The 229,055-nt window shown below is 62.7% G+C and carries 199 protein-coding genes, 7 tRNA genes and 1 pseudogene (1 of these 207 running past the window's edge); 109 read left to right on the top strand and 98 right to left on the bottom strand.

Annotated features, from left to right (window positions below; translation table 11 throughout):
* Both GJ700_RS20040 and GJ700_RS20035 read right to left on the bottom strand, forming a co-directional pair.
* Positions 1-165: the start of a bifunctional diguanylate cyclase/phosphodiesterase gene (locus tag GJ700_RS20040; RefSeq protein WP_154377132.1), read on the bottom strand. The gene continues 2,718 nt to the left of window position 1, outside the view; 165 of the gene's 2,883 nt are visible here — the first part of the coding sequence; its start codon is at positions 163-165; its stop codon lies beyond the left edge, outside the window.
* 116 nt (positions 166-281) lie between these two features.
* A complete protein-coding gene (locus GJ700_RS20035) occupies positions 282-1,073 on the bottom strand; it encodes a spermine/spermidine synthase domain-containing protein (RefSeq protein ID WP_154377131.1) in 792 nt (263 codons plus the stop codon).
* 161 nt (positions 1,074-1,234) lie between these two features.
* Between GJ700_RS20035 and GJ700_RS20030 the strand changes: the two genes are divergently transcribed.
* From GJ700_RS20030 to GJ700_RS19990, 9 genes are all read left to right on the top strand, one after another.
* Entirely contained in the window at positions 1,235-1,510 is a 276-nt protein-coding gene (locus GJ700_RS20030) for a hypothetical protein (RefSeq protein WP_154377129.1), read from the top strand.
* A gap of 42 nt (positions 1,511-1,552) precedes the next feature.
* Positions 1,553-2,743, top strand: a complete 1,191-nt coding sequence (locus GJ700_RS20025; RefSeq protein WP_154377127.1) for a GGDEF domain-containing protein — start codon at positions 1,553-1,555, stop codon at positions 2,741-2,743.
* Between the two features lie 72 nt (positions 2,744-2,815).
* On the top strand, positions 2,816-4,276 hold the full coding sequence (locus GJ700_RS20020; protein ID WP_154377223.1) for a Ppx/GppA phosphatase family protein: 1,461 nt from the start codon (positions 2,816-2,818) through the stop codon (positions 4,274-4,276).
* A 93-nt stretch (positions 4,277-4,369) separates the two neighbouring features.
* A complete protein-coding gene (locus tag GJ700_RS20015) occupies positions 4,370-5,161 on the top strand; it encodes a substrate-binding periplasmic protein (protein WP_154377124.1) in 792 nt (263 codons plus the stop codon).
* Positions 5,161-8,625: a hybrid sensor histidine kinase/response regulator gene (locus GJ700_RS20010; RefSeq protein WP_154377122.1), complete on the top strand. Its 3,465-nt coding sequence runs from the start codon at positions 5,161-5,163 to the stop codon at positions 8,623-8,625. Before GJ700_RS20015 ends, GJ700_RS20010 begins: the two co-directional genes overlap by 1 nt.
* A 2-nt stretch (positions 8,626-8,627) precedes the next feature.
* Positions 8,628-9,746 carry a response regulator gene (locus tag GJ700_RS20005; RefSeq protein WP_195763962.1) on the top strand — a complete coding sequence of 373 codons (1,119 nt, stop codon included), beginning with the start codon at positions 8,628-8,630 and terminating at the stop codon, positions 9,744-9,746.
* 61 nt (positions 9,747-9,807) lie between these two features.
* Positions 9,808-10,548 carry a hypothetical protein gene (locus tag GJ700_RS20000; RefSeq protein ID WP_154377118.1) on the top strand — a complete coding sequence of 247 codons (741 nt, stop codon included), beginning with the start codon at positions 9,808-9,810 and terminating at the stop codon, positions 10,546-10,548.
* A 140-nt stretch (positions 10,549-10,688) separates the two neighbouring features.
* Positions 10,689-11,459 carry a GNAT family N-acetyltransferase gene (locus GJ700_RS19995; protein WP_154377116.1) on the top strand — a complete coding sequence of 257 codons (771 nt, stop codon included), beginning with the start codon at positions 10,689-10,691 and terminating at the stop codon, positions 11,457-11,459.
* A 21-nt stretch (positions 11,460-11,480) separates the two neighbouring features.
* Complete coding sequence (locus tag GJ700_RS19990; RefSeq protein WP_154377114.1) at positions 11,481-11,948, top strand: molybdopterin-binding protein; 468 nt, start codon at positions 11,481-11,483, stop codon at positions 11,946-11,948.
* A gap of 112 nt (positions 11,949-12,060) precedes the next feature.
* On the opposite strand, the gene GJ700_RS19985 is transcribed toward GJ700_RS19990, so the two are convergent.
* The 6 genes from GJ700_RS19985 to GJ700_RS19960 all read right to left on the bottom strand — a co-directional run bounded on the left by GJ700_RS19985 (position 12,061) and on the right by GJ700_RS19960 (position 16,571).
* Positions 12,061-12,348: a hypothetical protein gene (locus GJ700_RS19985; RefSeq protein WP_154377113.1), complete on the bottom strand. Its 288-nt coding sequence runs from the start codon at positions 12,346-12,348 to the stop codon at positions 12,061-12,063.
* Positions 12,349-12,518: 170 nt separating this feature from the next.
* Positions 12,519-13,205: an ABC transporter ATP-binding protein gene (locus GJ700_RS19980; RefSeq protein ID WP_154377105.1), complete on the bottom strand. Its 687-nt coding sequence runs from the start codon at positions 13,203-13,205 to the stop codon at positions 12,519-12,521.
* 7 nt (positions 13,206-13,212) lie between these two features.
* On the bottom strand, positions 13,213-14,007 hold the full coding sequence (phnE, locus tag GJ700_RS19975; protein ID WP_154377103.1) for a phosphonate ABC transporter, permease protein PhnE: 795 nt from the start codon (positions 14,005-14,007) through the stop codon (positions 13,213-13,215).
* On the bottom strand, positions 14,004-14,855 hold the full coding sequence (locus tag GJ700_RS19970) for a PhnE/PtxC family ABC transporter permease (protein WP_154377101.1): 852 nt from the start codon (positions 14,853-14,855) through the stop codon (positions 14,004-14,006). The genes phnE and GJ700_RS19970 overlap by 4 nt, the downstream gene beginning before the upstream one ends.
* A gap of 17 nt (positions 14,856-14,872) precedes the next feature.
* The gene (locus GJ700_RS19965; RefSeq protein WP_154377099.1) at positions 14,873-15,694 is read right to left on the bottom strand and encodes a phosphonate ABC transporter ATP-binding protein; all 822 of its coding nucleotides are present in this window, start codon (positions 15,692-15,694) and stop codon (positions 14,873-14,875) included.
* 10 nt (positions 15,695-15,704) lie between these two features.
* Complete coding sequence (locus tag GJ700_RS19960) at positions 15,705-16,571, bottom strand: putative selenate ABC transporter substrate-binding protein (protein WP_154377098.1); 867 nt, start codon at positions 16,569-16,571, stop codon at positions 15,705-15,707.
* A gap of 146 nt (positions 16,572-16,717) precedes the next feature.
* On the opposite strand from GJ700_RS19960, the gene egtD reads away from it, so the two are divergent.
* Together egtD and egtB are read left to right on the top strand one after the other, a co-directional pair.
* Positions 16,718-17,731 (top strand): L-histidine N(alpha)-methyltransferase, encoded by a 1,014-nt coding sequence (gene egtD / locus GJ700_RS19955; protein ID WP_154377096.1) that lies wholly within the window; start codon positions 16,718-16,720, stop codon positions 17,729-17,731.
* Complete coding sequence (egtB, locus tag GJ700_RS19950; RefSeq protein ID WP_154377094.1) at positions 17,728-18,888, top strand: ergothioneine biosynthesis protein EgtB; 1,161 nt, start codon at positions 17,728-17,730, stop codon at positions 18,886-18,888. Before egtD ends, egtB begins: the two co-directional genes overlap by 4 nt.
* 115 nt (positions 18,889-19,003) lie before the next feature.
* Here egtB and GJ700_RS19945 read toward each other — a convergent pair whose 3' ends face one another.
* A complete protein-coding gene (locus GJ700_RS19945; RefSeq protein WP_154377092.1) occupies positions 19,004-19,615 on the bottom strand; it encodes a TetR/AcrR family transcriptional regulator in 612 nt (203 codons plus the stop codon).
* Between the two features lie 86 nt (positions 19,616-19,701).
* Here GJ700_RS19945 and GJ700_RS19940 point away from each other — a divergent pair, with 86 nt between their 5' ends.
* Positions 19,702-20,946 carry an NADH:flavin oxidoreductase/NADH oxidase family protein gene (locus GJ700_RS19940; protein ID WP_154377090.1) on the top strand — a complete coding sequence of 415 codons (1,245 nt, stop codon included), beginning with the start codon at positions 19,702-19,704 and terminating at the stop codon, positions 20,944-20,946.
* A gap of 57 nt (positions 20,947-21,003) precedes the next feature.
* On the opposite strand, the gene leuA is transcribed toward GJ700_RS19940, so the two are convergent.
* From leuA to selD, 3 genes are all read right to left on the bottom strand, one after another.
* Positions 21,004-22,701 (bottom strand): 2-isopropylmalate synthase, encoded by a 1,698-nt coding sequence (leuA, locus tag GJ700_RS19935; RefSeq protein WP_154377088.1) that lies wholly within the window; start codon positions 22,699-22,701, stop codon positions 21,004-21,006.
* Positions 22,702-23,166: 465 nt separating this feature from the next.
* Positions 23,167-24,195, bottom strand: coding sequence for an alpha/beta fold hydrolase (locus GJ700_RS19930; RefSeq protein WP_154377087.1), 1,029 nt, complete (start codon positions 24,193-24,195; stop codon positions 23,167-23,169).
* A 78-nt stretch (positions 24,196-24,273) separates the two neighbouring features.
* Positions 24,274-25,323, bottom strand: a complete 1,050-nt coding sequence (gene selD / locus GJ700_RS19925) for a selenide, water dikinase SelD (RefSeq protein WP_154377085.1) — start codon at positions 25,321-25,323, stop codon at positions 24,274-24,276.
* A 52-nt stretch (positions 25,324-25,375) separates the two neighbouring features.
* Here selD and senA point away from each other — a divergent pair, with 52 nt between their 5' ends.
* Together senA and GJ700_RS19915 are read left to right on the top strand one after the other, a co-directional pair.
* On the top strand, positions 25,376-26,587 hold the full coding sequence (gene senA / locus GJ700_RS19920; protein WP_229507130.1) for a selenoneine synthase SenA: 1,212 nt from the start codon (positions 25,376-25,378) through the stop codon (positions 26,585-26,587).
* A gap of 55 nt (positions 26,588-26,642) precedes the next feature.
* Entirely contained in the window at positions 26,643-28,469 is a 1,827-nt protein-coding gene (locus tag GJ700_RS19915; protein ID WP_154377083.1) for a DUF885 domain-containing protein, read from the top strand.
* 57 nt (positions 28,470-28,526) lie between these two features.
* Here GJ700_RS19915 and GJ700_RS19910 read toward each other — a convergent pair whose 3' ends face one another.
* Both GJ700_RS19910 and GJ700_RS19905 read right to left on the bottom strand, forming a co-directional pair.
* On the bottom strand, positions 28,527-32,213 hold the full coding sequence (locus tag GJ700_RS19910; RefSeq protein WP_154377081.1) for a TonB-dependent receptor: 3,687 nt from the start codon (positions 32,211-32,213) through the stop codon (positions 28,527-28,529).
* Between the two features lie 234 nt (positions 32,214-32,447).
* On the bottom strand, positions 32,448-33,389 hold the full coding sequence (locus GJ700_RS19905; protein WP_195763956.1) for a LysR family transcriptional regulator: 942 nt from the start codon (positions 33,387-33,389) through the stop codon (positions 32,448-32,450).
* Positions 33,390-33,476: 87 nt separating this feature from the next.
* Here GJ700_RS19905 and GJ700_RS19900 point away from each other — a divergent pair, with 87 nt between their 5' ends.
* The gene (locus GJ700_RS19900) at positions 33,477-34,895 is read left to right on the top strand and encodes an aldehyde dehydrogenase (NADP(+)) (protein ID WP_371868045.1); all 1,419 of its coding nucleotides are present in this window, start codon (positions 33,477-33,479) and stop codon (positions 34,893-34,895) included.
* 36 nt (positions 34,896-34,931) lie between these two features.
* On the opposite strand, the gene lepB is transcribed toward GJ700_RS19900, so the two are convergent.
* A complete protein-coding gene (gene lepB, locus GJ700_RS19895; protein WP_154377077.1) occupies positions 34,932-35,870 on the bottom strand; it encodes a signal peptidase I in 939 nt (312 codons plus the stop codon).
* A gap of 12 nt (positions 35,871-35,882) precedes the next feature.
* Between lepB and GJ700_RS19890 the strand changes: the two genes are divergently transcribed.
* Positions 35,883-36,917: a lipase family protein gene (locus tag GJ700_RS19890; RefSeq protein ID WP_154377075.1), complete on the top strand. Its 1,035-nt coding sequence runs from the start codon at positions 35,883-35,885 to the stop codon at positions 36,915-36,917.
* Positions 36,918-36,972: 55 nt separating this feature from the next.
* On the opposite strand, the gene GJ700_RS19885 is transcribed toward GJ700_RS19890, so the two are convergent.
* The 4 genes from GJ700_RS19885 to GJ700_RS19870 form a co-directional block, all read right to left on the bottom strand.
* Positions 36,973-38,205 carry a malic enzyme-like NAD(P)-binding protein gene (locus GJ700_RS19885; protein WP_154377073.1) on the bottom strand — a complete coding sequence of 411 codons (1,233 nt, stop codon included), beginning with the start codon at positions 38,203-38,205 and terminating at the stop codon, positions 36,973-36,975.
* Between the two features lie 166 nt (positions 38,206-38,371).
* Positions 38,372-39,658, bottom strand: coding sequence for a Glu/Leu/Phe/Val family dehydrogenase (locus tag GJ700_RS19880; RefSeq protein WP_154377071.1), 1,287 nt, complete (start codon positions 39,656-39,658; stop codon positions 38,372-38,374).
* A 219-nt stretch (positions 39,659-39,877) separates the two neighbouring features.
* On the bottom strand, positions 39,878-40,837 hold the full coding sequence (locus tag GJ700_RS19875) for a LysR family transcriptional regulator (RefSeq protein ID WP_154377069.1): 960 nt from the start codon (positions 40,835-40,837) through the stop codon (positions 39,878-39,880).
* 44 nt (positions 40,838-40,881) lie between these two features.
* The gene (locus GJ700_RS19870; RefSeq protein ID WP_154377066.1) at positions 40,882-46,446 is read right to left on the bottom strand and encodes an Ig-like domain-containing protein; all 5,565 of its coding nucleotides are present in this window, start codon (positions 46,444-46,446) and stop codon (positions 40,882-40,884) included.
* Positions 46,447-46,812: 366 nt separating this feature from the next.
* Here GJ700_RS19870 and GJ700_RS19865 point away from each other — a divergent pair, with 366 nt between their 5' ends.
* Positions 46,813-49,506, top strand: a complete 2,694-nt coding sequence (locus GJ700_RS19865; protein WP_154377064.1) for a phosphocholine-specific phospholipase C — start codon at positions 46,813-46,815, stop codon at positions 49,504-49,506.
* 175 nt (positions 49,507-49,681) lie between these two features.
* Here the strand turns inward: GJ700_RS19865 and GJ700_RS19860 are convergent, their stop codons facing one another.
* The 3 genes from GJ700_RS19860 to GJ700_RS19850 all read right to left on the bottom strand — a co-directional run bounded on the left by GJ700_RS19860 (position 49,682) and on the right by GJ700_RS19850 (position 52,598).
* On the bottom strand, positions 49,682-50,764 hold the full coding sequence (locus tag GJ700_RS19860) for a BMP family ABC transporter substrate-binding protein (protein ID WP_154377062.1): 1,083 nt from the start codon (positions 50,762-50,764) through the stop codon (positions 49,682-49,684).
* A gap of 19 nt (positions 50,765-50,783) precedes the next feature.
* On the bottom strand, positions 50,784-51,647 hold the full coding sequence (locus GJ700_RS19855) for an outer envelope protein (protein ID WP_154377060.1): 864 nt from the start codon (positions 51,645-51,647) through the stop codon (positions 50,784-50,786).
* A gap of 111 nt (positions 51,648-51,758) precedes the next feature.
* Complete coding sequence (locus GJ700_RS19850; RefSeq protein ID WP_229507128.1) at positions 51,759-52,598, bottom strand: GntR family transcriptional regulator; 840 nt, start codon at positions 52,596-52,598, stop codon at positions 51,759-51,761.
* Positions 52,599-52,915: 317 nt separating this feature from the next.
* On the opposite strand from GJ700_RS19850, the gene GJ700_RS19845 reads away from it, so the two are divergent.
* Genes GJ700_RS19845 through GJ700_RS19835 form a run of 3 tightly spaced genes read left to right on the top strand, consistent with a single transcriptional unit; the run spans position 52,916 to position 56,521 of the window.
* A complete protein-coding gene (locus GJ700_RS19845; protein WP_154377058.1) occupies positions 52,916-54,520 on the top strand; it encodes an ABC transporter ATP-binding protein in 1,605 nt (534 codons plus the stop codon).
* Entirely contained in the window at positions 54,507-55,601 is a 1,095-nt protein-coding gene (locus GJ700_RS19840; RefSeq protein ID WP_154377056.1) for an ABC transporter permease, read from the top strand. The genes GJ700_RS19845 and GJ700_RS19840 overlap by 14 nt, the downstream gene beginning before the upstream one ends.
* Positions 55,598-56,521: an ABC transporter permease gene (locus GJ700_RS19835; RefSeq protein ID WP_154377054.1), complete on the top strand. Its 924-nt coding sequence runs from the start codon at positions 55,598-55,600 to the stop codon at positions 56,519-56,521. Before GJ700_RS19840 ends, GJ700_RS19835 begins: the two co-directional genes overlap by 4 nt.
* Here GJ700_RS19835 and GJ700_RS19830 read toward each other — a convergent pair.
* The 3 genes from GJ700_RS19830 to GJ700_RS19820 all read right to left on the bottom strand — a co-directional run bounded on the left by GJ700_RS19830 (position 56,508) and on the right by GJ700_RS19820 (position 59,957).
* Positions 56,508-57,806: an MFS transporter gene (locus GJ700_RS19830; protein ID WP_154377052.1), complete on the bottom strand. Its 1,299-nt coding sequence runs from the start codon at positions 57,804-57,806 to the stop codon at positions 56,508-56,510. The genes GJ700_RS19835 and GJ700_RS19830 overlap by 14 nt on opposite strands.
* 7 nt (positions 57,807-57,813) lie before the next feature.
* Complete coding sequence (locus tag GJ700_RS19825; protein WP_154377050.1) at positions 57,814-58,278, bottom strand: MarR family winged helix-turn-helix transcriptional regulator; 465 nt, start codon at positions 58,276-58,278, stop codon at positions 57,814-57,816.
* Positions 58,279-58,394: 116 nt separating this feature from the next.
* Positions 58,395-59,957: a DEAD/DEAH box helicase gene (locus GJ700_RS19820; RefSeq protein WP_154377049.1), complete on the bottom strand. Its 1,563-nt coding sequence runs from the start codon at positions 59,955-59,957 to the stop codon at positions 58,395-58,397.
* A 424-nt stretch (positions 59,958-60,381) separates the two neighbouring features.
* On the opposite strand from GJ700_RS19820, the gene GJ700_RS19815 reads away from it, so the two are divergent.
* A complete protein-coding gene (locus GJ700_RS19815; RefSeq protein ID WP_229507127.1) occupies positions 60,382-63,327 on the top strand; it encodes a DUF2135 domain-containing protein in 2,946 nt (981 codons plus the stop codon).
* 313 nt (positions 63,328-63,640) lie between these two features.
* Here the strand turns inward: GJ700_RS19815 and GJ700_RS19810 are convergent, their stop codons facing one another.
* The 6 genes from GJ700_RS19810 to GJ700_RS19785 form a co-directional block, all read right to left on the bottom strand.
* Positions 63,641-64,033, bottom strand: coding sequence for a VOC family protein (locus tag GJ700_RS19810; protein ID WP_154377047.1), 393 nt, complete (start codon positions 64,031-64,033; stop codon positions 63,641-63,643).
* 73 nt (positions 64,034-64,106) lie between these two features.
* Positions 64,107-64,964, bottom strand: a complete 858-nt coding sequence (locus tag GJ700_RS19805; protein ID WP_195763955.1) for a hypothetical protein — start codon at positions 64,962-64,964, stop codon at positions 64,107-64,109.
* A gap of 50 nt (positions 64,965-65,014) precedes the next feature.
* A complete protein-coding gene (locus GJ700_RS19800; RefSeq protein WP_154377043.1) occupies positions 65,015-65,983 on the bottom strand; it encodes a hypothetical protein in 969 nt (322 codons plus the stop codon).
* Positions 65,980-66,558: a sigma-70 family RNA polymerase sigma factor gene (locus GJ700_RS19795; RefSeq protein WP_229507126.1), complete on the bottom strand. Its 579-nt coding sequence runs from the start codon at positions 66,556-66,558 to the stop codon at positions 65,980-65,982. The genes GJ700_RS19800 and GJ700_RS19795 overlap by 4 nt, the downstream gene beginning before the upstream one ends.
* A 74-nt stretch (positions 66,559-66,632) precedes the next feature.
* The gene (gene fabI / locus GJ700_RS19790; RefSeq protein ID WP_154377041.1) at positions 66,633-67,424 is read right to left on the bottom strand and encodes an enoyl-ACP reductase FabI; all 792 of its coding nucleotides are present in this window, start codon (positions 67,422-67,424) and stop codon (positions 66,633-66,635) included.
* A 181-nt stretch (positions 67,425-67,605) separates the two neighbouring features.
* The gene (locus GJ700_RS19785) at positions 67,606-68,991 is read right to left on the bottom strand and encodes a transglycosylase SLT domain-containing protein (RefSeq protein ID WP_154377039.1); all 1,386 of its coding nucleotides are present in this window, start codon (positions 68,989-68,991) and stop codon (positions 67,606-67,608) included.
* A gap of 243 nt (positions 68,992-69,234) precedes the next feature.
* Between GJ700_RS19785 and GJ700_RS19780 the strand changes: the two genes are divergently transcribed.
* Entirely contained in the window at positions 69,235-69,786 is a 552-nt protein-coding gene (locus tag GJ700_RS19780) for a DUF1415 domain-containing protein (RefSeq protein ID WP_154377037.1), read from the top strand.
* A 5-nt stretch (positions 69,787-69,791) separates the two neighbouring features.
* Positions 69,792-70,013 carry a DUF1289 domain-containing protein gene (locus tag GJ700_RS19775; protein WP_154377213.1) on the top strand — a complete coding sequence of 74 codons (222 nt, stop codon included), beginning with the start codon at positions 69,792-69,794 and terminating at the stop codon, positions 70,011-70,013.
* Positions 70,014-70,036: 23 nt separating this feature from the next.
* On the opposite strand, the gene GJ700_RS19770 is transcribed toward GJ700_RS19775, so the two are convergent.
* Positions 70,037-70,543: a DUF1993 domain-containing protein gene (locus GJ700_RS19770; protein WP_154377035.1), complete on the bottom strand. Its 507-nt coding sequence runs from the start codon at positions 70,541-70,543 to the stop codon at positions 70,037-70,039.
* Positions 70,544-70,719: 176 nt separating this feature from the next.
* Here GJ700_RS19770 and GJ700_RS19765 point away from each other — a divergent pair, with 176 nt between their 5' ends.
* Both GJ700_RS19765 and GJ700_RS19760 read left to right on the top strand, forming a co-directional pair.
* Positions 70,720-73,857, top strand: coding sequence for an EAL domain-containing protein (locus GJ700_RS19765; RefSeq protein ID WP_154377033.1), 3,138 nt, complete (start codon positions 70,720-70,722; stop codon positions 73,855-73,857).
* Positions 73,854-76,103, top strand: coding sequence for a xanthine dehydrogenase family protein molybdopterin-binding subunit (locus GJ700_RS19760; protein ID WP_154377031.1), 2,250 nt, complete (start codon positions 73,854-73,856; stop codon positions 76,101-76,103). Before GJ700_RS19765 ends, GJ700_RS19760 begins: the two co-directional genes overlap by 4 nt.
* Here GJ700_RS19760 and GJ700_RS19755 read toward each other — a convergent pair whose 3' ends face one another.
* The gene (locus tag GJ700_RS19755) at positions 76,104-76,526 is read right to left on the bottom strand and encodes a thioredoxin family protein (protein ID WP_154377029.1); all 423 of its coding nucleotides are present in this window, start codon (positions 76,524-76,526) and stop codon (positions 76,104-76,106) included. It lies immediately after the preceding gene.
* Between the two features lie 80 nt (positions 76,527-76,606).
* On the opposite strand from GJ700_RS19755, the gene tsaB reads away from it, so the two are divergent.
* The 4 genes from tsaB to GJ700_RS19735 are packed head-to-tail and all read left to right on the top strand — an operon-like array spanning position 76,607 to position 80,122.
* The gene (gene tsaB / locus GJ700_RS19750) at positions 76,607-77,329 is read left to right on the top strand and encodes a tRNA (adenosine(37)-N6)-threonylcarbamoyltransferase complex dimerization subunit type 1 TsaB (protein ID WP_154377027.1); all 723 of its coding nucleotides are present in this window, start codon (positions 76,607-76,609) and stop codon (positions 77,327-77,329) included.
* Positions 77,329-77,820, top strand: a complete 492-nt coding sequence (rimI, locus tag GJ700_RS19745; RefSeq protein WP_154377211.1) for a ribosomal protein S18-alanine N-acetyltransferase — start codon at positions 77,329-77,331, stop codon at positions 77,818-77,820. Before tsaB ends, rimI begins: the two co-directional genes overlap by 1 nt.
* Positions 77,817-79,106 carry a uracil-DNA glycosylase gene (locus tag GJ700_RS35585; protein WP_229507124.1) on the top strand — a complete coding sequence of 430 codons (1,290 nt, stop codon included), beginning with the start codon at positions 77,817-77,819 and terminating at the stop codon, positions 79,104-79,106. The genes rimI and GJ700_RS35585 overlap by 4 nt, the downstream gene beginning before the upstream one ends.
* Before the next feature lie 5 nt (positions 79,107-79,111).
* Positions 79,112-80,122, top strand: coding sequence for a DUF1853 family protein (locus GJ700_RS19735; protein ID WP_154377025.1), 1,011 nt, complete (start codon positions 79,112-79,114; stop codon positions 80,120-80,122).
* Between the two features lie 4 nt (positions 80,123-80,126).
* Here GJ700_RS19735 and lplT read toward each other — a convergent pair whose 3' ends face one another.
* Entirely contained in the window at positions 80,127-81,395 is a 1,269-nt protein-coding gene (gene lplT, locus GJ700_RS19730) for a lysophospholipid transporter LplT (RefSeq protein ID WP_154377024.1), read from the bottom strand.
* 139 nt (positions 81,396-81,534) lie between these two features.
* Here lplT and alr point away from each other — a divergent pair, with 139 nt between their 5' ends.
* The 4 genes from alr to fliD all read left to right on the top strand — a co-directional run bounded on the left by alr (position 81,535) and on the right by fliD (position 85,851).
* A complete protein-coding gene (gene alr, locus GJ700_RS19725) occupies positions 81,535-82,623 on the top strand; it encodes an alanine racemase (protein WP_154377022.1) in 1,089 nt (362 codons plus the stop codon).
* Between the two features lie 2 nt (positions 82,624-82,625).
* Positions 82,626-84,005 (top strand): DNA repair protein RadA, encoded by a 1,380-nt coding sequence (radA, locus tag GJ700_RS19720; protein ID WP_154377020.1) that lies wholly within the window; start codon positions 82,626-82,628, stop codon positions 84,003-84,005.
* A 141-nt stretch (positions 84,006-84,146) separates the two neighbouring features.
* Positions 84,147-84,467, top strand: coding sequence for a PilZ domain-containing protein (locus tag GJ700_RS19715; RefSeq protein WP_371868043.1), 321 nt, complete (start codon positions 84,147-84,149; stop codon positions 84,465-84,467).
* Between the two features lie 31 nt (positions 84,468-84,498).
* Complete coding sequence (gene fliD / locus GJ700_RS19710) at positions 84,499-85,851, top strand: flagellar filament capping protein FliD (protein WP_154377018.1); 1,353 nt, start codon at positions 84,499-84,501, stop codon at positions 85,849-85,851.
* A gap of 330 nt (positions 85,852-86,181) precedes the next feature.
* Here fliD and GJ700_RS19705 read toward each other — a convergent pair whose 3' ends face one another.
* Together GJ700_RS19705 and ppk1 are read right to left on the bottom strand one after the other, a co-directional pair.
* On the bottom strand, positions 86,182-86,649 hold the full coding sequence (locus GJ700_RS19705; RefSeq protein ID WP_154377016.1) for a SixA phosphatase family protein: 468 nt from the start codon (positions 86,647-86,649) through the stop codon (positions 86,182-86,184).
* Between the two features lie 13 nt (positions 86,650-86,662).
* Positions 86,663-88,759, bottom strand: coding sequence for a polyphosphate kinase 1 (gene ppk1, locus GJ700_RS19700; protein WP_154377014.1), 2,097 nt, complete (start codon positions 88,757-88,759; stop codon positions 86,663-86,665).
* Between the two features lie 274 nt (positions 88,760-89,033).
* Between ppk1 and pstS the strand changes: the two genes are divergently transcribed.
* The 9 genes from pstS to GJ700_RS19655 all read left to right on the top strand — a co-directional run bounded on the left by pstS (position 89,034) and on the right by GJ700_RS19655 (position 97,234).
* Positions 89,034-90,071 carry a phosphate ABC transporter substrate-binding protein PstS gene (pstS, locus tag GJ700_RS19695; protein ID WP_371868042.1) on the top strand — a complete coding sequence of 346 codons (1,038 nt, stop codon included), beginning with the start codon at positions 89,034-89,036 and terminating at the stop codon, positions 90,069-90,071.
* 149 nt (positions 90,072-90,220) lie between these two features.
* Positions 90,221-91,204, top strand: coding sequence for a phosphate ABC transporter permease subunit PstC (gene pstC / locus GJ700_RS19690; protein WP_154377010.1), 984 nt, complete (start codon positions 90,221-90,223; stop codon positions 91,202-91,204).
* On the top strand, positions 91,204-92,085 hold the full coding sequence (pstA, locus tag GJ700_RS19685) for a phosphate ABC transporter permease PstA (RefSeq protein ID WP_154377008.1): 882 nt from the start codon (positions 91,204-91,206) through the stop codon (positions 92,083-92,085). Before pstC ends, pstA begins: the two co-directional genes overlap by 1 nt.
* Before the next feature lie 45 nt (positions 92,086-92,130).
* On the top strand, positions 92,131-92,895 hold the full coding sequence (pstB, locus tag GJ700_RS19680; RefSeq protein WP_229507122.1) for a phosphate ABC transporter ATP-binding protein PstB: 765 nt from the start codon (positions 92,131-92,133) through the stop codon (positions 92,893-92,895).
* Between the two features lie 33 nt (positions 92,896-92,928).
* On the top strand, positions 92,929-93,630 hold the full coding sequence (gene phoU, locus GJ700_RS19675; protein WP_154377003.1) for a phosphate signaling complex protein PhoU: 702 nt from the start codon (positions 92,929-92,931) through the stop codon (positions 93,628-93,630).
* Positions 93,631-93,661: 31 nt separating this feature from the next.
* Entirely contained in the window at positions 93,662-94,354 is a 693-nt protein-coding gene (gene phoB, locus GJ700_RS19670; protein WP_154377001.1) for a phosphate regulon transcriptional regulator PhoB, read from the top strand.
* Positions 94,351-95,628, top strand: coding sequence for a phosphate regulon sensor histidine kinase PhoR (gene phoR, locus GJ700_RS19665; RefSeq protein ID WP_154376999.1), 1,278 nt, complete (start codon positions 94,351-94,353; stop codon positions 95,626-95,628). Before phoB ends, phoR begins: the two co-directional genes overlap by 4 nt.
* A gap of 127 nt (positions 95,629-95,755) precedes the next feature.
* On the top strand, positions 95,756-96,748 hold the full coding sequence (locus tag GJ700_RS19660) for a patatin-like phospholipase family protein (RefSeq protein WP_154376997.1): 993 nt from the start codon (positions 95,756-95,758) through the stop codon (positions 96,746-96,748).
* A gap of 78 nt (positions 96,749-96,826) precedes the next feature.
* Positions 96,827-97,234, top strand: a complete 408-nt coding sequence (locus tag GJ700_RS19655; RefSeq protein WP_154376995.1) for a GlcG/HbpS family heme-binding protein — start codon at positions 96,827-96,829, stop codon at positions 97,232-97,234.
* Here GJ700_RS19655 and GJ700_RS19650 read toward each other — a convergent pair.
* From GJ700_RS19650 to GJ700_RS19640, 3 genes are all read right to left on the bottom strand, one after another.
* Positions 97,231-98,706: an ATPase domain-containing protein gene (locus GJ700_RS19650; protein ID WP_154376993.1), complete on the bottom strand. Its 1,476-nt coding sequence runs from the start codon at positions 98,704-98,706 to the stop codon at positions 97,231-97,233. The two genes, GJ700_RS19655 and GJ700_RS19650, sit on opposite strands and share 4 nt — an antisense overlap.
* A complete protein-coding gene (locus GJ700_RS19645) occupies positions 98,706-99,134 on the bottom strand; it encodes a hypothetical protein (RefSeq protein WP_154376991.1) in 429 nt (142 codons plus the stop codon). Before GJ700_RS19645 ends, GJ700_RS19650 begins: the two co-directional genes overlap by 1 nt.
* 78 nt (positions 99,135-99,212) lie before the next feature.
* Positions 99,213-100,184 carry a sensor histidine kinase gene (locus GJ700_RS19640; RefSeq protein WP_154376989.1) on the bottom strand — a complete coding sequence of 324 codons (972 nt, stop codon included), beginning with the start codon at positions 100,182-100,184 and terminating at the stop codon, positions 99,213-99,215.
* Positions 100,185-100,536: 352 nt separating this feature from the next.
* Between GJ700_RS19640 and carA the strand changes: the two genes are divergently transcribed.
* The 4 genes from carA to GJ700_RS19620 all read left to right on the top strand — a co-directional run bounded on the left by carA (position 100,537) and on the right by GJ700_RS19620 (position 105,948).
* Positions 100,537-101,700, top strand: coding sequence for a glutamine-hydrolyzing carbamoyl-phosphate synthase small subunit (gene carA / locus GJ700_RS19635; RefSeq protein WP_154376987.1), 1,164 nt, complete (start codon positions 100,537-100,539; stop codon positions 101,698-101,700).
* The gene (gene carB, locus GJ700_RS19630; protein WP_154376986.1) at positions 101,701-104,919 is read left to right on the top strand and encodes a carbamoyl-phosphate synthase large subunit; all 3,219 of its coding nucleotides are present in this window, start codon (positions 101,701-101,703) and stop codon (positions 104,917-104,919) included.
* 97 nt (positions 104,920-105,016) lie between these two features.
* Entirely contained in the window at positions 105,017-105,493 is a 477-nt protein-coding gene (greA, locus tag GJ700_RS19625; protein WP_154376984.1) for a transcription elongation factor GreA, read from the top strand.
* Entirely contained in the window at positions 105,493-105,948 is a 456-nt protein-coding gene (locus GJ700_RS19620) for a DUF4149 domain-containing protein (RefSeq protein ID WP_154376982.1), read from the top strand. The genes greA and GJ700_RS19620 overlap by 1 nt, the downstream gene beginning before the upstream one ends.
* Before the next feature lie 26 nt (positions 105,949-105,974).
* Here the strand turns inward: GJ700_RS19620 and GJ700_RS19615 are convergent, their stop codons facing one another.
* Positions 105,975-106,442, bottom strand: a complete 468-nt coding sequence (locus tag GJ700_RS19615) for a YhbY family RNA-binding protein (RefSeq protein WP_154376979.1) — start codon at positions 106,440-106,442, stop codon at positions 105,975-105,977.
* A gap of 43 nt (positions 106,443-106,485) precedes the next feature.
* Here GJ700_RS19615 and GJ700_RS19610 point away from each other — a divergent pair, with 43 nt between their 5' ends.
* From GJ700_RS19610 to GJ700_RS19585, 6 genes are all read left to right on the top strand, one after another.
* Complete coding sequence (locus GJ700_RS19610; RefSeq protein WP_154376977.1) at positions 106,486-107,127, top strand: RlmE family RNA methyltransferase; 642 nt, start codon at positions 106,486-106,488, stop codon at positions 107,125-107,127.
* 211 nt (positions 107,128-107,338) lie between these two features.
* Positions 107,339-109,222: an ATP-dependent zinc metalloprotease FtsH gene (gene ftsH / locus GJ700_RS19605; RefSeq protein ID WP_371868041.1), complete on the top strand. Its 1,884-nt coding sequence runs from the start codon at positions 107,339-107,341 to the stop codon at positions 109,220-109,222.
* A gap of 116 nt (positions 109,223-109,338) precedes the next feature.
* Entirely contained in the window at positions 109,339-110,109 is a 771-nt protein-coding gene (gene folP / locus GJ700_RS19600; protein ID WP_154376973.1) for a dihydropteroate synthase, read from the top strand.
* 62 nt (positions 110,110-110,171) lie between these two features.
* Positions 110,172-111,521 carry a phosphoglucosamine mutase gene (gene glmM, locus GJ700_RS19595; protein ID WP_154376972.1) on the top strand — a complete coding sequence of 450 codons (1,350 nt, stop codon included), beginning with the start codon at positions 110,172-110,174 and terminating at the stop codon, positions 111,519-111,521.
* A 62-nt stretch (positions 111,522-111,583) separates the two neighbouring features.
* A tRNA-Pro gene (locus GJ700_RS19590) sits at positions 111,584-111,660 on the top strand.
* Positions 111,661-111,741: 81 nt separating this feature from the next.
* A tRNA-Arg gene (locus GJ700_RS19585) sits at positions 111,742-111,818 on the top strand.
* 230 nt (positions 111,819-112,048) lie between these two features.
* Here the strand turns inward: GJ700_RS19585 and GJ700_RS19580 are convergent.
* From GJ700_RS19580 to GJ700_RS19560, 5 genes are all read right to left on the bottom strand, one after another.
* On the bottom strand, positions 112,049-112,234 hold the full coding sequence (locus GJ700_RS19580; RefSeq protein WP_154376970.1) for a YgaP family membrane protein: 186 nt from the start codon (positions 112,232-112,234) through the stop codon (positions 112,049-112,051).
* On the bottom strand, positions 112,231-112,686 hold the full coding sequence (locus GJ700_RS19575) for a universal stress protein (protein ID WP_154376968.1): 456 nt from the start codon (positions 112,684-112,686) through the stop codon (positions 112,231-112,233). Before GJ700_RS19575 ends, GJ700_RS19580 begins: the two co-directional genes overlap by 4 nt.
* A 172-nt stretch (positions 112,687-112,858) precedes the next feature.
* Positions 112,859-114,091, bottom strand: coding sequence for an MgtC/SapB family protein (locus GJ700_RS19570; RefSeq protein WP_154376966.1), 1,233 nt, complete (start codon positions 114,089-114,091; stop codon positions 112,859-112,861).
* 87 nt (positions 114,092-114,178) lie between these two features.
* Positions 114,179-114,583, bottom strand: a complete 405-nt coding sequence (locus GJ700_RS19565; protein ID WP_154376964.1) for a bacteriohemerythrin — start codon at positions 114,581-114,583, stop codon at positions 114,179-114,181.
* Between the two features lies 1 nt (position 114,584).
* Complete coding sequence (locus GJ700_RS19560; RefSeq protein WP_154376962.1) at positions 114,585-114,986, bottom strand: TraR/DksA family transcriptional regulator; 402 nt, start codon at positions 114,984-114,986, stop codon at positions 114,585-114,587.
* 369 nt (positions 114,987-115,355) lie between these two features.
* Here GJ700_RS19560 and GJ700_RS19555 point away from each other — a divergent pair, with 369 nt between their 5' ends.
* Both GJ700_RS19555 and GJ700_RS19550 read left to right on the top strand, forming a co-directional pair.
* Positions 115,356-116,018: an ATP-dependent Clp protease proteolytic subunit gene (locus tag GJ700_RS19555; protein WP_154376960.1), complete on the top strand. Its 663-nt coding sequence runs from the start codon at positions 115,356-115,358 to the stop codon at positions 116,016-116,018.
* Between the two features lie 296 nt (positions 116,019-116,314).
* On the top strand, positions 116,315-117,172 hold the full coding sequence (locus GJ700_RS19550; RefSeq protein WP_229507120.1) for a substrate-binding periplasmic protein: 858 nt from the start codon (positions 116,315-116,317) through the stop codon (positions 117,170-117,172).
* A gap of 46 nt (positions 117,173-117,218) precedes the next feature.
* Here GJ700_RS19550 and GJ700_RS19545 read toward each other — a convergent pair whose 3' ends face one another.
* Together GJ700_RS19545 and GJ700_RS19540 are read right to left on the bottom strand one after the other, a co-directional pair.
* Positions 117,219-118,274, bottom strand: coding sequence for a type II asparaginase (locus GJ700_RS19545; protein ID WP_229507119.1), 1,056 nt, complete (start codon positions 118,272-118,274; stop codon positions 117,219-117,221).
* A 266-nt stretch (positions 118,275-118,540) separates the two neighbouring features.
* Positions 118,541-119,092: an FxDxF family PEP-CTERM protein gene (locus GJ700_RS19540; RefSeq protein ID WP_154376957.1), complete on the bottom strand. Its 552-nt coding sequence runs from the start codon at positions 119,090-119,092 to the stop codon at positions 118,541-118,543.
* 208 nt (positions 119,093-119,300) lie between these two features.
* Between GJ700_RS19540 and GJ700_RS19535 the strand changes: the two genes are divergently transcribed.
* From GJ700_RS19535 to GJ700_RS19510, 7 genes are all read left to right on the top strand, one after another.
* A complete protein-coding gene (locus tag GJ700_RS19535; RefSeq protein WP_371868039.1) occupies positions 119,301-120,182 on the top strand; it encodes a LysR substrate-binding domain-containing protein in 882 nt (293 codons plus the stop codon).
* A 279-nt stretch (positions 120,183-120,461) separates the two neighbouring features.
* Entirely contained in the window at positions 120,462-120,620 is a 159-nt protein-coding gene (locus GJ700_RS35020) for a hypothetical protein (RefSeq protein WP_195763952.1), read from the top strand.
* A gap of 231 nt (positions 120,621-120,851) precedes the next feature.
* A complete protein-coding gene (locus tag GJ700_RS19530) occupies positions 120,852-121,232 on the top strand; it encodes a LiaI-LiaF-like domain-containing protein (RefSeq protein WP_154376953.1) in 381 nt (126 codons plus the stop codon).
* Positions 121,222-121,929 (top strand): LiaF transmembrane domain-containing protein, encoded by a 708-nt coding sequence (locus GJ700_RS19525; RefSeq protein WP_229507117.1) that lies wholly within the window; start codon positions 121,222-121,224, stop codon positions 121,927-121,929. The genes GJ700_RS19530 and GJ700_RS19525 overlap by 11 nt, the downstream gene beginning before the upstream one ends.
* 2 nt (positions 121,930-121,931) lie before the next feature.
* Positions 121,932-123,029: a sensor histidine kinase gene (locus GJ700_RS19520; RefSeq protein WP_154376951.1), complete on the top strand. Its 1,098-nt coding sequence runs from the start codon at positions 121,932-121,934 to the stop codon at positions 123,027-123,029.
* Position 123,030: 1 nt separating this feature from the next.
* The gene (locus tag GJ700_RS19515) at positions 123,031-123,792 is read left to right on the top strand and encodes a LytR/AlgR family response regulator transcription factor (RefSeq protein ID WP_154376949.1); all 762 of its coding nucleotides are present in this window, start codon (positions 123,031-123,033) and stop codon (positions 123,790-123,792) included.
* An 8-nt stretch (positions 123,793-123,800) separates the two neighbouring features.
* Positions 123,801-124,412 carry a hypothetical protein gene (locus GJ700_RS19510; RefSeq protein WP_154376947.1) on the top strand — a complete coding sequence of 204 codons (612 nt, stop codon included), beginning with the start codon at positions 123,801-123,803 and terminating at the stop codon, positions 124,410-124,412.
* Between the two features lie 68 nt (positions 124,413-124,480).
* Here the strand turns inward: GJ700_RS19510 and GJ700_RS19505 are convergent, their stop codons facing one another.
* The 10 genes from GJ700_RS19505 to GJ700_RS19460 all read right to left on the bottom strand — a co-directional run bounded on the left by GJ700_RS19505 (position 124,481) and on the right by GJ700_RS19460 (position 132,561).
* Entirely contained in the window at positions 124,481-126,787 is a 2,307-nt protein-coding gene (locus GJ700_RS19505) for an ATP-dependent DNA helicase (RefSeq protein WP_154377188.1), read from the bottom strand.
* The gene (locus GJ700_RS19500; RefSeq protein WP_154376945.1) at positions 126,775-128,427 is read right to left on the bottom strand and encodes a VRR-NUC domain-containing protein; all 1,653 of its coding nucleotides are present in this window, start codon (positions 128,425-128,427) and stop codon (positions 126,775-126,777) included. The genes GJ700_RS19505 and GJ700_RS19500 overlap by 13 nt, the downstream gene beginning before the upstream one ends.
* Before the next feature lie 109 nt (positions 128,428-128,536).
* A complete protein-coding gene (locus GJ700_RS19495) occupies positions 128,537-129,073 on the bottom strand; it encodes a phasin family protein (protein ID WP_154376943.1) in 537 nt (178 codons plus the stop codon).
* Positions 129,074-129,146: 73 nt separating this feature from the next.
* Entirely contained in the window at positions 129,147-129,341 is a 195-nt protein-coding gene (locus GJ700_RS19490) for a hypothetical protein (protein ID WP_154376941.1), read from the bottom strand.
* An 8-nt stretch (positions 129,342-129,349) separates the two neighbouring features.
* Positions 129,350-131,548, bottom strand: coding sequence for an ATP-binding protein (locus GJ700_RS19485; protein WP_154376939.1), 2,199 nt, complete (start codon positions 131,546-131,548; stop codon positions 129,350-129,352).
* A gap of 151 nt (positions 131,549-131,699) precedes the next feature.
* Positions 131,700-131,784: transfer RNA gene (locus GJ700_RS19480), tRNA-Leu, on the bottom strand.
* Between the two features lie 31 nt (positions 131,785-131,815).
* Positions 131,816-131,900, bottom strand: a tRNA-Leu gene (locus GJ700_RS19475).
* Positions 131,901-132,089: 189 nt separating this feature from the next.
* A tRNA-Leu gene (locus GJ700_RS19470) sits at positions 132,090-132,174 on the bottom strand.
* Between the two features lie 31 nt (positions 132,175-132,205).
* Positions 132,206-132,290: transfer RNA gene (locus GJ700_RS19465), tRNA-Leu, on the bottom strand.
* 186 nt (positions 132,291-132,476) lie between these two features.
* Positions 132,477-132,561: transfer RNA gene (locus tag GJ700_RS19460), tRNA-Leu, on the bottom strand.
* Between the two features lie 242 nt (positions 132,562-132,803).
* On the opposite strand from GJ700_RS19460, the gene rnr reads away from it, so the two are divergent.
* From rnr to GJ700_RS19440, 4 genes are all read left to right on the top strand, one after another.
* Entirely contained in the window at positions 132,804-135,470 is a 2,667-nt protein-coding gene (rnr, locus tag GJ700_RS19455) for a ribonuclease R (protein ID WP_154376937.1), read from the top strand.
* 3 nt (positions 135,471-135,473) lie between these two features.
* Complete coding sequence (rlmB, locus tag GJ700_RS19450) at positions 135,474-136,220, top strand: 23S rRNA (guanosine(2251)-2'-O)-methyltransferase RlmB (protein WP_154376935.1); 747 nt, start codon at positions 135,474-135,476, stop codon at positions 136,218-136,220.
* 131 nt (positions 136,221-136,351) lie between these two features.
* Positions 136,352-137,092, top strand: coding sequence for a serine O-acetyltransferase (gene cysE, locus GJ700_RS19445; RefSeq protein WP_154376933.1), 741 nt, complete (start codon positions 136,352-136,354; stop codon positions 137,090-137,092).
* A 10-nt stretch (positions 137,093-137,102) separates the two neighbouring features.
* Entirely contained in the window at positions 137,103-137,786 is a 684-nt protein-coding gene (locus GJ700_RS19440) for a YceH family protein (protein ID WP_154376931.1), read from the top strand.
* Positions 137,787-137,866: 80 nt separating this feature from the next.
* Here GJ700_RS19440 and GJ700_RS19435 read toward each other — a convergent pair whose 3' ends face one another.
* From GJ700_RS19435 to GJ700_RS19400, 8 genes and pseudogenes are all read right to left on the bottom strand, one after another.
* Complete coding sequence (locus GJ700_RS19435; RefSeq protein WP_195763951.1) at positions 137,867-138,637, bottom strand: substrate-binding periplasmic protein; 771 nt, start codon at positions 138,635-138,637, stop codon at positions 137,867-137,869.
* A gap of 119 nt (positions 138,638-138,756) precedes the next feature.
* Entirely contained in the window at positions 138,757-139,419 is a 663-nt protein-coding gene (locus GJ700_RS19430) for a Vgb family protein (RefSeq protein ID WP_154376927.1), read from the bottom strand.
* A 48-nt stretch (positions 139,420-139,467) separates the two neighbouring features.
* Entirely contained in the window at positions 139,468-140,712 is a 1,245-nt protein-coding gene (locus tag GJ700_RS19425; RefSeq protein ID WP_154376925.1) for a helix-turn-helix domain-containing protein, read from the bottom strand.
* A 78-nt stretch (positions 140,713-140,790) separates the two neighbouring features.
* Positions 140,791-143,139: a xanthine dehydrogenase molybdopterin binding subunit gene (xdhB, locus tag GJ700_RS19420; RefSeq protein ID WP_154376923.1), complete on the bottom strand. Its 2,349-nt coding sequence runs from the start codon at positions 143,137-143,139 to the stop codon at positions 140,791-140,793.
* 10 nt (positions 143,140-143,149) lie between these two features.
* Positions 143,150-144,634 carry a xanthine dehydrogenase small subunit gene (gene xdhA / locus GJ700_RS19415; protein ID WP_154376921.1) on the bottom strand — a complete coding sequence of 495 codons (1,485 nt, stop codon included), beginning with the start codon at positions 144,632-144,634 and terminating at the stop codon, positions 143,150-143,152.
* Positions 144,635-144,684: 50 nt separating this feature from the next.
* Complete coding sequence (locus GJ700_RS19410; RefSeq protein ID WP_154376919.1) at positions 144,685-145,986, bottom strand: NCS2 family permease; 1,302 nt, start codon at positions 145,984-145,986, stop codon at positions 144,685-144,687.
* A 123-nt stretch (positions 145,987-146,109) separates the two neighbouring features.
* Positions 146,110-147,405: pseudogene (locus GJ700_RS19405) on the bottom strand (allantoate amidohydrolase); the annotation flags it as partial.
* 226 nt (positions 147,406-147,631) lie between these two features.
* Positions 147,632-148,567 carry a LysR family transcriptional regulator gene (locus GJ700_RS19400; RefSeq protein ID WP_154376915.1) on the bottom strand — a complete coding sequence of 312 codons (936 nt, stop codon included), beginning with the start codon at positions 148,565-148,567 and terminating at the stop codon, positions 147,632-147,634.
* 319 nt (positions 148,568-148,886) lie between these two features.
* Between GJ700_RS19400 and GJ700_RS19395 the strand changes: the two genes are divergently transcribed.
* From GJ700_RS19395 to GJ700_RS19365, 7 genes are all read left to right on the top strand, one after another.
* Positions 148,887-150,152 carry a urate hydroxylase PuuD gene (locus GJ700_RS19395; protein WP_154376913.1) on the top strand — a complete coding sequence of 422 codons (1,266 nt, stop codon included), beginning with the start codon at positions 148,887-148,889 and terminating at the stop codon, positions 150,150-150,152.
* A 53-nt stretch (positions 150,153-150,205) separates the two neighbouring features.
* Positions 150,206-151,831: an HAL/PAL/TAL family ammonia-lyase gene (locus GJ700_RS19390; protein WP_154376911.1), complete on the top strand. Its 1,626-nt coding sequence runs from the start codon at positions 150,206-150,208 to the stop codon at positions 151,829-151,831.
* Between the two features lie 101 nt (positions 151,832-151,932).
* A complete protein-coding gene (locus GJ700_RS19385) occupies positions 151,933-152,382 on the top strand; it encodes a hypothetical protein (protein WP_154376909.1) in 450 nt (149 codons plus the stop codon).
* Positions 152,383-152,400: 18 nt separating this feature from the next.
* Positions 152,401-152,649, top strand: coding sequence for a hypothetical protein (locus tag GJ700_RS19380; protein WP_154376907.1), 249 nt, complete (start codon positions 152,401-152,403; stop codon positions 152,647-152,649).
* 68 nt (positions 152,650-152,717) lie between these two features.
* The gene (locus GJ700_RS19375; protein ID WP_154376905.1) at positions 152,718-153,674 is read left to right on the top strand and encodes a hypothetical protein; all 957 of its coding nucleotides are present in this window, start codon (positions 152,718-152,720) and stop codon (positions 153,672-153,674) included.
* A 104-nt stretch (positions 153,675-153,778) separates the two neighbouring features.
* Entirely contained in the window at positions 153,779-154,528 is a 750-nt protein-coding gene (locus GJ700_RS19370) for a substrate-binding periplasmic protein (RefSeq protein ID WP_154376903.1), read from the top strand.
* A 100-nt stretch (positions 154,529-154,628) separates the two neighbouring features.
* Positions 154,629-155,027: a VOC family protein gene (locus tag GJ700_RS19365; RefSeq protein WP_154376901.1), complete on the top strand. Its 399-nt coding sequence runs from the start codon at positions 154,629-154,631 to the stop codon at positions 155,025-155,027.
* 15 nt (positions 155,028-155,042) lie between these two features.
* Here the strand turns inward: GJ700_RS19365 and GJ700_RS19360 are convergent, their stop codons facing one another.
* A complete protein-coding gene (locus GJ700_RS19360) occupies positions 155,043-155,804 on the bottom strand; it encodes an alpha/beta hydrolase (protein ID WP_154376899.1) in 762 nt (253 codons plus the stop codon).
* A gap of 222 nt (positions 155,805-156,026) precedes the next feature.
* Between GJ700_RS19360 and GJ700_RS19355 the strand changes: the two genes are divergently transcribed.
* Positions 156,027-157,430: a GGDEF domain-containing protein gene (locus GJ700_RS19355; protein WP_229507116.1), complete on the top strand. Its 1,404-nt coding sequence runs from the start codon at positions 156,027-156,029 to the stop codon at positions 157,428-157,430.
* 1 nt (position 157,431) lies between these two features.
* Here the strand turns inward: GJ700_RS19355 and GJ700_RS19350 are convergent, their stop codons facing one another.
* From GJ700_RS19350 to GJ700_RS19335, 4 genes are all read right to left on the bottom strand, one after another.
* Positions 157,432-157,881, bottom strand: coding sequence for a YaiI/YqxD family protein (locus tag GJ700_RS19350; RefSeq protein WP_154376895.1), 450 nt, complete (start codon positions 157,879-157,881; stop codon positions 157,432-157,434).
* A gap of 8 nt (positions 157,882-157,889) precedes the next feature.
* Positions 157,890-158,525: a class I SAM-dependent rRNA methyltransferase gene (locus GJ700_RS19345; protein WP_154376893.1), complete on the bottom strand. Its 636-nt coding sequence runs from the start codon at positions 158,523-158,525 to the stop codon at positions 157,890-157,892.
* Positions 158,526-158,584: 59 nt separating this feature from the next.
* Positions 158,585-159,190, bottom strand: coding sequence for a YdeI/OmpD-associated family protein (locus GJ700_RS19340; protein ID WP_154376891.1), 606 nt, complete (start codon positions 159,188-159,190; stop codon positions 158,585-158,587).
* A gap of 132 nt (positions 159,191-159,322) precedes the next feature.
* Entirely contained in the window at positions 159,323-160,153 is an 831-nt protein-coding gene (locus tag GJ700_RS19335; RefSeq protein WP_371868035.1) for an outer envelope protein, read from the bottom strand.
* Positions 160,154-160,340: 187 nt separating this feature from the next.
* Here GJ700_RS19335 and uraH point away from each other — a divergent pair, with 187 nt between their 5' ends.
* Positions 160,341-160,694, top strand: a complete 354-nt coding sequence (gene uraH / locus GJ700_RS19330) for a hydroxyisourate hydrolase (RefSeq protein ID WP_154376889.1) — start codon at positions 160,341-160,343, stop codon at positions 160,692-160,694.
* Between the two features lie 48 nt (positions 160,695-160,742).
* On the opposite strand, the gene purF is transcribed toward uraH, so the two are convergent.
* The gene (gene purF, locus GJ700_RS19325; RefSeq protein ID WP_154376887.1) at positions 160,743-162,143 is read right to left on the bottom strand and encodes an amidophosphoribosyltransferase; all 1,401 of its coding nucleotides are present in this window, start codon (positions 162,141-162,143) and stop codon (positions 160,743-160,745) included.
* A gap of 209 nt (positions 162,144-162,352) precedes the next feature.
* On the opposite strand from purF, the gene guaD reads away from it, so the two are divergent.
* Positions 162,353-163,672, top strand: a complete 1,320-nt coding sequence (gene guaD / locus GJ700_RS19320) for a guanine deaminase (protein ID WP_154376885.1) — start codon at positions 162,353-162,355, stop codon at positions 163,670-163,672.
* 231 nt (positions 163,673-163,903) lie between these two features.
* Here guaD and GJ700_RS19315 read toward each other — a convergent pair whose 3' ends face one another.
* Positions 163,904-164,821 (bottom strand): LysR family transcriptional regulator, encoded by a 918-nt coding sequence (locus GJ700_RS19315; protein WP_154376883.1) that lies wholly within the window; start codon positions 164,819-164,821, stop codon positions 163,904-163,906.
* 123 nt (positions 164,822-164,944) lie between these two features.
* Here GJ700_RS19315 and mdcA point away from each other — a divergent pair, with 123 nt between their 5' ends.
* The 11 genes from mdcA (at position 164,945) to GJ700_RS19260 (ending at position 175,159) form a co-directional block, all read left to right on the top strand.
* Positions 164,945-166,618: a malonate decarboxylase subunit alpha gene (mdcA, locus tag GJ700_RS19310; protein ID WP_154376881.1), complete on the top strand. Its 1,674-nt coding sequence runs from the start codon at positions 164,945-164,947 to the stop codon at positions 166,616-166,618.
* Entirely contained in the window at positions 166,618-167,514 is an 897-nt protein-coding gene (locus tag GJ700_RS19305) for a triphosphoribosyl-dephospho-CoA synthase (protein ID WP_195763950.1), read from the top strand. Before mdcA ends, GJ700_RS19305 begins: the two co-directional genes overlap by 1 nt.
* Complete coding sequence (locus GJ700_RS19300; RefSeq protein ID WP_154376878.1) at positions 167,495-167,794, top strand: malonate decarboxylase subunit delta; 300 nt, start codon at positions 167,495-167,497, stop codon at positions 167,792-167,794. The genes GJ700_RS19305 and GJ700_RS19300 overlap by 20 nt, the downstream gene beginning before the upstream one ends.
* Positions 167,791-168,642 (top strand): biotin-independent malonate decarboxylase subunit beta, encoded by an 852-nt coding sequence (locus GJ700_RS19295; RefSeq protein WP_154376876.1) that lies wholly within the window; start codon positions 167,791-167,793, stop codon positions 168,640-168,642. The genes GJ700_RS19300 and GJ700_RS19295 overlap by 4 nt, the downstream gene beginning before the upstream one ends.
* Complete coding sequence (gene mdcE, locus GJ700_RS19290) at positions 168,639-169,478, top strand: biotin-independent malonate decarboxylase subunit gamma (protein ID WP_154376874.1); 840 nt, start codon at positions 168,639-168,641, stop codon at positions 169,476-169,478. Before GJ700_RS19295 ends, mdcE begins: the two co-directional genes overlap by 4 nt.
* 113 nt (positions 169,479-169,591) lie before the next feature.
* A complete protein-coding gene (gene madL, locus GJ700_RS19285; protein WP_154376872.1) occupies positions 169,592-170,008 on the top strand; it encodes a malonate transporter subunit MadL in 417 nt (138 codons plus the stop codon).
* A gap of 10 nt (positions 170,009-170,018) precedes the next feature.
* Positions 170,019-170,783 carry a malonate transporter subunit MadM gene (gene madM / locus GJ700_RS19280; RefSeq protein WP_154376870.1) on the top strand — a complete coding sequence of 255 codons (765 nt, stop codon included), beginning with the start codon at positions 170,019-170,021 and terminating at the stop codon, positions 170,781-170,783.
* A gap of 3 nt (positions 170,784-170,786) precedes the next feature.
* Positions 170,787-171,398, top strand: a complete 612-nt coding sequence (locus tag GJ700_RS19275) for a malonate decarboxylase holo-ACP synthase (RefSeq protein ID WP_154376868.1) — start codon at positions 170,787-170,789, stop codon at positions 171,396-171,398.
* On the top strand, positions 171,395-172,315 hold the full coding sequence (mdcH, locus tag GJ700_RS19270; RefSeq protein ID WP_154376866.1) for a malonate decarboxylase subunit epsilon: 921 nt from the start codon (positions 171,395-171,397) through the stop codon (positions 172,313-172,315). The genes GJ700_RS19275 and mdcH overlap by 4 nt, the downstream gene beginning before the upstream one ends.
* A 19-nt stretch (positions 172,316-172,334) precedes the next feature.
* Positions 172,335-174,326: an acetate--CoA ligase gene (gene acs / locus GJ700_RS19265; RefSeq protein WP_154376864.1), complete on the top strand. Its 1,992-nt coding sequence runs from the start codon at positions 172,335-172,337 to the stop codon at positions 174,324-174,326.
* Between the two features lie 68 nt (positions 174,327-174,394).
* Positions 174,395-175,159, top strand: a complete 765-nt coding sequence (locus tag GJ700_RS19260; protein ID WP_154376862.1) for an alpha/beta fold hydrolase — start codon at positions 174,395-174,397, stop codon at positions 175,157-175,159.
* 9 nt (positions 175,160-175,168) lie between these two features.
* Here the strand turns inward: GJ700_RS19260 and GJ700_RS19255 are convergent, their stop codons facing one another.
* Entirely contained in the window at positions 175,169-175,552 is a 384-nt protein-coding gene (locus tag GJ700_RS19255; protein WP_154376860.1) for a hemerythrin domain-containing protein, read from the bottom strand.
* A 121-nt stretch (positions 175,553-175,673) separates the two neighbouring features.
* Positions 175,674-178,187 carry a cation-translocating P-type ATPase gene (locus GJ700_RS19250; protein WP_154376858.1) on the bottom strand — a complete coding sequence of 838 codons (2,514 nt, stop codon included), beginning with the start codon at positions 178,185-178,187 and terminating at the stop codon, positions 175,674-175,676.
* A gap of 219 nt (positions 178,188-178,406) precedes the next feature.
* Here GJ700_RS19250 and GJ700_RS19245 point away from each other — a divergent pair, with 219 nt between their 5' ends.
* The 4 genes from GJ700_RS19245 to GJ700_RS19230 are packed head-to-tail and all read left to right on the top strand — an operon-like array spanning position 178,407 to position 183,146.
* Positions 178,407-179,459: a zinc-dependent alcohol dehydrogenase family protein gene (locus GJ700_RS19245; protein ID WP_154376856.1), complete on the top strand. Its 1,053-nt coding sequence runs from the start codon at positions 178,407-178,409 to the stop codon at positions 179,457-179,459.
* The gene (locus tag GJ700_RS19240) at positions 179,456-179,863 is read left to right on the top strand and encodes a hypothetical protein (protein WP_154376854.1); all 408 of its coding nucleotides are present in this window, start codon (positions 179,456-179,458) and stop codon (positions 179,861-179,863) included. Before GJ700_RS19245 ends, GJ700_RS19240 begins: the two co-directional genes overlap by 4 nt.
* Positions 179,860-180,462, top strand: a complete 603-nt coding sequence (locus tag GJ700_RS19235; protein ID WP_308700699.1) for an NAD(P)H-dependent oxidoreductase — start codon at positions 179,860-179,862, stop codon at positions 180,460-180,462. The genes GJ700_RS19240 and GJ700_RS19235 overlap by 4 nt, the downstream gene beginning before the upstream one ends.
* Before the next feature lie 20 nt (positions 180,463-180,482).
* Positions 180,483-183,146, top strand: a complete 2,664-nt coding sequence (locus GJ700_RS19230) for a bifunctional acetate--CoA ligase family protein/GNAT family N-acetyltransferase (RefSeq protein ID WP_154376852.1) — start codon at positions 180,483-180,485, stop codon at positions 183,144-183,146.
* A gap of 43 nt (positions 183,147-183,189) precedes the next feature.
* Here GJ700_RS19230 and GJ700_RS19225 read toward each other — a convergent pair whose 3' ends face one another.
* From GJ700_RS19225 to gcl, 5 genes are all read right to left on the bottom strand, one after another.
* The gene (locus GJ700_RS19225; RefSeq protein WP_195763949.1) at positions 183,190-185,325 is read right to left on the bottom strand and encodes a putative bifunctional diguanylate cyclase/phosphodiesterase; all 2,136 of its coding nucleotides are present in this window, start codon (positions 185,323-185,325) and stop codon (positions 183,190-183,192) included.
* Positions 185,326-185,506: 181 nt separating this feature from the next.
* Positions 185,507-186,937 (bottom strand): pyruvate kinase, encoded by a 1,431-nt coding sequence (pyk, locus tag GJ700_RS19220; RefSeq protein ID WP_154376848.1) that lies wholly within the window; start codon positions 186,935-186,937, stop codon positions 185,507-185,509.
* Positions 186,938-187,116: 179 nt separating this feature from the next.
* Positions 187,117-188,004 (bottom strand): 2-hydroxy-3-oxopropionate reductase, encoded by an 888-nt coding sequence (glxR, locus tag GJ700_RS19215; RefSeq protein ID WP_154376846.1) that lies wholly within the window; start codon positions 188,002-188,004, stop codon positions 187,117-187,119.
* 76 nt (positions 188,005-188,080) lie between these two features.
* On the bottom strand, positions 188,081-188,860 hold the full coding sequence (hyi, locus tag GJ700_RS19210; protein ID WP_154376844.1) for a hydroxypyruvate isomerase: 780 nt from the start codon (positions 188,858-188,860) through the stop codon (positions 188,081-188,083).
* A gap of 79 nt (positions 188,861-188,939) precedes the next feature.
* Positions 188,940-190,682, bottom strand: coding sequence for a glyoxylate carboligase (gene gcl / locus GJ700_RS19205; protein ID WP_154376842.1), 1,743 nt, complete (start codon positions 190,680-190,682; stop codon positions 188,940-188,942).
* Positions 190,683-190,814: 132 nt separating this feature from the next.
* Between gcl and GJ700_RS19200 the strand changes: the two genes are divergently transcribed.
* The gene (locus GJ700_RS19200; protein ID WP_154376840.1) at positions 190,815-191,726 is read left to right on the top strand and encodes a LysR family transcriptional regulator; all 912 of its coding nucleotides are present in this window, start codon (positions 190,815-190,817) and stop codon (positions 191,724-191,726) included.
* 96 nt (positions 191,727-191,822) lie between these two features.
* The gene (locus GJ700_RS19195) at positions 191,823-193,745 is read left to right on the top strand and encodes a methyl-accepting chemotaxis protein (RefSeq protein WP_154376838.1); all 1,923 of its coding nucleotides are present in this window, start codon (positions 191,823-191,825) and stop codon (positions 193,743-193,745) included.
* A gap of 19 nt (positions 193,746-193,764) precedes the next feature.
* On the opposite strand, the gene GJ700_RS19190 is transcribed toward GJ700_RS19195, so the two are convergent.
* The 4 genes from GJ700_RS19190 to xylF all read right to left on the bottom strand — a co-directional run bounded on the left by GJ700_RS19190 (position 193,765) and on the right by xylF (position 200,027).
* Positions 193,765-196,155: a glycoside hydrolase family 3 N-terminal domain-containing protein gene (locus GJ700_RS19190; RefSeq protein ID WP_154376836.1), complete on the bottom strand. Its 2,391-nt coding sequence runs from the start codon at positions 196,153-196,155 to the stop codon at positions 193,765-193,767.
* 100 nt (positions 196,156-196,255) lie between these two features.
* Positions 196,256-197,389 carry a sugar ABC transporter permease gene (locus tag GJ700_RS19185; protein WP_154376834.1) on the bottom strand — a complete coding sequence of 378 codons (1,134 nt, stop codon included), beginning with the start codon at positions 197,387-197,389 and terminating at the stop codon, positions 196,256-196,258.
* 104 nt (positions 197,390-197,493) lie between these two features.
* Entirely contained in the window at positions 197,494-199,014 is a 1,521-nt protein-coding gene (gene xylG / locus GJ700_RS19180; protein WP_154376832.1) for a D-xylose ABC transporter ATP-binding protein, read from the bottom strand.
* An 8-nt stretch (positions 199,015-199,022) separates the two neighbouring features.
* Entirely contained in the window at positions 199,023-200,027 is a 1,005-nt protein-coding gene (gene xylF, locus GJ700_RS19175) for a D-xylose ABC transporter substrate-binding protein (RefSeq protein WP_154376823.1), read from the bottom strand.
* Between the two features lie 231 nt (positions 200,028-200,258).
* Here xylF and GJ700_RS19170 point away from each other — a divergent pair, with 231 nt between their 5' ends.
* Both GJ700_RS19170 and GJ700_RS19165 read left to right on the top strand, forming a co-directional pair.
* Positions 200,259-203,303 carry a TonB-dependent receptor gene (locus GJ700_RS19170; protein WP_154376821.1) on the top strand — a complete coding sequence of 1,015 codons (3,045 nt, stop codon included), beginning with the start codon at positions 200,259-200,261 and terminating at the stop codon, positions 203,301-203,303.
* Between the two features lie 42 nt (positions 203,304-203,345).
* Complete coding sequence (locus GJ700_RS19165; RefSeq protein ID WP_154376819.1) at positions 203,346-205,049, top strand: hypothetical protein; 1,704 nt, start codon at positions 203,346-203,348, stop codon at positions 205,047-205,049.
* Here GJ700_RS19165 and GJ700_RS19160 read toward each other — a convergent pair.
* Positions 204,997-205,431 carry a helix-turn-helix domain-containing protein gene (locus tag GJ700_RS19160; protein ID WP_154376817.1) on the bottom strand — a complete coding sequence of 145 codons (435 nt, stop codon included), beginning with the start codon at positions 205,429-205,431 and terminating at the stop codon, positions 204,997-204,999. The two genes, GJ700_RS19165 and GJ700_RS19160, sit on opposite strands and share 53 nt — an antisense overlap.
* Positions 205,432-205,521: 90 nt before the next feature.
* Between GJ700_RS19160 and GJ700_RS19155 the strand changes: the two genes are divergently transcribed.
* The 4 genes from GJ700_RS19155 to GJ700_RS19140 all read left to right on the top strand — a co-directional run bounded on the left by GJ700_RS19155 (position 205,522) and on the right by GJ700_RS19140 (position 208,104).
* Complete coding sequence (locus GJ700_RS19155; protein WP_154376815.1) at positions 205,522-206,001, top strand: DUF2938 family protein; 480 nt, start codon at positions 205,522-205,524, stop codon at positions 205,999-206,001.
* Positions 206,002-206,023: 22 nt separating this feature from the next.
* Positions 206,024-206,593: a flavodoxin family protein gene (locus GJ700_RS19150; RefSeq protein ID WP_154376813.1), complete on the top strand. Its 570-nt coding sequence runs from the start codon at positions 206,024-206,026 to the stop codon at positions 206,591-206,593.
* Positions 206,590-206,826 carry a DUF2798 domain-containing protein gene (locus tag GJ700_RS19145; protein ID WP_371868032.1) on the top strand — a complete coding sequence of 79 codons (237 nt, stop codon included), beginning with the start codon at positions 206,590-206,592 and terminating at the stop codon, positions 206,824-206,826. Before GJ700_RS19150 ends, GJ700_RS19145 begins: the two co-directional genes overlap by 4 nt.
* Positions 206,827-206,892: 66 nt before the next feature.
* A complete protein-coding gene (locus tag GJ700_RS19140; RefSeq protein ID WP_229507115.1) occupies positions 206,893-208,104 on the top strand; it encodes a hypothetical protein in 1,212 nt (403 codons plus the stop codon).
* A 70-nt stretch (positions 208,105-208,174) separates the two neighbouring features.
* Here GJ700_RS19140 and GJ700_RS19135 read toward each other — a convergent pair whose 3' ends face one another.
* Positions 208,175-208,756 (bottom strand): hypothetical protein, encoded by a 582-nt coding sequence (locus GJ700_RS19135; protein ID WP_154376811.1) that lies wholly within the window; start codon positions 208,754-208,756, stop codon positions 208,175-208,177.
* A gap of 315 nt (positions 208,757-209,071) precedes the next feature.
* Here GJ700_RS19135 and GJ700_RS35580 point away from each other — a divergent pair, with 315 nt between their 5' ends.
* Positions 209,072-209,185, top strand: a complete 114-nt coding sequence (locus GJ700_RS35580; RefSeq protein WP_154376809.1) for an RNA 2'-phosphotransferase — start codon at positions 209,072-209,074, stop codon at positions 209,183-209,185.
* Positions 209,186-209,235: 50 nt separating this feature from the next.
* Positions 209,236-209,352, top strand: coding sequence for a hypothetical protein (locus GJ700_RS35575; protein ID WP_229507114.1), 117 nt, complete (start codon positions 209,236-209,238; stop codon positions 209,350-209,352).
* Between the two features lie 96 nt (positions 209,353-209,448).
* Here GJ700_RS35575 and GJ700_RS19120 read toward each other — a convergent pair whose 3' ends face one another.
* The 4 genes from GJ700_RS19120 to GJ700_RS19105 are packed head-to-tail and all read right to left on the bottom strand — an operon-like array spanning position 209,449 to position 213,143.
* Positions 209,449-210,753, bottom strand: coding sequence for an FAD/NAD(P)-dependent oxidoreductase (locus tag GJ700_RS19120; RefSeq protein ID WP_154376805.1), 1,305 nt, complete (start codon positions 210,751-210,753; stop codon positions 209,449-209,451).
* Entirely contained in the window at positions 210,750-211,064 is a 315-nt protein-coding gene (locus GJ700_RS19115; RefSeq protein ID WP_154376803.1) for a 2Fe-2S iron-sulfur cluster-binding protein, read from the bottom strand. Before GJ700_RS19115 ends, GJ700_RS19120 begins: the two co-directional genes overlap by 4 nt.
* Complete coding sequence (locus tag GJ700_RS19110; protein ID WP_154376801.1) at positions 211,061-212,203, bottom strand: NAD(P)/FAD-dependent oxidoreductase; 1,143 nt, start codon at positions 212,201-212,203, stop codon at positions 211,061-211,063. The genes GJ700_RS19115 and GJ700_RS19110 overlap by 4 nt, the downstream gene beginning before the upstream one ends.
* Positions 212,204-212,213: 10 nt before the next feature.
* On the bottom strand, positions 212,214-213,143 hold the full coding sequence (locus GJ700_RS19105) for a 4-hydroxyproline epimerase (RefSeq protein WP_154376799.1): 930 nt from the start codon (positions 213,141-213,143) through the stop codon (positions 212,214-212,216).
* Positions 213,144-213,258: 115 nt separating this feature from the next.
* Here GJ700_RS19105 and GJ700_RS19100 point away from each other — a divergent pair, with 115 nt between their 5' ends.
* Positions 213,259-213,993, top strand: a complete 735-nt coding sequence (locus tag GJ700_RS19100) for an AraC family transcriptional regulator (protein ID WP_229507113.1) — start codon at positions 213,259-213,261, stop codon at positions 213,991-213,993.
* Positions 213,994-214,002: 9 nt separating this feature from the next.
* On the opposite strand, the gene GJ700_RS19095 is transcribed toward GJ700_RS19100, so the two are convergent.
* From GJ700_RS19095 to GJ700_RS19075, 5 genes are all read right to left on the bottom strand, one after another.
* Positions 214,003-214,989, bottom strand: a complete 987-nt coding sequence (locus GJ700_RS19095; protein ID WP_229507112.1) for a hypothetical protein — start codon at positions 214,987-214,989, stop codon at positions 214,003-214,005.
* Positions 214,986-215,843 carry an ABC transporter ATP-binding protein gene (locus GJ700_RS19090; protein ID WP_154376795.1) on the bottom strand — a complete coding sequence of 286 codons (858 nt, stop codon included), beginning with the start codon at positions 215,841-215,843 and terminating at the stop codon, positions 214,986-214,988. The genes GJ700_RS19095 and GJ700_RS19090 overlap by 4 nt, the downstream gene beginning before the upstream one ends.
* Entirely contained in the window at positions 215,840-216,217 is a 378-nt protein-coding gene (locus tag GJ700_RS19085; RefSeq protein ID WP_154376793.1) for a GntR family transcriptional regulator, read from the bottom strand. The genes GJ700_RS19090 and GJ700_RS19085 overlap by 4 nt, the downstream gene beginning before the upstream one ends.
* A 93-nt stretch (positions 216,218-216,310) precedes the next feature.
* Positions 216,311-217,054, bottom strand: a complete 744-nt coding sequence (locus GJ700_RS19080; RefSeq protein WP_154376791.1) for a substrate-binding periplasmic protein — start codon at positions 217,052-217,054, stop codon at positions 216,311-216,313.
* A 10-nt stretch (positions 217,055-217,064) separates the two neighbouring features.
* Positions 217,065-217,832: a DUF72 domain-containing protein gene (locus GJ700_RS19075; protein WP_229507111.1), complete on the bottom strand. Its 768-nt coding sequence runs from the start codon at positions 217,830-217,832 to the stop codon at positions 217,065-217,067.
* A gap of 77 nt (positions 217,833-217,909) precedes the next feature.
* Between GJ700_RS19075 and GJ700_RS19070 the strand changes: the two genes are divergently transcribed.
* The gene (locus GJ700_RS19070) at positions 217,910-218,497 is read left to right on the top strand and encodes a DUF1439 domain-containing protein (protein WP_154376789.1); all 588 of its coding nucleotides are present in this window, start codon (positions 217,910-217,912) and stop codon (positions 218,495-218,497) included.
* A 13-nt stretch (positions 218,498-218,510) separates the two neighbouring features.
* The gene (locus GJ700_RS19065; protein ID WP_154376787.1) at positions 218,511-219,092 is read left to right on the top strand and encodes a DinB family protein; all 582 of its coding nucleotides are present in this window, start codon (positions 218,511-218,513) and stop codon (positions 219,090-219,092) included.
* Between the two features lie 4 nt (positions 219,093-219,096).
* Here GJ700_RS19065 and GJ700_RS19060 read toward each other — a convergent pair whose 3' ends face one another.
* Positions 219,097-219,852, bottom strand: coding sequence for a transporter substrate-binding domain-containing protein (locus GJ700_RS19060; RefSeq protein ID WP_154376785.1), 756 nt, complete (start codon positions 219,850-219,852; stop codon positions 219,097-219,099).
* 169 nt (positions 219,853-220,021) lie between these two features.
* Between GJ700_RS19060 and GJ700_RS19055 the strand changes: the two genes are divergently transcribed.
* Positions 220,022-220,597, top strand: coding sequence for a CPBP family intramembrane glutamic endopeptidase (locus GJ700_RS19055; protein ID WP_195763948.1), 576 nt, complete (start codon positions 220,022-220,024; stop codon positions 220,595-220,597).
* Positions 220,598-220,603: 6 nt separating this feature from the next.
* On the opposite strand, the gene GJ700_RS19050 is transcribed toward GJ700_RS19055, so the two are convergent.
* The 3 genes from GJ700_RS19050 to GJ700_RS19040 all read right to left on the bottom strand — a co-directional run bounded on the left by GJ700_RS19050 (position 220,604) and on the right by GJ700_RS19040 (position 222,644).
* Positions 220,604-221,353, bottom strand: a complete 750-nt coding sequence (locus GJ700_RS19050) for a UDP-2,3-diacylglucosamine diphosphatase (RefSeq protein WP_154376781.1) — start codon at positions 221,351-221,353, stop codon at positions 220,604-220,606.
* A gap of 57 nt (positions 221,354-221,410) precedes the next feature.
* Positions 221,411-221,902 (bottom strand): peptidylprolyl isomerase, encoded by a 492-nt coding sequence (locus GJ700_RS19045; protein ID WP_154376779.1) that lies wholly within the window; start codon positions 221,900-221,902, stop codon positions 221,411-221,413.
* Positions 221,903-221,984: 82 nt separating this feature from the next.
* Positions 221,985-222,644 carry a peptidylprolyl isomerase gene (locus GJ700_RS19040; protein WP_154376777.1) on the bottom strand — a complete coding sequence of 220 codons (660 nt, stop codon included), beginning with the start codon at positions 222,642-222,644 and terminating at the stop codon, positions 221,985-221,987.
* Between the two features lie 175 nt (positions 222,645-222,819).
* Here GJ700_RS19040 and cysS point away from each other — a divergent pair, with 175 nt between their 5' ends.
* The 5 genes from cysS to GJ700_RS19015 all read left to right on the top strand — a co-directional run bounded on the left by cysS (position 222,820) and on the right by GJ700_RS19015 (position 228,852).
* Positions 222,820-224,217, top strand: a complete 1,398-nt coding sequence (cysS, locus tag GJ700_RS19035; protein WP_154376775.1) for a cysteine--tRNA ligase — start codon at positions 222,820-222,822, stop codon at positions 224,215-224,217.
* On the top strand, positions 224,217-224,873 hold the full coding sequence (locus tag GJ700_RS19030) for a DNA-3-methyladenine glycosylase family protein (RefSeq protein WP_154376773.1): 657 nt from the start codon (positions 224,217-224,219) through the stop codon (positions 224,871-224,873). The genes cysS and GJ700_RS19030 overlap by 1 nt, the downstream gene beginning before the upstream one ends.
* Positions 224,874-224,936: 63 nt before the next feature.
* The gene (locus tag GJ700_RS19025) at positions 224,937-225,911 is read left to right on the top strand and encodes an acetyl-CoA carboxylase carboxyltransferase subunit alpha (RefSeq protein WP_154376771.1); all 975 of its coding nucleotides are present in this window, start codon (positions 224,937-224,939) and stop codon (positions 225,909-225,911) included.
* 154 nt (positions 225,912-226,065) lie between these two features.
* Positions 226,066-227,451, top strand: coding sequence for a tRNA lysidine(34) synthetase TilS (tilS, locus tag GJ700_RS19020; protein ID WP_154376770.1), 1,386 nt, complete (start codon positions 226,066-226,068; stop codon positions 227,449-227,451).
* Between the two features lie 135 nt (positions 227,452-227,586).
* The gene (locus GJ700_RS19015) at positions 227,587-228,852 is read left to right on the top strand and encodes an aspartate kinase (protein ID WP_154376768.1); all 1,266 of its coding nucleotides are present in this window, start codon (positions 227,587-227,589) and stop codon (positions 228,850-228,852) included.
* Positions 228,853-229,055 lie beyond the last annotated feature (203 nt).

The following is a 229,055-nucleotide window of genomic DNA, read 5'->3' as shown; positions in this document are numbered from 1 at the left end:
CTGGATCGCCGCCGTGCGCTGGTCCGCGTGCTGCTCGAACGCCAGTTGCATCTTGCTGTATTCCAGCGCGCCGACCGCGCCAAACAGGGCCGCCGTGATACTGAGGCCGGCGCCGAGGGTGTAAGCCGCCGCTGCGGTCAGCTTGAATTGGCGGCGATTGATCATTGCTATCCTGTACACGTGTCAAAATGGCGGGGGTAGGGCCACCATTAGTGTGTCATAAAACACAGGAAAAGTGTTGGCGTTCGGAAAAATTTAATGCCACAAGACAACAATAATGATTATTTCGCAAGCCGTATTGTATGGCTTCGCCATTGGGTCCGCAGCACGATCCAGTGCGCCAGCAGCCGGTGCGCCATGCTCCATGCCAGTCCCCGTCCCTTGAAGCGGCGCAGGCGCGCCAGCATTTGCGACGCCGGCGTCGGCGGCCCCCCTTCGGCGGCTTTCACGGCGAACAGGATGCGGTTGTTGCCGGCGATGCCATGCAATGAGCAGACGTGGCGCTGGAAGCACTGCTGGAGGCGGGCCAGCGCGGACGGGTATTGCGGATCATAACTGAAGATGTTGGCCACCAGCACGCCGCCGTGGCGCAACGCGCGCCGGCAATCGCGGTAAAAGCGCTCGCTGCACAGTGCTTCGGGCAAGCCGTCGCGGTCGAAGCCGTCCACCAGCAGCACGTCCGCGCAGCGGGCCATGGTGGCGATGTAAGCGGCGCCATCGGCATGGACGATGCGGAAGCGGTCGCTGTCGGGCGGAATCGCGAACTGGTCGCGCAGGGCAATGACGTCGGCGCGCAATTCCACCACCGTCATGCGGCTGTGCGGCAGGTAGCGGTGGCAAAACCTGGCCAGCGAGCCGCCGCCCAGCCCGATCATGACGATATGGGCGGGGCGGGGCTGGAACAGCACGAAGCACAGCATGGCCCGCACGTAGTCGAGCGTGATGCGGTGCGGCGCATCGAGGTGCATTTCACTCTGGATTTCACCGGGGATGAATTCCAGGGTGCGCACCCGTCCCCGTGTGCGGACCAGCGGGGCGGCGGGGGAGGAGGGTTGGTCGGCGTCGGCGGGCATACGTTGAAAGTAAAAGGCTGGCTTGTTGGCAACTATGAAGTTCTGTTAAGCTGCCGCAGACTCTGGAGGCGGGTGCAGGGATACGCACCTTTCGTTTACATGCACAATATTTATCGGTACATTGCCAACATAGGCAGCGGCCACAGTGGAGAGAGTAGACCATGTTTTTAGACCATCCGACAATTACCGCCACGAACAGCTTCACGGAACCGGACCGCATCGAGCGCCTGGGCCGCGTGTATGGCTACGTGGCGGCGCTGGCCGACCTGGCCGGCGCGTCCAGCTTCATTGAAAAGGTCTCGCAGATCCACGACCACAAGGGCACCCTGATCGTCTTCTGGCATGACACCCCGACCGAGGTTGAAAAGGAATTTTTCACCAAGGCCTGGGCCAGCAAAATCGGCGACGGCAGCACCAACGTCGAACACGAGATCTGATACACCGGCGCCGCACGTGATGCGGCGCCCCGGTAGGTATACATGGATATAAAAACCCTGGTATTGGCGCTTGCGCTGGGCAACCTGAGCCTGTGCGCGGCGCTGTTTTTCTTTGAATACGAGAGCAAGAAGTCGCTCAGCCTGTCCGCGTGGGCGGTCGCCAAGCAGGCGCAGGCCGGCGCCTGGTTCCTGTTGTATTTCCGCGGCGTGCTGCCGGATATGCTGACCGGCCCGCTGGCGAACCTGCTGCTGTTTACCGGCATGGCGCTCGATGCGGGCGCGCTGTGGGAAGCGGCGGGGCGTTCCGGCTGGCGCAAATTGCTGCTGCCGTCGCTGGCCGCGGCTTCCTTTATTTACCTGGCTTGCCACGTGCTGGACGTCCATGGCGGCGTGCGGGCGGCGGCCGGTTTCCTGATCGTCGCCGGGTTCTTCCTGGCCGGCGTGGCCGCGCTGGCGCAAGTGTGGCGCCATGGCTCGATGCTGCGGCGCTACCTGGTGGTGACGATGGCGGCCCTGTCGCTGGTGGTGGCGGGGCGGGGCGTGCTGGCGGCGGTCCTGCCGGAAGGCTGGTCGTGGGTGTCAACCGCCGTGCTGCAAGGCGTGGGCTTCGGCGCGCTGTACCTGATGATGCTGACCAATGCGTTCGGCTACCTGTTGCTGTCGCGGGAAAAATTGCAGGGCGAACTGGCGCGCCTGGAAGTCATGGATCTGCTGACGGACGTGCCGAACCGGCGCGGCTTTTACCAGGCGCTGGCGCCATGGATGGCGCTGGCGCGCCGTCCGGGTCAGGGCACGGCGCTGATCCTGCTGAGCATGGACCAGTTCAAGCGGGTCAACGACAGTTACGGCCATGCGACGGGCGACATGGTGCTGAAAGCGCTGGCCGATGTGTGCAAAAAACAACTGCGCGACAGCGACCAGATGGGCCGGCTGGGCGGGGCGGAATTCGCGCTGCTGCTGCCGCGCACGGAGCAGCCGGGCGCCGTCATGGTGGCGGAACGCATCCGCGCCGCCATCGAAGCGATGCAGCTGCGGGCCGACAAGGCCATCATCAACGTCACGGTCAGCATGGGCGTGACCGTGATCCGCGCCGACGACAGCACGGTCACGCTGTTCAAGCGCGCTGACGGCGCGCTGCAGACGGCCATGCTGGCCGGCAGCAACCGCGTGGCGGAAGCGCCCGACGCGACCTTTGCGGAAATCGACCACGGAGATGTCATTATCTCGTCATAAAGGCCGCGTAACTTACCGGGTTTCCGTATAATCATATAAACGATATAAATGGAACCCATCGAAGAGGAAGGCATGTACGCAGCAGTTGACCTGGGCTCCAACAGTTTCCGTCTCGCCATCGGCAAGCATGACGGCGACGCCATCCGCGTGCTGAAAACCGCGCGCGAGCCGATCCGCCTGGCAGCCGGCCTGGATGCCGCCGGCAACCTGACCGACAGCGCCCAGCAAGCCGCCTTGTCCTGCCTGGCCAATTTCCGCACCGTGCTGGCCGGCTATGAACTGGAAGCGCTGCGCGTGGTGGCCACGTCCACCCTGCGGCTGGCAAAAAATTCCGCCGCCTTCCTGCCCGCCGCCGAACAGGCGCTGGGATACCCGATTGAAATCATTTCCGGCGAAGAGGAAGGCCGCCTGATCTACATGGGCGTGTGCAACGCACTGAATTTGCCGGGCGAACGGCGCCTGGTGATCGACATCGGCGGCGGCTCCACGGAACTGATCCTGGGCCGCGGCGCCGATATCGAGCGGGTCGAATCGTTTTCCATCGGCAGTGTCAAGCAAAGCCTGTCGTTCTTTATCGGCGGCCGGGTCGACGGCCCGTCGTTCGACGCCGCCATCCTGTCGGCGCGCAGCCATTTCGAAGACGGTTCGCCGCCATACCACCCGCAATACTGGACGCGCTGCTACGGCTCGTCCGGCACCATCCGCGCCATCGCGGAAATCATCGACAAGAACAAGCTGGGCGACGGCAAGGGTGTGACGGCCGCGTCGCTGGAAGCGCTGAAGCGCCGCTTCATCGAACTGGGACACACGTCGAAAATCGACATGGCGGGGCTGCGCCCGGACCGCGCCGGCACCATCATCGGCGGCTTGGCGGTGTTGATCGCGCTGTTCCATGAACTGGGCATCGACACCCTGCAGCCGATCGAGGCGGGGCTGCGCGTGGGCGTGATGTGGGACCTGTACCTGCGCTCGACCAAGCGCGACCGCCGCGACCAGTCGGTGCGCGCCTTCCTGCAGAAATTCCACGTGGATGAAACCCGCGCCGGCCGCGTGGCCGAATATGCGGGCGCGCTGTTTGCGCAAATGAAGCCGTCGACCGACGCCTACCAGCGCCTGCTGGTGTGGAGCGCGCTGCTGCATGAAGTGGGCATGGTGGTGTCGCAGACCGGGTACCACAAGCATGCCAGCTACATGGTGGAAAACGCCGATTTGCCGGGATTCACTACGCGCGAACAGAAAACCATGGCGCGCCTGATCCTGGCGCAAAAGGGTAACTTGCGCAAGATTTCCGACAGCCTGACGGATGGCGATTTTGCCAAAGCCGTGGTGGCGCTGCGCCTGGCCATCCTGTTCATGCATTCGCGCATCGACTTGGACTTCAAGGAATTGAAGTTGCGCATGAAAAACCGTATCGAACTGGAAATCAAGCGCGTGTGGGTGGCGGATCACCCGACGGTTTCTTACTGGATGGAAAAAGAGCAGGAACAGTGGGACGACGTCGGCGTGGATTTCAGCATCAAGGGCACGGCATAAGCGTCACAATCCGTTAAAAAAATTTCCACTGTCAAACAATTTCTTGCAAATTTGATTACAATAGGAAACTTGTAAGACATCGGGGAAAAACTCATGAACCGCAATCGCGCCACTCTGCGTGCAGCTGCCGCATCGCTGGCGCTGGCGGCGTGGGCGTTTTCCAGTACGGCCACCGCGCAGGAAACCGTGACCCTGTGCTTCGAGCGCCAGGACGTCAAGCCATGGCGCACCCAGCAGGGCGGCGGCCTGAATTTCGAGTTGCTCAAAATGGTGGCGCAGCGCCTCAATATCCAGTTCGAATTCCAGAGCGTGCCGTGGAAACGCTGCCTGCAGCAAGTGCAGGCGAACGCCTATGACGGCGCCTTTGCCGTCAGTTACAAGGCGGACCGGCGCGAGCTGGGCGTGTTCCCGGGCGGCGGCGCCATCGATAACAGCAAGCGCATGCACATCGACAGCTACATGCTGCTCAGGCGCAAGGGCAGCAAAGTCGAATGGGATGGCAAAACCCTGCGCAACGTGGAAGGCCCGGTGGGCTTCCAGCTGGGGTATTCGGTCGGCGAAGTGCTGAAAAAGCTCGACGTGGAAACCGACGAAGGCAGCCAGCGCGCCGACGAACTGGCGCGCAAGCTGATCGCGGGCCGGCTGGGCGCCGCCGCGCTGGGCGGTTCCGACGCCAACAACGTGATGCACAGCGCGGTGGGCGCGCAGCTGGAAATGCTGCCCGTGCCGCTGATTGAAAAACCGTATTTCCTGATCCTGTCGCACGGCATGGTGGCGCGGCGGCCGGAGCTGGCGCAGCGTATCTGGGCCGCGATGGAACAGGCGCGCAACAGCCCGGCCTACAAGAAGCTGGAACGCGCCGCCCAGGACGAGGCGGGGCGCTGATGGCCGCGCCGCGCCGGGGATTGCTGCAGGCATGGCGCGAAGACATCCTGCTGCGGCTGGCCGTCGGCATTTTTGTCGCGGTGGCGCTGTCCACCGCCGTTTATACCACCTATGCGGCGCGCACGCTGCGGGCGGAAGCGGAACAGCAATTGAAGGAGCGGGCCGAGCGCCTGGCCAACGTGCTGTCGCAGGCGCTGGCGCGGCCCCTGTTCGACATCAATACCGCGGCCGTGTCCAGCGCGGTGGACGCCATGCAAGCGTCGGGCGAAGTCATGATGCTGCGCGTGAAATCGCCGACCGGCGAAGAACTGGCCAGCTATGCGGTGGAAAACATCGATCCGGCCGCCTCCGTGCGGGTGCAACGGGAAATCCGCTACCAGGATGGCCGCAGGACCTATCCGGTCGGTGTGCTGGAACTGGCGTTTTCCCGCCACGACGTGGATGTGCAGTTGCGGCGCCAGATCAGCCACACGGTGGTGGCGAACCTGCTGCTGGCGCTGGCCATCGTGGTGTCGATTTTCCTGGTGGGACGCAAGGTGATCCGTCCCTTTGCCGATATCCAGCAAGCGCTGGAAAAGCTGACATGGGGCGAAGTCGATATCGAACTGTCCGGCAAAGGGCGCTCCGACCAGGTGGGCAAACTGTCCGACGCCGTCTACAGCTTCCGCGACACCTTGACCCGGCTGCGCCAGGTGGAATTCGAATTGCGCGAACTGAACAGCGACCTGGAACGCAAGATCGGCGAACGTACGGCGGAAGTCACGCAATCGGCGCAGGTGGCGCGCGACAGCCAGAAAAAACTGCAAGCCATCGTCGATACGGCGCTCGACGCCGTGGTGCGGATGGATATACATGGCCGCATCGTGGGCTGGAACAGCCAGGCCGAAACCATCTTTGGCTGGACCCGCGAAGAAGCGCTGGGGTTGCCGCTGGAGTCGACCATCATCCCGCCGCGCTACCGGATGGACCACCGCAAGGGCATGCAGCGCTACATCAGCACGGGCAAGGGCGCGGTGCTGGACCGCCGCGTGGAATTGCACGCGCTGCACAAGGATGGCCGCGAATTCCCGATCGACCTGGCCATCACCCGCATCCGCCTCGACGAGCAGGAAGCCTACGAATTCTGCGGCTTTATCCGCGACATTTCCGAGCGGCGCGAACGGGAACAGAAACTGGTGCATGCCAACGTGATGGCGGAAGCGGCCAACATCGCCAAGTCCGAATTCCTGGCCAACATGAGCCATGAAATCCGCACGCCGATGAGCGCCATCATCGGCATGGCTTACCTGGCGCTGCGCACGGGCCTGTCGCCCAAGCAGCACGATTACGTCAGCAAGATCCACCGCGCGGCGCTGTCGCTGCTGGGCATCATCAACGACATCCTCGATTTTTCCAAGATCGAAGCGGGCCGGCTCGACGTGGAGCAGGTGCCGTTCTTCCTCGATGACGTGCTGGCCAATGTCGCCAGCGTCACCAGCCAGCGCGCCGCCGACAAGCAGCTGGAATACCTGTTCCACGTGCCGCCCGTGATTCCGCGCCACCTGGTGGGCGATCCGCTGCGGCTGGGGCAGGTGTTGATCAACCTGGTGAACAATGCCGTGAAATTCACGGCGCACGGCGAACTGGAACTGGCGTGCACCCGTTTGCCGGACCGCAATCCGGGCAAGGTCATGCTGCGTTTTTCCGTGCGCGATACCGGCATCGGCATGACGGAAGACCAGGTGGCGCGCCTGTTCCGCGCATTTTCACAGGCGAATGGCTCGACGTCGCGCCAGTATGGCGGCACCGGGCTGGGACTGTCGATTTCGCAGCGGCTGGTGCAATTGATGGGCGGCCTGATCCGCGTGGACAGCGCGCCGGAGCAGGGTTCGACCTTCCAGTTCGACCTGGAGTTTGCCCTGTCGGGGTTGCCGGACCATGCGCCCGTGATGCCGGAAGCGCTCAATGGCGCCCGCCTGCTGCTGGTCGACGACAGCCAGATGGCGCTCGACATCCTGACCGAATCGTTGCAGCCGCTTCCTGTGCGTGTCGATACGGCGGTGAGCGGCGCCCAGGCGCTGGCCGCCATCACGCAGGCCGATGCGGCGGGCGACCCGTACCGCATCGTGCTGACGGATTGGCAAATGCCCGGCATGGATGGCATTGCGCTGGCCAGGAAGGTGCGTGAAGATGGCGCGCTCACGGCGCATCCCGCGATGGTGCTGGTGACGGCGTTCGGCCGCGAAGAAGTGCAGCGGGGCGCGGAAACCGCCGGCATTACCGGTTTCCTGTTCAAGCCGATCGGCCAGTCGGCGCTGGTCGATACGCTGGTGGCGCTGGTTGCGCCGCAGCGCGCCAATACGGGTAGCGCGCGCGTCCAGGATGAAGCGATGCCGGGCCAGCGTTTTGCCGCCCGCGTGCTGCTGGTGGAAGACAATTCCGTCAATCAGGAAATCGCGGCGGAATTGATGGCGACGCTGGGCATTTGCGTGGACGTGGCGGAAAACGGCAAGGCCGCGCTGGAACGGTTGCACCAGGCGGGACCGGATGCCTACAGCCTGGTGCTGATGGACCTGGAAATGCCGGAAATGGATGGCCACGAAGCCACACGCCAGTTGCGCCTGGACAGCGATTTCGACGAACTGCCGGTGGTGGCCATGACGGCGCACGTGTTACCGGATATCCGCGAACGGTGCCTGGCCGAAGGCATGCAAGATTATATTTCCAAGCCGATCGAACCGGAACGGCTGTATACGGTGCTGACGCGCTGGCTGGTGCACGCCAAGCTGCCGCAGCAGGGGCGTGAGATGCCCCCTACGGCCGTTCTGCTGAACAGTCCCAATAGTCCCGGCAGCTCCAACAGTGCCTGTGGCGACGCCGTCCTGCACATCGATGGCATCGACAGTGAACGGGGCTTGCGCCACGTGGCCGGCAATGCGGAACTGTACGTGCAATTGCTGGACCGCTTCCGCCTGGCGCAGCGCCACGCGGCGGAGGATATCGATGCGGCGCTGGCGCAGGGTGACCTGGCGCTGGCCAGCCGCAGCGCGCATACGTTGCGGGGCGTGGCCGGCGGCGTGGGCGCCACGGCGGTGGAACAGGCAGCGCAAGTGGTCGAACTGGCGTTGCAGCGCATGGCGGCGCCGACGCCGTCCGCGTCGCTGTTTGCGCCGCTGGCCGCACTGGGCGGTGCGCTGGCTGCCGTGGTGGCGGCGCTGGATCGCCATTTCGACCGGGCGCCGCCGCCACCCGTCGACTGCCACGAAACGGATGTGCCGCCGGCCGAAGCGCTGGCGCAATTGCGCTCGCTGCTGGCCGAATATTCCGGCGACAGCACCGATTACTTCGACAGCGTGCGTGCGCAACTGGCCACACTGCTGGCGGCCGCCGATATCGAGCGGCTGGCCGCCCACATGAACAATTATGAATTCGAAGCGGCCAGCCGGATGCTGGCCGCGGCAAGCAAGGAGGCAGAGCCATCATGATTATGCGAACCAACAGCCACGGCCCCCGCCAAACGGTGTTGATCGTCGACGACACACCGGACAACATCACCTTGTTGTCCAGTTTGCTCAAGGAAAAATACAATACCAAGGTCGCCACCAATGGCGCCACGGCGCTGCAAATCGTGGCAGGCGGCGGCGTCGACCTGGTGTTGCTGGACGTAATGATGCCGGACCTGGACGGCTATGAAACGTGCCGCCGGCTGAAACAGGATCCGCTGACGGCGGAAGTGCCGGTGATTTTCCTGACCGCAAAAAGCCAGCCGGAAGATGAAGCCATGGGGCTGCGCGTGGGCGCCGTCGACTACCTGACGAAACCCATCAGCCCGCCGATTCTGTTTGCCCGCGTGGCCACGCATTTGTCGCTGAAAAACGCGCGCACGCAATTGAAGACGGAGAACCGCAACCTGGAATCGCTGGTGCAGGAGCGCACCGGGCAATTGTCGCTGATGCAGGACGCCACCATCATGGCGATGGCGACCATGGCGGAAACGCGCGACTGCGAAACCGGCAACCATATCCGCCGCACGCAAAACTATGTCGCGGCGCTGGCCAAGCGGCTGCAGGCGCATCCCCGCTTTGCCGCCGAGCTGACGGACGAGAACATCAAGCTGCTGTACAAATCCGCGCCGCTGCACGATATCGGCAAGGTCGGCATTCCCGACCACATCTTGCTGAAACCCGGCAAGCTCGATACGGATGAATTCGAAATCATGAAGCGGCACGCGGAATTCGGCCGCGACACGATCCGCCAGGTCGAGCAATACGTGGGCGGCAGCAATGGCTTCCTGACGTACGCCCGCGAAATCGCCCATTCGCACCAGGAAAAATGGGATGGCTCCGGCTATCCGGACAAGCTGGCCGGCGAAGCGATTCCCCTGTCCGCGCGCCTGATGGCGGTGGCTGACGTGTATGACGCATTGATTTCCAAACGCGTCTACAAGCCGCCGTTTTCCCATGCCGACGCGGTGGCTGTCATGAAAGAAGGGCGGGGCAAGCATTTCGATCCGGACATCCTCGATGCGTTCCTGGAAATCGAAGCGGAGTTCGCGCAAATCGCCGCCGACTATGCGGATAATGGAAAGGAATGCGGGCCTGAATGAGTTTACTGCTGAGGAATAGTATATACTGTTTATATTATTCAAAACTTTTTCGGAGTCCGGCATGACCAAACCAGTAACCAGCGACGCCACCGCCCCGGTATCGGAGGCCACTTCCACCGCCGAAGCCGTGAAAGCGCCTGCCGCTGCCGCGGCGGAAGCCCCGGCAAAAGCCGCCAAGCCGGCCTCGCGCGCGTCCGGCAAGACCGCGAAGGCGGTAACCAAGGCCGAACCTGCCAAGGCGGCCAAGGCCGTGAAAGCGGCAAAACCCGTCAAGGCTGCCGAAGCCAGGCCCGTGAAGGCCGCGCCTGCCGCCAAAGCGGCTGCGGCCAAGCCGGCCGCCAAGGCTGCACCTAAGGCCGCACCGAAGGTCGCACCTAAGGCCGCAACTAAAGCCGCAACTAAAGCCGCATCCAAGGCCGAACCGAAGACCGAATCGAAGGCCGCACCGAAAGCCGCCGCCAAAGCTGCGCCTAAAGCCGCTGCCAAGGCGGCGCCGAAGGCTGACGCCAAAGCCGCCAAGCCTGTCAAGGCGGCAAAACCCGCGAAGACGGCCAAGCCGGCCGACGCGCCAGCCAAAGCATCGAAGGAAAAACTGGTGCGCGACAGCTTCACGATGCCGGAAGACGAATACGCCATCCTGGGCGCCGTGAAGAAGTCGGCGCTGAAGGCCGGCTTTGAAATCAAGAAAAGCGAACTGCTGCGCGTCGGTGTTTCGCTGATCAGCAAGCTCGACATGGCTGCGCTGAAAGCCGTGCTGGCCTCGCTGCCGCAACTGAAAACGGGCCGTCCGAAGAAGGGTTGATGGTGCGCTGGCCGTTGCCGCCGGACATGGCGGCGGCGGCCCGTAAAATGTTGTCGTGTAATAAAAATGACATTTATTTGTCATTTTCCTGAAGCAATCGGCCGCTACGCTTGCCTTGTCTCAACCAACAAGGAACAAGCATGCAACAGCAACCGCAACTGTTACACGCACAGGCCGACCTGCGCGCCACCCCGGGCAAACTGGTGCTCAGCATGGCCAGCACGCCGGAAGAATTGCGTGAAGTGCAGCGCCTGCGCTACAAGGTGTTCATTGAGACGATGGGCCTGTCCGCACTGGCGCGCGCCGACCGCCTCGATTGCGACGAATTCGACGAACATTGCGATCACCTGATCGTCCGTGATGCCAACTCCCTGGAAGTGGTGGGTACCTATCGCCTGCTGAGCGCAGCGCGCGCCCACAAGTTGGGCCGCATGTATTCGGAAGGCGAATTCGACCTGTCGCGTCTGAACGTGATCCGCTCGCGCATCGTGGAAGCTGGCCGCGCCTGCATCCACCCGGATTACCGTGGCGGCAGCGTCATCATGCTGCTGTGGTCCGGCCTGGCGGAATACATGCGCCGCGAACGCTGCGATTTCCTGGCCGGCTGCGCCAGCATCAGTCTGGCCGATGGCGGCCACAATGCCGTGGCGGTCTACCGCCAACTGATCCAGCGCCACCTGGCGCCCAGCGAATACCGCGTCACGCCGCACCTGCCATTCCCGTACACCAAACTGGACCCCGCGCAAAACGTGCAAGTACCCGCGCTGCTGAAAGGTTATATGCGTTCGGGCGCGTGGATTTGCGGCGAACCGGCCTGGGATCCTGATTTCGAAAGCGCCGACCTGTTCCTGCTGATGCCGCTGGCGAACCTGGATGCGCGCTACGCCAGGCATTACGGCGTGGCCGCGTAAAGTACGGGAGGCGTCGTGGGCATGATGGAAGCTCTGAGGCTGCGCTGCGCAGTCCTCAGCGTGGCGGCGAGCCACACGGTGCGCGATGGCGCGGGCGATTTGCTGGCGGCGCGCGCGCAGGCGGCAGGCCATGAACTGGTGCGCCGCGATTGCGTGGCCGACGACGCGGACAGTGTACGCCGCGTGCTGGCGGACTGCATTGCCGATCCCGGCATCCAGGTGGTGCTGAGTGCGGGCGGCGCCGGTTTCGCGCGCCGCAACACGGTTTGCGACGTGGCGACCGCGTTGCTGGAACAGGAAGTGCGCGGCTTCGGCAGCCTGCTGCACAATGTGTTTTTTGCCGAAGTGGGGACGTCGCTGGTCAACCAGCGCGCGCTGGCAGGCTATGCCAACAAGACCCTGATCTTTTGCCTGCCCGGCGCCACGGGCGCCTGCGCGCTGGCGTGGGACAAGATCATTTCGCCGCAGTTGGCGATGCCGGTGTTGTAAGGGAATACCGCTGCGGAATTGGGGAGGCGGATCGACCGGGAAGTGGAACAGCGGGGTTTGGGCTGTTACTGGCGCCGGAGTGTTCCGGCGCCGATGGTCGCTGGTGCTGCGGTCAGTGCATGGAAGCGGAAGACAAATCTTTCAATTCGCGGATACTGATATCCGACTTTTCATGCATGCGCAGCAGGATCGTGGCGCCGACTGCTAGCTTCCGGTGCCGGATTTTACTGATGATGGGAGGCTGAACTTCCAGCACGCGGCATAACTCCGCGTCATTCTTCAGATTCATCTTTTCGATCAGCGTATCGAGCAACTTGTTGGGTACAAAACTGGATGGTTCCATGGCCCTGGCTCGATTCATGGCCTCGATCAGCTCCAGCTTCTTTTGCCGCACGCTCATTTTCTCCTCCTTACTCTTGATGTAGATAGGCCGGCGTCCCTGGCTTGTGTCTTACCGCCATGATGGCGTTTTCAACAACATGGCGGATCGACTCTGCTATTAATAACCAAGCAAGTTGTATGTATGATACTGCAACAGAAAATAAATGGAACGTTTTAACAAAAAAATTATTATTTTTCTTGTGCAATAGGATTGACGGATTTGCCAACTTGCAGTCCCGACCTCGTCAGTATCAGAGTGTGGTCCGCCATTTCCGCTGCCGCATGCGAATGGGTGACCATGATCGTGCAGGCGCCGCTGGCTTTAATTTCGTTGCGTAACAACATCAATATGCTGTGCGCGGTTTCCGGATCGAGGTTGCCGGTCGGTTCATCGGCCAGCACCAGCCCGGGGCGATGCACCAGTGCGCGGGCAATCGCGACCCGCTGCAACTGGCCGCCGGACAACTGGTGCGGATAATCGTCGGCCCGTCCCCGCAGGCCGACGGCGTCCAGCATTTCATTGGCGCGGTGACGGCTCATGCCGTTCAGCAGCAGCGGCAAGGCCACGTTCTGGTGCAACGTCAGGTGTGGCAGCACGTGGAACGCCTGGAAAATAAAGCCCATTTTTTGCCGCCGCAAGCGTGTGGCGGCGTCGTCGTCCAGCGCCGACATGGCCACGCCATCGAGCATGATGGGTGGAACGCTGGTGGCGTCCGGCTGGTCCAGTCCCGCGATCAGGTTCAGCAGCGTGGATTTGCCGACACCGGATTCGCCCATGATGGCGACGAATTCCCCCGCCTTGAATTCCCAGTTCAAATTGGCCAGCACCGGGTGGCCGGCCGTATAGGTTTTCGACAGGTTCTTGAGGGCGAGCATACAGTCCTTATTTCGTGAGCCAGCGCCGGGTGGCGGCGCTGGCGGCATCGACCAGCGCCACCAGCGCCAGCATGGCGAGAATCACCGTGGCGGCCGGCTGCATCTGGAACAGCGACAGGTGGTATTTCAACATTTGTCCCAGTCCGCCGGCGCCCACGACGCCCAGCACGGCGGCGGCGCGGATATTGTTTTCCCAGCGGTACAGCGTGTAGGACAGCATTTGCGGCAAGGTTTGCGGCAGGGTCGCGTACAGGAACGCCGCCAGCACCGGCGTGCCATTGGTGCGCAAACTGTGTTCGGCGTGCAATGGCGCATTTTCCAGCGCGTCGGCGAACAGCCGCCCCAGCACGCCGGCCGTGTGCGCGGCCAGCGCCAGCGTGCCCGCGAATGGCCCCAGGCCGGCCGCGATCAGCAACATGTAAGCCCACACCAGTTCGGGAATCGAGCGCAGCACATTGAGCACGACGCGCACCGCGCCGCGCAGCGGCATGCCCAGGCGTCCCGCGCCGGGGATCGCCAGCACCAGGCCGGCCGCCACCGCCAGCAACGTACCCACCGCCGACATCGCCAGCGTTTCCAGCGCGCCGGTGGCCGTCTTCAGCAGGAAGGGCGTGCCCAGTTCGGGCGGCGCGAAGCCACCGAGGAATTCCGCCATCGAGCGCAGCGCGCCCGGCGTGGCGAACTCCGCCCACTTCAAGTCCAGCGTGATGAAACTTGCCACCACCAGCGCCGCCAGCAGCAGCGCCATCAGCCAGCCGGTCCAGCCGCGCGGTGGAGGAGGAGGCATGCCTTGTACCGTCATGCCAGCCTCCCGCGCAGCCATTTCGAGACCAGGTCGGCCGCCGCCACCAGTGCGATAAACACCAGCAGCATCGTGCACACTTCGCCGCCGGCCAGCATTTTCATGGATTCCTCCATCCGCTGCCCCAGCCCGCCGGCGCCGACGAAGCCCATGATGACGGAGCCGCGGATTGCGCATTCCCAACGGTACACGGTGTACGACACCAGTTCCGACGCCGCATCCGGCATGGCGCCATACAGCAAGGCTTGCAGGCGGCCGGCGCCATTGGCCAGCAAGGTGTCGGCGGCATGGTTTTCCGACGATTCCAGGATTTCCGCGTAGACCTTGCCCAGCATGCCGCAATAGGTGAGGGCAATGGCCAGCACGCCGGCCGTGGCGCCGAGGCCGACGATGCGGACGAACAGCAGCGCCCACACCAGTTCCGGCACGGAGCGCAACAGCACCAGCAGCCAGCGCACGGCCTGGCGCACTGCATACGGCAGCGGCGCCATGCGGCCGGTACCCAGGCGGGAAATCGACAGGCGCTCCGTCACCAGCAGGGTGGCGGGGATCGCGCCCACCAGCGCCAGCGACAGCCCGGCGGTGGCGATGGCGATGGTCTTCCACGTTTCGCGCGCCACCATGGCCAGGAATTCGGCGTCATGGACGGGCGGGTAAAACGTCGCCAGGAATTGCCACGTCGATTGCAGGCTTTGCGCATCGAACAGGATCCATGGCTTGAATTCGCTGGCCACTAGCATCGGCCACATGGCGATGGCAACTGCGGCCATCGCCAGCACCCGCCCCCGCGTGGCGGGATCGGGATGGCGTTCGCTGTAGGGGACGGCGGGAATGTTCAGCAGCTTCATGCGGTTGCTGTCCACCGTCACAGGCAGGCGCCGCCCGCCAGCGTGGCGGGGACTTCCAGCGGATGGGGGGAATTCGCGGGCGGCAATTCGCCCAGGTACAGTTCCGCGATCATGGCCTCCGTCACCCGTTCGCGCGGCAAGTCGAACGCGATGCGGCCATGTTTCAACGCGACGATGCGGGGGAAATGCGCCAGCGCCAGTTCCACCTGGTGCAGGCTGCAGACCAGCGCGGCATTACGGCTGGCCGCTTCCTGCTGCAACGTGGCCAGGGTCAGTTGGGACAGTGCGGGGTCCAGCGCGGACAGGGGTTCGTCGACCAGCAGCGCCTGCGCATCGGACAACAACATGCGCGCCAGCGCGCACCGCTGCCGCTCACCGCCGGACAGACGGTCGACGCGGCTATACAGCTTGTCGCCCAGGTTGAAGCGGGCCAGCGCGCGGAACGCCGCTTCCGGATCGGCCGGCTTGAACAGCGAGGCCGCCGCGCGCCAGAAATTCCAGTGCGGCAGGCGCGCCGCCAGCACGGCCGTCACCACGCGCTGGCGCGGCGGCAGGGGCGGCGTTTGCGGCGCCAGGAACAGGCGGGAACGCAGCTTGTGGCGCGCCCCGTTATCGAGCGACCAGGGGTCGGCGCCGAAGGCCGTGAACGCGCCGCTGTCGGGACGGTGCGCGCACGCCAGCGTGGCCAGCAGCGTGGTCTTGCCGGCGCCTGACGGGCCGATTACGGCCACCTGTTCGCCGGCCGCGATCTGCAGGTCGATATTTTCCAGCGCCAGCGCGCGGCCCGCGGCGGCATGCCGCACGGTCAGGCCGCGCAATTGATAAACAGCTTCAGGCATCAGTGATATTTTATTTCTTCAACAGGCCGGCATTGACGGCCGCCGCTTCAATCGCGCCATAGTTTTCCACCTTGGTCGGCACGAATTTCGATGCGCGCTGCAAGTCGAGGATTTCCTTGTCTTGCGGGTTTTTCGGATCCAGCGCGAGGAAGGCGTCCGTGATTTTCTTTTTCAGCGCGGCCGGCATGTCGGCGCGCACGGTCCAGTTGTAATCGTAGTAGCCTGGCGTGGTGTAGAACACGCGCACGGTGTTCGGGTCGACTTTTTTCTCTTCGACCTGCTTTTCCCACACGGAGATGTTCAGCGCGCCCGCGTCGACCTTGCCGCCTGCCACGGCCGCCACGGTGGCGTCGTGGGCGCCGGAGAAGGCGATGCGCTTCAAGTCCGTATCCGGGTTGATTTTCGCGGCCAGCAGGAACGAGCGTGGCATCAGGTGGCCGGACGTCGAGCTTTCCGAGCCGAACGACAGCGTGCGGCCCTTCAAATCGGCCAGCTGGTTGATGTCCTTGTGCGTGGTGATGAACACGGAGCGGAATTTCTCATCTTCCGCGCGCTGCACCAGCGGCACCACCTGGCCCTTGCTGCGTTCCTTGGCTTGCACGAACGTGAAGCCGCCGAACCACACCATGTCCAGTTTGCCCGCGACCAGGCCTTCCACGGACGCCGCGTAATCGGTGACGGGCGTGAATTCCACCTTCATGGCCAGTTTCTTTTCCAGGTAATCACCCAGCGGCTTGAACTTGCGCTGCAGTTCGGTCGGCTTTTCATCCGGGATGGCGGACACACGCAATACCTGTTGCGCGGGCGCCTGGGCGGCGGCAAACAGCAGGGAAGCGGCAAACAGCGACTGGACAGTACGCAGGGCGGAAATTTTCATCAGGGGATCCTTGGTTGACTGAAGGGACGTGGCCGCACGACTGTTGCATATTCGGCTACGTAATTTTCATATTCGGCTATGATAGCAAAACCATGCATCGGCAGCGGCCCGCCGGTGGCGCCTTTCAACGTCACAATGAGCACACTATGCATCTGTCCCGTACTGCGGCGGTCCGCGTGATACCGCCAGAAGTTTCCAGCCGGCCTGCCGTCATTGCCCGGGGCAGTGACGCCATCATCGCGGAAATCAGCGCTGGATTGCTGGCCAGGCGGGCGGCCACATCGCCCAAGTATTTGTACGACAGCCTCGGATCGCGGCTGTTCGAAGCCATCTGCGAATTGCCCGAGTATTACCCGACCCGCACGGAAGCGGCTATTTTCGCACGGCATGGCGCCGATATCGCCCGCGCAGTGGGGGAGGGTTGCACGCTGATCGACCTGGGGGCGGGCAATTGCGCCAAGGCCGCCAGCCTGTTTCCGCTGCTACAACCGGCCCAGTACGTGCCGATCGATATTTCGCGTGACTTCCTCAATGAAGCCGTGCTGCGGTTGCAGCAACGTTTCCCCGCGATCGACATGCATGCGCTGGCGCTGGATTTTTCTTCCACGCTGGCGTTGCCGGACACGGTGCGCCAGCAGGGCCGCGTATTCTTTTATCCCGGTTCGTCGATCGGCAATTTCACGCCGCATGAAGCGATTGCCTTCCTGCGCCGGTTGCGGACCGATGGCGCCAGCGGGGCGGGCGAGTGCAGCCTGCTGATCGGTGTCGACCTGGTGAAAGACAGCGCCACGCTCGATGCTGCCTATGACGATGCGATCGGCGTCACGGCGGCCTTCAACCTGAACATGCTGCGGCACGTCAACCAGTTGATCGGCGCGGACTTCGACGTGTCGCAGTGGCAGCACCGCGCTTTTTTCAACGCGGAAGAAGGGCGCATCGAAATGCACCTGGAAGCGCGCGAAGCGCTGGTGGTGACGTGGCCGCAGGGCGAACGGCATTTTGCGCGCGGCGAGCGCATCCACACGGAAGACAGTTATAAATACACGCCCCGCAGCTTTGTCGAACTGTTGCGCGAGGCGGGATTTGCCGCCACCCGCACGTGGACCGACGAGGCGGGCTGGTTTGCCGTCGTGCATGCGCGCGCCATGGGGCTGGCATGACGCTGCTGGAACGTTATCACGCCGTGCGCGGCCACACCGTGGCGCTGACCCAGCCTTTATCGGACGAGGATTGCGGCGCGCAATCGATGCCGGACGCCAGTCCCGTCAAATGGCACTTGGCGCACACCACATGGTTTTTCGAGACCTTCATCCTGGAGCGCTTTGAAGCGGGCTTTCAACCGTTTCATCCCGCTTTCCGCGTGCTGTTCAATTCGTATTACAACGGCGTCGGCGACAAGCACCCGCGCCCGCAGCGGGGCTTGCTGACGCGGCCGTCGATGACGGAAGTGCGCGCCTACCGCCAAAACGTGGATGCGCGCATGGCGCGCCTGCTGGCGCAGCCCGATGCGGAACTCGATGGCCTGGTGACGCTGGGCTTGCAGCATGAACAGCAGCACCAGGAATTGATTGTCACGGACGTCAAGCACTTGCTGGCGCAAAACCCGCTGCAGCCGGCTTACACGGAGCGTCCGCCTGTCGCGGCCGAACCGGCGGGCGCGCTGGAGTGGCTGGCCTTCGATGGCGGCCTGACCGAGATCGGTTATCCGGGCGGCGATTTTTGCTTCGATAACGAATTGCCGCGCCACCGCGTCCATCTCGCACCGTATGCGCTGGCGTCGCGGCTGGCGACCAATGGCGATTATCTGGCGTTTATCGACGCGGGCGGCTATGCCGATCCCGCATTGTGGCTGGCCGAAGGGTGGGACAAGGTGCGCGCCGAAGGCTGGTCGCACCCGCTGTACTGGCGGCGCGAAGACGACGGCCAGTGGACTGAATTCACCCTGCATGGCCGTCGCCGGCTGGATTTGAATGCGCCCGTGGCGCACGTGTCTCTGTATGAAGCGGATGCCTATGCGCACTGGTGCGGCGCACGCCTGCCGACGGAAGCCGAGTGGGAAGTGGCGGCGGCGCAGCCGGGATTGCGGCAGATGTTTGGCGCCGGCTGGCAATGGACATCCAGCAGTTATGCGCCTTACCCGGGATTCAAACCCGCGCCGGGCGCCATTGGCGAATACAACGGCAAGTTCATGGTGAACCAGTACGTGTTGCGGGGATCGTCCGCCGCAACGCCCGATGGCCATGCGCGCGCCAGTTACCGCAATTTCTTTCCCGCGCACGCGCGCTGGCAGTTGACAGGGATAAGACTGGCGCGCTGAATGCGTAGGGAGGTTTTGCCGGAGGCAAAGCCGCCATGCATGCGCAGCCACCAGCGCGTGCCGTATCAAGACGCCGGCACGGCGGCTCGATGAAACCGATCCGCCCTACGGATTTTCAGGCACGGGCCTCATCGATAGCCGACTGCATCAGCAGCGCCACTTCATCGGCGACATCATCGAGCGCCTGCAACCCCAGCGCCGCGCGGCACAGCGCGACGGCGCCTTCCATGGCCGACAGCACCAGCGCCGCCAATCGCTGCGCGCGCGCCGCGTCGACGCCTTCGCGCGCCAGTTGCGCGGCAATGATGCCTTGCCAGTCCACGAAAGCCTGGTTGGCCGCATCCAGCAATTGCTGCTGCGTATTGGCATCCGGCGCTTCCCTGGCATCGTCCGTGTACCGTTCCACCGCCACCACCAGTACCGGGCAACCCGCCTCGAAGCAGCTGTCCTGCAAGGACTTGCCCCGCAATGCAAAGGCCGCGCGCACGCCGCCGACGGCGCCATGTTCGCGCAGCAAGCGTTCCAGTATGGCGCTGATGTCCTGCTGCGCCAGCCGCACGGCCGCTTCGATCAATTGCGCTTTGCCGCCGGGGAAGTGGTAGCCGATCGAGCCGCGCGGCGTTTCCGTATGGCGCACCACTTCGCGCAGGCTGGTGCCGTGCATGCCGCGCCGGCTCAGCAATTCCGCCGCGCCCGCCACCATCTTGTCTCGGGTTCCTGAAGTCATGTGACGAATATTATGACATTTGGCATAAACCTGTCTATAATTCCGATTATGACATCCGTCATAATGATGCCAACCTGGGACCCGACATGAACCAATCCGTAACTTCCCGCGCCGGCGCGCCATTTACCCTGGCCAACGGTGCTGTGTTGAAAAACCGCGTGGCCAAGGCGGCCATGAGTGAGCAACTGGCCGACGGCCGGCACGACCCGACGGTCAGGCTGGAACGCCTGTACCGCGTGTGGGCGGAAAACGATATCGGTTTGCTGATCAGCGGAAATGTCATGATCGACCGGGGCCACCTGGGCGAAGCGGGCAATGTCGTGCTGGACGATGGCAGCGATCTGGCGGCATTCCGCCGCTGGACGGCGGCGGCCACCGCCCATGGCACGCATTTCTGGGCGCAGTTGAATCATCCGGGCAAGCAGACGCCGAAATTCCTGACCAAGGAACCGGTGGCGCCATCGGCCATTGCGCTGGGCGGGGGACTGGAACAGACGTTCAACACGCCGCGCGCGCTGAACGAAGCGGAAATCACTGTCCTCATCAGCAAGTTCGCCCGCAGTGCGCAACTGGCGAAAGAAGTGGGCTTTACGGGCGTGCAAATCCACGGCGCGCACGGTTACCTGGTCAGCCAGTTCCTGTCGCCGCTGCATAACCAGCGCACGGACCGCTGGGGCGGTTCGCTGGAAAACCGCTTGCGCTTTGTCGTGGCGATTTACCGCGCGATCCGCGCGGCGGTGGGCGCGGACTTCCCGGTCGGTATCAAGCTCAATTCGGCGGACTTCCAGAAGGGCGGCTTCAGCGAAGAGGAATCGATGGACGTGGTGCAGGCGCTGGCGCGCGAAGGCATCGACATGGTGGAAATTTCCGGCGGCACCTATGAAAGCCCGGCCATGGTTGGGGCGCAGCAGCCTGCCAAGGCTTCCACGCAACAGCGCGAAGCGTACTTCCTCGCCTATGCGGAAAAAGTGCGCAAGCTGGTCAGCACGCCGCTGATGGTGACGGGCGGCTTCCGTTCATCGGCCGGTGTGGAAGCGGCGCTGGCGGGCGGCGCCACGGATTTCATCGGACTGGCGCGCCCGCTGGCGGTGGAGCCGGGCCTGGCATCGCGCCTGATCAACGACCCCGGTTACCGCATCGACATGAAAATGCCGACCACGGGCAGCAAGCTGGTGGACCACATGACGTTCCTCGCCATCACGTGGTACGAACACCAGCTGGCGCGCATCGGCGACGGCAAGCGTCCGCTGCCGAACATGAATGCGTGGCGCAGCGTGGCGTCGACGTTGTGGAGTTTGGGAACGCTGGCGTTCGCCAAGCGGCGCGCCTGATAAAAAACCGCCCTGCGCTTGCGCGACAGGGCGGTTTTTCATTCGGGGTGAATCCGGTTACGCGGTCACTGCGGCGTTGCCCGTGGTTGCCGCTTCTTTCGACTTCAACTGGCGGTTCACCGCGCTCAGCACCGCCTTGAACGACGCCGTCACGATATTGCTGTCGATGCCCGCGCCGAACAAGGTCGGGCCGTTATCCAGGCGCAGTTCCACGTAGCACGCGGCTTTCGCGTTGGCGCCGGAACCGATCGAGTGCTCGTGGTAGTCCATCAGCTTGATGTCCAGGCCGAGCGCGTCGACGAAGGCGTCGATCGGGCCGTTGCCGCCGCCTTGCAAGGCCAGTGCGGCGCCGCGGTGGTTCAGTGCGATATCGATTTGCACGGTTTCATCGCTGGTGGTGTCTTCCACCAGCTTGTGCGAGCTGTACGCGTAGGGCGACGATTGCGCCAGGTATTCGCGCTCGAAGATTTCGTGGATGCCGCCGGACGTGATTTCCAGGCCGGTCTGGTCGGCCACCGCCTGTACGGCGCGCGAGAATTCGATTTGCAGGCGGCGCGGCAACACCAGGCCGTAATCCTGTTCCAGCAAGTACGCCATGCCGCCTTTGCCGGACTGGCTGTTGACGCGGATCACCGCGTCATAGCTGCGGCCCAGGTCGGCCGGGTCGATCGGCAAGTACGGGATTTCCCAGTGCGCATCCGGTTGCTGCTGGGCGAAGCCCTTCTTGATGGCATCCTGGTGCGAACCGGAGAAGGCCGTGAACACGAGGTCGCCCACGTACGGGTGGCGCGGGTGGACCGGCAACTGGTTGCATTCTTCCACCAGCTTGCGCACGGAATCGATGTCCGAAAAGTCCAGGCCCGGATGCACGCCTTGCGTGTACAAGTTCAGCGCGAGGGTCACGAGGTCGACGTTGCCGGTGCGCTCGCCATTGCCGAACAGGCAGCCTTCGACGCGGTCCGCGCCGGCCATCACGGCCAGTTCTGCGGAAGCGACGGCGGTGCCGCGGTCATTGTGCGGGTGCACGGAAATGATCAGCGAGTCGCGGCGCTCGAGGTTGCGGCTCATCCATTCGATCTGGTCCGCGTACACGTTCGGCGTGCTGCATTCCACCGTCGACGGCAAGTTGAAGATCATCTTGTTGGCCGGCGTCGGCTGCCACACGGCGGACACGGCGTCGCAAATCTGCTTGGAGAAATCCAGTTCCGTGGTGGAGAACGATTCCGGCGAATATTCGAAGCCCCATTGGGTCTCCGGATGCTGCGCCACCAGTTCCTTGACCAGCTTGGTGCCGGTGGTGGCGATATTGACGATTTCTTCGCGGGACATGTTGAACACGACCTTGCGGAACACCGGCGCCACCGAGTTATACAGGTGGACGATGGCGCGCTTGGCGCCAGCGGCCGCCGCCACGGTACGGCGGATCAATTCGTCGCGCGATTGCGTCAACACGATGATGGTGACGTCGTCCGGAATGCGGTTTTCCTCGATCAGCTTGCGCACAAAATCAAAATCGGTCTGCGAGGCGGACGGGAAGCCGACTTCGATTTCCTTCAGGCCGATCTTCACCAGCATCTCGAAGAAGCGCAATTTCTTTTCCGGGCTCATCGGCTCGATCAGCGCCTGGTTGCCATCGCGCAGGTCGGTGCTCATCCAGATCGGTGGTTTGCTGATGACGGCGTTCGGCCAGGTACGGTCAGCCAATGGAACGGGTGGGAAGGCGCGGTATTTCGCTGCTGGGTTTTGCAACATCATGGGGTACTCCTGGGTCTCTAGAATTGGGCAAGCCTGATAGGCATAACGATGTGGCGCAGGGGCTGACGGCCTGCCACGGGGTTCGTGGGCCGTCAACCGATCGGTAGCATTAGCAGCAGCAGGTCGCGTGGCGCGGGCATGCTGCGTGGCGTAGTAAGAGCCTTGGTGGACATCGTTGCAAGCTTTCCTGTTGGAGGACTTCGCGCGGCTTGTGGCCGGCGCAGGGTACTTCTTGATCGCGGAACCGAATGAGAAGCGGGGTAACTTCTCAGGCGCGTGCTGGTAGACGCGGCGTCAGCGATAGGGCGCTGATTGCCGGTAGCAGGAAAGTGGATAGGTGCAGATGCGTAAACATGGCCTCAAATGTACGGGAAGCCGTTTAAGCTTGTCAAGCAAATTATATTAGGCAGGGTGACCGGGAAATGCGCGAATCTGCCAAATCCCGGATTTGTTGATCGTTGCGCTTTACTTCACCATATCCAGTACTTGCATCACCGCTTCCACCGCGGCCTCCGGCTTGGACAGGTGGATGGCGTGGTGGGCGCCGTCCACCACGCGGTTGCTGCCCCGCCTGGACAGTGCTGCGACCTCATCCTGCATTGCCTTGTTTTCCGCCTCGATCGCCTTATTCACGGCGCTGGGCGGCTGCCCAGGCACCAGGTAAGGGCTGACGCCCCGCGTCAGCGATACCAGCGGCAAGTCGCCGAACGATTTGCGCGCCGCGCGCAATTGCTGCGAACTGGTGGTGAAAACATTTTCCGCTTCCGACACCGTGGCGCGCCAGAATGACGGTTTGCGTTTCAGCGCGGCGGCGGCCTCCGCCAGTTTCGGCCCGAACGCTTCATCCGAATCGAGTACGCATTGCCGTTCCATGTCCGAACCCGGCACAAAACCTTTTTCCGCGGCGGCCAGGCAAGCCCGGTCCATGTCGACGATACCGGCAAAGCCTGCGCTCATACCGCCATCGGTCAGCTTGTCCAGCCGCGCAAGTTCATCTTCATGCTGGGCATCGAGCAGCACCAGGCCCGCCACGTCGGCTTTCGGGCGCAGCGCGAATTGCTGGATCACCATCGCGCCGTAGGAATTGCCGACCAGGACATAGGGGCCGGGCACGCGGCCGTTTTTCAGCAGGAAGTGCAAATCCTTGGCCGCGTTGGCGGCGGTGGCGGGACGGGAAATCGGATCGGAAAAGCCCATGCCGGCGCGGTCGTAGATGCAGGCGCGGGTGCGTTTGGCCACTTCCGGCTGCACCTGGAACCAGTCCCATCCCGCGCGGCCACTGCCCGCGTCGAACACCACGGTGGGGGAGCCGCTGCCCATGCAGAACAGGTTAAGGCGGCGTCCGCCGACGTCGACCATGACTTGGGCCCGGGCGTAGGCGTCTTGCGTGGGGGTATCGGCTGCGATGGCGGTGGCGGGGAGTGACAGCAGCAGGGCGGTTGCGGCAGGCAGCAATTTCATCTGTTGGGGCTGGAACGTTGCAAGGATCGCCATTGTCTCCGGCTGCGGGGGACTTGTAAATAACGCATGCAGGGCGGCTTCGCTGGCGCGAAACCGCCATGCCGATTTCAGTTATCGCGTGACGCTGACCTGGGCCGGACCGGCGGCCATGCGGCCGATGACGGCGGCGCCGTCGAAGCCTTCGCGGCGGAACAGCGCCAATACGTCGTCGACGCTGGCCGGATCGCACGCGACCAGCAAGCCGCCGGACGTTTGCGGGTCCGTCAACAGCGCATGGTGTTCGGCCGGCAGGTCCCCCGGCAGCACGACATCCTTGCCATACGCATCCCAGTTGCGGCCGGATGCCCCCGTGAAGTAGCCGTCGCGCGCCAGTTGTGCCACGCCGGGCAGCAGGGGGATGGCGGGCATGTCCAGTTGCGCCGACAGGCCCGCGCCGCGCGCCAGTTCCAGCAAGTGGCCCAGCAAGCCGAAGCCCGTCACGTCCGTCAGCGCGTGCACGCCCGGCAGGTCGGCCAGCGCCTTGCCCGGCTTGTTCAGCTTCGTGGTCGACGCGATCATCGCCGCGTAGCCATCCGCATCGAGCTTGCCCTTTTTCAGCGCGGCGGAAAGCACGCCCACGCCAAGCGGCTTGCCCAGCACCAGCACGTCGCCCGGGCGGGCCGCCGAATTGCGCTTGACCTTGTCCGGGTGAACCAGGCCCATCACCACCAGGCCATAGATCGGTTCCACCGAATCGATGGTGTGGCCGCCGGCAATCGGGATGCCCGCTTCCGCGCAAACCGACTCGCCGCCCTTGAGGATCTGGCCGATGGTCTCCAGCGGCAGCTTGTTGATCGGCATGCCGACCAGCGCCAGCGCCATGATGGGGGTGCCGCCCATGGCGTAGACGTCGGAAATAGCGTTGGTGGCGGCAATCCGGCCAAAGTCGAACGGGTCGTCGACGATGGGCATGAAAAAGTCGGTCGTCGCGATCAGCGCCTGCTCGTCATTGAGTTTGTATACGGCCGCGTCGTCGGCGGTTTCAATGCCGACCATCAGTTCCTTCGGCACGGGGAAACCGCTGGTGTTTTTCAGGATTTCCGACAACACGCCGGGTGCGATCTTGCAGCCGCAGCCACCACCGTGGGAAAAGGACGTCAGTTTCACAGGTTCATTGCTCATGGTTGCAAAAGTTCCGGTTAAAATCGGTTGGAGTATGTTCATGCGGGGGGCTATGCAGATTCCATCATTCGTGTCATTCCGCACCGCCAATGCCGGGCAACTGGCCGACGCCCTGCAGCATGCGCGCGATTATACGCTGGCGCTGTTCGACTGTTTCGCGCAGGCGGGCTACGACGCCCCGGCGCGCGTGCCGCAACTGCACTGTTTGAATCCACCGCTGTGGGAACTGGGCCATATTGCGTGGTTTGCCGAATGGTTCGTGTTGCGCCACGCGGCATCGAGCCACCCGGTGGATGCCCGCAAGGGCCCCCTGCTGAGAAAAGGCGACGACTGGTTCGACGCCAACACGGTGCCCCATGCGATGCGCTGGAACCTGGAATTGCCCAGCACGGGCGCCATGAAGATGTATTGCCACGAAGTGCTGGACCGCGTGCTGGACCAGTTGTTGAACGCGGCGGCGGACGGTATGGCGCATGACGGCGCGCTGTACCCGTACCGGCTGGCGCTGGCCTATGAAGACTTGCGCGGGGAGGCGATGCTGGCGGCGCTGCAAACCTTGGGCCTGCCCGCGCCACCCGGGCTGGCGCAGGATGAATCGGCCTGGATACAGCCGTCGGAAATCCGTTTCCCCGGCGGCACCGTGCAGCTGGGCAGCCACCACGACGGCAGTTTTGTCTTTGACAATGAATTGCACGCCTACCAGTGCTACGTACCCGGTTTTTCCATGGACGCGGCGCTCGTCACCAATGCGCAATTCGGCGACTTCGTGGCCGATGGCGGTTATGACAACAACCGCTACTGGAGTCCGGCAGGCCGCGACTGGCTGCTGCGGCAGGAGCGCGCCGCGCCCCGCTACTGGCAGCGCGACGGCGGCTACTGGCGCACGTTGCGTTTCGGCCGCCTGTGCACACTGAATGGCGCGGAACCCGTGCGGCACGTGACGCTGTTCGAGGCGCAGGCGTATTGCATGTGGGCGGAGCGGCGCCTGCCGACGGAAGCGGAGTGGGAATATGCGGCGCTGTCCGGCCACCCGGGTTTCCGCTGGGGGCGCCTGTGGGAATGGACGGCGACGCCGTTCGAGCCCTATCCGGGCTTTGCGGCCGGCCCGTACCGCGAATACTCGGCGCCGCACTTCGCCACCGACCAGGTGTTGCGCGGCGCATCGTTCGCCACGCCGGCGCGGCTGGTTTCCGCGAAATTCCGCCACTTCCAGTTGCCCGCGCGGGATGATATTTTTGTCGGCTTGCGTACCTGCGCTTATTAACCCTGCCAATACATATGAAAATACGATTGCCGGCTCACTGCCCGTGGGTAAGCCGATGAAAAATGCGTTGAAATGGCTGTTGACGGTGGCGATGGGCCTGTTGCTGCTGGCCGTGCTGCTGATCACCCACACCTCGCATTTCAAACCGCTGCGGCTGGACTGGTTTTACATGCGCACCTTTGCGCAGTTCGCGCTGGACAGCCCGGAAATGCTGTCGTCGATGCGGGTGCTGCCATCGTGGGCGGACTTTTATGGTGGCCGGCTCGATGACGTGTCGGTGGCGCAGGACGCCAAGGCGATGCGGCGCCTGAAGGAAGACCTGGTGACGCTGGACAGTTACGACCGTTCCGGCCTGGACCGCGACGGCAAGCTGTCGTACGACACGCTGCATTACTACATGCGCATTCAGGCCGAGGGCGAGCCCTACCTGTACCATGCGTTCCCGCTGAACCAGATGGCGGGCGTGCAGGTGACCCTGCCGGAATTTATGGTGCAGGTGCACCAGATCGGCACGCGCGGGGAGGCGGAAGATTATGTCGCGCGCCTGGAGGCGTTCCCCCGCAAGTTCGCGCAATTGCTGGACAAGGCGAAATACAGCGAGGCCAAGGGCATTTTTCCGCCGCGCTTCATGGTCGACAAGGTGCTCAAGCAAATGAGCGACTTCGTGGCGGTGCCGCCGCAGCAAAATACCTTGTACGTCAACATGCGGGAAAAGCTGGCGAAGATCCCGGCCGGCTCGATGGACGACGCCAGCCGCCAGCGGCTGCTGTCGCGCACGGCCGATGCGCTGGCCAACCGCGTCTATCCGGCGTACGGCACCTTGATCACCCACTTCAAGCAATTGCAGGGCAAGGTCAAGGACAACCATGGCGCATGGAGTTTGCCGGATGGCGACGCCTATTATGCGTGGGCCGTGCGCCTGCACACGACCACGCGCCTGACGCCGCAGCAGGTGCATGCGCTGGGCTTGTCGGAAGTGGCCCGCGTGGGCGCGGAAATGGATGAAATCCTGAAGCAGCAGGGCCTGACGGAAGGCAGCATCGGCGCGCGTGTGCAGCAACTGGCGTCGAATCCGGAACAGAAATACCCCGGCACGGAAGAGGGAAAGAAAGCCATGCTGACGCAATACCAGGCCATCCTCGACGAAATCAACCAGGGCGTGGATTCGGCGTTTGAAATCCGTCCGAAACTGGGCGTGGAAGTGCGGCAGGTGCCGCCGGAATCGCAGGATGCGGCGCCGGGCGCGTATTACATGCCGGGTGCGTTCGACGGTTCCCGCCCCGGCATCTTTTACGCAAACATGCGCACACCGGGCGAGACGCCGAAGTTCGCCATGCGCACCCTGGCGTACCACGAGGGGATTCCCGGCCACCATTTCCAGATCCAGATCGCGCAGGAATTGCAGGGCGTGCCGTTTTTCCGCAAGGTGATTCCCTTCACGGCGTACCAGGAAGGCTGGGCGCTGTATGCCGAGCGGCTGGCCAGCGAGCTGGGGTTCCAGAAAACCCCGATGGACAACCTGGGCCGCCTGCGCGACGAAATGCTGCGCGCCACGCGGCTGGTGGTGGATTCGGGTATCCATTACAAGCACTGGACGCGCGAGCAGGCCATCACCTACATGATGGACAACACGGGCATGGCGGAAGGGGACGTGATCGCGGAAGTCGAGCGCTACTTCGTCGACCCGGGCCAGGCGCTGGCGTACAAGGTCGGCATGCTGAAAATCCTCGCGCTGCGCGAGCAGGCGCGCGAAGAGCTGGGCGTCAAGTTCGACCTGAAGCAGTTCCACAACGAAGTGCTGTCGCACGGCGCGTTGCCGCTGACGGTGCTGGAGCGGTTGATCAACGAGTGGATCGCGCAGAAAAAGCGCGGGGATGCTTAAAGCCGCGACAAGAAAAAGGCCCGGCAGTGCCGGGCCCTGGAGCGGGAACAGCGCGCGTTACAGGCTGCGGATGTTCATGCCGATCATGATGCGCCGGCCCGCGTACGCGTAGTCCAGCAGGTTCGGCGTGCCGTCCGAGAATGGCGAGAACGGACCCTGGCTGTTCGACGTCGTGGCGCGGCCCAGGTTGCGGCCTTCCGCGAAGATTTCGATGCCGTTCTTGAAGCGGTAAGCGATCTTGGCGTCGATGTAGCGCGTGCCGTCACGGAAGTTGGGCGAACCCGGGTTGTATGGCGTGACCGTGATGCGGGTAACGCCAGGCGAACTTGGGTAGTTGTTGACCGAGTTGGCATTGCACGCCGCGATACACGTAAAGTACGACGCCACAGCCTGCACCGCCACGCGGGCCGACAGCGCGCCATCGTCATACCACAGCGCCAGGTTGTACGAATACTTCGATTCACGCGCAGGCGGCAGCGGCGTACCGGTGATCAGGTCCACCACATTGACTGCCGACGTGGCCGAACGCAGCTTGGTGTAGTTCGCGTCGAAGCCCGTATAGCGCAGGGCCCACGGCAGGAACGTGAACGCGGTCTTGGAACCGAATTCGATGCCCTTGCGGGTGGTGGCGACGCCGTTTTCCCACGTGTTGAAGTTGAAGTCCACGTCGCCCAGCGCCACGCCGGTCTGCGGGTCCATCAGTTGCGAACCGGAAAACACCTTCACGTTGCTCTTGCCCTGCACGATGGCCGGGCCGATCAGACCGCGCTGGTTGAATGACGCCAGCGAGAACATGGTGTCGCGGTTCGGGTACCACTCGACGCTGAAGTTCTGGTTCCAGTTGGTTTGCGGACGCAGCGCCGGGTTGCCCACGGTGCCGGAACAGGTTTGATCCGGTTCGTTGCCGTTGCTGTCGATGGCGCCCACCTTGCGCTCGTCATAGGTGCAGGTGCCGGCCGGCAGCAGCGACGAAACCGGCGGACGGGCCACGGTCTTGGCGCGGTTGTAGCGCCACACCAGCTGGTCCGGGACGGTCCACACGGCGGCATTGAAGGCTGGCAGGTAATCCGTGGTGCTGGCCGACAGCACGGTCGGCGTCGACAGCGTGTTGGTGACGGTGCCGCCCGCCGCATTCGGATTGCTCGGGTTGTACGCGGCCGTCTTCTGGATCGACGTGAAACTCATGATGCCGGTGCCCTGCACCTTGGTGTTGACCACGCGGTAGCCGAAGTTGCCGTCGATCTCCCAGCCGAACGGCAAGGCGCGGTCCGTGAACGGCAGGTGGTCGATCGAGTAATCCGTCATCAGGTAGCCGGAACGCACCCGCTCGCTGAAGGTACCCACCGGCTGCGCATACTTCTTGCCATCGCTGCCGGTGCATTCCTTGAGGCAGTCCATGTTCACGTTCGGGATGCCCGCCAGCTGGAACACCTTTTCAACGTCGATCTGGGTCCAGCCATTGATCAGGCCTGCGGGACGGTCCTTGGCGCCGGCAAAGAATTGCGCGGTCGGCTGTGTCATCGATTGCGCAATGATGTCCTGAAGCTGGGCCGGCGTCATGACCACCTGGCCGGACAGCGCGGTGCTGGGGTTGGTGCTGGGGTTATAGCCGTACTTGCACGGCGAACCGCCAGCGCCCAGCGAACCTGGCGTATCGGTACAACCGATGAACGAGCTGCGCACGATCGATTGCGGCACGTAGATGCCGGGGATATAGCCGGCCTGGCCAAAGGTGCCGACCGGCGCCTGCACGGTGTAGCCGCCGTTCGGGCTCCAGCTGTTGCCGGACGTGTCGCGCAAGTTGAAGCCGGCCTTCAGGCGTGACAGGAACGGGATCTGATCCGACAGCGCATACGCGACGTCCAGCTTGGCCGTGCGCTCCTTGGTTTCCGCGGCACGCGGCGTGTACGACAATTGCGGCGCCTGCGTCAGCAGCGGTTGCTGGTTGATGGTGTAGGCGGGAATGGCGACCGGCACCGTGGCCGATGCCGGCACCGCCGTGGTGGCGGCGGCGGCCGGGCGGGCAATCGCATAGTTGGCGGCATTGGCCTGGTCGAACGTGCTGCCGTTCGGGAAACTGTACGACCACAAGCCGTTCGGCAAGACCTGCAACGTGGCCGGGCCGTAGTTGTAGCTCCAGCTGGTGCGCTTGTCGCCGCGCGTGAAATCGGACTTCGCGTCGCCGACAAAGTATTCCACCAGCAGCGGGCCGTCTTTATAAGTGCCGCCCGTTTGCAGGTAGCGGCTGCTGGTTTCAATGATGTTGTGGATCTGGTCGACGCCGGCGCTGCCGTCGCTGATGGTGAACTTGGTCACGTGGTGGTTGGCGTCCACCACCACGGAAGCGGGGTTCACGTTGGCCACCGAACCCATGGCCGGGAAGGCATTGGTGCGGAAGCTGGGGAAGTCGTACAGGTAATAGCCGGAACCCGGCACGGCGGAGCGCACGCCGGCCGCGTTATCCGTGAACGTGATGCCGGAATAGGTCGGGCTGTTGGTATTGGTATTGACGCTCAAGCCGCCCAGTCCATAGGTCAGCTGGTTGTCGTCGACGCGGCGGCGCTGGATGCTGCCTTTCGCGTAGATCGTGAATTCGTTGTTGACCTTGAAGTCCAGGCGCAAGTCGCCGGAACGGCGCTTGTCGATCTGCTTCTTCATCAGGTAGCGGACCAGCGACGGCGTGTAATCGTTCCACTGGTTCAAACACGTCATCAACTCGTTGCCGCGCTGGTTGATGGCGCCGTTGCGCGTGTTGCCGGCCGTAATGGCATTTTGCTGTTGCGTGGTCAGGTTGGGGAACATCGCATAGCAATCCGCCTTGGTTTGCGCGGCGGCGGACTTCGTGATCAGTTCCAGCGGCGTGGCGGCGTTGAAGAAGCCGCCCGCCAGCAACGGTGTCGACAGCAGCGGCGTGGTGGCCGTCTGGTCGGTGGTGGACACCGTGGAGGGATTGAAGGCAAAGGTTTTATTGGGCGAATTGTCGAAGTCCAGTGCACGCGCATAGCCTTGCGTGCCCGACGTGGCCACCTGCGACGAATGGCCTTCGTTATGCATCTGCGACGTCGACACGTTCAGCAGCACGCCAAGGCGGTTGTCGAGGAATTTGTTGGCGAGGATGACGTTGGTGTCTGGCGACCATTCCTTGTTCAGCGAACCTTGCGACGCGGCCACGCGGATCGAGTAAAACGGCTTCTTGAAATCCAGGCCGGTGCGGGTCTTGATGATGATGCCGCCGCCCAGCGACCCTTCGGTCATGTCGGCGGTGGAGCCCTTCACCACGTCGACGCTCTTGATCAAGTCGGCCGACAGTTCGCGCAATTCCACGCCGCGGCCGCTGCCGCCGCCATTCAGGTCGGTGCCGCCGCCGGCCTGCAAGCCCTGGCCATCGAGTTCCACGCGGGTCAGGTCGGCCGAGTTGCCGCGCACCGCCACGTTGACGCCTTCGCCGAAGTCGCCCCGTTCCAGCGCAATGCCGGACAGGCGTGAAATGGCTTCACCCACGTTGCGGTCCGGTAGCGCTCCCACGTCTTCCGCGACAATGGAATCCATTGCCGTTGCGGCGTTTTTCTTGCGCTCGTTGGCCGATTGCTGCGACGCGCGGGTGCCGACCACCATGACTTTGGTGTCGGATTTGATGTCGGCCTTGTCCTGTGCGGTTTGCGTGGATTGTGCCATGGCGGCATTGGCGGCCATCAGCGACGCCAGCGCCATCGATACGGCATAGGTGAGCGGACGCAAGCGCATTCTGTCCTGCATCCGGTCCTTGTTCACTCCATTCACGGTCTGTCTCCCTTGTTGCGGTTTTTATGGGCAAAAGCGCACCCTGCGGGCTCTGCCAGGGCAGGTCCGGTGTGATTGACGGTGTGCGGTTTCGGGGGACAGTGTATGAAGTTGGTTGACGGCTGTGTTGCCCTGATGTCAAACAATCAGGACGATGATTCGAGTGTATGTTTTACACAAAATTATTGGCGGATTTGCTCACACAGTTGATTGGAGCACGTTGCGGATGGTCGCCAGGCGCAGCGAATGCCGGTGCCAGTAGGCGCTGTAATCGCCCAGCGACAAGGTGGACGTCGTGTGGATTTTCTTGATGCGGTCGTCGGCCACCACGTGCTTGAACACGGAACTGGGCAGCATGGCCAGGCAATCCGTGTTGCACAGCGTGGCCACCGTCACCAGTGCGGACGTGGTGCGCAATTTGATGACGGGTTGCGCGCAGCCGCTGTCATCGAACCAGTCCGACAGCAGCGCGGCCAGCGGGGCCTTGGGTTCGTAGCTGATCCACGGGTAGCCGGCCAGGTCGGCGCACGTGTATAGCCTTCCCGTGTCGAGCGGGTGCTGCGCGCCGGCCGCGATGCAGATCGGCTCCGTCGCCAGTTCGCGCACTTCCAGCTCCGGCTGGCCGATGGCCAGGCCGGAGCGGGCAAACACCAGGTCCAGTTCGCCCGACTGCAGCTTCAGCATCAATTCCGCCGACGTCCCTTCCTGCGCTTCGACCAGCAGGTTTTCGCGGTCCGCGCAGGCGCGGCTCACCACGCCGCAAAATGCGCCCGTGACCGCGCCCATGATCAGGCCAATGCGCAGGATTTCCTGGCGCTGGTGTTCGATCGCATCGAGTTCGTACTTCATGCGCCGCACGGAACCGATGATGCTTTGCGCATGGTTGATGGCGCAACGTCCCGCGGCGGTGGGTGTCAGGCCGCTGTGCGTGCGTTCGAACAGTTGCGTGCCCAGCGCGCTTTCCACTTCCAGCAGCGATTTGCTGGCGGCCGGCTGGCTGACAGCCAGTTCATCGGCTGCCTTGCGCAGTGACCCATGGTTGCCCAGCGCGAGCAGCAGCATGAATTGCTTGATCCGCAGCGACGACAGGGCGGAGCGGGGCACGTAATGAGGGGCGGAATGCGGGGCGGGATCGGACACGGTTATAGGGTGATGAAATGTTTTCGATTCCGGTAATGGTACGCGCTGGCTACCATTCATGCATAGTCATTCACCTCAGGAGACCTTGTGACCATCCACGAATCCACGCCGGCCCAAATCAATGGGGCCGTTACCGCCGCTTCCCGAACCGCAGGCGACTGGGCCCAGTCGGGCGCCGAACGCCGCGCCGCGCTGTTGCGCGGCCTGGCGGAGGCCTTGCACGCGCAGCGCGAAACGCTGGTTCGCATTGCCAATGAAGAAACCTCGCTGCCGCTGCCCCGCCTGAACGGGGAACTGGACCGCACGATTTTCCAGTTGCACGGCTTTGCCGACCAGGTGGTGGCGGGGCGTCCGTATGCCGTGACGGAAGATGCTGCGGTGGCCGGCGCGCCGCCGCAGGGCCGTCCGCACCTGGCGCGCGTGCAGGTGCCGCTGGGCCCCGTCGCGATGTTCTCGGCCAGTAATTTCCCGTTTGCGTTTTCCGTGCTGGGCGGCGATACCGCGTCGGCGCTGGCGGCCGGCTGCCCGGTGGTGGTGAAAGCCCATCCGGGCCACCCGGCCTTGTCGCGCGCCGTGCATGAACTGGCGCAGGCGGTATTGGCGCGGCAGGATTTGCCGGCGGGACTGATCGGCATGGTGGAAGGGGCGGGCATCGACGTCGGCGTGGCGCTGGTGCAGCATCCGGAGATCGCCGCTGTCGCCTTCACGGGTTCGTACAAGGGTGGCCACGCGCTGTGGCAGCTGGCGAACGCGCGTCCCCGTCCGATTCCATTCTATGGCGAGCTGGGTTCGATCAATCCCGTGGTGATGTTGCCGGCGGCGCTGGCGGGGCAGGCTACGGATAAGGCGACCGCGCTGGCCGATTCGATGGCGTTTTCCAGCGGCCAGGCGTGCACCAGCCCCGGCGTGATCGTGCTGTTCGACGACGCCGACGCGGATGCCTTTGAAACGGCGCTGCGCGACGCCCTGAAGGGCAAGGCCATGCATCCGATGCTGACGGCGGGCATGAAGCGTAATTTCGACGCGGGCGTGGCGCGTGTGGTGGGAACGCCGGGCGTGGAAACCGTGCTGGCCGGCGCCGACGCGGGCGGCGAGTCGGCCCCGCCGCAGCCGCTGGTGGCGCGCACCACGGCGGCCAACTTCATCGCGCAGCACGCGCTGCAGGAAGAAGTGTTCGGGCCGGCCTGCGTGCTGGTGCGGGTGGCGTCGGCGGACGACGTGGTGGCGGTGCTGCGTGCCGTGGGCGGCAGCCTGACGGTGACCGTGTGGGGCGCGCAGCAGGCATCTTCCGATGCGCAGGCGATCGTGCGCGCGGCGCAGCAGATTGCGGGGCGGGTGCTGTTCAGTGGCGTGCCGACCGGCGTGGCGGTGGCTGCCAGCCAGGTGCACGGCGGGCCATGGCCCTCGTCGACGCAGCCGGCGGCCACGTCGGTGGGCTATGCGGCGATGGACCGTTTCCTGCGGCCGGTGGCGATGCAGGATGCGCCGGCGTGGCTGATGGCATAGTGGCGGCGCGGCGGCAGGCTACCGTGCCCGATACCGTTATCGGAAGACTTTAGCGACCTTGCCAATCATCTGGTCAGCGCGGACAAAGCCCCAGTAGCGGCTGTCTGCGCTGTTGTCGCGGTTGTCTCCCATCACAAAATAGCGCCCGTCAGGCACAGTACAGCGGATTTCTTCTGGTGTGTATGCGCAGCTTTCGCGCAAAGGGAAGTCCTTCGGCGCGCCGAGCATTAAAGGTGCGTTTGGTTCGATGATGACATCAAAGACTGTCGAGCCAAGGCGATGAGTCTGGCGCGGCTGATATCGCAGCGTTTGCGATTGCAGGTAATCCTCCGCTTTGCCTAGATACGTATCCTGGCCATTAACAAACACATGCTTGTCCCGGTAGACGATGCGATCTCCCGGAAGGCCTACCAAGCGCTTGACGTAGGTTTGCGATGGATCACTTGGATAGTCAAATACGACGACATCGCCGCGTTGAAGCTGTTGGGACGCTGGCAGACGGCCGAAATCGAGTCCCCATGTCGATAAATGGCCAAACCCCCACTTCTGCACCAGAATGCGATTGCCGACTTCGAGCGACGGTTGCATTGCCATTGAAGGAATGACGAACGGTTCATAAAAAAATACGCGTACGCCACAAAAGACACTGATTACGACTGAAAAAATCCCTGCCAGTCCGTACCAGCGCGCATACCAAGGCTGGTTTCCAGGAGCTGCTCTTTTCGCGAACCGGTATGCGAAAAAGACTGCTGCAGCCCAAATTGTGAAATGGATGACTGAGACAAGCGAATTAGAGCGGCCCAATGCAACAATTTCGGCCCCTCCCAGCGAAAGGGCTGCAACTGCAAAAAGCAGCGCGTGCCATGGTTTCCGCACGTACAAAAATGAAAGAGGAGTCGTCAGCATAGACAGTGCGACAGCGATCCAAGGTTTCGGTTTCCAGTTGGGCGACGTTTCTGCGGCGGCGTTGGGCATGGTTAAAGGTGCATGGAAAATCCGGCCATTTTAGCGGAGAATGAGCTTTCTGATAAGAAACCATCTTATGCAAGGAGTGCGTGCATGTTATTCAAATACGACGTGAGCAGCCAGGCATTGTTTTCTCCGCAGGATACGCCTGCGCTGTTTAATTATCCCTTCCAGCCTGGGCAACGGCTACCCAACTGGGGTAAACCCGGTGCGCTATGCGCGGAGCTATCGCGATTAGCATATTTTCGATTTGAAAGTTCTGCTCAGTCTTACGTCCAAACGCGCACGACCATGCAAAATGCGTGTGCCCAAGTCGGGTTGACCAGATTAGGTTTTTTTTCGCACTCAGGGAGCGGAACAGAGGCATTTGGCGCTGTGGATCAGGGGGCTCGGAAGGCCTATATTGCATTCCGGGGATCGCAACCGCTGCAATATCAAGATTACCTGACCGACTTAATGGTTGCGTTGAAACCGCACGTCAGGAATGGACGGGTACACACTGGGTTCAGCTCGCGCTATTTGGATATCCAGTCACAGGTCCAATCTTGGCTGAATCAGTTTCCAGGATATATGTTGACTTTGACGGGACACAGTCTCGGCGGCGCGCTTGCCACTGTTGCAGCCGCCTCATTTTTGGATGCACGTTTAGTAACGTTCGGGTCGCCACGCGTAGGCGATGTACGGTTCGCCAATTTGTTCAGGAAACGCGCTGTCGAGCGCTATGTGAATTGCCTGGATGGTGTTTCCTGGCTGGCGCCCCCGCCTGACTCGGGAGAGTGGTTGTCGCCGCTCTATGCTATGCCTCTATCACTGGCGGCATTCGGGGTGGTGTTGCCCCCCAACATACCAATACCAATCGTAAATGGCTACCGCCATCTGCCAGACCTGCGATACATTGACTGCGATGGGAATTTAAGGACGACAGTTGGCAGCATCGCGGTAGGAATTGACTTTGGCAAAGCCCTTGCAATGCACTTGACCAGGCGCCCACTGGCGAAACTGCCCCGCATGCTGACTGACCATTCTATGATCAACTATATCAGCGCGCTGGCTTGATTTGATAACTGGCGGGAGCACGCTCGGACAACCCGCCAGTACCGGTTGTAACGCGTTACAGCAGCGTCTCGCCCAGCTTGATCAGTTGCTGCGCATACGCTTCCAGATCCAACTGCTTCTTCGCCACGCCGCTGTCAAACGCGGCTTGCGCGATCTTCGGCGTGACGCCCGACAGCAGGCGCGCATCCAGCAAGCCTGGCACCACGTAATCCCTGCCGAAGCGCTCGTCGGTACGGGCCATGCCGGCCAGCGCATGGACGCAGGCGATCTTCATTTCCTGGTTGATGGTGGTGGCGCCGGAATCCAGCGCGGCGCGGAACAGGTAAGGGAAGCACAGCGCGTTGTTGATCTGGTTCGGGTAATCCGAACGGCCGGTGGCGATGATGGCATCGGACGCCACTTCGCGCACCAGTTCCGGGCGCAGCTCCGGGTCGGGGTTGGCCAGGGTGAAGACGATCGGCTGCGGCGCCATTTTCTTCACGTCGTCCTGCGACAGCAGACCGGGACCGGACAGGCCCAGGAACATGTCCGCGCCTTCGATCACTTCGCCCATTTTGGTGGCGACCGTGTCGCGCGCCCACGCTTTTTTCTCGCCATCGAGTTCGCGCGCGGTGGTCAGCACGCCCTTGGAATCGCAGACGAAAATGTTTTCACGCTTCGCGCCCAGCGACAGGATCAGTTCCAGGCAGGCGATGGCGGCGGCGCCGGCGCCCGAGCAGACGATCTTCACGTCTTCGATCTTGCGGCCGGTCAGGTTCAACGCGTTCAGCAGGCCGGAACCGACGACGATCGCGGTGCCGTGCTGGTCGTCGTGGAAGACAGGGATCGACAGGCGTTCACGCAGTTTGCGCTCGATGTAGAAGCATTCCGGCGCCTTGATGTCTTCCAGGTTGATGCCGCCGAAGGTCGGGTGCAGCGAGGCGATGATCTCGACCAGCTTATCCGGGTCGGTTTCATCGATTTCGATGTCGAACGAATCGATGCCGGCGAATTTCTTGAACAGTACGACTTTGCCTTCCATCACGGGCTTGCCGGCCAGCGCGCCGATATTGCCCAGGCCCAGCACGGCGGTACCGTTGGTGATGACGGCGACCAGATTGCCCTTGGCCGTGTAGGTGTAAGCCAGCGATGGGTCGCGCTGGATTTCCACGCACGGGACTGCGACGCCGGGCGAGTAGGCCAGCGCCAGGTCATCCTGGGTGGCCACGCTCTTGGTGACGGCGGTGGCAATCTTGCCGGCGGAACCGGCTTTATGATATTCAAGGGCTTTCTGTTCCAAAGTGCTCATTCCGGAGTTCCTTTATCAAATGCGAAAAACGCCTGCCCGAGCTTAACTAGGGCAGGCGTGGTAATGACTGGTAACGACCTATGTCCGATATTGCCAATAATTACCTATAGTATTCGTCCATACGGGGGGCATGCAGCTTGTGGATTTCACTTACGCTGCTTGCCGATCAAGGGTACAGGCCACGCACTTCCCGCGCTTGCAGCACCCGGGTGCACGCCAGGATGAAGGTGGCGGTACGCAGGGTGACATTCTTGTCCTGGGCAACATCCCACACGGACTTGAATGCGTCTTGCATGATGCGAGTCAGCCGGGCATTGATTTCATCTTCGGTCCAGAAGAACGACGAGAAATCCTGCACCCACTCGAAATACGACACGGTCACGCCGCCGGCATTGGCCAGCACGTCCGGCACCACCAGCACGTCCTTGTCGGCCAGGATGTCGTCGGCTTCCGGCGTAGTCGGGCCGTTTGCACCTTCCAGGATAATTTTGGTGCGGAGTTGCTGGGCAACAGCAGCGGTAATTTGCTGTTCCAGCGCGGCAGGAATCAGGATGTCCGATTCAATGCCCCAGAAAGCGTCGCGTTCCATGAACTGTTCGACGCCCGGGAAACCTTTGACACCGCCCACTTCTGCAACATGTTTGTGCAATTGTGCAACATCAAGGCCACCAGAGTGTACCACGGTGCCGGTATGGTCTTGTACTGCGATAACTTTCGCGCCGGCATTGGCGAACATGGTCGCGGCCACGCCGCCCACGTTACCGAAGCCCTGGATGGCGACGCGGGCGCCTTCGATTTTCACGCCACGCTTGGCGGCGGCTTCCTGGCCGGCGACAAAAACGCCACGGCCGGTGGCTTCGCGGCGGCCCAGCGAGCCACCCATCGAGATCGGCTTGCCGGTCACGACGCCGGTCGACAGGTTACCTTCGATCATGGCGTAGGAGTCCATCATCCATGCCATCACCTGTTCGTTGGTGTTGACGTCCGGCGCCGGAATATCCTTGGTTGGGCCGATGATCAGCGCGATTTCGCTGGTGTAGCGGCGGGTCAGGCGCTGCAGTTCGCCCTTGGACAGGGTTTTCGGGTCAACACGGATGCCGCCCTTGGCGCCGCCGTAGGGCACGTTCACTGCCGCGTTTTTCACCGTCATCCAGGCCGACAGGGCCATCACTTCGGACAAGGTCACGTCCTGGTGGAAGCGCACACCGCCTTTGCCCGGGCCGCGCGACATGTTGTGCTGCACGCGGTAGCCTTCGTAGTGGGCGATGGAACCGTCATCGCGTTCGATCGGCACGTCGACCACCAGGATGCGCTTTGGGCGCTTCAGCGTTTCGACCCAGCGCGACAGCGAACCCAGGTGCGGGGTTACGCGGTCGATCTGTTTCAGGTACTGGCCCCATGGGCCCAGGTCGTCCGGATTGAGGTAAGAAGGCAGTGCGTGCTGGGTGGTCATACGATTCGCTCCTGAGGTTATATGTGTACGCTTATGGCGTTTGCGTTGGGACGCTGTGTTCAGTGAGGCGAATCTTAGGCTAGCGCACCAAAACGGTGCCAATGCTGAGTGCGCATCTAACTATGCATTTCTTGCATAATCCCGGAGCGACATTTCGTCACGTTATGCAAAAAAAGCATAGCCTCTGACATAACGCGGAAACGTTGATTTTTATCAATGTTAGCGTTCCGAATCCGGTACGCTGCGGCGTTTCGATGCTTGCTGCTTGCCGCCGAGGTGGTCCCACAGGCGCGACACGATGGGCTTGCCGGGGCGCGTGGGGGAAGGTTTTTCGCGGTACAGGCGGATTTCCATTTCGATTTCCCAGTCGGCGCTGCCACCGTCCGCGCGCGCCAGCAGCTTCGATTTCAATTCCCGCGTGACGGCCGATTCGGGCAGGAATACGATGCCCCGTCCCTCCAGCGCCATCATCTTCAACCCTTCGGCCATGTCGGTCTCGTAATGGTTTTCCAGGTGCAGCGGGGTTTTCGTGTCGGCCAGGATCAGTTCCACCATACGGCCCAGGTAGGCATTATTGGTGTACGACAGGAAGGGCAGGGGATCTGCCTTGGTGCCGGGCAGGGTGAATTCCGGCTTCTTGTTCTTGTCACAGCGGGAATAGGCGCGCAGGGCTTCGCGGCCCAGCACCAGCATGTCGTAGCGCCCGGGGTCCAGTTGCACCGGCTGGCGCGGGTGGTGGTAGCACAGCAGCAGGTCGCAGCCGCCTTCCACCAGTTGCAGCACGGCGTCGTGCACGTTCAGCGCCATCAGGCGGCTGTTGATGGGGCCGAAATCGTCCTGCAGTTGCGTGATCCACTTCGGGATGAACGTCAGCGACAGCGTGTGCGGCACGGCCAGGTCGATGGTGGTTTGCATGGCCGCGCGCTTGTTGCGCAGCAGTTCGCGCACGCCGTTGATCTGCCCCAGCATTTCCAGCGCCTGTTCGTAAAACACGTGGCCGGCCGGCGTCAGGCGGGTCGGGTACGACGTGCGGTCGATCAAGTCCGTGCCCAGCCAGTTTTCCAGCGACTGGATACGCCGCGAAAACGCCGGCTGCGTCACATGGCGCAGCGCGGCGGAGCGGGAAAAGTTGTTGGTTTCAACGAGGGAGATGAAGTCTTCCAGCCATTTGGTTTCCATGGTGCCGTTTGTCTATGCAGATAAACGGCATTTTACTTGGTAACTTAAAAGCGGAAATCCCACGTCTCCGGCGCCTTGCTGATCCCTACCATTTCTGCCGATGCCAGCATGCCGTTCACCACCTGTGCGAGCCTGGCGCCGTGTTGCATTGCATCGACCCAGTACGCTGCGCCGGCGGTATCGGCGGTGCGGGCAAAGATCGACTGGTATAGCAGGCCGACGTCATGGCTGGCGTTGCCATTGAACGCGATCCCCCGGCCCGCCGCTTCCGCCGCTTCCGCCGAGCGTATCATCGACAGCGCAATATCGCCCATGCTGATCTTGGCCTGCTGCTGCGCTCCCCAGTACTCGAATCCGGAAACGTCGGCTTGCCGGCCCAGGATGTTCTGGTACAGCGCGGCCAACTGGCCAAGCTCGCCGCGACTTTGCAGGGCCAGCGCACCATCGGAAAATTGCAAGGTCTCGACGTTGGCCAGCGTCGCCTGCGCACCGCTGGCCTTGTCTGTGACCACGACATGGGCATCGCTGCGCACGACCGTATAGCCGGCCTGGGCACCGGCAAACGTGACTTTGTCGGCGCCGGTGCCGCCGTTAAGCAGCAGGGCGCCAGGTGTGACGATATCACCGGGCGCACCTTGCTGCGCACGCCCGGTTGACACGGATGGCGACCATTGCAGTTGGTCGTTGCCGCCGCCACTCAGGACATGGCCGCTGTTGCTTTGAACAATGAAATGCTGGCTGGCCGAATCGCCCGACAGGACCTGGCCGGGGGTGCTGCCGGTGACAGTGCTGCTGCCGACGACGGCGGCAAAGTCCACCTGTTGCAGCACGATGCTGCCTGAGCCGCCCATGCCAGCGGTATCGATCACCAACGCTGTGTGCTGGCTGGCTGTGGATGTTCCGCTCAACGTCAGCGGCTGGCCGGCGGCGCTGGCTGTGCCACCGACCACCACGGTTTGCACCAGCAGCGGGACGGTGGTCGGCAGCAGTTGGAGGAACTGCTGGCCGTTGCCGGTGAGGTGCGCCTGGTCGGACGCCGCGTTGCCCTGGGTACGGGCAGCAATCGCGGCAATCAGCTCCTCGAGCGACGAGCCGGCTGGCTGGCTGGCGCCTCCGCTCGATTGCAGGCCGAATCCTACCGGGACATGCGCCTGCAGCACGGTCGTGCCGTTGTTGCTGCTGAGCGGGATGTCGGCCAGCGGCGTGGCTTCATTGGCATCGGTCCGGCCGGGCTGCACGATCGGCACGGTCACCTCGGTACCCGTACCCCCGCCGGGCAAGGTTACCGGGCCGCTTTGTACCGGTACGCCGTCAACCTGGGAAGTGGGGTTGGTGACGGTCACGCTGAAGGCTTGCTGGTGCACATTGCCCGCGCGGTCTGTGACGGCCACGCGCACCGTGTGTGCTCCCGCGCCGACGGTGGCAGGGTTGACAAGGCGCAGCGTATTGCCATCGATGCTGAATGCGCCGTTGTCGCTGTCACCGCCGCCGGCGACCAGCGCATAACTGAACTGGTCGCCGGTGCTGGCGTCATTGTTGCTCAGTGTGCCGACGGCCGCATTGGCGCCGGCGTTGCTCAGGATGGCGGCATTGGACAGGGTAATGGCGCTCGCCGCCTGCGTATCGATCGTCACGGCCAATGCGCCGCTGGCAGGCGACGGCGCGCCCTGGCCGTCGGTGGCAAGCGCCGACAAGCTGTGCGCGCCATTGGCCAGCGTCGCCGTTGTAATGCTCCACGCGCCGGACGCATTGGCAGTGGCGCTGCCAACGACCGAGCCGCCATCGAGCAGGGTGATGCTGGCGCCGGGCGTCGCGTGGCCCGTGATGGTAGGGGTGGCGACGTTGGTCACGCCATCGCCGGCGGCGCCGCTGTCGCTCGACGCGGACAAGGCCAGCGCGGATGGCGCCTGCGACGGTGCACTGATGGTCAGCGCCAGTGTCCCGCTCAACGTTGACGTGTTGTCGACGGAATTGGTCTGGCTGGCCTGCAACTGGTGCGATCCCATGCCAAGCGAGGAACTGAAGCTCCAGACGCCGCTGGCATTGGCGCTGGTCGTTCCCAATAGTGCACCATGGTCGTACACGCTGACAATAGCGCCCGGGGCTGCTGTCCCGGTGATCAAGGGCGAGGTGTCGGTCGTGATACCGTCGCCCAGGGCGCCGCTGTCGCTCGATGGCGCCAGCGCCGGTGTGCCTGGCGCTGGCGGCGCCGTATTGTCGATGGTGACGTTGAGCGTGGTGCTTTGCGCTGAGGCGGTTCCCGCCGCGTTGGTTTGCACCGCCTTCATCGTATGGGTGCCGTCGGTCAGGATGCTGCTGGTTATAGTCCACGCACCATTGCCGCCGACAACCGCGCTGCCCAGTTCGGTAGTACCGTTGGTGTCGTACAGACGCACGGTCATACCGGGCGTGCCACTGCCGGTGATTTGCGGCGCCTGGGAATAGGTGATGCCGTCACCCACCGTGCCGGTGTCGCTGACCGGCGACATCGCAAGGGCGGTTGGTGCGGCGGGGACCGAGGTATCGACGGTGAGCGCCAGGCCGGTGCCGGCGGCCGAGATGTTGCCCGCAATATCGGTCTGGCGTGCGCTCAGTGTATGAATGCCATCAGCGAGCTTGCCGGCGGTAATGCTCCAGGCGCCGCTGCCATCGGCCGTGGCGGTGCCGAGTACCGTGGCGCCGTCCGTATCATAAAGGGTAATCGCCGAATTGGCTTCCGCGGTTCCGCTCATCGTCGGCGTTGCAACATTGGTCAGGCTGTCACCTTTGGCACCGCTGTCGCTGGCCGACGCGATCACCGGCGCAGCCAGCGTGTTGGCCGTCGTGTCGATGGTCACGGCCAGTGTGGTGCTGGAGGACGATGTGTTGCCAGCCGCGTCGGTTTGCTTGACCGACAGCGTATGTGGGCCCGAACTCAGTGTGCTGCTGGTGATACTCCACTTGCCGGCGCCGTCGGCGGTGGTGGTGCCGAGCAAGGTGGTGCCGTCGGTATCGTACAGCTTGACGGTGGCATTGGCTTCGCCGGTGCCGGAGAACACCGGCGTGGTGTTGCTGGTGATGGCGTCGCTGCTGGACTTGCCGGTGTCGGTGCCGGCCGTCATGGCCGGCGTGCCTGGGGCGCCGGGCGCCGTGGCGTCGATGGTGAGGCTGAATGCCTTGCTTGCGCTCGACGCGGTGCCGGCGGCATTGGTCTGCCTGACCGTGACGCTGTGGACGCCATCGGCCAGCGCGCTGCTGGCGATGCTCCAGTTGCCGCTGCCGTCGACTACGGCGGTGCCCAGCACGGTGCTGCCGTCGGTGTCATACATGCTCACCGTATCGCCCACCGTTCCGGTGCCGATCATGGTGGGAGCGGTGATCCTGGTGACGGCGTCGCCCAGCGTGCCGCTGTCGCTGGCGGTTTGCAATACCGGGGTAGAGGGCGTGCCCGGCACCGAGGTGTCGACGTCGAGCGTGAGTCCCGAGCTTGCCTTGGACACATTGCCGGCAACGTCTGTCTGCTTCACGGTCAGCGTATGGGAGCCGGAACTGAGCGTGCTGCTGGTGATGCTCCATTTGCCGGCGCCATCGGCGGTAGTGGTGCCCAGCAGGGTGGTGCCATCGGTATCGTACAGCTTGACGGTGGCGTTGGCTTCGCTGGCACCGGTAATGACCGGTGTGGTGACATTGGTCAGGAAGTCGCCCGAAGTGCCGCTGTCGCTGGCCGGTGACAGTACCGGCGTGGCGGGTGCTGTGGGGGCCGTGTTGTCGATGGTTGCGGTCAGGGCGCTGCTGGCGGCCGACGTATTGCCGGCCGCATCGCTCTGTTTGACGGTCAGTGTATGGGAGCCGGAACTGAGCGTGCTGCTGGTGATACTCCACTTGCCGGCGCCGTCGGCGGTGGTGGTGCCGAGCAAGGTGGTGCCGTCGGTATCGTACAGCTTGACGCTGGCATTGGCTTCGCCGGTGCCGGTGAACACCGGTGTGGTATTACTGGTGATGGCGTCGCTGCTGGACTTGCCGGTGTCGGTGCCGGCTGTCATGGCCGGCGTGCCGGGCGCGCTGGGCGCAGTATGGTCGAGCGAGTAGGATTCTCCGCTGGTATAGCCCCCGCCGATGGCGACGCTGCTGCCATTCTGGATACCCGTGGCGCTGCTGTTGAGATCCAGGCGCAATGTGCCGTCGCCACTGATGGTATTAACGGTCACGGTGTAGGTTGAGCCGCTGCCGGCAACGCTGGCGACGTTGCCGGCAGCGTTGCCCGTGGCGGTCAAGGCAAAGTCGCTGGCATCGACGCCGGTGACCGACTGGCTGAAGGTTACCGTATAGTCAACGGAGGTGGCGCCGGTGTCCACGATTGATGAAGCGCTGGCCGCGCGCACGATCGAACTGACTGAGGGCGCGTTGGTGACATTGATGGTAAAGATGTTGAAGGCGTCGTTGCCGGCTGCATCGGTTGCACTCAAATAGATGTGGTAAGCCCCCGCTGTCAAATTCTGCGCGGCGGTCAGGCTGGTGCCGGAGATGGTGAACTTGCCATTGTCGGCATCGATGACGCCGTTTCCGACGGCAAAACCGTAGGTGACAGACGTGGTGTCAGTGGACGACAGCGTTGCCACGGTTGAGCCGTTGGTGGCTGCTGTTTGCTGGACCGTGTTGGTGCTGAGCGCCATATTGGTCGGGCCGATGGTGTCGAGGACATAGGTAAATCCGTTCGACACGGCGGAAACGTTGCCGGCGACATCGGTCTGCTTGGCGGTGAGGGTATGCGAACCGGAAGTCAGCGTGCTGGTGGTAATACTCCAGGCCCCGGATCCATTGGCTGCGGCAGTACCAAGCATCGTGGTCCCATCCGTATCGTACAGTTGGACAGTGGCATTGGCTTCCGCCGTTCCAGTGATGGCTGGCGTACCGGCATTGGAAATGCCGTCACCCAGCGTACCGCTGTCCGAACCGGATGCCACCCCCAGCTTGGTAGGCGCACTGGCGGCCGTGTCGATCGTTAGGCTCAGGCCGGAGCTTAGGGATGACGTCTGGCTGCTGCCGTTGGTTTGCGTCACTTTCAAAGTATGCGAACCGTCACCAAGCGAACCGGACGTCAGGCTCCAATTGCCGCCGCCATCTGCGGTGGTAGTGCCCAGCAGCGTTGTCCCGTCGGTGTCGTAGAGCTTGACCGTGGCATTGGCCTCGGACGTTCCGCTGACCGTCGGGGTGTTGTCATTGGTAATGTGATCGCTCAGGGTGCCGCTGTCGCTGGCCTTATCGAGCGTTGGCGCGGGCGGAGCGGAGGGGCCGGGGCGACCTATGGCTACTACGATAGAGTGACTAAACGAAGCCGAATCGGTGCCATCCAGCCCCTGGATGGCGCTGGCATCGTTTGCTCCGCTCGGGTCGGTGTAGACAAAGTCGATGATATCGCCGGCAAGCAGGTATCCGTTGATGGTGACTTGTGCGGTCCGGGCAGTGCTGTCGATGGTGACGCCGGTAACTGTGACATCGGTGCCATTTACTTGCACGTTGAATGCGTTGAGCAGGGGCGGGTGTACCGCATCGAGGTCGATGTCAAAATTGATAGTGAAAAAACTTTCGCCGATGTAGCCGTTAGCACTGCTATAGGATGGTTGCGCCATGCTTTTCCTCCATGGAGTTTTTCATGCTTCTACTATTTCATAATGATTGGCTGTAGGCAATAAAAATTGATGAAATTGTTTAAATTGATTGTTTATTGTCAAAATTGATGGAGGTGATGCCGCAGTCGGCGTGTGCCACGTAACGCTACATGAATTGCGGAGGGCGTTGCGCCTTGCTGGCGCAACGGTGCGGGGAGCGTCATTGCCGTTGCCGGCGCAGCGCGATTAGCAAATATCCGACAGCGCCTGTGCACCTTCCCAGCCGAATACCCACTAAATCGGCACATTGCACGATATGCAATCGCGCCGTCACATTTCCCACATACCATCCCTGCCCAAATCACTTGTACATGAGGAGGAGGGCACATGGTTTCACCCAGCAGGCGCAGGTTCTTGAATGCTTTTGCCGCGACGTCGGCGGTTTCGCTGTTTCCCGACTTGATCCGTTCCGCCCTGGCGGTGCCGGCCAATAACACGACCGGCACCCTGGCCGACGTCGAGCACGTGGTCATCTTCATGCAGGAAAACCGGGCGTTCGACCATTATTTCGGCACCCTGTCCGGCGTACGGGGCTTCGGCGATCCGCGCGCGATCGAACTGCCGGGCGGCAAACCCGTGTGGTACCAGCCGGACGGCGCGGGCGGCTACGTGCTGCCATTCCACTTCGATGCGAAGAACACCAGCGCGCTGTCGGTCGGCACCAACCACTCGTGGAAGGGATCGCAAGCGACGTGGCAGGCCTGGGATGCGTGGGTCAAGCAAAAGACCGCGCAATCGATGGGCTATTTCGACCGTGGCGACATCCCGTTCTACCACGCGCTGGCCGACGCCTTCACTATCTGCGACGATTACCATTGCTCGATTTTCGGCGCCACCGATCCGAACCGCATGTATTCGCTGACGGGCACCAATCAGGGCTGGCAAAGCAGCATGGGCAGCCTGTACAACATCAGCCCGTCCGGCTACTACAACAACGATCCTGCCAAGGACAATATCACTGCTTCCGTCACGGCCAGCGCGCCGAATTGGCGCACCTATGCGGAAACGCTGGAAGCGAACCAGGTGACGTGGAAGGTGTACCAGGAGTGGGATAACTACGGCGATAACTACCTGGCGTACTTCAGGAACTTCCGCGTCAACGCGGACGGCTCGCGCCTGTCTTCCAGCTCACCGCTGTACCAGCGCGGGCGCCAGCTGGCGCCCGGCTCGACGGAAGCCAATTCAGCCGGCACCAAGGGCGACTGGCTGGTGGCGTCGTTTGCGGACGATGTGCGCAACGATCGCCTGCCGCAAGTATCATGGATCTGCGCGCCCAACGATTACACGGAACACGCGCCGAATTCCCCGAACGCGGGTGAAAACCTGACGGCGCGGCTGCTGGCCGCGCTGGTGTCCAATCCCGCCGTCTGGTCGAAAACCGTGTTCCTGCTGACGTACGACGAGAACGATGGCTTCTTCGACCACGTGCCGCCGCACCAGGCGCCCATCACGGGCGCCATGGGCAAGTCGACACTGGCGTCGCTGGGGACGTACGAAACCTACCAGAACGAACCCGTCGGCCTGGGCCCGCGCGTGCCGATGCTGGTGATTTCGCCGTGGACCAAAGGCGGGCGCGTATGTTCGCAATTGTTCGACCACACGTCCAAGCTGCGCTTCCTCGAAGAGTGGCTGGTCATGAAGGGCAAGGCGCGCACCGGCGTCACGTGCGACCTGATTTCGCCATGGCGCCGAGCGATTTGCGGCGACCTGACTTCCGCCTTCAATTTCACGGACCCGGATGCCGCGTGGCCTTCGTCGGTGCCGGCCACGGCGTCGTACGTCAAGGTCTCCGGCAAACCAGCCCCCACGCCGCCGGCCGTGCAAACCCTGCCGCGCCAGGAACTGTGCACCGACAGCACCAACACGCGCGAAGCGTGCGCCCTGCCATACGACCTGGCCGTGCATGGCCGCGCCACGGGCGGCAGCGTCGAGCTGACGTTCAATAACACGGGCAGTGCGGGCGCCGCGTTCATCGTGTATTCCAATGTGCGCACCGATGGCCCGTGGTATTACACGGTGGAAGCGGGCAAGTCGATTGCGCGCGAAACGTGGAATTTCACGGGAGCGGCGTATGACTTGCGCGTGCATGGCGCCAATGGTTTCCTGCGCCACCTCAAGGGCGCCACGGCGGCCGCCACCGGCGCGAAGCCGGAAATCTCCGCCACCCATGACGGCGTGCACGGTTCGCTGAAACTGGTGCTGTCGAATGCGGGAGGGACGGTGGCCTGCACGTTCACTGTCACCGACAACGCCTACGGCGCAACGGCCACGCGCAACACGGTGGCGGCCGGCCAGTCGCTGACCCTGGACTTGCCGCTGGGCGCCAGCTTCGGCTGGTATGACTTGAACATCACGTGCGATACCGATGCGCAATGGTCGCGCAAGATCGCCGGCCACGTCGAATCCGGCCAGGCCAGCCGCACCGACCCGATGATCGGCGTGGTGCGCGCCGCAGCGGCGCCGCTGGAAGGTTCGCCACGCTATGTGACCAGGGGCGCGCAAGTGACGTTCACCTATGCGGCGCCGGCGGGCAAGCTCGATGCGAAAAACTGGATCGGCATCTTCGCCGACGGTGCGTCTCCCGGCAATGGCAGTTCGCTGCTGTGGGCGTATGCGCCGAATGCCACGGGCTCCGTGCCGTTCGCCACGGCCGGCCTGGCGGCGGGCGATTACAACGCGTGGTATCTGTACCAGAACGGCTATGCGGTGCTGGGCGGGCCGGTTCCGTTCAGCGTGTCGCAATTGACGCCGTCGGCTGCCAGCGTGGTGCATGGGACGAACCTGGTGTTCGACTATGCGGTACCGGCGTCGAAGGTCAATGTGAAGAACTGGATCGGCATCTGGAAGGCGGGCGTGGCGCCATCGAGCGGCACGTGGTTATCGTGGCAGTACGTGACGAAGGCCAGCGGCAAGGCCACGTTCGATACCAGCAAGCTGGCGGCGGGGAGTTATGCGGCGTGGATGTTCCATAACGACAGCTATGCGGTGCTGGCGGGGCCGGTGGCGTTCACAGTCACCTGACATCCCTGTACTGTCGCCATGAAACGCGACACATAATGCGTAGGGCGGGTTCGCGCCAGCGAAGCCGCCATTGCCCGCGTTACGGCTGCGCTGGCATGGCGGCTTCCGCTGCGCGGAAACCGCCCTACGGAACACTGGCATCGAGCCTGCGGACTGTGTGGACTGTCAGCGGCACTTACTTCGGAATCGCGCCTTCCACACCCTGCACGTAGTAGTTGATCGACAGCAGTTCCTTCATCGGCATCACGGCGCCGGCCGCCACGCGTACCTTGCCCGACTGGTCCTTGAGCGGGCCCTGGAACGGGTGGAACGAACCGTCGGACAGCGCTTTCAGCTTGGCGTCATAGGCCTTGGCCGCATCCGGCGTTACGGCCGGATTCAGCGGCGACATTTTCACCATGCCTTCCTTGATGCCGCCGTGGATGTCGGTTGGCTTCCACGTGCCGGCCATTACGGCTTTCACCGTGTCCGCATAGTAGCCGCCCCAGTTGTTGGTGGCGGCCGTCAGGTGGGCTTTCGGCGCGAATTTCACCATGTCCGAATCCCAGCCAAACGCATACACGCCTTTTTCCTGCGCCGCCTGCAGGGTGGCGGGGGAGTCCGTGTTCTGGCTCAGCACATCGGCGCCTTGCGCAATCATGGTTTCCGCCGCCTGGCGTTCCTTGGCCGGGTCGTACCACGAGTTCACCCAGATCACCTTGGTCTTGATGTTCGGGTTCACGCTTTGCGCGCCCAGCGTGAAGGCGTTGACGTTGCGGATCACTTCCGGAATCGGGAACGAGGCGACGAAGCCCAGCGTATTGGTCTTCGTCATCTTGCCCGCGATGACGCCCAGCAGGTACGCGCCTTCATACTGGCGGGTTTCGTACGTCCCCATGTTCTTGCCGGTCTTGAAGCCGGTCGCGTGCAGGAACACGATGTTGGGGAAGGCTTTCGCGACTTTCTCCGTCGGGTTCATGTAGCCGAATGACGTCGTGAAAATCACCTTGTTGCCGTCTGTTGCCAGCTTGCGGATCACGCGCTCGGCGTCGGCGCCTTCCGGCACGCTCTCCACGTACGTGCTTTTGACTTTTCCACCCAGCGCCTTTTCCATGTCCAGGCGGCCCTGGTCGTGCGCATAGGTCCAGCCGGCGTCGCCCACCGGGCCCACATACACAAAACCGACTTTCAGCGGTTCGTCGGCAGCTTGCACCGTTGCGGCATAAGGAACGGCGGCAGCCAGGGCGGCCATGGCGAGCAGTTTACGGCGATTCATCATTATCATCTTCCTTTCCATGTCAGAAGTGGTACTCGGCGCGGATCATCGGGGTCTTGGCGAAAGCGCCCGATCCTGCGAAGCCGTTGGCGTTGTTGCCGAACTTGTTTTTCCAGTACTGGTACTCGACGCCGACCTTGAAGGTATTCTTGCCGGCTCCCACCGCGCCGCTCATGTCGTACATGATCTGCATGTCGATGTTGGTTTCTCGTGCGGTCTTGCCGCCGAATTCGTCATTGCCTTTCTTGCCGATGAAGTTGGCGAAACCTTCGAACGTCAGTGGCACGCTGTTCGACAGGGGAATCAGCCACACGGCGTTCAGCATCGGGTGCACCTTGTAGTCATAGCGGTTGACGCCGGTGTGGGTGAACGTGCTGTAGGGCGCGTTGCTTTCCCACAGCGCCAGCAGGCTGACGTTGAGGAAGCCCGGCACGTCGAACATCACGGTGGGACCGGCCACCAGCATGCGTTTTTTCGAGTTGTAGCCCGCGTCCGTCTTGGTGTTCATGTCGAAGCCCGCCGTCAGGCCATAGCCGCGGATGCCGGGGCCTTTCAATTCCTGGCCGGAGACCTTGCCCAGGTCCAGCGTGTGGCGGTACAGCACGTACACTTCATGCGCGCCGGTTTTCGAACCGGCGGCCGACGGGTCGTTCTTGTCGGAGAACAGCATGTCGGCGCTGAAGAAATTCGTGCCGTACTTGTAGCCGCTGGCGTGGCTCAGGTTGACGATGTGTTTCGTGATGTCGACCGGGTTGTAGGGCTCCGCGAATTGCGTGCCGTAGCGGTAGCTGATCGACGTGTCGCTCCAGTCGGCGGCGTGGGCCGCGCCCATACCCGCGGCGAGGAGGGCGATGGCGGCAGTGCATTTGCTGAATTGCTGAATCATGTGGAACTCCAAGGTGGTTGTTATCGTGAGCCTTCAGATGCTTTAGCAAATTGCGGGCCAGGGCCCGCAACGGGTCATGCAGTTACTGCGGATGGTGCGTGGATGGTGCGGTTACAGCCCGGCCAGTGCATCGGCCAATTTGACTTTGCGGGAGACGACGCCGAGCCGCAGCCGGCCTTCGATTTCCAGCAAGTGGTGTTCGATCAGTGCGACCGCCTGTTCGCACTTGCCTTCCTCGATCAGCGATACCAGGTGGCGGTGTTCATCGTTCTCGCACATGTGGGCGCCGGGGCTTTCATACAGCGCGATGATCAGCGAGCAGCGCGACACCAGTTCGCTCATATAGCGCTGCAGCACGCGGTTGCCGGCCAGTTCCGCCAGCAGCAGGTGGAACTCGCCGCCCATGCGGATCCAGTTGGCGCGGTCGCCGCTGCGGCGCGCCGCGTCTTCTTCCGCCATCGCTTCATGGATGCGCTGCAGCGACGCGGCATTGACGCTGGCGTTGCGGATCGCCAGCGGCACGATTTCCCGTTCGATCGCGCGCCGCGCGGCAAAGATTTCACGCGCTTCTTCCGGGGAAGGGGAAGCGATGACGGCGCCCCGGTTGGGACGCAATTCAATGATGTGGTCATGCGCGAGGCGTTGCAGCGCCTTGCGCACCGTGGTGCGGCTGACCTTGTACAGTTCGCAGAAATCGGTTTCGCCCAGGTGCGTTCCGGGCGGGAGCTTGTGGCTCATGACGGCATTGACCACGGCGCGGTAAATGCGCAGGTCGACTGCCGTGGTGCCGCGCTTGGCGGGCTTGGTGGTCGACGCTGTTGTGGATGAGGTGGGCGCCGCGCCGCTGCCGGCGCCGCCCGTGCTGCCTTTGCTGCCGCCCGCCTTGCGGCGGCTGCCGGCGCTCATTTCAATGACGCTGGCCGGTTCGACTATGCGGGATGCGTTGCTCATGATGTGTACTCGTTTTGTAAGGAATCACCAGGTGTGATGAAAAAAGACACTCGCTCAGCCGATGGGTTCATTGTGTACGAAATAGTGCGCAATTCAACGAAAATTTGTATACAGTAATAGTCAAGCGTGGCGAAAGCGCCACGCGCCGGCGGTTCGCAGCACTGTATACAATCGGTGCGTGACCGCGCCATCGCGGGGCAGGGCGCACCGTCCTGGCGCATCAACCGGCACTGCCATGCCAAGCAGGCTGGCATACAAGTTGCGAGATGTTCAGTTGTAGTCCAGTTGTATACAACCGCCGCAAGGAGTTTCGACAAATGAATCTAGCCGCAGATCCTTCCGCGCCGCCGCCCCTGGTTGAACCGAGGCTGAAGCTGCGTGGAATTTCCAAGATCTATCCTTCCGTTGTCGCCAATGATTCAGTCGACCTGACCGTCATGCCCGGCGAAATCCATGCCGTGCTCGGTGAGAACGGCGCGGGCAAAAGCACGCTGATGAAAATGATTTACGGTGTCACGCACCCCGATGCGGGCGACATCTTTTGGGAAGGCGATCCAGTCCGCATCCCGTCGCCATCGGCCGCGCGCAAGCTGGGCATCGGCATGGTGTTCCAGCACTTCGCGCTGTTCGAGACGCTGACGGTGGCTGAAAACATCGCGCTGGCGCTCGATGACAAGATCTCGCCGGACAAGCTGGCGCCCCGTATCCGGCAAGTGTCCGAGGATTACGGCTTGCCGCTCGATCCGCACCGCCTGGTGCACAGCATGTCGGTGGGCGAACGGCAGCGCGTGGAAATCGTGCGCTGCCTGCTGCAAAACCCCAAGCTGCTGATCATGGATGAACCGACGTCCGTGCTGACGCCGGAAGCCGTGCTGAAATTGTTCGAGTCGCTGCGGCGCCTGGCCAGCGAAGGCTGTTCCATCCTGTATATCAGCCACAAGCTCGATGAAATCCAGGCCCTGTGCGACAAGGCCACGGTGCTGCGCAGCGGCCGCGTGTCCGGCACCGCCATCCCGCGCAACGAGACGGCACGTTCGCTGGCGGAACTGATGATCGGGCGCGAACTGCCCAGCTGCCACATCACGCCGCGTGACGCCGGCGAGGTGCGGCTGGCGCTCGACAAGTTGAACTTCACGCCGCTCGATCCGTTCGGCACGTCGCTGAAGGACGTCACGCTGCAATTGCGCAGCGGAGAAATCGTCGGCATCGCGGGCGTGTCCGGCAATGGCCAGCAAGAGTTGCTGAAAGCGATTTCCGGCGAATGCCTGCTGGCCGATGCATCGGCGCTGGCCCTGCTGGGACAGCCGGCGGGCAATCTGAATCCGGCCCAGCGCCGCGAACGCGGTTTGTGTTTCGTGCCGGAAGAGCGGCTGGGGCGGGGCGCCGTGCCGGAATTGTCGCTGGCCGATAATGCGCTGCTGACGGGCTATGTCCCCGAGGGCAAGACCGGCATGGTGAAAAACGGCCTGGTGCAGCACAAGACCATTGCCGCCTTCGCCCGCGACGTGATTGCCCGCTTCAACGTGAAATGCGGTGGCGAGAAATCCGCCGCTTCGAGCCTGTCCGGCGGCAACCTGCAAAAGTTCATCGTCGGGCGCGAAATCACGTTGGCGCCGAAAGTGCTGGTGCTGGCGCAGCCCACATGGGGCGTCGATATCGGCGCGGCCATGCTGATCCGCCAGGCCATCATCGACATGCGCGACCAGGGCGTGGCGGTGCTGGTGCTGTCGGAGGAAATCGAGGAGTTGTTCATGATGAGCGACCGCATCGCCGTGATCGCGAAAGGCCGGCTGTCGCGCGCCGTGAAAACGTCGGAAACGTCGATCAACCAGGTGGGCGTGTGGATGAGCGGCGATTTCGATCACGTGGAAACCGCTGCCCATGCGGAACAGCAGCAAGGAGAACCCTATGTCCAGGCTTGAAGCCCGCCCTGAACCGTCTCGCGCCATGATGCTGGCGTCGCCGCTGATCGCGGCGCTGGCCATGCTGGTGACCGGTTCCATCCTGTTCTATGGCCTCGGACAGGACCCGATGCACGCGTTTTACGTGTACTTCATCAAACCCGCCACCACGGCTTATGGCATTGGCGAATTGCTGTTGAAAGCCACACCGCTGATCCTGTGCGGCATCGGCCTGGCGCTGGGTTTCCGCGCCAACGTTGCCAACATTGGCGCCGACGGCCAGCTGACGATTGGCGCCGTCACGGCGGGCGCCGTGGCGCTGTATTTCGATGACGTGGAGTCGGGCTGGCTGTTGCCGGTCGTGATCCTGGCGGGCGCCTTGGGCGGCATGCTGTGGGCGGCGATTCCCGCGCTGCTGCGCACGCGCTTCAACACCAGTGAAATCCTGACCAGCCTGATGCTGGTGTATGTCGCCTACCTGTTGCTCAGCTACCTGGTGCACGGACCGCTGCGCGATCCCGCCGGTTTCAACTTCCCGCAATCGAAGATGTTCCATGACGCGGCCATGCTGCCGCTGCTGGTGGAAGGCTTGCGCACCAACGCGGCATTCCTGCTGTCGCTGGCGGTCGCCGGCGGCGCGTGGTTCTTTTGCGCGCGCACGTTTGCCGGCTACCGCATGCAGGTGTCCGGCATGGCGCCGATGGCCGCCGCCTATGCCGGGTTCTCCGAGCGCCGCAACGTGTGGGCCGCGTTCCTGATCAGCGGCGCGCTGGCCGGGATTGCCGGCGTCGGTGAAGTGTGCGGCCCGGTGGGGCAGTTGCAGCCATCGGTGTCGCCCGGCTACGGCTTCGCCGCCATCATCGTGGCTTACGTGGGGCGCCTGCATCCGCTGGGCGTATTGCTGGCGTCGCTGCTGATGTCGCTGCTGTACATCGGCGGCGAATCCGCGCAGATCGAGTTGGGCTTGCCGAATGCGATTACCGGCTTGTTCCAGGGCCTGCTGCTGTTTTACCTGCTGGCGGCCGACCTGTTCATTCACTACCGCTTCAAGCCGCGCCTGCGTCCCGCGCCTGTGGCGGCGGCACAAGGAGGTGCAGCATGAACGCCGATTACCTGATTGCATTCCTCGCCAGCACGGCGGGCGCCGCCACGCCCGTGATCTTTGCATCGATGGGCGAACTGGTGGCGGAACGGGCCGGTGTATTGAACCTGGGGCTGGAAGGGATGATGCTGACGGGCGCGGTGATGGGCTTTGCCGTCACGCTGTCGACCGGTAGCGCGGGATTGGGCCTGGGCGCCGCCGCGCTGGCCGGCATGGCGCTGGCGCTGCTGTTTGCCTTCCTGGTCTTGACGCTGCAAACCAACCAGGTGGCGACGGGGCTGGCGCTGACGTTGTTCGGCGTCGGCCTGTCCGCATTCCTGGGACGCAGCCTGGCGGGGCAGACCGTGGCGCCGCTGGCCAAATTGTCGTTCCCCGTCCTGTCCGACATTCCCTTCGTGGGGCCGCTGCTGTTCCGCTTCGACATCATGGTCTATGCGTCGATCGCGCTGGCGGTGGCGACCGGCTGGATGCTGGCGCGCACTCGCCTTGGCTTGCTGATCCGCGCGGTGGGCGAGTCGCCGCACAGCGCGCACGCGATCGGCTTTCACGTGATCCTGCTGCGTTATGCGGCCGTGCTGTTCGGCGGGGCGATGGCGGGGCTGGCCGGCGCATACATGTCGATGGCGCTGACGCCGATGTGGGTCGAAGGCATGACGGCGGGCCGGGGCTGGATCGCGCTGGCGCTGGTGGTGTTCGCCACGTGGAAGCCGCGCGGCGTGGTGCTGGGCGCTTACCTGTTCGGCGGCGTGACGGTGCTGCAATTCCACGGACAGGGCTTCGGCCTGGACATTCCGTCCGAATTCCTGTCCATGCTGCCTTACCTCGCCACCATCGTCGTGCTGGTGTACATCTGCCGCGATCCGAAGACCATCCTGCTGAACAAGCCGATGTCGCTGGGGCAGAACTTCAAGGCTGATTGACGTCGCCGGTCCGCGCCGGTGCGGCTTGAATATGCCGCATCGGCGTCGCCACCCACGCAAAGGCGGCCAGCGACAGCAGCAGTACGCCGCCACCCGCAAACAATTGCGCCAGCGTGATCCATTGCAGCAGCGCGCCGATCAACGTGGCCGACAACGGCGCCACACCCATGAAGATGCACATGAAAATACTCATGGCGCGGCCCAGCATGTGCGGCGGCACGCTTTGCTGGATCCACGTGAAGACGGCAATCTGCATATAGCCGCCCAGCACGCCGATCGCCGCCAGCAGCGCCATGCCCTGCCATGCGGCCGAGATGGCGCCCAGCGGCGCCATCAACAGACCCTCCAGCGCATCGATGGTAAGGATGGCGGCGCCAAACGGGATGGCGCGCAGTTTTGCGCGTGACAGCGCCATGCCGATCAAGGTGCCGACGCCGTGCGCACCCATCAATATGCCCAGCGATGCGGCGCCATCGAGATTGCGCGAAGCGAGCAGCGGCAGCGCCACCTGCATGGTGCCGCCCACGACGACCGCCACCAGCGACCAGTAGATAAAGCAGGTGCGCACGGACACGTTTTGCCACAGGGTGCGCATGCCTTCCGCCACGGCGTGCAGTACGCCCTGGCCCTGTGCGTGCGGTGGGACAGCGGCAGTCAGCGGGCACACCTTGGCCAGCGTCCACGCGGAAATCAGGAAGCTCGCGCAATCGTAGGCGAATGCATAGCCGATGCCGTCGGCGTTGCCGTTACCGTTACCGCGCGCGGCGGCATGGATATCGTCGCCGCCCAGCACCAGCAGCAAGGCGCCCAGCAGCGGGCCGGCCAGCATCAGCAACTGGCGCAACCCCATCATGGTGCCGTTGGCGGCCTGTAAATGTTCGCGCGCCACCATGGTGGGCAGGATCGACGTGCCGGCCGGGACGGCGAAGGCTTGGGCCAGTCCGAGCGCCAGCGCCAGCGCATACAGCAGCGGCAATGTCAGCAGCGCGGGGGCGGCCAGCACCAGTGCGGCCAGCGCGCCGATCACCAGCGCATTGGCGAACTTGGTTACCATCAGCACGGACTTGGGCGAGTAGCGGTCCACCAGCGCGCCGCCGATCAGCATGAACACGGCGCGCGGCACACTCATGATGGCGATCACCAGGCCCAGCGCCAGCGGATCGCCGGTCATTTTCAAGACCAGCCAGGGCAGGGCGATCATGGTGAACTGGTCGCCCAGGCCGGACAGCACGGCGCCGCCCATCAGCCAGCGGAAATTCAAGTCTTGCCACAACGTCTTGTTCATCGCCGCCTCAAATAAACGTGGCGCCCGCCACCAGGCCCAGCACGGCCGATACCGCTTGCAACTGGTCCGGCGGCGCGTGGCGCAGCAAGTCGGCCGACACTTCGCGCGCCGTGACCATGGCGTTATCGAGCGTGGTATGGCCGGCGGGCGTGATCACGGCGAAGCCGACGCGGGCATCGCGCGGGTCGGGCTGGCGTCCCACCAGGCCGGTTTTTTCCAACGGCAGCAGGCTGCGGGTGACGCCGGAAGCCGTCAGTCCCTGGCGTTCGGCCAGGTCGACGCGGCGCAACCGTCCGCCGGGGGCGCGGGCCAGGTGGTGCAACAGTTGGAAGTCGCCAAAGCTGATGCCGAAGTGGCCGCCCAGCGCGGCATCCAGGCGGCGCACGACGGCGGCTTGCGCGCGGGCCAGCCGCAGGCAAAAGTCCAGCGCGCTATCGTCCGCCGGTTCAGGTGTGTTACTTAACTCTTCCATGATTAATCCTTGAAATATACTTGAGTAAGCAAGTATATGCACAAAAAAGAGAAAGCTCAAATAAAAAAACCACCGGGCTTGCCGGTGGTTTTCGATGCGCTTAGCCAGTTGACCGATTAACGGTCGCCGTAGCGGCGGGTGCTGAAGTTTTCACGGCCTTCGCGGCTGCCGCGGTTATCGCGGTTGTAGCCGCCTTCGCGCGGAGGCTGGGCGCCTTCACGGCTGAAACGGCTTTCGCGGTTGTAGCCGCCTTCACGGACCGGCGCAGCCGCGTCGCGGTTGTACGCGCCGCCTTCGCGGTTGAAGGACGAGCCTTCGCGGCTGAAGTTGGAACCGTCGCGGTAGTGGCTGCCGCCTTCGCGGTTGTAGCCGCCTTCGCGCGGTGCGCCCGGCTTGCTGAAGCTGCGCTGGCCCGGTTTGCGGCCTTCGCCTGGTTTCCAGCCCGGACGCGCTGCCGAACGTGGTGCGGCGGAGCGCTTCGGCTCGTAACCTTCCACCACGGTCACCGGAATGGTTTGCTTGGTCAGGCGCTCGATGCGGCGCACGTTCATGTTTTCCGAGTGGTTCACCAGCGACACGGCCAGGCCGTTGCGGCCGGCGCGGCCGGTGCGGCCAATACGGTGCACGTAGTCTTCGGCGAACTTCGGCAAGTCATAGTTGAACACGTGCGTGATGGTCGGCACGTCGATGCCGCGTGCGGCCACGTCGGTTGCCACCAGGACTTTCACCTGACCGCGGCGCATGCTGTCCAGCGTGCGGTTACGGGCGCCCTGGTGCATGTCGCCATGCAGTGCGGCGGCCGAGAAACCGGCGATGTTCAGGCGGTCGGCGATGGTGTCGGCGTCGCGCTTGGTGGCGGTGAAGACCACGGCCTGGTCCAGCGTTTCGTCGCGCAGCAGGTGGTCCAGCAGGCGGTTCTTGTGCGACAGGTCGTCGACAAAGTGCACGCGCTGCGTAATGTTTTCATGCTTGTTGGCGGCGCTGACGATCTGGATCACCATCGGATCCTTGGTGATGCGGCGCGCCATGTTGCCGACCACGCCGTCCAGCGTGGCGGAGAACAGCATGGTCTGGCGGGTGGCCGGGGTGGCTTCGACGATTTTTTCGATGTCGTCGATAAAGCCCATGTCCAGCATGCGGTCTGCTTCGTCCAGCACCAGGATTTGCAGTTGCGAGAAGTCGATCTTGCCCGACTCCATGTGGTCGATCAGACGGCCAGGGGTGGCGACCAGGATTTCCGGATTGCGCGACAGCAGTTGCATCTGTTTCGGGTACGGCATGCCGCCCAGGATGGCGACGGCTTTAATACGGCGCAGGTTGGCGCAGTATTTGTCGGTGTTGGTGGTGACTTGCAGGGCCAGTTCGCGGGTCGGCGTCAGCACCAGCATTTTTGGCTGCGCTGGCTTGAAACGTGGGCGTTCGCCACGGGCTTTGGCCGATTGGGCTTCTTGCGCCGGGGTGCGGCCGGTTGGGGCCGATTCGTCTTGCGCCAGACGGTGCAGCGACGGCAGCATGAATGCCGCGGTCTTGCCGGAACCGGTCTGGGAGGACACCAGCAAGTCCTTGCCTGCGATTGCGGCAGGCACAGCCTGCTCCTGCACCGGGGTCGGCTTGGTGTAGCCGGAATCGGTCAGCGCTTTGAGGATGGACGTGTGGAGGCCAAGTGCTTCAAAAGTCATTCAGTATCTTTCGTAAAAATCAGCGTCTTGCCAAAAGCAATACGCAAAATAGCAACGCGAACCAAAGCGAAATGACTCTAAACGGGTGTATTAGAAATTTCGGCACAAAAGCTTTGCGCCGGGACAGTGCCATATGCGGCACTTAGGGCGGGGGGCTTTATATCGGGCGACATCCGGTTGATGCACCCAGGCTGCGTAGCTGCTCGTTATTATTCAGGTGCACGCGGTGTTGCAATGCACAAGCGAGCATAATACATCATTTTGCCCCGCAGTGCACAGATAAATTCTTACACCAAGCTTACGGGCAACAAACTTGTTACAAACGCCAGCCTTTGCTGAATTAAATTTGCAACGATTTAACCCCGTCGTCGAAACCGCACCGTTACATGGTAGTGCCGGCTGGTCCGGATTCAAGGAGGATGCGATGTTGATGACTGGATTGCGCCTGATTTCGTTGTTTTTACTGCTGTGCGCCACACCGTGGCTGGCCGCGCAGCCATTGATGGAAACCCTGCGCGGCGAGCGGCCCGTGCGGCTGCAAAGCCTCGACATCCAGAGCGCCGTCAGTGGCGGCATGGCCGAGACGCGGGTGCGTATGGTGTTTTTCAACCCGAACAGCCGCATGCTGGAGGGAAACTTGCAATTCCCGCTGGCCGATGGCCAGCACGTGACGGGGTTCGCGCTGGATATCGATGGCGCCATGCGCCCCGCCGTGCCGGTGGAAAAGAGCCGGGGGCGGCAAATCATTGAAATGGAAGAGCGGCGCGGCGTCGATCCGGCGCTGCTGGAGCACACGCAGGGCAACCAGTTCCGTCTGCGCGTATATCCGATTCCTGCGCAGGGTACGCGCACGGTGGAGCTGACGTATGCGGAGCCGCTGGCGCGCGACAGCGATGGCTGGGCTTACCGGCTGCCGCTGGCCTACGCGAACGGCGTCAAGGATTTCGTCTGGAATGTCGACGTGCAGGGCGCCGCGGGCGCGCCCCGTTTTAGCGGGATCGCGGAGGCGCCCGCGTTTGGTGCTAAAGCTGGCAATGCAATCAGCAGTTGGCAGGCACGCCTCGACCGTCCCGTGGTGCAGCAGGTGACGGTGCACATTCCCGCCGCGCAGCGCGTGCAAGCCTATGTCGAACGCTTTGGCAATGACACGTATTTTGTGGCGGAAGTGTCTGTCAATGCGCAGCGCACGGCGCGCCCGTTGCCGCGCACGGTGGGCCTGTTGTGGGACGCTTCCGGTTCCGGCGCGCGCCGCGCCATCGATGACGAACTGGCGCTGCTGGATCGCTATTTCCGCGCGCTGGGCAATGGCGAAGTCAGGCTGGTGCTGTTGCGCGACCGCCCGGAAGCGGCGCAAACCTTCCGCATCCGCGATGGCGACTGGGATGCGCTGCGCAAGGTCTTGCGGTCCGTGAAATACGACGGCGCCAGCGCGCTGGCGGATTGGCTGCCGGAATCGGGCGTGCAGGAATATGTGCTGGTGTCCGATGGTTTGTTGAACTATGGCGCGCGCCGTTTCCCGGTATTGGCATCCGGGCAGCGCCTGTACGCGGTCAACTCCACGGCGGGCGCGGACACGGTGCGGCTGGCGGCGCTGGCCGAACGCAATGGCGGCGCGCTGGTCAGCGTCACGCCGGGGCAGGGTATCGATGCAGCGGCCGCCGTGTTGCTGACGGACGGTCCCCGCATCGAGCAATTGCGCGCCGAAGGTGCCGCCGAATTGCTGGCTGATGCGGGCGCCATGCAGCAAGGCTTGCTGCGCATCGCGGGCAAACTCACGCGCGCCACGGCGCAAGTGAACCTGTCGCTGGCGCGGCAGGGCAAAGCCGTGCCGGTCACGGTGCAGGTCGATGGCGGCGCCGCCACGCATCCGCTGGCCGCCTGGCTGTGGGCCAGCTATCAATTGCGCGCGCTGGAAATCGACCATGAAGCGAACCGCGGCGCCATCCGCCGCCTGGGCAGCCAGTTCGGCATGCCGACGCGCGAGACGTCGCTGCTGGTACTGGAGCGGATGGAGGATTACGTGCGCCATGACGTGACGCCGCCGGCGTCGATGCTGGCGGCCTTTGACAAACTGCGCGCGCAGCAGGCCCGCAGCACGGCGCAGCGCCGCGACAAGCAGCTCGATTCCGTGGTGCGCCAGTTCGAACAAAAGATCGCATGGTGGGAAAACCCGCCGCAGAAAAAACGCTGGCTGTACAAGGAAGACGAGGCCGCGCGGCAGGAATCGCAACGGATGCGCCGGGAGCGCACCCAGGAGATGGGGGCGCAAAAAGCGCAGCCGGTGGAGGCGCGCATGATGGAAGATGCGCGCGCCCCGGCGCTGAATTTCGCGCCGTCTCCGCCCCCGCCCGCACCGGCCGCCGCCCCTGTTGCGTCGGGCATGCGCGCCGATGCCCGCCCGCCGATGGCCGAACCGAAAGCAGGCATCGGGGACAAGGACGCCGCGCCCGGGCAATCGATCGGCATTGCACTGAAACGCTGGAACGCCAGCGCACCGTATATCGCCCGTATGAAAGCGGCGGCGCCCGATGCGCTGTATGCGATTTACCTCGATGAAAAACCGTCGTGGGAAAACAGCAGCGCGTTTTATGTCGACGTGGCGGACATGCTGCTGCAAAAGGGCAAGCGTGACCTGGCGCTGCGCGTGCTGTCGAACCTGGCGGAAATGGACCTGGAAAACCGCCACGTGCTGCGGGTGCTGGGCTATCGCTTGCTGCAGGCTGGCGCGCCGCAACTGGCGGTGCCCGTGTTTGAGCAAGTAAAACAACTGGCGGAAGAAGAACCGCAATCGTTCCGCGACCTGGGACTGGCGTATGCGGCGGCGGGCAAGCGGCAGGAAGCCATCGAGCATTTGTATGAAGTGGTGCTGCGCCCGTGGGATGGCCGTTTTGCGGAAGTGGAATTGATCGCGCTGGCGGAAATGAATGCGATCATCGCCACCGCGCCGCCGGGCGCGAAGCCCGATACACGCCAGATCGACAGCCGCCTGCTGCGCAACCTGCCGCTGGACATGCGCGCCGTGCTGACGTGGGATGCGGATAACAGCGACATGGATTTGTGGGTGGTCGATCCGGACGGGGAGAAGTGCTACTACGGCAACCAGAACACGCAACTGGGCGGGCGCCTGTCGCGCGACTTCACGGGCGGCTACGGTCCGGAAGAATTCTCGCTGCGTCGCGCCAGGCCGGGCAAGTACCGCGTGTATGCCAATTACTTTGGCGACCGCCAGCAACTGGTGACGGGCGCCACCACCTTGCAGTTGCGATTGACGACGGGGTTCGGCACTGCGCGCGCGAAGGACGAGATGGTGACGTTGCGGTTGAAGGATGGGGGGAGTACGGTGCTGGTGGGGGAGTTCGAGGTCAGGTAAGGAGGGGCGGGCTGTGATAGGCCCGCCGCAGGGGAGCTCTACCTCAATATATCAGGGCGGAGGCAGTCATTTGATGTACGTTCAATAACAGGGTAGATAGAGTAAAGTCATCTTTCATACAGCAGGGGTGTCCCATTTTTTGCAGTCAGTCTAACTGTGTTAGACAACGGGATGATTTGGCAAGTGCTGCCGGAGACGCCGCAGACATTGGCGGATCGATACTAGGAGGGAGGTCGTGCCATCTTCCGGAGCGTTTCCGCCCCGGTGTGGACTTTGCGGTCATGCGCGTTGGGTGGCTATGCCAGCCCTCGCTTTACTTGGGGCGATACACCGCGCACAGTTTATTGCCATCTGGATCCCGCACATACGCCAGGTACATCGCCCCCAGATTACCCTCGCGCAGGCCTGGAGGGTCTTCGCACGTGGTGCCGCCATTGGCGACAGCGACGTCATGGAACTGTTGCACTTGTTCGGGCGAATTGCATTTGAACCCGATGGTGCCGCCATTGGCATACGTCGCTTCTTCACCGTTGATCGGTTCGGTGACGCCGAAGCTGCATCCGTCGTGGCGGTAGAAGAGGCGGGTATGGCCGGAAGGCGCCTGGCTGCGGAACGGTTCGCCTGCGCCGAGCACGCCCAGCAGCGCATCGTAAAAGCGTTTCGACCGTTCGATATCCTTCGAGCCAAGCATGACATGACTGAACATTCTGAGTTTCCTTTGAGTGAGTGGTTTAACTGCCTGATGGCGTTGCGGCAAGAATATAACATCCACCAGTGACTTACGGTCCGGCTGCTGCTGGCGATTCCGCAGCTTGCGCCATTTGATGTTCAACGACTGCTTTGGTGATGGCGCCCGGTTCGGCAAGTTCGCGGGTGGCCAGTGCGCGCAACTGGTCGGACTGGATACCAGTCAGCGCGGCATGGCGCAATGCCTCCGCCTCCGCATCCTTTCCTTGTCCCTTTAACGCTTTGTCCAGCAGTGCCACATTCCTGATCAAGCCCGACAGCTCCGCCGCCAGTCGTGGCCCTTTCCCTGCCGGCGGATAGAGCGGTAGCTCAAGGGCCATGCGGTTCAATTCATCCAGGCGGCTGAGTGGATTCTTGATGTGCTGGATAGCAAGCGCATAATCGCCGGCTTCCACGATGGCGGGCAAAGCCCTGTGCATGTCATTGCGCACCAGCTCGGAATGGTCGGTCAACAGTTGCGTGATGACGCGGTAGGTGGAACGGCTGTCCTGCAGCGTTTCATTCATTTCCACGATGACGCGCAGTCGGGAAATCGGCATGAATCCGTCCGCGCAGAAAATCGTGTCGCCATCGAATATGCGGCGTACTTGCTCGTCGCGTTCGCTGATCATTGCCGTGCGTGCCGCGGCGAAGTCACCCACCAATTGCTTCCATTCGAACATGGTGATGAAAAAGTCCACATGCGAATCGTTGGCGCTGGTGGCGATCCGCTTGAACTGCTGCTGGATCAGGCGTAGTGCTTCATCGTGGCGGCCATCTCGGTGCGCCTGCACGGCGGCTTGTATTTCGGGCCGGGCCGGGTTGGCGGCATGAACGTTCATCGCTGCGACGAAGCATGCCAACAGCAGGAGTGGGGTTTTCATGAGATTCCGTGAATTGTGTATTTGCACAATTATGTCATTTTGCAAATGAAGAAAATGCACGGATTGTCACGCCGTTGTCAGCGCCTTAGCGCCTCGCGCAACTTCTCCGGCACCGGATAATCCGGATAGGCGGTGCGCAGTCGGTCCAATTCGGCCAGCGCCTCGTCGCGCCTGCCTTCCTTTAGCAATTGCTCGATGCGGGCCAGCATGGCAGGCGGGTAGAGTGGTTGGCCTTCCGCTTCGTCAGCGAGGCGGTGCGTCGGCACGGGTTTGGCAACGACGGGCGCCGGTGCTTCGGATGACGGTACGCCTGGTGCAGCCGCTGCAGGCACACTGAGACGTACCGATGGCGCCGGCGCCTGTGGCGGCGGTGGCGGGGCTGGCGATGCGGCAGGCGCTGCCGCCATGCCGGACGCGTGTTCGCGTAACGGCGCCGCATCCAGCTGAGGCGTGGCTTGCTGTGTGCGCTCCATTGCCTTGCGCACCATGTCGTCGCTGTCCGCCTTGCGTTTTTCAGCTGCCGCGCCGCGGCGGGCAGCCTCTGCCTGGGCTTGCCCGGCCACGGGCGCCGGTTGCTGTGCCGCTGCGGGCGCGGCGGCATCCTTGGCCGGCGCCGGCGTCTCCGGAGCGGCGGCGGGTTCCGCAGCCGGCATGGCGGGAATCTGAATCTCCTGCATTTGCGCGTTCACCGCTTGCTGCTGGTACGCGGCTTCGTCCTGCCACAGCGGCAGCGCAATCGCGATTGCCGTGATGCCGGCGGCCAGCGCCAGTGGCATGCGCCACCGCTCGCGCCAGCGGTAGGGGCGGAAATCCGCCGGGCCGGTGTCGTCATTGGCCGCCGAGGCGCCCGCCGCCACGCCTGGCGCCGGCTGAGCGGCGGCGGCATCGCGTTCCAGGTCCGCCGCCACCTGCGCGAGAATCGCCGCATCGAGTGCAGCGGAGGGTTCCGGCTGCTTCAGTTCCGCCAGTCCCTGCGCGAGCGGGCCCTTGCCTTGCAGGAAGGCTTCGAATTCCGCATCGTCCTCGTCGTATGGCTGGCCTGTCATGCCGATTCCTTGTCCGCATCGGCGGCATAATGCTGGCGCAATTTCTTCATCGCATAGCGCAACCGGCTTTTCACGGTTTCCACCGGAACCGCCACCAGTTCCGCGATTTCTTCCAGGCTCATGCCGCTGAATTGTTGCAGTATAAGCGCTTCCTTTTGTTCGCCGGGCAGCGCATGAATGGCCGTATGCAATGCGCGCGTGCGCTGCCGCGCTTCCAGCGCCAGGTCGGCGCTCAATGCGGCGCCGGTATCGGCGGTGTCCAACAAATGGTCGAGCAGCGCGTCGTCGCCCGTCAGTTGCGCCTGCGGCTGGCGCAGCAAGTCCAGCAAGCGGTTGCGGGCGATCTGGTACAGGTAAGTGCGGAAGCTCGACAGCGGCTGGTAGTGCTGGCGCGCCTGGTGCAGGTTGATCCAGCTGTCCTGGGCGACTTCATCGGCCCATTCGCGCCGCGGCGCATGCCACGACAGGAAACGGTACAAGCCGCGGCTGTGGCGGCGGTACAGTTCCTGGAAAGCGGGCAAGTCGCCATCCCGGTAGCGCAGCATCAGCGCCTCGTCGGACAGTGCGTTCAGCATGGGGCGCAAATGAAAATGGGGCCGGCTTCACGATGCATGAAGGCCGGCCCCATCATGGCAAGATTGCCGGGGAATTACTGGTAATCGGACGCGTTCAAGCCCATCACGTGCGAGAAGCCGCCGTCGACGTACAGGATGTCGCCGGTCATGCCGGACGACAGGTCCGACAGCAGGAAGGCGGCCGTGTTGCCCACTTCCTCGATGGTCACGTTGCGGCGCAGCGGCGCGTGCGACGAGGCGAAGCCCAGCAGCTTGCCGAAGTCCTTGATGCCGGAAGCGGCCAAGGTCTTGATCGGGCCGGCGGAAATGCCGTTGGCGCGGATGCCTTTCTGGCCCAGGTTTTCAGCCAGGTAGCGCACCGAAGCTTCCAGCGATGCTTTCGCCAGACCCATGGTGTTGTAGTAAGGGATCGCGCGCACGGCGCCCAGGTACGACAGGGTCAGCAGCGACGAACCTTCGCGCAGCATCGGCAGCGCGGCCTTGGCCATGGCCGGGAACGAGTATGCGGAAATGTCGTGCGCGATGCGGTAGTTTTCGCGGGTCAGGCCGTCCAGGAATTCGCCGGCAATCGCTTCGCGCGGCGCAAAGCCGATCGCGTGCACGAAGCCATCCAGGAATTCCCAGCTCTTGTTCAGGTCGGTGAACAGGGCGTCGATCTGCTCATCGCTGGAGACGTCGCAATCGAACACCAGGTTGCTGCCGAATTCGGCGGCGAATTCCGTGATGCGGTCCTTGAAGCGCTCGCCCACATAGGTGAAGGCCAGTTCGGCGCCTTCGCGATGGCACGCCTTGGCGATACCGTAAGCGATGGAACGGTTGGACAGGAGGCCCGTGATGAGGATTTTCTTACCTTGCAGGAATGCCATAGTGACTCCGATTACTACTGCTGCGATGGCACGCACACCGAGGCGGCGTCAACGACAGTATGGTTGATTGGTTCGCAAGTGCGAGATTGTAGGGGCTGGCTGCCGCATCTGCAACTTTTCAGTTGCGAAGCGGCAGCACGTCCGTGCTATTCAGCAGGCGTTGGTAACAGACTAATGCAGATTAATTGTTACGGGACTTCTTCTTGCCGACGGCGTCGCGCGAGACGCGGGCCTTGACCAGTGAAACCGGTGCATTCTTGCTGTTGGTCTCGCCGGTGGCTTGCTTGTAGCGGCTGGTGGCAGCCTTGCCCTGGCCACGGTCGGCTTCGAGCGCCACGATGGCGCTGTCGGCAATTTCCGGGGCGATATCGACATCCAGTGACGCGGAAGTTTTCGGCACCAGGATCGTGGAGCCGGCCTTCAGCACGGTTTTTTGCGGGATGTTGTTAGCCTGGCGGATCACGTCTGGCGTGGTGTGGAACTTCGATGCCAGGGTTTCGATGCGCTCGCGGGCGCTGGTGATCTTGTGCGTGGTCCAGCTGGACAGGGCGCGGCCCCATTGCGCCAGGTTCGCGGTGAACTTTTCAGCATTAGCCTTCGGCAACAGAATCTGCGTTTCCTCGCCCGTGATGACAGGCTTGTTGAATTGCGGATTGAGCGCCTTGAATTCTTCGATCGGCAGTTCAGCCAGCTCGGCCGCGACTTTCAGGTCGATGTCGCTGGTTTTTTCAATGGCCGTGAAATACGGCTGGTTATCGATATGCGGCAGGTGCAGGCTGTACTGGGCCGGATTGGCCACGATGTTTTTCACGGCTTGCAGGCGCGGGACATAGTTGCGGGTTTCCGCAGGCATCTGTTCGGCCAGGCTTTCGAAGTCGATGGCTTTGCCGGCGGCCTGGTTGCGCTTGATGGCTTTTTGTACGTTGCCTTCGCCCCAGTTATAGGCGGCCAGCGCCAGTTGCCAGTCGCCAAACATGTCGTACAGGCGCTGCAGGTAAGACAGGGCGGCGTCGGTCGACGACAGCACGCTGCGGCGGTCATCCTTGAACGCGGTTTGTTTCAGGTTGTAGTCGCGCCCCGTGCCCGGTACGAATTGCCACAGGCCGGCCGCGTTGGCGCTCGACAGCGCTTGCGGATTAAAGGCGGACTCGATAAACGGCAGCAGCGCCAGTTCGGTCGGCATGCCGCGCTTTTCCAGTTCCGTTACCACGTGGAACAGATAGCGCGCTGCGCGCTCACCCGTGCGGGCCATGTGTTCCGGATGGGCGCTATAGTAAGTAACGTGCTTGCTGACCAGCGAATTATTCAGGTCGGGAATCGCGTAGCCAGTGCGAATGCGGCCCCAGACGTCCGTTTCGCGGAACGCGTCTTCATTGATGGCTGGCTTGATGAGGCTGACTGAGGCGGGTTTTGCTGCAAGAAGGGCGGACTGCGAAGCGGACTGCGAGATCAGCGTGGAGGAGGCGGTAGCGGCGGCGGGGGCGCTATCCAACGCTCGGGAAATGCCCGGCGCCAAGCTTAGCAGCGCCATCGCGCTTCCCGTCAGCATGTATTTAAATCGTTGCATAGTATTCTTTGTCGCGTTGTCGATTAGAAAACATCGGACTGACCATGATCAAGGGGGCAGTGTACGGGCGTTTATACGGCTGGGTCAAGAAATATGTCGTCCCGATGACAGTTGTCTTTTGGAAACTATGTTGCTTATTGCATGTGAGTTGTCAGCAGTAGAAGGCAGGTTGGCAGCAAATAGGCGAACGCCATCAGAATGCGTACAATGGCGCCTCTTTGAAGTAACTTTAGGACCACCACCATGACGAACCAGGCCCCCGACCACGACGCGATTATTGCTGCCACCCAGAAATGGCTGGAAAAGGCCGTCATTGGCCTGAATCTGTGTCCGTTCGCCAAGGCCGTGCACATCAAGAACCAGATTCGTTACGTGGTGTGCGATGCGACGACGCCGGAAGCGCTGCTGGAAGTATTGATGGACGAACTGCAATTGCTGTCGGACACGGACCCGGCCAAGGTCGATACGACCCTGATCGTGCACCCGAACGTGCTGCAGGATTTCGAGGATTACAACGAATTCCTCGACGTGGCCGATGCGGCGCTGGAAGACATGCAGCTGGACGGTGAACTGCAGGTGGCGAGTTTCCACCCGGATTACCAGTTTGCCGATACGGACAAGAACGATATCGGCAATTACACCAACCGTTCACCATACCCGACGCTGCACCTGCTGCGAGAAGACAGCATCGACCGCGCGGTGGAGGCGTTCCCAGAGGCGGAAGCGATTTTCGACAAGAATATCGAGACCATGGAAAAACTGGGTCACGATGGTTGGGATGCACTATGGAAATGAAGCGCATGGCCTCCGCCGTGCACGACGCCGCCACGCCGCCCGCCAATCCGGTGGAACGGCCCGATACGCCGTGCGTGGCCGTATGCTCGACCACGTTTGACGAGATTTGCCGTGGCTGCGGCCGTACTTATATAGAGGTGGCGCACTGGGTCGCCATGTCGGATGCGCAAAAGGAAGTGGTGTGGCAGCGCATCACGGCGCAGGGTTATCCGCGCCGTAATACGTAAATCCCTCCGGGGTGCTTCAGGTATCAGAACGTGCCGATGAAGTCTTTCTTGCCGATTTCAATGCCGTTGTGACGCAGGATGTTGTAGGCCGTCGTCACGTGGAAGAAGAAGTGCGGCAGCGCATAGTGGTGCAGGTAATTCTTGCCCACCCAGTGCTTGGTTTTTTCACCGCTGCCGGTGGTGATTTCGCGCGCTTCGGCGCCGTCGAAGGACGCTGCCGGCAGCGAATCGAGGAAGGCCAGCGTCTTGTTGATGCGGGCTTTCAGTTCGGCAAAGGTCTTTTCCGTGTCTTCATAGGCCGGCACTTCCTGGCCCGCCAGGCGTGCGCCGGCGCCCTTGGCGAAGTCGGCGGCGATCTGGATCTGGCGCGTGAACGGCAACATGTCGGGGAAAAGACGGAATTGCAACAGTGCGTTGGCGTCGATTTTCTTGTCGCTGACGTGGGCCTCGGCCTTGTCCAGGATAGCCAGCAGGCTGTTCAGCAGTTGGCGGAATACGGGTACGGACGCGGTATACATGGGAGAAGTCATTACAGGTTCCTTCAGGTTAGGAGTGGTGATGATAGCAAGCTTGCCCTGTTTGTGCTGGACGGCGTGGCTCGCACGGCAACGCTATAGTCGTGACTTGTGTCCTTGTTTGCGTGCATAATTGTTGCTACTGAAAAATTCCTTCCTACGTAAGTCCGGCCAGTGTCCCCAGCCCGTGCATGATTAGCAATTTATATAGAAGACTGCGCTCGCGGCTGAGCGCGTTGTACGGCCTGTCCATCTACGGCGCATTGTTGCTGGTGGTGTTCGGCGGCCTCGTGATTCCCGCGATGATCGGCAGCTACCTGCTGATCGGCGTGCACGAGCAGCAGTCGGCACGCACGGCGCTGAACGAATCGCTGCAACGCAATGCCGATATCCTGGCGTTGGGTATGCAGGAATCGCTGTGGAACATGAATGCCGAATCGGCCCATTCGCTGGTCGAATCCGTCATGCGCGACCGTTCCGTGCTGCAAGTGCAAGTCACGGGCCAGGCCGACACCCAGTTCATGAACGTGAAGTCGCCGCGCCGCGTGGTGGGCCACGTATTCCGCGCCGAACGGGAAATCCTGGTGCGGGGCGAACGCATTGGCCGCATCATGGTGGAAATGGACGATGCCCGCAGCCAGCAGGAATTGCGGGAAAAACAATTGTCTTACGTGTTCGTGCTGGCGGCGCAGCTGACGGTATCGCTGCTGCTGATCGTGCTGTTCCTGAACAAGCGCCTGATCACGCCGCTGCGCAAGCTGATGCGCTTTTCCGACCGGCTGTCCCATGGCGACTTTGAAACCCGGCTGGATTTGACGGGCCGCGACGAACTGGGACGCCTGTCCGGCCAGCTGGAACAAATGCGGGTCGCCATCAAGCACCTGTTCGAAGACATCGGCCAGCGCGAAGAGCGCTTCCGCACCATCGTCACGCAGGTGCCGGGCGCCGTGTTCCGCTTCCGCCCGGACGGCCCGATCGACTTCGTGTCCGACGCCATCGAGGATATTTCCGGCTATCCGGCCGCGCAATTCATGCGCTCCACCACGCACTCGTGGGCCAACCTGATTTGCGAGGAAGACCGCCGCGTGCACCGCCGCGCACTGGTGCAAGCCATCCGCGACGGCAAGCCGTACGAAATCGAATACCGCATTATCGACGCCACCGGCACGGAACGGTGGGTGGCGGAAAACGGCCAGCCGCAGCCGGGCGAGCGGGGCGCCGACGCGCCATGGGTGGACGGCATCATTTCCGACATCAGCCAGCGCAAGCACAATGAAATGCGGATCGAAGCGCTGCTGGCCGAGCAAAGCGCCATTCTCGACAACGTGATGTTCGGCGTGATGTTCGTGCGGAACCGCCGTATCGTGTCCGTCAACCGCCGCTGCGAAGAATTGTTCGGCTATGACCCTGGTGTCATGGTGGGGGAATCCACGGCGCTGGTCTTCCCCAACGAAGAGGAATACGAAGAAGCGGGCGAGCGCCAATACCCGGCGCTGCGCGATGGCGAGGACTTCAGCGAAGAGCGCCAGTACCGCCGCAAGGATGGCACCTTGTTCTGGTGCCTGGTGTCCGGCTGCGCGATCGATTCCACCCGCGCCAACGAAGGCAGCATCTGGGTGTATGCCGACATCACGGCACGCAAGGAAGCGGAAGAAAAACTGCGCCTGTCGGCCACCGTGCTGGAACACATCGCGGATGGCGTGATGGTGATCGATGCGCAGGGCACCATCGTGGCGGTCAATCCCGCCTTCACGCAAATCACCGGCTACACGGAGACGGAAGCACTGGGCCGCGACCGCACGCTGACCCGCTCCGCACGCCATGACGACGCGTTCTACCAGGCGCTGTGGACGGAACTGGTGGCGACGGGCTTCTGGCGCGGCGAGATCTGGAATTTGCGCAAGAACGGCGAGCTGTACCTGGAATGGCTGACCATGTCCGCCGTGCGCGACACCAAGGGCGTCACCACCCACTATGTGGGCGTGTTCAGCGACATCACGCTGGTCAAGGAAGCGCAGGAAAAACTGGACCATCTGGCGCACCACGACCCGCTGACGGCGCTGCCGAACCGCCTGCTGTTCCACGACCGGCTGCACCACGCATTGCAGCGCGCCACGCGCGAGCATGAGCAACTGGCCGTGCTGTTCATTGACCTGGACCGCTTCAAGAACGTCAACGACACGCTGGGCCACCATATCGGCGACGAATTGCTGAAGCAGGTGGCGCGCGCCTTGCAGGACAAGCTGCGCGAAGGCGATACGCTGGCGCGCCTGGGCGGCGATGAATTCATCGTCTTGCTGGAAAACGTGGACGGCCAGTTTGGCGCGGCCCACGTGGCGGAAAAACTGGTGGCCATGTTCGAGCGCCCCTTCATGGTGGCGGGCCACGAATTGTTCGTCACCGGCTCGGTCGGTATCTCGCTGTTCCCGGAAGATGCGACCGACTTGAACATGCTGATCCGTAACGCCGACGTGGCCATGTACCAGGCCAAGGCGCGCGGACGCAACGGCTACCGCCTGTACGCGCCGTCGATGTCCGGCGAAGGCGTCGAGCGCCTGCGCCTGGAAACATTCCTGCGCCGGTCGCTGGAAAAAGACGAGATGTTCCTCAACTTCCAGCCGCAGGTGGAAATCGACACGGGACGCCTGACTGGCGTGGAAGCGCTGGTGCGGTGGAATCACCCGGAACTGGGGCTGGTGCCGCCGATCCGTTTCATTCCGCTGGCCGAAGACACGGGTTTCATCAACCAGCTGGGACTATGGGTGCTGGAACAGGCATGCCGCCAGATGATCCGCTGGGACCAGGCTGGCCTGCACGTACCGAAGATGGCCGTGAACCTGTCGGCCAAGCAGTTCGACCGGGGCAGCATTGCCAACTGGGTCGGCGACATCCTGCGCGACACGGGACTGGAGCCGCACCGCCTGCAGCTGGAAGTCACGGAATCGGTCATCATGAACACGGGTGATGCGCTGGCCTACATCAATGACTTGCACGCCATCGGCGTGGGCCTGGCCATCGACGATTTCGGCACCGGGTATTCGTCGCTGGCGTACCTGAAACAGATGCCGGTGCAGACCCTGAAGATCGACCGCTCGTTCATCAAGGATATTTCCACCGACGTCAACGACGAGGCCATCGCGATCGCCATTATCCAGCTGGGCAAGAGCATGAATTTGTCCGTCATCGCGGAGGGCGTGGAAACCGACGAACAGGCCGCGTTCCTGCTGCGCCATGGCTGTAACCTGGCGCAGGGCTATTACTACAGCAAGCCGGTGCTGGCCGACGAATTGCTGTCGCGCTGGCGCGAAGCGGAGGCCGTGCACGAATGAGGCGCCGCACGTTCCTGTTGTCCGGACTGGCGACCGCCGGCGCGGTTCTGGTGGGTTGGGGTGTGATGCCGCCGCGCCAGCGTATACGGGGCAAGGCGGCGCTGCCCGTCAGCCAGGGCGCGGTGGCGCTCAATGGCTGGGTGGCCGTGGCGCCGGATAATACCGTCACGGTGGCGATGGCGCGCAGCGAAATGGGGCAGGGCGTCCTGACGGCGCTGCCAATGCTGGTGGCCGAAGAACTGGACGTGCCGTTGTCGCAAGTGGCGCTGGCGCAGGCGCCGGCCGACAAAATCTATGGCAACGTGGCGCTGATTACGGACGGTTTGCCCTTCCATCCCGAAGACGACAGCCGCACGCGCCGTGGCGCCGAGTGGATCATTTCCAAGGTGGCGCGCGAACTGGGCATCAATATCACGGGCGGTTCGTCCAGCATCAAGGATTTGTGGTTGCCGATGCGGGAAGCGGGCGCCACGGCGCGCGCCCTGCTGATCGAGGCCGCCGCCCGCAACTGGAAAGTACCGGCCACGGAATGCCGCACGGAAGACGGCCACGTGCTGCATGCGAGCGGCAAGAAGGCGTCCTATGGCGACCTGGCGCAGGCGGCCGCGGGCATGACGCCGCCGTCGTCCGTGCGCCTGAAAACTCCGGGGCAATTCCGCCTGATCGGTTCCAGCGCGCCGCGCCGCGATACGGCAAGCAAGGTCAATGGCAGCGCCGTCTTCGGCATCGATGCGCGGCCACAGGGCATGCTGTATGCGGCCGTGCGCATGGCGCCCACGATAGGCGGTACGGTTGGCTCCTTTGATCCGCAGGCTGTGCTGAAGATGCCGGGCGTTCAGCGCGTGGTCGACTATTCGGCCGCGCTGGAAGGGCAAACGGGCGCGCGCGCCGGCCTGGCGGTGGTGGCGCAGCATTACTGGCAGGCGCGCCAGGCGGCCGATGCGCTGGGCATCAAGTGGCATGACGGGCCGCACGCGAAACTGTCGTCGGACGCCATCCTGCGCGAACTGGCGCAGCGGCTCGACAGCGATGCCGGCCACACGTTCCACGCGGCGGGCGATATCGGCAAGCTCGATGAAGCGGCGAAAACCGTGCGGGCGGAATACCGCGCGCCGTACCTGGCGCACGCGACGATGGAGCCCATGAATTGCACGGCGCAGGTGGCCGGCGGCAAGGTGCGGCTGTGGGTGTCGACGCAATCGCCATCGTTTGCCATCGGCGTGGCGGCCAGGGTGGCGGGCGTGCAGCCGGCTGACGTGGAACTCGACATCAAGCTGCTGGGCGGCGGTTTCGGACGGCGCCTGGAAGTCGATTTCATCGCCCAGGCGGTGGCCATTGCAAAGGAATGCGGCGGCGCACCGGTGCAAGTGATCTGGACCCGTGAAGACGACATGCGCCACGACGTGTACCGCCCGGTGGCGCTGGCGCGCTTCACGGCGGGCCTCGATGGCGCGGGCAATTTGCTGGCGTGGGACAACCAGTCGGCCGGCGCGGCCATCGGCCACCAGTTCCTGAAGCGGAACATGGGCGTGCCGGGCGCTGGGCCGGACAGGAATTCCGCCGAGGGTGAATTCGACATGCCGTACGAAATTCCCCACCAGCGTATCCGCCACGTCAACGTGGAAAGCGTGATGCCGGTGGGGTACTGGCGCTCGGTCGGCCATTCGCACAATGCGTTTTTCAAGGAAAGCTTTGTCGATGAAATGGCGCACGCGGCGGGACTGGATCCGGTTGTGTTCCGGCGCGGCTTGCTGCACCGGCATCCGCGCCACCTGGCGGTGCTGAATGCCGCCGTCGACAAGGTGGGGCAGCCGCCACCGGGGCGCGCGCATGGCGTGGCGCTGCACCAGGCGTTTGGCGCCATTGTGGCGCAGGTGGCGGAAGTGTCGGTGATGGACAAGGAAATTGTCGTGCACCGCGTGGTGTGCGCGGTCGATTGCGGCATTGCTGTCAATCCGGGCATCATCGCGCAGCAGGTGGAGTCGGGCGTGGTGTTTGGCCTGTCGGCGGCGCTGATGGGCGAGATCACGATCGCCAACGGCCAGGTGGCGCAGGGAAATTTTGGCGACTATCCCGTGCTGCGCATGAACCAGGCGCCGAAAGTCGACACTGTCATCATGCTGTCGGCGGAACCCCCGCAGGGCATGGGCGAACCGGCGGTACCGCCGGTGGCGCCAGCGGTGGCCAATGCGGTCTTCAAATTGACGGGGCAGCGGCTGCGCAGCTTGCCGTTGAAGCTGGCGTAATCAGGCAGTCTTCAGCAACGTCCGCAAATTGCAATTTTCCTGCCATTCGCGGCGTTCTTCGGTGCTGTTCACGTACGCGTCCAGTTCTTCATCCGACATGGCCGATTGCGCCAGCACCAGCCGGTGCGCGACATTCGGGTCGGGCAGCATGGTGCCGAAGAAGGCCACTTTTTCGTGGCGCTGGATCAGCAAGGTCGGGAAATTTTCTACGTCCAGGTCGCCCACCACATCCGCATGGTCTTCGATATCGACCCACAGGAAGTATTTGTCGGGATGGCGCGCGGCCAGTTCCTCGAAGGTGGCGCGGTAGCTGGCGCAGGTGCCGCACCAGGCTGCGCACAGGCAGGCAACGATCCAGCGGTCTTGCGCCAGCGCGGCGGCCACTTCGGCGCGGTTGTCGGTTTGTAAAGTCGTACTATGCATAAGACAATATTGTACCAATAGCCCGCCGGATGCGCCGCGCAGGCTGGGTCAACGCAAGGGCGGCAGGTTAAAATAGCGCCATGTCTACCATACTCGCAATTGAAACATCTTCCGAAATGGCGTCGTGCGCACTGTTGCGCGGCGATGCCGTCATCAGCCGCTCGTCGACGGGCGTGCGCACCCATTCCGCCGCCGTGCTGCCCATGATCCAGGAATTGCTGCAGGAAGCCGGCATCGCGCTGGCTGACGTCGATGCGATCGCCTACGGCGCCGGTCCCGGTTCGTTTACCGGCGTGCGCACGGCGTGCGGCGTGGCCCAGGGCCTGGGCTTCGGCACGGAAGTGCCGCTGGTGCCGGTGGTGACGCTCGATGCGATGGCGCTGGCGTGCCGCCAGCAATATGGCAGCACGGATATCCTGGCGGTGCTCGACGCCCGCATGGGGGAAGTGTATTGGGCGCAGTACCGCTATGCCGGCGCAGTTGCTGACGATCACGCTGGCGTGCCGGACGTGGTGCTGGCGCCCGAATTGTCGGCGCCGGAAGCGGTGGCGCCGCAAGGCGATGTGACGGCGTGCGGCAATGGCTTGCCGGCATATGCCGAGGCCTTCGCCGGCAAGCCGTTTGCCGATGGCTCCCATGGCGACGTGATGCCGCACGCGGTGCAGATCGCACAGTTGGGCCGTATCGCCTTTGCCGCGGGACAGGGCGTGACGGCGGCCGACGCGCAGCCGCTATACCTGCGCAACAAGATCGCCTACACCAGCGCCGAGCGGCGGGAAATGAACGCAAAGGCGGGGGCATGATGCAAGGCGCGCAGTCCGGGGTGAAACCCGTATGGGACCTGGCCCGGCTCAATTACGAGCCGATGCAGCCGTCCGACATCGATGAAGTGGTGGCGCTGGAACAAAGCGTCTACCCGCACCCGTGGACCCGCGCCAACTTTGCCGATTCGCTGTCGGTCGGCTATGACGCATGGGTGCTGCGGGGCCAGAATGGTGTATTGATGGGCTACTTCCTCATCATGCAGGTGGTCGACGAGGCGCATTTGCTGAACGTGGCGGTGGCGGCGGAGTGGCAGGGCCAGGGCCTGGGCCGCTTCCTGCTGAACCAGTCGGTGGCCCGCGCGCGCGGCCTGGGGATGGAAGCCATGCTGCTGGAAGTGCGCCCGTCGAACACGCGCGCGCTGGACATTTACCAGCGCTATGGTTTCAAACAGATCGGCCGCCGCAAGGGGTACTACCCGGCGGACAATGGCCAGCGTGAAGACGCCATCGTGATGCGGATCGCCATATGAACCGTAACGATGTTTTCCTCGATGCGATGGGGCTGGGGCCACAGTGGCGGCTGCGCAATGCGCCTGCCGTTGAAGGCGGCGATATGGATGCCGATGCCGCCAGTGCTGACGCCGCGCATGCTGCGCAGATGCCGCAAGCCGCATCCGGCGGCGGCTCCGCCCAGGAGCAGGTGCCTGCGCCTGCGGTGTCCCGCGTCTTACCGCCCGGCGATGAAGACACGGCCTGGTTTGATGCCGACGCTGCGCCGGCGGCCGCGCGCCCGGCGCACGCACCACAGGCTGTATCCGGCAGCGGCGCCGCTCCCCAGCAGGCGCCCGCGCCGACGGTGCCCCGTATTCTGCCACCCGGCGACGAAGACACGTCGTGGTTCGACGACGCGCCGGCCGCGCCATCCACGCGTCCCGCGCTGAAATCGTCGCCGCCCGCGAAGGCGCCGCCACCGCCACGGCCCGCAGCGAATGCGCCCGCCAGCCCGGCGGCGGCAAGCGATGAATCGTACGCGTGGTTCGACGACGTGCCGGCCACGCCGATCGCCAAGCCCGTGCGCACGCCGGCGCCCGAGCGCGTCGACGATGACGAGGCCCAATCGCGGCCCGTGGCCCGTCCGGCCCAGCCGAAGCAGGCGGCGCCGCAACCCGCGTCCGACGACGGCATCCCGTGGTTCGACGATGCGCCGCTCCCGTCGTTCGATGGCGCCTTTGACGACCTGTATGAGGAGGCGGGAACCGACGCCGCCATCGCCCGCATGGACTGGCCGGCATTGCGCGCGGCCGTGCAATCGTGCACGCGCTGCACGCTGTGCCAGGAGCGTAGCGCCGCCGTGCCGGGACGGGGCGGCGACAGCGCGCCATGGCTGGTGCTGGCCACCGCGCCGAATGGCGACGACGAAGCGCAGGGCCGTCCGCTGGCGGGCGCACCGGGCCAGCTGCTGGACAATATGCTGAAAGCCATCCAGGTCGTGCCGGACAAGGATGCCTATGTCGCCACGCTGGTGAAATGCCGCCCGCAAGGCGACCGCGCGCCGACCGCCGACGAACTGGCGGCGTGCCGCCCTTACCTGGAACGCGAACTGGCGCTGGCGGGCAGCCGCGCCATCGTCACCCTGGGTCACACGGCCGGTAAAGCCTTGCTGGGCGCCGCCGCGCGCGGCAAGGTAGTGCGGCTGGAACAGATTCCTGTAGTGGCAACGTACCACCCGGCCGATTTGCTGCGCAAGCCGGAAGACAAGGCCAGGGCGTGGGCCGATTTGTGCCTGGCCCGTTCGGCTTTCGATGGCCGTGCCTGACCGCCATGGCGCCCACTTACCAGCAAGCGTTTGAACAGCGCTGGCGCCATTTGACCCGTCCACACGTGCGAGCGCTGGCCTGGCTGCTGGAATCGCCGGATTTGCTGGACCCCGCATCGCCGCATTGGCATGGGCGGGTCGCCACACTGGGGCCTGTCGCGCCGCAGGTGGCGTCCTGGCTGGCCGCGCTGGAACAGGATCCGTCGCCGCTGGATGCGGCGCTGGGGACGAAGTTTTATTCGCGCCTGGGCCTGTATGCGGAAAGGCTGATGGCGTTTTATTTGGCGCAGCAAGGCGTGCTGGCCGCGCACGGCCTGCAAGTGCGGACACCGCGCAACGTGACGGTGGGCGAGTTCGATTTCCTGCTGCGCGACGGCGCGCGGCTGCTGCACTGGGAATTCGCATCGAAGTTTTATTTGCTGGACAACCAGTCCGACGAGGAAGGATTCAACCACCTGGTTGGCCCCAACCTGGCCGATACGCTGGGCAAGAAAATCCGCAAGACCTTCAGTCACCAGCTGGAATTGCGCAACCACCCGGACGCGGCGCACGTGCTGCCGCAACCGGTCGATGAAGCGCAGGCGCTGGTGAAAGGCTGGCTGTTCCATCCGCCCGGACCGGAGCGGCACATCGATGGCGTGTCGCCCGGCCATTGCCGTGGTTCGTGGATGACCTTGGCCGACTTCCTTCGCGGTCCGGCGCTGGACGGGGAGAAGCGCTACGTGGTAATGCCGCGCCTGCAGTGGCTGGCGCCGTTGAAAGTACGCGCGGCCACGCGGGACGAGGCGCCGTTCCAGCCCGCATCCATCTCCGCCGTGGACAAGGCCGCACCGCTGACGGCGCAGGGTTTGCATGCGGCGGTGCTGGAACGCTTCGCGCTGGAAATGTCGCCCGTGATGGCGGCCGTGGTGGAGCAGCGGGATGGCTGGCTGGTCGAGGTGGAGCGGGGCTTTATCGCGCCGGACGACTGGCACGAACGGGCGGCCGCGCGGCGCGCCCAGGGATCGCTGCCGTAACCGGTCAGTGCTTGGCTTCGCCGATCAGGCCCAACGAATCGTGCTGGCGCTGGTTGAGCGCGTGCAGCCGCATGATGAAGTACATCACGCCCGCCATGAACAGGCCGAACAGCACGATGGTGGTATTGAGCGCCAGGTGCAGGCGGATCATCAGCGAATACATCGCCAGCATGGTCAGGATAGACAGGTTTTCGTTGAAGTTCTGCACCGCGATCGAGTGGCCCGCGCTCATCAGCACGTGGCCCCGGTGCTGCAGCAGCGCGTTCATCGGCACCACGAAGAAGCCGGCAATCGCGCCGATCAGCACCAGCAGCGGATAGGCGATGATTTTCGAATGGACCAGCACCATGCCCATGACGATGCAGCCCATCAGGATGCCCAGCGGGATCACGGACAGCGACTTGCGCAACGTGACGTAACGGGCCGACAGCACGGCGCCCAGCGCCATGCCGATCGCCACCATGCCCACCAGGCTGGTGGCCTGGTCATAGCGCATGCCCAGCGACTTTTGCGCCCATTCCAGCACGATCAGTTGCAGGGTCGCGCCGGCGCCCCAGAACAGCGTGGTGACGGCCAGCGAAATCTGGCCCAGCTTGTCTTTCCACAGCAAGGTGAAGCAATTGGCGAAATCCACCACCAGCTTGACGGGATGGCGTTCCTGGTGCGGGTAGCGCGCGCCGGTATCCGGGATGCGCAGGTTGAACAGGGCCGCCAGCAGGTACACGCCGATCAGCACGCACAGCGCCGCTTCCGAGCGGGTGTCGACGCCGGTGTCGATCAGCGGCAAGTCAAACGACAGCAGCATGGTGGAGAATTGGCCTGTCACCAGCGCACCGCCCATGACGGTGCCGAGGATGATGGACGTTACGGTCAAGCCTTCAATCCAGCCGTTGGCGGCCACCAGTTTTTCAGCGGGCAGCAATTCCGTCAGGATGCCGTACTTGGCGGGCGAATACACGGCCGCGCCAAAACCCACCACGGTGTAAGCCAGCAGCGGGTGCACATTCATATAGAAGAACATCATGGCGCAGCCGAGGATCTTGATCATGTTGGCAATGAACATGACGCGGCCCTTGAGCAGGGAATCGGCAAAGGCGCCCACGTACGGGGCCAGCAACACATAGAATAAAACAAAGGACAGCTTCAACAGCGGAATGATCCACGCCGGCGATTTCATGGTGACCAGCAGGTCAATCGCGACGAACAGCAGCGCATTGTCAGCCAGCGACGAGAAAAACTGCGCTGCCATGATGGTATAAAAACCACGATTCATTCTGGTGTGTGCCCGGGTAACTGATCCGGCTTGCTTTATACCATAAACGGCTGAATACCAGTTAGAAACAGGGGTTATGGCGGATTTTGCCGTCGCCATCCGCTAAAATACTCGCTTCATTGTTTCACCCCGGATTCCCATGCCCAGGCCCATTACCGCAACCATCCATATCGCCGCGATGCGGCACAACCTGGCCCGGGCCAGGGCGTGCGCGCCGGACGCCAAAGTGTGGGGCGTGCTGAAGGCAAATGGTTATGGCCATGGCCTGGAACGGGCCATGCGCGGCCTGGCCGCGGCCGACGGGCTGGCGCTGGTGGAGCCGGATAACGCGGTGCGCCTGCGCGAGCTGGGGTGGACCGGCCCGCTGCTGTTGCTGGAAGGCCCGTTCGATGCGGCCGATATCGCCATGATGGCCCAGTACGACGTCAATGGCGCCATCCACTGCGAAACCCAGCTGGCGCTGCTGGAAGCGGCGCGGCCCGCGCGCCCGCTGAACGTGCATTTGAAAATGAATACCGGCATGAACCGCCTGGGCTTCATGCCGCAAGCGTTTGCCGCCGCCCACGCGCGCTTGCGCGCATTGCCGCATGTGGCGGACATCACGTTGATGACGCACTTTGCCAATGCCGATGACACGGCCCATCCGCGCCTGTCGATCCATGAACAGGTGCGCCGCTTCCGCGACGGTGCGCAAGGCTTGCCGGGACCGGTCAGCCTGGCGAATTCCGCCGGCATTTTCCAGATGCCGCAATTGAAAGACGAATTGTCCAGCCACTGGGTCCGGCCCGGCATCATGCTGTATGGCGGCACGCCGGGCGGCCAGACGGCCGAAGCGCTGGGGCTGAAGCCGGCCATGACACTGGCCAGTGAAATCATCGCCATCCAGGACATCGGTGCGGGCGATTGCGTCGGCTATGGCAGCCGCTTCCAGGCGGACGGCCCGATGCGCATCGGCGTGGTAGCGTGCGGCTATGCCGATGGCTATCCCCGCCACGCGCCGGAAGGGACGCCGGTGCTGGTCGATGGCGTGCGCACCCGGCTGGTGGGGCGCGTATCGATGGACATGCTGACGGTCGACCTGGCCGGTATTCCCGGTTCAAACGTGGGCAGCCGCGTGGTGCTGTGGGGCGAAGGCATGCCCATCGACGAGGTGGCGGAAGCATCCGGCACCATCGGTTATGAATTGATGTGCGCGCTGGCGCAGCGCGTGCAAGTTGTGGAAGGTTGAACATGGCCAAGGCCAAGACGAATTACACGTGCACCGAATGCGGCGGCACCAGCAGCAAGTGGACCGGCCAGTGCGCGGCGTGCCAGCAATGGAATACGATGGTGGAAACCATCGTGGAATCCGGCGGCGGCAACAACCGCTATTCGAACCCGCAGCACCTGTCGCTGGCGCAGACGGCGCCGGTGCTGTCGCTCGATGATATCGAAGCGCTGGACGTGCCGCGTTTCCCCACCGGTATCGAAGAATTCGACCGCGTGCTCGGTGGCGGCCTGGTGGCCGGCGGCGTCGTGTTGATCGGCGGCGACCCGGGCATCGGCAAATCCACGCTGCTGTTGCAGGCGCTGGCGCATTTGTCGCACGTGAAAAAAGTCCTGTACGTGTCGGGCGAGGAATCCGGCGCGCAAATCGCACTGCGCGCCAAGCGCCTCGCCATCGATGCGAAGGAATTGAAGCTGCAGGCTGAAATCCAGCTGGAAAAAATCCTCGGCACCTTGTCGGACCTGAAACCGCAGGTGGCGGTGATCGATTCGATCCAGACGCTGTATTCGGATGCGCTCAGTTCCGCGCCCGGCTCCGTGGCGCAGGTGCGCGAATGCGCCGCGCAACTGACGCGCATGGCCAAGCAAAGCGGCGTGACCATCATCCTGGTGGGCCACGTGACGAAAGAGGGCGCGCTGGCCGGTCCGCGCGTGCTGGAACACATCGTCGACACGGTGCTGTATTTCGAAGGCGATAACCACTCCAGCTTCCGCCTGGTGCGCGCGATTAAAAACCGTTTTGGCGCGGTCAATGAACTGGGCGTCTTCGCCATGACGGAAAAAGGCTTGAAAGGCGTGTCGAATCCGTCGGCGCTGTTCCTGTCGCAGCACGATAACCAGGTGCCGGGGTCGTGCGTGATGGTGACGCAGGAAGGCACGCGCCCGCTGCTGGTGGAAATCCAGGCGCTGGTGGACGCCAGCCATTTGCCCAATGCGCGCCGGCTGTCGGTCGGCCTGGAACAGAACCGCCTGGCCATGCTGCTGGCGGTGCTGCACCGCCATGCCGGCATTGCCGCCTTCGATCAGGACGTGTTCATCAATGCGGTGGGCGGCGTGAAGATCACGGAACCGGCGGCCGACCTGGCGGTGTTATTGGCGATTAATTCGTCGATGCGCAACAAGCCGCTGCCGCGCGGCTTCGTGGTCTTCGGCGAAGTGGGCCTGGCCGGTGAAATCCGCCCGGCGCCCCGGGGGCAGGAACGCTTGCGCGAAGCAGCCAAGCTGGGCTTTTCCGTCGCGATGATCCCGAAAGCCAATGTGCCAAAACAGCCGGTGGAAGGGATGACGATTATCGGCGTGGAACGCATCGATGATGCATTTACCCGCCTGCGTGAATTACAATAAATTATAAAGCCACTTGGTTGATTCACCGGTTTGTATGCCCTGCATTAAATCGGTAACCGCAGTACAATATGCGCCGGCCAGTGCGCGCTTGAATGTTGCGCGCTCGCCACCAGTAATAATATTGTTATTGAGGGATCAAGCGTGTTAGTCGATCAAAGGCAAATTTCCCGCAAGATTTTGCGCGCCAAAGCCATGGTGGTGCTCGATGGCGCCGCACCGACCCCAGCCCGTACGCTGGATATCTGCCCGTCAGGCTTGTCTTTAACAATGGGACACATGGTGCCTGCGGGATCGGCCGGTAATGTATCATTTGAAATGTTTATTGATGGGAAGCCGCAAATTATTACTTGCCGCTCGAAAGTCACTTATTGCATCTTCAGTGGCGACGACGTGAAAGTCGGCTTCCAATTCATTAATCCGGACCAGGCTGCGGTGGCCGCCATTTCCAAATTCATGCGCTGAATCCCGGTCGGCGCCGACTGGAGGTTTTTGTATGGCCAATTCAAATATCCCAGGCGGCGTGGGCGGGATCGATGCTTATGGCGGATTAACGTCGCCGTCCGCTTCCGTGCTGGCGAAAGTCGAAAAGACGCTGGCGGGCCAGTCCGGCGCAGTTAGCAAACTCAACCAGAATATCAGCCGCGACCAGGCGAAGTTGTCCGGGCTGGGCCAGTTGCACAGCGCACTGGCGGAATTCCAGTCGGTGGCGGAACGGCTGGCCGGCGCAGGCCTGTCCACGTCGGCATCGAGTTCCGCCGCCGGCGTGGTGACGGTGTCGGCCGATGGCGCCGCCAAGGCGGGTGTGCATGCGGTCGACGTCAAACAGCTGGCGCAATCGCAGGTGCTGACCAGCGCCGCGCAAAAAGCCGCGGACGCGAAAATCGGCACCGGTGCGCCGGCCGTCGTGAAAATCGAAACCGGCGTGGCCGGCACTGATACCTTCACGCCCGGCAAACAGCCCGTCAAAACCATCACCATCGACCAGTCCAACAATACGCTGGGCGGCATTGCCGCCGCATTCAAGGCGGCCGGCATCGATGCGACCGTCGTCAAGAGCGGCAACGGCTATGCGCTGTCCGTGACAAGCGCGTCCGGCGAAGCAAACAGCTTGCGCATCAGCGTCAGTGGCGATGCCGCCGTCAAGGATTTGCTGTCCACCGGCATGACGCAAACCGCCGCCGCGCGCGACGCCGTGGTCACCATCGATGGCAAGGACAGCAAGAGCGCCACCAATACCGTGGCAGCCGGTGGCCTGGCGCTGACATTGAAAGGCACGGGCAAGGCCGATGTCACCGTCCGCCAGGACAGCAGCGAAGTGGCGCGCAATGTCACGAGTTTTGTCGATGCCTACAACGGCTTGCAAGGTAAACTGGCGGTGCTGGAAAAAGGCGCGCTGAAATCCGACCTGGCGCTGGGGCAGGCCAGCCGCGACCTCGCGGGCTTGCTGCGCAACGGCCCCGTTTCCGCCAGCGATCTGGCCAAGGCCGGCATCACCGTCAATGGCGACGGCCGCCTGCAAGTCGACGACAAGCAATTGAAAAGCGCGATTGCCGCCGATCCGGACGCGGTCGGCAAGCTGTTTACCAACGGAGGCAAGGGCCTGGCGGACCAGTTCGATGCGAAGATCGATGCGTTGACGGGCAAGAGTGGGCAGATTGGCCGCGAAACCCAGCAAGTGGGCAAGGAATTGACGGCGCTGAACGGCAAGAAGGCGGAAATGGCCAAGGCCATGACGGCGCAAGCCAATGCGCTGGCCAAGCTGTATGCGGCGCAGGAACAGTCGGCCTCGGGCGATGCGTTGCCGGGCTATGGCGGGCCCCGCTCGCTGTTCGACTTCCTGGCGTAAGGCTGCCCGAAAGGCTGCCGGAAAAACAAAAGACGCCTGCTGTACGCATCCGGGAAGGATGCGGGGCAGGCGCCGGAGCTTCCGAAGAAGCGCGAGCTATTCGTGATAGCGGTCGGTCAGCTTGTTGTGACTCCCTCGGGATTCCTGGACGATTTCAAAAGCGATCAAACCAATCATCGCGCCGAAGATACCGATGGTGAGCAGGGTGAACATGATGTTTCAACCGCGGTTGGTCGCGGTTGCTCCCTAGAGTTGATACAACTAAACTTTAGCAGGCCCCAGTGACTTTTCAAGATGCAGGGACTATGCTGTTGCGTGAACACACACGCCTTACTTCACCACCAGGTCCGCCGCCATCACCGCCTTTAAATACAGGCTGTCCGGGTTGCCAGGCTCGCGCTGGGAAAACCACCAGGCACTGGCTTTTTTGATATCCCATTCGCTGTCGTCGCCCGTCATCAGCAGGGCGGCCGCCTGGCCCAAGGTGGGCTGGTGGCCGATGATCAGCACGGTTTCGCGGGCCGCGGGCCAGTTGGCGGCTTTCAGGATGTCGGCGGGATCCGCGCCCGGCGCCAGGTCGGCGTGGATCTTGTATTTACGGCCCAGGCCGTCCGCCGTCTGCAGCGTGCGCAGGGCGGGGCTGGACAGGATGCGGCAACTGTCCGGCAATTGCGAATCGAGCCACTGGCCCATGCGCCGCGCCTGTTTCTGGCCTTTGGCGGTGAGCGCCCGTTCCAGGTCCGACTGGCCCGGCGCCGCATCTTCCGCTTCCGCGTGACGCCACAGTATCAAGTCCATTTTCTTCCCCTTTTTAGGAGATGCTTCCGCCATCGGGTGCTCCCAAGGTTTGCATCAGGTGGGCCTGCGCGCTGTACTGGGCTTGCTTGCCGCGCGCCTTGCGGCGCACATAGTGCCCGGTTGGTTCCAGGTCCCATGCGTTGGTATTGTCCTTCAGGTAGGGATTCAAGCCTTCCGCGATCACGCGCCGCTTCAGCGACCGGTCCAGCACCGGGAACGCCACTTCGATACGGCGGAACAGGTTGCGGCTCATCCAGTCCGCGCTGGCCAGGTAGACATCGTGCGCCAGGTCGTTGCGGAAGTAATAAATGCGGCTGTGTTCCAGGAAGCGGCCAATGATGGAGCGCACGCGGATATTGTCCGACAGGCCCGGCACGCCCGGCTTCAGCGTGCAGGCGCCGCGCACGATCAAGTCGATCTTGACGCCATCCTTGGACGCCGCGTACAGCGCGCGGATCACGGATTCATCGACCAGCGCATTCATCTTGGCGATGATGCGGGCCGGGCGGCCGGAACGGGCAATCTTCGCTTCGTTGCGGATCGCCTTGATGATCTCGTTTTGCAGCGCGAAGGGCGCCAGCCACAAGTGGGACAGCTTTTGCGGCTTCGCCAGGCTGGTCAGGTGCATGAACACTTCGTTGACGTCGCGGCCCAGGTCCGGGTGGCTGGTCAGCAAGCCGAAGTCAGTATACAGCTTGGTGGTGGTCGGATGGTAGTTGCCGGTGCCGAGGTGGGCGTAGTAGCGCAGCGCGCCTTCTTCACGGCGCAGTACCAGTGCGATCTTGGCATGGGTTTTCAGGCCCACCACGCCATACACCACTTGCGCACCGGCCTGTTCCAGCTTGTCGGCCCAGTTGATATTGGCTTCCTCGTCGAAGCGCGCCATCAATTCCACCACCACCGTGACTTCCTTGCCCGCGTGGGCCGCCACGATCAGCGATTCCATCAAGTCTGAATTCATGCCGGTGCGGTACACGGTCTGCTTGATGGCCACCACGTTCGGATCATGCGCGGCGGCGCGGATGAAGTCGATCACGGTCTGGAACGATTGATACGGGTGGTGCAGCAGGATGTCCTGCTCGCGCAAGGTGGCGAACAAGTCGATATTGGCGGCTTTCGAGGCGGAACCCGGCAGGTAGGGCGGGAAGCGCAATTCCGGCATTTGCACGTGGTTGATGATTTCCGTCAGCCGCACCATGTTGACGGGACCATCCACGCGGTACAGGCGCGACTGGTCCAGCGAGAACTGGTCGAGCAGGAATTGCGATAACTCGGGCGGGCAATTCTTCGCCACTTCCAGCCGCACGGACGTGCCGAACTGGCGGCCCTGCAACTCGCCCTTCAGCGCCTGGCGCAGGTTCTTGACTTCTTCCTCGTCGACCCACAGGTCGGAATCGCGCGTCACCCGGAATTGCGAATAAGCAATGACGTCACGTCCGGCAAACAAGTCAGAAATATGCGCATGGATGATCGACGACAGCAGGCAGAACGAGACGCCGCCCTCGGTGCCCAGTTCATCCGGCAACCTGACCACGCGCGGCAGCACGCGGGGCGCTTTCACAATGGCGATCGCCGTGCCGCGGCCAAACGCATCCTTGCCGCTCAATTGCACGATGAAATTCAAGCTCTTGTTGACGACTTGCGGGAACGGGTGGGCCGGATCGAGGCCGATCGGCGTGAGGAGGGGGCGGACTTCGCGTTCGAAATAGTCTTTGACCCAGGCGCGCTGTGCTTCGTTGCGCTGCGTGTGGCGCAGGATGTGGACGCCTGCTGCCGTTAACTGCGGTAATACTTCGGTATTCAGGATGTCATATTGCTGTTTGACCAGTTCATGGCATTCATCGCAAATCCTTCTCAGGTTCGCCGCCAGGGCCGGATGTTCATCCAGCGTGCCATCCACACTGGCCGCCGCCAGCAGGCTGGCGACGCGGACTTCAAAGAATTCGTCGAGATTGCTGCTGACGATACATAAATAGCGCAAGCGCTCGAGCAGGGGGATGGTGGGGTCTTCGGCCTGCGCCATCACGCGGCGGTTAAACGCCAGTTGTGACAGTTCGCGGTCCAGGAAGATCCCGTGCTTGTTGGTTTCCGCACGCAGATCAGGCTTCATGGTGGTCACAGAATATCTTTGCAGATGGTTAATTCTATCGCCGATTTCCGGGAAATCGGGTCTTGCTCTAGATTAATTGTCAATTGTGACAGGTTCATGACAATTTGATGACTTTGGTCAAATATGACATGTCATAAATGGCGTGACTTGGCCGGTTTTCCCTCTATGAAGAAGGAATGTCATTAAATTTCAGTCATGTCATAAAGGTGTCATATTCGGCCGATAGACTGCGCACATCTAAACCGTAACAACCCTCAAAGGACTAGATATGCGCATGAAACAGTTGTTCACCTCCCTGGTCGTAGGCGCTTCGGCTGCCGTGGCTTTCTCCACCGCAACTGCTGCCGACATGACGGGTGCGGGCGCAACGTTCCCTTATCCGATCTACGCAAAGTGGGCGGAAGCGTACAAGGCAGCAACCGGTAACGGCCTGAACTACCAATCCGTGGGTTCCTCCGCCGGTATCAAGCAGATCAAGGCCAAGACCGTCGACTTCGGCGCATCGGACAGCCCGCTGAAAGGCGAAGAGCTGGATGCGGAAGGTTTGACCCAGTTCCCGGCCATCATGGGTGGCGTGGTCGCCGTGGTGAACCTGGACGGTGTCGCGCCCGGCGCGCTGAAACTGACCGGCCCGGTCATTGCCGACATCTACCTGGGCAAGATCACCAAGTGGAATGCACCTGAAATCGTGGCCCTGAACGGCGGCCTGAAACTGCCGGCCGACGAAATCACCGTGGTGCACCGCGCCGACGGTTCCGGCACGTCGTTCCTGTTCACCGATTACCTGTCGAAAACCAGCCCTGACTTCAAGACCAAGGTTGGCGCCGGTACCGCGGTGAAGTGGGTGGTGGGCGTGGGCGGCAAGGGCAACGAAGGCGTGGCCGCCAACGTGCAGCGTATCAAGGGTTCGATCGGCTACGTGGAGTGGGCGTACGCCAAGAAAAACAAGATGTCGCACACCGCGCTGAAAAACAAGGATGGCCAGTTCGTCCAGCCGGACGACGACAACTTCAAGGCGGCCGCGTCGAACGCCGACTGGGCCAAGACCCCGGGCTTCGGCGTGGTGCTGACCGACCAGCCAGGCAAGGCTTCGTGGCCGATCACCGGCGTGTCGTTCATCCTGATGCACAAGACCCAGGCTGACGCTGTCAAAGGCAAGGAAGTCGTGAAGTTCTTCGAGTGGGCCTTCAAGAACGGTGGCGCCGCTGCTGCCGACCTGGACTACGTGCCGATGCCAGCGAACGTCGTGAAGCTGGTGCAGGAATCGTGGAAGACCAACCTGAAAGACGCTTCGGGCAAGGCGATCTACTGATGATGCCTGGCGGCTTGGTGCATGGCATCAAGCCGCCATCCGGGCTCATGAGGCTACCCAGGGCTGCTGCAACCGCGGCGGTCCCGGCCAGTCCCATACTATAAGAACTTACCATGCGCGCAGAAATCTCCTCAGCGACCATCCCCCCCATGTCGGACTCCTCCAACAGCACGGTATCGCACCAGGCGATGCTGTCCACCATGCGCAAGCAGCGCATCCAGGATGCCATCTTCCACAAGGTGACGATGGCGTTTGCCGTGTCCGTCCTGCTGGTGCTGGTCGGCATCATCATTTCCCTGGTGCTGGGCGCCCTCCCGGCCTTCCAGCATTTCGGCCTCGGCTTCATCACCACGGTAGAGTGGGACCCGGTCAACGACCAGTTCGGCGCACTGATCGCCATCGTCGGCACGCTGGCCACGGCCGGTATCGCACTGCTGATCGCGTTCCCCGTCAGCTTCGGTATCGCGCTGTTCCTGACCGAGATTTGCCCGGTCTGGCTGCGCCGCCCGCTGGGCACGGCGATTGAATTGCTGGCCGGCGTGCCATCGATTATTTACGGCATGTGGGGCCTGTTCGTGTTCGCGCCGCTGTTTGCCGATTATGTGCAGCCCGCGCTGAAATCCACGCTGGGCCAGGTGCCGTTCATCGGCGCGCTGTTCAGCGGCCCGACCATGGGCATCGGCATCCTGACGGCCGGCGTGATCCTGTCCGTCATGATCATCCCGTTCATTTCGTCGGTGATGCGCGACGTGTTTGAAATCGTGCCCGCCGTGCTGAAGGAATCCGCCTACGGCCTGGGCTGCACCCGCTGGGAAGTGGTGCGCAAGGTGGTGCTGCCCTACACCAAGAATGGCGTGGTGGGCGGCGTGATGCTGGGCCTGGGCCGCGCGCTGGGCGAAACCATGGCGGTGACGTTCGTCATCGGTAACGCCAACAAGCTGTCGTGGTCGCTGTTCGCCGCCGGTAACAGTATCGCGTCCGTGCTGGCCAACGAATTCGCCGAAGCGGAGTCGGCGCTGCACGTGTCGTCGCTGTACGCGCTGGCGCTGATCCTGTTCATCATCACCCTGATCGTCCTGTCGTCCGCCAAGCTGATGTTGCTGGGCATGTCCCGCAAGGAAGGCGTCAAATAATGAATACCGCATTGAATAACACTGTGAAGCCCGTAATGAATCCGGTCTACCGCAAGCGCCTGCTGGCGCACCGCGTCGGCATCGCCCTGTCGGTGGCGGCCATGTCGGCCGGTCTGATCTTCCTGCTGTGGATCCTGGCCACGTTGCTGATCAACGGCTTTTCCGCGCTGTCCATCAACATGTTCACGGCCACCACGCCGGCGCCCGGCAGTGAAGGCGGCGGCTTGTGGAATGCGATTGCCGGCAGCCTGATGATGGTGATCCTGTCGACCGTGGTGTCGACCCCGATCGGCATCCTGGCCGGCATTTACCTGGCGGAATATGGCGAGCAAAGCAAGCTCGCGCAAGTGACCCGCTTCGTCACCGACATCATGCTGTCCGCACCCTCGATCGTGATCGGCCTGTTCGTCTACGCGCTGTATGTCGCCAACGTCAAGCACTTCTCCGGTTATGCCGGTTCCGTGGCGCTGTCGCTGATCGCTGTACCGGTGGTGGTGCGCACCACCGACAACATGCTGAAGCTGGTGCCGAACGGCTTGCTTGAAGCGGCTTACGCGCTGGGCGCCCCGCGCTGGAAAGTGTCGATGACGGTGCGCCTGCGCGCCGTGAAAGCCGGCGTGATCACCGGTGTGCTGCTGGCCGTGGCCCGCGTCTCCGGCGAGACCGCGCCGCTGCTGTTCACCGCGCTGAACAACCAGTTCTTCAATGCCGACATGAACAAGCCGATGGCCAACCTGCCATACGTGATTTACCAGTTCGCCATGAGCCCGTACGACAACTGGCGCTCGCTGGCCTGGGGCGGCGCATTGCTGGTGACCTTCAGCGTGCTGGGCCTGAATATCCTGTCGCGCACCCTGTTTGCCCAAAAGGCCCCGAAATAACTACACATCATGAATACTCAACTGAATACCGCTGCGACCCCATCCATGACTGCCAAGCGTAAAACCATCGAGATTTCGGGCCTGAACTTCTTCTACGGCAAGACCCAAAGTCTGCACAACGTGAACCTGGACATCCATGAAAAGCAGGTGACCGCGTTCATCGGCCCGTCCGGCTGCGGCAAGTCGACGCTGCTGCGCACCTTGAACCGCATGTACGACCTGTACCCGGGCCAGCGCGCGGAAGGCGCCATCATGTACCGCGGCACCAACATCCTCGACCAGGGCCAGGACGTGAACATGCTGCGCGCCAAAGTGGGCATGGTGTTCCAGAAGCCGACGCCGTTCCCGATGTCGATTTACGACAACATCGCGTTCGGGGTGCGCCTGTACGAAGACTTGTCGAAGGGCGAGATGGACGAGCGCGTGGAATGGGCGCTGAAAAAAGCCGCCCTGTGGACCGAAGTCAAAGACAAACTGAACAAGAGCGGCCTGTCGCTGTCCGGCGGCCAGCAGCAGCGCCTGTGCATCGCGCGCGGCGTGGCGGTCAAGCCCGACGTGCTGTTGCTGGACGAACCGACGTCCGCGCTGGACCCGATCTCGACGTCGAAAGTCGAAGAACTGATCAGCGAACTGAAACAGGATTACACCATTGCCATCGTGACCCACAACATGCAGCAGGCGGCGCGCTGCTCGGATTACACGGCGTACATGTACCTGGGTGAATTGGTGGAATTCGGCGAGACCGATCAGATCTTCATGAATCCTGCCCGCAAGGAAACGCAGGATTACATTACCGGCCGCTTCGGTTAATTAATAAAAACAACATTACACGGAGAGATACACATGATGGGCGAACATTCTTCCAAGAAATACGACGAGGAACTGGAATCAATCCGTTCCAAGGTGCTGCTGATGGGCGGCATCGTGGAAACCCAGTTCCTGGATGCGATGACGTGCTTCCGCATCGGCAACCTGGAGCGCGCCGAGCGCGTGATGCGCGAAGACGATACCGTCAACCAGCTGGAAGTGCAGCTGGATGATGCGTGCAGCCACCTGATCGTGCGCCGCCAGCCGACCGCCAACGATTTGCGCACGGTGATGGCGACGATTAAAGTGATTACTGACCTGGAGCGTATTGGCGACGAAGCCACCAAGATCGCCCGCGTCGCGAAAAGCCTGCACTCGCGCGGCGCGGCCGGCATCAACCACTATGAAATGGTGCGCGGCATTGCCAATGCCACCAGCGACATGCTGCACGATGCGCTGGACGCGTTTGCGCGCAGCGACCAGCAGCAGGCGTTGCAATTGATCGCCCAGGATGCCGTGATCGACCACGAATTCCGTTCCATCATGCGTAACCTGATTACGTTTATGATGGAGGATCCGCGTACAATCTCGGCCGCGCTCGATACGCTGTGGGTGGCCAAGGCCATCGAGCGGATCGGCGACCATGCGAAGAACATCGCGGAATACGTGATTTACGTGGTGGAAGGCAAGGACATCCGCCACTCCCGCCCGGCGCCACAAGTGCAGGACGAAGCGTAAGAAAAACAGGTTTGACTGAATACCGAGCAAAATGGCATCCGATAAGACAACTGTACTGATTGTGGAAGATGAACCAGCCATTATCGAGCTGGTCACGTTTTCCCTGCGCGACGCGGGGTGGAATGTCTGTTCCGTTTCGACGGTGCAGGATGCGTGGGATTTCATCACCAAGCGCACCCCGCAACTGATGTTGCTGGACTGGATGCTGCCGGACCAGTCGGGTTTGCGCCTGCTGTCGCGCATCCGCTCCGACCGCCAGTTCCAGGACATCCCCATCATCATGCTGACGGCAAAAAGCATGGAAGAGGATAAGCTGTCCGGCCTGAACAGCGGTGCGGACGATTACATCACGAAACCGTTTTCGCCCCGCGAACTGCTGGCGCGCACCAAGGCGCTGTTGCGCCGCAAGAGCCCGGAACACGCGCAGACGCAAATGTCGGCCGGTGCGGTGACGCTCGATCCGGTCAGCTGCACGGTATCGATGAATAACCAGAAAATCGATATCGGCCACGCGGAATACAAGCTGTTGAAATTCTTCATGGCGCACCCGGAGCGCGTGTTTTCCCGCTCGCAGTTGCTCGACAAGGTGTGGGGCGACCACGTGGTGATCGAAGAACGCACGGTGGACGTGCACGTGCTGCGCCTGCGCAAGGCGCTGAAGGATGCTGAACACTTGATCAAGACCGTGCGCAGCGTCGGCTACATGCTGTCCGAGAAGGCATGAACCCGCACCTGGTGTTCTGGGTGCCGGTCGCCATCCGCATGGCGGCCATGGCCGCTGGTGCCGGCGTGCTGTGGTGGATGTTCGGCATGGTGCCGGCTTTGAGCGTATCGCTGCTGGCGCTGGCCACCATCGTGTTCGTGCAGTTGCGCTACCTGTCGCAATTGTCGGCGTGGATGGACGATCCGCAAAGCGTGCGCCTGCCCGACGGCTGGGGCGAATGGACCGCCGTGTTTTCCCGCTTGTACCGCATGCGGCGCGACGACGAGAAAAACCAGGCCGAGTTGACGGAATGGCTGGCGCGCTTCCGGCAGGCCATGCACTTGCTGCCGGACGGCGTCGTCATCATGGACGACGTGCTGTTCCTCGAGTGGTGCAATCCGGCGGCCGAAGCCCACCTGGGCTTGCGCCATGACCGCGACAAGGGCATGCGCGTGACGAACCTGATCCGCAGCCCGGAATTCATGGATTACATCATCCTGGGCCGCTACGACCAGCCGCTGACGTTGACGTTCCGCGAACGCAAGCTGATTGTCCACATCATCCCGTTTGAAAACCGGCGCCAGATTCTCGTCACGCACGATGTGACGGAATCGGAGCGCAATGAAATGATGCGGCGCGACTTTATCGCCAATGCATCCCATGAATTGCGCACGCCCCTGACGGTGATCGTCGGTTTCCTGGAAATCGCGCTGTCGGAGGAACTGGATCCGGCCACCCGCCTGGCGCATTTGAAGCTGATGATGGAGCAGGGCAACCGCATGCAGCATTTGATCGAGGATATGCTGACGTTGTCGCGCCTGGAGTCGGTCGACCACCCGCTGCGCTCCGAGCGTGTGGATGTGAAAAAACTGCTGGACCGGGTGCTCAGCGATGCGCGCGCACTGTCGGCGGGCAAGCATACGATTTCACTGGAAGTCGATGGGCCGGACATCAGCGGCAGCCCGGACGAGTTGCACAGCGCGTTTGGCAACCTGGCGTCGAATGCCGTGCGCTATACGCCGGCCGGCGGTGAAATCCACCTGAAGTGGCTGAAATCGTCGCGTGGCGCGCAATTCGTGGTGGAAGACACGGGCATTGGCATCAGCCCCGAACACATTTCCCGCCTGACGGAGCGTTTCTACCGGGTCGACAAGAGCCGGTCGCGCGAAACCCAGGGGACGGGACTGGGGCTGGCCATCGTCAAGCACGTGCTGCTGCGCCATGGCGGCAACCTGTCGATCACGTCGGAAGCGGGGAAGGGCAGCAGTTTTACGGTGAATTTGCCGAACGTTTAAATGTGGTTATATTCAAATCAATATACACACTATATAAGAGCGTCAGTCAGTTTGCTGTAAGGCATTTTTAAGCCAGCGCTGTCCTATTGCGCTACAATCTCGCGGCTCAACCCGCGATGATTGTCATATGTCCCTGAAACACAAGTTAATTGCCGCCCTGGCTGCTCTGGCGCTGGGCGGCTGTGCCACAACCGGCCCCCGCACGCCGCCACCAGCGACGCCGCAGACGGGCAGTGGCACCCCGGCCACCACGCCGGCCGTCAATCCGTCCACGCCGAATGCGGCGCCGGCCGACCCCGGGTCGCCGGTCGCCGTCGCGCCCGTTCCCCGCAAAATCAAGATCGGCCTGGCGCTGGGCGGCGGCGCCGCGCGGGGCTTCGCCCATATCGGCGTGATCAAGGCGCTGGAAGCGCAGGGTATCGTGCCCGATATCGTGGTGGGCACGTCGGCCGGCAGCGTGGTGGGCGCCATGTATGCGGCGGGCCATTCCGGCGCCACGCTGCAAAAAATGGCGTACGACATGGATGAAGCGGCGATTTCCGACTGGGCCATGCCGCTGTTCGGCAAATCGTCCGGCGTGCTGAAGGGCGAGGCGCTGCAATCCTATGTCAACAAGACGGTGAATTTCCGTCCCATAGAAAAACTCAAGATTTCATTCGGCGCCGTGGCGACGGATTTGAAAAACGGCCAGCCCATCCTGTTCCAGCGCGGCAATACCGGCATGGCGGTGCGCGCCAGTTCGTCCGTGCCCGGTGTGTTCCAGCCGGTCGTGATCGGCAGCCATACCTATGTCGATGGCGGCCTGGTGGCGCCCGTGCCCGTGAAATTCACGCGTGAAATGGGCGCGGATTTCATCATTGCCGTCAATATCTCGACCCAGACCGAAGCGCAGGCCGCCATCAGTTCGCTGGAAGTGATCATGCAGACCTTCGCCATCATGGGTCAGCGCATCAACCAGTATGAATTGAAGGAAGCCGATATCGTCATCCAGCCACCGTTGGGCAAGATGGCGGGTAACGATTTCGGCAATCGCAGCAAGGCCATCCAGGCCGGTGAGCGCGCCACCAATGCGGTGATGGCGCAAATCAAGACCAAGCTCAAAGCACTGCGCGAGCAGTAAGCCTGCTTTCGCATGTACGCGGCAACCGCAGGTGCGGTTGCCGTCCGCATTCAACCATTACAACGCACAGGAACCGCCATGCAAACCAAACCAATGCTGACCCTCGAAGATGTGAAAAAAATCGCCGCTGCCGCCGAAGCCGAAGCCGTGGCCAACAAGTGGGCGGTCGCATTTTCCATCGTTGACGATGGCGGCCATCCGCTGTGGTTCCAGCGTCTCGATGGCGCCGCGCCGATGTCGTCCGTGATTGCCCCGTCGAAGGCGCGTACCGCCGCGCTGGGCCGCCGCGAATCGCGTATCTATGAAGAGATGATCAACAATGGCCGCGTGTCGTTCCTGTCGGCGCCTGGCGTCGAAGGCATGCTGGAAGGCGGCGTGCCGATCATCGTCGACGGCCACGTGGTGGGCGCGGTTGGCGTGTCGGGCGTGAAATCGAACGAAGACGCGCAAATCGCCAAGGCCGGCATCGCCGCCCTGGGCGTTTAAAACACGCTGTCGGACCGCCCCGGTCCCGCCACGCGGACCGGGTTGCCGGCCAGGATGCCCTGGTAACCGGTGACCGCTGCGCCGATCTGGATGCCGCCGCCATCGATTTCGAAGAAGCGGATTTCCTTGCTGTGTTCGCTGGCGCGCACTTTCACCACGGCGATCGCGCGCAGCAGGCTGCCATCCAGTTCCACATAGCGCTGCATGACGATCGCGTCGGCCAGGAAAGCGTTGCCGTGGGAACTGAAGCTGAGCGCGGTATAGCGGTCTTCCAGTTCGGCCGTCATCAATACCGTCACGCCCATGCCGGTCAGGACGGCGATCAGGCGGTACAGCGATTCCCGGAAGTCGTCGCGGAAGGCCGGCGCCAGCGACAGCTCGAAGCCCGACAGGGAATCGATCACCACCCGCCGCGCCTGGGTGCGGGTGATCATGGCCACCAGGTCGTGCAGGATTTCATCGATCGACAGGTCCAGCGTACGGGTATTGACCACGCTGACCATGCCGCTGTCGACCAGCTGGTTCAATTGACGGCTGAGCAGCTGGTTGGGGCTTTTTTCAAATGCCGCAATCACGCCCGGCTCGCCGTTGCGTGCGCCTTCGGCCAGGAATTGCGTGGCCAGCACGGTTTTGCCGGACCCGGACGGTCCCACCACCAGCATTGAGTAGGCGGACGGTATGCCGCCGCCCAGCATCTGGTCCAGCGCCGGGGCGCCGGTCGACAGGCGTTCGCTGCCGCTGATGGGGACATGCTGTGCGCTGTCGGCCTGCAATACCGCGCGCGGGAAGATTTCCACGCCCTTGTCGCTGATGCGGAAAGTATGCACGCCCAGCGACTGCGCCTGGCCGCGCATTTTCACCACCTGGATCTTGCGCACCATGGCGTCGCGCTGCACCTGCTGCGACAGCCACAGGATGCCGTCGGCCACGGTGAAGATGGGGCTGGCTTCGGCCTCGGGCGCCAGGTATTCGCCGATCAGGAACGTGGTGGCCAGCCAGCCGGTCATCTGCATGCCGAGCTGCTGCACAAAATGCTGCAAGCCCGCCGTGCCGGCGTCCATGGTCCGGGCCGATTGCGCCACCGAGCGGAACGAATCGACAAACACCAGGCCCGGTTCGAACGCCGCCACTTCCGCGGCAATGCGCGCCAGCACGCGGTCGAAATCGCCGTCCAGCAAGTCCGCCGCCAGGTTGACGAATTTGACGGACTGGTTCAGTTTGGCGACGTCGAAAAACGGGAATTGCTGCTGGTAGCGCAGCATTTTCAGCGGCGGCTCGCCCAGCACCGTGAAGAACAGGGCACGGCGTTCCGGCGTCGCCAGCGAAAACATGATCTGGTGGGCCAGCGTGGTCTTGCCGCTGCCCGGTGTACCGGCCAGCAGGTTGAATGAATATTCCGGCACGCCGCCGCCCAGCAGGTTGTCCAGCCCCGGGATGCCTGTCGCCAGGCGCTGTATGTGTACTTTGTTCATCAAGGAAGCTCCGTTCCAGCATGGTTCTCAACGTCATCGCCCCAGGCTTCGCGCAGGACGCTGGTGGTTAAGAGTTCGCCGATGAGTAATATGAGGGTGTCGATAAAGATGCACAGCAAGGCTGTGCTGGCGCTGCCCGCCGTGGCGGCATCGTGGGGCAGCAGCGCCTGTTCCAGCAGCGTGAAGGCGGCGTCGGCCGGCAGCGCTTCGTGCTGCGGCAGCCAACCGTATTGGTTGCGTGCAACGTGCAGGCTGCGCAGGTAGAGCGCCATGAAGCCGCCGTCGCCGATGACGGGACACAATTGCCGGGCAAGCTGACGCCACCGTAGTGCACTGATGGCGGGCACGCCGCTGTCGGCGGCGGCATCCGGCTGGCGCAGGACAGCGCGGGCGATCCGTTGGTGCCGCAGTTCTGTGCTGGTGACCATGGTGTATTTTCTTTCCTGTCCCGCTGCGGGAAGGTGGCGGCGAGGCGCGAGCATAGCACCCGGCATGGCAGTTCGCAGTCAGCCTGGTGGCGTCGCCAGCACCGGCAGGGTGACGGTGAACCGGCTACCCTGGCCAAGGCCTGCGCTCTGGACGCCGACGGTGCCGCCATGCATTTCGGCAATGGCGCGCACCAGCGCCAGGCCGATGCCCAGCCCACCCCGGCTGGACGCCTGCTGCGGGTCGACCTGTGCGTACAGGTCGAACACGCGGCTCTGCAGGTCCGGTGCGATGCCGGCGCCGTTATCGGCCACGTGGATGTCGACCGTCGCCCCGTGCAGTGTGGCGCTGATGGTCACGGCGCCGCCGTCCGGTGTGAATTTGCTGGCGTTGACGAGCAGGTTGGTAAACAGCTGGACCAGGCGCCCGACGTCGCCCATCATCGGCACCGGCTCGTCCGGCAGCGCCGTGTGGACTTGCTGGCCGCGCTGGTCGAGCATGGGGCGGGCGGTTTCCAGTGCGCTGCAGAGAATGTCGGACAAGGTGGTGCGGCACGGTTCGACCGTCATTTTGTCGACCCGGATGCGGCCGATGTCCAGCAAGTCGTCGACCAGCCGCGCCATGTGCGTGACTTGCCGCTGGATTACTCCGTGCAGGCGCGGCAGGTCGGGGTGGACGTCGCCCAGCAGCCCGATCATGCCATTCGCGATGGCCACCGGCTGCAACGGCGTGCGCAATTCATGCGCCAGCATCGACATGAATTCGGCTTGCTTCCGGTTGGTGGTCTCAGCCTGCTCCTGCAATTCCTGGGCGCCCAGTGTTGCCAGCACCAGGTGTTCGTTGGCTTCGCGCAAGCGCGGGAGTTGCTTGGCCAGCGATTGCTGCAACTGTTGCTTTTCCACGCCTTGCCGGCACACCAGCAAGGTCAGTTCATCAATGGTGTTGCGCAGCAATGCGACTTCCTCCGTGTGCACGGCCTGCAATGCAGCCAGGTGGTCTGTCACCGGACTTTCGGCCGGGTTACCGGCGGCAGGGGGAAGAGGTTTGTTCAATGGGAGTTCCTGCGACGGCAGGAGTGGCCCGCCTGCGGCATGCCGGCAGGCTTCTGCACCCCATACAATACGCCCCTTTGCTGATTGATATCATTGCATTTATGACTGGTGTGGATGGTGCAGTGCGGCTAAAGGCTATTGCATGCTGCAATGAAGGGGTTGCCGCCATTGCCGGAAGGCTTGCTTTGGGTTATAATTCAAAGGTTTAGCCAATTACCCATCGACCGTAGCGCCTACCTCACACCTCCATTTTCAACTGATCCGCAAGCCCGCGGTTGTATTCGATTACGCCGGGGTCCCATGCAGGTCGTCTGACGTGGCGCCGCTACGGTAACTTTATCAGGAGTTGCCCTTGCCGCCATTTTTTTCTGGCCCAGCCGTCCCAGCCATTCTGGCTCTTGCTGACGGAACTATTTTCAAAGGTTTTTCCATCGGCGCCGCCGGTCACACCACGGGCGAGGTTGTTTTCAATACCTCGATCACCGGTTACCAGGAAATCCTGACCGACCCCAGCTATAGCCGCCAGATCGTCACGCTGACGTATCCCCATATCGGCAATTACGGCATCAACCCTGAAGATGTCGAGTCCACCAAAGTCCACGCCGCCGGCCTGATCATCCGTGACTTGCCGCTGCTGGCCTCGAACTTCCGTTCCACCCAGTCGCTGTCCGATTACCTGAAGGCGGAAAACATCGTCGCCATCGCCGGTATCGATACCCGCAAGCTGACCCGTATCCTGCGCGAAAAAGGCGCCCAGTCCGGCGCCATCGTCACCGGTACGCAAGGCAATGAGCCATCCGTCGCGCAAGCGCTGGAACTGGCCCGTTCGTTCCCGGGCCTGACCGGCATGGACCTGGCCAAGGTCGTGACCACCAAAACCGCTTACGAATGGACCGAGTCCGAGTGGAAGCTGGGCGAAGGCTACGGCAAAGTCACCGATCCTAAATTCCACGTGGTCGCCTACGACTTCGGCGTCAAGCGCAACATCCTGCGCATGCTGGCCGAGCGCGGCTGCAAAGTCACCGTGGTGCCGGCGCAGACCACGGCCGAGGAAGTGCTGGCCCTGAACCCGGACGGCGTGTTCCTGTCGAATGGTCCCGGCGATCCCGAGCCATGCGACTACGCGATTGCCGCCACCAAGGTCTTCCTGGAGAAAAAGCTGCCGGTATTCGGCATCTGCCTGGGCCACCAGATCCTGGCGCTGGCTTCCGGCGCGAAGACCCTGAAAATGAAATTTGGCCACCACGGCGCCAACCACCCGGTGCAAGACCTCGACAGCAAGAAGGTCATGATCACGTCGCAAAACCATGGTTTCGCGGTGGACGTGGACACCTTGCCGGCCAACTGCCGCGTGACCCACGTGTCGCTGTTTGACGGTTCGCTGCAGGGCTTTGCCCGCACCGACACGCCGGCGTTCTGCTTCCAGGGCCACCCTGAAGCCTCGCCCGGCCCGACCGACGTCGCCTACCTGTTTGACCGCTTCATCACGTCGATGGAAGCAGCGGAGAAGAAATAAATGCCAAAACGTACAGACATTAAAAGTATCCTGATCATTGGCGCCGGCCCGATTGTTATCGGCCAGGCGTGCGAATTCGACTACTCCGGCGCCCAGGCCTGCAAGGCCCTGCGCGAAGAGGGTTACAAGGTCATCCTGGTGAACTCGAACCCGGCGACCATCATGACCGACCCGGAAATGGCCGATGTCACCTACATCGAGCCGATCACGTGGCAAGTCGTCGAGCGCATCATCGACAAGGAAAAACCGGATGCGATCCTGCCGACCATGGGTGGCCAGACCGCGCTGAACTGCGCACTGGACCTGCACCGTCACGGCGTGCTGGACAAATACAAGGTGGAACTGATCGGCGCGACGCCGGAAGCCATCGACAAGGCCGAAGACCGCTCCAAGTTCAAGGATGCGATGACCAAGATCGGCCTGGGTTCGGCCCGTTCCGGCGTGGCGCACACGATGGACGAGGCGTGGGGCGTGCAGCGCGAAATCGGCTTCCCGATGATCATCCGTCCATCGTTCACGATGGGCGGCACCGGCGGCGGTATCGCCTACAACGAAGAAGAATTCGAAGCCATCTGCAAGCGCGGCCTGGAAGCCTCGCCGACCTCCGAACTGCTGATCGAAGAATCGCTGATCGGCTGGAAAGAGTACGAGATGGAAGTGGTGCGCGACAAGGCGGACAACTGCATCATCGTGTGCTCGATTGAAAACCTGGACCCGATGGGCGTGCACACCGGCGACTCGATCACCGTGGCGCCGGCGCAGACGCTGACCGACAAGGAATACCAGATCATGCGTAACGCCTCGCTGGCGGTATTGCGCGAGATCGGTGTCGACACCGGCGGTTCCAACGTGCAGTTCTCGATCAACCCGGCTGACGGCCGCATGATCGTCATTGAAATGAATCCGCGCGTGTCCCGTTCGTCGGCGCTGGCGTCGAAAGCCACCGGCTTCCCGATCGCCAAAGTGGCCGCGAAACTGGCCGTGGGCTTCACGCTGGACGAGCTCCGCAACGAAATCACGGGCGGCGCCACCCCGGCATCGTTCGAGCCATCGATCGACTACGTGGTCACCAAGGTGCCGCGCTTCGCGTTCGAGAAATTCCCGACCGCCGACAACCGCCTGACCACGCAGATGAAATCCGTGGGCGAAGTGATGGCCATGGGCCGCACGTTCCAGGAATCGTTCCAGAAAGCCCTGCGCGGCCTGGAAGTGGGTGTCGATGGCCTGAACCAGAAAACCATCGACCGCGAAACGCTGGAAGTGGAACTGGGCGAGCCGGGTCCTGAGCGTATCTGGTACGTGGGCGACGCGTTCGCCCAGGGCTTCACGCTGGAGGAAGTGCACGCGCTGACGCACATCGATCCATGGTTCCTGATCCAGATTAAGGAAATCGTCGACCTGGAACTGTGGCTGGACACGCAGAAGCTGGACAACCTGGACAAGAACACCCTGTACAAGCTGAAACAGAAGGGCTTCTCGGACCGCCGCCTGGGCTACCTGCTGCAAACCACGGATACGGCCATCCGCAACAAGCGCCGCGAACTGGGTATCCGTCCGGTCTACAAGCGCGTCGACACCTGCGCCGCCGAGTTCTCGACCAACACCGCGTACATGTATTCCACGTACGACGAAGAGTGCGAATCGAATCCGACCGACAAGAAGAAAATCATGGTGCTGGGCGGTGGCCCGAACCGTATCGGCCAGGGTATCGAATTCGACTATTGCTGCGTGCATGCCGCGCTGGCCATGCGCGAAGACGGCTACGAGACCATCATGGTCAACTGCAACCCGGAAACCGTGTCGACCGACTATGACACGTCGGACCGCCTGTACTTCGAATCGCTGACCCTGGAAGACGTGCTGGAAATCGTCGAGCTGGAAAAACCGGTCGGCGTGATCGTGCAGTACGGCGGCCAAACCCCGCTGAAGCTGGCGCTGGACCTGGAAGCGAATGGCGTGCCGATCATCGGCACCTCGCCGGACATGATCGACGCCGCGGAAGACCGCGAGCGCTTCCAGAAGCTGCTGCAAGACCTGGACCTGCGCCAGCCGCCGAACCGCACCGCGCGCACCGAAGAAGAAGCCCTGCGCCTGGCGCAGGAAATCGGCTACCCGCTGGTGGTGCGTCCTTCGTACGTGCTGGGCGGCCGCGCGATGGAAATCGTGCACGAGCAGCGCGACCTGGAACGCTACATGCGCGAAGCCGTGAAAGTATCGAACGATTCGCCGGTGCTGCTGGACCGCTTCCTGAACGACGCCATCGAGTGCGACGTGGACTGCATCTCCGACGGTCAATCGACCTTCATCGGCGGCGTGATGGAACACATCGAGCAAGCCGGCGTGCACTCGGGCGACTCCGCCTGCTCGCTGCCGCCGTACTCGCTGTCGCAGGAAACCATCGATGAACTGAAGCGCCAGACCGCGCTGATGGCCAAGGGCCTGAACGTGGTGGGCCTGATGAACGTGCAGTTCGCGATCCAGAAGCAAGACGGCAAGGACGTCGTCTACGTGCTGGAAGTGAACCCGCGCGCATCGCGCACCGTGCCGTACGTGTCGAAAGCCACCGGCCTGCAACTGGCGAAGATCGCCGCGCGCTGCATGGCTGGCCAGTCGCTGGCGCAGCAGGGCATCACGAAGGAAGTCGTGCCGCCGTACTACAGCGTCAAGGAAGCCGTGTTCCCGTTCGTGAAATTCCCCGGCGTGGACACCATCCTGGGCCCTGAAATGAAATCGACGGGCGAAGTGATGGGCGTGGGCGCAACCTTCGCGGAAGCGTTCGTGAAATCGCAACTGGGCGCCGGCGTCAAGCTGCCGAAGTCCGGCAAGGTATTCCTGTCCGTGAAGGCGTCCGACAAGCCGCGCGCCGTGAAAGTGGCGCGCGACCTGGTCGATGCGGGCTTCACGCTGGTGGCGACCAAGGGTACCGCGGCGGTGATTTCCGCCGCCGGCATCCCGGTCACCCCGGTCAACAAGATGTCCGAAGGCCGTCCGCACATTGTCGACATGATCAAAAACCACGAGATCGCCCTGGTGATCAATACGGTGGAAGAAAAGCGTTCGGCAATTACCGATTCCCGCAACATCCGTACTTCGTCGCTGGCGGCCCGCGTGACCACCTACACGACGATTGCCGGCGCGGAAGCGGCAGTGGCCGGTATCCGTCACCTGGATGAGTTGCGTGTGTACGATTTACAAGGCTTGCATAAGTCTTTAAACTAAGACTTTCGCCGGCAAGGTAGTTCGCCGCACACATGACAGAGCCCGCGCCGCAGCTTGGCGCGGGCTCTGTGCTTTTTTGTATTCTAGAGAGACAAATATGACCTCAGTTCCACTGACCAAATTCGGCGCAGAACTCTTGAAGGAAGAGTTGCACCAGTTGAAGACCAAGGAGCGCCGCATTGTGATCGACGCGATCGCCGAAGCGCGTTCGCATGGCGACTTGTCGGAAAACGCTGAATATGATGCCGCCAAGGAGCGCCAGGCATTCGTCGAAGGCCGTATCGCGGAACTGGAAGGCAAGCTGAGCGCGGCACAAATCATCGACCCGACCACCCTGGACGCGGAAGGCCGCGTGGTGTTTGCGTCGACCGTCGACCTGGAAGACCTGGAAAACGGCCAGAAAGTCAGCTACCAGATCGTCGGTATCGATGAAGCGGACCTGAAACTGAGCAAAGTGTCCGTGACCTCGCCGATCGCGCGTGCGCTGATCGGCAAATACGCCGGCGACGTGGTGGAAGTGCAGGCCCCGTCGGGCCCGCGCGAATACGAAATCCTGGAAGTACGCTACGTTTGATGCCTGGCGTCCTTGCCAAGGCGCGCCTGCTGGTGGCGGCCCTGTGGGCCGGCAGCCTGTGGGCGGTCGGTTACCTGGTGGCGCCGACATTGTTTGCCACGCTGCCGGACCGGGTGCTGGCAGGCTCGATTGCCGGCAGCATGTTCCATTCGATGGCCATGCTGTCGCTCGGTTGCGCGCTGGCGATGGTGCTGCTGTTGTGGCGCGCCACGCCGGGCTGGACACCGCAGCGGCGCCGCACCGTGCTGGCGCTGATTGCCGCCATGGCGCTGTGCACGGTCGCCAGCCACTTCGGCCTGCAGCCGATGATGGCGGAATTGAAAGCCGCGGCAGGGCCGGGCGGCGTGATGGAATCCGCGGCGAAAAGCCGGTTTGGCATGCTGCACGGGATTTCCAGCGTGATTTACCTGGTGCAGAGCGTGCTGGCAGGCTGGCTGGTGGTGAAACAAACATAAAAAAACCGGGGCATGCCCCGGTTGCTTTATGCCAGCGATGCTTTCTTGGTGCTCTTCTGGCGCACTTTGGCGCGCTTGATGGTGCCGCCTTCGGTGACGCGTTCGTTACCTTTCAGCAAAACCTTGCTGACGGATGGCTTCTTGGTGCCGCTGGCGGAAGGCTTGACGATGGTTACCATGCGCATGCCTTTGCCGGCTTTGCCGGTGCGCTCTTTTTCCACATCTTTCTTTGGACGGTACAGGACCAGCAGCTTGCCGATGTGTTGTACGGGAGCCGCGCCCAGTTCGGCGCAAATGGTTTCGTACATGCCAACGCGGGCTTCGCGGTCGTCGCCGAACACGCGCACCTTGATCAGGCCGTGCGAGTCCAGGCCCAGCTCGATTTCTTTCATGACGGCCGGGGTCAGGCCCGATTCGCCGATCATGACGACAGGCTTCAGCCCATGGGCTTCGGCGCGCAGCGCGGCGCGTTCAACGGGTGTGAGATTGATCATAATGTTTTTTTCGGTAGTTCTCTAAAGGCAGTATTCTACGCGAATGGCTAAGAACAAATTAAACAAAAACTGGTTGCATGACCATATTAACGACCCATATGTGAAAGCGGCGCAGAAAGACGGCTATCGCGCCCGTGCCGCGTACAAGCTCAAAGAGATCGATGAAGATGAGAAATTGATAAGGCCGGGCCAGGTCATTGTCGACCTGGGCTGCACGCCCGGCAGCTGGGGCCAGTACACGCGGCGCAAGCTGGCCGCCGGCAACGGCATCAACGGCACCATGATCGGCCTGGACATTTTGCCAATGGAGCCTATTGCTGATATGCATTTTATCCAAGGCGATTTCCGCGAGCAGGAGGTGCTGGACCAGTTGGCGGAAGTGTTGCAGGGCCGCAAGGCCGACCTGGTGCTGTCCGACATGGCGCCGAATTTGTCCGGCATCGCCACCGCCGATGCGGCGCGCATGGAAGACTTGATCGATATCGCGATCGAATTTGCGCAATTGCACATGAAACCCGGCGGCGCGCTGCTGGTGAAATGTTTCAAGGACATGGGTTTTTCCCAGATCGTCGAAAAATTCCGCACCGAATTCAAGACCGTCACGCAGAAAAAACCCAAGGCCAGCCGCGACAAATCGTCGGAAATATTCCTGCTGGGACGCGGTTTGAAGCATCCCGCCCCTTGAGATTTCCCGAACGGGCCGCACATCGGCCCGGAGAGGACCCGATTTTCCGCAAATAACTGGCATAAACGGCATTGTTGCCGCACCTTTTAGCCCGGTATTTGTGCCGCATTGGCGCACGTAACGGGACGTTATGGCAAGGCAGCCTTATTGCGAGTAAAATCGGAAGTCCAGCTATTGGTCTGTGCACGCGGACAGCATTGAAGGAGTTTTTGTGAATAACATGTTTTCCAAATCAGCCATTTGGGTCGTCGTTGCCCTGCTATTATTCATGCTGTTCAAGCAATTCGAGAATCATGGCGTGGCGGGCGGTTCCAAGACCATTGCATATTCCGACCTGCTGGACGAAGTCAAATCCAAACGCATCAAGGATGTCGTCATCGAGGGCAGCACACTGACTGCCACCAAGGAAGACGGCTCCAAAGTCCGCGCCAATACCACCTATCTCGACCGTGGCCTGATCGGCGACCTGCGCGACAATGGCATCCACTTCGACGTGAAACCGCCGGAAGAGCCATCGTTCCTGCAGCAGGTGTTCGTCTCGTGGTTCCCGATGCTGTTGTTGATCGGCGTGTGGATCTTCTTCATGCGGCAAATGCAGGGCGGCGGCAAGGGCGGCGCGTTCTCCTTCGGCAAGTCGAAGGCTCGCATGCTGGATGAAAGCAACAATACCGTGACGTTCGCCGACGTGGCCGGTTGCGACGAGGCGAAGGAAGAAGTCACGGAAATCGTCGATTTCCTGAAAGACCCGACCAAATTCCAGAAGCTGGGTGGCCGTATTCCGCGCGGCGTGCTGATGGTGGGCCCTCCGGGTACCGGTAAAACCCTGCTGGCCCGCGCCATTGCCGGCGAAGCCAAGGTGCCGTTCTTCTCGATTTCCGGTTCCGACTTCGTTGAAATGTTTGTCGGCGTGGGTGCGTCCCGCGTGCGCGACATGTTTGAAAACGCGAAAAAACATTCGCCTTGCATCATCTTCATCGACGAGATCGATGCGGTGGGCCGCCATCGTGGCGCCGGCATGGGCGGCGGTAACGATGAGCGCGAACAAACGCTGAATCAGTTGCTGGTGGAAATGGATGGCTTTGAAGCGACGTCCGGCGTCATCGTGATTGCCGCCACCAACCGCGCTGACGTGCTGGATAAGGCGCTGCTGCGTCCGGGCCGTTTCGACCGCCAGGTTTCCGTGGGCTTGCCGGACATCCGCGGCCGCGAGCAAATCCTGAACGTGCACATGCGCAAAGTGCCGATCGGCACCGACGTCAAGGCCGACATCCTGGCGCGCGGTACGCCGGGCTTCTCGGGCGCCGACCTGGCCAACCTGGTCAACGAAGCGGCACTGTTTGCCGCGCGCCGTTCCAAGCGCCTGGTCGACATGCAGGACTTCGAAGATGCGAAAGACAAGATCTTCATGGGTCCGGAACGCAAGTCCATGGTGATTCGCGAAGAAGAACGCCGCAATACCGCGTACCACGAATCGGGCCACGCGGTGGTGGCCAAGCTGTTGCCGAAGGCCGATCCGGTGCACAAAGTCACCATCATGCCGCGTGGCTGGGCGCTGGGCCTGACGTGGCAGTTGCCTGAACACGACAATATTTCCGGCTACAAGGACAAGATGCTGGAAGAAATTTCCATCCTGTTCGGCGGTCGTATCGCTGAAGAAATCTTCGTCGGCCAAATGTCGACGGGCGCGTCGAATGACTTTTCCCGCGCCACCAAGCTGGCCCGTTCGATGGTGACCCGCTTCGGCATGTCCGATGCGCTGGGCGTCATGGTGTACGAAGACAGCCAGAACGACGGCTTCCTGGGTGGCACCAACAAGACGATTTCCGAAGCCACGCAGCAGAAAGTCGACGCGGAAATCCGCAACATCCTGGACACGCAATATGCGCTGGCCCGCAAGCTGCTGGAAGAAAACCGCGACAAAGTCGAAGTCATGACCAAGGCGCTGCTGGAATGGGAAACCATCGATGCGGACCAGATCAACGACATCATGGCCGGCATCGAGCCGCGTCCGCCTAAAGCCGGCGTGACGCTGCGCAAACAGCCGAACAGTGGCGATGGCCCCGGCGTATCGCCCAGCGCGACGGCCCCGGCATAAAATCTTTAGTCAGCTATAACAAGGGCGGGGAGCGATCCCCGCCTTTTTTTCTATTCATGAAAACCATTCCCTTTGGCCGTTTCAATTTGCCCCTGCATCCAGCGGGCGCGCTTGTCATGGGCATCCTCAATGTCACTCCGGATTCGTTTTCCGATGGCGGCCAGCATGCCGCGCTGGAAGGCGCCATTGCGCACGCCGAGGCCATGATGGAGCAGGGCGTCGACATCATCGATATCGGTGGCGAATCCACGCGGCCCGGTTCGCCGCCGGTGCCACTGGATGAGGAATTGCGCCGTGTGATGCCGGTGATCTATGCGCTGCGCGATTGCGGCGCCGCCATTTCCGTTGACACGTACAAGCCGCAAGTCATGCGCGAAGCCGTCATTGCCGGTGTCGACATGATCAACGATATCAATGCCTTCCGTGCCGATGGCGCGATTGAAGCCGTGCGCGACAGTGATTGCGCCTTGTGTATCATGCACATGCGCGGCGAACCTGCCACGATGCAACAGCAGCCGGAATATGGCGACGTGGTGCGGGAAGTCACGGATTTCCTGCGCGAGCGCATCGCGGTACTGACTGGCGCCGGCATTGCCCGGGAACGCTTGTGGATCGATCCCGGATTTGGCTTTGGCAAGACGGTCGAGCATAATTATGCTTTGATCAAGTCCACCCGCCGCATGGTGGAAGACCTGGGCGTGCCACTGCTGGCCGGCCTGTCGCGGAAGTCCATGATTGGCGCCGTGACCGGTAAACCTGTCGAGCAGCGCATGGCGGGCAGCCTGGGGGGCGCACTGGCAGCTGTGGCGCAGGGGGCGAAGATCGTCAGGGTGCACGACGTGGCAGAGACGGTCGATGCATTAAAAGTTTGGCAAGCTGCACATTAAAATAGTTATTCAAAGTGCCTGATACCCCGGTGTCAGGTACTTCACTTATATAGAGAAGAGACATGGCACGTAAATATTTTGGCACCGACGGCGTACGCGGCCTGGTGGGTGTATCGCCGATTACTCCGGATTTCGTGATGCGCCTTGGCTATGCGGCCGGCAAAGTGCTGGTCAAGAACCTGGGCGGTGCGGCACGGTCGACCGTGTTGATCGGCAAGGACACGCGTATTTCCGGCTATATGCTGGAAGCGGCGCTGGAAGCGGGCTTTGCCGCGGCCGGCGTGGATGTGATGCTGGCCGGCCCGATGCCCACGCCAGCCATTGCTTACCTGACCCGTGCATTGCGCCTGCAAGCCGGCGTCGTAATTTCCGCTTCGCATAATCCATACGAAGACAATGGCATCAAATTCTTTTCCGAGCATGGCACGAAATTGCCGGATGCGGTGGAACTGGATATCGAAGCGCAACTGGACTTGCCGATGGAGTGCGTGGAATCGCGCAGGCTGGGCCGCGCCAAGCGCCTCGATGATGCGCAGGGCCGTTATATTGAATTCTGCAAGAGCACGTTCCCGAGCGCACTGGACTTGCGCGGCTTGAAAATCGTCGTCGATTGCGCCCATGGCGCCGCATATAACATTGCACCGCACGTATTCCATGAATTGGGCGCGGAAGTCATTGCCATCGGTAATAAACCGGACGGTTACAATATTAATGCCGGATTTGGCGCCACCGCGCCGGCTGCCATGGCTGCCGCTGTCGTCGAACAGGGTGCGGACCTGGGCATTGCCCTGGACGGTGATGCGGACCGCCTGATTATGTGCGACGCGAAAGGCCGTTTATATAATGGCGATGAATTGCTGTATGTTATGGTCATGGACCGCTGCGCAACGGGACCGGTTGCCGGCGCCGTCGGCACATTAATGACGAATATGGCATTGGAAGTCGCCTTCAAGGAAAAAGGCATTGGTTTTGCACGCGCTAAAGTCGGCGACCGCTATGTGCTGGAAGTGATGCAGGAAAAAGGCTGGATTTTGGGCGGTGAAGGTTCCGGCCATTTGCTGGCCACGGATAAACATACGACCGGCGACGGTATTATCTCGGCGCTGCAAGTATTGTCCGCATTGAAACGCAGCGGTAAATCGCTGGAAGATTGTGCAGCTGATTTGGTATTGTTCCCGCAATCGCTGATTAATGTGCGGGTACAGGCTGGTTTTGACTGGCAATCGAATCCTGCCGTGGTGGCGGAAAAAGAAGCGGTGGAACGAGAACTGGGCGATACCGGCCGCGTACTGATCCGCGCCTCGGGCACGGAACCATTGATTCGCGTGATGGTTGAAGCGCGTGATGCCCAGGCGGCGGTCACGTATGCCCGCCGCATTGCCGATAAAGTGGAAGCCCGGCTGGCAGCCTGATTGGCGCCGCACGGGCATTTCGGATTGACGCCGGACGCCCGGAGCGGATATAATGTCTTCATCGGAGTGTAGCGCAGCCCGGTAGCGCATCTGGTTTGGGACCAGAGGGTCCTAGGTTCGAATCCTAGTACTCCGACCAAATACTTAAAGAACGGGTTCGTCGAAAGACAGCCCGTTTTTTATTGCCCCAAGATAATTCCTTTCTGGATTATTTCCTTTACTGCCCATAGCTCAGTTGGATAGAGCATCGGCCTTCTAAGCCGAGGGTCGCAGGTTCGATTCCTGCTGGGCAGGCCATTAAAATATTTTCGCTGTTTCGTTATTGTTGAATCAAAACCGATTCGCTGGCGCCCAATAAGTGGGCGGGCAATATATCCAAATAATGAGCCAGTTGAATTGACCCTTGTTCGACAAGCCAGAGCGATTATGTGGCGACATCGTATTCCAAAAGCCGGAAAAAGAATTCGCCAGTGGTAATTTGATGCGTTTGCGGCCCTGCGGAATATATGCCGGGCCCAGGCCGTGGTTCAGGGTTCTGCGGTGCTGAAACCGAATGGCAGATAAGCGGGGCAGAATGCAATCGCGGCCGTGACGAGCGGCACCAGACCCACCCAGCCCCATATGCCGATCGCGCCTGCCCAGGTGGCGCCCAGCAATCCGGCGCCTACGGTGCCGCGCAATAGCCGGTCCGCCCATCCAACATTGCATTTCATGGTGCCACCTCCCTGGCCCGGAAGACCAGCACTGGCACTGTACTGTGCAGTAACACCTTGTGTGTTTCACTACCCAGAAGCAATCCTTTCAGTCCCGTTACGCCATGGGTCGCCATGGCGATCAGATCACAACCTTGTGTCTGTGCGGTCTCGACGATTTTGCGGTGCGGCTGGTCAGAACGGGTGGCCATGGTCTTGCAGGGCACACCCAGCGCCTGTGCCGCCGCTTCCAGCTCCGCCAGCACTTTCGCGCCAAAGGCTGCCGTGTCGCGCATGAATGCTTCGCGGGAATCTTCCACGATTTCGGCCTGGTAGGTGACCACATGGAAAGCCGGCAGCACGTGCAGTGCGGTGACCTGCGCACCTGCTTCTCTGGCAAATTGCAGGGCGGATTGAAGGGCAGTCGTCGAGGCTGGCGAACCGTCCGTCGGTAACAGTATATGTTTATACATGGCAAGCTCCTGTGTGGATGACGCGTGCTATCGTGGCGGGCGCTACAGCCGGAACACACGCCATTGCCAAGCAGTGTGGCGGAGCGCACCAGCTAAATCTTTGATTAAGGTCAATTCATCGGTAATCGTCGCGGTGGTGGCCTTGACATGGGCGACAGGGCTACTCTTTCAGTCAGGCCAGCATCGAAGGGAGGCAAGCCGCCAACAAAATCAGTGACAATCCCCCGCCGACCCGGCACAGGAACGGCGTGCCGCCACTTGCGCCGGCCGCGACCAGCTTGCTCAGCGTGTTGGCCGCCAGCGCAAACAACAAGATGTGGCGCGTTGCCGCCGGCTCGAGCACGCCGCCATCGGCCAGCGACAGGATGGAACTGGCCGCAGCGTGCAAGTCCACCAGGCCGACCAGCAAAGCGCCCACAGTGGCAGCTGCCGGGCCCAGATACGTATGTGCGTAGGCGATCAGGGCGGTGGCGCTGCTCAGGATCAGGGCGAACACCAGAGCCTGCCGAATGCTGAAGACACGGCCGTTGCGCAGATTGCGCCGGGCCGCTGGCGGCGCGGCGCGCAGGGCATTGGCCGACACCGCGATCGTGGCCAGCAGGGCGCTGGCGATGGTCGGCGCCAGGCGCGTTAGCTGGGCTGGGGCGATCGTCAGCGTCACCACCAGCAGCAGTACGTAGGTGGCGATATTGGACAACAGCGCGGCTGCGGCGCAGGCGCCCAGCAGCGCCGGATCATCCCGGCAACGGCGCCCCATGCCGGCGGTGGTGGCCACGCTGGAGACGAAGCCGGACGCCAACCCGGTCAACGCCAGTCCCATCTTCGGTCCGGTCATGCGCATGGCGATATGTGCGCCAGCCTGCAACGTCATCAGCACCACGACCAGCCCCCACATGCGGCGTGGATTGGCGCCCAGCAGCCAGCCATTGGCATGGTCCGGCAGCAGCGGCCATACCACCAGCGCGGCGCAAGCCAGGATCAACCCGTCGCGCAGCTCGCCGCTCTTGAGTGTGACTCGCACAAAATGATGCAGCGGTGCGCGCAAATTCAACATCGAAGCCACCAGCACCGCGACACCGGCGGACACTGCCGGATTGGCGATGGCGTTGACCCCCAGCAGAAAGCTCAGGAACAGCGCCAGTTCGGTGACCATGCCGTTGTCGGCGGCGTCGTTGCGGGAGTAGGTGATGGCGCTCATCGCCGCGACCAGTAGCGCCGTCATCAGCATCAGCGCGCTGTCAATCGATTGCGCCAGCGCGCCGCTCAGCGCCACCAGCGCGAAGCTGCGCACGCCGGCCAGTGCGCGGTTCGCGGAAGCACCCTTGCGCCGTTCGCGCTCGATACCGATCAGCAGGCCGCTGCCGAGTGCGGCGGCCAGTCCGACCAAATTGACGCTGTCAGCCACTCCCGGCTCCTTTCATCCTGCATGAAAGCCGGCCCATCCTGACGGGCCTGGCCGGCGGCGCGGTTGGCGCGCAAGGTTAGCAAGGCGTCATGCCGTACTCACCAGCGGGCTGATCATGTTCAGCGCCACCGACAACTCCATGTCCTTGGTCGGCAGATGGATCAGGAACCAGTGCGGCATCAGCGCAATCGCATCGCGGGCCGGCCGGCTGTCGGCCCGCGCCAGCGCCGCCTGGGCCATGCGCAGCAGGTACAGAATCTTGAAGTGTTGTTCGCAGTGGCGGTCCGCGTCGGGGAACGCGATGGACGCCATCAATGTTTCTTCCTCGCGGAAGGCTTGTTCCATCGAGGCGATCAGCGCCGGCAGGCTTGAACGCAATTCACTGTCCGAACTGTGCGCCATCGGCTTCAGCCTGGACAGCAGGGCTCGATGGGCCTGATCCATCATCTCGACACCCAGGCGCATATGGGGCGACCAATCCAGCGAGGCCATGTCAGGCTCCCGGCCTGTGGCTGTGTTGCTGTTGGCCGGGCAATGTTTCACAGGCAAGCTGGCATTCCACGCACATGTGCGCTTCAGGCAGCGCCAGCAGGCGTTCGGATGGGATGGTGCCGCCGCAGCGGCTGCATTGGCCGTAGCAGTGGGCTTTCATCCTGGCAAGCGCCGCATCGACGGTACGCAACTCATCCATCTCCCGGTTGAGCAGGCCGATGTCGGTATCGCTCAGCTGGCTGGCCGCAGCCTGGTCAGCTTCGATGGTGTAATTGTTGAACAGTGACATTTCCTGCGCGTCGTCCGCGTGCAGGCGTTGCCGGATTTGCAGGATCAGCTCCTGGCGCCGCGACTGCAGGCAGCTGTCCAGGTCGTGCATCACGGCGGCGGTGATGTGGCTCATCTGAATCTCCTTGATCGCTTGGATGCATGCATGTGGGTCAGTCGATGCATATGATCATGGTAGGGAACCGTACCGGGAAAATGATTGATCCAAGTCAAGTTGCTTTGCAATTGGCGTGGACATATGGCCCTCTTGTTGACCAGAGACTGCTCTGCGCCAATATCCCCGCGACCTGCCCGTAGTAATCCATACAGTGGAATGGCAGTCCGTCGGGAGCGGTAAAGTGCCATGAATTTGACCTGGATCATTCAAATATTTGGTTTGCTTCAATAAGATGCTTTCAGCCAAGAACGCGATGGGCCCACCGGGTTCGTTGGCGGCCATCCGCAAGAAGGTTTTGCAACAGGAATGGCCCTTGAGGAGATTGACATGGCAGCAGACCAGCTTGAACCTGCCGAGTCCGGCAACGACGGGGAAATTCCTATGATATTCACCGGCTTGCGGCGCTTCGACCGGCAGACAGTAATCAGGCAAACCTCGTTTTATATTTCCGGCATGATCGATCAAGCGTCGTACTATAACGAGCTGTTCTATGCGTTACGTACCGCTTGTGAAACAGATCTGATCTACCTGCACCTGAATACCACCGGCGGTGATTTTGATACAGGTTTGCAGATAATTAATAACATGCAAGCTTCTGCGGCGCATGTGGTGACCGTGCTCGAGGCGCGCGCGTATTCGATGGGCGCGTTTATTTTTCTCGCAGGAGATGAACTCGTGGTACATGATAATTGCCAACTATTGTTTCATAGTTACTCGGGATCATTAACTGGAAAAGGAAATGAACAGCAGGCGCAAGCCGTAGCGATCGCTAACTGGTTTGGAAAATTCATGGCGCGGATTTGCCAGCCTTTTCTCCATACACGCGAGATTAATGCGATATTGAAGGGAAGCGATTTATGGATGGACTCGGACGAAATCCGGCGCCGTATGCTGAGGTTGTTGCGTAGCAACGCTCCTGCAGCGCCAGCGCGACGGCAAGCGGCAACAGTTCCCCATGCGGTGTTGGCGAATGGTGAAAGCGGAAATTGAGGCACTGAATTCGCCGGTTGATATTGGTCGCTTTTCTCCCCAAGGTGAACAGTGCAATCGCCTATTTGAAATTCTCCGCGATCATTTCTTCGTCAAACTTTTTGCGTCGATGAATTCGCACGGGAACTTTGAGGTCCACAATTTCGGCATCCAGAGGGCTACCCGTCTGCCAACACCCCCCCCGGTTTTCCTGGATTCGCGTAGCTTTTCAGTCATATCATGCTAATTTCTAGCTTGATCATGCCGATTATTGGTATAAAAGGTTAGAATTGGCGAATGTTCCTGTGGGGATGCACATGATGGCTTCCGGCTACCGTAATACGCTGGCGGCATTGGCCTGCGTTATATGCGCGGGCAATGCGGTCGCGGAACAGGGCGCAACGCCCGCCACATTGAAAATCGGTTTGCAAAGCGTGATTGCACCCTTTGTCATGCCGGGGCAGCAAACGGGGTTATTGGTCGATGTATTGCGCGCGGCATTTGCAACCCAGCACATTGCCACGGACTTCATTTATTTGCCGAATGTCCGCTTCGAGCAGCAATTGCGTGAAGGAAAAGTGGATGTCAGTACGCTGGCAAAACCCGAATACAAAATCAAGGGCTTCCTGAGCCACTGGCCGGTGACGAATTTCCATAATATGGCGATTACGGTGCGTAGTCGTATTCCCGTTTTGCGCCACATTGATGAGTTAAGGCAATACCGTGTGACTGCTTTTGGCAATGCCCGTAAAGTCATGGGCAGGGAATTCGATGCGGCCATGGCGAAAAATCCGGAATACCGGGAGGCGGCGACGATGCCTTCCGCTGGTTTGTTGTTGAACCGGATGGATGTGATGATTTCCCAGCGCGATATATTCCTCTATTACCTGAGCCAGCAAATATCCGACGCGCGCAGCAGGGAAAGCGAATTGGCTTTCCATGATATTCTCGGAAACGGGAACTTATATTGGCTGGCATTCCGTTCGGAAGCACAGCGCGATGCGTTTGAGCGGGGTGTCGCGGAAATTTATGCGTCCGGCGAGATCGATCAGATACTCGAACGTTATCAGCGGGATTATGGCGCGTCGCGTGATTTTTTCCTGCCGCTGGATTGCCAGTTCAGGCCGGCACAGGCGCCCAGGACGTGCAAGGACATCATGAAGCGCCACCAATAAAAAACCGGGCGTCAGCCCGGTTTTTTTAAGTGATGCATTACAGCGATTAATACGTGTAATACATGCGCTGGATTTCTTTGGTGTTATTGGTTTTGGTCAGCGCCAGCATCAGCAAAATACGGGCTTTTTGCGGGCTCAGCGTATCGGATACCACGAAGTCCAGTTGATCGTCATTGGCTTCGCCATTGCGGGCCACGATGCCATTACCGACACGGGCCGAACGCACAATGATCGCGCCTTTTTTACGGGCATCGGTCAGGCCGGGTTTGACTTTGGCGGCTACGCTGCCGTCACCGGTACCGGCGTGAATAATGCCTTTGGCGCCGGCCGCCAGGAAAGCATCCAGGGCGACGGTATTCATGTTGGCATAGCCGTACACGATGTCCACTTGCGGCAGCGAGTCCAGCTTGCTGATATCGAACTCGGTGTCGGTCGTATGCTTGCGGGTCGACACATGGTAGAAGTAAGGCTTGTTACCTTGCATATAACCCAGCATGCCCAGTTCCGGCGTGCGGAACGCATCCGGCGTCGACGTATTGGCCTTGGTCACATCGCGCGCGCCATGGATCTGGTCGCCCAGCGACACCAGCACGCCTTTGCCGACGGATTCAGGATTGGCGGCCAGCAAGACAGCGTTGTACAGGTTGATCGGGCCGTCAGCGGACAGTGCGGTCGATGGACGCATGGCGCCGACCAGCACGACTGGCTTGCGGCTCTTGACCACCAGGTTCAGGAAATAAGCGGTTTCTTCCAGCGTATCGGTGCCGTGCGTAATGACGATGCCATCCACGTTGTTTTGCGTGAGCAATTCGTTGACGCGCTTGCCCAGTTTCAGCCAGTGATCATTGGTCATGCTTTCGCTGGCGATCTGGAACACTTGCTCGCCCGTCACGTTGGCGGCGCTTTTCAGTTCCGGCACGGCATTGATCAATTGCTGCACGCCGACCGTTGCCGCCGTATAGCCAACCGTGGTAGTGGACGTGGCGCCGCTGCCGGCAATGGTGCCGCCCGTCGCCAGGATGGCGACATTGGCCAGCTTGTGCGGGGTGGCTTCCTGGGCCTGGGCGGTGGCAAAGATGAACGTGCCGACGCATGCAGCCATAAAACGTGCAGCCATCAAACGGGCTGTCTTATGTTGAAACATTGTTTCCTCCTTATGGGCGAATTGAGCCGCGATAGTAGCAAACAATGCATGGCGAAGAAATAAGGAAAAAAGGGAAGATAATAAAAAGCGACAACGCTGTCCAATAACCGGAAATCGGCGAAATATTGATGTATCAATGATTGGAAAAAGCGCGGAAAACAGCGGAAAAACCAGTGAGCGGCCACGGAGTTGCCGTGGCCGCCACCAGATGCGCATACAGGAATTCAATGCAACTTTTGGCTCTTGCTGCGGCGGGCCGTGAACGCCAGCATGCCCAGTCCGGCTGCCAGCATGCCGTAGCTTGCTGGTTCCGGCACCGGAGCGGTGACCAGGTTCAGGTTGCCTGCATAAGAACCGCCCAAACCATCGAGCGAAGTCTGGCCATGAATCACAAAGCCATAATTTCCTGCAGTTAGCGTGTCGGCCGGAAAGAACTCGACCGAATTGCCGGTAGTAGTGTCAGTACCCAGGATGCTGCGGGAACTGTCGGCATTCACGCGGAAAAATTCAACCCCCGTGATGCCGTAGTTGAAGAGACGGCTGAGTCCGACGAGCGTCTTGCCTGCAATGGCAGTCCCGCTGGCCCAGCCCTGGCTCTCAGTGGCAACCCTGAACAGGAATTCGTCGGAATAGGCGCCCGGGTCGGCGTGAGATGCGCCGTACGTGGCATTGCCCGATCCGTCGAAAACCAGCACATCCGCCATTGCCGCCGGCGCTGCAAGCACGCCAACCGACAACAGCAGGGCGGCTGCCGTGCTGAAGATGGATTTCTTCATTGTGATACCCCTCTGGATAATCAAACATTGCCGGTAGACGGAAAACTGCAATCCCCATCACAGTTTTGTCTTCCAAGCAAGTTTTCCTATCTACCAACATTGACAATGTATCATAAGGCTGAGTCCGAATTACTTCATTAATGAAATGTGTTGCAGTGCAGCGCGTGCGCCTTCGCCGGCAAAGGCGGGCGCTGACGCTTATAATCGCGTGGCCATGCACTCCGACGACTTGCACACCTTTGTGACCGTAATCGACAGCGGTTCGCTGAGCGCCGCCGCTGCCCACCTGGGACAAACCACGTCCGGCGTCAGCCGCGCGCTGGCGCGGCTGGAAGACAAGCTGGGAGTGAGCTTGCTGACGCGCACGACGCGGCGCATGGATTTAACGGAAGAGGGGCAGGTGTTGCTGGAGCATGCACGCGCGATACTGGCCGGCATGGCCGCGGCGGAAGAAACCATCCGCATGCGCCGCCAGCAACCGGAAGGGCGGCTGTGCGTCGACGCCGCGTCGCCCTTCATGCTGCATTGTGTGGTGCCCCACGTGGCGGAATTCCGCGCGCTGTATCCCGGGATCCGGCTCGAGCTGACCAGCAACGACCAGATCGCCGACTTGATCGAGCACCGCACCGATATTGCCATCCGCATTGGCGCCCTGGCGGATTCGACCCTGCATGCGCGCCCGCTGACGGCCAGTCCGTTGCATGTGCTGGCCAGTCCGGGCTACCTGCAACGGCACGGCACGCCGGACACGCCGGAACAATTGGCGCAGCACAGCTTGTTGGGCTTTGCATTATATGAAGCGGGTAACTTGTGGCCGTTGCGCCATGCGGCCGGCAACACGTTACAGATCACCCCCGATTTGTCCGCATCGAGCGGCGAGACCTTGCGGCAACTGGCGCTGGCCGGGCAGGGCATCGCCTGCCTGGCGGACTTCATGACGCGCGACGATATCGCTGCCGGCCGCCTGGTGCCGTTGCTGGCGCATTGCGCGACGGGCTACCGCCAGCAAATCCACGCGGTCTATTACCGCAATACGCAGCTGGCGCGCCGCATTTCCTGCTTCCTCGAGTTCTTGCAGCGGAAGCTGTAAGCGCCCACGCGCAAAAAGACAGGAACTATTCCTACACCATTTTTTACGTTTTTGCAGCAACCGCCACGTACAGTGTGCGGCACCGTACGGTACCTCTGCCCCCCCGGGAATACACTGACCCTGCGTTGTTGATGAATGGCGCCGCGGCCAACAAACCGCAGCACCGCTTCCAACTCGCAGGCTTGCCGGCCGCCTCGAGGACCGGCACCAATTTCTACGTAGCGGGCCAGCCAGGCGCAAGGCGCCGGCCAGCCAGATTCGATAAAAACGGAGGCTATCATGGCACAGACTAACCACCCATCGAAGTACCTTGTACGAGAGTATCTGGAACGTCGTTCGCAGGAAGTCAAACCGCCGCCCACTCCGGAAGAAATCCGCCGCCAGTTAGGCTGGGGCTTGATGATGTTCGATCAAAAAATGAATGACGGCCGTTCCTGAAAGCCTCCGATCCGGCTCCCTTCCGCTCCTTCCACTCCATCAAGGCCCGCGCTAACCAGCCGGGCTTTTTTGTTTTCAGTCGTCCCCGCCGTTCGCCCGCGCCGCTCCGCGATTCGCTGAAAACTTCGCCATTCACCGGCCGCCATCCGCCGTTCGCCGATTCCCTGTTTCGCCATTGGGCCTTGCCCGGTATCGTGACGTCCATACCGAACCCATACGACGGAGACGAATATGAAAGACGAAGCAGCGACACAACACTGGCGCCACCAAATGGTCTGGGGCACCGTCATCATTGCCGCCGGCGTCGCTTTCCTGCTGGACCGCACCGGCCAGCTGGAAATCGGCCACCTGTGGCGCTACTGGCCCGTGCTGGTGGCGATTGCCGGCTTGTCGAACCTGGTGCCGCCAACGACGACGAGACTGGTTTTGAGCGGCCTGTCGTCGATCGCCTTTGCCGCGTGGTTTTTTGTATCGATGGAGCGCCTGTGGGGCCTGGGCTTCCATAACAGCTGGCCGATCCTGATCATCATGTGGGGTGTCAAAGTGGCGCTGAAGCCGGTACTGGTGAAATACCTGGACAAGCACGAACAAGGAGCAGGCAATGCGCAATGAAAAACGCGGCGGCAGCGCCGCAGGGCAAATGGTGGTCGGGCTGGGTGTGATCGCCATCGGCATACTGTTCCTGCTGGATAACCTCGGCATCATTGAATTCGATTATGCGTTCCAGCTGTGGCCCGTGATCTTCATCCTGGCCGGCATACTGAAATACACGCAAAGCACGTCCAGCGGCGGCAGGGCGGCCGGTGGTATCTTCATTGCGCTGGGTACGGTATTGCTGCTGAAAGGGCTGGGCTTTATTTATGTCAGCTGGCGCGTGCTGGCGCCGCTGCTGATGATTGCCGCCGGCTTGCTGGTGGTTTTTAAGTCGACCCGCGAACGCAAGGAAACCGTGAGTGGCATGCTGGACAAGGATGCGGGCCAGGACAGCTATGTCAACCTGACCGCGCTGATGGGCGGCATCGAGCGCCGCGTGTACACGCAGGATTTCCGTGGCGGCGAAATCACCTCCATCATGGGCGGCTGCGAACTGGATTTGCGCCAGGCGTCGATGCGGGGCGAGGCGGTGCTGAACGTGTTCACCATGTGGGGCGGCATTGAAATCAAGGTGCCGGATGACTGGACCGTCAGCCTGGAAGGGACGCCGCTGCTGGGCGGCTTCAGTGAAAAGACCAGCGCGCCGCGCGACAATGGCAAGCGCCTGATCATCCGTGGCGTGGCGCTGATGGGTGGTGTCGATGTGCGTAACTGACGATGCTGTCCCCCATCGGTAACCGCCGCGGCGCCGCCCTGTACCTGCTGGCCTGGCTGTTGCTGGGTGTGGCGATCGGCGGCGCCACGGCGGCGGCGTTCGATACGCCGTGGTTCAACGCCATGCTGTTCGCCGTTCCCGCCACCATGCTGTACGGGGTCGGCGCCGGCTTTTCCGCGTATTACCTGTGCCGCGCCTATCCGCTGTCCGAACGCAGCCTGGCCGGCGTGGTGACGGCGCTGGGCGCGTCGGCCGTCGTGTCGGCGCTGCTGTGGAGCGCGCTGCTGGGCGGCTGGAATGCGCTGTGCGGCTGGCTGGAAGTGGCGTGGGCCGGCATCCCCTACACGCCGCCATTGAAAGCAGTGATATTCGGGCTGGGCGTGCTGCTATATGGCTTGCTGGCGGCGGTGAATTACCTGGCCACGGAATCCGAGCGGGCCAGCAACGCCCAGCAACGCGAACTGCAATCGCGGCTGGCGGCAAGGGAAGCGGAACTGCGCATGCTGCGCACGCAGATCGACCCGCACTTCCTGTTCAACAGCCTCAATTCGATCAGCGCGCTGACGTCGCAAAACCCCAAGGGCGCGCGCGAAATGACGTTGCAGCTGGCGGGCTTTTTCCGCCTCAGCCTGGGCGTGGCGGAGCGCACGGCGATCCCGCTGTCCCAGGAAATGCAGCTGGTGCGGCACTTCCTCGCGGTGGAAAAAGTGCGCTTTGGCGACCGGCTGCAACTGGAAGAAGCCATCCACGCCGATGCGGAAAGTTGCCTGGTGCCGCCCATGATCATCCAGCCGTTGGTGGAAAATGCCGTCAAACACGGCATTGCGGGCTTGCCCGATGGCGGAAAAATCCGTGTCGCGGCACGCCGCGCCGGTTCACAATTGCAGGTGGTGGTGGATAATGCGATGGATGACGACGAAGCGCCATCGTCCGGCGGCAAGGGCAATGGCATCGGCCTGGCCAATGTGCGCCAGCGCCTCGCCGGTTGCTATGGCACGGAAGCTGCCGTGCATTGGGGCGCGCGCGATGGCGTATTTGTCGTGGAAATGACCCTGCCTGCCCGTACGGCGGAAGCAGGCAGTGAATACAGCAAGGAGTGACATGCGTATCATCATCGTGGACGACGAAATGCTGGCGCGCGGCGTCGTCCGGGAATACCTGGAATCGCACCCGGACGTGGAAGTGGTGGCGGAGTGCGCGAACGGCTTCGAAGCCGTGAAAGCCATCACGGAACTGGGGCCGGACCTCGCCATCCTCGACATCCAGATGCCGAAGCTGGACGGCTTTGAAGTCGCGGAACTGGTGGCGGGCAAATGCCGCATCATGTTTGCCACCGCGTTCGACCAGTATGCGTTGAAGGCCTTCGAATACCGTGCGCTGGATTATTTGCTGAAGCCGTTCAGCCAGGAGCGCTTCGACCAGGCCATCAACCATGTGCGCGCCACGCTGGCGCAGGGCGATGCCGCCAGGGCGCAGCAGGAAGCCACGCGCGACGTGGTGCGGGATGCCGCCAGGGACGCCGTTGCGAGGGGCAAGCCGCTGGGCCGCGTGGTGATCCGCGATGGCGCGAAGGTGCACGTGATCGCCAGTGAAAAGATCGACTACATCGAAGCGCAGGACGATTACGTGCAAATCCACACGGAAGGCAAGGCGTACCTGAAGAACCAGCGCCTGTCCGACCTGGAAAGCCAGCTCGATGCGGACAAGTTCCTGCGCATCCACCGCTCCTATTTGCTGAACCTGGAATGCCTGGCGCGCATAGAACAGGCGGGCAAGGACAGTCATGTGGCAGTATTGAAGGATGGCGGCAAATTGCCGATCAGCCGTAGCGGCTACCAGAAAGTTCGCAGCGTCATGCAGTGAGTGGAACAATGAAGAAGATGCTGTTATCAGCAATGGCGACCGCCGGTGTTGCCATGGCGGCAGGGCAGGAGGCGCGCGCGCCCAACGAGGGGGAACTGCAATCGTTCGCCGCGTATTACCAGGCGGCGCCGGGCGCCGTGGCGCGGCCCGCGTTCGAGATCCGGCGCGGTGGTCCTGCTCAAGGCTGGTCGGTGGAGGCCTGGGCGGAAGACAAGCCGCAACGCGCCGCATGGTCGCTGTGCCTGGCGCAGCGACATGGCCATGCGTTTGACGGCAAGGCATGGCGCGCGACCGGGGAGACACGGCGCTACGTGTGGCTGGACCGCTCCAGCGATTGCGGCGTGTCGCCGCAGCGGGTGCTGCTGTCGCAGCCGATGGCGGACCGGGATATCGTGACGGTGCTGGAAGGGCAGGGCGCTGTGCTGCAGGGCGCGCGCCTGTTGTTTGCCGGGAATACGCAGTGCGCGCCGATCCGCGCGCTGCCGTTCAAGCTGGTGGGACTGGGCGCGGACAAGGACGGGATGCTGGTGATGACTTACCGCAGCGACCGGGAGTCGGAGGCGCAGGTCACAGTACGTAAACGCGGACGGGAGTTGACTGCGTGGAACGTCAAGTGTTGACTTGTGCCGCGTGCGCCGCGTTGACGCATGCATGGCGGCTTCGCCTTCGGCGAAACCGCCCTACGGGATCAGGCGACATCGACATGCCACCATTGCGGCAATAGCGCCCGCACTTCGGGGCGGGCGAAGCGGTCGTCGATCAGGTACACCGTCCCTTTATCCGTCTCCGTGCGGATCACGCGCCCGGCCGCCTGCACCACCTTTTGCATGCCGGGATACAGGTACGTGTAATTGTAGCCCGCGCCAAAAATGGTTTCCATGCGCTGGCGGATTTGTTCGTTGACGGGATTGAGTTGCGGCAGCCCCAGGGTGGCGATGAAGGCGCCGATCAGCCGCGCCCCCGGTAAATCCACCCCTTCGCCAAACGCGCCGCCCAGTACGGCAAAACCGATGCCGCGCCCGTCTTCCGTAAAGCGCGCGATGAACGCTTCGCGCGCGGCTTCATCCATGCGGCGTTCCTGTTGCCACACAGGGATGTCCGGATAGCGTTCGATGAATACCCGCGCCGCCTTGTCCAGGTAATCGAAGCTGCTGAAGAAGGCCAGGTAATTGCCCGGCTGGCGCGCGTACTGGTCGCGCATCAGTTCCGCTATCGGCGCCAGCGACCGTTCGCGGTGCTGGTAGCGCGTCGAGATGCGGCCTGCCACGCGCACGGCCAGCTGGTCGGCCATGAACGGCGATTCCACGTCGACCCAGGCCGTCCCCTGCGGCATGCCCAGCATGTCGCAGTAGTAATTCCACGGGCTCAGGGTGGCGGAAAACAGCGCCGTCGTATGGGCCGCGTCGAAGCGGGGTTTCAGGAACGGGGCGGGGACGATATTGCGCAGGCACAGCGTGGAATTGGCGCGCGTGCCGGCGCCGTCCAGCGTGACGTCGAACAGCGCGTGGTCGCCATGGCTTTCCGCCAGGCGCATGAAGGCCATCGCATAAAAATAGAAATGCTGCAAATCGTGGTCCATGTGGGCCGGATGTTCCGCATAAAACTCGCCGATGGCGGTAATCGCGGTCTGCAACGCCCCCGTGAATTTGTCCGGCAGTTCCGCGTACACCTGGTAGTCCGGTTGTGTGCTGGCCAGCTGTTCCTTTTCCAGCGCGTTCCATTGCCGGTGCACGCGGTCCAGCACCTTCTTCAGCGATTCCGGCGCGACCTTGCGCAGCGCGCGCAGTTGCGCATGTTCCAGTTCCGCCGAATACATCTTGCGCGTGCGCGACACCATGTTGTGCGCTTCGTCCGCCAGCACGCTGACTTTCCAGCTGTTTTGCACGGTCAGGCTGTACAGCATGGCGCTGATGTCGAAGTAATAGTTGTAGTCGCCCACGATCACGTCGGCCCAGCGCGCCAGTTCGCTGGCCAGGTAATACGGGCACACCTGGTGTGCCAGCGCGGTGGCGCGCACCGCGTCGCGGTCCAGTATCGGCGCCAGCAACGCTGCCGCACGGGCTGACGGCAAACGGTCATAAAAGCCCTGCGCCAGCGGGCACGATTCGCCATGGCACGCCTTGTCCGGGTGTTCGCACGCCTTGTCGCGCGCCACCAGTTCCAGCGTGCGCAGCGGTACGATGGGGATGGTGGCCGACGGCGCCGCGCGGTCTACGCCGGTCAAGGTGGCGGCGGCGTCGAGCGCCATGGCGCGGCCCGACGTTTTCGCGGCCAGGAAGAAGATCTTGTCGAGGCCATGCTCGGCCGTGGCTTTCAGCAGCGGGAACAGGCTGCCCACGGTCTTGCCGATGCCGGTCGGCGCCTGCGCCAGCAAGCCACAACCCCGCGTGCTGGCCTTGTACATGGCTTCGGCCAGCTGGCGCTGGCCTGGGCGGAAGTCCGCATGGGGGAAACGCATGGCTTTCAGCGCCGCGTCGCGCGCCGCGCGGTGCGCGATTTCCTGTTCGGCCCAGGCGATGAACGCGCGGCACTGCTGCTCGTAAAACGCCTGCAGATCGGACGCCTGCGCCTCTTCCGTGACCAGCGTTTCCTTCTGGCTGCCGATATCGAAATACACGAGCGCCAGCTGAACGCCGGCAAGATTGCGCGCCGCGCACAGCAAGTGGCCATAGACCTTCAATTGCGCCCAATGCAGCGCCCGGTGGTTGGCCGGCATGCGCGCCAGGTCGCCCCGGTACGTCTTGATTTCTTCCAGCCGGTTGGCGGGGGCGTCGTAACCGTCGGCGCGGCCCCGCACGCGCAACGGGCCATATTCGCCGGACAGGCTGACTTCCTTTTCGTAGCCGTCGCCACGGCGCGACGCCACCACCGCGTGGCCGGCAATGCCTTCCTGCGCGGTTGGCGTGGGCGTGAAGCGCAAGTCCAGGTCGCCCGTCTTGGCCGTGAATTCGCACAGTGCGCGCACAGCCACGGTATAGGAAATCATGCCGCCCATTGCAGGTAACAGACGGTGATCGGCATCGCGTGCTGGGCGCAATAGGCAATCCAGCGCAACTGGTTGTCCTGCAATCGGTCGCCGGGGCCTTTCACTTCGATCATGTGGTAGCGGCGTTCGTCCGGCCAGAACTGGATCAGGTCGGGGAATCCGCTGCGGTTGGCGGCGATATCGGCCAGGATGCGTTCGCACCACAGGCGCAAGTGGCTGGCGGGGATGCAGGCCAGCGCCAGTTCCAGCAAGGCTTCATCGAGCGCGCCCCAGTAGACGAAGGGGGACTGGATGTTGAACTTGGCGGCAAAGTTACGCCGGATGGTCTCCGCATAGCGGCCATCGTCGAGCTGCGCCAGGCAGGCGGCGAATTGCGCGGTGCGGCGCGCATGGAAATCCGCCGCATGCAAATCCGCCGGGCCGTGGTGGAACGGGTGGAAGAAGGCGCCGGGAATCGGCGTGAACACGGCATCCCAGCACAGCAGGCCAAACAGGGAATTGGCCAGCGCGTTTTCCACGTAATAGACGGGACAGGTTTCCCCGGACAGGTGGTCGCGCACCACGCCTTCGACCCACCAGTCTTCGGCCGGCATGGGCAACGCCAGGTCCAGCCGCACCACCGGCGCGGCGGGGGCCGCGGGTTCCTTCGGCTGGCCCAGCTTGCGCCGCAGCCGTGGCGCCATGCGCAGCAATTGCTGGCGTTCCGCATCGCTTTCCGGCGCCGCCATGGCTTGCCGCAGCAGTGCATACGCGTCGTCAGGCGCCTCGCTTTTTTCCAGCACGCGGATGGCGCGGGCGCGGGCGCCCGGGTACGGGCAATCGCGGTACAGGGCGAGGGCGCCGTCCCAATCCTGCGATTTTTCCAGGTGCTGGGCCATCTGGAATTGCAGGCGGTGGCGGCGGCTCGTCAGCCATTCGTTGCCGTCCGCGGACGGCAGGTCGTGCAACACGTCCAGCGGTGGTTCGCCATTGGCAAAGCGCTCGCGGCACGCATGCAGCGCCAGGTACGCATCGATGTCGGCGCGGGTGCGGAAGCCCCGCGCCGAAGGCGGGAAGTCGACTTTTTCGTATTGATAAATGCCCAGGTCGGACAACACGAATTCCGACCAGTCCTGGTGGAAGTTGCCGAAGAAGACCAGCCGCAGCCGGTCGCACAGCGGCTGCATTTGCATGTGGTAAATCGTGTCCGGCGGCGCTGTGCCCCCGGTCAGCGCGGCCCAGCCGGCCAGCGGCAATGCATCGGCGTGGCGCTCGCGCAGCATGGCCAACTGGTCGGCCTTGCGCGCGGCTTTGTCCGCGCCCTGCAAGGCAAACAATAGCGCCAGTTCCGGTTTTTGCAGCACCGCAAATACATCATCCAGCGCCAGTACCGGTTCCCGGTCGACCCAGCCCAGTTCCGCCAGCGGCGCGCAGGCGGCCGCCGTGTCACCGATTTCCGGATAGTCCAGCTTGCTTGCGCGGAACAGCACGCCCTTGCGCATGGCCATGCGCACGAACAGCGCGCGCGACGGCTGGGGCAGGGCGGCAAATTGCGCGAGGAAGGCGCGTTCGGCGTTGTCGAGCAAGTCGTCGTAGCGGGCGGCAATCCACTGCAAGACTTGCTGGAAGTTATCCAGATAATAAAACGGGTTTTCCAGGACCTTGACCATCGATATGCACTGCCAGCTGTATTTTTATACAGTAGTGTAGCGCGGATGACGCCGGTTGGATAGATGGCAGGATGAGGAGGGGAAGGGGCGGCGGGCGCCGCCCCGGGGATTACTGCGGATCGGTGACTTGCGCGGACGCCTTGGCGATTTGCGCTTCCACGTTGGTGACGGCCTGGCGGGCCGCCGTGGTCACTTGTTCATAGCCGGCAAACGCGTTATCAATCGCGGTTTTCACGATTTGCACGGCATTTTCCGAACCGGGACGGACGTTTTGCGTCACGTCGTAAATCAGGGCGGACAGCGTGCTTTTCGCTTCCGTCAGGTGGGCGTCGGCCGCGCGGTTGAATTCGGTGCGCATGTCGGAAATGATTTCACCCAGTTGCTGGTGATATTCCTTCGCATTGGCCATGCCGGGCTGCACTTTCGATGCCGCCACGGCCAGTACGGCTTTGGGATCGCGCGCCAGACTCAAGTCTTTGCCGGCAGCCAGCTGTTCTTCCAGGCTGGATTTGGCGGTGGCGATGTTCAGCGCCACGACTTGTTCCACGCCTTGCACGGTTTTACTGGCCAGCGTATTGAAAGTTTCAAGCTGGAACTCAAACAGTGCCTTGGTGGTGGCGGCGAATTGTTCTGGACTCGTAAACATCGGCTCTCCTCGTCATTGATATGGTGGAACTGCGCTGCTGAAGAACAATTTTTTAAGTCTTGTGCTGAACCCATTATTTGGCAAATGCCAATTTTTCGCAACGGCTATCTCTATAGGGACGGGCGATGCGTTCCCAGCCAGCGCCGAGCGGCGTCTGCGAGCAGACGCGGGCGCCGTCCAGCTTGCTGACCCACCAATACCATGGGGCGGGTTCGGCGGCCAGCAAGGCGCAGGCACAGGACAGGAACAGGGCGAGCAGGATTTTCATATAAACGATTATAGCGGGGCGCTCGACGGCAGCAGCAAGGTAAACCTTGTGCCGACGCCCGGTGTGCTTTCCGCATCGATGCGTCCGCCCAGGACGCCGGTGACGATATTGTGCGCCACGTGCAAACCCAGCCCGGAACCGCCTGCGCCCAGGCGCGTGGTGAAGAACGGGTCGAAAATGCGGCCCAGGTGTTCCGGCAGGATGCCGGCGCCATCGTCTTCAAACGTCAGTTGCACGGTATTGTCCGGCAGGCGCTGCGCGGCGATCCGGATATGGCCGCCGCTGCGTCCCGCGAAGCCATGCGTGATGCTGTTTTCAAACAGGGCCTGGATCACCTGGCCCAGCGGGCCGGGATAGCTGTCCATATCGAAGTGGTAGGGGATGTCTTGCGTCACCTGCACGTGCGTGTGCTTGACCATCGCATGCAGCGGCAGCACCAGTTCGGAAATGAAGTTATCGAGGAAAAAGCGGTGGCGTTGCGTGCTGTCCGTGTCGACGGCGATTTGCTTGAAACTTTGCACCAGGTTGGCGGCGCGGCGCAGGTTGCGCACGACGATCTCGTCCGCTTCCTGTGCCTGCTGCAGGTAATCGTCCAGCGCCGAGCGGCGCAGGGTGCCTGCTTCCGTACTGTTGCGGATAGTGCGCGTGCGCTCCACCATGGTGCTGGCCACCATCAGGCTGTTGCCGATCGGGGTATTCAATTCGTGGGCCACGCCGGACACCAGCGCGCCCAGCGCGGCCAGCTTGTCGCGCCGCACCAGTTCATTTTGCGTCATGCGCAGGTTTTCCAGCGCTTTCTGCAAGTCCGCGTTGGCTTGTTCGGCCGCGTTCATGGCGCGCCGCATTTCCGCCGTGCGGGCTTCCACCAGTTCTTCCAGGTGGCCCCGGTGACGCAGCAATTCATTTTCGTGGCGGGTGCGGGCAATCGCGATCCCCGCCAGGTGGGTGGCCACGCCGGTCAGGCGCAAATCGTCCGGCCCGGGGCTGCGCGGTTCGCGGTAATACATGGCGAACGTGCCAAGCACCGTATCCTGGTCCAGCAGGATCGGCATCGACCAGCAGGCGCGCAGCCCGAATTTTTCGGCCAGCGCCGCGTACGGCTCCCACTGCGGATCGGTGGCAATGTCGCTGACGATCACGCCTTCCTTGCGGAACATCGCGGTGCCGCACGATCCCATCGCGGGCCCGATGGCGCTGCCTTCGATGGCTTCCAGGTATTCCTGCGGCAGGCTGGGGGCGGAGCCGATGTGCATGGTCTTGCTGTCGGGATCGAGCAACAGTGTGGAGCACAGCACGCCGGGCGATTGCGATTCGATCAGCAGCATCAGGCGGTCCAGCGTTTGTTGCAGCGGCGCGCCGCGCGCGATCATTTCCAGCAATTTGTTCTGGCCAAAGCGCAGTGCTTCGGCCAGCTTGTGGCCGGTCACATCGACCATGCGCATGTGGTACAGGCGGCGCCCATCCTTGTTCAGCATGACGAGGCGCAGGTCGCAATCGATGCGGCGCCCGCTGCTGTGCTGGAACGTCACCTGGAAGACCTTGACTTCCCCGGCCAGCACACGGCGGATCAGATCCTGTACCGCCAGTGCCGAAGGCGTGCCGTCCGGCTGCTCTGGCGGGCACAAGTCTTCCAGCCGCAGCGTGCGCAATTCCGCGCTGGTGCGGCCCAGCATGCGTTCGGCGCTGGCATTGATGGCGACCGGATGGCCATGCTCCGCGTCGAACAGCATGACGCTGTCCGGCGTGGACAGCATCATGGCAAAGTAATTGACTTCCAGCGCTTCCGCGTCGAGCTGGGCGGAACCGGGGCGGGTGGGCCACGCGTGGCGCACCGTCAATTCCACCAATACCTGTTCCACCACTTCGTCGACGGATTGCGGCAATTGCAGGTAACCGCTGGCGCCCGCTTCCAGTGCGCGGCGCTGTTCATCGTCGGTGGGCGAGGGGGACATCATCAGCACTGGCATCTTGCCTGCGTCCGCCGCCGCCAGCAGGCGCTGCACCAGTTCGAAGCTGGCGCTGCCGGCCAGCGCCGTTTCCACCAGCGCCAGGGAAATGCCGCCTTCGCGCACGGCGGCCAGCGCGCTATCGCCACGGTTGACGACCCGGACCCGGAAACCATATTCCGCCAGCGCCGCTTCCAGCGCCGCCATGTCGTAGGTAGCGCCCGAAACGATCAGGATGGTTTGCGGCTGAGTCGACGCCATTGAGCGGGTTTCCAGGGGGAAGCAGAGAGTGAGTCCAGTGTAGTACAAGGTGCCGTGCGGTAACAACACACTTGCATTGCACTAGCAGAGGACGCGCCAATGAGAAAAGCCGCAGACTCGTGAAAGTCTGCGGCTTTTCTGCGGAATTCTGTGGTGCCCACGGAGGGACTCGAACCCCCACACCTCGCGGCACATGGACCTGAACCATGCGCGTCTACCAATTCCGCCACGTGGGCACTGGTGTTACAGAGACATCGAAATCAGCGCTGGTGCCCACGGAGGGACTCGAACCCCCACACCTCGCGGCACATGGACCTGAACCATGCGCGTCTACCAATTCCGCCACGTGGGCGCTGCTTTCTTTGTCGTTCTGTTGCGGTGTCGCTGCAACAGAGGCCCGAATCATACGGGGCTGCGGCACAGTGGTCAAGGGTATTTCGATGTTTTTCGGAAAATATTGCTTTTTGCACCCGGGGGAGGCGTGCGGAAATGAAAAAAGCCGCAGACTCGTGAAAGTCTGCGGCTTTTCTGCGGAATTCTGTGGTGCCCACGGAGGGACTCGAACCCCCACACCTCGCGGCACATGGACCTGAACCATGCGCGTCTACCAATTCCGCCACGTGGGCACTGGTGTTACAGAGACATTGAAATCAGCGCTGGTGCCCACGGAGGGACTCGAACCCCCACACCTCGCGGCACATGGACCTGAACCATGCGCGTCTACCAATTCCGCCACGTGGGCGCTGCTTTCCTTGTCATCCTGTTGCGTTGTTGCTGCAACAGAAGGCACGCATCTTAAGGGGTGTTTTTCGTTCGGTCAAGGGTATTTTCATGAAACCCGGAAAAATCCGCAGTCCGGGGCCGTCAGGGCGCGGAAATGAAAAAAGCCGCAAACTCGTGAAAGTTTGCGGCTTTTTTACGGAATTTTTGGTGCCCACGGAGGGACTCGAACCCCCACACCTCGCGGCACATGGACCTGAACCATGCGCGTCTACCAATTCCGCCACGTGGGCAATGTCTGCTATTATAGCGACTTGGCGAGTCTCACGCCAGATGAACGTTTCCATTCCATACTGCGTATCGACCTGCCTATCTTGCCGCGTCGCCGCTGCAAGAGACCAGGATTATAGAGTAATCCCAGCCGTTGTCAAACTCCAGGCTGGAAATTCTGAAGCGTAGGCGTTTGGCGTGACCTCCGGTACACTACGCGCTATATATGCAAATTCCACACTCCCAATAATAAGACCAAACACTTTTGAACCAATCTACCCACATTATTCCCAGCCGCGAGGAAATTCTCGGCATCTTCCGCAGCGCCAAGGCGCCGCTCGACTTGCGCGCCGTTGCGCTGTCGCTCAAAGTCAAAGCTGATTCCCACGCCGTCCTGACACGCCGCCTGAACGCGATGGAACGCGATGGCCAGATCGTGTCCGACGGTTCCGGCTTTTATGTGCTGGCCGACCATTCCGGCTTTGTCGCCGGCCGTGTCAGCAGCCATCGCGACGGCTACGGCTTCGTGATCCCGGACGAGCCGGGCGAAGACTTGTACCTGTCCGAGCGTGAAATGCAAAAAGTCATGCACGGCGACCGCGTGCTGGCCAAAGTGGTCGGCCTGGACCGCCGCGGCCGCGCCGAAGGGACGATCGTGGAAGTGGTGCAGCGCGCCAATTCCCACATCATCGGCCGCCTGGTCAAGGAAAACGGCATGTGGCTGGTGGTGCCGGAAGACAAGCGCATTTCGCACGACATCATCATCGACGGCCCGGTGGGCAAAGCCAAGCCGGACCAGATCGTCAGCGTGGAATTGACGGAACAGCCGGGCCGCTTCAAGCAGCCGATGGGCCGCCTGGTGGAAGTGCTGGGCGCGCTGGACGATCCCGGCATGGAAATCGAGATCGCCGTGCGCAAGTTCGGCGTGCCGCACCTGTTTTCCGACAAGGCGCTGGCGCAGGCGAAAAAGCTGCCCGACTTCGTGCGTGAAGAAGACCTGGCCGACCGCGTCGACTTGCGCGATGTGCCGCTGGTGACCATCGACGGCGAAGATGCACGCGACTTCGATGACGCCGTGTACTGCGAACCGGTGAAAATCGGCCGCAGCAAGGGCTTCCGCCTGATCGTCGCGATTGCCGACGTCAGCCACTACGTGAAGCCGAACGATGGCCTCGATGGCGATGCGCTGGAGCGCAGCACGTCCGTGTATTTCCCGCGCCGCGTGATCCCGATGCTGCCGGAAAAGCTGTCGAACGGCCTGTGCTCGCTGAATCCGAACGTGGACCGCCTGTCGCTGGTGTGCGATGCCGTGATTACCGCCAAGGGCGAGATCACCGCGTACCAGTTCTACCCGGCCGTCATGCATTCGGCCGCGCGCTTCACGTACAACGAAGTGGCCGCCATCCTGGGCAACACCAAGGGCCCGGAAGCGGCGCGCCGCGCACCGCTGGTGCCGCACCTGCAAAACCTGTACGACGTGTTCCATGCGCTGCAAAAAGCGCGGCTGGTGCGGGGCGCGATCGATTTCGAGACCACGGAAACCTACATCGTTTGCAATGCCGCGGGCAAGATCGAGAAAATCATCCCCCGCACCCGCAACGATGCGCACAAGGTGATCGAAGAGTGCATGCTGGCCGCCAACGTGTGCGCGGCCGACCTGCTGCTGCGCCACAAGCATCCGGGCACCTACCGTATCCACGCCGGGCCGACCAAGGAAAAACTCACGCAAGTGCGCAACTTCCTGAAGCAGGTGGGCCTGAGCCTGGGCGGCGGCGACACGCCGGCCGCGTCCGATTACGCGGAACTGATGGGCAAGATCAAGGAGCGTCCCGATGCGTCGCTGCTGCAAACCATGCTGCTGCGCTCGATGCAGCAGGCGGTCTACAGCCCGGACAACATCGGCCACTTCGGCCTGGCCTATGAAGCTTATGCGCACTTCACCAGCCCGATCCGCCGCTATCCGGACTTGCTGACGCACCGCGCCATCAAGGCGATTTTGCTGGGCAAGAAGTACGAGCCGAAAATCGGCGACAAGAGCGTGCTCAATACGGCCGTGTCGAACGCCACGCGCCGCCAGCAATTGAAAGACAAGCAGGAAGGCAAGACGCCGAAAGCCGCCGGCGACCTGACGGTGTGGGATGCGCTGGGCGTGCACTGCTCGGCCAATGAACGCCGCGCCGACGAAGCGTCGCGCGACGTCGAACAGTGGCTCAAGTGCTACTTCATGCAGGACAAGCTGGGCGATGAATTCACCGGCATGATCACCGGCGTGACCACGTTCGGCATCTTCGTGCAGCTGGAGGAATTGTTTGTCGAAGGCCTGGTGCACATCACGGACCTGGGCGCCGATTACTTCCAGTACGACGATGCGCGCCACGAGTTGCGCGGCGAGCGTACCGGCAAGCGTTACCAGTTGACCGACAAGGTCAAGGTGCAGGTGGTGCGGGTCGACCTCGATTCGCGCAAGATCGACCTGCGCCTGGCGGCGTCGGAAACCGCCGGTATCGGCGTGCGCCAGAAAGAGCAGAATGGCGGTCCGCGCATCACGCCGCTGTATGAAGAAGACCTGGACGACGAGGAAGTCGAAGCGCCGCGTGGCCGCCGCAAGCCGGCCGGCAAAGGCGCGCCAGCCGGCAAGGGCGGCAAGCCTGGCAGCCGCGCTGCCGCGCCGGCGCCGAAAACCGGTGCCAGTGCGGCCGGCGGCAAGCTGCCGGCGTACTTCGATCTCGAACCGTTGCCTGAACCGCTGGTGCCACCGCCACGTTCGCGCAACAGTGCCGGCGGCAAGTCCCGTACCACGGCGGCCCGTCCGGCCGCCAACCCTGCCGCCAAGGCGGCTGCAAAACCCCAAGCCAAGGCCGTGAAAGCCAAGGCTGCAAAACCCAAGCGCTCGAAGGTGGCCACGGCCGCCAAGAGCAAGAAGAAACGATAAGCAATGTCCAAAAATAAAATGATTTTCGGCTTCCACGCCGTCACGTCGCGTCTGCGTCACGAAGCGTCGTCCGTGGAAGAAATTTTCGTCGATATCGCCCGTAATGACCGCCGCATGACCGACCTGGTGGCCAACGCCAAGTCGCTCGGCGTGCGCGTAATGCCGGTGGAATCGTCGCGCCTCGACAAGATCGTCGGCACCCACCGCCACCAGGGCGTGATCGCGTTTGCCCAGCAGATTTCGCTGGCGCGCAACCTCGATGAATTGCTGGACGCGATCGAAGGCCCGCCGCTGCTGCTGGTGCTCGACGGCATTACCGACCCGCACAACCTGGGTGCCTGCCTGCGCGTGGCCGATGGCGCCGGCGCGCACGCCGTGATCGTACCGAAAGACCGCGCGGTCGGCTTGAACGCGACGGCGGCCAAGGTGGCCAGCGGTGCGGCGGAAAACGTGCCTTACATCACGGTGACGAACCTGGCCCGCACCTTGCGCGACCTGAAAGACCGCGATATCTGGCTGATCGGCACGTCCGATGACGGCGAAAAGAGCCTGTACCAGTCCGACTTCACCGGCCCGACCGCACTGGTCATGGGTTCGGAAGGCGAGGGCATGCGCCGCCTGACCCGCGAAACCTGCGACATGCTGGTCAATATCCCCATGTTCGGCACCGTCGAGAGCCTGAACGTCTCAGTCGCTTCCGGCGTCTGTCTGTACGAGGCGCGCCGCCAGCGCCTCGCCAAAGAAGCCTGATCTGGCACGGCGGATTGGCGGCGTTGTCCGCCGATCCGCTCCCCGGGCCGCCCCGGCCCACATTCCAAATTCGAGCAACCGCCTACCGAATGCGCTACGATGCGCATATCGGTCATAACCTTATGCGTTTTATGTTCCATCGCCTGAGAGAAGACATCAACAGCATCATCGACCGCGATCCCGCCGCCCGCAACGGATGGGAGGTGCTGACTTGCTACCCCGGCCTGCACGCCATCGTCATGCACCGCTGGGCCAACTGGTGCTGGACGCACCGCATGAAATGGCTGGGCCGTTTCACGTCGCACGTGGCGCGGGTCCTGACCGGCATTGAAATCCATCCCGGCGCGGTCATCGGCCGCCGCGTATTCATCGACCATGGCTTCGGCGTCGTCATCGGCGAGACCGCCGTGGTGGGCGACGATTGCACGATTTACCAGGGTGTGACCCTGGGCGGCACGTCGCTGGCCACGGGCGCCAAGCGCCATCCCACCTTGGAGCGGGGCGTCATCATCGGCGCGGGCGCGAAAGTGCTGGGTAATTTCACCGTGGGCGAATATGCGAAAGTGGGCTCGAACGCCGTGCTGCTGAAGCCCGTTCCACCGGGCGGCACGGCGGTCGGCAATCCCGCGCACATCGTGCAAAAGGATGCGGCGCCGGCCACTGTCGCCAACCTGTTCACGTCCTATGGCTTGACGGCCAACGGCGACGACCCGCTGTCGAAGGCGCTGCGGGCGCTAATCGACCATGCCGCCGTGCAGGAACGGCAGATCGAACAGCTGGCCGCAACGATGAAAGCGGCGGGGTTGGACTGTAAGGCCATGCCCGAGTGTGATAAATTCGATCCCGCCCAATTGAACAAGCTCGTCGAATAAGGAACAGCGCATGACTACCGATGCAGACAATCCCAACCTGCTGGACCCGTTTGAAGTACGGGTACTGGCGGTGCTGGCAGAAAAAGAAGCGCTCACCCCCGACAATTACCCGATGTCGCTCAACGCGATCACCAACGGCTGCAACCAGTTATCGAGCCGCGACCCGGTGATGTCGCTGTCCGAAGAAACCGTGGCCGAGACCTTGCAGCGCCTCATGCAGCGCAAATTCGTCAACGGCATCACGCAGGCCGGCGCGCGCGTGACGAAATACGAACACCGCATGCGCATCAAGTGGTCGCTGGAACAGGACAAGGTGGCCGTGCTGACGATCCTGATGCTGCGCGGCTTGCAGACGGCGGGCGAAGTGCGCACGCGCTCGGGGCGCCTGCATGAATTCAAGACCGTGGCCGATGTCGAGCAGGCGCTGCAATTCCTGATCGACAAATACCCGCCGCTGGTATCGCGCCTGAACGTGGCGCCAGGCGCGAAAGAGCCACGCTACGGTCACCTTCTGTCGGGTGAGGAAGCGCTGGCGCGCGAAGAAACCGCCGCCAGCTTTGGCGGCTCAACCGGTGCAGGCCAGGGTTCGCAGTCGGGCCGGGTAGCGGCGCTGGAAGCGGAAGTGGCGCAACTGCGGCAAGAGATCGGCGACCTGGCGGCGCAGTTTGCCGAGTTCAAAAAGCAGTTCGAGTAAATCGATCCCGTATAACCGCATGGCACGGCCTGCGCTGGCGGTAATGCAGGCATGGCGGCTTCCGCTGCGCGGAAACCGCCCTACGGTTGTTCCGATGCAGGTCCGCCTGGTAAGTAGCGGTTCGTCAGGGCACGATACTTGTCCGTCCGCTTGAACTGCGCCAGCGCGTAATCGTACTGGCGCATGCGCTTCAGCGACTCCGGCTTGTGTGAAAACACGATATAGGCCGGCGTCACGCTGAGCGGCGGCGACAGGATGTCCACGTCATCGAGCTTGCCCAGCTTGCGCATTTCATGCGTAACGTTCAAGTCGTTTTCCACGATGGCGTCGAAGCGCTTGAACAGCAGCTTTTTCATGTTCAGTTCCGCGCTGGGTACCGTGTCGACCTTGGCCCATGGCGCCTTGCGCAACGCTTCGAATTCATCGTTGACGCGCTTGTCGACATACAGCCCGATCGAATACTGGCGCATGAACTTTTCCAGGTTGCCGTCAAACCGGATCCCGTCGCCGCGTCGCACCACCAGCACGTTTTTCTGGTCGAGAATGGCTTCGTGCGGGAACAGCATGTATTCCGCGTAATCCTTGAAGTACAGCACCGTCATGGCCATGTCGCAGCGGCCCAGCTTCATTTCCGACACCACCCGCGCCCACGGCATGTAGTCGATCTGGATTTGCCAGCGCAGCGCGGCCGCCACGTTTTGCAGGATTTCCACGGCATAGCCGGCCGGCTTGTCGTCCGCATCCTTCATGGTTTGCGGCGCGAGGCCGAGGCTGCAGACGCGCAGCGGAGGTTCGGCCGCGAAGGCGGCCGGGTGCAGTGCCAGCAAGGCAATCAGTAGAGCTTTAGTCATGGTGAACATCGTCGGGCACTGCTTATGTACCGTTTGATGCTACTTGCTTTCAACATGGATGTCGATGCTGCCAGGGTGACAGCAGCTATATTGTGCAAACTACATATTTGTTTATCGATTCATGCGGCAGGACGCCGGACGGCGCGTACCTTGCCGCTCGGCCCACCGCCGCAATAAAACAGGCCCGCGCCATCCGATTCCAGCCCGCTGACGCCGGTCCCCGGCGGCATGTCAATCCGCGCCAGCACGGCGCCGCTGGCGGGATCGATGCGGCGGATATCGCTGTCGTCGCCTTCCCAGGTGCCGTGCCACAGTTCGCCATCCACCCATGTCACGCCCGTGACGAAGCGGTTCGATTCGATCGAACGGCGGATCGCGCCGGTTGCCGGGTCGATCTGGTGGATCTTGCGGTCGCGGTAATTGCCGACCCACAGGCTGCCTTCGGCCCACGTCAGTCCGGAATCCGAACCATTGCCCGGTGCGGGAATCGACGCCAGCACCTTGCCGGTGGCGGGATCGATCTTGTCGATGCGGGCCTCGGCGATCTGGTACAAATGCGATCCGTCGAACGCGGTGCCCGCGTCGCACGCGACGTCGAGCGTGCGCACGGTTTCGCCGCTGGCGGGATCGAACGCGACCAGTGCGCCGCCGGTGGCGGCCCAGACACGCTGGCCGTCGTGGGACACGCCGTGGATGCGCTCGGCGCCGTTGAAGGGACCATACTCGCGGACAATTTCCGCCGCCGTGACGGTTACTGAATTGCTTGCCTTGTTACTGTTCATGACTGTCTCCCTGGTGATGGGCGGCCAACGCGGCGCCACACAGCCACTCTATCCAATCGGCAGTGCGGCAGAGAGTAACAAAATCGTCGTGAATCCGCTCAACGGCGCGGCCAGCGGCGGCGCCAGCCAGCGGCGTGACCGGCCCTGGCCGATGGCGCGCACCCGTCCCGCAACTTCCAGCGCAGCCAGTGCGCGCTGGACCGTGCGCTGGCTGGTATCCAGCGCTTGCGCCAGCGCGGAAGTCGGCCATGCGGCGCCGTCGGCCAGCAAGGCCAGCAGCGATGCCTGTTCACCGGCTATCGGCGGCGCCAATACAGCAACCTTCTGGCTGCCATGGGGACGCCATGCGAAGCCGCGCGCCGTGGCGTCGATGCCGGCCAGCGGCGCGGCCAGTTTGCGCAGGCGGCCGATTTCCACGCGCAACCGTGCGCGGTGCGTGTCGTCAGGATGGCGGGTGCGGAAGGCCTCAGCGATCAATGCTTCCCGTTCCGCGTCGGCGGGCCAGGCTTCGGCAAGCGACTTCGCCAGCGCAAACAGGACAGGGCGGCTGGCCAGCGGCACAAGCACGCCGTTGCAGGCCAGCCCGCGCCGGCAGGCATCGATCGTCAGCGTATCGGATGCCAGCAGCGCCGCCACGTCATCGAGCGTCTGCAATTGCCCGCCACCGGCATCGATGCGTCTTGCCGCGGGGCGCACCAGCACCGCCAGCGCTTCTTCCGCTTCCGCGCACAACGCCGGTATCCCGGCGCGCTGTGCAGCCACCTGCGCACGGGTCAGCGCGCCACGCGCGGGGTCCATGCGCAACGCCCGCAACGCAATTTCCGCCGCAATCAGGTTGCCGATGGCGGCCAACGCCCAGGGTATGCCGGTAAAGTCAGCAAATGCGCCGGCCTGCGCCAGCGCGGCTTCCGCCTCGGCCAGCCGCCCCAGCAGCACCAGTCGCCGCGCGGCAGTCAGGCGCGCCTGCAAGGCGTTGGCATGGTCGTGGTGGGATGCCAGCGTGGCCGCCGCCGTGGCGAGCGAGCGGGGCGCAAAGGTGAAATCGCGCATCGCCAGCGCCACTTCCGCTTCCGCTACCACGCAGCGGGCACGCGCCACGGCCTCGCGCGGCCCGAAGGCCCGCGCGGCAAGGCGCAGCAATTCGCGCGCGCGTCCCAACTCGCCCAACTGTGCCATGGCGATGCCGCGTAAGGCCAGCGCAGGCGGATCGTCCCGCAGTGCGACGCGCTTGAGCGCACCCAGCGGGTCGCCCGCGGCCAGGGCGCGGGCGGAGGCGGTGATCAGGGAATCCATAGCCGCCAAGCGTACATGAAAAAAGCCGGACCAGCCTTTCGGCCAGTCCGGCTTTGCGTGCTGAACGCTGACCGGGAATTACGCGGTCTGCGCCTTCACGGCATCCACCGCATCCAGGATCGCTTCGCTGGTGGCCGGTGCGCGCAGCGGCGGGTTGACCTTGTGGCCGCCCACGGCCGATACCGCGTTACGGATCGCCAGGAACACGGAGAACGGCAGCAGCAGCGGCGGTTCGCCGACGGCTTTCGAACGGTGGATGCTGTCGAACGGGTTGCGGTTCTTGAACAGGCGGATATCGAAGTTGTCCGGGCAGTCCGATACGGCGGGAATCTTGTAGGTGGACGGCGCGTGCGTCATCAGCTTGCCCGTCTTGTTCCACCACAGTTCTTCCGTCGTCAGCCAGCCCATACCCTGGATGAACGCGCCTTCCACCTGGCCCACGTCGATGGCCGGGTTCAGCGAGTTGCCGGCATCGTACAGCGCGTTGACGTCCAGCAGTTTCCATTCGCCGGTCAGGGTGTCGACCACCACTTCCGACACGGACGCGCCGTACGCGTAGTAGCCGAACGGGTTGCCGGTCATCGATGCGCGGTCCCACGACAGGCCCGGGGTCGCATAGAAGCCGTCCGACCACAGTTGCACGCGCGCCAGGTAGGCGGCGGCCACCAGTTCCGCGAAGGTCGTCGTGACTTCGCCCGCATACACGATGCCGGCGGCGAACACCACGTCTTCCGGCGCCACGCTGTAGGTCTTTGCCGCGAAGTCGCGCAGGCGTTTGTTCAAGGTGGCCGCCGCGTCCTGCGCCGCCTTGCCGTTCAAGTCGGCGCCGGTCGATGCCGCCGTTGCCGACGTATTCGCCACTTTCGACGTGTCGGTGGCGCTGGCGCGCACCCTGGCCAATGGAATACCCAATTCGTGGGCCACTACCTGGCACACCTTGGTGTTGATGCCCTGGCCCATTTCCGTGCCGCCGTGGTTCACCAGCACCGAACCGTCGGTGTAGATGTGCACCAGCGCGCCGGCCTGGTTGAAGTGGGTCACGTTGAACGCGATACCGAATTTCACCGGCGTGATGGCCAGGCCTTTTTTCAGCACCGGGCTGGTGGCGTTGAATGCATCCACGGCCTTGCGGCGCGCACGGTAGTTCGAATCCTCTTCCAGCTGCGCCACCAGTTCGTGGATGACGTTGTCCTTGACCTCCTGGCCGTACTGCGTGACGTTGCGGCCTTCTTCATCGTTGCGGCCGTAGAAGTTCACCTTGCGCACGTCCAGCTGGTCCAGCCCCAGGTTGCGGGCGATTTCATCGACGATGTATTCGATGCAGATCGCGCCCTGCGGGCCGCCGAAGCCGCGGAAGGCGGTGTTCGACTGGGTGTTGGTCTTGCCGGCCATGGCGCGGATATCCACGTCCGACAGGTAGTAAGTGTTGTCGAAGTGGCAGACCGCGCGGGTCGCCACCGGCGCCGACAGGTCGGCCGAGAAGCCGGCGCGCGACACCATTTCCACCTTGGCGGCGGTAATCAGGCCGTTGTCGTCGTAACCGATTTCGTACTCGTAGTAGAAGCAGTGGCGCTTGCCGGTGACCATCATGTCGTCGTCACGGTCGGCGCGCAGCTTCACCGGCTTGCGCAATTTGGCGGCGGCAACCGCCGCGCAGGCTGCCCACAGCGCCGATTGCGATTCCTTGCCGCCGAAACCACCGCCCATGCGGCGGCATTCCACCTGCACCGCGTGCGACGGGTAGTGCAGGGCGTGGGCCACCACGTGCTGCATTTCGGTCGGATGCTGCGTCGAGCAGTAGACGTGCATGCCGTTGCCTTCTTTTGGCAGCGCGTACGAAATCTGGCCTTCGAGGTAGAACTGTTCCTGGCCGCCCACGTGCAGCGTGCCCTTCAGGAAGTTCTTCGACCGCTTGAATGCCTCGGCCGCATTGCCGCGCTCCAGGCGCATCGGTGGCACCACGAAAGATTGCGCATCGCGCGCCGCTTCCGGCGTCAGGATGGCCGGAAGCTCTTCGTACTGGATGTCGGCCTTGCGCGCCGCGTGGCGGGCCTGGTCGTGGGTCTTCGCGATCACGACGAAGATCGGCTGGCCCACGTATTCGACTTTTTCCTCGGCCAGGATCGGGTCGTCATGGATGATCGGACCGCAATCGTTGGTGCCGGGGATGTCCTTGTACGTCAGCACGTCGACCACGCCCGGCATGGCGCGCACCGGGTCCAGGTTGATCGACAGGATGCGCGCGTGCGCTTTCGGCGACGTGCCCAGCGCGGCGTGCAGCGTGCCTTGCGCTTCCGGGATGTCGTCGGTATAGGTGGCTTCGCCCAGCACGTGCAGGATGGCCGACTCGTGCGGGTGGTTTTGTCCTACTTCGGCCCAGCCCTTCGCTGCGCCAATGGTCATGAAGGCTTCGGATTTGCTGTTCATGAATGACTCCTTAAGCGAATGCGAAAGCGTTGACGGAAGATGCTGGCAGGGCGCCGTCCGGGCGGGTCTCCAGCCAGAAGCGCTGCACCAGGTTTTGCGCGGTTTTCAGGCGATAGTTCGCCGTCGCGCGCATGTCGGTCAGCGGCGTGTAGTCGGAAGCCAGCGCCGCGTGGGCGGCTTTCATGGTCTCTTCATTCCATGGCTTGCCTTCGATGGCGGCTTCCGCGTTTGGCGCGCGCTTCGACGTTGCCGCCATGCCGCCGTACGCGATGCGCACGTTGCGCGCAATGCCATTGTCCAGCTCCAGCGAGAATGCTGCCGCCACGGCGGAAATATCCTGGTCGTAGCGCTTCGACAGTTTCCATGTACGGAATTGCTGGTTTGCCTTCGGCATCGGGATGCGCACGGCTTCCACGAATTCGCCCGGTTGCCAGTCCTTCTTCATGTAATCGAGGTAGAAGTCCTGCAGCAGCATCGAGCGGCGGCCTTGCGAGCCGTTCAGCACGATTTCCGCGCCCAGAACGATCATCCATGGCGCCGAGTCGCCGATCGGCGAACCGTTGGCGACGGAGCCGCCCAGGGTGCCGGTGGAACGGATCGGCTGCGATGCGAAGCGCTGCCACAGTTCGTGCAGCGACGCATCCTTGTAGTGTTCCAGCACGGCCTTGTACGCGTCGTCCAGCGATACGCCGGCGCCGATTTCCAGCATGCCGTCGACGATACCCAGGTTGTGCAATTCTTTCACCATGCGCACGTAGATCACGTTGCCCAGGTTGCGCATTTGCTTGGTGACCCACAGGCCCACATCGGTGGAACCGGCCAGGATCGTGGCGGTCGGCTGTTCGGCGCGCAGTTGCGCCAGTTCGGCCAGGGTGCGCGGCGCATAGAACGTCTGGCCGTCATGGGTGTAGCTGAACATTTTGTCTCGTTGAATCTCTTGCAGGGCGGCTGCCAGCGCTGCCTTGTCGAAGTCCACGTGCGGCAACTCCAGCATGCGCTGGGCCGAATCGAGGATAGGACGATAGCCGGTGCAGCGGCACAGGTTGCCGGACAGGGTTTCGTTGATGGTCTTGCGGCAAACCGGCTCGGTCTGGCCTTCCTGTTTCAGGTACAGGCTCCACAGCGACATGGCGAAGCCCGGCGTGCAGAAACCGCACTGCGAACCATGGCATTCCACCAGCGCTTCCTGCACCGGGTGCAGGCTGCCGTCTTTCTGCTTCAGGTCTTCCACGGTGAACACGGCCTTGCCGTCCAGCGTAGGAACGAACTGGATGCACGAGTTCACGTTGCGCATTTCCAGTTCGCCATTGACCAGCGAACCAATCACCACGGTGCAGGCGCCGCAGTCACCTTCGGCACAGCCTTCCTTGGTGCCGGTGCAGTGGTGGTCTTCGCGCAGATGCTGCAACAGGGTACGGGTCGGAGCGACGTCGCTCACTTCATGGACTTTGCCCTGATAGTAAAACCGGATCGGTTGGGACTGCTCTTGGGACATTTTATAGACTCCTCTATTGATTTTTTATATCGGACAATCGTCAATGATGATCAGCCGGGTAAGTAAATTGTTTTGAACAGGAAAATACCCGCAATTCCCCACAGCATATAGCTGACTTCGCGATGTTTGCCAGTCAACAGTTTCAGGCCGGCGTAACTGATGAATCCCAGCGCCAGGCCATTGGCAATCGAGTACGTGAAAGGCATCACCAGCGCCGTGATGACGGCAGGGATGCTTTCCGTGGTTTCCGCCCAGTTAATCTCCGTCAGTTCGCGCAGCATCAGGCAGGCGACGAAGAACAGCGCAGGGGCCGTCGCATACGCCGGCACCACGCCGGCCAGCGGCGCGATGAACAGCGACAGCAGGAACAGGGCGGCAATCGTCACGGCGGTCAGGCCGGTACGGCCGCCTGCCTGGACGCCGGCCGCGCTTTCGATAAAGGCCGTGGTCGAAGACGTGCCCATCAGCGAACCGGCAATGATGGCGCCGGAATCGGCCAGCAGGGCCTTGTTCATGGCCGCAGGCATTTTGCCGTCTTTCATCAGGCCGGCGCGCTGCGCCACGCCCATCAGCGTGCCGGTGGCGTCGAACAGTTCGACCAGGAAGAACACCAGCACCACGTTCAGCAAGCCGTGCGAGACGGCGGATACGATATCGAGTTTCATCGCGGTGGCGGCGATCGACGGCGGGGCCGACACGATGCCGTGGAATTGATTCCCGGCGAAGAAGAACGACAGCACGGTGACCGTCATGATGCCGATCAGGAGGGCGCCGGTAACGCGCAGGCGGTCCAGCGCCACGATCACCATGAAGCCGATGATGGCCAGCACCGGGGCGGGCTGGTGCAGGTCGCCCATGGTGACGAAGGTGGCGGGGCTGGAGACCACGATGCCGGCGTTTTTCAGTGAAATCAGCGCCAGGAACAAGCCCACGCCGGCGGGAATCGCCGTGCGCAGCGATGGCGGGATCGCATTCATGATCTTTTCACGGATGCGCAGCAGCGACACCAGCAGGAAGCAGCAGCCGGAAATGAACACGGCGCCCAGCGCCGCTTCCCACGCGAAGCCCATGCCCTTGACGACGCCGTAGGCGAAATAGGCGTTCAAGCCCATGCCCGGCGCCAGGCCGATGGGGAAATTCGCATACAAGCCCATGATCAGCGTGCCGATGGCGGCCGCCACGCAGGTGGCGACAAAGACGGCGTCCTTCGGCATGCCCGCATCGCCCAGGATGGACGGGTTGACGAAGATGATGTAAGCCATCGTCAGGAAGGTGGTAAAACCTGCCAGCACTTCGGTGCGCACATTGGTGCCGTTCGCACTGAGCTTGAAATAGTTATCCAGGAAGTTCATTTCGCGTTCTCCACTTTCTCGCGCATTTATCAAGAGCCATCGCCATCTTCATATGCGGCGTTATATGTACTGTCGCTGATGAGGTGCTCGGCTGCTTATGAGAAAGGGCATAACCTTTATAGATTATTCCGTATATTCCTGGGTGGTGGCGGCTTCGGACTGCGCCTTACGGGTGCCGCGGGCCGGTTTCGGCTTGAAATGCCGCAGGAAATCCAGCAGGATGCGGGCCGCCACGTCGGCGTCGTCGACCGACAGGGTTTCGAGGGGGTTATGGCTGATACCGCCATTGCCACAGCGGGTAAACAGCATGGCGACGTCGGTCACGCGCGCCATCAGCATGGCGTCGTGGCCGGCGCCGGACGCCAGTTCGAACGGGGCCACGCCGGCCCGTTCGACGGCGGCGGACAGCTGCGCCATCAGCCATGGCGCGCAGGGCGCGCAACCGGCTTCGACCACCTGTTCGACTGTATATCCGATGTGGCGCGATTGACACACTGTTGCAATTTTTGCCATGATGTCGGCCACCGCCGCGTCCCGCGCCGCATCGTTGCCGGCGCGGATATCCAGTGAAAAGTGGCAGGCGCCGGGAATCACGTTGACGGAGCCGTTGGGCACCTGCAGCTGGCCGGCCGTGCCCACCAGCGACGATGGCTTGTCTTCGGCGCAGCGCTGCTCCACATACAGCAAAATTTCCGCGGCGGCGGTGGCGGCGTCCTTGCGCAGCGCCATCGGCGTGGTGCCCGCATGGCTGGCCACACCATTGAGCTCCACCAGGAAGCGTCGGCTGCCGGCAATCGACGTCACGATACCGACCGGCAGGTCTTGATCCAGCAGCACGGGACCCTGTTCTATATGCACTTCGACATAACCGAGCAAATCGGACGGGTCGCGCGCAATGGCGTCGATGGTGCTCAAATCCTGGCCCGCGTCGGCCAGCACGTCGCGCAGCAGGATGCCGTCGCGGTCCTGCAACTCCAGCAATGCCGGGTCGAACTGGCCGATCACGGCGGACGAACCGAGGAAGGTGCTCTTGAAACGCACGCCTTCTTCTTCGGCAAACGCGATGACTTCCAGGTGGAAGGGCAGGGAAATGCCCTTGTCGTTCAGATGCCTGACAACGGCGATGGCGGTCAGGATGCCCTGGCGGCCGTCATATTTGCCGCCGTTGCGCACGGTGTCGTAGTGCGAACCCGTGATCAGGGTGCGCGCCTGCGGGTCTGTCGACAGGAACCGGCCCACCACGTTGCCGACCGCGTCGATGTGCGCATGCATGCCGGCTTCGCGCATCCATTGCGCGATTTGCACGGCAGTTTCCCGGTGCGTGGCCGTCATGTACGTGCAGGTCAAACCGTTGTTGTCTTCGCTGAGCGTGCCCAACTGTTCAGCCCAGGCCAGGACCGTCGCGCCCAGTGCGTGCTGCTGCGGAGTATTCAGTTGCTTCAGAGTCGTCATCATGCAATCCGGTGGTGATGGTGCGAATCGATCATAGAGGGCCGCAACGCCGGATTTATATTGTCGTGACGATATGTGATGAAAGGGGACAGGTATAGCGTGGGGAGTGAGTGGGATTTATATGCCCACTGACGGTTGCCGCTGTGGGGGCCGTCGTTGCGTAGGGCGGGTTTTACAAACCCGCCCTACCGAGTTACTTCGCGAGTAATCGCGCCGCCGTGCTGACTTGCGCACGCAGCCATTTGTGCTCGGTTGCATGGTGCGCCCGTTCGTGCCACAGCTGGTAAAAGCGCAGCGGCGGGAATTTCACCGGCACCTTGTACGACTTCAGGCCCAGCGTATTTTCATAGAAGCTGGCGAACTGCTGGCCGGCCGTCAGCACCAGGTCGGTTTGCGCCACGATGTACGGCAGCATGCGGAAGTGGGCGGATTCCACCACGATATTGCGTTCCATGTTCTGCTGTTCGAGGAAGGCGTCGATGTTGCCGTGGTAGCCCGGCAAAATCAGCGCCGGCGCCGCGTGCGGCAGCGTCAGGTAATCCTCCACCGTCATGCCGTCTTTCGGCGTGCGGCGCGCATACGCGCTGTTGGCGCGCATCAGGCAGACGATCGGGTCGTCGAACAGTTTCGAGATGTGCAGGTGATGGGGCGGCTCGTCCCAGTTCGCAATCACCAGGTCCAGCTCACCATCGGACAGCAGGCGCACATAGTCGGCGTCCGGGCCCAGCGCGTGGATCACGAGGCGGCTTTTCGGCGATTCACGCCGTACGCGGGCGATGACTTCCGTGAAGAATTGCGTATTCATATAGTCGGGCGCCGCGATCCGGAAGGTGCGCGCCTCTTCCTGCGGGACGAACGCCGTCTTCGGGCTGAACAGGGCTTCCGTCTCATCGAGGATGCGTTTGGCCGGCTTCAGCAAGCTTTCGCCGTGCTGCGTCGGCACCATGCCGCGGCCGCCGCGCACCAGCAGCGGATCGCCTGTCAGTTCGCGCAATTTGCGCAGCGAAGCGGAAATCGACGGTTGCGGCTGGTTCAGTTTCAGGGCTACGCGCGACACATTCTTTTCGCACAACAGCAGGTACAGGATACGTATGAGGTGAAGGTCCAGGTGTTCTGGCAAGCGTGACATGCGTCTCTCCTTAGGTCGGTTATTTTCACTTATGCATAACAGGTTCGCACATTCCTGCGCGTAAGACCTATAACGGGAAACGTATGCAAGTTATATGGATCAGTGCAGGACTCGGGAGGGCAGGAACGCTATCGTTGCACCATCCCGGCAAGAGAGGAGACACCTTCCGTGACCGGGTGAAGGTCGATGACTGACGCACATGAGCAGCAGTCATCACGGTCGTAGGGGCGGCAGTAGCACGACTGGATTGGGGGCGTCAGCCTCGCTCATCTGAAGGCCCAAAAGAGGCAGATGAACAAGACTAAGAATGGAATAACTCATGGAAGCTTTATTCGGATCGTATGGGGTGGAGTGGCTGAATCTGCTGGTACGCTGGCTGCACTTGATTACCGGTATTGCGTGGATCGGCGCATCGTTTTACTTCGTCTGGCTGGACAACTCGATCCGGCCGCCCAAGCCAGGCAGCGAACTGGCGAAAAAAGGTGTCAGCGGCGAATTGTGGGCCGTGCACGGTGGCGGCTTCTACAACCCGCAGAAATACCTGGTCGCTCCTGGCGAACTGCCGGAAGACTTGCACTGGTTTAAATGGGAAGCGTATGCGACCTGGCTGACCGGCTTCGCGATGCTGTTCATCGTTTACTACTTCAACGCTTCGGCAATGATGATCGACAAAAACGTCGCCGACCTGACCGGTCTGCAAGCCGTTGGCGTCGGTGTCGGCACCCTGCTGGGTGGCTGGCTGGTATATGACACGCTGTGCAAAACCAAGCTGTCGGAAAATCCGGCCGTCCTGGGCACCGTGCTGTACGTGCTGATCGTGGCCATGGCTTACGTGCTGACCCACACCCTGTCGGGCCGCGCCGCCTACATCCACGTTGGCGCCATGATCGGTACCATGATGGTGGGTAACGTCCTGTTCGTGATTATTCCTGGCCAGCGCAAACTGGTGCAAGCCATGGAAAAAGGCCAGTCGCCTGATCCGATCTACGGCAAGCGCGCCAAAGTGCGTTCCGTGCACAACAACTACTTCACCTTGCCTGTGCTGCTGATCATGATCAGCAACCACTATGCAATGACCTACACCCACGCTTACTCGTGGCTGGTACTGGCTGCCATCATGGCTGCCGGCGTCCTGATCCGTCACTTCTTCAACCTGCGTCACGCCGGTAAAGTGTCGATCGGTTTCCCGGCCGCTGGCGCCGCACTGCTGGTGGCTGTTGCCGTGGCGATTGCCCCTGCACCGCGCAAACCGGCTGCCGCTCCGGTGGCTGCCGCTGCCGATGCACACGGTCACGAAGGTGCCGCCGCTGCCGCTCCTGCAGCAGGCGCCGCCGACCTGGCTGCCGTACAACAGGTCGTGACCCAGCGCTGCGTGGCTTGCCACTCGGCCAACCCGACCCAGGCCGGCTTCGCTTCGGCGCCTGGCGGCGTGGTCCTGGACACCCCGGAACAGACCAAGCAGCAAGCTGCCAAAGTGTTCCAGCGCGCAGTCCAGAACAAGGACATGCCGCTGGCGAACATGACCCAGATGACCGACGCGGAACGTGCGCTGATCGGTACCTGGTTCGAATCGGGCGCTAACTAAGGTTAAACGCCCCGCCATGCGGGGCGTTTTCACTCCGACACGAAGGAAATAACATGACTGAAAAAGTGATTATCGACGGCTTCACCCTGACCGCTGAGCAAGTGCTCGCGGTGGCACGCGGCAACGCGAAGGTGGAACTGGCCGCATCGTCGCGCGCTGCGCTGAAGGAAAGCCGCGACTACATCGAATCGACGTGGATGCACGACGAAGCGCCAATGATGTACAGCTTCAACACCGGCGTGGGCTTGCTGAAAGACACCCGCATCAAGGTGGAGCACATCGAACTGTTCCAGACCCAGCTGATCAAGGCCCACTCGGGCGGTATCGGCGAGCCGTTCTCGGAAGAAGTGTCGCGCGCCACCATGCTGTTGCGCGCCAACGCGTTCGCCTCGAACTATTCCGCGCCGCGCGTGGAAGTGGTGGACCGCCTGCTGGCCTTCATCAATGCCGGCATCCACCCGATCATGCCGCAAAAAGGTTCCGTCGGCGCGTCCGGCGACCTGGCGCCGCTGGCGTACCTGGGCGCGGCGATTGCCGGCTTCGATGAAGCGGAAGTGATGTACAAGGGCCAGCGCATGTCGGCCGCCGAAGCCATCACCAGATCCGAAGTCGGCCCCGTGAAATTCGACCTGAAAGCCAAGGATGCTTCCGCGCTGATCAACGGCTGCACCGCGTCGCTGGCCGTGGCCGTGATGGCCGCCGAAGATGCGCGCAATCTGCTGACCGACGCCTGCGTGTCCCTGGGCCTGACCCTGGAAGCCATGCGCGCCGAGATGGCTGGTTTCGACCCGCGTATCCAGCAAGCCCGTCCGCACCCAGGCCAGATCAAGACAGCCGCCACCGTGCGCAAGCTGCTGAAGGGTTCGACCCGCACCACGCACGCAGCGCGCGCGATCCAGTTCCCGGACGAACTGCGCCGCACCGACATCGAATACACGCCGCGTATCCAGGACGTCTACTCGCTGCGCTGCACGCCGCAAGTGTACGGTCCGGTGTTCGATGCGCTGGACTACATCGACAACATCGTGAAAAACGAGATCAACTCGGCCACCGACAACCCGCTGATCTTCGGCAAGGAAGGTGGCGGCTTCGAGATCATCTCGGGCGGTAACTTCCACGGCCAATACCTGGCGCAAGCGATGGACTTGCTGGCCATGGCGATCACCGACCTGGGCTCGATCGTCGAGCGCCGCATCGCCCGCCTGATCGACCCGACGCTGTCGTGGGGCCTGCCACGCAACCTGATGTCCGGCCTGCGCGGTGTGAACACCGGCTACCCGGTGATCCAGTGCTCGATGTCGTCGCTGGTGATGGAAAACCGCACGTTGTCGATGCCGGGTTCGGTCGATTCGATCCCGTCGAAAGCCAACTCGGAAGACCACATCTCGAACTCGACCTGGTGCGCGCGCAAAGCCCACACCATCGTGCAAAACACGCAATACATCGTGGGCGTGGAAATGCTGCTGGCGGCCCAGGGCCTGACCATGACGGAAAACCTGCTGCCGGGCTTCGTGCTGGGCGAAGGTACCCAGGCTGCTTACGAGGAAATCCGCAAGCAGATCCCGGCCTGCCTGGACGGCGACCGCTGGTTCCACAACGACGTGCAAGTGGCGCACTCCTTCATCACCAGCGGTTCGGTGCGCAAGGCAGTGGAAGCGAAGATCGGCGCATTCGTATAAGTCGTTCTGACTCGATATGTGCAAAACCCCGGGCGACCGGGGTTTTTGCTTTTGGCGGCGGGTATGCCACAATAGCGGCCCATTGTCAAAATGAATAGCTTATGTTGAAACGCTTTGCAATTGCCGCTGTGCTTGTCATTTCGCCCTTGCTGCCGGCACAGGCCGCACCTGAAGATCCGGGAGCATTCGATCAATTGATGTCGAAAGCCGCCGAAATCGGTTATCCCGTGGCGCTGAGCCTCGAGATTCAATTCCGCAGCAGGGCTGATGCCGTTGCCGCACACAATTCTTTCGCCGCCTCGGGCATCCGCCCGCCAGCGTTTGGCATCAGCGAGGTACAGGAGTTTGATGGCATGGAGTCGGGCGCGGGACGCCAGCCCCGTTCCGTCAAATGGTATTTCTATAGCAAGCCTTACCGCATCGAGTCGCCGCAGCAATTCCAGCAAGAGCTGCAAAAACTGCGCACGGTAAAGCTCGAAGGCGCGACCCATGTTCACAACAGGCTGGATTCTGGCGACAATGTGCCACCCGCGGTACCAATGCCGCGCTGAACTCCCAAGGACCTCATTATGAATTCGATTTTTTCCGCGTCGGTGTTTGACGCGACCGTCATCGTGGATGGCCACGAATTGTTCAAAGGGCAGGGCGCCGCCAACGGCTGGGCGGAGAAACTGTCGCGCGAACTGGAAGTGCCGGTTTCCGTGCGCAAGATCCGCACCGGGTGGGTGCTGTGCGGCACGGTCGATGGCGAGGAATGCGTGTGGGGCGTGTATGGCCAGCGCTTGAAGCGGCTGGATATCGCTGCCGGCCTCGGCTGACTTTCTGTTGCATTTTTTATCATATTGCATCAGCATTGCAGTTTCCATGCATCCGCAAAGGAGTGGCAATGAAACTGCAAGGCGTGATAGGACTGGCTGCCGCCAGCCTGTTGGCGGGCTGTTCCGGCATCGTGGAAAACCACCACTCGCCGGACCGCATCAAGCTCGGCGATTTCCAAAAAGCCGGCGAGGGCATCGTGGTGCTGTCGACCGGGGCCGACAAGGCCTGTGCGGCCTATAGCAAATTCCTGTACGTCCAGGACGCCAAAACCGGCGCCGACTTTTCCGGCGTCGCCGGGATGTCGATCGATGTCTATGCGGTCAAGAGCGACTTCACCGACCACTATGGCACCGTCAACGCGCTGACTCTCCCCGCCGGCAAGTATTTCCTCTTCCCCCGCAACGCCAACTGGCAATTCGTCAGCAAACACACGCCAATGCTTCCCTTTGACGTGGTGGCCGGCCAGACCACGTACCTGGGAGAGGTGTACCTGAGTCCTTCCTGTGCACCGGAGAGCCGGCTGGTGGTACGCGACCAGTACCCGCGCGACATGCGTGTCCTGGTCAGCAAGAATCCCGCCTTCGCCCAGCGGGAAGTCACCAAGCATTTGCTGCTGGACGCGAAGGATATCGGTGGCGAACAGCATGCCGCCGAACTGGTGGCGGCGTCGGTGATTCCCGCCCGGTGGAGCGGCGCGCTGGCATGCAGCGCGCGGGCGGATGCCGGCGCCAATGCCGCCGCCTTCGAAGTCAAGCTTGCGATGGACGTGGCCGGCAACCGCGCCGTGATCCGGCGCACGACGGGCGAACTGGCGGAATCGTTCACCGGCTCGACTGTCGGCATGGAATTGGACATGCAGGGAGAAGGACACCGGGTGAACGATCCCGGCCGGGCGTGGCAATACCGTATGAAAGGCAGATTTATCCAGGACGGCAGGGCGGTTACCGCGTATTCCGCGACCGGCAACATGCTGGTCAACGGGACGGCCATCCGCAGCTGCAACCTGCGGATGGCGCCGCTTTGAAGCTGAATCTGCTTCCCTGTCATCCCGGCTGTAGCTAGAATCAAGGAAGTGGCGCCCAGCCACGATCTCCCTTTCCCGGCTTGCTTGACAGAACGGAAGCCCCGATGCGCGCCAAGATTATTGCCATCTCGCTTTTCTTCACGCTTCTTTCTCCGGCCAATGCGCAGCAAATTGTCAGAGTCGGCGGATATGATTTTCCACCGTTTGTCGACAAGCGTACGGGAAGCACCAGCCTGACGTTCGACCTCATTGCCGCCCTGAATGCGTTTCAAAAGAAGTACCACTTCGAGTTTGTCGATACGTCATCGAAGCGCCGGTTCATTAATTTTGACGAAAGAAGGTATGACCTGATCTTTTTCGAAGCCATCGACTGGGGCTGGCAGGGCAGGGCCGTTGAAGCGTCCGACGTGATCATGCACGGCGGCACCGTCTATGTGACACGGGCGGATAAACATAAAGACCAGCGCTATTTTGATGACCTCAAAGGGAAAACCATTTGGGGCATCCTGGGCTACCACTACGGCTTCGCGAATTTCAATTCCGACTACGAATACCTGAAAAAGACGTTCAACGCTCACATGACCACGTCACAGGATGGCCTGATTGAAGCGGCGGTCAGCGGGCGTGCCGATATTTCCGTGGTGGTCAGAGAGTATTTGCAAATTTACCTAATCAAGCATCCGGAAGTGCAGAATAAAATTCTGGTCTCCAAGAAATTCGACGCCGTCAATCAATACACGATACTGGTTCGCAAAGGTGTCAGCCCGGATGTCGCGGAGTTGAACAGGATTCTGATGGAGATGGAAAACGCGGGCATCCTGAAAAAGCTGTGGGGGAAATATAACCTGAAGTGAATTCAAACTTTTTTTCGCATGGCTGTCGAACTCCAGGATCATCATCCGTCGTGAAGATGAAACACCCGGTAGCCCATCCCACCTTCACCACGGAGACGCCATGAACAAGCTAGTCATCTTTAACCTGCCTGTCCAGGACCTGGACAAATCCAAAGCGTTCTTTTCCGCGCTCGGCTTCACCTTCAATCCGAAATTCAGCAATGCGAACGCCGCGTACATGAACATCGTCGACGGCAGCGTCCACGCCATGTTATCGACGGAAGCATTCTTCCAGTCGCTGATCGGCAAGCCCGTCGTCAAGGCCAGGGAAGGGAATGAAGTCGTCATCTGCCTCAGTTGCGAGAGCCGCGAAGAAGTCGACAGCCTGATTGCCAAAGCCGTCGCCGCCGGCGGCCGCACGCCGCATCCGCCGGAAGACAACGGTTTCATGTACGACCAGGGCTTCGAGGATATCGATGGCCACCTGTGGAACCTGGTCTGGATGGCGCCGGATGCGTGAGCCCTGCCTGCGGAGTCAATGCGCCCCGGCCAGCAGCGCCACGTATTGACCCTGCAATCCTATCGTGTTGTGTCCCGCACCTTTCACGACCTGCAATACCGCCACGCCGGGTTTGAAGTGCGTTGCCAGCATTTCCGTGCTGGCGCGTGGAATCACTTCATCCTGCCCGGCTGCGATCAGCGTCGTCGGGGCCTGGACTTCGGACGCGTGCCGCCATGACTCATACTTGTCGCGCAGCAGCCAGGCCACGGGCACGTACGGGAAGTGGAGGGCGGCGATTTCCGCCACGCTGTTGTACGGCGTGACCAGCACCAGCCGCTCCACCGGCCGTTGTGCCGCGAGCTGGATCGCAATGCCGCTGCCCAGGCTGCGGCCCACCACCGTGATGTTGCGGTGGCTGCCGCGCAGGCGCTCGAACAGCAGCAGCGCATCGGCCACCAGCGCGCGCTCGGACGGCTTGCCGCCGCTGGCGCCATAACTGCGGTAGTGCATCAGGTACAAAGCCCGGCCCGGAAAGGCGGCGGCCAGTTCCGGCAGGCTGGCATCGACATCTTCCGCGTTACCGCCGAGGTACAGCACGGCGTCGCCCGCCTGCTGCGCGTGCGCCGACACGTGGATCGGCACGCCGCCGGCATCGAGCATCAGCGCGGTAGCGGGATCCGTTGGTGATGTTGGCGGCGGGAAATAAATATAGGAACGCTGCGTGGCGAACAGCAGCAGGCAAAAGCCGCCATAGGCCAGCGCCAGCAGGAATGTTATACGCAGTACGGTCGTCATCGCGTGCCAGTCACCCGGTTGGAAATGAATATGCAATTTCACCCGATCGTGGCGTTTCGCACAAGGTAGTGGTCGTCAGGCATTCCGCACCGCGGGAGAGCGGCTTGCCGTAAGTGTTTCCCTATGTCACCCTGTCCCCGCCAGAGAGTATCCTTATGACAGTAGTCAACAATAAATAACTCGGGATATTGCATGGGCGCGCCACACGGTGAGCAGGCTTTTTTGTCCACACTGCCGGCCAGCCCGCGCGCGCGGCGGTTGGCATGGACGGTGGTGGTGGTGTCGGCGGTCGTGTTTGGCGCGCTGGCGCCATTTGCCAAGACGCAACTCGCGCGGATCTGGGCCTTCATTCCCGTCTACGAATCCGCACTGGTGATTTGCGACTTGATCACCGCCATCTTGCTGTTCGGGCAATTCCACTCGTTGCGCGTGCGTTCGCTGTTCGTGCTGGCGGCCGGATATCTGTTTTGCGCGCTGATCGCCATCGTCCATATGCTGACCTATCCCGGCGTCTTCAGCGATTCCGGACTGCTGGGGGCGGGGCCGCAGACCACGGCGTGGCTGTACATGTTCTGGCATGGCGGCTTTCCGCTGTTCGTGATCGCCTATGCGTTGCTCAAGCGCGGCGAAAAGGAACGGGCGCCGCTGGGGCGCGGCTGGCCGCTGGCGCTGGCCCTGTCCGCCGTGCCGCTGCTGGTGGGGGGAATGGCCTTGCTGGTGACAGTGGGGCAGGCGCTGCTGCCCGACATCATGCAGGGACACCGCTATTCGCCGGCCATGATCAAGGTGATCGCCACGGTCTGGCTGCTGAGCGTGACGGCGCTGGCCGTGCTGTGGCGCTGCCGTTCCTATGCCGTGCTGGACATGTGGCTGATGGTGGTGATGTGCGCGTGGCTGGTCGATGTGGCGCTGTCCGCCATGCTCAATGGCGGCCGCTTCGACCTGGGTTTTTACGCGGGCCGCATTTATGGCTTGCTGGCGGCCAGTTTTGTGCTGCTGGTGCTGTTGCTGGAAAGCGGCATGATGTATGCGCGCCTGCTGGACATGATGGAAGTGCTGCACCGGCTGACGTCGACCGACGCGCTGACCGGCATCGCCAACCGCCGCGCATTCGACCAGGAACTGGAGTGCGAATGGCGCCGCGCCACGCGCGGTGCTTCACCGCTTTCGCTGCTGATGATTGACGTCGATTGCTTCAAGCTCTACAACGATAGCCGGGGCCACCAGGCTGGCGATGCCTGCCTGCGGGCAGTGGCCCAGGCGCTGGCCGGCGCGACGCGGCGCGCCGGCGACCTGGTGGCGCGTTATGGCGGGGAGGAATTCGCCGTCCTGTTGCCGCAGACCAGCGGTGCGGATGCCGAGCGGCTGGCGCAGCGCATGTGCGATGCGGTCCTGGCGCTGGCCTTGCCGCACGGGGCATCGGTGGCCGGGCCGCATGTGACGGTGAGTATCGGTGTCGGCAGCATCATCCCGGCCTGGTGCGGGCAGGAAGCCGACAGCCGTGGCGACACGGCGCCGTCCGCGCGGCTGGTGGCGGTGGCCGACAAGGCGCTGTACAAGGCCAAGTACGCGGGGCGCAACCGCTATGCGACGTCTGGGCTGCCGGTCGCCATGCATGCGGCTTGAATTACTTCTTCCTGCGCGCCAGCTCGCGGTCGAGCGCATTGGCGAAATTTTGCCGGTCGCTTTGGGAAAACGCGGCCGGGCCGCCGGTATCGATACCGGCGCCGCGCAACTCTTCCATGAAACTGCGCATCGTCAGTTGCTGGGCGATCGTATCCCGCGTGTACCATTCGCCGCGCGGATTGAGCGGCAATCCACCCTTGTCCAGCACCAGCGCGGCCAGCGGAATGTCGCCGGTCACGACAATGTCGCCGGGACTGACGCGTGCAACGATTTCCGCGTCGGCCGCATCGGCGCCGGCCGGCACTTGCAGTGCGCGGATAAATCGCGATCCCGGCACGCGCATCAATTGATTGGCCACCAGCGTGACCTGGAGCTGCAAGCGTTCGGCCACCCGGAACAAAATGTCCTTGATGACGGCGGGGCACGCGTCCGCATCGACCCAGATTTGCATGGATAGTCTCAGCGCGGGTAGGTGAAACCGGTGCGGATATCCATCGGCAGCAGCTTGCCGCCGTCGCGCACCATCAGGCGCTGTGGCGGTTCGTCGCCCGCCAGCGCGCGCGGGAAGATGGCCAGACCTTCGCCTTTGCGCAACAGCTGGTCGCAGCGTTCATAGACATTGTTGCAACCCGTGGCCTTGATCAGTGCCTGCACGATCGCGACTTTCCACAGGTCGACGCCGCCCGCATTGAACTGGCATACCAGGTAGCCATCAGCGCCGCCATAACTGTGCACCAGCAAGCCCGGCAAGCCATCCTTGTCGCCATCGATCAGCAGGACCAGCGCCTGCGGGTCGGCATCGCGCAGTGCTGCTTCGCGGCGCTGCACGGCGGCCTGCACGCGCCGCTTGATCAACGCGTGGTCGACCGGCTCGTCTTCGCGCAATGTCCAGATGCGGGCCGCCACTTGCGACTTGGCGTTGTAGGCGGCACGGGCCAGGAACTGGCGCGACGAGGTTTGCACGATGGCCGTGGCGCCCGGCTTGTTGCGCTCCTGCGGCTTGCCGTCGACCTTTTCGATGGCAGAAACATAAATCCACGGGTCGCCGGCAAGGAGGCCTTTTTCCTTGCCCTGTTTGATGGTGATGATGAGCATGCGCGCCTTTCGTATTCAGGGACGAGATGATACAGCGCCTGCGGCCGGTCAGGGAATGTTCAGCACTTTTCGTACTTCCAGTTGCGCGACTTGCCCTCGGCGATCCATTCCAGCGCCTGTTCCAAGCGGCGCGCCCGCGTCGCTTCCGTCTTTGCTTCTTCCAGCCACTCGACGTAGTCGCGTTTCTTGCTGGTGCTGAAGGCGGTAAAGTGTTCCAGCGCGGCCGGCAACTGCTCCAGTTGCGCGATGAAGTAATCCGGCACCGTCAGTTCGCGCGGCGTTGCGGGTTTGGCGCGGGCCGGCGCCTTGACGCCTTCATCGTTCAGTTTCATGGCCTTCCTGATGTACGACGCCAGCGTGCGCCTGGGCGGCAAATCCTTGACGGACGTGATGCGCCCGAACTGGCCCATGGCTTCCTTGCCCTTGTCGTCTTCCGCCGCGATCAGCAGTTCGCCCTTCCAGAAACCGAAGGCGCAATGCGCCTTGAACGACGCCATGCTGCACAACATGCCCTTGTACTGGAAGTGCGGGAAGCTCCATTTCATGGTTTCTTCCACGTCGGGGCAGGTGTCATGCACGACGGCGCGGATGTGTTCGAGGATCGGTTGCGCGAATTCCGCCGAGGCGGCGATGTAGGCGTCGATGCGGGGATCCAGGGTCGGCATGGCGGCTTCCGGTTGAAAAGAGTACTTACGAAAATATACTGAAGCGGCCCCCTGACGTCCAGAATAAAAAAAGGCCCGGTTTCCCGGGCCCAAAATTCACACACTTGATTCGGATCTTAAGCTTGCGTCAGCTTAGAAGTGGTACTCAACGCGGATCATCGGGGTCTTGGCGAAAGCGCCCGAACCTGCGAAGCCTTTGGCGTTGTTACCGAACTTGTTACGCCAGTATTGGTACTCGAAGCCGGCCTTCAGGCTGCCCGGCTTCATGCTCAGCGATGGGCTCAGGTCATACATGATCTGGGCGTCGATGTTGGTTTCCGGCTTGGTGCCGCCGCCGAATTCATCCTTGCCTTTCGAACCGATGTAGTTCGCAAAGCCTTCGAACGAGAAGCCGTGGCCCAGCGGGATGCCCCACGCCGCGGTCAGCATCGCGTGGGTGTCGTACGAGTAGCGGCTCTTGACGCCGACCGGCTTGTTGCTTTCCCACAGAGCCAGCAGGCTCACGTTCAGGAAGCCAGGTACGTCCAGCATCAGGGTAGGACCGGCAACCAGCATGTGCTTTTTCGACGCGTAGCCAGGGTCGTTCTTGGTATTCCAGTCAAAGCCGGCGGTCACGCCGACGCCGCGCACAGGGCCGAACTTGATCGGCGAACCGCTGATGGCGCCGATGTCGAACGTGTGGCGGTACAGTACGTAGGCTTCCTGTGCCTGGGCATCGGTGCCATCCGACTCCAGGAAGTCCACGTTGAAGAAGTCGCTGCCGTACTTGTTGCCGCTGGCGTGGGTCACATTGACGATGTTCTTTTCAATGTCCTTTGGATTGAACGGCTCGGCGAACTTGGTGCCATAGCGATAGCCGATCGACGTGTCGGACCAGTCCGCGGCGCTCGCTTGCTGCATGCCGGTGGCGAACGCCATCGCTGCGATAGTACCGGTAGCTGCTACTCGTAAAGCCTTGTGCATCTTACGTCTCCCTTTGTTTGATCTAGGTATCTAGGTATTCAGGTCTTGGAGGCCCGATTATGTCCGCCCGTTTCATGGTTGTTATCCATCAGGGCATATATCCGACAGTGCTCAGCCGTATATGATTTTCATACCGGCCCTCCAAACGGAGGCTGTCAATTCAACCGAAAAGAAAGCGAGACACTATATGGGCAAGCTGAGCACCCACGTTTTGGACATCACGCAGGGCAAGCCTGGCGCAGGCGTACAAGTGAAGCTGTACCGCGTGAACGGCGTTGAAAAAGTGTTGGTAAAGACCGACACCACCAACGCGGACGGCCGTTGCGACGTGCCGCTGCTGCAAGGCGACGAAGTCAAGGCAGGCAAATACGAGCTGGTGTTCGGCGCGGGCGACTACTTCGCGCAACAAGGCGTGAACCTGCCATCGCCGCGCTTCATCGATGAAGTGGTGATCGCCTTCGGCATCGCCGACGTGAACGCCAACTACCACGTGCCGATCGTGGTATCGCCATGGGCGTACTCGACCTACCGCGGCAGCTGATCGGCATGCAGGTCTGATAAATACGGGGCGCATGATGCGCCCCGTTTCTTATTCAAAGCAGGAAATCTCCAGTTCCCGCAACGCCGGATTGGCGCCCGCAATGGCCGCCTTCAACGCCTTCAAATCCTGGAATACCAGCGCGTCCGCCGTCACGTTGGCGCGCATGTCGTCATGCGTGGCGCCCATGCTGGCGGGCTTCCTGCGCGCGGGCCAGTCCACGCCATACACTTTCGGGCGCCTTACCGGCGGCGCGGTCGATGCCAGCGCCACCCAGGTGGCGCCGGCCTGCCGCGCCAGTTGCACCAGTTCGCGCGTGCTGGCCGCGTCGACGATCGCGTCTTCCACCAGCAAAATGCGCTTGCCGTTGAATTCCGTGCCGATGGCGTTGACCCGCTGCGACACGGCCTTGCGCACGATGGCCGACGGCGGCAGGTCGAAGGTGCGGCCCGGGTAGCGGTTCTGGATAAAGCCTTCGCGGTAATCGAGGCCCAGTTTCAAGGCCAGCTGGATCGCGGCCGGGCGCGCGATGTCGTCGAACGGCATCACCACGTCGATGGCGCCGGTATCGAGCTGCGCGCGCACCTGTTCGGCCAGCAGTTCGCCCAGTTTCAGGCGCGCCGCATAGACGGAAGCGCCATCGATGACGGAATCGGGCCGCGCCAGGCTGACGAATTCAAAGGCGGAAGGGCGCGCGCCATGCTGCACGGATAATTGGCGCGCATGCAGTTGGCCATCGAGGCTGACGTAGATGGCTTCGCCCGGCGCCACGTCGCGCACATACGCAAAGCCCATGCCTTCCAGCGCCACCGATTCGCTGGCGAACATGTATTCGTTGCCTTCGCCTTCGCCATTGGCGCCGGCGCGCACGCCCAGGCACAGCGGGCGCACGCCCTGCGGATCGCGGAACGCGAGGATGCCGTGTCCGGCCACCTGCGCCACGGCCGCATACGATCCTTGCACGCGGCGTTGCAGGCAGGCGATGGCGGTAAACAGCATGGCCGGCGACAGCGATTCGCCCTGGCTGGCCGCATGCACTTCGTGCGCCAGTACGTTGAGCAGCACTTCCGCATCGGACGGGGTATTGATATGGCGCCGCGCCGTCACCGATAATTCGCGGCGCAGCGCGTCGCCATTGGCGACCTGGCCGTTGTGGGCCAGCGTGATGCCGTAGGGTGCGTTGACATAGAACGGCTGCGCTTCCTCGTCGCACGACGGGCCGTAGGCGGCGCAGCTGCAATGGCCGATGCCGGCGCGGCCGCGCAGGGTGCGCATATTGCGGGTACGGAATACGTCTGTGACAAGACCGTTCGCCTTGTGCATGGCGAACACGCTGTCGTTGTCGGTGGCGATGCCTGCGGCTTGCTGGCCGCGGTGCTGCAACAGGAGCAGCGCATCGTAGAGGGTTTGATTAGCAGGGGCGTGCGTCAGCACGCCGACGATGCCACACATGGTCGGACTCCTGGAATGTTACAAACGAGACAGTACCGCGCGCCGCCGTGCACAAGGTAGGGCTGGTTTTAGATAACGGGCATATATATGCTCATATGAGAGGGCGCATCATAGGTGATAACTTCTTATGGCATGTGGTGACAGGCTCGCCTGGCCATGCCGACCGACCCACCTAACACTCACCCGATACCTATAGATCCGTAACGATCATGACGAATACACAACAAGAGACAACCATCAAGGCTTTCCGCGCCAGCGTGCTGCACTTTACCGCGGACCCGGCGTTCAATGACAATGCCTACAGCTGGTTCGAAGACGGCTTGCTGGTCGTCGAAGGCGACCGCATCAAGGCGGCCGGCGATTACGACAAGCTGAAAGACACGCTGCCGGAAGGGACCCAGGTACGCGACTACCGCGGCAAGGTCATCATGCCGGGTTTTATCGACACCCACATCCACTACCCGCAGACCGACATGATCGCGTCGCCGGCGCCTGGCCTGCTGCCATGGCTGGATACGTACACGTTCCCGACCGAGCGCCAGTTCAAGGATCCGGAACATGCGCGCGGCGTGGCCGACTTCTTCCTCGATGAACTGACCCGTTGCGGCACCACGACCGCGATGGTGTTCTGCACCGTGCATCCGGAATCGGTCGATGCCTTCTTCTCCGCCAGCGAAGAGCGCAACCTGCGCATGATCGCCGGTAAAGTCATGATGGACCGCCACTGCCCGGACTTCCTGCAAGACACGGCGGAAACCGGCGCGCGCGACAGCGAAGAGCTGATCAACCGCTGGCACAACAAGGGCCGTCAACTGTACGCGCTGACCCCGCGCTTTGCCCCGACGTCGACCGAAGCGCAAATGCAGCTGTGCGGCGAACTGGCGCAAAAGTATTCCGACGTCTTCCTGCAAACCCACGTGGCGGAAAACACCGATGAAGTGGCATGGGTAAAATCGCTGTATCCGAATTCCCGTTCCTACCTCGACGTGTACGACCACTACGGCATGCTGCGTCCGCGCTCGATGTACGCGCACTGCGTGTGGCTGGACGATGAAGACCGCGCCCGCATGGCCGCCACCGGCGCCGCCGTATCGATGTGCGCCACGTCGAACCTGTTCCTGGGCAGCGGCTTGTTCAACTTCGCCGAAGCGGACAAGCACAAGGTCACGTTGTCGCTGGCGACGGACGTGGGCGGCGGCACGTCGTTCTCGATGCTGCAAACCATGAATGAAACGTACAAAGTGGCGCGCATGGGCGGCACCTACATGCCGGCGCTGCGCATGTTCTACCTGGCCACCCTGGGCGGCGCCCGTTCGCTGCAACTGGAAGGCACCATCGGCAACTTCGCCGCCGGCGCGGAAGCGGACTTCATCGTCCTCGACCCGAAAGCCACGCCGCTGCTGGAACGCCGCACCACCCGCACCAACAGCCTGGAAGAACTGCTGTTCGCCCTGGCGCTGCTGGGCGACGACCGCACCATCGCGGCAACCTACGCGGCCGGCAAGCAAGTGCACCAGCGCGGAGAGTAATCCACCGACCTCTCTCCCGTAGGGCGGTTTAGCGGGCACTGCCCGCCAACCCGCCCGGGGGGCACATAGCTTGAACGTCGCTCTTTCCAGAGCGACTTGGCCGCGCAGAGGAAGCCGCCATGCATGCGCAGCAGCCAGCGCATGCAGTACCGGCCCGCACGCATGGCGGCTTGATACCCCCAATCCGCCCTACAGGTTTGACGCCAGCATCCAGCCGGCGTACCAATCCATTCACTGCAACGGACTCCGCTGCCCATACATCCGGCACTCCGCCGCCAACGCCAGCAAGCCCGGATCCCGCTCCCGGTTCCGGGGCAACAGCAAGGTAATGCGCTGGTGCGACACGTAGCGCGTCTCCAGCGGTATCAGCTGGATGCGCGCGCTGAATTCCGCGACCCGTCCCGGCAACAGGCTGTAGCCGATGCCGCCGCTGACCAGGTTAATCAGCGAAAAAATATCCCCCACCCGCATCACGGTTTCCGGCACGAAGCCCGCCTGCCGGAACGCGTGCTGGAAACTGTCCGCCGTCACGAAGCCGTCGGCCAGCGTAATGAATTTCTCATCGCGCATGGCCGCCAGGTCGATCCTGTCCATGCCGCCATAGGGTGAACCCAGCGGCGCCGCCAGTTGTACTTCGTCGTCGAACAGCGGCACCGATACCAGTTCCCGCTCATCGACCGCGCTTTGCACGCCGATGACGATGGCGTCCAGTTGCCCGTCCGACAGGTTGCGCAACAGCGTTTCATTCGACCCCAGGGTCAGGTCCACCTGCAATTCCGGCTTGCGCAGCTTCAGCGCGATCAGCAATTGCGGAATGCAACGCAGGGTCAGCGAATACAGCGATCCGATTTTCAGGCGTCCCGCGTCGAACCCGGCCAGTTCGCGCACCTTGCGCACGCCTTCCTCGCACTCGGCCAGCGCCCGCTGCGCATGCTTGGCAAACGCATAGGCGGTCGGCAGCGCAACCAGGTTGCGGCCTTCCCGCTTGAACAGGGGGCAGCGCAAGCCTTCTTCCAGCGTATGCAGCGCGCGGTGCACGCTGACGGCGCTCAGCCCCAGTTCTTCGGACGCGCGCGCCAGGCTACCCAGGCGCATGAACGCGAGGAACACTTCCAGCTTTTTCAGTGTAATTTCTTCATCGATCGCCATGCCCCGATTGTACCGCCAATAGACCGTTAATATTTACTCTGAGAGTAAACGTTGCGTGGTCAGGTTGATTGTTCGGCCATGGCTTCCTTCCTAAGCTGTGTTTAACAAACGGAGGAGACCCCCATGCTCATCACCCCACCACCCGCAGCGGCGCCGGCCCGGCGCTGGGATACGCGGAGGACAGAAAAACAGCGCCGCCTGGCCGCCGTCGCGCATTTATGCGACGGCCCCGTGCTGGACAGCGAACGCATCGTTGAAGCACTGCAACTATTGGTTGCCAGCGGCGACCGGGTCGTACTGGAAGGTAATAATCAAAAGCAGGCCGACTTCCTTGCCCGCAAGCTGGTGCAAGTCGATCCCGGCATCGTCAATGCGCTGCACATGATCATGCCCAGCGTCAGCCTGCCGGAACACCTGGATTTGTTTGAGCGCGGCATTGCCCGTAAGCTCGATTTCGCGTTCGCCGGTGCGCAAAGCTTGCGCATTTCACAATTCCTGCAGGACGGCATGCTGGAAATGGGCGCCATCCACACCTATGTGGAATTGTATGCCCGCCTGTATGTGGATCTGTCGCCCAACGTCGTGATGGTGGCCGGCTATACGGCGGACCGCCAGGGCAACCTGTACACGGGTCCCAGCACCGAAGACACGCCGGCGCTGGTGGAAGCAGCCGCGTTCCGCGACGGCATCGTGATCGCGCAGGTCAATGAAATCGTTGACAACCCGGGCGACTTGCCGCGCGTCGATATTCCCGGATCGTGGATCGACTTCGTGGTGCAGGCGGACAAGCCGTTTTATATCGAACCGCTGTTCACGCGCGACCCGCGCCTGGTCAAGCCGCTGCACATCCTGATGGCGATGATGGCGATCCGCGGCGTCTATGAGCGCCACCAGGTGCAATCGCTGAACCACGGCATCGGTTTCAATACCGCGGCGATTGAACTGATCCTGCCCACCTATGGCGAACAGCTGGGGTTGAAAGGCAAGATTTGCCGCAACTGGACCCTGAATCCCCATCCCACGTTGATCCCCGCCATCGAAAGCGGCTGGGTCGACAGCGTGCATTGCTTCGGCGCGGAACTGGGCATGGAAGCGTATGCGGCGGCCCGCCCCGATATTTTCTTTACCGGTAAGGATGGCTCAATGCGCTCCAACCGGCTGCTGTGCCAGCTGGCCGGCCAGTACGCGGTGGATTTGTTTATCGGGTCGACCCTGCAAATGGATGGCCTGGGCAATTCGTCCACCGTGACGCGGGGCCGCCTGACCGGCTTTGGCGGCGCGCCGAACATGGGCCACGATCCGCACGGCCGCCGCCATCCGACGCCGGCCTGGCTGGATCTGATCGAGACCGACGACCCGCTGGCGCGCGGCAAGAAGCTGGTGGTGCAAATGGTGGAAACGTTCCAGGACGGCGGCCAGCCTTCGATCGTGGAATCGCTGGACGCGGTGAGCGTCGGCAAGGCGTCCGGCATGCCGCTGGCGCCCGTGATGATCTATGGCGACGACGTGACGCACGTGTTGACGGAAGAGGGTATTGCTTACCTGTACAAGGCCCGTTCGCTGGAAGAGCGCAAGGCCATGCTGGCGGCGGTGTCCGGTGTCACGCCGGTGGGCTTGCGGCACGATCCGAAGGAAACGGCGCGGCTGCGCCAGCAAGGCTTGATCGCGCTGCCGGAAGACATCGGTGTGCAGCGCGCCGACGCCACCCGTTCGCTGCTGGCCGCGAAGAGCATCGCGGAACTGGTCGAATGGTCCGGTGGCTTGTACAACCCGCCCGCCAAATTCAGGAGCTGGTAATGAACGCTTTACTGTTATTGGAAAAAACCACGCAAGCCGGTACGGCGCGCAGCCTTGCTGACGCCGCCGTGACGGCGCTGGTCGATGAAGCCACGCTGACCCCGAAACCGGGACTGGTCGACTTGCGCGGCAATGGCGCCCACGACGACTTGAACTGGCTGCTGATGTGCCATTCGGCCCATACCCTGCATCCGTACTTTGAAGCGATGGCGCAGGCCGGGCAGGAACTGCCGGATGCGCAAGCGCTGCGCGAACGGATCGGCGCGCTGGGCCGCGATGCCGAGCGGGCCATGATGCGGGCCACGGGCGGCGTCAATACGCACCGTGGCGCGATCTGGGCACTGGGCTTGCTGGTCACGGCGGCCGCGCAGGACCACGAGGATCGCTCCGCGCAAGGTGTCGCGGCACGGGCCGGCGCACTGGCGCGGCTGCCCGACCCGCACAGGCCTGCCGTGACGGGCAACAAGGGCGCGCTGGCCTGCCTGCAGCATGGCGTCGGCGGCGCGAAGGCGCAGGCGATGCACGGATTCCCGCACGTGCTCGACGTGGCGCTGCCGATGCTGCAGGCATCCCGCGGCCGGGGCGCGACGGAAGACGAAGCGCGGCTCGATGCGTTGCTGGCGGTGATGGCGCAGCTGGACGACACGTGCCTGCTGGCGCGCGGCGGGCAGGATGCGCTGCAGGCGACGCAGCAGGGCGCGCAACGCGTGCTGGCGGCGGGCGGCGTGGCGACAGGCGAAGGCCGCCACGCGCTGCGCCGGCTCGACGACGATTTGCTGGCGCGCCGTGTGTCTCCCGGCGGAGCGGCGGACTTGCTGGCGGCCGCCTTGTTGCTGGAGCAGGTAGCGAACATCAATTTCGACGCGGAGCGCGAACATGGAACAACTGCAATTTGAATATGCGGCCGGGCGGCCGGCCGCAGGGCGCGCACTGGCCGGCGTGGTCAGCTCGGGCGACCTGGAAGTGTTGCTGGAACCGGCGCCCGCCGGCCGCACCACGGTGCTGGTGCAAACGTCGGTGAACGGCTTTGGCGCCACGTGGAAAGCAGTGCTGGACCGGATGTTTTCCGCCACGGCGTTGCCGGCCGCGACGATCGAAATCCACGACAGCGGCGCCACCCCCGGCGTGGTGCGCATGCGCATCGAGCAGGCTTATGAAGAAGCGGAGAAGCCATGAACCCTGAACAATTACTGGCGCGCGACAGCTTTATCGAACGCGGCGCGCGCAGCCGCGCCCAGGCGCTGCTGGACCCCGGCACCATGCGCGAACTGGTGGGGCCATTTGACCGCGTCACGTCGCCATGGCTGGCCATGCAGCAGATCGTCGTGCAGGCCGATGATGGCGTGGTGGTGGCAAAAGGCACGCTGGATGGAAACCCCACCGTTGTACTGGCCATCGAAGGCGCCTTCCAGGGCGGCAGCATGGGTGAAGTGGGCGGCGCGAAAATCGCCGGTGCGCTGGAACTGGCGGCGGAAGACAATCGCAACGGCGTCCCGACGCAGGCCGTGATCCTGTTTGAAACGGGCGGCGTGCGGCTGCAGGAAGCCAACCTGGGGTTGGCGGCCATTGCCGAAATCCAGTCCGCCATCGTCGACTTGCGGCGCTACCGTCCCGTGATCGGCGTCAGCGCCGGCACGGTGGGCTGCTATGGCGGCATGTCGATCGCGGCGGGCCTGTGTTCTTACCTGGTGTTGACGGGCGAGGCGCGGCTGGGCCTGAACGGGCCGCAAGTGATCGAACAGGAAGCGGGGATCGCCGAATTCGATTCGCGCAACCGTCCATTGATCTGGAACCTGACGGGCGGCGAGCAGCGGGTCCAATCGCAACTGGCCGACCTGTGCGTGGCCGACGACACGGCGCAGATCCGCGCCACCGTGGTTGACCTGTTCCGGCAAGGCGTGCCGGCGCGGCACCGCAGCGCGCGCCACGGGGAATTCCTCGCCTGCCTGGCGCAAGTCGATCCTTCCATGCCGCCTTCACCTGCGCAAGTGCGTGACATTTACACGAAAGGATTGCAGCCATGAATACGCATCTGAAAGCGGACCAGCTGGAAGGTATTGCAACGGACAGCCGTGGCGCCCGCTGGCTGGCGGCATTGACGGGCGGCGCGCCGCTTGCCGACGGCTATTGCGCGGCGGTGCAGGTGGCCGACGCCACGCTGGCCGGGCAGGCGGCGCGCTATATCGCCGTGGTGCCCGATGCGCACAACCGCTTCGGCCGCGTGCGCAATGGCGAAATCGGCCTGGTCGAAGCGTGGCAACTGGCGCGCGCCGTGCACGACGTGATCCGGCAAGACCAGGCGGCTGACGTCAAGCGTCCGATCGTGGCCGTCATCGACGTGGCCAGCCAGGCGTATGGCCGCGTCGAGGAAGCATACGGTATCCACCAGGCGCTGGCCGGCGCGGCGGGCGCCTATGCCGAGGCGCGGCTGGCCGGCCATCCGGTCATCGGCCTGATCGTCGGCCGCGCCATGTCGGGGGCTTTCCTCGCGCACGGTTACCAGGCCAACCGCCTGATTGCCTTCGACGACGGGCAAGTCATGGTGCATGCGATGGGCAAGGCGTCGGCCGCCCGCATCACGCTGCGGTCGGTGGAAGCGCTGGAACAGCTGGCCGCCAGCGTGCCGCCCATGGCCTATGACATCGGCAGCTACGCGTCGCTGGGCTTGCTGTGGCAATTGCTGTCGCCGCCGGATCCGGATACGCCCGATGCGGCAGGGCTGTCGCTGGTACGGGCCGCGCTGGAACAGGCGCTGGCCGACATCCGGTCCGGCAACGATCGCACGCTGGCGGGGCGGCTGGGCAGTCCGCACCGGCACGCGTCGGGAAAGGTGAGGGCATTGCTGCGCGAACAATGGTGACGAAGCGCGAAGAAGCGGCAGGATTGCAGTAAAAAACCGGTGGCCAGCACAACAAAAAACAGCGGCCGCCATCAGTTCCAACCCTGGAGCAACCTTGGAGTGAAGGAGACGTCATGATTATCTACGGAACCGCATTGCTGGCCGTGTGCCACTTGCTGGGCATTTTTCTCGGCGACTTGCTGGGCGCGCTGATCGGCGTGAAAACCAACGTGGGCGGGGTCGGCATTGCCATGATCCTGCTGATCTGTGCGCGGCTGTACATGCACAAACGCGGCCTGATGCCGCAGACCACGGAACTGGGTGTCACGTTCTGGGGCGCGATGTATATCCCCGTCGTGGTGGCGATGGCGGCGCAGCAAAACGTGGTGGCGGCCCTGCGCGGCGGCCCCGTCGCCGTGCTGGCCGCCATGGGTGCGCTGGCCCTGTGCGCCAGCACCATTGCACTGATCAACCGCACGGAAAAAGATGCCGGGGACGAGACCGTCACCGAACCTTCCAGCGATGTGAAAACCGGCGTGAAAACCGCTTAAGGGGAACGTGATGATCGAAATGCTTGAAAAAACCGTGCTGCACAATGGCCTCGTGACCGCGTTTGCCGTGGTCGGACTGATCATGTACGTATCGATGCTGCTGTCGCGCTACCTGACGATGGGCCGTGTCCATGGTTCGGCCATTGCCATCCTGATCGGACTGGGATTGGCGTACTGGGGCGGCAGCCACACGGGCGGCCAGAAAGGGTTGGCGGACTTGTCGCTGTTCAGCGGCATCGGCCTGATGGGCGGCGCCATGCTGCGCGACTTTGCCATCGTGGCGACCGCGTTCGAAGTGCAGGCCACGGAAGCGCGCAAGGCCGGCATGATCGGCGTGGTGGCGCTGGTGCTGGGCACGGTCCTGCCGTTCATCGTGGGAGCCGGTGTCGCTTACGCGTTTGGCTATACGGATGCGGTCAGCATGACCACCATCGGCGCCGGCGCCGTGACGTACATCGTCGGTCCCGTCACCGGGGCCGCCATCGGCGCCAGTTCTGAAATCATGGCGCTCAGCATCGCCACCGGTTTGGTGAAAGCCATCCTCGTCATGGTCGGTACGCCCGTCGCGGCAGGCTTCCTGCGTTTGAAGACACCCCGTTCCGCCATGGTGTTCGGCGGCCTGGCCGGGACCGTCAGTGGCGTTTCGGCAGGGTTGGCCGCCACGGACCGCAAGCTGGTGCCATATGGCACGCTGGTGGCCACGTTCCACACGGGCCTGGGCTGCCTGATGGGGCCTTCGGTGCTGTATTTTGCCGTCAAATCGCTGGTGGCTTGAACCATGTCGCCGCACGACTTGCTGTGGGTCGCGCCGGGCGCCATCCGGCTCAACGGGCCCTGGCCGGAATGGGCCGATGCCGCATGGCAGCGCAGCGCGCCGGTGGTGGTGCGGCGCGAAGCGGTCGCCGGTGGCGTGATACCGGTGGGATTGCGCGGCGCCGCGCGCAGCCAGCGTGTCAAGGGCTATGTCGCGGCCGATGCGGTGACGCGGCGGATGGCGCCGGAATCATTGGCGGAGGGTTCTGCCACCGTTGACGGCAACCTGCCCGCATTGGCGGCGCTGGCATTGCTGGCGCCAGCCTTCAACGCGACCGGCATGGCCTGGGGCCCCACCGGCGGCGTCGGCTACTTCCTTGCGTGCGGCTTGCCCGTGCTGCGCGCCGACAGCGACCTCGATGTGGTGGTACGCGCACCGCAGCCGCTGACCGCATGCCAGGCCGCGGTACTGGATGGCATACAGGCGGCGCCGGGTGCGGCTTGCCGCATCGATATCCAGGTTGATACCGGCCATGGCGCATTCGCCTTTGCCGAATGGCGGAGAGGCGGCCGCGTACTGTTGAAAACCAATACGGGGCCGCAACTGTGCGCGGACCCGTGGGCGGACACCGTATGAGCACCTTGTTCATGTTTCCGGGCCAGGGCGCGCAAAAGGCCGGCATGCTGCATGCGCTGCCCGCCCACGCGGAATCCGCGCGCACGCTGGCGGAAACCGCCGCCGTGCTGGGGAGCGACCCGCTGGCGCTGGACAATGCCGCAGCGCTGGCATCGACCGTCGCCACCCAGCTATGCCTGCTGGTCGCGGGCGTCGCCATGGCCCGGGTACTGGCGGCGCACGGCGCGGCGCCGGACATGGTGGCGGGGCTGTCGATCGGCGCTTATCCGGCCGCCGTCACGGCCGGCGTGATCGGTTATCCGGACGCCGTGCGGCTGGTGGCGCGCCGGGCGGCTTTGATGGAGCAGGGCTACCCGCATGGCTACGGCATGTGGGCTATCAGCGGGCTGCCGCAAGACCGGCTGGAAGTGTTGGTGGCGCAAGTGCACAGCGCCGCCACGCCGGTCTACGTCGCCAATCTGAACGGCCCCCGGCAGCAGGTGATCGCCGGCGCCGATGGCGCGCTGCGCCAATGCGGCGACCTGGCGCTGGCGGCGGGCGCCACCCGGGCAGAGCGGCTGGCGGTCAGCGTGCCGTCGCACTGCGCCTTGCTCGACGCGCAGGCCCAGGCGCTGCGAACCGCATTTGACGGCGTGCCGCTGGCGCGGCCCAAAGCCACGTACATCAGCGGCAGCAGCGCGCGTGCGCTGTTCGACCCGGCCGCGATCCGTGACGACCTGGCGTTCAACATGGCGCGCCAGGTGCACTGGTTCGATACCGCGCGCCATGCGTGGGAGCGCGGCGCCCGGCTGGCGCTGGAAATGCCCAGCGGCGCCGTGCTGACTGGATTGACCGCACCCGTGTTTGAGACCGGCACGGTGCTTTGCTGTGACAACAACCGCCTCGATACCGTGCTGGCCTTGCTGGCGCGGGCATAGACCACTTTAGGAGACCAGCATGACCACGACTGATACCGTTCAGGGGGATACCCACGCCTTGCGCACCTGTCTGCCGCCGGCGGCATTCACCGCGCAAGCCAATATCGCCGGCATGGCGGCGTACGATGCGCTGTGCGCCGAAGCCGCGGAAGACTATGAAGGCTTCTGGGCCCGCCTGGCCCGCGAAAACGTCGACTGGAAAGTGCCGTTCACGCGCACGCTGAACGAAGACAACGCCCCGTTCTACAAATGGTTCGAAGACGGCAAGCTGAACGCGTCTTACAATTGCCTGGACCGCAACCTGCAAAACGGTAACGCCGACAAGACCGCCATCATCTTCGAAGCGGACGACGGCGCGGTGACCAGGGTCACTTACCAGCAACTGCATGAAAAAGTCTGCAAATTCGCCAACGGCCTGAAATCGCGCGGCATCAAGAAGGGCGACCGCGTGATCATTTACATGTCGATGTCGGTGGAAGGCGTGGCCGCGATGCAGGCGTGCGCCCGTATCGGCGCGACGCACTCGGTGGTGTTTGGCGGCTTCTCCGCCAAGTCGCTGCAAGAGCGCATCATCGACGCGGGCGCCGTGGCCGTCATCACTGGTGACGAGCAGCGGCGGGGTGGCAAGTGTCTGCCGCTGAAATCCATCGTCGATGACGCGCTGGCGCTGGGCGGCTGCGATTCTGTGCGGGACGTGATCGTCTATCAGCGCACCGGTAACCCGATCGCCTTCAGGGAAGGCCGCGATATCTGGTGGCACGACCTGGTCGACAAGCAGAGTGCCGAATGCGAACCGGAATGGGTGGAAGCGGAACATCCGCTGTTCATCCTGTACACGTCCGGTTCCACCGGCACCCCGAAAGGCGTGCAGCACTCGACGGGCGGCTACCTGCTGTGGGCCAACCTGACGATGAAGTGGACTTTCGACATCAAGCCGGCCGACGTGTTCTGGTGCACCGCCGATATCGGCTGGGTCACGGGCCACACGTATATCGCCTACGGCCCGACGTCGGTGGGCGCGACCCAGATCGTGTTCGAAGGCATCCCGACCTTCCCGCACGCGGGCCGCTTCTGGGAAACCATCGCCAAACATAAGGTTTCGATCTTCTACACGGCGCCGACCGCGATCCGTTCGCTGATCAAGGCATCCGACCTTGACGCCAACGTGCATCCGAAGAGCTTCGACCTGTCGTCCTTGCGCCTGCTGGGTTCCGTCGGCGAGCCGATCAATCCGGAAGCGTGGATGTGGTACTACAAAAACGTGGGCGCCGAGCAATGCCCGATCGTCGACACCTTCTGGCAAACCGAAACGGGCGGCCACATGATCACGCCGCTGCCGGGCGCCACGCCAATGACGCCGGGTTCGTGCACGTTGCCGCTGCCGGGCATCATGACCGCCATCGTCGACGAAGCCGGCCACGATGTGCCGAACGGCCAGGGCGGCATCCTCGTGGTGAAACGTCCATGGCCATCGATGATCCGCACCATCTGGGGCAATCCGGAACGCTTCAAAACCAGCTACTTCCCGGAAGAATTCGGCGGCAAATACTACCTGGCCGGCGACGGCGCGATCCGCCACAAGGACACCGGTTACTTCACCATCACCGGCCGGATCGACGACGTGCTGAACGTGTCGGGCCACCGCATGGGCACGATGGAAATCGAATCGGCGCTGGTGGCCAATCCGCTGGTGGCGGAAGCTGCCGTGGTCGGCAAGCCGGATGAAACCACGGGTGAGTCGATCTGCGCGTTCGTCGTGTTGAAACAAGCCCGTCCGACCGGCGACGACGCGAAAAAGCTGGCGCTGGAATTGCGCAACTGGGTCGCCAGGGAAATTGGCCCGATCGCGAAACCGAAGGAAATCCGCTTCGGCGACAACCTGCCGAAGACCCGCTCGGGCAAGATCATGCGCCGTTTGCTGCGCGTGCTGGCCAGGGGCGAGGCGATCACGCAGGACGTGTCGACCCTGGAAAATCCGGCGATCCTGGACCAGTTGCGGCAAGCGGCCTGAAAGCCACTGCTGTTAAAACAGTAACGTGGTAAAAATGCTAATCTCGGATTTTTTCCACAGGGCGGCGCATGAAGCATTTACCGGAAAGGCAGCTTGCGGTCATCGACGGGCAGCAACTGGCGTATGGCGTGGCGGGGCAGGGCGGTCCCGCCATCGTATTGATCAACGGCGCGGGCGGCCCGATGCAAGGCTGGTTCAGGTTGTTCCCGGACGTGGCGCGGCTGGGCCGGGTGTTCATTTACGACCGTCCCGGTATCGGCGCCAGCGGCAAGCCGGTGGCGCCGCAAACGGCGGAACTGTGCGTGCGCCAGTTGCGCGCCTTGCTGCACAAGGCCGCGATCCCGGCGCCGTATGTGCTGGTGGCGCATTCGTTTGGCGGGCTGCATGCGAACCTGTATGCGCGCCTTCATCCGAACGAGGTGGCGGGCGTGCTGTTCCTGGAAGCGGCGGCGCCGGAAGACGTGGGCGCGATGAAGGCGCATGCGGGTCCGGTCGCGCGCTTCGTCAACCGGGTACTGAACGCTTTCGTCAAACCCGATCCAAATGGCGAAGTGGCCAATGAAACGCGGTCGGTGGCGCAAATCCACGCGGCGCCCCCGTTTCCCGCCATCCCCGTGACCGTGTTGTCCGGTGCGAAAACACCGCCCGGCTGGGCCGCATCAGGTGACGCGCTGGCCGCGCGCGAACGCAGCCAGTTGGCACTGGCGGCGCTGTCGCCGCTGGGGCGGCGCATCAGGGCGGCGGGCAGCGGCCATTTCCCGCAAATGTCGGAGCCTGAACTGGTGACTGACGCGATTGCCGCGCTGGTGACGGCGTCGCGCGAGCGCGTGTGACCGGTTGATTCAATGGCGGTTTGGCAGCGGCAATTCGCAACCTGCCGCATATGCCAATTCCCTGTCCACCGCTTCCAGGTGGTGCGGCAGCCACTGCCCCAGTTGCTGCAACACCTGCGTCGTCGGCCTGGCATTGCCGTCCTGTAGCGCCGAGATGGCCCGGCGCACGTCGGCCACCACCTGCGCATGCTGTTCGCGATGCCTCGCGAGGCTGCCACAACCCAGCGCCTCCAGCATGTCTTCACTGGAGCGGAAATCCTGTTCCAGCCGGTCGGCCAGTAAGCTGAATTCGCGCTGGAACGTGTGTTTTTGCGAGCTGGTGACGCGGAATATCTGGTCCAGCAGCGCGGTATGCAAATGGTCGTAGTTCAGGTGAGCGGTGGTGGTCTGCATGGGGGACTCCAGGTGGTTGAATGGTGGGGTCCAGTGTGCAAGGTGAATTTGATAAGGGGTGTGACATGAATCAAACTTTCCTTCCGACACACACCTGTCTCCACACGAGGTGGCCGCCGTGCTATGCCTTGACGCGGGCAGTGCCCGCGCTGCGGATTGCCAGGCGGGCGCATGGCCAGGCGGCCAGTCCGGCCACCAGGGCCGCGGCCAGTGGCGCCGGCGGCAGCGGGGCGAGTTTGAACAGCCCGGCGGCGAATGGCGCATAGATCATCGCCACCAGCGCCGCCAGCGCGACCCCGGCGATGATCTTGAACAGGGGATTGGCGGCACCGTCTGCCACGGCAGCAGGTCCTGTCACGGGCCCGGCCGATTGCCGGTTGGCCGCCAGCAGCGCCAGCGCCGCCACGACCAGCGCGGCAAAACCGGCGCTGCGCGCTTGCAGTTCCGGCAGCCAATGAATGGCCACTGCATAGCCTGCTGCCAGCAACGCCAGGGCAGCGCCTCCCTGCAGGAGTGCGATGACAATTTCCTTGTGGCCGAACAGCCGCGCGTCACGCCCGCGTGGCGGCGCCTGCATGGCGCCACGCTGTGCCGGTTCGCGCTCGAAAGCCAGCGAGCAGGCGGGGTCGATAATCAACTCCAGGAATGCAATATGCATCGGCAGCAGCAGGGCGGGCCAGCCCAGCAGCGGCGGCAGCAGGGCCAGACCGGCGATTGGCACGTGCATGGCCAGCACAAACGTCATTGCCTTGCGCATGTTGGCGTAGATGGTCCGTCCGGCGCGAATCGCATCGACGATTGAACTGAACCGGTCGTCCAGCAGTGTCAGCGCTGCGGCGTCACGCGCGGCGTCGGTGCCGCGCAAGCCCATTGCCACGCCGGCATCCGCCGCCTTCAGCGCCGGGACGTCGTTGATGCCGTCGCCGGTCATCCCGACCACGTGGCCGGCGCGCTGGAGCGCCTGCACGATACGCAGCTTCTGTTCGGGGCGCACCCGCGCACAGGTGCTGGCGTGCTGCAAAGCCGTGGCAAGCCGGGCGTCATCCATTTCGGCGATCTCCGCACCCAGCAAAACCTCGCCATCGGCAATCCCGGCCTGGCTGCAAATGGCCCGGGCCGTGGCCGGATAGTCGCCCGTGATCATGATCACGCGCACGCCCGCGGCCTGGCATGCCGCGATATCGGCCGGGATGCCGGCGCGCAGCGGATCGGCCAGCCCTGCCAGTCCGGCGAGCGTGAACGGGAACGCCGATGGCTGTTCCGGCCATTCTGGACCGTTCCATTGGGCCTGGGCGATAGCCAGTACGCGCAAACCCTGGCCGGCCATCGCATCCACCGCCGCCATGGCGTTGGACAGCGCCGCGCCTTCGAGCCGGCACAATGCAAAAATGGTTTCCGGCGCGCCCTTGGCCGCCACCGTGGCGCCCGCTGTCCCGGCGCCGCGCCACAGCCGCACCAGGACCGGCCGGTCCGGGCGTATGCCATATTCATGGACTGGCGCCAGGCCACTGGCGGGTGAGCCGGCCGCTGCCGTGGCAAATGCCTGTTCCAGCGGATCATGCGACTGTTCGCGGCTGGCCAAGACCGCCAGCGCCAGCAGGTGCGCATGGGTCGTGTCGTGTGCCGCGTCGGGCGGCGTGGCGGCGGCGCCTGGCAGCCACACTTGCCGGACCGCCATCCGGTTTTCCGTCAGGGTGCCCGTCTTGTCGGTGCACAGCACAGACATGGCGCCCAGCGTTTCAATCGCTGCCAGCCGCCGTGTCAGCACTTTCGCCTGTGCCAGTCGCCATGCGCCGATCGCAGGATAGACAGTCAGGATCACGGCGAACTCTTCCGGTATGACCGACATCGACAACGCCAGGCCGGCCAGGACCGCCTCCATCCAGCCGCTGCCGCGCCACAGCATGATGGCAGGCAGGATCACGCTGGCCGCCAGCCCGACCACCATCAGGCGCCTGGCCAGGCGGCCGCTTTCGCGCCGCAGCGGTGACGGCGGCGGCGCGACCAGGCGGGCGATATTGCCCAGCTTGCCAACTTCCGTACGGGCGCCGGTCGCCACCACGGTGGCCAGCCCGTGGCCCTGCACCTGGTAGCTGCCGCAATAGACCATGGCGGGCGATGGCGGCTGCCCGACGCCGGCCTGACTGTCCGCAGCGGACTTGGCGACCGGCAAGGATTCGCCCGTCAGCAGGGATTCATCGACCATTAAGCCATTTGCCTGTAACAGCAACGCGTCGGCCGGCACCAGGTTGCCTTCGGCCAGTTCGATCACGTCGCCTTGCACCAGCTGGGCTGACGGGATCGTCATGCGGTTGCCGTCGCGTATCACTGTCGCATACTGCGGACGCAGGCGGTGCAGCGCCCGCAGCGCATGTTCAGTCCGGTCTTGCTGGTAAATCGTGAACACCACGGTCAACGCCACCATGCCCGCCAGCAGCAAGCCTTCATGCAACTCTCCCATGGCCAGGTAGAGCAGCGCCGCGCACACCAGCAACGCAAACATCGGCTCGCAGACAATTCCGGCCAACAATGACATCCAGCCGCGCCGCGACGCCTCCGGCAGCAGGTTGGGGCCGTCGGCCGCCAGCCGGCGCGCTGCTTCCTTGCTGTCCAGGCCGGGGTAAGGCACGGGCATGTCTGGCTCCTTCTGGTGGGAATAACGCAGTCTGCGTGGCGCGTCAGTTGAAAACTTTGATGCAGGTCAAATTCCGGGTGGCCTCGTGGGACGTGCGTTTGCCTTCGGCCAGTGCGGCGGAGAATTTCCACGTAATTTGACCAGGATCAAACTCATTCGCTGACTTGACGCCGACGCTCGACTACCGTGGTTGATATTCCAGCCAGAATGGAGAACACCATGCGCGCACTAGTTTATGAAGGTCCCGGCCGGCCCGTATTGAAGGACAAGCCCATGCCGGGATTGCAGTCACCGACGGATGCCATCATCCGTATTACCCATACGACGATTTGCGGCACGGACCTGCATATCCTGAAAGGCGACGTCGCCGATTGCCTGCCGGGCACCACGCTGGGCCATGAAGGCGTCGGCATCGTCGAGCGGGCCGGCGAGGCGGTGCGCAACTTCCGCGCTGGCGACCACGTGCTCATTTCGTGCATCACGTCGTGCGGAACGTGCGAATACTGCCGCAAGGGCATGTATTCGCATTGCGCCACCGGCGGCTGGCTGCTGGGCCACAAGATCGACGGCACGCAGGCGGAATACGTCCGCATTCCCCATGCCGATACCAGCCTGCATCACATTCCCGCCGGGGCGCAGGAAGAAGCGCTGGTCATGCTGAGCGATATCCTGCCGACCGGTTTCGAGTGCGGCGTCTTGAATGGCAAGATCCAGCCGGGCTGCACGGTGGCCATCGTTGGCGCCGGGCCGATCGGGCTGGCGGCGCTGATGACCGCGCAATTTTATGCGCCGGCCGACATCATCATGGTCGACCTCGACGAGCACCGCCTCGCGGTCAGCCGCCAGTTCGGCGCCACCCATACGGTCAAGGCGGTAGGGCGGGCAGCGGAATTGGCGGTGCTGGAACTGACCGGGGGCCGCGGCGTCGATACCGCCATCGAGGCGGTCGGCATTGCCGCCACCTTTGAATTGTGCACGGCGATCATCGCGCCCGGCGGCACGGTCGCCAACGTCGGCGTGCATGGCGGCAAGGCGGAACTGGACCTGGCCCGGCTGTGGTCGCACAACATCACGATCACGACGCGGCTGGTCGATACGGCCGTGATCCCGCAATTGCTGAAAGCCGTGCAGTCGCGCCGCCTTGACCCGTCCAGCCTGATCACGCACCGCTATGCGCTGGAAGAGATCAGCCAGGCCTATGCCACGTTCGGCGATGCGGCCCGGACCGGCGCGCTGAAAGTCATCATTACGCCAACAGGTGCGCGGCCATGAAGATACTGATGTTCGTGGGCATGCTGTCGACCCTGGGCGCCGGCCTGGTGGCGGCGTCCATGCCGGCTGGAGCCGATGCCGGTGTGGTGTACGCCGGCGGCGGTATCGGCATGGAGGAACGCACGTTGCTGGAGTCGGCACGCGGCGAATTCAACTTGCGCATGATCTTTGCCAGCAAGGGCAGCGGCGCCTACCGCGCCGACGTCGACGTGGAAGTCCGCAATACACGGGACGCCGCCCGTCCAGTGGTGTTGCGGCTGGAAAATACCGGGCCATTGCTATACACCAGCCTGCCTCCAGGCCGCTACGAAGTCAAAGTCCAGGCGGCGGGACGGCAGCAGGTTAAACCCGTGGCGCTGCCCGAGCGTGGCGCGCGCGAACTGGTTTTCTACTGGGACGAATGATGACCGTTGCCGCCAGCCGTTCCGTGCTGATCATTGAAGGCCATCCCGACGCGGGTGCGCGCCATTTCTGCCACGCGCTGGCCGACGCTTATGAGGCCGGCGCGCTGCAGGCCGGCCACAGCGTGACGCGGATCGACGCGGCGCGGCTGGATTTCCCCATGTTGCGCAGCCAGCACGAATGGGAGCATGGCGACACGCCGCCCGCGCTGCTGCCGGTGCAGCAGGCCATTGCCGGCGCCACGCACCTCGTGCTGTTTTTCCCCTTGTGGCTGGGCGACATGCCGGCCTTGTTGAAGGCCCTGCTGGAACAGGTTGCGCGTCCCGGCTTTGCGTTCCGGGCCGAAGGCGGCAATCCATTCGCGCACAAGGCACTGGCCGGACGCAGCGCCCGCGTGGTGGTCACCATGGGCATGCCGGCCACGGTCTACCGCTGGTACTTCCAGGCCCATGCCGTCCGGTCGCTGGAGCGCAACATCCTGGGCTTCGTCGGCATCGCGCCGGTGCGGCGCACGCTGATTGGCATGATGGGCAAGCTCGATGAACGGCGCGCGCAGCGCTGGCTGGGGCGCATGCACGCGCTGGGCGCGGCGGCCAAATAAATCTGTTTTCCGGAGCGGGAATGACGATACGTAACCTCAAGTACTTCTTTGCGCCGCGGTCGGTGGCGCTGATCGGCGTATCGGACCGCGCCGGCAGTGTCGGCGCCACGGTGCTGCATAACCTGATGCAGGGGGGATTCAAGGGCCCGCTGTACCCGGTCAATCCGCACCACCGGGAATTGGCGGGCTTGCGCTGCTATGCATCACTGGGCCAGTTGCCGGAATCGCCGGATCTTGCCGTGATCTGCACGCCGCCGGACGCCGTGCCGGACGTGGTCGCGGAACTGGGCAAGCTGGGCACACGCGCCGCCATCGTCATGACGGCGGGGCTCGACGGCCAGGCCGGTGGCGGCAGGACCATACGCCAGGCCATGCTGGACGCCGCGCGGCCCCACCTGCTGCGCATACTGGGCCCCAATTGCGTGGGCTTGCTGTCGCCCCATGCAAAGCTTAACGCCAGCTTTGCCCCGTGCGGCGCGCGGCCCGGCCGGATCGCCTTCATTTCGCAATCGGGCGCCATGGTGACAGCTATGCTGGACTGGGCCGGCGCGCGCGGCATCGGCTTTTCCGCCTTCGTATCGCTGGGTGACTGTTCCGACGTGGACGTGGCGGACATGCTCGATTACCTGGCAGGCGACGTGCATACCGATGCGATCCTGTTGTACCTGGAAGGCATCGGCAATGCCCGCAAATTCATGAGCGCTGCACGCAGCGCGGCGCGCGGCAAGCCGGTGCTGGTGCTGAAGGCGGGCCGGGCGCCGGCCGGAGCGCGCGCGGCCGCCACCCATACCGGCGCATTGGCCGGCGCGGACCTGGTGTGCGACGCGGCGTTCAGGCGCGCCGGCATGCTGCGCGTGCGCAATGCGGAACAGTTGTTCGAGGCCGCCGCCACGCTGGCGCTGTCGCGGCCTGTGCGCGGCCGCCGCCTGGGCATCATCACCAATGGCGGCGGGCTCGGCGTGCTGGCTGCCGACGCCATGGCCGACGGTGGCGGGGTTCCCGCCATGCTGGGCGAAGAAACCATCGAAGCGCTGGGCCGGGGCTTGCCGCGGACCTGGTCGCAGGCGAATCCGGTCGACATCATCGGCGATGCGCCCGCCGCGCGCTATGCCCATGCACTGGCTGTGTTGCTGGCCAGCGGCGACACGGACGCGGTGCTGGTGCTGCACGCGCCGACCGCCATTGTTTCCAGCGCGGACGTGGCGCGCGAACTGGCGCCGCTGGCGGCGGCCGCTTCCAAGCCGGTCCTGTTTTGCTGGATGGGCGGCGCTGTGGCAGGCGCGGCGCGCACCGTCTTCAGCCAGGCCGCGCTGCCGGTGTTCGATACGCCGGAGTCGGCGGTCGAAGCGTTCCTGCAAATGGTGCGGTACGCCGACAGCCAGCGCTTGCTGCTGGAATCGCCGCCGCCGCTGCGCGGCCCCGGCGTGGATGCCGGCGCGGCGCGCGCGCTGGTGAGCCGCATGCTGGCCGATGGCGTCAGCACGGCGCCGGAAGCCGAAGCCAAGGCGATCCTGTCCGCGTATGGCATCCCCACCGTCGATACCCGCGTCGCGCGCAATACCGACGAAGCGCTGGCGATGGCGGCGGACATCGGCTACCCGGTGGCTGTCAAGCTGCGTTCGCCCGATGTCAGCCACAAGTCCGACGTCGGCGGCGTGGTGCTCGACGTGGCGGGCCCCCAAGCCCTGCGCGCGGCGCTCGATGCGATCGGCGCGTCGCTGGCGCTGCACCGCCCGGATGCGCGCCTGGAAGGATACACGGTGCAGGCCATGGCGCGCCGCCCGGGCGCGCGCGAATTGATCGTTGGTATCGGCGCCGACCCGCTGTTCGGGCCAGTGGTGCTGTTTGGCCATGGCGGTGTCGCGGTCGAAGCCATCAGCGACCAGTCGATTGCGCTGCCGCCGCTGAACCGGGTACTGGCTGCCGACCTGGTAGCGCGCACCCGCGTGGCGCGCCTGCTGGGCGCCGTGCGGCAGCAACCTGCGGCCGACATGGAGGCGTTGTACGACGTGCTGGTGCGGGTGGCGCAACTGGCGGCCGATATTCCCGAGATTGCCGAACTCGACATCAATCCGCTGCTGGCCGATGGCGACGGCGTGCTGGCGCTCGATGCGCGCATCCGCCTGAATCCCACCGGTGGTGCGCGCATGGCGATCGTGCCGTATCCGCAGCACCTGGTGCAAACCCATGTATGGCAGGATGAACGGATCGTGATCCGTCCGATCCGGCCGGAAGACGGCGCCGCCCACGTGGCGTTTTTCCATGCGCTGACGCCGGAAGACGTGCGCTTCCGCATGTTCACGTCGGTAACGGATTTAACACCGGCGCAGCTGGCGCGCTTCACGCAAATCGATTACGCCCGTGAAATGGCGCTGATTGCCGTGCGCGACGTGGCCGGCGGCGAACCGGAAACGCTGGGTGTGGCGCGCGTGGTGGCCGATCCGGACAATGTCGATGGCGAATTTGCCGTGGTCGTCAGGTCTGGCCTGAAAGGGCAGGGCTTGGGGCGCCTGCTGATGCAGCGGCTGATCGCCTATGCACAGGACAGCGGCTTGCAGGCGATGACGGGCGTGGCGCTGTATGACAACGAGCGCCTGCTGGCGCTCGCGCGTTCGCTGGGCTTTACCTGCGGCCGCGCCGAAGGCGGCGCCGTGCCGCTGCGGCTGGAATTGCGCCGGGATTAATTGAAGGCCTGGCGCCGCGCCTGCATGCCGGCGCGGTTTGCCATCACAGCGCAAGCTTCAGCAGGGTTGCGACGGCGTCGGCCGCGATGGGTTTGCTGTACAGGTAGCCTTGCACATAGTCGCACTGCAATGAGCGGAGGAAGTCGCGCTGCGCCTCGGTTTCCACGCCTTCCGCCACCACCGACATGTGCATGCTGTGCGCCAGTGCCGTCACCGCAGTGGCAATGGCGGCGTCGTCGCTATCGCCAGGGATGTCGCGCACGAAGGAACGGTCGATTTTCAGGACGTCGATAGGAAAACGCTTCAGATACGCGAGACTGGAGTAGCCGGTGCCGAAGTCGTCGATGGCCAGGCGTACCCCCATGCGGCTCAGGCGCTGCAACGTTTCCGCCGCACTGTCGGGACGGTCCATCAGCACGCTTTCAGTGATTTCCAGTTCCAGGCAGCCGGCGTCGCAGCCGCTGTCTTCCAGTGCCTGCGCCACCATGACTTCCATGCCGGCTTGCCGGAATTGCCTTGCCGACAGGTTCACTGCGATGCGCAGACTGCCCAATCCCGCCTGCTTCCACGCGACTTGCTGGGCGCACGCCGTGCGCAGCACCCATTCGCCGATGGGGACGATCAATCCGGAATCTTCGGCGATCGGGATAAACACATCGGGTGTAATCACGTCGCGGCCCGGCGGCAGCCAGCGCAGCAAGGCTTCCACGCCCGTCATGGCGCCTGTCGCCAGGCTGTATTGCGGCTGGTACAGCACGACCAGTTCGTGCCGTTCGATGGCATGGCGCAAACCGTTTTCCAGCGTGAGCCGGTCCAGTGTGCGGGCATTCATTTCCGGGGAATAGTATTGGTAGTTGCAGCGCCCGAGCGCCTTGGCCTGGTACATGGCGGCATCCGCGTTTTTCAGCAATTGCTTGGCATCCGCGCCATCCTGTGGATAGACGCTGATGCCGATACTGCACGACAGGGAAATTTCGTGGCCCAGGATCAGCATGGGGCGCGACAGGACGTCGAGGATGGCGTGGGACAGGATCGCCGCCGGCGCTTCATCATATAAATCCGACAGGAACACCACGAACTCGTCGCCACCCAGCCGCGCCACGGTATCGGTTTCGCGTACGACCCGTTGTATCCGGCGTCCTACCTCGATCAGCACACGGTCGCCGGCATCGTGGCCCAGGCTGTCGTTGATGGTTTTAAAACGGTCCAGGTCAAGGAAAAGGATGGCGGCGGCACGCTGCTGGCGGCGCGCGGCGGCAATCGCGTGTTCCAGCCGGATCAGCAGCAGCGTGCGGTTGGCCAGGCCCGTCAGCGCGTCATAATTCGCCAGGCGCACCAGGTCTTCTTCATAGCGTTTGCGCTGCGAAATGTCCTCGACGACCGTCACCGTGCCGCTGTTGGCCGCGTGCATGGGCGCGAATGTCGCTTTGACCCATACCGGATCTCCTTCCCGGCGCCGCAGCAGGAATTCGTGCGGCTGCGGGTAACCCTCGGTGAGTTCGCGGCCGGGCGGCGGAATCAGGTCGTCGCGGCGCCGTTGCAGCAACTCCTGTTCGCTAAAGCCGGATATGTCGAGCATGGCCTGATTGACCGTGCGCACCCGTCCGTCGCTGTCCGCCACGATGACGCCGCAGGGCAGGCTGCTGATGATCTGCTCCGAATAGTCTTTCAGCTCCAGGATCTGGCGGCGGCCACATTCGATATACGTGTCCAGCGCCAGCGCCACGTCAAAGGTAGCGACCTTGCCCAGCGCGTGCAGCGCGGGCGGGATGCGCTCCGGTGTATCCGACAGCAAGCGCCGGATCAATGGCGCCAGCTCGGTCAGGTATTTGCGGTAAGCGCCGATATACCAGATGGGCTCCAGGCCGCAATGGTGGTGTACCAGGCCAATGCGCAGTCGGTTTTGCACGTAATCGGCGCCGATCTCGCCCTCGGTCAGCCGGTCAAAATAAGTGACATGGGCCAGGTGCAGGCGCTGCGCCACGTGCGCATCGGCCAGCATGGCACGCAACTGCGGAAATTGGTACAGGTGGGAATAAAATGCTTCGATCACCGCATCCAGGTGCGGTTTGATGAGGGGACGCAGCTCACGCAGTGCGGACAGGTCGGATGGCTGGATATCCAGGTAGGCAAGGCGTTCGGCAATTTCCTCGGCCGGCGGCGTCATGCTCGCGGCCATTTGATCCAGAGTGGAGCGGTGGCTCATGGCGTTGAAATGCCGGTGCTGTGCCGGCTATTTGCTTTTAAGCCACAAGTCTATGTTGAGATCAATGATGAATTGTTTGATGCAAATCAAATAATTGCAGAATAATGGCGCTTCAAGATGTCCACCGCCAATCGGCGGCGGACACCTTATCCTGTTACTGAGGCCAGATCTCGGCCAGGCGCAGCAGGTTGGTGGTGCCCGGCTGGCCAAACGGCGTACCGGCGGCGATCGCCACCTGGTCCCCCGGCTTCACGAAGCCTTCTGCCAGCGCGGTGCGGCAGGCTGCCGCCACCATTTCATCGACCGTGTACACGTTGGTGCTGACGGTGCTGTGCACACCCCATGCCAGCGCCAGGCGGCGCGCGGTTTCCTGGCTCGGCGTGATCGAGACGATCGGCACCAGCGGACGCTCGCGCGACGTGCGCAGGGCGCTGTGGCCGGACGTGGTGTAGGCGACAGTCGCCGTCACGCCCATGATGCGGGTCACATCGCGCAGCGCCGAGCTGATGGCGTCGCCCTTGTTGGCGTTGACCGGCGCGGAGTTGTCGCGCTGCGCGTCGATCATGGCAGGGTACAGCGGATCGCGCTCCACTTCGGAAATGATGCGGTTCATCATGGCCACGGCCTGGACCGGGTACAGGCCGCTGGCCGATTCGGCCGACAGCATGACGGCGTCCGCGCCTTCGTAGACGGCATTGGCCACGTCGGACGCTTCGGCGCGGGTCGGCACCGGCGCCGTCACCATCGATTCCAGCATTTGCGTCGCCACCACCACCGGCTTGCCGTGCTTGCGGCACAGGCGCACGATGCGTTTCTGCACGCCCGGCACGCGCTCCGGCGGCAATTCCACGCCCAGGTCGCCGCGCGCCACCATGACCGCGTCGGATTGTTCAATGATTTCTTCCAGGCGCTCCAGGGCCTGCGGCTTTTCCAGCTTGGCCAGCACGCCGGCGCGGCCCTTGACCAGTTCCTTGGCTTCGATCACGTCTTCCGGGCGCTGCACGAACGACAGCGCGATCCAGTCTACGCCCAGTTCCAGCGCGAACGACAGGTCGCGCCGGTCTTTTTCCGTCAGCGCGGGAATCGGCAGTACCGCGTCCGGCACGTTGACGCCTTTGCGGTCCGACAGCACGCCCGTGTTGACCACCTGGGTGCGGATGAAATCGTCGCCGCTGTCGGTGACTTTCAGGCGCACGCGGCCATCGTCGATCAGCAGGGCCTGGCCCGCGCGGACCGCTTCAAACAGTTCCGGGTGCGGCAGGCACACGCGGTTTTCGTTACCTGGCTCCGGATTGCGGTCCAGTGTGAATACCGCGCCGGCCTGCAGCGTGACTTTACCGCCGGCGAACTGGCCGATGCGCAGTTTCGGGCCTTGCAGGTCGGCCAGGATGGCGATCGGACGGCCCAGGTCTTTTTCGATGGCGCGCACGATGTCGTGGCGCGCTTGATGGTCGGCGTGGCTGCCGTGGCTGAAGTTGAAACGGAATACATCCGCGCCCTCTTCAAACAAGGCTTGGATGACGGCGCGTTCGGCGCTGGCTGGACCCAGGGTGGCTACAATTTTGGCTTTACGTTCACGGCGCATGATAAATCTTTGTATCAGGTGTTGATTATCCGTAGGGCGGCTTTTACAAAGCCGCCGTGCGAGCGTTTCGACGGCGCCACCATGGCGGGTTTGTAAAACCCGCCCTACGATGGTTGCCGCGACGGCGGAAATTCAGGCGTAAAAAAAGCGGGGCAGCGCCCCGCTTTTACTGGCACAAATTAACCTTGTGCGATTTTGTGGTTGGACATCAGTTCGATGGCCTGGCACAGGGCCGAGTGGTCCAGACCGGACAGACCGTTGGCGGCGCAGGCGTTCATCAATTCCTGGGTAGCCGAGGTGTTCGGCAGCGATACGCCCAGGGCTTTCGCGCCTTGCAGCGCCAGGTTCAAGTCCTTCTGGTGCAGCGAAATACGGAAGCCAGGGTTGAAGGTACGCTTCACCATGCGCTCGCCGTGCACTTCCAGGATACGGGACGATGCGAAACCACCCATCAGCGCTTCACGCACTTTGGCTGGATCGGCGCCGGCTTTCGAGGCGAACAGCAGGGCTTCAGCAACAGCCTGGATGTTCAACGCCACGATGATCTGGTTCGCCACCTTGGTGGTCTGGCCGTCGCCGTTGCCGCCCACCAGCGTGATGTTCTTGCCCATCAGGTCGAACAGTGGCTTGACGGTGTCGAAGGCTTCCTGAGGACCGCCAACCATAATGGTCAGCGATGCGGCCTTGGCGCCCACTTCGCCGCCGGACACTGGCGCGTCCAGGTAAGCGCAGGACTTCTTGTTGATCTTCTTGGCGAATTCCTTGGTGGCGATCGGCGAGATCGACGACATGTCGACCACGATCTTGCCGGCGGTCAGGCCGGCGGCGATGCCTTCTTCCGAGAACAGCACTTCTTCCACGTGCGGGGTGTCCGGCACCATCAGGAAGATGATGTCGGCGCGCTTGGCCACTTCGGCAGCCGAGGTGCAGACGGTCGCGCCGCCTTCAACCAGCGATGCCGGCGGGTTTTTCACGTCGTGCAGGTACAGCTTGTGACCGCCGGCTTGCAGGTGGCCAGCCATTGGTGCGCCCATGATGCCCAGGCCGATAAAACCGAGTTTTGCCATGATAAATTCTCCTAGTAGTTGTTGGGAAGACATGGGTGCCGGGCCTTCAGGCCGGGCATCCACATAATTGCAGGTATTACGAAGCCAGTGCCTGGCGCCAGCCCAGGCCGTCCACGGTGCCGTTCTTCGGCTTGTATTCGCAGCCGACCCAGCCGTCGTAGCCGATTTCATCCAGGTAGTTCAACAGGAAGCGGTAGTTGATCTCGCCGGTGCCGGGTTCGAAGCGGCCCGGGTTGTCAGCCAGCTGGATGTGCTTGATGACGGACAGGTTGTTCTTGATGGTGTTCGCCAGCTCGCCTTCCATGCGCTGCATGTGGTAGATGTCGTACTGCAGGAACAGGTTGTCCGAACCCACGGCTTCGATCAGGTCCAGGCCTTGTTTCGTGCCCGACAGGAAGAAGCCGGGAATGTCGAAGGTGTTGATCGGTTCGATCAGCAGCGGAATACCGGCGGCTTTCAGCTCTTTCGCGGCGAACTTCAGGTTGCGCACCAGCGTGTCTTGCGCTTTTTGCTTTTCCACGTTGGCTGGCGGAATGCCGACCAGGCAGTTGATGCGCTGGGTTTTCAGTACTTTGGCATAGCGGATCGCTTGTTCCACGCCTTGCTCGAACTCGGCAATACGGTCCGGCAGGCACGCGATACCGCGTTCACCGCCCGCCCAGTGGCCGGCCGGCAGGTTGTGCAACACCATCTCCAGCTGGAACTGGTGCAGTTTTTCAGCCAGTTGCTCCGGCTCGAAATCGTACGGGAACAGGAATTCGACCCCTTTGAAACCGGCGCGCGCGGCGGCGCTGAAGCGGTCCAGGAAATGCAGTTCATTGAACAGCATGGTCAGGTTGGCGGCGAACTTTGGCATGTCGTATGTCCTTTTTGTATATCGTCTGGTGTTACATGCGGGGGAGGCGAGTCCCCCGCCGTGCTGCCAATTACTTCAATTACTTCAGGTCGATCACTTCGTTGAACTCGGTGATGTTGTTGATCTCGGTGCCCATCGCGATATTGGTCACGCGCTCCAGGATCACTTCCACCACGACCGGCACGCTGTACTGCGCCATCAGTTCACGCGCCTTCTCGAAGGCAGGGATGATGTCGTCAGGGTTGTGCACACGGATCGCCTTGCAACCCAGGCCTTCGACGACAGCGACGTGGTCGACGCCGTAGCCGTTGACTTCCGGCGAGTTGATATTTTCGAACGCCAGCTGCACGCAGTAATCCATGTCGAAGCCGCGCTGGGATTGACGGATCAGGCCCAGGTACGAGTTGTTGACCAGCACGTGGATGTACGGCAGCTTGAATTGCGCGCCCACGGCCAGTTCTTCGATCAGGAACTGGAAGTCGTAGTCACCGGAAATCGCGACGATGTCGGTCTTCGGATCGGCAGTCCGCACGCCCAGCGCCGCAGGGATGGTCCAGCCCAGAGGACCGGCCTGGCCGCAGTTGATCCAGTTGCGTGGCTCGTACACGTGCAGGAATTGCGCGGCGGCGATTTGCGACAGGCCGATGGCGGACACGTAGCGGGTGTTGCGGCCGAAGTATTTGTTCATTTCTTCGTACACGCGCAGTGGCTTCACTGGCACCTGGTCGAAGTCGGTCTTACGCAGCATGGTGCGCTTGCGTTCCTGGCACTGGTGTACCCAGCCGGTGCGGTCTTTCAGCTTGCCGGCGGCTTTCCACTCTTTCGCCACTTCGACGAACAGTTCCAATGCGTAGCCTGCGTCGGACACGATGCCCAGGTCCGGACCGAAGACGCGGCCGATCTGGGTTGGCTCGATGTCCACGTGGACGAATTTACGGCCTTCGGTGAACACTTCGACCGAGCCGGTGTGGCGGTTGGCCCAACGGTTACCGATACCGCAGACGAAGTCCGAAGCCAGCACGGTGGCGTTGCCATAACGGTGCGAGGTTTGCAGGCCGGCCATACCAGCCATCAGCGGGTGGTCGTCAGGGATGGTGCCCCAGCCCATCAGGGTCGGGATCACAGGCACGTTGACGATTTCAGCGAATTCCTGCAGCAGTGCCGATGCGTTGGCGTTGATGATGCCGCCGCCGGCGGTGATCAGTGGACGGTCCGCGTCGTTCAGCATTTCCAGCGCTTTTTCGATCTGGGCGCGGGAAGCACGTGGCTTGTACACTTCCATCGGGGTGTAGGTGTCCGGATCGAATTCGATCTCGGCTTGCATCACGTCGAATGGCAGGTCGATCAGCACCGGACCTGGACGGCCGGAGCGCATCAGGTGGAATGCTTGCTGGAACACGCGTGGCACTTGTGCCGGTTCCAGCACGGTGGTGGCCCACTTGGTCACTGGCTTGGCGATTTCAGCGATGTTCACTGCCTGGAAGTCTTCCTTGTGCAGGCGGGCGCGCGGTGCCTGGCCGGTAATGCACAGGATAGGAATCGAGTCGGCTTGTGCGGAGTACAGGCCGGTGATCATGTCGGTGCCGGCAGGACCAGAGGTGCCGATGCAGACGCCGATGTTGCCTGGAGCGGCACGGGTGTAACCTTCAGCCATGTGCGAAGCGCCTTCAACGTGGCGGCCCAGCACGTGCTTGATGGTACCGTTACGCTTCAGCGCGGCGTACAGTGGGTTGATTGCTGCGCCCGGTACGCCGAAAGCGACATTGATGCCTTCTTTCTGCATCACGTGGACGGCTGCGTCAGCTGCCTTCATCTTTGCCATTTCTGTTCTCCTGAGTGTTTGTTGGTTTGTGAACCTGTTGCGGATGTTTTGTATGCTATAGGCGATGACTTCGCTTGATAAGACCACAAACAATCGGTTTATTCGATACTCCAAGTATGGAATAATGTTGACATGGATAAATTCAAACAAATCGAAGCCTTCGTGGCGGTGGTCGAAAAAGGATCTTTGGCGGCGGCCGCATTGGTGCAAAACATTACGCCGGTGATGCTGGGACGCCGAATTGATGCGTTGGAGAAACGCCTCGGCGTCAAGCTGATGCACCGCACCACGCGCCATTTGACGTTGACGGAACAGGGCAATGTGTTCCTCGACGATTGCCGCAAACTGCTCTCTGATTTCGACGTGGCGGAGCGCAATATCGCGGAAGGGCGGCACAAGGCCACCGGCCACCTGATCGTGTCGGCGCCCGCGTCGTTCGGGCGGCAGCATGTTGCGCCGCACGCGCCGGCCTTCCTGAAAAAAAATCCGGACGTGCAGTTGTCGTTCAACCTGACCGACCAGGTGATCGACCTGGTGCGGCAGGGTTATGACCTGGGTATCCGCATCGGCGGCGTCATCGATCCCAGCTTCGTGGCGGTGCGGCTGGCGAAGAACCGCCGTGTCGTATGCGGGACACCGGATTACTTTGACCGCATGGGTATTCCCCGCACCCTGGACGACCTGGCGCACCACAATTGCCTGGCGTTCAACCTGCAGGGCGGCCAGCAGCGCGGTTGGTACTTCCAGCAGGGCGGCAAACCCGTCACCGTGAAAGTGCAAGGCAACCTCGATTGCAATGATGGCGAACTGTTGCACCGCTGGGCGTGCGAAGGGCTGGGGCTGGCGTGGCGCTCGACGTGGGAGATCCAGTCTCAGCTGGCCGAGGGCAGCCTGATCACCGTGCTGGACGACTTCGCGTTGCCCGATTACGACATCATGGCGGTTTATCTACAACAAAGACACTTGCCTGCCAAGATACGTTTCTTTATAGACGAGTTAAAGCAGGTATACGCGCAATCGGGCTACTGGACGCGCAACAAATGAAGCAAAATAAGTGCGTGCATATAAGGGTTCTATGTACACTTAAATAAAGGCCGGCTATCAAGGAACGGCCACTCATAAAATATCGGGAGTGCTCCAATGGCCTTGCTGCGACGACTGTCCATCAAGAACAAACTTATGCTCGCCATGGGTTTGTGCTTGTTACTATTCATTCTGATTTCTTCGTCACTGAGCGTCTATATGACCAGCGAGAACGCGCGCGTGCGCGTGGTCGAGCAGGAATTGCCGGCGCAAATCGGTGAAATCCGCAACGACGTCCTGCGCCAGATTAACCAGCCGCTGTCGGTGTCGCAAACGCTGGCCAACGATACTTTCCTGCATGACTGGGAAGAGGCTGGCTTGCCGGACGAGGGGGCGGAAGCCTGGAAAAAGTATGCGAAGCAGCTGAAATCCAAAAACAACGCCGCCACGGTATTCTGGGTGTCGCATGCGACCGGTAAATACTTCACGGATGCGGGCTATGACCGTACGCTGTCGAAGGACAAGGCCAGCGACCAGTGGTTTTACGGTTTCCTCAACGGCGGTTTGCCGTACACGCTGGACATCGACAAGGATGTCAGCGCCGACAAATACATGTTGTTCATTAATACCCGCGTGCAGACGGCCGGCGGCAAGCTGGCCGTGGCGGGACTGGGCCTGGCCGTCAATACGCTGGCGGACACCATCCGCAGCTACAAATTGGGCAAATCCGGATCCGTCGCGCTGGTGCGGCCGAACGGCGCCATCCTCGTGCACCGCAATCCCGCGCTGGTCGATGGCAAGCACTTTCTGAAAGATATGCCGGGCTTCAGCGCCGACCTGGCCAAAGAACTGCTGGGCGGCCAGAAATTCGCCCATGGGCGCTTCAAAGGAGAGGGGGGGCCGCAATTCGTGGCGTCGTCCTTCATCCCGGAATTGAATGCCTATGTCATCGCGGAAGTGCCGGAATCCGAAGTGCTGGGCAATATCGGCCGCTCGGCCATGATTTCCGCACTGGTCGGCGCGCTGATTGGGGGCGGTATCGGCATGATCGCCATCTTCTTCGTGGCGCGCGCCATTGCCGCGCCGGTCGCCCATGCGGCGGAAATGCTGACGGAAATCGCCAGCGGTGAAGGTGACCTGAGCCGCCGCATGCCGGTGGAATCCGAAGATGAAGTGGGCGCGCTGGCCCACGCGTTCAACAAGTTCGTGTCATCGCTGAACAGCACGATGTTGAAAGTACGCGACAGCACGGCGATGATTTCCACCGCGTCGTCCGAAATCGCTTCCGGTAATTTCGACTTGTCGGCCCGCACCGAACACCAGGCATCGAACCTCGAGGAAACCGCTGCCGCGATGGAAGAGCTGACGTCCACCGTCAAGCAGAATTCCGCCAACGCCGAAGAAGCCAACAAGCTGGTGGCGGAGACCACCAATGCCGCCGTCAAGGGCGGCCAGGTGGTGGCCAGCGTGGTGGACATGATGGGCCAGATCACGGCCAGTTCGCAAAAAATGTCCGACATCATTGGCGTCATCGATGGCATCGCGTTCCAGACCAATATCCTGGCCTTGAACGCGGCCGTGGAAGCGGCCCGCGCCGGTGAACAGGGCCGGGGCTTTGCGGTGGTGGCGTCCGAAGTGCGCTCGCTGGCGCAGCGTTCCGCCGCCGCGGCCAAGGAAATCAAGGAATTGATCGTGGACTCCGTCGGCAAGGTGGAAGCAGGCGGCAAGATGGTCGATACGGCGGGCGACGCCATGAGCGACATCGTGAAATCCGTGCAGCACGTGGCCACGCTGATGGCGGAAATCACCACCGCCAGCCATGAGCAGAGCGACGGCATCGGCCAGGTCAATTTGTCGATCACGCAGATGGATGACGCGACCCAGCAAAATGCCGCGCTGGTGGAGGAAGCTGCTGCCGCCGCGCAGTCGCTGCAGGAGCAGGCGGCGCAGCTGGAGCAGGTGATCGGGACGTTCAAGCTCGATACCAGCGGCAGCGGCAGCGGTGGTGGTTCGGGACGGACGGCGCTGGCGTTGCGCTGACCGCCACCGCATGTCAGTGTCACACCACCATCAATTTCACCTGCTTCAACTCCACGCTATTCGGCCCGACCGACACCGTAAAGCTGCCCGGTTCCACCACGCGCTGCATTTGCGCGTTATGGAACTGTAGCTGCGGCACACCGATGTCGAACGTGACGGTGCGGGTTTCTCCCGGCGCCAGCGTGATGCGCTGGAAGCCTTTCAGTTCCAGCACGGGACGCGTGACGGAACTGATGTCGTCGCGGATATACAGCTGCACCACTTCATCGCCCGCCACCTTGCCCGTATTGGTGACGTTCACGGCCACTTGGGTGGCGCCGTTGCGCGCAATGGACGCCTGCGACAGCACGGGTGCGGAAAAGGCGAACGTCGTGTAGCTGAGGCCAAAGCCGAACGGGTACAGCGGTTTAGTCGAACCATCGATATAGCCGCGCCGCGCGGAAGGCTTGTGGTTGTAGAACATCGGCAATTGGCCGACGTTGCGGGCAATCGTGACGGGCAGCTTGCCGCCCGGGTTCGCCCGGCCGAACAACAGGTCCGCCGCCGCATGGCCGGTTTCCTGGCCCAGGTACCACCCTTCGATCAGCGCGTCGGCGCGTTCGGCCAGCAGGTTGACGGACAATGGACGGCCGTTGAGCAGGAATACCACCGTTGGTTTGCCGAGGTCGAAGATGGCTTGCGCCAGCGCGTTTTGCTGGCCCATCAAATCCAGCGACTGGCGGTCGCCCAGGTGCTGGTCGGACCACGCTTCGCGGCTGGTCTGTTCGTTGTCGCCCAGTACCATGATGATGGTGTCGGCGGATTGGGCTGCCGCCACGGCTTCGGCGATCAGCTTCGCATTGACTTCCGGCGGCGTGAACTTGATTTCATCCTTGCCCCAGAGGCGTTCTTCCGTAATGCGCACGCCTTCGGCGTAGGCGAACGGGAAACCCTGGCGCTCGCTTTCCGCTTTTAATCCTTCATAAATCGACACCACGTGGCGCGGGACGTCGGAATAGCCGCCGATCGGGCAATCCTTTGCGTGGGTGCCCAGCAACAGCACTTTTCCTACCTTTTTCGCATTCAGCGGCAGCACGCCCTTGTCGTTCTTCAGCAGTACGCAAGCGCGCACGGCCGCTTCGCGCGCCAGCGCCACCGCGTCCGGCGTGGCGGTCAATTGTTCGGCCTGCGAGGCGTCGACATACGGCTGCTCGAACAGGCCGGAATAGAACTTCAATTCCAGGATGCGCGCCACCACCGCATCGATTTCCGCCTCGGAAATGCGTTTTTCCTTCACTAGCTGCGGCAGCAGCTTGTAGCCAAAGGCATCTGGCGTTTCGATATCGACACCGGCTTTGACGGCATGCACGGCCGCATCCTGGGGCGTGTCGGCCAGGCGGTGGCGCGTGATGAGTTCCTGGATGCCCAGGTAATCGGACACCGTCACACCCTTGAAACCCCATTCGTCGCGCAGCACTTTCTTCAGCAGCCAGCGGTGCGCGTGCGATGGCAGGCCGCCAATCTCGTTATACGACGGCATCACGGCCGCAACGTGTGTCTCCTTGATGATGCGCTCGAAGGGCGGCAGGAATTCTTCGCGCAGGGTGCGCTCCGTGACTTCCGCCGGCCCCACATTGGTGCCGCTTTCCGGTTGTCCGTGGCCCGTCATGTGCTTCAGCGTGGTGTACACCTTGTCCCTGGCCAGCTTGCGCTGTTCGCCCTGGAAGCCCAGCACGGCGGCCTTGCCGATTTCCGCACACACATGCGCATCTTCGCCAAAGGTTTCTTCAATGCGGCCCCAGCGCGGTTCGCGCGCCACGTCGACCACCGGCGCCAGCGCCAGGTTGGCGCCGCGCGCCCGCATTTCGCGCGCCGCCACGCTGAACACTTTACGGACCAGCGCCGTGTCGAAGGTCGAGGCCAGGGCAATGGCTTGCGGGAAGCTGGTCGCATCCTTGGCCGCATAACCGTGCAGCGATTCCTCATGCAGGAACAACGGAATGCCGAGGCGCGTCTGTTCCATCGCCCACTTTTGCGCGGCGTTCGAATAGTCGGCGGTTTCCCGTGCGCTGCGGTTGGCGCGTGCGCCGTCGTCCCCTGCGCCGCCGGGCGTGGCGCCGCCCTGGTGGTCGGATGGACGGGCGATCATGCCCAGCCCGTGCGGATAGACTTGCGACGCCTGTTGCGCGGAGAAGTCGCCACGCTGGTCTTCAATGGCGCGCTTGCCACTCCAGACGCACAGCATTTGCGCGGCTTTTTCTTCGAGCGTCATGCGGCTCAACAGGTCCTTCACGCGCGCCGCGACGGGCGCACTGGCGTCTTTGTACAAGGGGCGCGTGGCAGCGGCGGCGAGCACGCTGGAGGCGGGCAGGGCAGCCATGCCCGCGAGGGTGGAGGAAGCAGTGAGGAATTGCCGGCGGTTGTTATTCATTTTTTGTATTTAGTAGTTGAAGTGCTAAAGATGCACACACCCGTGGCAGCCAACCCAAAGGGCGGCCACCATACGGTGTGATGTTGAAGAAAGCGGGGAATCAGCGCTTGCCGGAGCGGGTGCTGACGTCGATCCACACGGCCAGCGTCAAAATGCCGCCCTTGACGATCATTTGCCAGTACGTATCCACATCCAGCATCGACATGCCGTTATCCAGGCTGGCCATGACCAGTGCGCCGATCAACGCGCCGTGCACGGTGCCGGAGCCGCCGCGCATCGACGTGCCGCCGATGAAGCAGGCGGCAATCGCATCGAGCTCGCCGGAGGTGCCGGCCGACGGCGACCCGGCTGCGAGGCGCGCCGTGTTGACCAGCCCCGCCAGCGCGCACATCAAGCCCATGATGCCGAAGATCCACAGCTTGACGGCCTTGACGTCGATGCCCGACAGGCGCGTTGCCTCCATGTTGCTGCCCACGGCATAAACGCGGCGGCCAAATACCGTCTGCGTCGTGACATAAGTGAATATGCCCAGCAAGGCCAGTAACAGCAGCACGGGCAGCGGAATGCCTTCGTACGCGTTCAGTGTCGATACGAACGCGGCCAGCACCGCGCCGACCGCGGCCAGCTTCACCGCATCGCGCCACATGGGGGCGACCGCCAGCGCGTGCGCCGCGCGGTTGCGGCGCTGCTGCCACGTCAGCAAGGCGGCAATGGCCAGCAGCACGATCCCCAGCGCCACGCCCCATTGCGGCGACAGGTAGCCCTGGCCGATCGTCACCATGTTGTCCGACACGGGGGCGATGGTCAGCCCGCCCGTCACGCCCAGCACGATGCCGCGATAGGCCAGCATGCCGCCCAGGCCCACGATGAAGGAGGGGATGCCGAGGTAGGCGGTCAGGTAGCCGTTGGCCAGGCCCATGACGAGGCCCAGCGCCAGCACGGCCAGTAAATTCACCGGCAGCGGCAAATGGTGGGTGACATCCAGCACGGCGGCCACGCCGCCCAGCAAGCCCAACAAGGAACCCACCGATAGATCGATTTCCCCGGCAATGATCACCAGCGACATGCCGCAGGCGACGATGCCGGTGATGGCCATTTGCCGCATCAGGTTCGACATGTTGCGGGGCGTGATGAACCCGCCTTCGGTCTTGTAGCTGAAGTAGGCCCAGATCAGCGCGATGGCGATCAGCAGGGCCAGCATTTTGTATTGGGTGAACAGCTTCTTTATATTCATCGTTACACCAAAATAGGTAGGGCGGTTTCCGCGCAGCGGAAGCCGCCAATGTTCGCGTTTTGGTACTGCTTGGCGGCTTCGCTGGCGCGAAACCGCCCTACGGATTACACGTCCAGGGCAGCGGCCAGGACTGTCTCCTGGGTCAGTCCGTCATTGATAAAGTCTCCTCTGAGGCGGCCTTCGGCCACCACCAGCACGCGGTCCGATACCCCCAGCACTTCCTGCATCTCGGACGACACCATGATGATCGCCACGCCCTGGCTGGCCAGGTCCAGCATCAGCTGGTAAATCTCGTATTTCGCGCCCACGTCCACGCCGCGCGTCGGTTCATCGAGGATCAGCACCCTGGGCCGTGTCAGCAGCATTTTCGACAGCACGGCCTTTTGCTGGTTGCCGCCCGACAGGCCGGTAATGGGCAGGTAAGGGCTGGCGGTCTTCAGCCGCGTGCTGGCGATTTCCTGCTGGATGGCTTTCAGTTCCGCTTCCTGGTCGATGCGCGTGGCGCGCGCAAACTCGCCCAGCACGGACAAGGTGATGTTCTGGCCGACCGACAGGTCCGGCACGATGCCATGCTGCTTGCGGTCTTCCGGCACCATCGCCAGCCCCGCGCGGATGGCTTTCAGGGGCGTCCCGGTATCGATGCGCCGGCCGTCCAGCCACACTTCCGCCTCATACGGTCCGTTGTAGGCGCCGAAGATGGCCGACACCAGTTCCGTGCGGCCCGCGCCCACCAGTCCCGAGATGCCGACGATTTCGCCTTGGCGGACGGTGAACGAAATATTGTCGACGCGCTTGCGTTGCGGGTTGTCGGCGTCGTAGCACGTCACATTGCGCGCTTCGAAGATGGTGTCGCCCGGCGTATGCAGGCGGGTCGGGTACAGCTGGTTCATTTCGCGACCCACCATTTGCGCGATGATGCGGTCCACGCTCATCTCCGCCATGGGCGTGGTGGCGATATGTTTGCCGTCGCGGATCACGACGACGGTGTCGCAGATGGCCGCCACTTCATCGAGCTTGTGCGAAATGTAGACGCAGGTGACGCCTTTGGCTTTCAGCGACCGCATGATGTCGAGCAGGATGCGGATTTCCGACGCGGTCAGCGACGACGATGGTTCGTCGAGGATCAGCAGCCGCGCATTCTTGTTGAGCGCGCGGGCGATTTCAAACAATTGCTGGTGGCCGCCGCCATATTGTTTCACTGGCAGCACCACGTTGACATCCCTGATATTCAGCTCCGCCAGCAATGCTTCCGCGCGCCGGTTCATGGCCGCGTAATCCATGCGGCCGCCGGGCAGCGTGAGCTCATGGCCGAGGAACAGGTTTTCCGCCACCGACAATTCCGGCACCAGCATCAATTCCTGGTGGATGATGACGATGCCGGCCTTTTCCGTGTCGCGGATGGTCTTCGCGTGCAGCGGCTTGCCATCCCAGATGATTTCTCCATCATAGGTGCCATGCGGGTAGACGCCGGACAGCACTTTCATCAGCGTGGATTTGCCGGCGCCGTTTTCCCCGCACAGGCCAGCGCATTCGCCGGCCCTGAGCCGGATATCGATGCCGTCCAGCGCCCGCACACCGTCGAACTGCTTGACGATGCCTTTCATTTCCAGCAGGTAGTCAGACATCGGTACGCTCAGTTGGAGGAAAGCTGGGCTTTGGTGTAGAAGCCGTCCTGCACCAGCAGGTCGACATTGGCCTTGGTCAGTGGCACGGGTTTCAACAGCAGGCTGTCGACCTTTTTAAAGCCGTTATCCAGCTGGGCGTTATAGGTCGGTTTTTCATTGCGCACCAGTTGCACGGACAGCCGGGCCGCTTCCGCCGCGATCACCTTCAACGGCTTGTAGACGGTCATCGCCTGCGTGCCCGCGATCACGCGCTTGACGGCGGCCAAGTCGGCATCCTGCCCGGACACCGCGACCTTGCCGGCCAGTTTTTGCGCCGTCAGCGCCTGGATCGCGCCGCCCGCCGTGCCATCGTTGGACGCCACCACCGCATCGATCTTGTTGCCGTTGGCCGTCAGCGCGTTTTCCACGATGGCCAGTGCCTCCGACGCGCTCCAGTCCTTGACCCACTGCTTGCCGACGATCTTGATGTCGCCCTTGTCGACCAGCGGTTGCAGCACCTTCATCTGGCCTTCGCGCAGGATCTTGGCGTTGTTGTCGGTGGGCGCGCCGCCCAGCAGGTAGTAATTGCCCTTGGGCTTCAGCTGCGTGATGGCGGACGCCTGCAGTTCGCCCACTTTGGCGTTGTCGAACGAGATGTAGGCATCGACATCGGCATTGAGGATCAGGCGGTCATACGACACCACCTTGATCTTCGCTTTCTTCGCTTCGCGGATCGCGTTATTCAGAACAGTGGCGTTGTAGGGCACGATCACCAGCACGTCGACGCCGCGCGAAATCAGGTTTTCGATTTGCGCTATCTGGCGCTGTTCGCTGGCATCGGCCGATTGCACAAAGACTTTCGCGCCCAGCTTTTCCGCTTCGGCCGTGAAGAAGTCGCGGTCGCGCGCCCAGCGCTCGACGCGCAAATCGTCGATGGAAAAGCCGATCTTCGGATTTTTCGCATCGGCCAGTGCAGAACCCGCACCGGCCAACAGCAGGGCGCCCAATGCGGCGGCCTTGAGTATCGCTTTCATTCCTGTCTCCTTATCGTGTCCGTGCCGACGCTTGCCTTGTTCGCGGCAAGTCGCCTATCACTGAATAAATAGCGCTAACATTTTTAGTGTGATGGCTTTGGCGGACAGAGTCAACAGCTTTGTTCGTGCTGAAATGTTTGCGCTAAACATTTTATGTTAAAGATGTTGACTTCGGTTTTGGGCGGAACTACACTTTGATGGTTGCGCTAACAAATATACTGAGGAGACAGCATGACCAAGCAAGTATTCACGCCGCATGCGCGGCGCCAGGTGGCATTCGGATTGACGGTGATGGCGGCCATGATTGCGCAAGCCTATGCGCAGACATCGAGCCAGGACTTACAGACGGTGCAGGTGACGGGTTTCCGCAGCAGCCTGATTTCATCCGCCAAGGACAAGAAGGAATCGCTGGGCTTCCAGGATTCCATCAACGCTGAAGATCTCGGCAAATTCCCCGACAAAAACATCGCGGAATCGCTGAGCCGCATCCCCGGCGTGCAAGTGTCGCGCGACGTGACGGGCGAGGGCATGAATATCCAGATCCGTGGCCTGGGTTCCAGTTTCACGAAAATCCTGCTGAACAATTCACAGATCGCCGTGGCGTCGTCCGGCCCGATCGATGGCCAGAACAGTAACCGCGAAGTGGACCTGGACTTGCTGCCAACCGACCTGTTCACCAAGCTCACCGTCAGCAAGAGCCCGACGGCGGACATGCTGGAAGGCGGCGCGGCCGGTGTCGTGAACTTGCGCAGCGCCCGCCCGTTTGACAAGGAAGGCACCAACGTCGCCACCAGCTTCACCGGCACCCGCGCCAAGATCGCGGACAAGACGGGCGGCCGTGGCTCGGTCCTGGCCAGCAAGACCTTTGGCGACACGTTCGGTATCCTCGGCGGCATTTCATTCTCGCACCAGGAAGCGCGCACGGTGGGCTTTGAAACCGTCGGTTGGACCAATCCGAACCTGTCGGCAACCCAGAACACCGCCTCGACCCGCAACAACACGGGCGGCGGCAACTGGACGATCCCGGCTACCGTGCCGGCCAACGCGGGCAATGGCCTGGTGCCGGGCACCGTGATCGACCAGGCGTTCCTGCTGGCGCACAATCCGGGCCTGACGATCCAGCAAATCGACAATGCGATCCTTCCGCGCCTGGCCCGCACCATGGATTACTACGGCACGCGCGACAAGATTTCCGCCATCGTCAGCACGGAATACCGTCCTTCCAAGGAACTGCACTTCTACCTGGACACCATGTACAGCAAGAAGGACGACGACATGAAGCGCATTGCTTACACCTGGGCCGTGCGCAACAACGCCGCCATCCCGCTGAACATGACGGTCGATCGCAGCGATTGCGCCAACGGCTGCGTGGTCACGGGCGGCACTTACGCGAACGCGCGCAACTTTATCGAATACGGCCCGCGCCGCGACAAGGTCGACCTGTTCGGTATCAATCCCGGCATGGAATGGCAACTGACGCCGACCTTGAAACTCGATGCGCAGGCCAATTTCAACCGCAGCCGCTTCAGCCACGAAGCGCCGACCGTGATGCCGATCACGGCGGAAAACGGTGGCAATACCATCACGTACACGATGGATGGCGGCGTGCCGGGCGTGGTGTCGAGCCTGGACTTGAACAACCCGGCGTCGTACGTATGGGCCGGCGGCCGCCTGAACATCCAGAACGAATTGCGCGAGACCCGCACCAAGGGCTTCCACACGGACCTGACGTGGGGCGACAAGGCCTTCAACCTGAAGGGCGGCCTGGCGTACGACGACATCAACCGCCGCATCCGGGCACAGGACAATTCCGGCGCATGGCAGGCCGCCGTGTGCGGCAACAACCCCAGCGTGTTCCTGCTGGGACCCAACGGCGGCCCCACCTGCGACGGCGCCAGCACGCCGGGCGCCAGCGCGGCCGCGCTGTATCCGGGCTATGGCACGGGCTACACGGCGGGCGCCACCACGCCGCTGACCTATGGCGGTTCGCTGGTGCCGGCGGCCAAGCTGCAAAGCTATATCGTGGCAGGCCCGCACGGCATGCCGGTGATCGACTGGGACCGCTTCCGCAAGGATGCCAACTACGACGCATATAACAGTTCCGCACCGTACACGGCGTCGTCGTCGACCGGCGCCAGCTCGGGCTATATCGGTGAACGCACCACGGGCGCCTATCTGGAAGCGAGCGGCGACACCAAGGTGCTGGGTTATGGCGTGCGCTACAACGGCGGCGTGCGTTACGTTCGCACCCGCCAGTCGGTCGGTTCGTACAACTCGCTGACCGATCCGCGCAATGCCAACCTGACGCAGAATGGCAGCAAGTATCCGAACGTGGACCAATGGGTGTACCAGGAAACCAATTACAGCAACGTGCTGCCATCGGCGACCGCCGCGCTGACCCTGCGCAGCGATATCGTGGCGCGCGCCGCCGTGTCGCGCACGATGACGCGGGTGGATCCGAATGCGCTGCGGCCGGGCATCAACTTCTCCGGCGTGTCGGCCGACGTCGGCTCGGTGGGCAACTCGGGCCTGAAGCCCTACATCTCGGACAACATCGACCTGGGGCTGGACTGGTACACGGGCCGCGAGGGCTATGTCAGCCTGACCGCGTTCCAGAAGAAAGTCGATGGCTTCACCGTCAATGAAAACATCACGACGCCATTCTCCGCGCTGGCCGCCTTCGGCGTCACCTATGGCAGCCTGACGCCGCTGCAGCAGGCGGCCATCAATTCGCGTGGCGGTCCCGACGCGGCCACCGTGGTGCTGACCCGTCCGCGCAATGCGGACGGCACCCTGCGTATCCGCGGCCTGGAAGTGGGCTGGGTACAGCCGCTGGACAAATTGCTGCCATGGCGCGGCTTCGGCTTCAATGAAACCGTCACCTTCATCAACCAGAAAGCCAGCGGCGAGGGTTCCAACGGCTTCGTCGCGCTGGGCGTGCCGAAACGCACCAACAACGTCGGCGTGTACTATGAAAACCATGGCTACATGGCGCGCCTGTCGCACACGTTCTCGAAGGGCAGCCAGGTGGCGTCGGGCAACCAGAATGGCATTCCCAACGCGGCGCTGTATTCGGACGATTACAAGCAGCTGGACTTCTCGTCCAACGTGGACCTGGAAAAGGTGCTGGACCGCGATGGCTGGCCGACCATCACGTTTGATATCGTGAACTTGAACAACGGCTCGCGCCGCACCTACTTCCAGTTCCCGAACGCGACGTTCTCCAAGTATTCGCCGGGCCGCACTTACTCGGTGGGGATACGCAAGACGTTTTAACTGCGCTATGATTGCCGGTTCTTGATAAATTGGATATCAAAATTGGCAATCAAATCCATGATCGCGGCGCTGCTGCTGGGCAGTGGCGCCGCCCCCTTTGCTGCCGCCGGTGCATCCGGCGTGACTGTCGACATGACGATGGCTGCGCCGGACCACCTGATGGTGTCGTATTTCCTTCCCGCCGGTTGCGGCAAACTGCCGTTCGATAAGCATGGCGGCGACGGCGCGGCGATCCGCGCCCAATGGCAAGCGCTCGACCAGTGCGGCAGCGCCGACGGCGAAGCCTTGCTGCGCAAGGACAACGCATGCGCAGCGGTGCGGCTGCGGGTGCCGGCATCGACTGCGAGCCGGCCCGGCTACCCGGCCGCATTCCCCCTGGGCGAAACGCTGTATGTCCACACCAGCAATTTCGCTGTGGGCCCGCAGTGCGGCCCCGTCACGTACCGATTCCATGCGCCGAAGGAGGTGGCATTGCAGGGCCGCATCGTGCCGGGCAGTGCCGAGGTCAAGGATGGCGGCGACATGGGGGTATTGCTGTCGTCGGTGCCATTGACGGCCGCGCCGGAAGGCATCCGCTACTATGCCCCGGGGCTGGGCGCGTCCAATGTGGAGCGCATCGACCGCGTTGCGCGCGGCACGGTCGCCTACCTGAAATCGGCCATGCCGGACGCGCCGTTCCGCATGCCTGTGCTGGCGGCGGCGCGCGTGGAAGCGCCCGGCGGCGTTGGCGTGGATGGCGATGCGGCCGACGTGTTGCGGCTGGGACTGTTGAACTGGCCCGCGCAGCCGTCGCATGACGACCAGGAGCAATTGACGTTACTGGTGTCGCACGAATTCAGCCACCGCTTCCAGTTGCGCGATGCATTCGACGACTATGCGGACGGGCGCCTGATCCACGAGGGCGGGGCGGAGTTCCTGCGCTGGGTGGTCGGCGTGCAGAATGGCTGGCTGTCGAAGCAGGAAGCAGCCCGTGTGCTCGATGATGCGCTGGCCGAGTGCCTGCTGGCGACGGGACGGCGCACGTGGCGCGCGTTGGATAAACGTGAAATCGGCAGCCGCCGGCTGGCTTACCGCTGCGGCTTGCCGGCCTATGCGTATGCGCTGGCCGCACGCCAGGGCGGCGATACGGCGCTGCAGCGGTTCAGCGGACTGTATCGGAGCGCGCAGGCGGGCCATATGCCGAACTTTGCCCAGGCGCTGGAATGCGGGACGCATGCTGCCTGCCAGGCCCGCTGGCTGCCGGCGTTGCTGGAGAAGGAGGTGCCGATGCGGCAAGCGTTCGGCGCGTTGTTTGATGCCACCACGCTGGCGCATGTTGCCGCACCCACGGCATCGCAGCGCAAGCTGATGCTGTTGCAGGCGTTTGAATGGCTGATGCACGAAGACTGCGGCGGCGCCAGTTATTTCCCGGGCACGAATGTGATCATCGTCGACGGCAGTGTTCAATGCCGTGCGCTGAAAGGCGGCATGCGCGTGTCGCAGGTTGAAGGGTATGCCTTGTCCGATCCGGATGCGGTGCAGGCATTGAGTTCGGCCTGCGCCCAGCGCAAGCAGGTGCGGCTGGGGCTCGAGCAAGGACAGCCGGTGGACGTTGCATGCAGCAAGCCGTACGACGCCACGCAGCGGTTTTATCACGCGGACATCGACGCGCTGCTGGCGGCATTGAAGTTGCCGCCGGCGCCGAAAGAACTGGTCAGTGACCCGGAAGCTTCGGCACTTCCACTTGCTTCCAGCGCCGCTCGATAGCCCCTGACGCCGCCGCCTTCAGCAATCGCTGGAATTTCGGACATTCCGCGTGGCTGGGGGCGGGACAAGCGGCGGCATGACGCAAGCCATCGCTCATCGCTTGCAGGCGCCGGATCTGCGCATCGATATCGTCGGCCTTGGCTGCCAATATCTGCCGGTCGATCTGCGCCTGCCCATTGGGCAGCAGCATCGACCGGATTTCATCGAGCGACAATCCCGCCGACTGGCCCAGCGAAATCAGCGCCAGCTGATCCAGCACCTGCTTGCCGAACGTGCGGCGTATTCCCTGGCGCCCGCTGGACGCGATCAATCCCTTCTTTTCGTAATACCGCAATGCCGACGCCGGCACCCCCGTGAGTTTGGCGACTTCCGCGATATCCATAATATTTCCCTTTTTTCGGCCTTGACTTGAAGTTGACTTTAACTTCTATAGTGGACTCATCGATCAATCGCGTCAACGGGAGTCTTCACCATGGAAATCGTCAAAATTGCCCTGATCGGGATCGGCGCCACCGCCGTCCTGGATGGATGGCTGATGCTGCTGAAGCGGCTGGGCGTGCCAACCTTGAATTTCGCCTTCATCGGCCGCTGGGCCGGCCACCTCGTGCGCGGCACGTTTGCCCACGCCGCCATCGCCAAGTCGCCGCCCGTGCGGGGCGAGCTGGCGATGGGCTGGCTGATGCACTACGCGATCGGCATCGGCTTTGCCGCATTGCTGGTGGCGGTGCAGGGCATGCAGTGGGCGATGCAACCGACGTTGCTGCCCGCGCTGGCGGCCGGCCTGGCCACGGTGGTGGCGCCACTGTTCGTCATGCAGCCAGCCATGGGCGCCGGTATCGCATCATCGAAAACCGCCACGCCGCTGAAGAATTGCCTGCGCAGTGTGGCCAATCACACGGTATTCGGGCTGGGGTTGTATGCCGCAGCAGCATTGACCGCTTTGCTTTTTTAACGTTACCAGGGAGTCATGAAGCATGAAAAAAATCGCCATCGTCTATCACAGCGCCCACGGGCACACGAAATACATTGCCATGCATGTTGCGGAAGGCGTGCTGGGTGCGCAGGGAATTGAAGCCGAACTATTGAAAGCCGAGGACGTGGCGCAATCGCCGCAAGTGCTGCAGGATTACGACGGCATTGTCTTCGGTTCGCCTACGTACCTTGGCGGCGTCAGCGGCGCCTTCAAGACCTTCATGGATGCGACGGGAAAAATGTGGCGTACGCAGCAACTGAAGGGCAAGCTGGCGGCGGGCTTCACCGTGTCGTCGCTGCCGGCGGGCGACAAGCAATCCACGCTGACGTCGATGTTCGTGTTCGCCATGCAGCATGGCATGCTGTGGGCCGGCAACCCGATCCTGCCGGAACAGCATAGCGGCGTACCGTACGACGAAGCGGCGAACCGCCTCGGTTCATGGTCCGGCCTGATGGCACAGGCCGAACACGGCGCGCCTGCCGATGCCTTCGCGCCGGGCGACGTCAAGACCGCGCACCTGTTCGGCCTGAACTTCGCGCAGACGTTGCTGCGGCTTGGAGGTTCAGCGTGATCCCGAAAAAATACGCGCCACTGCTGTTCAGCTTTATCCTGTCGGGGCAAATGTCGCTGCTGATTTCCGGCATCACGACCTTCCGCGCCACTGGCTGGGTGCCGGGATTCTTCGGCTTGTGGCTGGGCGCATGGCTGACGGCGTGGCTGTTCGCGTTTCCCGCCGTGCTGCTGGTGTCGCCGCCGGCGCGGGTGCTGGTGCGCTTGATGACGGGTGGGCAGGAACGTAATTAATTTGCAACATCTACGCGCGCCACGCGTAGAATGACGCTCTTCATTCTCTACGACGAGGAAACGTCCATGCCGCGTTCTTTTGCATTGCCGACTGCCGCCATCCTGATGCTGTGCCAGTTCCCATCCCTGCATGCGGAAATGCTCCCTGGCCTGCCGCTGAAGGTCGATGTCCGGCACGTCGCCAATGATAAATGGCGCGTCGATTACCGGTTCACGCAACCCGTCACCGCCATCACAATGCCGACAGTCGCAGACTATCGCCAGCGCGCGTGGAAAATCCTGACGCCCGGGATGCGGTTGAAAGCGGTTGGCGAACAGGATGTCATCGCGGCCACAAGTGGCAAGCCATTCATGGCCGCCAGCGTTGAAATCACGACGTTTGATGGCTTCGCGCCCAAGGACTATGCGTCGTTCACCCGCTTCACGGACGGCGGCACGGCGATTTACCTCGGCCATTTGCAGGGCGAAGCCCGGCGCGGCAAACAAAAGTATGAGATGCAGACCGACATCAAGCTGACCGGTTTGCCTAAGGAAAATGTGATTGCGCCGCCACTGAACCGGCAGATGCCGGGCGGCGCCCGTGGTTACGCGTATTTCGGACCGGCGCAAGCCGTGTCCGCGGGCGGCACGAAAATCCTGATGGATCCGGAAACGCCGCCATGGGCCCGTGAAACCGTGCTGGATGCCGGGGCCAAACTCTCGCAATACTATGAAACAGCGTATCAGCGCGCCTTGCGCGACGAGCTGCTGATCATGGTGGCGATCTCGGGTTTCGAGGCGCCCGGATTGTCCATGAAGGGCGGCGCAGTCATGGGCCAACTGTCGTACCGATTTGAAGGCAAGGCTTTGGTGGGCGATCATCCGAAGAAACGGGATTACCTGGCCCGTCTCGTTGCGCATGAAATGGCGCACGTGTGGCAAATGAATATTGCCCGTGGCGGCGTCGGCGCGGATGAACCGTGGGTGCATGAAGGCGGCGCGGAAGCCATGGCCCTCGATGGCTTGCAGCAAACTGGCTTGTTCTCGGAGGATAAAGTTCAGGCATACCTCGCGGAAAAAACCGCCACATGCGAAAAACTTGGCCATTCGGTGGCGTCGTATGACGGCATCTATGCCTGCGGCTTGATGCGGTTCGATCAGTTGGGCGTGGCCATCGTGCCGCTATGGCGCTCCATGATGCAGGCCACGGAAGTGAAGGGCGATGTGTATTCCGGTGCGATGATCGAGGCGCTGGTGCGTGAGCAGGGCGAAAAATGGCGTCCCGGCGGCGCCAACTGACGGACGGCACCGCCAGCAAGGAAAAAATGCATTGCCGTGCACATTGCGGAAGGTGTGCAGTAAGGCATGTTTATTCGAAGTCTTTCAGCCGGATGCGGTATTTGCGCCGCTCCGGCAAGTCCCAGCCGGGCATCGGTTCGGAACAGCGGGGCTGGGTTGGCGCATCCGCTTGCGGCAATTTCGATGCCTTGCGCGCGGACGCAGGCGACATGTGCCCAGGCTTGGTCTCGGCTTCTTCGGCAAGCACTTGCGCGCGTAACCGACTGGCCAATTGCCACTTCTTGTCTTCCGGCCGCTTGATGTACAAATCACGCCATGCATTTCGCACAGTACATTCAAATGAACGCGCGAATTGATTGGGTGTCACTGAACGGCCATCGTGGATAATGCTGTCTCCCACGACCCGCGCATAATTGTGTTCACCATGGCTCCAGGAACGCAGACATGTGCCTTCTGGTAAAAACAGCATCTTCCATTGATACCCCCGCATTGCCGGCCCGGTAGGTGCTTCTCCTGATTGTGCGAACAGCCACGCCCATAGTGCCTCAGTCGTCGCGCGGTCAACACTGCACTGATCGCGGCGGGTCTTTAAGTACCCCAGCAATTTCAATAGTAGGTCCTGAGGTATCTCCACGGTCACTCTGGTTAACATGCTCCACCTCCTATCTCTTTTGGGTTTCTCCTGTCTCCTTTGATCTTCATTTCTAAAAAAGGTTCAAAAGAAGATCGAAGAAGACAAAAAGAGACAAGGATTGGAGGCGGTTAACCAGAGGGAGCGCTGGGGGACCACCTCCCAGCCGCTTACAGGCATTTTGTACATAACGGCTTGCTCCAACTTGAACCGTGGACCTTGGCTGACGACGCGGGTTCGATTGATCATCCGCCTGATTTTGAAAAAAATCGGTACGCTACTCGGCAATGCAAGCGTGAAACTGGCGCCGGTTCCCTGATATGAAGGATTTCATCGATGAGTGACGACAGGCGCATCGAGCGCGTCAGCAAATTCCTCTCTCTCATCTTGCGCCATCAGCCCGAAGTTATCGGACTGACGCTGGATGCCAACGGCTGGGTTTATCGGTAAATTTGGAGACCGCCACAAAGGTTGGCGCGCGACATGGAAAACCAGTCGTATTGATCGTCCATGCCGGGCAAATGCATGCGCAGGGCCATGCGTTTTACCGGTCACAGAACGGCGTCTGGCTGACCGACAGCGTGCCGGTGGAATTCATCGACTTCCCGGCGGAGTAAAAAAACGCAGCGCACACCAGGCGGGAGGGGATTCCGCCAGGCCTGCGCTGCGCAAGACAGCAAAAGACATAACTCACGACAAAGAACTACACAGAGCTACAGGGTACTGCGGGCACTACAGGGATGCGGTGTTTCAAAGATAATGCTGTCGATACGCGCCGGCGACAGCGGCACGCGGACCGTGTCCGGGCGCCAGCCGTACAGCGCGCCGGTGGCGCCGCCGCACACGCGGCCCTGGCACGGGCCCATGCCGCAGCGGGTGTGGAGCTTGGCGCTGCGCCAGGTGCCGTGGCTGCGCAACTCGCCGTGCGTCACGTCTTCGCAGCGGCAGACAATGGTGTCGTCGCCGGCCAGCGCGAGGATGGCGGGTTTGACCGCAAAGGCGCGCGCCAGCCGCGCCGCGAAAGCGCGCCAGCGTGCGCGCTCGGCGAAATGGCTTGCAGCCTGGTCACGCTTGCCGGCGGCGGACAGTCCGGCAATGCGGCCTTCCACCAGCGCCTTGTCGACGCCGCCCACTCCCGTGCCTTCGCCGGCCACATAAATGCCGTCTCTGCTGGTCTGCTGCCACGCATCGGCGTCAATGGAACCGGAATCTGCGCTTGTGGCGCAGCCCAGTGCCAGGGCCAGTTCCGGGTTGGGAACCAGTCCGTAGCCGCATGCGAGGTAATCGCAGGGGATTTCGATGTCGCGGCCCGCCGTGCGCACCACGGCGGCGCGGACAGCGGAACCGCTGGTATTGCTGACGGCGGCAGCCACGTGGCTGTCGCGCAAATACGGGATGCCTTGCAGGCGCGAACGCAGCTGCCACGCCTGCATGATTTTTGACGGCGTCGCCAGCAGCGCCAGTCCAAAGCGCCCCAGGCTGGCGTTGTCCGCCTGTTCCACGATGGCTTGCACCTGCGCGCCCTTGTCCACCAGCGTGGCGGCCACCGCCAGCAGCAGAGGGCCGGAACCCGCCACCACCACGCGCTTGCCATCGAGCGGATAGCCGCCCTTGACCAGCGCCTGCAAGCCGCCCGCGCCGGTCACGCCGGGCAAGGTCCAGCCGGGGAAGGGCAGCAGCAATTCGCGTGCGCCTGTCGCCAGGATCAGGCGCTGGTAGTGCAGCGTCATGGACTTGGAAGGCGTCTGCACCAGCAATGCGGCGGGTTCCGGCGCATACAGCACGCGCGCCTGGTGGATGAACGTCACGTTTTGCGCGCCGTGCAGTTCGCGCCACAGCAGGCGCGCGCGTTCATCCTGCTGGTGCTGCGCGCCGCCGCGCCAGATCTGGCCGCCGGTGGCCGGGTTGTCGTCCACCACGGCAATCGACAGCAGCGGGTCGGCATGGGCCGCCGCGTGTGCGGCAGCCAGACCCGCGGGGCCGGCGCCGATAATGACGATATCGTAGCGGTTGGTCATTTTTGCCCCTCCCAGGCGGCGGTCCGCACATCCATGCCCGGTTCGCACAGGGTCTGGCACGACAACTGGTGCGCGCGGCCATCGATGGTGACGCGGCATTCCTGGCAAATGCCCATGCCGCATACGGGACCGCGCGGCATGCCGGACACGGACTTGCGCGTCAGGACCGTGGCGTGGGCATGGGCGATGGCGGCAACCACCGTGCTGCCAACCGGCACCGCCACGGCGTGGCCATCGACCATGACGATGACGGCATTCAGGTTGGTTTGCGGCGTAATCGCTTCCACCAGTGCTTCCGCAACAGCGTTCATTGCACGCCTCCGTGGTTGGCCAGCGCCGTGAAGCGGGCGGGCAGGTAAGGTTCCGCGGCAATCGCGGGGCGGTCGTTCAACAGTTGCGACGCCAGCAAATGGGCCGTGGCCAGCGACGTCGTGATGCCCAATCCTTCATGGCCGGTGGCCAGCCACAGGCCCGGACGTGCCGGGTGGGGACCGATCAGCGGCAAACCGTCCGGGCTGGCGGCGCGCATGCCGGTCCAGCAGCGCAGCAAATTCAGCCCGGCCAGCGCGGGCGTAAAGGACGCCGCGTGGCGCAGCATGCGCGCCATCATGGCCGGTTCCACCGCCAGGTCTTCCGTGCCGAACTGGCGCGACGACCCGATCAGGATTTGCCCGGTGGGGCGGGGCTGCAAATTGAAGGCCACGGAATCGCCGCTGGCAGCATGGGCGCTCTTGATATAGCCCAGTTCCACCAGCTGGTGGCGGATAAAACCCGGATAGCGGTCGGTAATGGCGACGTGGCCCTTCTTTGGTTGCACCGGCAATTCCGGCACCAGTGCCGCGCTGCGCGAGCCGCAGGCCAGCACCACGGTGTCGGCACGCAGTTCGCGGCCATCGGCCAGCAGCACGCCGGCTGTCGTTACACCGTCATGCAGCAGCGACGCCACTTTGCCCATCACCAGTTGCGTGCCGTTGGCCATGGCCCGTTCCAGCAGCAGGCGCGCACTTTTAGGAGGATATACCAGGCCGTCGCCGGAGACCAGCAAGCCGCCGGCCAAGCCAGGGCGCAGCGCCGGTTCCCGTTCATACAGGGCCACGGCGTTGAGCAGCGTGCAATCGATGCCGTTGGCGCGCAGGATGTCGCCCTTGGCGCGCGCCGCATCCATTTCCTCGTCATCGGCCGCCACCCAGATCGTGCCGCAGCGGCTGTATTCATGCCGGGCCGGCGCGGCGCCGACGAATTCACGCCACAGCGCCAGCGAATACGACGACAGCGCCAGTTCCGCCGCATTGTCGTCCATCACGACCAGGTGCCCCATGCCGGCCGCCGTGGCGCCGGAACCGATGGCATCCTGTTCGACAATGGTGACTTGCACACCGCGCGCGGCCAGCGCTTCCGCGCAGGCCGCGCCGATGATGCCGGCGCCGATGATGAGTACGTCCGTGTTCATCTGGCGGTTCTCAGCGGATGCCCCAGACCAGCGGGTCGGACGGGTCGAGGATCAGCCTGGCCTGCGCATTGACCCACGCCTGGCCCTTGATGGAAGGGATCAGCAAGTCGCCGTCGCGGCGGTACGAACCCTCAAAAACGCTGCCGACGATGCTTTGCTGGCGCCAGACCTGGCCCTCCGCCAGCTTGCCATCGGCCGCCAGGCACGCCAGCTTGGCGCTGGTGCCGGTGCCGCAAGGCGAGCGGTCGTACGCGTGGCCGGGGCACAGCACGAAGTTGCGGCTGTCCGCGTCCGGCGTGTCCGAGAACAGTTCGATATGGTCGATTTCCGCGCCATCGTCGCCGGTGATGCCGGCGTCCTGCAGCGCCTGGCGCAGGGCGGACGTGTAGGCCGTCAGTTTGCCCGCATTCGACACTTGCAGGGACTGGCCATGGTTGGCGGCCAGGAAGAACCAGTTGCCGCCCCACGCCACGTCGCCCGTGACGGGACCGTAGCCCGGCACGTCGACCGCGACATCATGTTGCGTGCGGCGGGCCGGGACGTTTTCCACGGTGACGTTGCCGTCCGCGTGCAATTCCGCTTCCACCACGCCCACCGGCGTATCGATGCGGTGCCTGCCCGGGCCGATCCTGCCCATGAAGGCCAGCGACGCCACCAGGCCGATGGTGCCGTGGCCGCACATGCCGAGGTAGCCGACATTGTTGAAGAAAATGACACCCGCGGCGCAATCGGGCGCATGGGGTTCGCACAGCAGCGCGCCGACCAGCACGTCCGAGCCGCGCGGTTCGCAGACCACGGCGGAGCGGAATTGGTCGTGGTCGCGGCGCAGCCGTTCCAGGCGCTCGGACAGTGGGCCGTGGCCCAGGTCCGGGCCTCCTTCGGTGACCAGGCGGGTGGGTTCGCCGCCGGTGTGGGAATCGATGATGGAGATCGTTTGCATGATGAATGAGATTCTAGGCTTGCCGGCCGCAGCCGTCTTGCGGCCGCTGCGCATCGCAGATGACGAAATCGGCACAATTGCGTTTTTTCGTCATTGTATGTGCGAGAATCGGCCTATGGATACTTTTGATAAATCCCGGATCGCCGATGTGTTCTTCTCGGAAGCACTGTTCGACGCGTTGCCGGACGTGGTTTTTTTTGTCAAGGATGCGCAGGGGCGCTACGTGGTGGTCAACCAGACGCTGGTCAAGCGCTGTGGCGTGAAAACCAAGGAAGCGCTGCTGGGCAAGACGTCGGCGGAAGTGTTTGCCCATCCGTATGGGCAGAATTACCTGGCGCAGGACCTGGCGGTGCTGGCAGGGAAGGGGGAGCTGGACGACCAGCTGGAATTGCACCTGTACCCGAACCGCGATCCGGGCTGGTGCCTGACGCGCAAGACGCCGCTGCGGAACGCGGGTGGCCAGATTATTGGACTGGCCGGTATTTCACGCGACCTGGCCATGGAAGACAGCAAGAATTCCGCGTACCACAAGGTGGCCGATGCGGTGCGCAAGATCCAGGAACACTTCGATGAGCCGCTGTTGCTGCCGGACCTGGCGGCCATCGCCAACATGTCGGTGGCCCAGCTGGAGCGCTATTTCCTGCGGATTTACCAGCTGACGCCGCGCCAGGTCATCATCAAGACCCGGCTGGAAGCGGCGTCGCGCATGCTGGCGGACAGAGCGGGCCGCAGCGTGGCGGAGGTTGCGCTGGCGTGCGGCTACAGCGACCACAGCGCCTTCACACGCCAGTTCCGTGCCACCGTGGGCATCACCCCGACCCAGTACCGCCAAATGCTGCAAGACAAGTAGGGCGCCGCGTTACGTCTCATCGCGCCAGCGGCGCATCCACACCGCGCCGGCAATCATCGCAATCCCTGCCACGACGCCAGCCCACACCACCGGCGACGACAGCGTCGTCCACGAATCCACCAGCAGTTCGCCGGCGCCCATGCGTCCTTCTTCCCCGTGCAGCGACGCTGGCCGCATGTACATGAACCACGACCCCGGCGCCACGCCCGTCAGCAGGCGGGCCACGATGTGCTGCATGAACCATCCGATATTCCAGTCCAGCGCGAAGATCTTGCTGGTCCACGTCACCAGCACACCGGCGCCCAGCGGTACGCCGACGGCCCACAGGAACACCTTGGAACGGGCCCAGCTCGACACCAGCAACAGCCAGCCGACGGTTGGCAGCGCCCACAGCATGTACACCGGCAGCAGGCCCAGCATGCGCAGCGGCGCCAGGTAAAATTCGCCCGTGCCCAGCAACGTGGTGAACAGTTGCACGCCCTGGAACGCGGCAGCGGTGCAGACCAGTAGCAACACGGCCAGCGACAGCGCGGTGGCCGCCAGCATCGTGATCACAGGCGTGACCAGCAATGCCACCGCGACTTTCGACAGCACCGTCATGTGGTCCGACACCGGCAGCGATTTCCAGAACAGCAGGCTGCGGTCACGGCGGTCGTCATATAGCGCGCCGAGGCAATAAAAGAACACCAGCACACCCAGTTCCAGGTACAGCGGCACGCCGATCGCCACGTACAGTTCGGAAGCCGCTTTCGCGAATTCCTGCTTCGCGCCCGGCTGCAGCATGTGTTCGACCAGGTGGTCCTTCAAATGCACGGCCTGGCCATCCATCGTCATCGTCAGGTTATGGCCCATCAGCAGGCCGCCCAGCACCAGCGCCACGATGATCAGCGCCACCACGGCGGGCGCCCACAGCACCATGCCCTTGTGTTCCCATACTTCGCGGCGCAGCAGCCACTGCATGGTCGTCAGGTTCGCTGTCGTTGAATTCGTTTTCATTCGTACGTCCCTTTCATCGTTGCGACGAACAGGTCCGCCACGCTCGGTGTGCGGATTTCGCCGAATTTTTCCAGCTGGGCGCGCGATGCGCCGTCAAACAGCATGACCGCCTTGCCGAACACGCTGCGCTGCGTCAGCGGCGCCAGCGCATTGGCCGCTGTGACGTATTGCGGCTCGACCATCACTTCCGTGTAGCGATCGCCGATTTCTTCCATCGACGCGGCCAGCGTGATCTTGCCTTCGCGGATGAACAGCAAATCCGTCAACAGGTTTTCCACTTCTTCGATCTGGTGCGTCGTGATGATGATGGTGCGGTGTTCGTCGAAGTAATCTTCCAGCAGGTGCTGGTAAAACTGCCTGCGGTACAGGATGTCCAGGCCCAGCGTCGGTTCGTCCAGCACCAGCAGTTTGGCGTCGATGGCCATCACCAGCGCCAGGTGCAGTTGCACGATCATGCCCTTGGACATGGACTTGACCTTCATCTGCGGTTCGAGCTTGGTGTTGGCCAGGTAGCGTTCCGCCTTGGCGCGGTTGAAGCGCGGGTGCACGCCGGCCACGAAATCCACGGCATCCTTGACCTTCAGCCAGCGCGGCAATACGGCCACGTCGGCGATGAAGCAGACGTCGCGCATCAGTTCATCGCGGTGCAGGCGCGGGTCCAGGCCCAGCACGGACAACTCGCCTTCGAATTGCGTCAGGCCCAGCAATGCTTTCAGGGTCGTGGTTTTACCGGAGCCATTGGGGCCGATCAGGCCCACGATGCGGCCCGGCTGCACGTCGAAACTCGCGTGATCCAGCGCCACGTGCTTGCCATAACGCTTGGTGAGGTTGCGGGCGGAGATCAGGGCGCTCATGCCGGCGCTCCCGGCTGCGCACCGGATTGTGGTCCGGCAGTGCGCAGCAATTGTTCCAGGTCCAACCCCAGGCGGCGGATGCGTTCCAGCATGGCGGGCCACTCTTCGCTGAGGAAGCGGTCGCGTTCGCTGGCCAACAGTTTTTCCGGTGCTCCTTCCGTTACGTACATGCCTAATCCCCTTCTTTTTTCCACCAGCGCATCGTCGACCAGTTCCTGGTACGCCTTCGACACGGTGATGGGGTTCAATTGAAAATCAGCCGCGATCTGGCGGACCGAGGGCAGGGCGTCGCCGGGCTTCAACAGGCCGTCGAGCATCATGCCGATTACCCGCTCCTTGAGCTGGCGATAGATCGGCGTGTTGTCATTCCACATACATGTTTCCTCCACTGGTGATGTGATGAAGTGGTGTTGTAGTGAACTATAACACTAAATCGGAAGCATGCAATCAATTTGATGAAAACACGGTCAAGGGTGGAGCAGGAGCAATTGAATGGCTGTGTTCAGGCGGTCGATGGTGGCGTCATCGACCGCGCGGCTGCACATCAGGTGGCGGTGCACGCCGTCCAGCACGTCGGGAAAGTCGATCTTGCTGAACGCGTCGCGGCTGGCGCCGGTGCGGGCGACCCAGTTATCGAATTCGTCGGCAAAGCCGATCATGTAATCGAAGCGGCCCGCCTGGATCTTGGCAAAGCCCTGGTCAAAAGTGCCGACATAGCGGTCCACGTTGCCGCGCATGGCGGCCATCAGCGGATCCAGCGTATTGCCGAAGGAATAGCCTTCGATCACCCCCATCCGCAGCTGCTTGTCTTCGATCAGCGACATGAATGTCTTGTGCTGGCGGATTGCGCCATCCTTGCCGCGCGCGGCGATGACGATAAAGCGGGGCGTGCGGTAGATCGGCAGGGTGAATTTGCCGAACATTTGCCGTTCGGGCGTGACGAAAATGCCGACCGCGCAATAGTTCGGCTGGCCGCTCTGTACCTGCGCCATCAGCCGGGTTTGCGTCACCGCTTGCAGGGTGACGGCAAATCCCGCCTTTTCAGCCGCCGCCACGGCAGTCGGGAAATACGTTCCCGCCGGTTTGCCATCGATGACTTCCGCCAGGCCCGGACGGGCCACGTAGCCCAGTATCAGCGGGTCGGCGGCGCATGCGGGCATGCCGGGCAGGGCCAGGCAGGCGGCAAGCAGGGCGGGGAAAAATCGTGGCATACCCCCCAGTTTATGCCCGCCGGGAAGAAATTTCACTCAGGCGTTGCTGAAGGGATACGGCGTTCGGCATCGCATGGCCTTCGGCCGTGTTATCGAAGATACACCAGGCGTCGTGGCCCGCCTTCAGCCGTCCCGCGATGATGCGGGCGGCCCAGTCGATATCTTCCGGCCCGTACGGCGAGTAATACACGCGGGGCGTGCCGTGCAGGCGCAAATACGTGCTTTTCGTGGTGGCGACGTGGGGATCCGGCTGGCCGGCCGGCGGGTCGGCAATCACGCGCGTAATGCCGTGTTCGCGCAGCACGCCGGTGGCGGTGTCGGAAAACCACGTGGGATGGCGGCCTTCGCAAGCCACCATGGTGGTGTCGAAATGACGCCGCGCCAGCGCGAAAAACGACCCGGCCGCCACCGCGTCGAACATCAGCGACGGCGGGAATTGCAGCAGCACGCAGCCCAGTTTATCGCCCAGGCCCGCCACTTCACCGGCGAAGCGGGCCATCGGCGCATCGGCCTCGAGCAGGTGGTGCACGTGCGTCATGGTGCGGGGCGCCTTGACGGAAAAACGGAATGTTTCCGGCACGCTGGCCGCCCAGCGCGCATAGGTCTGCACCTGGTGCGGGCGGTAAAACGAGGAATTGATTTCCACGCTGTTGAACACGGCTCCATAGCGCTCCAGGTGCGTGCCGCCGATCGGGAACGCCATCGCGGCCGATTTCGGGATCGACCAGCCCGCACAGCCTATGCGCGCCACCGCCATCTTGTCTCCTTGCTTTATCATCGCCTACACTGTAAGGCTCATTGTGCGGGCCAGTCGCCCGTTACTTTGCCATTTACCTGCCAGCCCGGATTGTACTGATGACTGCTCTTTACTGTAATACCCGCCGCGCCCTGTGCGTCCGTTTCCTGAAACTGGCCGCCGTACCGGTCGCCGCCGCGATGCTGTCGTCGTGTGCCGGGCTGTCCGGTCCCCGCCAGCTGGAAATCCCGCTGGAAAAACTGCAAGCCAATCTCGGCAAGCGTTTTCCCGTACGGCACCGGGCGCTGAGCGTGTTCGATATCCAGGTATCGAATCCGCTCATCACGACATTGCGCGAGAATGACCGGATTGCGCTGTCGGCGGATTTGACCGTGTCGCCCATCCTGGTACGGCAGTCGTGGCGGGGCAGCCTGGGCATTTCCGGCCGCCTGGTGGTCGACAATGTGCGCAATGCCGTGTTCCTGTCCGATGCCCAAGTCGACCGCTTTGCCGTCGACGGCATGGGTGAATCCCAGCAGCGCCAAGTGGCGGGCGCCGCCAACATCCTGGCCGATAAATTGATCCGCGACGTGCCGATCTACAGCTACAAGCCGGAGGACTTGCGCTTTGCCGGCATCCAGTTCGTGCCGGTCGCGATCCGCACCACGCCGTCCGCGCTGGTGCTGGTGGTGGAACCGGCCAGGTAAGCCTGGAGACCCTATGACGCCGACCTTGTCGCATCACCTGCTCACGCATGCCTACAACAATGCGTGGGCCAATCACCGGCTGCTGAAAGCTTGCATGCAGTTGACGCAGGTGGAATTCGAAGCGCCGCGCACCGGCTTCTTCCCGTCGATCAAGGCCACGCTGAACCATATCCTGACGGTCGACTGGTTTTATATCGATGCGCTGGAACGCGAGCTGGAGGGGCGGGAGCCGCATCCGAACTACCTGAGCTTTTTTGCACAGGACCAGCCCTGCGCGAATTGCGCGGCGGTACGCGCCGAACAGCGCGATGCGGACCGGCGCCTGATCGACTATTGCCGGCAGATGAAGGACGAAGAGTTGAACCGGACGGTGACGATCCTGCGGCTGGGCAGCGTGCAGCGCGACAAGCGGCACCGCCTGCTGGCGCACCTGTTCCAGCATCAAACCCATCACCGGGGCCAGGTGCACGCGATGTTGTCCGGCACGCCGGTGGCGCCGCCGCAGCTCGACGAATTTTTCAGCGCCGGCGAAGCGGATTTGCGGCAAGAAGATTTCCGCGAACTGGGCTGGACCGAGCAAATGATCTGGGGTTAGTGGGTCACTTGTACGGCGTGGCGGGTTTCGGCAGTGCGCGGATGGCCTGGTTCAGGCGCTCGATGGTGGACGCGGGCATGGTGCGGCTGCACAGGATGTAGCGCTTCAGGCCGGGCGGCAAGTCCGGCACGTCGTACTGGATGACGGACGCCATTTCCTTGTAGTGGGCGCGCATGTGGCCCCAGTCGTTGCGGTCTGCCAGCATGTAATTGAAGCGGTTGGCCGCCAGCATCAGGATCATGTTGGTGGTGGGGACCGTGCGGCGCATGGTCTGGTTGCCCGCCCTGGCGATGCGCTCGTCCAGGTCCGCGCCATACGAGACGCCATCGACCACGCCCAGGGTCAGTTCCGGGTCCGCCAGCAGCGACGCCAGCGACGCGTGCGCCTGCACTTTGGCGGCGGAGGCGGGCGACACCAGGATGGTGTGTGGCGGGTCGGTATAGACGGGGATGGTGAATTGCGCGATGGCTTCCCGTTCCGGCAAGCGGTACCACGACAGTGAACAGTAATTCGGTTTGCGCATCTCGAAGTTGGCCCAGATGCGTTTTTGCGGTTCGCGCACGAAATGCGCGTCGATGCCGGCGGCGGCAAATACTTCTTTGCCGTACGCCAGCATGAAGCCTTTTTCCACGCCATCTTCCGTGTAATAGTACGGTGGCTTTTCGCGCCAGGCCACGATGACGGGCGGAGACGCGGTGGATTCAGCCGCAAAAGCCGGTATCGCCAGCAACGGCAGGACGGCAAATAAACCGGATTTCATCAGAATGTGACATCAGAATGGAACTACGTGAATTATATATCGCAGGGTTTCCATATAAGACAGCCTTATGACATTGCCTGAACTATTACTCACACTTTATTTGTTGCTGATATTGCCGGCGCACGCCATCTGGCGCAGCCGTAAAGCTCCCGCCGGGGATCGCCCCCGCATGAAAATATACGTATCGAACATCACACGCCTGGCATTGCTGCTGCTGGCGCTGGCCGTATGCGCGGCGTGGTCCGGCTACACGGCGCGGCAAATGGGTGTGGCATGGCCGCCCGGGACTGCGGGCCAGTGGGGGCTGGTGGTGGCGGTCGTCGCGCTGGTGGCGCTGCACATCGGCGGCACGCTGTATGAACGCCGCATGTCGCCGGAAAAGCGGGCCGCGGGCGAGGCGAAGATGCGGGAGCAGCAAACGCTGCCGACGACGCCGCGCGAGATGGCGCTGTTTGCCGTGCTGTCGGTCTTGCTGGGGGCAGGCTGGGAATTGCTGTACCGGGGCTTTTTGTTGCTGGTGCTGACGCCGCTGACGGGCGTCGCGGGCGCCGTGACCCTGTCGGCGCTGGCCTATGGTTCCGGCCATGGCTACAACGGCCTGAAACCGTTCATCGGCAGCATCGTCGCGGCCTTTGCTTTTACGCTGGCGTATGTGTGGACGGGTAGCCTGTGGTGGCTGATGGTGATCCACATTGCGTTGCCGCTGTCGGCCGGCTGGAGCGTGTACCGCAGGGCAGCGAAATGAATGCGGTCAAATTACCGCGCCGTCCAGTGCGTGGCGTACGATGGCGCCGTCCGCGTGCACGGCAATCCAGCCGCCGCGCGGCGGCTGCGCCTGTGGTTCCCAGTCCGGCAACACGTAGCGGCGCGTGCCTTCCACGTGGTGCAGGGCAGGGCGGTGCGTATGGCCGTGGATCATGACATTTGTGCCGGTCTGCTCGAACACGGCGGCAATCGCCTGCGGCGTCACGTCCATCATGTCATACGATTTCGTCGTGTGTTCTTTCTGGCTGTTTTCACGCAAGCCCGCGATGATGGCTTTGCGCTGCGCCAGCGGCATGGCCAGGAATTGCTGTTGCCAGGCCGGTTGCCGCACCTGGGCGCGGAACGCCATGTATTTGACGTCGTCCGTGCATTGCGCATCGCCATGCAGCAGCACGATGCGCTGGCCGCCGATGTCGGCCACCCATGTTTCCGGCAGCAAGGTCAAGCCCGCCGCGGCGGCAAAGGCGTCGCCCGCCAGGAAATCGCGGTTGCCGGCGATCCAGTAGACGGCAATGCCCGCATCGCTGATTTTCCGGATCGCGGAAATGATTTCCTGGTGGAAGGCGTCATGCAGGTCGTCGTCGCCCGCCCAGTACTCAAAGATATCGCCCAGCAGATACAGTTGCCGCGCATGGGGCGCCTGCTGTTCCATGAAACGGTGGAACGCGGCGGTAATCGCAGGTTGCGCGGGCTGCAAATGCAGGTCGGAAATGAAGAGGGCGAGTGGAGCAGACATGGCTGTCAAAAATGAACATGGCGGGCAAGGCCCGCCATGCAACATGGGTGCTGTCGATTAAGCAGCTTCGATGCTGGTGATGATCACGTCTTCCGCCGGCACGTCGGCGAACATGCCGGAACGGGTGGTTTTGACTTTCTTGATCGCGTCGACCACGTCGGTGCCTTCGGTGACTTTACCGAAAACAGCGTAGCCCCAGCCGTCCTGACCTGGGTAGTCCAGGAAGCTGTTGTTTTTCACGTTGATGAAGAACTGTGCCGAAGCCGAGTGCGGCGCCGAGGTGCGGGCCATGGCCAGGGTGTATGGCTCGTTTTTCAGGCCGTTTTTCGCTTCGTTTTCCACGGTGGCTTCGGTTGGCTTTTGTTTCATGCCTGGCTCAAAGCCGCCGCCCTGGATCATGAAACCGTCGATCACGCGGTGGAAGATGGTGTTGTTGTAGTGGCCCGCGTTCATGTACGCCAGGAAGTTGGCCACGGTTTTCGGGGCTTTTTCCGCGTCCAGTTCAGCGGTGATTTTGCCCAGGTTGGTATTGATGACGATTTTGGTCATGGTTATTCCTCGCTCGATTAATAGGTAACTTTGCTGACTTTATGGGGCGCGACTATACAGGACACGCGGCCAAAGCGCCATTTTACTGCTGCGGCGGCATGCCGCCCGGCGGCGCCGCGTTGGGCGGCGGTACCGGTTCGATTGGTTTTTTCAGGATCGTGGCCTTGGTGATCACGATGGGTTTCACGGGAATATTCTGGAAGATGCCCTTGTCGTCAACCAGCACGCCCTTGATTTTATTGACGACTTCATAACCTTTGATGACACGGCCAAATACCGCGTAACCCCAGCCATCCTGGCCCGGATAATCGAGGCCGATATTATCGACCACGTTGATGAAGAACTGGGCCGTGGCGGAATTCGGATTGCCCATGCGCGCCATGGCGACACTATACGTGTCATTTTTCAAGCCGTTTTTCGATTCGATGGGAATCGGCGGACGGGTGGGTTTGCCTTTCAGGTCGACGGTATAGCCGCCCGCCTGGATCATGAAGCCATCGATGACGCGGTGGAAAATCGTGCCGTTATAGTGGCCGGATTTTACATACTGCAGAAAATTCTCCACGGATTTGGGGGCTTTTTCCTGGTTCAGTTCCAGGACGATTTCACCTTCCGTGGTTTTCAACGACACTTGCGGCATGGCGGCGTCTGCAGCCAGTGCCGAACCCGACAGGGCAACGCCCGTAAGCAGGCTGCCGAAAAGTCCCAACGATTTAATCCACAGTCTCCGTGTCTCTTGCATATGGCTTCCTTAAATTTATCAATGCTATACTTGGCGCGACGTACCATTCTAGCAAACACCCATTGAGGTCTGTCAGTCCCCGGCGTACGCGATCGGCAGGCGCGGCACAAATATGTGCCTGGCGCCCGATTTCGTATTGCCAGCCGGGGCAGGCCCCGAGAATTACAAGAGTCCGATGAGCAATTTGAAGATTTACAACACGCTGGCGCGCGAGAAGCAAACATTCGTACCGATGGAAGCAGGCAAAGTCCGCATGTATGTGTGCGGCATGACCATCTACGATTATTGCCATATTGGCCACGGCCGCATGATGATGGCGTTTGACGTGGTGTACCGCTGGCTGAAGGCATCGGGCTATGACGTGACGTATGCGCGCAATATCACGGACATCGACGACAAGATCATCAAGCGCGCCGTGGAAAATGGTGAAACCATCGGCCAGCTGACCAGCCGCTTCACGCAGTACATGGACGAAGACACCACGGCGCTGGGCATCCTGCCGCCGACGCTGGTGCCGCGCGCCACCGAATATGTGCCGGAAATGCTGGGCATTATTGAAAAACTGGAAGCCAAGGGCCTGGCATACCAGGGCGAAGACGGCGACGTGAATTACGCCGTGCGCAATTTCGACGGCTACGGCAAGCTGTCCGGCAAATCGCTGGACGATTTGCGCGCGGGCGAACGCGTGGACGTCAACACGGGCAAGCGCGACCCGCTCGACTTCGTGCTGTGGAAAGCCGCCAAGGAATCCGAGCCGGAAGAAGTCAAATGGGATTCGAAATGGGGTAAGGGCCGCCCGGGCTGGCACATCGAGTGCTCCGCCATGTCGTGCGCGCTGCTGGGCGAACAGTTCGACATCCACGGCGGTGGCGCGGACTTGCAATTCCCGCACCATGAAAACGAGATCGCGCAGTCGGAAGGCGCGTCCGGCCATACCCTGGCCAACTACTGGCTGCACAATGGTTTCGTGCGCGTCGATAATGAAAAGATGTCCAAATCGCTGGGCAACTTCTTCACGATCCGCGACGTGTTGAAGAAATATGACGCCGAAGTGGTGCGTTTCTTCATCCTGCGCGCGCACTACCGCAGCCCGCTGAATTATTCGGACGCGCACCTGGACGACGCCCGTGGCGCGCTGACCCGCCTGTATACCGCGCTCGATGGCGTGGAAGGCGATGGCCAGCCGCTGGACTGGAACGAAGCCCATGCGCAGCGGTTCGCCGAAGCCATGGATGACGATTTCAATACGTCGATCGCCGTGTCCGTGCTGTTCGACCTGGCGGCGGAAGTCAATAAATCGAAGTCGCCGGTGGCGGCGCGCCAGCTGAAAGCGCTGGCCGGCGTGATCGGCCTGCTGGAACGCGCGCCGCAAGCTTTCCTGCAAGCGTCGGTGGGCGGCGAGGCCGAAGGCGGCTTGAACGAGGAAGCCATCGTGGCGGCGATTGCCGCCCGTGCCGCGGCCAAGAAGGCGCGCGATTTCGCGGCGGCCGACAAGATCCGCGCCGACCTGACTGCCGCCGGCATCGTCCTCGAAGACAAGCCTGACGGCACGACCAACTGGCGCCGCGCATAATGGTCACCAGCTCCAGGGAAGGCGCCGTGCCGGGCGCCGCGGCGGTGCCGCCGTATTGGGAAGAGGCGAAAGCTGAACTCATGAAGCGTGACCGCATCATGAAAAAGCTGATCCCGCAAATTGGCGACCTGCACCTGGTCGGCCATGACGACCCGTTTACCACCCTGGCGCGTTCCATCGTCAAGCAGCAAGTCACGGCCAAGGCGGCCGACGCCGCCTGGCAAACCCTGCGGCAGGCCTTGCCGCGCTTTACGCCGTCCGCCGTCGTGAAAGCCGGCGCCGGCCAGCTGGCGGCCTGCGGCCTGTCCAAGCGCAAGACGGAATACATCCTGGACCTGGCCGACCATTTCAAGGCGAAAAAAGTCCACGCGTCCCAGTGGGACCAGATGGATGACGAAGCCGTCATTGCCGAGCTGGTGCAAATACGCGGTATTACCCGCTGGACAGCGGAGATGTTTTTGATATTTAATCTCCTCCGCCCGAACGTTTTGCCGCTGGATGACCCCGGTCTGATCCAGGGCATCAGCCAGAATTATTTCTCAGGAGAGCCGGTTTCGCGCAGCGATGCGCGCGAAGTCGCGGCCAACTGGGAGCCTTATCGCACTGTCGCAACCTGGTATTTATGGCGGTCCTTGGACCCTGATCCGGTAAAATAGCGCAATTCGCCGTCACGTCCGCTGCTCTGCCAGCCGGCCGGGCGGCATCCATACGGAGGTAGAATGACTAAAACAACTTTCCTCAATTTTGAGCAACCGATTGCGGAATTGGATTCCAAAATTGAAGAGCTGCGTTTCGTCCAGGACGATTCGGCCGTCGATATTTCGGAAGAAATCGACCGCCTGGCAAAAAAAAGCCAGCAACTGACCAAAGATATCTATGCCAAGCTGACCCCCTGGCAAGTGGCGCAAATCGCGCGCCATCCGCAGCGTCCATACACGATGGACTATGTGAATGAAATCTTCACCGACTTCCATGAACTGCACGGCGACCGCACCTATGCGGACGACCAGTCCATCGTCGGCGGCCTGGCACGTTTCAACGGCCAGCCATGCATGGTGATCGGCCACCAGAAGGGCCGCGACACCAAAGAACGCGCGATGCGCAACTTCGGCATGCCGAAGCCGGAAGGCTACCGCAAGGCCATGCGCCTGATGAAACTGGCGGAAAAATTCAACCTGCCGATCTTCACCTTCGTCGACACTCCGGGCGCATTCCCCGGCATCGACGCGGAAGAGCGCGGCCAGTCGGAAGCCATCGGCCACAACCTGTACGTGATGGCGGAACTGAAAGTGCCGCTGATCGCCACCATCATCGGTGAAGGCGGTTCCGGCGGCGCGCTGGCGATTGCGGTGGGCGACCAGGTCCTGATGCTGCAATATTCGACGTATTCCGTGATTTCGCCGGAAGGTTGCGCGTCGATCCTGTGGAAGACCGCCGAGCGCGCGTCGGACGCCGCCGAAGCGCTGGGCCTGACGGCGCACCGCCTGAAAGCCATCGGCCTGATCGACAAGATCGTCAACGAGCCGCTGGGCGGCGCACACCGCGATCCAAAAGAAATGGCCCGCCTGCTGAAACGCGCGTTGGCCGATTCGCTGCGCCAGTTCCATGGCATGAAGACCAAGGACTTGCTGGCCGCCCGTCACGAAAAGCTGATGAGCTACGGCAAATTCAAGGAAACCACGCCGCAGGAATAATCGTTTGGCGGCTTGGCGCCGCCGCGCCAAACCGCCCTACGCAGTCCGCCCTGATGGTGCTGCACAATGCGTAGGGCGGCTTTTACAAAGCCGCCAAGCAGGCCATGAACCGGAGCTGGGTCGATCCCACCTCCGGTTTTTCACATTTGACGTCATGAAAAAATCCCCTGAACTGGACCAGCTGTTCGCAGCCAGCCTGCCCGCATTACCGCACAACCGCAAAATCGCCATCGCCTACAGCGGCGGCCTCGATTCCTCTGTCCTGCTGCATCTGGCACACGCCTGGGTCAAGGAAAGCAACGCGCAACTGCACGCCTTCCACGTCCACCACGGCCTCAGTCCGAACGCCGACGCCTGGCTGGCGCACTGCGAACAGCAATGCGCGGCATTGAACGTGACGTTCGGCGCGCGCCGCATCGTGCTGCAAGGGATCAAGCAATCCGGCGTGGAAGCGGCCGCCCGCAAGCAGCGCTATGCGGCGCTGGGCGACCTGTGCCGCGAACACGGCGTGAACTTGCTGCTGACGGCCCACCACCTGGACGACCAGGCGGAAACCGTGCTGCTGCAATTGCTGCGCGGCTCCGGCACGGCGGGCCTGTCCGGCATGGACAGCAGCAACAGCGCGGCGGATTTGCTGCAAAACGATGGCCTGCTGCTGGCGCGTCCGCTGCTGGCGGCGTCGCGCCGGCAACTGGAAGCCTTCCAGCAAGCGCATGCCGTGTCCCATATCGAAGACGAATCCAACGCCGACCCGCGCTATGCCCGCAACGCGTTGCGCAACCTCGTCATGCCGGCGCTGGCGCAGCACTTCCCCGGCTTCCAGGAGCGCTTCGCGCGCAGCGCGCAGCATGCGCAATCGGCGCAGCGCTTGCTGGACGAGCTGGCCGATCAGGACCTGGCGGCAGCGCTGGAAGCCGACTCATTGAGCGTGGCGTACCTGCACACGCTGAGCCAGGACCGCAGCTGCAACCTGCTGCGCCGCTGGTTCCACCAGCGCGGCCTGTCCATGCCATCGACTGCATGGCTGCATGAAATGCTGGAACAATTATTGAGTGCGCGCGACGACGCCAACCTGTGCGTCACGCACCCCGAATGCGAAGTGCGTCGCCACCGCGGCCGACTGCTGCTGGCGCCCCGTTTGCCGGAATTGGCGGGCATGCGCGAAGATAAATTCGATGATGCGCCGGAACAAGCATTCCGCTGGCAGGGCGAGGCGCAGATCGCCTTCCCCGATTACGGCGGTGTGCTGCATATCGACGAGACCGGGCAGGGCGGCCTGGACGCGGCCTGGCTGCAAGGCCAGAAGCTGTCGATCGGCTTCCGCAGTGGCGGCGAAACCCTGAAACCCGCCCACAACCGGCCGACCCGCGCGCTGAAACGGCACTACCAGGCGCTCGGCATCCCGGCCTGGGAGCGCGAGCGCCTGCCTGTCGTGAAAACCGCCGGCGAAGTGCTGTATGCGGCGGGAATCGGCATGGACTGCCATCATTTGGTGGCTGACGGCGGTAAACGCGTCGTATTCCGATGGGAAGCCAAATAATCTGCGGTACTGCTGCGTTTTCGTATGTTCATATGCTAATTGAGTATGACTACATAACTTTTTTGGCTTGTTCTTTCGCATTGCAGCCTGTACAGTTATAAGCCCTCCCTAAAACATCACTGAGCGGAAACACCAATGGCTTTAATCGTTCACAAGTACGGCGGTACGTCGATGGGATCGACGGAACGCATCAAGAACGTCGCGCGCCGCGTCGCCAAATGGCATGACGCAGGTCACCAGATCGTCGTTGTACCGTCGGCCATGTCCGGCGAAACCAACCGTCTGATCGCGCTGGCGAAAGAAATTCAGAACCCGCCCGACCCTCGCGAACTGGACATGATTGCATCGACCGGCGAGCAAGTCTCCGTCGGCCTGCTGTCGATGGCGCTGCAAGCGATTGGCAAGGATGCCGTATCGTACGCCGGCTGGCAGGTAGCGATTAAAACCGACTCCGCTTTCACCAAAGCCCGTATTCAGTCGATCGACGATGAAAAGGTCAAGCGCGACCTGGACAGCGGCAAGATCGTCATCATCACCGGCTTCCAGGGTGTGGACGAGAACGACAACATCTCGACCCTGGGCCGTGGCGGTTCGGACACTTCGGCCGTGGCGATCGCCGCCGCGCTGAAGGCGGCCGAATGCCTGATCTACACCGACGTTGACGGCGTCTACACCACCGACCCGCGCGTCGTGTCGGAAGCGCGCCGCCTGAAAGCCATTACCTTCGAAGAAATGCTGGAACTGGCGTCGCTGGGCTCGAAAGTCCTGCAAACCCGTTCGGTGGAATTCGCCGGCAACTACCGCGTTCCAACGCGCGTGCTGTCGTCGCTGACCGATCCTGACCTGGATCTCGAAACCGAAGCCAATTCGGGCACCCTGATTTCGTTTGAGGAAGACACACACATGGAACAAGCAGTTATCTCCGGCATCGCCTTTAACCGTGACGAAGCCAAAATCACCGTGCTGGGCGTACCGGACCGTCCAGGCGTGGCTTACCACATCCTCGGCCCGGTGGCCGAAGCCAACGTCGAAGTGGACATGATCATCCAGAATCAGTCCGTCGACGGCAAAACCGACTTCACCTTCACCGTGTCGCGCAACGACTACCAGAAGGCGCTGGACGTGCTGCACAGCGCCAAGGATGAAGTGGGCCACTCCACAATCGTCGGCGACGCCAAAGTGTCGAAGATTTCCGTGGTTGGCGTGGGCATGCGTTCCCACGTCGGCGTGGCGTCGAAGATGTTCCGCGTGCTGTCGGAAGAAGGCATCAACATCCTGATGATCTCGACCTCGGAAATCAAGATTTCCGTGCTGATCGACGAGAAGTACATGGAACTGGCCGTGCGCGCCCTGCACAAAGCGTTCGAACTGGAAAAAGACGTCGCTGCACGCGTCGAGTAATCCGTAATCAGTCCTGCTGATCAACGCCCCGCATGCCGAAAGGCTGCGGGGCGTTTTGCATAGCGGACGCCTGCCCCGTAGAACCTATGATGTAAAAGAAAGAGCCGTCGGCATAACGATTTCCTAAACTGGAGGTGCTAACCAATCCAAATAAGGGGATCATCATGCAAACGGCTCAAACTCATTTTACGTCGATTGAATTG

It is taken from the genome of Pseudoduganella rivuli (assembly GCF_009674485.1).
GTDB lineage: Bacteria > Pseudomonadota > Gammaproteobacteria > Burkholderiales > Burkholderiaceae_D > Rugamonas > Rugamonas rivuli_B.
The sequence above is the reverse complement of the archived record's forward strand: the minus strand, read 5'-3'. Positions and strand labels throughout refer to the sequence as shown.

Excerpts from the sequence above, each read along its gene's own strand:
- GJ700_RS20035 (WP_154377131.1), bottom strand. The coding sequence starts at position 1,073 with ATGCCCGCCGACGCCGACCAACCCTCCTCCCCCGCCGCCCCGCTGGTC.
- GJ700_RS20030 (WP_154377129.1), top strand. The coding sequence starts at position 1,235 with ATGTTTTTAGACCATCCGACAATTACCGCCACGAACAGCTTCACGGAA.
- GJ700_RS20025 (WP_154377127.1), top strand. The coding sequence starts at position 1,553 with ATGGATATAAAAACCCTGGTATTGGCGCTTGCGCTGGGCAACCTGAGC.
- GJ700_RS20020 (WP_154377223.1), top strand. The coding sequence starts at position 2,816 with ATGTACGCAGCAGTTGACCTGGGCTCCAACAGTTTCCGTCTCGCCATC.
- GJ700_RS20015 (WP_154377124.1), top strand. The coding sequence starts at position 4,370 with ATGAACCGCAATCGCGCCACTCTGCGTGCAGCTGCCGCATCGCTGGCG.
- GJ700_RS20010 (WP_154377122.1), top strand. The coding sequence starts at position 5,161 with ATGGCCGCGCCGCGCCGGGGATTGCTGCAGGCATGGCGCGAAGACATC.
- GJ700_RS20005 (WP_195763962.1), top strand. The coding sequence starts at position 8,628 with ATGCGAACCAACAGCCACGGCCCCCGCCAAACGGTGTTGATCGTCGAC.
- GJ700_RS20000 (WP_154377118.1), top strand. The coding sequence starts at position 9,808 with ATGACCAAACCAGTAACCAGCGACGCCACCGCCCCGGTATCGGAGGCC.
- GJ700_RS19995 (WP_154377116.1), top strand. The coding sequence starts at position 10,689 with ATGCAACAGCAACCGCAACTGTTACACGCACAGGCCGACCTGCGCGCC.
- GJ700_RS19990 (WP_154377114.1), top strand. The coding sequence starts at position 11,481 with ATGATGGAAGCTCTGAGGCTGCGCTGCGCAGTCCTCAGCGTGGCGGCG.
- GJ700_RS19985 (WP_154377113.1), bottom strand. The coding sequence starts at position 12,348 with ATGAGCGTGCGGCAAAAGAAGCTGGAGCTGATCGAGGCCATGAATCGA.
- GJ700_RS19980 (WP_154377105.1), bottom strand. The coding sequence starts at position 13,205 with ATGCTCGCCCTCAAGAACCTGTCGAAAACCTATACGGCCGGCCACCCG.
- phnE (WP_154377103.1), bottom strand. The coding sequence starts at position 14,007 with ATGACGGTACAAGGCATGCCTCCTCCTCCACCGCGCGGCTGGACCGGC.
- GJ700_RS19970 (WP_154377101.1), bottom strand. The coding sequence starts at position 14,855 with ATGAAGCTGCTGAACATTCCCGCCGTCCCCTACAGCGAACGCCATCCC.
- GJ700_RS19965 (WP_154377099.1), bottom strand. The coding sequence starts at position 15,694 with ATGCCTGAAGCTGTTTATCAATTGCGCGGCCTGACCGTGCGGCATGCC.
- GJ700_RS19960 (WP_154377098.1), bottom strand. The coding sequence starts at position 16,571 with ATGAAAATTTCCGCCCTGCGTACTGTCCAGTCGCTGTTTGCCGCTTCC.
- egtD (WP_154377096.1), top strand. The coding sequence starts at position 16,718 with ATGCATCTGTCCCGTACTGCGGCGGTCCGCGTGATACCGCCAGAAGTT.
- egtB (WP_154377094.1), top strand. The coding sequence starts at position 17,728 with ATGACGCTGCTGGAACGTTATCACGCCGTGCGCGGCCACACCGTGGCG.
- GJ700_RS19945 (WP_154377092.1), bottom strand. The coding sequence starts at position 19,615 with ATGACTTCAGGAACCCGAGACAAGATGGTGGCGGGCGCGGCGGAATTG.
- GJ700_RS19940 (WP_154377090.1), top strand. The coding sequence starts at position 19,702 with ATGAACCAATCCGTAACTTCCCGCGCCGGCGCGCCATTTACCCTGGCC.
- leuA (WP_154377088.1), bottom strand. The coding sequence starts at position 22,701 with ATGATGTTGCAAAACCCAGCAGCGAAATACCGCGCCTTCCCACCCGTT.
- GJ700_RS19930 (WP_154377087.1), bottom strand. The coding sequence starts at position 24,195 with ATGGCGATCCTTGCAACGTTCCAGCCCCAACAGATGAAATTGCTGCCT.
- selD (WP_154377085.1), bottom strand. The coding sequence starts at position 25,323 with ATGAGCAATGAACCTGTGAAACTGACGTCCTTTTCCCACGGTGGTGGC.
- senA (WP_229507130.1), top strand. The coding sequence starts at position 25,376 with ATGCAGATTCCATCATTCGTGTCATTCCGCACCGCCAATGCCGGGCAA.
- GJ700_RS19915 (WP_154377083.1), top strand. The coding sequence starts at position 26,643 with ATGAAAAATGCGTTGAAATGGCTGTTGACGGTGGCGATGGGCCTGTTG.
- GJ700_RS19910 (WP_154377081.1), bottom strand. The coding sequence starts at position 32,213 with ATGCGCTTGCGTCCGCTCACCTATGCCGTATCGATGGCGCTGGCGTCG.
- lepB (WP_154377077.1), bottom strand. The coding sequence starts at position 35,870 with ATGCCCAACGCCGCCGCAGAAACGTCGCCCAACTGGAAACCGAAACCT.
- GJ700_RS19890 (WP_154377075.1), top strand. The coding sequence starts at position 35,883 with ATGGAAAATCCGGCCATTTTAGCGGAGAATGAGCTTTCTGATAAGAAA.
- GJ700_RS19885 (WP_154377073.1), bottom strand. The coding sequence starts at position 38,205 with ATGAGCACTTTGGAACAGAAAGCCCTTGAATATCATAAAGCCGGTTCC.
- GJ700_RS19880 (WP_154377071.1), bottom strand. The coding sequence starts at position 39,658 with ATGACCACCCAGCACGCACTGCCTTCTTACCTCAATCCGGACGACCTG.
- GJ700_RS19875 (WP_154377069.1), bottom strand. The coding sequence starts at position 40,837 with ATGGAAACCAAATGGCTGGAAGACTTCATCTCCCTCGTTGAAACCAAC.
- GJ700_RS19870 (WP_154377066.1), bottom strand. The coding sequence starts at position 46,446 with ATGGCGCAACCATCCTATAGCAGTGCTAACGGCTACATCGGCGAAAGT.
- GJ700_RS19865 (WP_154377064.1), top strand. The coding sequence starts at position 46,813 with ATGGTTTCACCCAGCAGGCGCAGGTTCTTGAATGCTTTTGCCGCGACG.
- GJ700_RS19860 (WP_154377062.1), bottom strand. The coding sequence starts at position 50,764 with ATGATGAATCGCCGTAAACTGCTCGCCATGGCCGCCCTGGCTGCCGCC.
- GJ700_RS19855 (WP_154377060.1), bottom strand. The coding sequence starts at position 51,647 with ATGATTCAGCAATTCAGCAAATGCACTGCCGCCATCGCCCTCCTCGCC.
- GJ700_RS19850 (WP_229507128.1), bottom strand. The coding sequence starts at position 52,598 with ATGAGCAACGCATCCCGCATAGTCGAACCGGCCAGCGTCATTGAAATG.
- GJ700_RS19845 (WP_154377058.1), top strand. The coding sequence starts at position 52,916 with ATGAATCTAGCCGCAGATCCTTCCGCGCCGCCGCCCCTGGTTGAACCG.
- GJ700_RS19840 (WP_154377056.1), top strand. The coding sequence starts at position 54,507 with ATGTCCAGGCTTGAAGCCCGCCCTGAACCGTCTCGCGCCATGATGCTG.
- GJ700_RS19835 (WP_154377054.1), top strand. The coding sequence starts at position 55,598 with ATGAACGCCGATTACCTGATTGCATTCCTCGCCAGCACGGCGGGCGCC.
- GJ700_RS19830 (WP_154377052.1), bottom strand. The coding sequence starts at position 57,806 with ATGAACAAGACGTTGTGGCAAGACTTGAATTTCCGCTGGCTGATGGGC.
- GJ700_RS19825 (WP_154377050.1), bottom strand. The coding sequence starts at position 58,278 with ATGGAAGAGTTAAGTAACACACCTGAACCGGCGGACGATAGCGCGCTG.
- GJ700_RS19820 (WP_154377049.1), bottom strand. The coding sequence starts at position 59,957 with ATGACTTTTGAAGCACTTGGCCTCCACACGTCCATCCTCAAAGCGCTG.
- GJ700_RS19815 (WP_229507127.1), top strand. The coding sequence starts at position 60,382 with ATGTTGATGACTGGATTGCGCCTGATTTCGTTGTTTTTACTGCTGTGC.
- GJ700_RS19810 (WP_154377047.1), bottom strand. The coding sequence starts at position 64,033 with ATGTTCAGTCATGTCATGCTTGGCTCGAAGGATATCGAACGGTCGAAA.
- GJ700_RS19800 (WP_154377043.1), bottom strand. The coding sequence starts at position 65,983 with ATGACAGGCCAGCCATACGACGAGGACGATGCGGAATTCGAAGCCTTC.
- GJ700_RS19795 (WP_229507126.1), bottom strand. The coding sequence starts at position 66,558 with ATGCTGAACGCACTGTCCGACGAGGCGCTGATGCTGCGCTACCGGGAT.
- fabI (WP_154377041.1), bottom strand. The coding sequence starts at position 67,424 with ATGGCATTCCTGCAAGGTAAGAAAATCCTCATCACGGGCCTCCTGTCC.
- GJ700_RS19785 (WP_154377039.1), bottom strand. The coding sequence starts at position 68,991 with ATGCAACGATTTAAATACATGCTGACGGGAAGCGCGATGGCGCTGCTA.
- GJ700_RS19780 (WP_154377037.1), top strand. The coding sequence starts at position 69,235 with ATGACGAACCAGGCCCCCGACCACGACGCGATTATTGCTGCCACCCAG.
- GJ700_RS19775 (WP_154377213.1), top strand. The coding sequence starts at position 69,792 with ATGGCCTCCGCCGTGCACGACGCCGCCACGCCGCCCGCCAATCCGGTG.
- GJ700_RS19770 (WP_154377035.1), bottom strand. The coding sequence starts at position 70,543 with ATGACTTCTCCCATGTATACCGCGTCCGTACCCGTATTCCGCCAACTG.
- GJ700_RS19765 (WP_154377033.1), top strand. The coding sequence starts at position 70,720 with ATGATTAGCAATTTATATAGAAGACTGCGCTCGCGGCTGAGCGCGTTG.
- GJ700_RS19760 (WP_154377031.1), top strand. The coding sequence starts at position 73,854 with ATGAGGCGCCGCACGTTCCTGTTGTCCGGACTGGCGACCGCCGGCGCG.
- GJ700_RS19755 (WP_154377029.1), bottom strand. The coding sequence starts at position 76,526 with ATGCATAGTACGACTTTACAAACCGACAACCGCGCCGAAGTGGCCGCC.
- tsaB (WP_154377027.1), top strand. The coding sequence starts at position 76,607 with ATGTCTACCATACTCGCAATTGAAACATCTTCCGAAATGGCGTCGTGC.
- rimI (WP_154377211.1), top strand. The coding sequence starts at position 77,329 with ATGCAAGGCGCGCAGTCCGGGGTGAAACCCGTATGGGACCTGGCCCGG.
- GJ700_RS35585 (WP_229507124.1), top strand. The coding sequence starts at position 77,817 with ATGAACCGTAACGATGTTTTCCTCGATGCGATGGGGCTGGGGCCACAG.
- GJ700_RS19735 (WP_154377025.1), top strand. The coding sequence starts at position 79,112 with ATGGCGCCCACTTACCAGCAAGCGTTTGAACAGCGCTGGCGCCATTTG.
- lplT (WP_154377024.1), bottom strand. The coding sequence starts at position 81,395 with ATGAATCGTGGTTTTTATACCATCATGGCAGCGCAGTTTTTCTCGTCG.
- alr (WP_154377022.1), top strand. The coding sequence starts at position 81,535 with ATGCCCAGGCCCATTACCGCAACCATCCATATCGCCGCGATGCGGCAC.
- radA (WP_154377020.1), top strand. The coding sequence starts at position 82,626 with ATGGCCAAGGCCAAGACGAATTACACGTGCACCGAATGCGGCGGCACC.
- fliD (WP_154377018.1), top strand. The coding sequence starts at position 84,499 with ATGGCCAATTCAAATATCCCAGGCGGCGTGGGCGGGATCGATGCTTAT.
- GJ700_RS19705 (WP_154377016.1), bottom strand. The coding sequence starts at position 86,649 with ATGGACTTGATACTGTGGCGTCACGCGGAAGCGGAAGATGCGGCGCCG.
- ppk1 (WP_154377014.1), bottom strand. The coding sequence starts at position 88,759 with ATGAAGCCTGATCTGCGTGCGGAAACCAACAAGCACGGGATCTTCCTG.
- pstS (WP_371868042.1), top strand. The coding sequence starts at position 89,034 with ATGAAACAGTTGTTCACCTCCCTGGTCGTAGGCGCTTCGGCTGCCGTG.
- pstC (WP_154377010.1), top strand. The coding sequence starts at position 90,221 with ATGTCGGACTCCTCCAACAGCACGGTATCGCACCAGGCGATGCTGTCC.
- pstA (WP_154377008.1), top strand. The coding sequence starts at position 91,204 with ATGAATACCGCATTGAATAACACTGTGAAGCCCGTAATGAATCCGGTC.
- pstB (WP_229507122.1), top strand. The coding sequence starts at position 92,131 with ATGACTGCCAAGCGTAAAACCATCGAGATTTCGGGCCTGAACTTCTTC.
- phoU (WP_154377003.1), top strand. The coding sequence starts at position 92,929 with ATGATGGGCGAACATTCTTCCAAGAAATACGACGAGGAACTGGAATCA.
- phoB (WP_154377001.1), top strand. The coding sequence starts at position 93,662 with ATGGCATCCGATAAGACAACTGTACTGATTGTGGAAGATGAACCAGCC.
- phoR (WP_154376999.1), top strand. The coding sequence starts at position 94,351 with ATGAACCCGCACCTGGTGTTCTGGGTGCCGGTCGCCATCCGCATGGCG.
- GJ700_RS19660 (WP_154376997.1), top strand. The coding sequence starts at position 95,756 with ATGTCCCTGAAACACAAGTTAATTGCCGCCCTGGCTGCTCTGGCGCTG.
- GJ700_RS19655 (WP_154376995.1), top strand. The coding sequence starts at position 96,827 with ATGCAAACCAAACCAATGCTGACCCTCGAAGATGTGAAAAAAATCGCC.
- GJ700_RS19650 (WP_154376993.1), bottom strand. The coding sequence starts at position 98,706 with ATGAACAAAGTACACATACAGCGCCTGGCGACAGGCATCCCGGGGCTG.
- GJ700_RS19645 (WP_154376991.1), bottom strand. The coding sequence starts at position 99,134 with ATGGTCACCAGCACAGAACTGCGGCACCAACGGATCGCCCGCGCTGTC.
- carB (WP_154376986.1), top strand. The coding sequence starts at position 101,701 with ATGCCAAAACGTACAGACATTAAAAGTATCCTGATCATTGGCGCCGGC.
- greA (WP_154376984.1), top strand. The coding sequence starts at position 105,017 with ATGACCTCAGTTCCACTGACCAAATTCGGCGCAGAACTCTTGAAGGAA.
- GJ700_RS19620 (WP_154376982.1), top strand. The coding sequence starts at position 105,493 with ATGCCTGGCGTCCTTGCCAAGGCGCGCCTGCTGGTGGCGGCCCTGTGG.
- GJ700_RS19615 (WP_154376979.1), bottom strand. The coding sequence starts at position 106,442 with ATGATCAATCTCACACCCGTTGAACGCGCCGCGCTGCGCGCCGAAGCC.
- GJ700_RS19610 (WP_154376977.1), top strand. The coding sequence starts at position 106,486 with ATGGCTAAGAACAAATTAAACAAAAACTGGTTGCATGACCATATTAAC.
- folP (WP_154376973.1), top strand. The coding sequence starts at position 109,339 with ATGGGCATCCTCAATGTCACTCCGGATTCGTTTTCCGATGGCGGCCAG.
- glmM (WP_154376972.1), top strand. The coding sequence starts at position 110,172 with ATGGCACGTAAATATTTTGGCACCGACGGCGTACGCGGCCTGGTGGGT.
- GJ700_RS19580 (WP_154376970.1), bottom strand. The coding sequence starts at position 112,234 with ATGAAATGCAATGTTGGATGGGCGGACCGGCTATTGCGCGGCACCGTA.
- GJ700_RS19575 (WP_154376968.1), bottom strand. The coding sequence starts at position 112,686 with ATGTATAAACATATACTGTTACCGACGGACGGTTCGCCAGCCTCGACG.
- GJ700_RS19565 (WP_154376964.1), bottom strand. The coding sequence starts at position 114,583 with ATGGCCTCGCTGGATTGGTCGCCCCATATGCGCCTGGGTGTCGAGATG.
- GJ700_RS19560 (WP_154376962.1), bottom strand. The coding sequence starts at position 114,986 with ATGAGCCACATCACCGCCGCCGTGATGCACGACCTGGACAGCTGCCTG.
- GJ700_RS19555 (WP_154376960.1), top strand. The coding sequence starts at position 115,356 with ATGGCAGCAGACCAGCTTGAACCTGCCGAGTCCGGCAACGACGGGGAA.
- GJ700_RS19550 (WP_229507120.1), top strand. The coding sequence starts at position 116,315 with ATGATGGCTTCCGGCTACCGTAATACGCTGGCGGCATTGGCCTGCGTT.
- GJ700_RS19545 (WP_229507119.1), bottom strand. The coding sequence starts at position 118,274 with ATGGCTGCATGCGTCGGCACGTTCATCTTTGCCACCGCCCAGGCCCAG.
- GJ700_RS19540 (WP_154376957.1), bottom strand. The coding sequence starts at position 119,092 with ATGAAGAAATCCATCTTCAGCACGGCAGCCGCCCTGCTGTTGTCGGTT.
- GJ700_RS35020 (WP_195763952.1), top strand. The coding sequence starts at position 120,462 with ATGGCACAGACTAACCACCCATCGAAGTACCTTGTACGAGAGTATCTG.
- GJ700_RS19530 (WP_154376953.1), top strand. The coding sequence starts at position 120,852 with ATGAAAGACGAAGCAGCGACACAACACTGGCGCCACCAAATGGTCTGG.
- GJ700_RS19525 (WP_229507117.1), top strand. The coding sequence starts at position 121,222 with ATGCGCAATGAAAAACGCGGCGGCAGCGCCGCAGGGCAAATGGTGGTC.
- GJ700_RS19520 (WP_154376951.1), top strand. The coding sequence starts at position 121,932 with ATGCTGTCCCCCATCGGTAACCGCCGCGGCGCCGCCCTGTACCTGCTG.
- GJ700_RS19515 (WP_154376949.1), top strand. The coding sequence starts at position 123,031 with ATGCGTATCATCATCGTGGACGACGAAATGCTGGCGCGCGGCGTCGTC.
- GJ700_RS19510 (WP_154376947.1), top strand. The coding sequence starts at position 123,801 with ATGAAGAAGATGCTGTTATCAGCAATGGCGACCGCCGGTGTTGCCATG.
- GJ700_RS19505 (WP_154377188.1), bottom strand. The coding sequence starts at position 126,787 with ATGGGCGGCATGATTTCCTATACCGTGGCTGTGCGCGCACTGTGCGAA.
- GJ700_RS19500 (WP_154376945.1), bottom strand. The coding sequence starts at position 128,427 with ATGGTCAAGGTCCTGGAAAACCCGTTTTATTATCTGGATAACTTCCAG.
- GJ700_RS19495 (WP_154376943.1), bottom strand. The coding sequence starts at position 129,073 with ATGTTTACGAGTCCAGAACAATTCGCCGCCACCACCAAGGCACTGTTT.
- GJ700_RS19490 (WP_154376941.1), bottom strand. The coding sequence starts at position 129,341 with ATGAAAATCCTGCTCGCCCTGTTCCTGTCCTGTGCCTGCGCCTTGCTG.
- GJ700_RS19485 (WP_154376939.1), bottom strand. The coding sequence starts at position 131,548 with ATGGCGTCGACTCAGCCGCAAACCATCCTGATCGTTTCGGGCGCTACC.
- rlmB (WP_154376935.1), top strand. The coding sequence starts at position 135,474 with ATGTCCAAAAATAAAATGATTTTCGGCTTCCACGCCGTCACGTCGCGT.
- cysE (WP_154376933.1), top strand. The coding sequence starts at position 136,352 with ATGTTCCATCGCCTGAGAGAAGACATCAACAGCATCATCGACCGCGAT.
- GJ700_RS19440 (WP_154376931.1), top strand. The coding sequence starts at position 137,103 with ATGACTACCGATGCAGACAATCCCAACCTGCTGGACCCGTTTGAAGTA.
- GJ700_RS19435 (WP_195763951.1), bottom strand. The coding sequence starts at position 138,637 with ATGACTAAAGCTCTACTGATTGCCTTGCTGGCACTGCACCCGGCCGCC.
- GJ700_RS19430 (WP_154376927.1), bottom strand. The coding sequence starts at position 139,419 with ATGAACAGTAACAAGGCAAGCAATTCAGTAACCGTCACGGCGGCGGAA.
- GJ700_RS19425 (WP_154376925.1), bottom strand. The coding sequence starts at position 140,712 with ATGGATTCCCTGATCACCGCCTCCGCCCGCGCCCTGGCCGCGGGCGAC.
- xdhB (WP_154376923.1), bottom strand. The coding sequence starts at position 143,139 with ATGAACAGCAAATCCGAAGCCTTCATGACCATTGGCGCAGCGAAGGGC.
- xdhA (WP_154376921.1), bottom strand. The coding sequence starts at position 144,634 with ATGTCCCAAGAGCAGTCCCAACCGATCCGGTTTTACTATCAGGGCAAA.
- GJ700_RS19410 (WP_154376919.1), bottom strand. The coding sequence starts at position 145,986 with ATGAACTTCCTGGATAACTATTTCAAGCTCAGTGCGAACGGCACCAAT.
- GJ700_RS19400 (WP_154376915.1), bottom strand. The coding sequence starts at position 148,567 with ATGTCACGCTTGCCAGAACACCTGGACCTTCACCTCATACGTATCCTG.
- GJ700_RS19395 (WP_154376913.1), top strand. The coding sequence starts at position 148,887 with ATGGAAGCTTTATTCGGATCGTATGGGGTGGAGTGGCTGAATCTGCTG.
- GJ700_RS19390 (WP_154376911.1), top strand. The coding sequence starts at position 150,206 with ATGACTGAAAAAGTGATTATCGACGGCTTCACCCTGACCGCTGAGCAA.
- GJ700_RS19385 (WP_154376909.1), top strand. The coding sequence starts at position 151,933 with ATGTTGAAACGCTTTGCAATTGCCGCTGTGCTTGTCATTTCGCCCTTG.
- GJ700_RS19380 (WP_154376907.1), top strand. The coding sequence starts at position 152,401 with ATGAATTCGATTTTTTCCGCGTCGGTGTTTGACGCGACCGTCATCGTG.
- GJ700_RS19375 (WP_154376905.1), top strand. The coding sequence starts at position 152,718 with ATGAAACTGCAAGGCGTGATAGGACTGGCTGCCGCCAGCCTGTTGGCG.
- GJ700_RS19370 (WP_154376903.1), top strand. The coding sequence starts at position 153,779 with ATGCGCGCCAAGATTATTGCCATCTCGCTTTTCTTCACGCTTCTTTCT.
- GJ700_RS19365 (WP_154376901.1), top strand. The coding sequence starts at position 154,629 with ATGAACAAGCTAGTCATCTTTAACCTGCCTGTCCAGGACCTGGACAAA.
- GJ700_RS19360 (WP_154376899.1), bottom strand. The coding sequence starts at position 155,804 with ATGACGACCGTACTGCGTATAACATTCCTGCTGGCGCTGGCCTATGGC.
- GJ700_RS19350 (WP_154376895.1), bottom strand. The coding sequence starts at position 157,881 with ATGCAAATCTGGGTCGATGCGGACGCGTGCCCCGCCGTCATCAAGGAC.
- GJ700_RS19345 (WP_154376893.1), bottom strand. The coding sequence starts at position 158,525 with ATGCTCATCATCACCATCAAACAGGGCAAGGAAAAAGGCCTCCTTGCC.
- GJ700_RS19340 (WP_154376891.1), bottom strand. The coding sequence starts at position 159,190 with ATGCCGACCCTGGATCCCCGCATCGACGCCTACATCGCCGCCTCGGCG.
- GJ700_RS19335 (WP_371868035.1), bottom strand. The coding sequence starts at position 160,153 with ATGCACAAGGCTTTACGAGTAGCAGCTACCGGTACTATCGCAGCGATG.
- uraH (WP_154376889.1), top strand. The coding sequence starts at position 160,341 with ATGGGCAAGCTGAGCACCCACGTTTTGGACATCACGCAGGGCAAGCCT.
- purF (WP_154376887.1), bottom strand. The coding sequence starts at position 162,143 with ATGTGTGGCATCGTCGGCGTGCTGACGCACGCCCCTGCTAATCAAACC.
- guaD (WP_154376885.1), top strand. The coding sequence starts at position 162,353 with ATGACGAATACACAACAAGAGACAACCATCAAGGCTTTCCGCGCCAGC.
- GJ700_RS19315 (WP_154376883.1), bottom strand. The coding sequence starts at position 164,821 with ATGGCGATCGATGAAGAAATTACACTGAAAAAGCTGGAAGTGTTCCTC.
- mdcA (WP_154376881.1), top strand. The coding sequence starts at position 164,945 with ATGCTCATCACCCCACCACCCGCAGCGGCGCCGGCCCGGCGCTGGGAT.
- GJ700_RS19305 (WP_195763950.1), top strand. The coding sequence starts at position 166,618 with ATGAACGCTTTACTGTTATTGGAAAAAACCACGCAAGCCGGTACGGCG.
- GJ700_RS19300 (WP_154376878.1), top strand. The coding sequence starts at position 167,495 with ATGGAACAACTGCAATTTGAATATGCGGCCGGGCGGCCGGCCGCAGGG.
- GJ700_RS19295 (WP_154376876.1), top strand. The coding sequence starts at position 167,791 with ATGAACCCTGAACAATTACTGGCGCGCGACAGCTTTATCGAACGCGGC.
- mdcE (WP_154376874.1), top strand. The coding sequence starts at position 168,639 with ATGAATACGCATCTGAAAGCGGACCAGCTGGAAGGTATTGCAACGGAC.
- madL (WP_154376872.1), top strand. The coding sequence starts at position 169,592 with ATGATTATCTACGGAACCGCATTGCTGGCCGTGTGCCACTTGCTGGGC.
- madM (WP_154376870.1), top strand. The coding sequence starts at position 170,019 with ATGATCGAAATGCTTGAAAAAACCGTGCTGCACAATGGCCTCGTGACC.
- GJ700_RS19275 (WP_154376868.1), top strand. The coding sequence starts at position 170,787 with ATGTCGCCGCACGACTTGCTGTGGGTCGCGCCGGGCGCCATCCGGCTC.
- mdcH (WP_154376866.1), top strand. The coding sequence starts at position 171,395 with ATGAGCACCTTGTTCATGTTTCCGGGCCAGGGCGCGCAAAAGGCCGGC.
- acs (WP_154376864.1), top strand. The coding sequence starts at position 172,335 with ATGACCACGACTGATACCGTTCAGGGGGATACCCACGCCTTGCGCACC.
- GJ700_RS19260 (WP_154376862.1), top strand. The coding sequence starts at position 174,395 with ATGAAGCATTTACCGGAAAGGCAGCTTGCGGTCATCGACGGGCAGCAA.
- GJ700_RS19255 (WP_154376860.1), bottom strand. The coding sequence starts at position 175,552 with ATGCAGACCACCACCGCTCACCTGAACTACGACCATTTGCATACCGCG.
- GJ700_RS19250 (WP_154376858.1), bottom strand. The coding sequence starts at position 178,187 with ATGCCCGTGCCTTACCCCGGCCTGGACAGCAAGGAAGCAGCGCGCCGG.
- GJ700_RS19245 (WP_154376856.1), top strand. The coding sequence starts at position 178,407 with ATGCGCGCACTAGTTTATGAAGGTCCCGGCCGGCCCGTATTGAAGGAC.
- GJ700_RS19240 (WP_154376854.1), top strand. The coding sequence starts at position 179,456 with ATGAAGATACTGATGTTCGTGGGCATGCTGTCGACCCTGGGCGCCGGC.
- GJ700_RS19235 (WP_308700699.1), top strand. The coding sequence starts at position 179,860 with ATGATGACCGTTGCCGCCAGCCGTTCCGTGCTGATCATTGAAGGCCAT.
- GJ700_RS19230 (WP_154376852.1), top strand. The coding sequence starts at position 180,483 with ATGACGATACGTAACCTCAAGTACTTCTTTGCGCCGCGGTCGGTGGCG.
- GJ700_RS19225 (WP_195763949.1), bottom strand. The coding sequence starts at position 185,325 with ATGGCCGCGAGCATGACGCCGCCGGCCGAGGAAATTGCCGAACGCCTT.
- pyk (WP_154376848.1), bottom strand. The coding sequence starts at position 186,937 with ATGCGCCGTGAACGTAAAGCCAAAATTGTAGCCACCCTGGGTCCAGCC.
- glxR (WP_154376846.1), bottom strand. The coding sequence starts at position 188,004 with ATGGCAAAACTCGGTTTTATCGGCCTGGGCATCATGGGCGCACCAATG.
- hyi (WP_154376844.1), bottom strand. The coding sequence starts at position 188,860 with ATGCCAAAGTTCGCCGCCAACCTGACCATGCTGTTCAATGAACTGCAT.
- gcl (WP_154376842.1), bottom strand. The coding sequence starts at position 190,682 with ATGGCAAAGATGAAGGCAGCTGACGCAGCCGTCCACGTGATGCAGAAA.
- GJ700_RS19200 (WP_154376840.1), top strand. The coding sequence starts at position 190,815 with ATGGATAAATTCAAACAAATCGAAGCCTTCGTGGCGGTGGTCGAAAAA.
- GJ700_RS19195 (WP_154376838.1), top strand. The coding sequence starts at position 191,823 with ATGGCCTTGCTGCGACGACTGTCCATCAAGAACAAACTTATGCTCGCC.
- GJ700_RS19190 (WP_154376836.1), bottom strand. The coding sequence starts at position 196,155 with ATGAATAACAACCGCCGGCAATTCCTCACTGCTTCCTCCACCCTCGCG.
- GJ700_RS19185 (WP_154376834.1), bottom strand. The coding sequence starts at position 197,389 with ATGAATATAAAGAAGCTGTTCACCCAATACAAAATGCTGGCCCTGCTG.
- xylG (WP_154376832.1), bottom strand. The coding sequence starts at position 199,014 with ATGTCTGACTACCTGCTGGAAATGAAAGGCATCGTCAAGCAGTTCGAC.
- xylF (WP_154376823.1), bottom strand. The coding sequence starts at position 200,027 with ATGAAAGCGATACTCAAGGCCGCCGCATTGGGCGCCCTGCTGTTGGCC.
- GJ700_RS19170 (WP_154376821.1), top strand. The coding sequence starts at position 200,259 with ATGACCAAGCAAGTATTCACGCCGCATGCGCGGCGCCAGGTGGCATTC.
- GJ700_RS19160 (WP_154376817.1), bottom strand. The coding sequence starts at position 205,431 with ATGGATATCGCGGAAGTCGCCAAACTCACGGGGGTGCCGGCGTCGGCA.
- GJ700_RS19155 (WP_154376815.1), top strand. The coding sequence starts at position 205,522 with ATGGAAATCGTCAAAATTGCCCTGATCGGGATCGGCGCCACCGCCGTC.
- GJ700_RS19150 (WP_154376813.1), top strand. The coding sequence starts at position 206,024 with ATGAAAAAAATCGCCATCGTCTATCACAGCGCCCACGGGCACACGAAA.
- GJ700_RS19140 (WP_229507115.1), top strand. The coding sequence starts at position 206,893 with ATGCCGCGTTCTTTTGCATTGCCGACTGCCGCCATCCTGATGCTGTGC.
- GJ700_RS19135 (WP_154376811.1), bottom strand. The coding sequence starts at position 208,756 with ATGTTAACCAGAGTGACCGTGGAGATACCTCAGGACCTACTATTGAAA.
- GJ700_RS35580 (WP_154376809.1), top strand. The coding sequence starts at position 209,072 with ATGAGTGACGACAGGCGCATCGAGCGCGTCAGCAAATTCCTCTCTCTC.
- GJ700_RS19120 (WP_154376805.1), bottom strand. The coding sequence starts at position 210,753 with ATGACCAACCGCTACGATATCGTCATTATCGGCGCCGGCCCCGCGGGT.
- GJ700_RS19115 (WP_154376803.1), bottom strand. The coding sequence starts at position 211,064 with ATGAACGCTGTTGCGGAAGCACTGGTGGAAGCGATTACGCCGCAAACC.
- GJ700_RS19110 (WP_154376801.1), bottom strand. The coding sequence starts at position 212,203 with ATGAACACGGACGTACTCATCATCGGCGCCGGCATCATCGGCGCGGCC.
- GJ700_RS19105 (WP_154376799.1), bottom strand. The coding sequence starts at position 213,143 with ATGCAAACGATCTCCATCATCGATTCCCACACCGGCGGCGAACCCACC.
- GJ700_RS19100 (WP_229507113.1), top strand. The coding sequence starts at position 213,259 with ATGGATACTTTTGATAAATCCCGGATCGCCGATGTGTTCTTCTCGGAA.
- GJ700_RS19095 (WP_229507112.1), bottom strand. The coding sequence starts at position 214,989 with ATGAAAACGAATTCAACGACAGCGAACCTGACGACCATGCAGTGGCTG.
- GJ700_RS19090 (WP_154376795.1), bottom strand. The coding sequence starts at position 215,843 with ATGAGCGCCCTGATCTCCGCCCGCAACCTCACCAAGCGTTATGGCAAG.
- GJ700_RS19085 (WP_154376793.1), bottom strand. The coding sequence starts at position 216,217 with ATGTGGAATGACAACACGCCGATCTATCGCCAGCTCAAGGAGCGGGTA.
- GJ700_RS19080 (WP_154376791.1), bottom strand. The coding sequence starts at position 217,054 with ATGCCACGATTTTTCCCCGCCCTGCTTGCCGCCTGCCTGGCCCTGCCC.
- GJ700_RS19075 (WP_229507111.1), bottom strand. The coding sequence starts at position 217,832 with ATGATAAAGCAAGGAGACAAGATGGCGGTGGCGCGCATAGGCTGTGCG.
- GJ700_RS19070 (WP_154376789.1), top strand. The coding sequence starts at position 217,910 with ATGACTGCTCTTTACTGTAATACCCGCCGCGCCCTGTGCGTCCGTTTC.
- GJ700_RS19065 (WP_154376787.1), top strand. The coding sequence starts at position 218,511 with ATGACGCCGACCTTGTCGCATCACCTGCTCACGCATGCCTACAACAAT.
- GJ700_RS19060 (WP_154376785.1), bottom strand. The coding sequence starts at position 219,852 with ATGAAATCCGGTTTATTTGCCGTCCTGCCGTTGCTGGCGATACCGGCT.
- GJ700_RS19055 (WP_195763948.1), top strand. The coding sequence starts at position 220,022 with ATGAAAATATACGTATCGAACATCACACGCCTGGCATTGCTGCTGCTG.
- GJ700_RS19050 (WP_154376781.1), bottom strand. The coding sequence starts at position 221,353 with ATGTCTGCTCCACTCGCCCTCTTCATTTCCGACCTGCATTTGCAGCCC.
- GJ700_RS19045 (WP_154376779.1), bottom strand. The coding sequence starts at position 221,902 with ATGACCAAAATCGTCATCAATACCAACCTGGGCAAAATCACCGCTGAA.
- GJ700_RS19040 (WP_154376777.1), bottom strand. The coding sequence starts at position 222,644 with ATGCAAGAGACACGGAGACTGTGGATTAAATCGTTGGGACTTTTCGGC.
- cysS (WP_154376775.1), top strand. The coding sequence starts at position 222,820 with ATGAGCAATTTGAAGATTTACAACACGCTGGCGCGCGAGAAGCAAACA.
- GJ700_RS19030 (WP_154376773.1), top strand. The coding sequence starts at position 224,217 with ATGGTCACCAGCTCCAGGGAAGGCGCCGTGCCGGGCGCCGCGGCGGTG.
- GJ700_RS19025 (WP_154376771.1), top strand. The coding sequence starts at position 224,937 with ATGACTAAAACAACTTTCCTCAATTTTGAGCAACCGATTGCGGAATTG.
- tilS (WP_154376770.1), top strand. The coding sequence starts at position 226,066 with ATGAAAAAATCCCCTGAACTGGACCAGCTGTTCGCAGCCAGCCTGCCC.
- GJ700_RS19015 (WP_154376768.1), top strand. The coding sequence starts at position 227,587 with ATGGCTTTAATCGTTCACAAGTACGGCGGTACGTCGATGGGATCGACG.